The 230,686-nt window shown below is 61.8% G+C and carries 185 protein-coding genes, 3 pseudogenes and 1 riboswitch (2 of these 189 cut by a window edge); of the genes and pseudogenes, 113 read left to right on the top strand and 75 right to left on the bottom strand.

Annotated features, from left to right (window positions below; genetic code table 11):
- Positions 1 to 24 carry the 3' portion of an aspartate aminotransferase family protein gene (locus IAE40_RS01445; protein ID WP_200602493.1) on the top strand. It extends 1,362 nt beyond the left edge of the window, so the window shows 24 of its 1,386 coding nt (coding positions 1,363–1,386); its start codon lies beyond the left edge, outside the window; it ends in the stop codon at positions 22 to 24.
- Positions 25 to 86: 62 nt separating this feature from the next.
- Here IAE40_RS01445 and IAE40_RS01440 read toward each other — a convergent pair whose 3' ends face one another.
- Complete coding sequence (locus IAE40_RS01440; RefSeq protein ID WP_200602492.1) at positions 87 to 1,148, bottom strand: alkene reductase; 1,062 nt, start codon at positions 1,146 to 1,148, stop codon at positions 87 to 89.
- Positions 1,149 to 1,264: 116 nt separating this feature from the next.
- Here IAE40_RS01440 and IAE40_RS01435 point away from each other — a divergent pair, with 116 nt between their 5' ends.
- A complete protein-coding gene (locus IAE40_RS01435) occupies positions 1,265 to 2,167 on the top strand; it encodes a LysR family transcriptional regulator (protein ID WP_200602491.1) in 903 nt (300 codons plus the stop codon).
- On the opposite strand, the gene IAE40_RS01430 is transcribed toward IAE40_RS01435, so the two are convergent.
- A complete protein-coding gene (locus IAE40_RS01430) occupies positions 2,156 to 2,968 on the bottom strand; it encodes an alpha/beta fold hydrolase (protein ID WP_197889677.1) in 813 nt (270 codons plus the stop codon). The two genes, IAE40_RS01435 and IAE40_RS01430, sit on opposite strands and share 12 nt — an antisense overlap.
- 158 nt (positions 2,969 to 3,126) lie before the next feature.
- On the opposite strand from IAE40_RS01430, the gene IAE40_RS01425 reads away from it, so the two are divergent.
- On the top strand, positions 3,127 to 3,315 hold the full coding sequence (locus tag IAE40_RS01425) for a hypothetical protein (protein ID WP_125929855.1): 189 nt from the start codon (positions 3,127 to 3,129) through the stop codon (positions 3,313 to 3,315).
- Between the two features lie 72 nt (positions 3,316 to 3,387).
- On the opposite strand, the gene IAE40_RS01420 is transcribed toward IAE40_RS01425, so the two are convergent.
- Both IAE40_RS01420 and IAE40_RS01415 read right to left on the bottom strand, forming a co-directional pair.
- The gene (locus IAE40_RS01420; protein ID WP_200602644.1) at positions 3,388 to 4,296 is read right to left on the bottom strand and encodes an AraC family transcriptional regulator; all 909 of its coding nucleotides are present in this window, start codon (positions 4,294 to 4,296) and stop codon (positions 3,388 to 3,390) included.
- A gap of 52 nt (positions 4,297 to 4,348) precedes the next feature.
- Positions 4,349 to 5,182, bottom strand: coding sequence for an oxidoreductase (locus IAE40_RS01415; RefSeq protein WP_197889678.1), 834 nt, complete (start codon positions 5,180 to 5,182; stop codon positions 4,349 to 4,351).
- A gap of 369 nt (positions 5,183 to 5,551) precedes the next feature.
- Between IAE40_RS01415 and IAE40_RS01410 the strand changes: the two genes are divergently transcribed.
- Complete coding sequence (locus IAE40_RS01410; protein WP_325167257.1) at positions 5,552 to 6,049, top strand: hypothetical protein; 498 nt, start codon at positions 5,552 to 5,554, stop codon at positions 6,047 to 6,049.
- A gap of 56 nt (positions 6,050 to 6,105) precedes the next feature.
- On the opposite strand, the gene IAE40_RS01405 is transcribed toward IAE40_RS01410, so the two are convergent.
- Genes IAE40_RS01405 through IAE40_RS01390 form a run of 4 tightly spaced genes read right to left on the bottom strand, consistent with a single transcriptional unit; the run spans position 6,106 to position 10,171 of the window.
- Complete coding sequence (locus tag IAE40_RS01405) at positions 6,106 to 6,876, bottom strand: MetQ/NlpA family ABC transporter substrate-binding protein (RefSeq protein WP_200602490.1); 771 nt, start codon at positions 6,874 to 6,876, stop codon at positions 6,106 to 6,108.
- Between the two features lie 26 nt (positions 6,877 to 6,902).
- A complete protein-coding gene (locus IAE40_RS01400; RefSeq protein WP_054891369.1) occupies positions 6,903 to 7,568 on the bottom strand; it encodes a methionine ABC transporter permease in 666 nt (221 codons plus the stop codon).
- The gene (locus IAE40_RS01395; protein ID WP_200602489.1) at positions 7,565 to 8,938 is read right to left on the bottom strand and encodes an LLM class flavin-dependent oxidoreductase; all 1,374 of its coding nucleotides are present in this window, start codon (positions 8,936 to 8,938) and stop codon (positions 7,565 to 7,567) included. Before IAE40_RS01395 ends, IAE40_RS01400 begins: the two co-directional genes overlap by 4 nt.
- Positions 8,939 to 8,947: 9 nt before the next feature.
- Positions 8,948 to 10,171, bottom strand: a complete 1,224-nt coding sequence (locus IAE40_RS01390) for an SfnB family sulfur acquisition oxidoreductase (RefSeq protein WP_200602488.1) — start codon at positions 10,169 to 10,171, stop codon at positions 8,948 to 8,950.
- Between the two features lie 314 nt (positions 10,172 to 10,485).
- Between IAE40_RS01390 and IAE40_RS01385 the strand changes: the two genes are divergently transcribed.
- Entirely contained in the window at positions 10,486 to 11,292 is an 807-nt protein-coding gene (locus IAE40_RS01385) for a lipopolysaccharide biosynthesis protein (RefSeq protein WP_153773605.1), read from the top strand.
- Positions 11,293 to 11,377: 85 nt separating this feature from the next.
- Complete coding sequence (locus IAE40_RS01380) at positions 11,378 to 11,875, top strand: methylated-DNA--[protein]-cysteine S-methyltransferase (RefSeq protein WP_200602487.1); 498 nt, start codon at positions 11,378 to 11,380, stop codon at positions 11,873 to 11,875.
- Between the two features lie 4 nt (positions 11,876 to 11,879).
- On the opposite strand, the gene IAE40_RS01375 is transcribed toward IAE40_RS01380, so the two are convergent.
- Both IAE40_RS01375 and IAE40_RS01370 read right to left on the bottom strand, forming a co-directional pair.
- Positions 11,880 to 12,122, bottom strand: a complete 243-nt coding sequence (locus IAE40_RS01375) for a hypothetical protein (protein WP_063544858.1) — start codon at positions 12,120 to 12,122, stop codon at positions 11,880 to 11,882.
- A 68-nt stretch (positions 12,123 to 12,190) separates the two neighbouring features.
- The gene (locus IAE40_RS01370) at positions 12,191 to 12,703 is read right to left on the bottom strand and encodes a DUF3016 domain-containing protein (RefSeq protein WP_200602486.1); all 513 of its coding nucleotides are present in this window, start codon (positions 12,701 to 12,703) and stop codon (positions 12,191 to 12,193) included.
- A gap of 75 nt (positions 12,704 to 12,778) precedes the next feature.
- Here IAE40_RS01370 and IAE40_RS01365 point away from each other — a divergent pair, with 75 nt between their 5' ends.
- From IAE40_RS01365 to IAE40_RS25685, 6 genes are all read left to right on the top strand, one after another.
- Positions 12,779 to 13,462 carry a metallophosphoesterase gene (locus IAE40_RS01365; protein ID WP_200602485.1) on the top strand — a complete coding sequence of 228 codons (684 nt, stop codon included), beginning with the start codon at positions 12,779 to 12,781 and terminating at the stop codon, positions 13,460 to 13,462.
- 119 nt (positions 13,463 to 13,581) lie between these two features.
- Positions 13,582 to 14,688, top strand: coding sequence for a polyamine ABC transporter substrate-binding protein (locus tag IAE40_RS01360; protein WP_125929863.1), 1,107 nt, complete (start codon positions 13,582 to 13,584; stop codon positions 14,686 to 14,688).
- Between the two features lie 34 nt (positions 14,689 to 14,722).
- Complete coding sequence (locus IAE40_RS01355) at positions 14,723 to 16,135, top strand: aminotransferase (protein WP_200602484.1); 1,413 nt, start codon at positions 14,723 to 14,725, stop codon at positions 16,133 to 16,135.
- Positions 16,132 to 17,010, top strand: coding sequence for a helix-turn-helix transcriptional regulator (locus tag IAE40_RS01350; protein WP_153773610.1), 879 nt, complete (start codon positions 16,132 to 16,134; stop codon positions 17,008 to 17,010). Before IAE40_RS01355 ends, IAE40_RS01350 begins: the two co-directional genes overlap by 4 nt.
- 143 nt (positions 17,011 to 17,153) lie before the next feature.
- Entirely contained in the window at positions 17,154 to 18,029 is an 876-nt protein-coding gene (locus IAE40_RS01345; protein WP_200602483.1) for a DNA-binding protein, read from the top strand.
- Positions 18,030 to 18,090: 61 nt separating this feature from the next.
- The gene (locus IAE40_RS25685; RefSeq protein WP_234465020.1) at positions 18,091 to 18,261 is read left to right on the top strand and encodes a DUF6021 family protein; all 171 of its coding nucleotides are present in this window, start codon (positions 18,091 to 18,093) and stop codon (positions 18,259 to 18,261) included.
- A gap of 63 nt (positions 18,262 to 18,324) precedes the next feature.
- Here IAE40_RS25685 and IAE40_RS01340 read toward each other — a convergent pair whose 3' ends face one another.
- Together IAE40_RS01340 and IAE40_RS01335 are read right to left on the bottom strand one after the other, a co-directional pair.
- On the bottom strand, positions 18,325 to 18,576 hold the full coding sequence (locus IAE40_RS01340; RefSeq protein ID WP_054891381.1) for a hypothetical protein: 252 nt from the start codon (positions 18,574 to 18,576) through the stop codon (positions 18,325 to 18,327).
- Positions 18,577 to 18,602: 26 nt separating this feature from the next.
- Positions 18,603 to 19,103, bottom strand: a complete 501-nt coding sequence (locus IAE40_RS01335; protein ID WP_065862877.1) for a DUF4142 domain-containing protein — start codon at positions 19,101 to 19,103, stop codon at positions 18,603 to 18,605.
- Positions 19,104 to 19,278: 175 nt separating this feature from the next.
- Here IAE40_RS01335 and IAE40_RS01330 point away from each other — a divergent pair, with 175 nt between their 5' ends.
- Genes IAE40_RS01330 through dksA form a run of 3 tightly spaced genes read left to right on the top strand, consistent with a single transcriptional unit; the run spans position 19,279 to position 21,611 of the window.
- Positions 19,279 to 19,839 carry a gamma carbonic anhydrase family protein gene (locus tag IAE40_RS01330; RefSeq protein ID WP_153773612.1) on the top strand — a complete coding sequence of 187 codons (561 nt, stop codon included), beginning with the start codon at positions 19,279 to 19,281 and terminating at the stop codon, positions 19,837 to 19,839.
- 2 nt (positions 19,840 to 19,841) lie between these two features.
- Positions 19,842 to 21,179 carry a dihydroorotase gene (locus IAE40_RS01325; protein WP_200602482.1) on the top strand — a complete coding sequence of 446 codons (1,338 nt, stop codon included), beginning with the start codon at positions 19,842 to 19,844 and terminating at the stop codon, positions 21,177 to 21,179.
- Between the two features lie 24 nt (positions 21,180 to 21,203).
- A complete protein-coding gene (dksA, locus tag IAE40_RS01320; protein ID WP_054891385.1) occupies positions 21,204 to 21,611 on the top strand; it encodes an RNA polymerase-binding protein DksA in 408 nt (135 codons plus the stop codon).
- On the opposite strand, the gene IAE40_RS01315 is transcribed toward dksA, so the two are convergent.
- Positions 21,608 to 22,321 carry an MgtC/SapB family protein gene (locus IAE40_RS01315; RefSeq protein ID WP_063544868.1) on the bottom strand — a complete coding sequence of 238 codons (714 nt, stop codon included), beginning with the start codon at positions 22,319 to 22,321 and terminating at the stop codon, positions 21,608 to 21,610. The genes dksA and IAE40_RS01315 overlap by 4 nt on opposite strands.
- Before the next feature lie 425 nt (positions 22,322 to 22,746).
- Between IAE40_RS01315 and IAE40_RS01310 the strand changes: the two genes are divergently transcribed.
- A complete protein-coding gene (locus tag IAE40_RS01310) occupies positions 22,747 to 23,211 on the top strand; it encodes a sterol desaturase family protein (RefSeq protein ID WP_063544869.1) in 465 nt (154 codons plus the stop codon).
- A gap of 12 nt (positions 23,212 to 23,223) precedes the next feature.
- Here the strand turns inward: IAE40_RS01310 and IAE40_RS01305 are convergent, their stop codons facing one another.
- Entirely contained in the window at positions 23,224 to 24,117 is an 894-nt protein-coding gene (locus tag IAE40_RS01305) for a bile acid:sodium symporter family protein (RefSeq protein WP_063544870.1), read from the bottom strand.
- A gap of 185 nt (positions 24,118 to 24,302) precedes the next feature.
- On the opposite strand from IAE40_RS01305, the gene IAE40_RS01300 reads away from it, so the two are divergent.
- From IAE40_RS01300 to IAE40_RS01270, 7 genes are all read left to right on the top strand, one after another.
- On the top strand, positions 24,303 to 25,181 hold the full coding sequence (locus tag IAE40_RS01300) for a Dyp-type peroxidase (RefSeq protein WP_063544871.1): 879 nt from the start codon (positions 24,303 to 24,305) through the stop codon (positions 25,179 to 25,181).
- A gap of 83 nt (positions 25,182 to 25,264) precedes the next feature.
- Entirely contained in the window at positions 25,265 to 26,173 is a 909-nt protein-coding gene (locus tag IAE40_RS01295) for an aldo/keto reductase (protein WP_200602481.1), read from the top strand.
- A gap of 4 nt (positions 26,174 to 26,177) precedes the next feature.
- The gene (locus tag IAE40_RS01290; protein ID WP_153773616.1) at positions 26,178 to 27,455 is read left to right on the top strand and encodes an NTP/NDP exchange transporter; all 1,278 of its coding nucleotides are present in this window, start codon (positions 26,178 to 26,180) and stop codon (positions 27,453 to 27,455) included.
- A 156-nt stretch (positions 27,456 to 27,611) separates the two neighbouring features.
- Complete coding sequence (locus IAE40_RS01285) at positions 27,612 to 27,776, top strand: general stress protein (RefSeq protein WP_153773617.1); 165 nt, start codon at positions 27,612 to 27,614, stop codon at positions 27,774 to 27,776.
- Between the two features lie 175 nt (positions 27,777 to 27,951).
- Positions 27,952 to 29,094 (top strand): MexC family multidrug efflux RND transporter periplasmic adaptor subunit, encoded by a 1,143-nt coding sequence (locus tag IAE40_RS01280; protein WP_153773618.1) that lies wholly within the window; start codon positions 27,952 to 27,954, stop codon positions 29,092 to 29,094.
- Positions 29,095 to 29,109: 15 nt separating this feature from the next.
- Positions 29,110 to 32,247, top strand: coding sequence for an efflux RND transporter permease subunit (locus IAE40_RS01275; RefSeq protein WP_200602480.1), 3,138 nt, complete (start codon positions 29,110 to 29,112; stop codon positions 32,245 to 32,247).
- Positions 32,247 to 33,653 (top strand): efflux transporter outer membrane subunit, encoded by a 1,407-nt coding sequence (locus IAE40_RS01270; RefSeq protein WP_442797008.1) that lies wholly within the window; start codon positions 32,247 to 32,249, stop codon positions 33,651 to 33,653. The genes IAE40_RS01275 and IAE40_RS01270 overlap by 1 nt, the downstream gene beginning before the upstream one ends.
- Positions 33,654 to 33,728: 75 nt before the next feature.
- Here IAE40_RS01270 and IAE40_RS01265 read toward each other — a convergent pair whose 3' ends face one another.
- The 3 genes from IAE40_RS01265 to IAE40_RS01255 all read right to left on the bottom strand — a co-directional run bounded on the left by IAE40_RS01265 (position 33,729) and on the right by IAE40_RS01255 (position 37,397).
- A complete protein-coding gene (locus tag IAE40_RS01265; RefSeq protein ID WP_153773621.1) occupies positions 33,729 to 34,286 on the bottom strand; it encodes a TetR/AcrR family transcriptional regulator in 558 nt (185 codons plus the stop codon).
- 129 nt (positions 34,287 to 34,415) lie between these two features.
- On the bottom strand, positions 34,416 to 36,416 hold the full coding sequence (locus IAE40_RS01260; protein ID WP_197889694.1) for a peptidase U32 family protein: 2,001 nt from the start codon (positions 36,414 to 36,416) through the stop codon (positions 34,416 to 34,418).
- 102 nt (positions 36,417 to 36,518) lie between these two features.
- A complete protein-coding gene (locus tag IAE40_RS01255; RefSeq protein WP_197889695.1) occupies positions 36,519 to 37,397 on the bottom strand; it encodes a LysR family transcriptional regulator in 879 nt (292 codons plus the stop codon).
- Positions 37,398 to 37,497: 100 nt separating this feature from the next.
- On the opposite strand from IAE40_RS01255, the gene IAE40_RS01250 reads away from it, so the two are divergent.
- From IAE40_RS01250 to IAE40_RS01240, 3 genes are read left to right on the top strand one after another with little or no spacing between them, the layout of a single operon-like run.
- Entirely contained in the window at positions 37,498 to 38,790 is a 1,293-nt protein-coding gene (locus tag IAE40_RS01250) for a CitMHS family transporter (RefSeq protein ID WP_063544877.1), read from the top strand.
- A 2-nt stretch (positions 38,791 to 38,792) separates the two neighbouring features.
- Positions 38,793 to 40,139: an acyclic terpene utilization AtuA family protein gene (locus IAE40_RS01245; RefSeq protein WP_200602478.1), complete on the top strand. Its 1,347-nt coding sequence runs from the start codon at positions 38,793 to 38,795 to the stop codon at positions 40,137 to 40,139.
- The gene (locus IAE40_RS01240; protein ID WP_054891400.1) at positions 40,136 to 40,450 is read left to right on the top strand and encodes an AtuA-related protein; all 315 of its coding nucleotides are present in this window, start codon (positions 40,136 to 40,138) and stop codon (positions 40,448 to 40,450) included. Before IAE40_RS01245 ends, IAE40_RS01240 begins: the two co-directional genes overlap by 4 nt.
- An 8-nt stretch (positions 40,451 to 40,458) precedes the next feature.
- On the opposite strand, the gene IAE40_RS01235 is transcribed toward IAE40_RS01240, so the two are convergent.
- Positions 40,459 to 40,839 (bottom strand): RidA family protein, encoded by a 381-nt coding sequence (locus IAE40_RS01235; protein WP_054891401.1) that lies wholly within the window; start codon positions 40,837 to 40,839, stop codon positions 40,459 to 40,461.
- A gap of 128 nt (positions 40,840 to 40,967) precedes the next feature.
- On the opposite strand from IAE40_RS01235, the gene IAE40_RS01230 reads away from it, so the two are divergent.
- Positions 40,968 to 41,660 carry a tRNA (adenine(22)-N(1))-methyltransferase gene (locus IAE40_RS01230; protein ID WP_112898240.1) on the top strand — a complete coding sequence of 231 codons (693 nt, stop codon included), beginning with the start codon at positions 40,968 to 40,970 and terminating at the stop codon, positions 41,658 to 41,660.
- 3 nt (positions 41,661 to 41,663) lie between these two features.
- Here the strand turns inward: IAE40_RS01230 and IAE40_RS01225 are convergent, their stop codons facing one another.
- Positions 41,664 to 41,927 (bottom strand): DUF2790 domain-containing protein, encoded by a 264-nt coding sequence (locus IAE40_RS01225; protein WP_153773629.1) that lies wholly within the window; start codon positions 41,925 to 41,927, stop codon positions 41,664 to 41,666.
- 116 nt (positions 41,928 to 42,043) lie between these two features.
- Between IAE40_RS01225 and IAE40_RS01220 the strand changes: the two genes are divergently transcribed.
- On the top strand, positions 42,044 to 42,976 hold the full coding sequence (locus IAE40_RS01220) for a LysR family transcriptional regulator (RefSeq protein WP_054891404.1): 933 nt from the start codon (positions 42,044 to 42,046) through the stop codon (positions 42,974 to 42,976).
- A gap of 3 nt (positions 42,977 to 42,979) precedes the next feature.
- Here the strand turns inward: IAE40_RS01220 and IAE40_RS01215 are convergent, their stop codons facing one another.
- From IAE40_RS01215 to ahr, 9 genes are all read right to left on the bottom strand, one after another.
- Entirely contained in the window at positions 42,980 to 43,279 is a 300-nt protein-coding gene (locus tag IAE40_RS01215; RefSeq protein ID WP_054891405.1) for a hypothetical protein, read from the bottom strand.
- Between the two features lie 115 nt (positions 43,280 to 43,394).
- Complete coding sequence (locus IAE40_RS01210; RefSeq protein WP_153773630.1) at positions 43,395 to 44,699, bottom strand: MFS transporter; 1,305 nt, start codon at positions 44,697 to 44,699, stop codon at positions 43,395 to 43,397.
- A gap of 322 nt (positions 44,700 to 45,021) precedes the next feature.
- Complete coding sequence (locus tag IAE40_RS01205; protein WP_054891407.1) at positions 45,022 to 45,249, bottom strand: hypothetical protein; 228 nt, start codon at positions 45,247 to 45,249, stop codon at positions 45,022 to 45,024.
- Between the two features lie 187 nt (positions 45,250 to 45,436).
- Positions 45,437 to 46,768: an MFS transporter gene (locus tag IAE40_RS01200; protein WP_054891408.1), complete on the bottom strand. Its 1,332-nt coding sequence runs from the start codon at positions 46,766 to 46,768 to the stop codon at positions 45,437 to 45,439.
- Positions 46,769 to 46,855: 87 nt separating this feature from the next.
- Complete coding sequence (locus IAE40_RS01195) at positions 46,856 to 47,794, bottom strand: hydroxymethylglutaryl-CoA lyase (protein ID WP_200602477.1); 939 nt, start codon at positions 47,792 to 47,794, stop codon at positions 46,856 to 46,858.
- Complete coding sequence (locus IAE40_RS01190; RefSeq protein ID WP_200602476.1) at positions 47,791 to 48,984, bottom strand: CaiB/BaiF CoA transferase family protein; 1,194 nt, start codon at positions 48,982 to 48,984, stop codon at positions 47,791 to 47,793. Before IAE40_RS01190 ends, IAE40_RS01195 begins: the two co-directional genes overlap by 4 nt.
- A gap of 118 nt (positions 48,985 to 49,102) precedes the next feature.
- A complete protein-coding gene (locus IAE40_RS01185; RefSeq protein ID WP_200602475.1) occupies positions 49,103 to 50,020 on the bottom strand; it encodes a LysR family transcriptional regulator in 918 nt (305 codons plus the stop codon).
- Between the two features lie 12 nt (positions 50,021 to 50,032).
- Entirely contained in the window at positions 50,033 to 50,815 is a 783-nt protein-coding gene (locus tag IAE40_RS01180; RefSeq protein WP_200602474.1) for a hypothetical protein, read from the bottom strand.
- Between the two features lie 97 nt (positions 50,816 to 50,912).
- Positions 50,913 to 51,941, bottom strand: a complete 1,029-nt coding sequence (ahr, locus tag IAE40_RS01175) for an NADPH-dependent aldehyde reductase Ahr (protein WP_200602473.1) — start codon at positions 51,939 to 51,941, stop codon at positions 50,913 to 50,915.
- Positions 51,942 to 52,250: 309 nt separating this feature from the next.
- On the opposite strand from ahr, the gene IAE40_RS01170 reads away from it, so the two are divergent.
- The 5 genes from IAE40_RS01170 (at position 52,251) to IAE40_RS01150 (ending at position 57,535) form a co-directional block, all read left to right on the top strand.
- Entirely contained in the window at positions 52,251 to 53,432 is a 1,182-nt protein-coding gene (locus tag IAE40_RS01170) for a M20 aminoacylase family protein (protein WP_200602472.1), read from the top strand.
- Between the two features lie 76 nt (positions 53,433 to 53,508).
- Complete coding sequence (locus IAE40_RS01165) at positions 53,509 to 54,819, top strand: citrate-proton symporter (protein ID WP_054891415.1); 1,311 nt, start codon at positions 53,509 to 53,511, stop codon at positions 54,817 to 54,819.
- Complete coding sequence (locus IAE40_RS01160; RefSeq protein ID WP_200602471.1) at positions 54,816 to 56,273, top strand: amidase; 1,458 nt, start codon at positions 54,816 to 54,818, stop codon at positions 56,271 to 56,273. The genes IAE40_RS01165 and IAE40_RS01160 overlap by 4 nt, the downstream gene beginning before the upstream one ends.
- Positions 56,274 to 56,341: 68 nt before the next feature.
- Positions 56,342 to 57,112 carry an IclR family transcriptional regulator gene (locus IAE40_RS01155; RefSeq protein WP_125929892.1) on the top strand — a complete coding sequence of 257 codons (771 nt, stop codon included), beginning with the start codon at positions 56,342 to 56,344 and terminating at the stop codon, positions 57,110 to 57,112.
- 105 nt (positions 57,113 to 57,217) lie between these two features.
- Positions 57,218 to 57,535 carry a putative quinol monooxygenase gene (locus tag IAE40_RS01150; protein ID WP_054891418.1) on the top strand — a complete coding sequence of 106 codons (318 nt, stop codon included), beginning with the start codon at positions 57,218 to 57,220 and terminating at the stop codon, positions 57,533 to 57,535.
- Between the two features lie 197 nt (positions 57,536 to 57,732).
- Here the strand turns inward: IAE40_RS01150 and IAE40_RS01145 are convergent, their stop codons facing one another.
- From IAE40_RS01145 to IAE40_RS01130, 4 genes are read right to left on the bottom strand one after another with little or no spacing between them, the layout of a single operon-like run.
- Positions 57,733 to 58,581 carry an urea carboxylase-associated family protein gene (locus IAE40_RS01145; protein WP_054891419.1) on the bottom strand — a complete coding sequence of 283 codons (849 nt, stop codon included), beginning with the start codon at positions 58,579 to 58,581 and terminating at the stop codon, positions 57,733 to 57,735.
- Positions 58,582 to 58,597: 16 nt separating this feature from the next.
- Complete coding sequence (locus IAE40_RS01140) at positions 58,598 to 59,275, bottom strand: GntR family transcriptional regulator (protein WP_063544895.1); 678 nt, start codon at positions 59,273 to 59,275, stop codon at positions 58,598 to 58,600.
- Complete coding sequence (locus tag IAE40_RS25860) at positions 59,272 to 60,777, bottom strand: amino acid ABC transporter permease/ATP-binding protein (protein ID WP_200602470.1); 1,506 nt, start codon at positions 60,775 to 60,777, stop codon at positions 59,272 to 59,274. The genes IAE40_RS01140 and IAE40_RS25860 overlap by 4 nt, the downstream gene beginning before the upstream one ends.
- A gap of 15 nt (positions 60,778 to 60,792) precedes the next feature.
- The gene (locus tag IAE40_RS01130) at positions 60,793 to 61,623 is read right to left on the bottom strand and encodes an ABC transporter substrate-binding protein (RefSeq protein ID WP_200602469.1); all 831 of its coding nucleotides are present in this window, start codon (positions 61,621 to 61,623) and stop codon (positions 60,793 to 60,795) included.
- A gap of 373 nt (positions 61,624 to 61,996) precedes the next feature.
- Between IAE40_RS01130 and IAE40_RS01125 the strand changes: the two genes are divergently transcribed.
- The 4 genes from IAE40_RS01125 (at position 61,997) to IAE40_RS01110 (ending at position 66,360) form a co-directional block, all read left to right on the top strand.
- The gene (locus IAE40_RS01125; RefSeq protein ID WP_200602468.1) at positions 61,997 to 64,054 is read left to right on the top strand and encodes a carbon starvation CstA family protein; all 2,058 of its coding nucleotides are present in this window, start codon (positions 61,997 to 61,999) and stop codon (positions 64,052 to 64,054) included.
- Positions 64,055 to 64,065: 11 nt separating this feature from the next.
- Positions 64,066 to 64,269 carry a YbdD/YjiX family protein gene (locus IAE40_RS01120; protein WP_200602467.1) on the top strand — a complete coding sequence of 68 codons (204 nt, stop codon included), beginning with the start codon at positions 64,066 to 64,068 and terminating at the stop codon, positions 64,267 to 64,269.
- A 106-nt stretch (positions 64,270 to 64,375) separates the two neighbouring features.
- Complete coding sequence (locus IAE40_RS01115) at positions 64,376 to 65,731, top strand: cache domain-containing protein (protein WP_197889708.1); 1,356 nt, start codon at positions 64,376 to 64,378, stop codon at positions 65,729 to 65,731.
- Positions 65,728 to 66,360, top strand: a complete 633-nt coding sequence (locus IAE40_RS01110; RefSeq protein WP_063544901.1) for a response regulator — start codon at positions 65,728 to 65,730, stop codon at positions 66,358 to 66,360. Before IAE40_RS01115 ends, IAE40_RS01110 begins: the two co-directional genes overlap by 4 nt.
- A gap of 184 nt (positions 66,361 to 66,544) precedes the next feature.
- On the opposite strand, the gene cprA is transcribed toward IAE40_RS01110, so the two are convergent.
- The 5 genes from cprA to efeU all read right to left on the bottom strand — a co-directional run bounded on the left by cprA (position 66,545) and on the right by efeU (position 72,367).
- The gene (gene cprA / locus IAE40_RS01105) at positions 66,545 to 67,693 is read right to left on the bottom strand and encodes a cationic peptide resistance protein CprA (protein WP_153773644.1); all 1,149 of its coding nucleotides are present in this window, start codon (positions 67,691 to 67,693) and stop codon (positions 66,545 to 66,547) included.
- A gap of 461 nt (positions 67,694 to 68,154) precedes the next feature.
- Entirely contained in the window at positions 68,155 to 68,967 is an 813-nt protein-coding gene (efeO, locus tag IAE40_RS01100; RefSeq protein ID WP_054893471.1) for an iron uptake system protein EfeO, read from the bottom strand.
- A gap of 30 nt (positions 68,968 to 68,997) precedes the next feature.
- The gene (gene efeB, locus IAE40_RS01095; protein WP_063544904.1) at positions 68,998 to 70,296 is read right to left on the bottom strand and encodes an iron uptake transporter deferrochelatase/peroxidase subunit; all 1,299 of its coding nucleotides are present in this window, start codon (positions 70,294 to 70,296) and stop codon (positions 68,998 to 69,000) included.
- A 17-nt stretch (positions 70,297 to 70,313) separates the two neighbouring features.
- Positions 70,314 to 71,522, bottom strand: coding sequence for an iron uptake system protein EfeO (gene efeO / locus IAE40_RS01090; protein ID WP_153773646.1), 1,209 nt, complete (start codon positions 71,520 to 71,522; stop codon positions 70,314 to 70,316).
- 2 nt (positions 71,523 to 71,524) lie between these two features.
- Positions 71,525 to 72,367, bottom strand: a complete 843-nt coding sequence (efeU, locus tag IAE40_RS01085; protein WP_200602466.1) for an iron uptake transporter permease EfeU — start codon at positions 72,365 to 72,367, stop codon at positions 71,525 to 71,527.
- Between the two features lie 243 nt (positions 72,368 to 72,610).
- Here efeU and IAE40_RS01080 point away from each other — a divergent pair, with 243 nt between their 5' ends.
- The 3 genes from IAE40_RS01080 to IAE40_RS01070 all read left to right on the top strand — a co-directional run bounded on the left by IAE40_RS01080 (position 72,611) and on the right by IAE40_RS01070 (position 74,415).
- Positions 72,611 to 73,210, top strand: coding sequence for a TetR/AcrR family transcriptional regulator (locus tag IAE40_RS01080; protein ID WP_197889709.1), 600 nt, complete (start codon positions 72,611 to 72,613; stop codon positions 73,208 to 73,210).
- A 3-nt stretch (positions 73,211 to 73,213) separates the two neighbouring features.
- Positions 73,214 to 73,804 carry an HD domain-containing protein gene (locus tag IAE40_RS01075; RefSeq protein WP_197889710.1) on the top strand — a complete coding sequence of 197 codons (591 nt, stop codon included), beginning with the start codon at positions 73,214 to 73,216 and terminating at the stop codon, positions 73,802 to 73,804.
- A gap of 107 nt (positions 73,805 to 73,911) precedes the next feature.
- Positions 73,912 to 74,415 carry a hypothetical protein gene (locus tag IAE40_RS01070; RefSeq protein ID WP_200602465.1) on the top strand — a complete coding sequence of 168 codons (504 nt, stop codon included), beginning with the start codon at positions 73,912 to 73,914 and terminating at the stop codon, positions 74,413 to 74,415.
- A 48-nt stretch (positions 74,416 to 74,463) separates the two neighbouring features.
- Here the strand turns inward: IAE40_RS01070 and IAE40_RS01065 are convergent, their stop codons facing one another.
- Complete coding sequence (locus tag IAE40_RS01065; RefSeq protein ID WP_153773650.1) at positions 74,464 to 75,834, bottom strand: GntT/GntP/DsdX family permease; 1,371 nt, start codon at positions 75,832 to 75,834, stop codon at positions 74,464 to 74,466.
- Between the two features lie 206 nt (positions 75,835 to 76,040).
- On the opposite strand from IAE40_RS01065, the gene IAE40_RS01060 reads away from it, so the two are divergent.
- Positions 76,041 to 76,547, top strand: a complete 507-nt coding sequence (locus IAE40_RS01060; RefSeq protein ID WP_054893464.1) for a peroxiredoxin — start codon at positions 76,041 to 76,043, stop codon at positions 76,545 to 76,547.
- A 13-nt stretch (positions 76,548 to 76,560) separates the two neighbouring features.
- Here IAE40_RS01060 and IAE40_RS01055 read toward each other — a convergent pair whose 3' ends face one another.
- The gene (locus tag IAE40_RS01055) at positions 76,561 to 76,974 is read right to left on the bottom strand and encodes a helix-turn-helix domain-containing protein (RefSeq protein WP_054893463.1); all 414 of its coding nucleotides are present in this window, start codon (positions 76,972 to 76,974) and stop codon (positions 76,561 to 76,563) included.
- A gap of 67 nt (positions 76,975 to 77,041) precedes the next feature.
- On the opposite strand from IAE40_RS01055, the gene IAE40_RS01050 reads away from it, so the two are divergent.
- Positions 77,042 to 78,325, top strand: a complete 1,284-nt coding sequence (locus IAE40_RS01050; protein WP_234465019.1) for an MFS transporter — start codon at positions 77,042 to 77,044, stop codon at positions 78,323 to 78,325.
- Here IAE40_RS01050 and IAE40_RS01045 read toward each other — a convergent pair whose 3' ends face one another.
- Entirely contained in the window at positions 78,326 to 79,225 is a 900-nt protein-coding gene (locus IAE40_RS01045) for an SDR family oxidoreductase (RefSeq protein ID WP_200602464.1), read from the bottom strand. It abuts the gene before it with no gap.
- 262 nt (positions 79,226 to 79,487) lie between these two features.
- Between IAE40_RS01045 and IAE40_RS01040 the strand changes: the two genes are divergently transcribed.
- Positions 79,488 to 80,549 (top strand): alginate lyase family protein, encoded by a 1,062-nt coding sequence (locus IAE40_RS01040; protein WP_200602463.1) that lies wholly within the window; start codon positions 79,488 to 79,490, stop codon positions 80,547 to 80,549.
- An 80-nt stretch (positions 80,550 to 80,629) separates the two neighbouring features.
- Here IAE40_RS01040 and IAE40_RS01035 read toward each other — a convergent pair whose 3' ends face one another.
- From IAE40_RS01035 to IAE40_RS01020, 4 genes are all read right to left on the bottom strand, one after another.
- On the bottom strand, positions 80,630 to 82,828 hold the full coding sequence (locus IAE40_RS01035; RefSeq protein ID WP_200602462.1) for a xanthine dehydrogenase family protein molybdopterin-binding subunit: 2,199 nt from the start codon (positions 82,826 to 82,828) through the stop codon (positions 80,630 to 80,632).
- Complete coding sequence (locus IAE40_RS01030) at positions 82,825 to 83,826, bottom strand: FAD binding domain-containing protein (RefSeq protein WP_200602461.1); 1,002 nt, start codon at positions 83,824 to 83,826, stop codon at positions 82,825 to 82,827. Before IAE40_RS01030 ends, IAE40_RS01035 begins: the two co-directional genes overlap by 4 nt.
- Positions 83,823 to 84,350, bottom strand: coding sequence for a (2Fe-2S)-binding protein (locus tag IAE40_RS01025; protein WP_125929910.1), 528 nt, complete (start codon positions 84,348 to 84,350; stop codon positions 83,823 to 83,825). Before IAE40_RS01025 ends, IAE40_RS01030 begins: the two co-directional genes overlap by 4 nt.
- A gap of 425 nt (positions 84,351 to 84,775) precedes the next feature.
- Positions 84,776 to 85,693: a LysR substrate-binding domain-containing protein gene (locus IAE40_RS01020; protein ID WP_112898264.1), complete on the bottom strand. Its 918-nt coding sequence runs from the start codon at positions 85,691 to 85,693 to the stop codon at positions 84,776 to 84,778.
- Positions 85,694 to 85,866: 173 nt separating this feature from the next.
- Here IAE40_RS01020 and IAE40_RS01015 point away from each other — a divergent pair, with 173 nt between their 5' ends.
- The 9 genes from IAE40_RS01015 to IAE40_RS00975 all read left to right on the top strand — a co-directional run bounded on the left by IAE40_RS01015 (position 85,867) and on the right by IAE40_RS00975 (position 95,196).
- Complete coding sequence (locus tag IAE40_RS01015) at positions 85,867 to 86,616, top strand: SDR family NAD(P)-dependent oxidoreductase (RefSeq protein WP_200602460.1); 750 nt, start codon at positions 85,867 to 85,869, stop codon at positions 86,614 to 86,616.
- A gap of 99 nt (positions 86,617 to 86,715) precedes the next feature.
- Positions 86,716 to 88,014 carry an MFS transporter gene (locus IAE40_RS01010; RefSeq protein WP_200602459.1) on the top strand — a complete coding sequence of 433 codons (1,299 nt, stop codon included), beginning with the start codon at positions 86,716 to 86,718 and terminating at the stop codon, positions 88,012 to 88,014.
- Between the two features lie 17 nt (positions 88,015 to 88,031).
- Positions 88,032 to 88,877 (top strand): transketolase, encoded by an 846-nt coding sequence (locus IAE40_RS01005; RefSeq protein ID WP_200602458.1) that lies wholly within the window; start codon positions 88,032 to 88,034, stop codon positions 88,875 to 88,877.
- Positions 88,877 to 89,896 (top strand): transketolase family protein, encoded by a 1,020-nt coding sequence (locus IAE40_RS01000; RefSeq protein ID WP_200602457.1) that lies wholly within the window; start codon positions 88,877 to 88,879, stop codon positions 89,894 to 89,896. Before IAE40_RS01005 ends, IAE40_RS01000 begins: the two co-directional genes overlap by 1 nt.
- A 176-nt stretch (positions 89,897 to 90,072) precedes the next feature.
- A complete protein-coding gene (locus IAE40_RS00995) occupies positions 90,073 to 90,309 on the top strand; it encodes a hypothetical protein (RefSeq protein WP_200602456.1) in 237 nt (78 codons plus the stop codon).
- A 441-nt stretch (positions 90,310 to 90,750) separates the two neighbouring features.
- Positions 90,751 to 92,490, top strand: coding sequence for a Mu transposase C-terminal domain-containing protein (locus IAE40_RS00990; RefSeq protein ID WP_200602455.1), 1,740 nt, complete (start codon positions 90,751 to 90,753; stop codon positions 92,488 to 92,490).
- Between the two features lie 136 nt (positions 92,491 to 92,626).
- The gene (locus tag IAE40_RS00985) at positions 92,627 to 93,514 is read left to right on the top strand and encodes a TniB family NTP-binding protein (RefSeq protein ID WP_200602454.1); all 888 of its coding nucleotides are present in this window, start codon (positions 92,627 to 92,629) and stop codon (positions 93,512 to 93,514) included.
- Entirely contained in the window at positions 93,511 to 94,179 is a 669-nt protein-coding gene (locus tag IAE40_RS00980) for a hypothetical protein (protein WP_200602453.1), read from the top strand. Before IAE40_RS00985 ends, IAE40_RS00980 begins: the two co-directional genes overlap by 4 nt.
- 3 nt (positions 94,180 to 94,182) lie before the next feature.
- A complete protein-coding gene (locus tag IAE40_RS00975) occupies positions 94,183 to 95,196 on the top strand; it encodes a hypothetical protein (RefSeq protein ID WP_200602452.1) in 1,014 nt (337 codons plus the stop codon).
- Between the two features lie 782 nt (positions 95,197 to 95,978).
- Here the strand turns inward: IAE40_RS00975 and IAE40_RS00970 are convergent.
- Positions 95,979 to 96,356: a helix-turn-helix domain-containing protein gene (locus IAE40_RS00970; protein ID WP_234465018.1), complete on the bottom strand. Its 378-nt coding sequence runs from the start codon at positions 96,354 to 96,356 to the stop codon at positions 95,979 to 95,981.
- Between the two features lie 317 nt (positions 96,357 to 96,673).
- Here IAE40_RS00970 and IAE40_RS00965 point away from each other — a divergent pair, with 317 nt between their 5' ends.
- The 10 genes from IAE40_RS00965 to IAE40_RS00920 all read left to right on the top strand — a co-directional run bounded on the left by IAE40_RS00965 (position 96,674) and on the right by IAE40_RS00920 (position 112,728).
- Positions 96,674 to 97,408 carry a metallophosphoesterase gene (locus IAE40_RS00965; protein ID WP_200602450.1) on the top strand — a complete coding sequence of 245 codons (735 nt, stop codon included), beginning with the start codon at positions 96,674 to 96,676 and terminating at the stop codon, positions 97,406 to 97,408.
- Positions 97,408 to 97,731: a hypothetical protein gene (locus IAE40_RS00960; RefSeq protein WP_200602449.1), complete on the top strand. Its 324-nt coding sequence runs from the start codon at positions 97,408 to 97,410 to the stop codon at positions 97,729 to 97,731. The genes IAE40_RS00965 and IAE40_RS00960 overlap by 1 nt, the downstream gene beginning before the upstream one ends.
- A gap of 196 nt (positions 97,732 to 97,927) precedes the next feature.
- Positions 97,928 to 98,425, top strand: coding sequence for a hypothetical protein (locus IAE40_RS00955; protein ID WP_200602448.1), 498 nt, complete (start codon positions 97,928 to 97,930; stop codon positions 98,423 to 98,425).
- Positions 98,426 to 99,103: 678 nt separating this feature from the next.
- A complete protein-coding gene (locus IAE40_RS00950) occupies positions 99,104 to 102,880 on the top strand; it encodes a YobI family P-loop NTPase (protein WP_200602447.1) in 3,777 nt (1,258 codons plus the stop codon).
- 381 nt (positions 102,881 to 103,261) lie between these two features.
- Complete coding sequence (locus tag IAE40_RS00945; RefSeq protein ID WP_200602446.1) at positions 103,262 to 103,861, top strand: TIR domain-containing protein; 600 nt, start codon at positions 103,262 to 103,264, stop codon at positions 103,859 to 103,861.
- A gap of 62 nt (positions 103,862 to 103,923) precedes the next feature.
- On the top strand, positions 103,924 to 105,540 hold the full coding sequence (locus IAE40_RS00940; RefSeq protein WP_200602445.1) for a CBASS cGAMP-activated phospholipase: 1,617 nt from the start codon (positions 103,924 to 103,926) through the stop codon (positions 105,538 to 105,540).
- 70 nt (positions 105,541 to 105,610) lie between these two features.
- Positions 105,611 to 106,432 (top strand): toll/interleukin-1 receptor domain-containing protein, encoded by an 822-nt coding sequence (locus IAE40_RS00935; protein ID WP_200602444.1) that lies wholly within the window; start codon positions 105,611 to 105,613, stop codon positions 106,430 to 106,432.
- Between the two features lie 111 nt (positions 106,433 to 106,543).
- Positions 106,544 to 107,401, top strand: a complete 858-nt coding sequence (locus IAE40_RS00930; protein WP_200602443.1) for a hypothetical protein — start codon at positions 106,544 to 106,546, stop codon at positions 107,399 to 107,401.
- A gap of 134 nt (positions 107,402 to 107,535) precedes the next feature.
- Positions 107,536 to 109,803: a hypothetical protein gene (locus IAE40_RS00925; protein WP_200602442.1), complete on the top strand. Its 2,268-nt coding sequence runs from the start codon at positions 107,536 to 107,538 to the stop codon at positions 109,801 to 109,803.
- A gap of 93 nt (positions 109,804 to 109,896) precedes the next feature.
- Positions 109,897 to 112,728 carry a DEAD/DEAH box helicase gene (locus IAE40_RS00920; protein WP_234465017.1) on the top strand — a complete coding sequence of 944 codons (2,832 nt, stop codon included), beginning with the start codon at positions 109,897 to 109,899 and terminating at the stop codon, positions 112,726 to 112,728.
- A 352-nt stretch (positions 112,729 to 113,080) separates the two neighbouring features.
- Here IAE40_RS00920 and IAE40_RS25910 read toward each other — a convergent pair whose 3' ends face one another.
- The 5 genes from IAE40_RS25910 to IAE40_RS00895 form a co-directional block, all read right to left on the bottom strand.
- The gene (locus IAE40_RS25910) at positions 113,081 to 113,332 is read right to left on the bottom strand and encodes an amidohydrolase family protein (RefSeq protein ID WP_200602441.1); all 252 of its coding nucleotides are present in this window, start codon (positions 113,330 to 113,332) and stop codon (positions 113,081 to 113,083) included.
- Positions 113,333 to 113,496: 164 nt separating this feature from the next.
- Complete coding sequence (gene tnpB, locus IAE40_RS00910) at positions 113,497 to 113,718, bottom strand: IS66 family insertion sequence element accessory protein TnpB (RefSeq protein ID WP_200602440.1); 222 nt, start codon at positions 113,716 to 113,718, stop codon at positions 113,497 to 113,499.
- Positions 113,715 to 114,038 (bottom strand): IS66-like element accessory protein TnpA, encoded by a 324-nt coding sequence (gene tnpA / locus IAE40_RS00905; protein ID WP_200602439.1) that lies wholly within the window; start codon positions 114,036 to 114,038, stop codon positions 113,715 to 113,717. The genes tnpB and tnpA overlap by 4 nt, the downstream gene beginning before the upstream one ends.
- A 346-nt stretch (positions 114,039 to 114,384) precedes the next feature.
- Positions 114,385 to 114,810 carry a helix-turn-helix domain-containing protein gene (locus IAE40_RS00900; RefSeq protein ID WP_200602438.1) on the bottom strand — a complete coding sequence of 142 codons (426 nt, stop codon included), beginning with the start codon at positions 114,808 to 114,810 and terminating at the stop codon, positions 114,385 to 114,387.
- A gap of 152 nt (positions 114,811 to 114,962) precedes the next feature.
- Positions 114,963 to 115,913: a site-specific integrase gene (locus IAE40_RS00895; RefSeq protein WP_200602437.1), complete on the bottom strand. Its 951-nt coding sequence runs from the start codon at positions 115,911 to 115,913 to the stop codon at positions 114,963 to 114,965.
- 179 nt (positions 115,914 to 116,092) lie between these two features.
- Here IAE40_RS00895 and IAE40_RS00890 point away from each other — a divergent pair, with 179 nt between their 5' ends.
- Positions 116,093 to 117,085, top strand: a complete 993-nt coding sequence (locus IAE40_RS00890) for a DNA-binding protein (RefSeq protein WP_200602436.1) — start codon at positions 116,093 to 116,095, stop codon at positions 117,083 to 117,085.
- Between the two features lie 47 nt (positions 117,086 to 117,132).
- On the opposite strand, the gene IAE40_RS00885 is transcribed toward IAE40_RS00890, so the two are convergent.
- The 5 genes from IAE40_RS00885 to IAE40_RS00865 form a co-directional block, all read right to left on the bottom strand.
- Complete coding sequence (locus tag IAE40_RS00885; protein ID WP_200602435.1) at positions 117,133 to 117,315, bottom strand: hypothetical protein; 183 nt, start codon at positions 117,313 to 117,315, stop codon at positions 117,133 to 117,135.
- A 561-nt stretch (positions 117,316 to 117,876) separates the two neighbouring features.
- On the bottom strand, positions 117,877 to 118,698 hold the full coding sequence (locus IAE40_RS00880; RefSeq protein ID WP_200602434.1) for a toll/interleukin-1 receptor domain-containing protein: 822 nt from the start codon (positions 118,696 to 118,698) through the stop codon (positions 117,877 to 117,879).
- 50 nt (positions 118,699 to 118,748) lie between these two features.
- Positions 118,749 to 119,192 (bottom strand): TIR domain-containing protein, encoded by a 444-nt coding sequence (locus tag IAE40_RS00875; protein WP_200602433.1) that lies wholly within the window; start codon positions 119,190 to 119,192, stop codon positions 118,749 to 118,751.
- Positions 119,193 to 119,204: 12 nt separating this feature from the next.
- The gene (locus IAE40_RS00870; RefSeq protein WP_200602432.1) at positions 119,205 to 120,638 is read right to left on the bottom strand and encodes an SIR2 family protein; all 1,434 of its coding nucleotides are present in this window, start codon (positions 120,636 to 120,638) and stop codon (positions 119,205 to 119,207) included.
- A 27-nt stretch (positions 120,639 to 120,665) separates the two neighbouring features.
- The gene (locus IAE40_RS00865) at positions 120,666 to 121,163 is read right to left on the bottom strand and encodes a toll/interleukin-1 receptor domain-containing protein (protein ID WP_200602431.1); all 498 of its coding nucleotides are present in this window, start codon (positions 121,161 to 121,163) and stop codon (positions 120,666 to 120,668) included.
- A gap of 543 nt (positions 121,164 to 121,706) precedes the next feature.
- On the opposite strand from IAE40_RS00865, the gene IAE40_RS00860 reads away from it, so the two are divergent.
- On the top strand, positions 121,707 to 123,053 hold the full coding sequence (locus tag IAE40_RS00860; protein ID WP_200602430.1) for a hypothetical protein: 1,347 nt from the start codon (positions 121,707 to 121,709) through the stop codon (positions 123,051 to 123,053).
- 86 nt (positions 123,054 to 123,139) lie between these two features.
- Here the strand turns inward: IAE40_RS00860 and IAE40_RS00855 are convergent.
- The 6 genes and pseudogenes from IAE40_RS00855 to IAE40_RS00830 all read right to left on the bottom strand — a co-directional run bounded on the left by IAE40_RS00855 (position 123,140) and on the right by IAE40_RS00830 (position 132,102).
- Positions 123,140 to 123,891: pseudogene (locus tag IAE40_RS00855) on the bottom strand (SIR2 family NAD-dependent protein deacylase).
- A gap of 734 nt (positions 123,892 to 124,625) precedes the next feature.
- Positions 124,626 to 125,519: an RNase H1/viroplasmin domain-containing protein gene (locus IAE40_RS00850; RefSeq protein WP_200602429.1), complete on the bottom strand. Its 894-nt coding sequence runs from the start codon at positions 125,517 to 125,519 to the stop codon at positions 124,626 to 124,628.
- Positions 125,520 to 125,583: 64 nt separating this feature from the next.
- Positions 125,584 to 127,941, bottom strand: a complete 2,358-nt coding sequence (locus IAE40_RS00845) for an RNaseH domain-containing protein (protein ID WP_200602428.1) — start codon at positions 127,939 to 127,941, stop codon at positions 125,584 to 125,586.
- On the bottom strand, positions 127,919 to 128,704 hold the full coding sequence (locus tag IAE40_RS00840; protein ID WP_200602427.1) for a hypothetical protein: 786 nt from the start codon (positions 128,702 to 128,704) through the stop codon (positions 127,919 to 127,921). Before IAE40_RS00840 ends, IAE40_RS00845 begins: the two co-directional genes overlap by 23 nt.
- A 63-nt stretch (positions 128,705 to 128,767) precedes the next feature.
- The gene (locus IAE40_RS00835; protein WP_200602426.1) at positions 128,768 to 131,080 is read right to left on the bottom strand and encodes a hypothetical protein; all 2,313 of its coding nucleotides are present in this window, start codon (positions 131,078 to 131,080) and stop codon (positions 128,768 to 128,770) included.
- The gene (locus tag IAE40_RS00830; RefSeq protein WP_200602425.1) at positions 131,068 to 132,102 is read right to left on the bottom strand and encodes a restriction endonuclease-related protein; all 1,035 of its coding nucleotides are present in this window, start codon (positions 132,100 to 132,102) and stop codon (positions 131,068 to 131,070) included. Before IAE40_RS00830 ends, IAE40_RS00835 begins: the two co-directional genes overlap by 13 nt.
- 398 nt (positions 132,103 to 132,500) lie before the next feature.
- Between IAE40_RS00830 and IAE40_RS00825 the strand changes: the two genes are divergently transcribed.
- The 3 genes from IAE40_RS00825 (at position 132,501) to IAE40_RS00815 (ending at position 137,755) form a co-directional block, all read left to right on the top strand.
- On the top strand, positions 132,501 to 134,567 hold the full coding sequence (locus tag IAE40_RS00825) for an ATP-dependent nuclease (protein WP_200602424.1): 2,067 nt from the start codon (positions 132,501 to 132,503) through the stop codon (positions 134,565 to 134,567).
- Positions 134,564 to 136,552 carry a UvrD-helicase domain-containing protein gene (locus IAE40_RS00820; RefSeq protein WP_200602423.1) on the top strand — a complete coding sequence of 663 codons (1,989 nt, stop codon included), beginning with the start codon at positions 134,564 to 134,566 and terminating at the stop codon, positions 136,550 to 136,552. The genes IAE40_RS00825 and IAE40_RS00820 overlap by 4 nt, the downstream gene beginning before the upstream one ends.
- A 93-nt stretch (positions 136,553 to 136,645) precedes the next feature.
- Positions 136,646 to 137,755, top strand: coding sequence for a hypothetical protein (locus IAE40_RS00815; protein WP_200602422.1), 1,110 nt, complete (start codon positions 136,646 to 136,648; stop codon positions 137,753 to 137,755).
- Positions 137,756 to 137,884: 129 nt separating this feature from the next.
- Here IAE40_RS00815 and IAE40_RS00810 read toward each other — a convergent pair whose 3' ends face one another.
- Complete coding sequence (locus IAE40_RS00810) at positions 137,885 to 138,835, bottom strand: hypothetical protein (protein WP_119369907.1); 951 nt, start codon at positions 138,833 to 138,835, stop codon at positions 137,885 to 137,887.
- A gap of 274 nt (positions 138,836 to 139,109) precedes the next feature.
- On the opposite strand from IAE40_RS00810, the gene IAE40_RS00805 reads away from it, so the two are divergent.
- Together IAE40_RS00805 and IAE40_RS00800 are read left to right on the top strand one after the other, a co-directional pair.
- Positions 139,110 to 139,802 carry an ImmA/IrrE family metallo-endopeptidase gene (locus tag IAE40_RS00805; protein ID WP_200602421.1) on the top strand — a complete coding sequence of 231 codons (693 nt, stop codon included), beginning with the start codon at positions 139,110 to 139,112 and terminating at the stop codon, positions 139,800 to 139,802.
- Positions 139,803 to 139,934: 132 nt separating this feature from the next.
- Entirely contained in the window at positions 139,935 to 140,153 is a 219-nt protein-coding gene (locus IAE40_RS00800; protein ID WP_119369909.1) for an MbcA/ParS/Xre antitoxin family protein, read from the top strand.
- A 119-nt stretch (positions 140,154 to 140,272) separates the two neighbouring features.
- On the opposite strand, the pseudogene IAE40_RS25670 reads toward IAE40_RS00800, so the two are convergent.
- Positions 140,273 to 140,586, bottom strand: a pseudogene (locus tag IAE40_RS25670) (DUF7693 family protein).
- 807 nt (positions 140,587 to 141,393) lie between these two features.
- On the opposite strand from IAE40_RS25670, the gene IAE40_RS25665 reads away from it, so the two are divergent.
- Both IAE40_RS25665 and IAE40_RS00795 read left to right on the top strand, forming a co-directional pair.
- Positions 141,394 to 141,579 (top strand): AbrB/MazE/SpoVT family DNA-binding domain-containing protein, encoded by a 186-nt coding sequence (locus tag IAE40_RS25665; protein WP_234465016.1) that lies wholly within the window; start codon positions 141,394 to 141,396, stop codon positions 141,577 to 141,579.
- Positions 141,580 to 142,503: 924 nt separating this feature from the next.
- Positions 142,504 to 143,649 carry a hypothetical protein gene (locus IAE40_RS00795; protein ID WP_200602420.1) on the top strand — a complete coding sequence of 382 codons (1,146 nt, stop codon included), beginning with the start codon at positions 142,504 to 142,506 and terminating at the stop codon, positions 143,647 to 143,649.
- A 177-nt stretch (positions 143,650 to 143,826) separates the two neighbouring features.
- Here the strand turns inward: IAE40_RS00795 and IAE40_RS00790 are convergent, their stop codons facing one another.
- Together IAE40_RS00790 and IAE40_RS00785 are read right to left on the bottom strand one after the other, a co-directional pair.
- Positions 143,827 to 148,152: a tetratricopeptide repeat protein gene (locus IAE40_RS00790; RefSeq protein WP_200602419.1), complete on the bottom strand. Its 4,326-nt coding sequence runs from the start codon at positions 148,150 to 148,152 to the stop codon at positions 143,827 to 143,829.
- Between the two features lie 1,253 nt (positions 148,153 to 149,405).
- Positions 149,406 to 151,058, bottom strand: a complete 1,653-nt coding sequence (locus tag IAE40_RS00785; protein ID WP_200602418.1) for a hypothetical protein — start codon at positions 151,056 to 151,058, stop codon at positions 149,406 to 149,408.
- A gap of 582 nt (positions 151,059 to 151,640) precedes the next feature.
- On the opposite strand from IAE40_RS00785, the gene IAE40_RS25660 reads away from it, so the two are divergent.
- Entirely contained in the window at positions 151,641 to 151,829 is a 189-nt protein-coding gene (locus tag IAE40_RS25660) for a hypothetical protein (RefSeq protein WP_234465015.1), read from the top strand.
- Positions 151,739 to 152,254, top strand: a complete 516-nt coding sequence (locus IAE40_RS25655) for a class I SAM-dependent methyltransferase (protein ID WP_325167255.1) — start codon at positions 151,739 to 151,741, stop codon at positions 152,252 to 152,254. Before IAE40_RS25660 ends, IAE40_RS25655 begins: the two co-directional genes overlap by 91 nt.
- Positions 152,255 to 152,389: 135 nt before the next feature.
- Here IAE40_RS25655 and IAE40_RS00775 read toward each other — a convergent pair whose 3' ends face one another.
- Positions 152,390 to 153,301, bottom strand: a complete 912-nt coding sequence (locus IAE40_RS00775; RefSeq protein WP_200602417.1) for a LysR family transcriptional regulator — start codon at positions 153,299 to 153,301, stop codon at positions 152,390 to 152,392.
- A gap of 119 nt (positions 153,302 to 153,420) precedes the next feature.
- Here IAE40_RS00775 and IAE40_RS00770 point away from each other — a divergent pair, with 119 nt between their 5' ends.
- A complete protein-coding gene (locus tag IAE40_RS00770) occupies positions 153,421 to 154,275 on the top strand; it encodes an NmrA family NAD(P)-binding protein (protein WP_200602416.1) in 855 nt (284 codons plus the stop codon).
- 113 nt (positions 154,276 to 154,388) lie between these two features.
- On the opposite strand, the gene paaX is transcribed toward IAE40_RS00770, so the two are convergent.
- Positions 154,389 to 155,312, bottom strand: coding sequence for a phenylacetic acid degradation operon negative regulatory protein PaaX (paaX, locus tag IAE40_RS00765; protein ID WP_197890890.1), 924 nt, complete (start codon positions 155,310 to 155,312; stop codon positions 154,389 to 154,391).
- A gap of 77 nt (positions 155,313 to 155,389) precedes the next feature.
- Positions 155,390 to 155,989 carry a phenylacetic acid degradation protein PaaY gene (gene paaY, locus IAE40_RS00760; RefSeq protein WP_063544942.1) on the bottom strand — a complete coding sequence of 200 codons (600 nt, stop codon included), beginning with the start codon at positions 155,987 to 155,989 and terminating at the stop codon, positions 155,390 to 155,392.
- A gap of 304 nt (positions 155,990 to 156,293) precedes the next feature.
- On the opposite strand from paaY, the gene paaF reads away from it, so the two are divergent.
- The 18 genes and pseudogenes from paaF (at position 156,294) to IAE40_RS00670 (ending at position 175,072) form a co-directional block, all read left to right on the top strand.
- Positions 156,294 to 157,067 (top strand): 2,3-dehydroadipyl-CoA hydratase PaaF, encoded by a 774-nt coding sequence (gene paaF, locus IAE40_RS00755; RefSeq protein WP_200602415.1) that lies wholly within the window; start codon positions 156,294 to 156,296, stop codon positions 157,065 to 157,067.
- A gap of 37 nt (positions 157,068 to 157,104) precedes the next feature.
- The gene (gene paaG / locus IAE40_RS00750) at positions 157,105 to 157,896 is read left to right on the top strand and encodes a 2-(1,2-epoxy-1,2-dihydrophenyl)acetyl-CoA isomerase PaaG (protein WP_197890886.1); all 792 of its coding nucleotides are present in this window, start codon (positions 157,105 to 157,107) and stop codon (positions 157,894 to 157,896) included.
- A 1-nt stretch (position 157,897) separates the two neighbouring features.
- Positions 157,898 to 159,415, top strand: coding sequence for a 3-hydroxyacyl-CoA dehydrogenase PaaH (paaH, locus tag IAE40_RS00745; protein WP_200602414.1), 1,518 nt, complete (start codon positions 157,898 to 157,900; stop codon positions 159,413 to 159,415).
- Positions 159,408 to 159,863: a hydroxyphenylacetyl-CoA thioesterase PaaI gene (gene paaI, locus IAE40_RS00740; RefSeq protein ID WP_197890882.1), complete on the top strand. Its 456-nt coding sequence runs from the start codon at positions 159,408 to 159,410 to the stop codon at positions 159,861 to 159,863. The genes paaH and paaI overlap by 8 nt, the downstream gene beginning before the upstream one ends.
- Positions 159,856 to 161,076: a 3-oxoadipyl-CoA thiolase gene (gene pcaF / locus IAE40_RS00735; protein WP_200602413.1), complete on the top strand. Its 1,221-nt coding sequence runs from the start codon at positions 159,856 to 159,858 to the stop codon at positions 161,074 to 161,076. The genes paaI and pcaF overlap by 8 nt, the downstream gene beginning before the upstream one ends.
- A 111-nt stretch (positions 161,077 to 161,187) precedes the next feature.
- Positions 161,188 to 162,507, top strand: a complete 1,320-nt coding sequence (gene paaK / locus IAE40_RS00730; protein WP_112898306.1) for a phenylacetate--CoA ligase PaaK — start codon at positions 161,188 to 161,190, stop codon at positions 162,505 to 162,507.
- Positions 162,508 to 162,731: 224 nt separating this feature from the next.
- Entirely contained in the window at positions 162,732 to 163,721 is a 990-nt protein-coding gene (paaA, locus tag IAE40_RS00725; protein ID WP_065863738.1) for a 1,2-phenylacetyl-CoA epoxidase subunit PaaA, read from the top strand.
- Between the two features lie 26 nt (positions 163,722 to 163,747).
- Positions 163,748 to 164,029, top strand: coding sequence for a 1,2-phenylacetyl-CoA epoxidase subunit PaaB (gene paaB / locus IAE40_RS00720; RefSeq protein WP_004374528.1), 282 nt, complete (start codon positions 163,748 to 163,750; stop codon positions 164,027 to 164,029).
- An 8-nt stretch (positions 164,030 to 164,037) separates the two neighbouring features.
- The gene (gene paaC / locus IAE40_RS00715) at positions 164,038 to 164,796 is read left to right on the top strand and encodes a 1,2-phenylacetyl-CoA epoxidase subunit PaaC (protein ID WP_200602412.1); all 759 of its coding nucleotides are present in this window, start codon (positions 164,038 to 164,040) and stop codon (positions 164,794 to 164,796) included.
- Positions 164,783 to 165,316: a 1,2-phenylacetyl-CoA epoxidase subunit PaaD gene (gene paaD / locus IAE40_RS00710; RefSeq protein WP_200602411.1), complete on the top strand. Its 534-nt coding sequence runs from the start codon at positions 164,783 to 164,785 to the stop codon at positions 165,314 to 165,316. Before paaC ends, paaD begins: the two co-directional genes overlap by 14 nt.
- Positions 165,317 to 165,331: 15 nt before the next feature.
- Positions 165,332 to 166,408 carry a 1,2-phenylacetyl-CoA epoxidase subunit PaaE gene (gene paaE, locus IAE40_RS00705; protein ID WP_200602410.1) on the top strand — a complete coding sequence of 359 codons (1,077 nt, stop codon included), beginning with the start codon at positions 165,332 to 165,334 and terminating at the stop codon, positions 166,406 to 166,408.
- Between the two features lie 289 nt (positions 166,409 to 166,697).
- Positions 166,698 to 167,006 carry a DUF485 domain-containing protein gene (locus IAE40_RS00700; protein ID WP_200602409.1) on the top strand — a complete coding sequence of 103 codons (309 nt, stop codon included), beginning with the start codon at positions 166,698 to 166,700 and terminating at the stop codon, positions 167,004 to 167,006.
- Positions 166,997 to 168,565 (top strand): annotated as a pseudogene (locus tag IAE40_RS00695) (cation acetate symporter); the annotation flags it as partial. The gene IAE40_RS00700 and the pseudogene IAE40_RS00695, both read left to right, overlap by 10 nt.
- A gap of 33 nt (positions 168,566 to 168,598) precedes the next feature.
- The gene (locus IAE40_RS00690; RefSeq protein WP_200602407.1) at positions 168,599 to 169,831 is read left to right on the top strand and encodes an OprD family porin; all 1,233 of its coding nucleotides are present in this window, start codon (positions 168,599 to 168,601) and stop codon (positions 169,829 to 169,831) included.
- A gap of 24 nt (positions 169,832 to 169,855) precedes the next feature.
- Positions 169,856 to 171,907: a phenylacetic acid degradation bifunctional protein PaaZ gene (gene paaZ / locus IAE40_RS00685; RefSeq protein WP_200602406.1), complete on the top strand. Its 2,052-nt coding sequence runs from the start codon at positions 169,856 to 169,858 to the stop codon at positions 171,905 to 171,907.
- Positions 171,908 to 171,990: 83 nt separating this feature from the next.
- A riboswitch (cobalamin riboswitch) is annotated at positions 171,991 to 172,196 on the top strand.
- 112 nt (positions 172,197 to 172,308) lie between these two features.
- Positions 172,309 to 173,085, top strand: coding sequence for an ABC transporter ATP-binding protein (locus IAE40_RS00680; RefSeq protein WP_200602405.1), 777 nt, complete (start codon positions 172,309 to 172,311; stop codon positions 173,083 to 173,085).
- On the top strand, positions 173,082 to 174,050 hold the full coding sequence (locus IAE40_RS00675) for an ABC transporter substrate-binding protein (RefSeq protein ID WP_200602404.1): 969 nt from the start codon (positions 173,082 to 173,084) through the stop codon (positions 174,048 to 174,050). Before IAE40_RS00680 ends, IAE40_RS00675 begins: the two co-directional genes overlap by 4 nt.
- On the top strand, positions 174,050 to 175,072 hold the full coding sequence (locus IAE40_RS00670; protein WP_200602403.1) for a FecCD family ABC transporter permease: 1,023 nt from the start codon (positions 174,050 to 174,052) through the stop codon (positions 175,070 to 175,072). Before IAE40_RS00675 ends, IAE40_RS00670 begins: the two co-directional genes overlap by 1 nt.
- A gap of 133 nt (positions 175,073 to 175,205) precedes the next feature.
- Here IAE40_RS00670 and IAE40_RS00665 read toward each other — a convergent pair whose 3' ends face one another.
- Together IAE40_RS00665 and ptrR are read right to left on the bottom strand one after the other, a co-directional pair.
- Positions 175,206 to 175,727 carry an acyloxyacyl hydrolase gene (locus IAE40_RS00665; protein WP_054890639.1) on the bottom strand — a complete coding sequence of 174 codons (522 nt, stop codon included), beginning with the start codon at positions 175,725 to 175,727 and terminating at the stop codon, positions 175,206 to 175,208.
- 230 nt (positions 175,728 to 175,957) lie between these two features.
- Positions 175,958 to 176,821: a putrescine utilization regulator PtrR gene (ptrR, locus tag IAE40_RS00660; RefSeq protein ID WP_054890640.1), complete on the bottom strand. Its 864-nt coding sequence runs from the start codon at positions 176,819 to 176,821 to the stop codon at positions 175,958 to 175,960.
- A 118-nt stretch (positions 176,822 to 176,939) separates the two neighbouring features.
- Here ptrR and IAE40_RS00655 point away from each other — a divergent pair, with 118 nt between their 5' ends.
- From IAE40_RS00655 to IAE40_RS00605, 11 genes are all read left to right on the top strand, one after another.
- On the top strand, positions 176,940 to 178,325 hold the full coding sequence (locus tag IAE40_RS00655; RefSeq protein ID WP_200602402.1) for an aldehyde dehydrogenase family protein: 1,386 nt from the start codon (positions 176,940 to 176,942) through the stop codon (positions 178,323 to 178,325).
- 254 nt (positions 178,326 to 178,579) lie between these two features.
- Entirely contained in the window at positions 178,580 to 179,650 is a 1,071-nt protein-coding gene (locus tag IAE40_RS00650) for an enoyl-CoA hydratase/isomerase family protein (protein ID WP_200602401.1), read from the top strand.
- 17 nt (positions 179,651 to 179,667) lie between these two features.
- On the top strand, positions 179,668 to 180,819 hold the full coding sequence (locus IAE40_RS00645; RefSeq protein ID WP_125929948.1) for an acyl-CoA dehydrogenase family protein: 1,152 nt from the start codon (positions 179,668 to 179,670) through the stop codon (positions 180,817 to 180,819).
- 564 nt (positions 180,820 to 181,383) lie between these two features.
- Positions 181,384 to 182,445, top strand: a complete 1,062-nt coding sequence (locus tag IAE40_RS00640; RefSeq protein WP_200602400.1) for a 3-deoxy-7-phosphoheptulonate synthase — start codon at positions 181,384 to 181,386, stop codon at positions 182,443 to 182,445.
- A gap of 79 nt (positions 182,446 to 182,524) precedes the next feature.
- Positions 182,525 to 182,806 carry a peptidylprolyl isomerase gene (locus tag IAE40_RS00635; protein ID WP_054890645.1) on the top strand — a complete coding sequence of 94 codons (282 nt, stop codon included), beginning with the start codon at positions 182,525 to 182,527 and terminating at the stop codon, positions 182,804 to 182,806.
- 7 nt (positions 182,807 to 182,813) lie between these two features.
- A complete protein-coding gene (locus tag IAE40_RS00630) occupies positions 182,814 to 184,769 on the top strand; it encodes an extracellular solute-binding protein (RefSeq protein ID WP_442796966.1) in 1,956 nt (651 codons plus the stop codon).
- Entirely contained in the window at positions 184,766 to 185,824 is a 1,059-nt protein-coding gene (locus IAE40_RS00625; protein ID WP_054890646.1) for a microcin C ABC transporter permease YejB, read from the top strand. Before IAE40_RS00630 ends, IAE40_RS00625 begins: the two co-directional genes overlap by 4 nt.
- Entirely contained in the window at positions 185,824 to 186,840 is a 1,017-nt protein-coding gene (locus IAE40_RS00620; RefSeq protein ID WP_200602398.1) for an ABC transporter permease, read from the top strand. Before IAE40_RS00625 ends, IAE40_RS00620 begins: the two co-directional genes overlap by 1 nt.
- 66 nt (positions 186,841 to 186,906) lie before the next feature.
- On the top strand, positions 186,907 to 187,677 hold the full coding sequence (hbdH, locus tag IAE40_RS00615) for a 3-hydroxybutyrate dehydrogenase (RefSeq protein ID WP_200602397.1): 771 nt from the start codon (positions 186,907 to 186,909) through the stop codon (positions 187,675 to 187,677).
- A gap of 92 nt (positions 187,678 to 187,769) precedes the next feature.
- Positions 187,770 to 189,728 carry an acetoacetate--CoA ligase gene (locus IAE40_RS00610; RefSeq protein ID WP_200602396.1) on the top strand — a complete coding sequence of 653 codons (1,959 nt, stop codon included), beginning with the start codon at positions 187,770 to 187,772 and terminating at the stop codon, positions 189,726 to 189,728.
- Between the two features lie 34 nt (positions 189,729 to 189,762).
- Positions 189,763 to 190,038, top strand: coding sequence for a peptidylprolyl isomerase (locus IAE40_RS00605; RefSeq protein WP_054890650.1), 276 nt, complete (start codon positions 189,763 to 189,765; stop codon positions 190,036 to 190,038).
- Between the two features lie 3 nt (positions 190,039 to 190,041).
- Here the strand turns inward: IAE40_RS00605 and hisN are convergent, their stop codons facing one another.
- Positions 190,042 to 190,833, bottom strand: coding sequence for a histidinol-phosphatase (gene hisN / locus IAE40_RS00600; protein ID WP_200602395.1), 792 nt, complete (start codon positions 190,831 to 190,833; stop codon positions 190,042 to 190,044).
- 206 nt (positions 190,834 to 191,039) lie between these two features.
- Between hisN and IAE40_RS00595 the strand changes: the two genes are divergently transcribed.
- On the top strand, positions 191,040 to 191,699 hold the full coding sequence (locus IAE40_RS00595) for a helix-turn-helix transcriptional regulator (protein ID WP_200602394.1): 660 nt from the start codon (positions 191,040 to 191,042) through the stop codon (positions 191,697 to 191,699).
- 132 nt (positions 191,700 to 191,831) lie between these two features.
- Positions 191,832 to 193,163, top strand: a complete 1,332-nt coding sequence (locus IAE40_RS00590) for a hypothetical protein (RefSeq protein WP_200602393.1) — start codon at positions 191,832 to 191,834, stop codon at positions 193,161 to 193,163.
- Between the two features lie 100 nt (positions 193,164 to 193,263).
- On the opposite strand, the gene IAE40_RS00585 is transcribed toward IAE40_RS00590, so the two are convergent.
- The 4 genes from IAE40_RS00585 to IAE40_RS00570 all read right to left on the bottom strand — a co-directional run bounded on the left by IAE40_RS00585 (position 193,264) and on the right by IAE40_RS00570 (position 220,880).
- Positions 193,264 to 195,270, bottom strand: coding sequence for a MacB family efflux pump subunit (locus tag IAE40_RS00585; protein WP_200602392.1), 2,007 nt, complete (start codon positions 195,268 to 195,270; stop codon positions 193,264 to 193,266).
- Between the two features lie 2 nt (positions 195,271 to 195,272).
- Positions 195,273 to 196,430: a macrolide transporter subunit MacA gene (gene macA, locus IAE40_RS00580; protein ID WP_063544969.1), complete on the bottom strand. Its 1,158-nt coding sequence runs from the start codon at positions 196,428 to 196,430 to the stop codon at positions 195,273 to 195,275.
- Between the two features lie 148 nt (positions 196,431 to 196,578).
- The gene (locus IAE40_RS00575; RefSeq protein ID WP_200602391.1) at positions 196,579 to 207,981 is read right to left on the bottom strand and encodes a non-ribosomal peptide synthetase; all 11,403 of its coding nucleotides are present in this window, start codon (positions 207,979 to 207,981) and stop codon (positions 196,579 to 196,581) included.
- On the bottom strand, positions 207,978 to 220,880 hold the full coding sequence (locus tag IAE40_RS00570) for a non-ribosomal peptide synthetase (protein WP_200602390.1): 12,903 nt from the start codon (positions 220,878 to 220,880) through the stop codon (positions 207,978 to 207,980). The genes IAE40_RS00575 and IAE40_RS00570 overlap by 4 nt, the downstream gene beginning before the upstream one ends.
- Before the next feature lie 350 nt (positions 220,881 to 221,230).
- On the opposite strand from IAE40_RS00570, the gene msuE reads away from it, so the two are divergent.
- From msuE to IAE40_RS00530, 8 genes are all read left to right on the top strand, one after another.
- A complete protein-coding gene (gene msuE / locus IAE40_RS00565; RefSeq protein WP_054890659.1) occupies positions 221,231 to 221,791 on the top strand; it encodes an FMN reductase in 561 nt (186 codons plus the stop codon).
- 9 nt (positions 221,792 to 221,800) lie between these two features.
- The gene (locus IAE40_RS00560) at positions 221,801 to 222,988 is read left to right on the top strand and encodes an acyl-CoA dehydrogenase family protein (protein ID WP_151924639.1); all 1,188 of its coding nucleotides are present in this window, start codon (positions 221,801 to 221,803) and stop codon (positions 222,986 to 222,988) included.
- Positions 222,989 to 222,998: 10 nt separating this feature from the next.
- A complete protein-coding gene (locus IAE40_RS00555; RefSeq protein ID WP_054890660.1) occupies positions 222,999 to 224,114 on the top strand; it encodes a sigma-54 interaction domain-containing protein in 1,116 nt (371 codons plus the stop codon).
- Positions 224,115 to 224,278: 164 nt separating this feature from the next.
- Complete coding sequence (pvdM, locus tag IAE40_RS00550; protein ID WP_197890852.1) at positions 224,279 to 225,631, top strand: pyoverdine-tailoring dipeptidase-like protein PvdM; 1,353 nt, start codon at positions 224,279 to 224,281, stop codon at positions 225,629 to 225,631.
- A 15-nt stretch (positions 225,632 to 225,646) separates the two neighbouring features.
- Positions 225,647 to 226,924, top strand: a complete 1,278-nt coding sequence (gene pvdN, locus IAE40_RS00545; protein ID WP_200602389.1) for a pyoverdine-tailoring periplasmic protein PvdN — start codon at positions 225,647 to 225,649, stop codon at positions 226,922 to 226,924.
- A 14-nt stretch (positions 226,925 to 226,938) separates the two neighbouring features.
- Complete coding sequence (locus IAE40_RS00540) at positions 226,939 to 227,799, top strand: formylglycine-generating enzyme family protein (RefSeq protein WP_153773696.1); 861 nt, start codon at positions 226,939 to 226,941, stop codon at positions 227,797 to 227,799.
- A 115-nt stretch (positions 227,800 to 227,914) separates the two neighbouring features.
- A complete protein-coding gene (locus tag IAE40_RS00535) occupies positions 227,915 to 229,249 on the top strand; it encodes a lysine N(6)-hydroxylase/L-ornithine N(5)-oxygenase family protein (RefSeq protein ID WP_153773697.1) in 1,335 nt (444 codons plus the stop codon).
- Positions 229,250 to 229,265: 16 nt separating this feature from the next.
- Positions 229,266 to 230,686: the 5' portion of a cyclic peptide export ABC transporter gene (locus IAE40_RS00530; RefSeq protein ID WP_197890849.1), read on the top strand. The gene runs 229 nt beyond the window's last position; only the first 1,421 of its 1,650 coding nucleotides appear in the window; it begins with the start codon at positions 229,266 to 229,268; the stop codon falls past the right edge of the window.

Here is a 230,686-nt window from a genome sequence, read left to right as displayed (position 1 = left end):
GTGGCCGATGAGCTGTTGGGCTGAATCCTAGGGTGAACATACAAACCCGCCCATTCAGTGATGGGCGGGTTTTCTGGGTTATCTGATCAGAACGTCAGTACCGGATAATCCGTATATCCCTTGGCGCCGCCTCCATAGAAAGTTTGCGGGTCGGCTTCGTTCAGCGGTAGCTCGTCACGCAGGCGCTGCACCAGATCCGGGTTGGCCAGCGCCCAGCGCCCGACGGGTGCCATATCGGCAAGCCCGGCCTCGATGTCAGCTGCCAGGTGTTCGCGGGCGCGGTTCACCCGGTTGACCAGCAGTACGCCTGGCCATGCCTGGCGCAGTGTCTTGAGCAGGGCGTCGTCGCCGTTGTGGGCCAGGTGCAGGTAAGCCAGGTTGCGTTGTGCCAGCTCGGTAACCAGCATGCGGTACAGCTCGGCATGCTCCGGGCCCTCGGCGATGCCACCCAGCGCGGAGCCTGGCGACAGGCGAATACCCGTACGCTCGGCGCCGATCTCGGCCACCACGGCATCGACCACTTCGAGTGCGAAGCGCAGTCGTCGCTGGATGGAGCCGCCATAGGCGTCGTCCCGCTGGTTGGCATTGACAGCCAGGAACTGCTGGATCAGGTAACCGTTGGCGCCGTGGATCTCCACGCCGTCAGCACCCGCTTCGATGGCACGGGCTGCAGCCTGACGGAAATCGTCCACGGTAGTCCGAATGTCCTGCTCGCTCATGGCGCGTGGCGTCGGCACTTGCTGCATGCCCTGAGGTGTAAAGATCTGCGCGTCTGGAGCGATAGCCGATGGCGCCAGAGCCTGACGGCCATGGGTGGTATTGGATGGATGTGACATGCGTCCGGCGTGCATCAGCTGAATGAACAGGTGGCCGCCGCCGGCATGCACCGCATCGCTGACCCGACGCCAGCCAGCCACGTGGGCATCGCTGTGCAACCCTGGGGAGTCGAGAAAGCCCTGGCCGTCGGCGCTGGGTTGTGTACCTTCGCTGATCAACAGCCCCAGTGAGGCGCGCTGGCCATAGTATTCTGCTGCCAGCGGGCCTGGTGTGCCGTCGGGCAGCGCACGGCTGCGGGTCAGGGGCGACATGGCCAGGCGATGTGTCAGTTGGAGTTTGCCGAGCTGGATAGGGTCCCAGAGCGAGGTCATCAGGTGTCTCCTGCGGATGAGTTGAGGTGCGTTCGCGTGAGACACAGCTTATTGTGTTCCGTATTTGCGAAATAGATTCTAATATTTGGACTTAATGTCTCATAAATGGATCGATCATGGACCTTTCAGCCTTGGCGGACTTCAATCTTGTGGCGGCCCATGGCGGCTTCGGCAAGGCCAGTCGCTTCAGTGGACGTCCCAAGGCCACGCTTTCGCGGCGTGTCATGGACCTCGAGCAAAGCTTGGGCGTTCGGCTTCTGGAGCGCGGGGCACGGTCGTTGCGTCTGACCGAGGAAGGGCAGGTGTTGCACGAGCGCACCCATGGCTTGCTGGGCGATATCCTCGAGGCGGGCGAGTTGGTCTCGGCAGGGCAGACCAGCCCGCGCGGCCACTTGCGGGTCAGTGCGCCGGTACTGTTCTCCCACACGCTGCTCGGCCGCCTCGCGGCAGGGTTCGCCCGGCGATACCCGCAGGTACGTCTCGATATCACTGCCGAGGATCGCAATGTCGACTTGGTCGAGGATGGTTACGACGTGGTGATTCGCGTCAATCCAAAAGCGGACGCGCTGCTGGTGGGGCGCTGCTTTGCCCGCGATGACATGCTGCTGGTAGCGCCGGCAGCCTTGCCTCGGCCTAGCGCAAGCTGCGACGGCGAGATCGCCGAAGTACCTGCCGTGGCGTTGGCCAACCGGTTCGATAACGGCCCCTGGCACTACCAGGACGGTGACACCCTGGGCACGGTGATGCCGGACGTGCGCCTGCGCCTGTCATCGTTAATCATGATCCGTGATGCAGTGCTCGCCGGCGCGGGGGCTGCGTTGATCCCCCGATCCTTGCTGCAGCGCGACGAGCAACTGGCGAAGCTGTCGATCTGGGGACGCATGCCCGACAGGCCTATCGAGCTATGGGCCCTGCATGCCTCGCGTCGGCTGGTTAGTCGCAAAGTTACGGCGTTCACCGACTACCTGTGCGAAGCCTTCCCCGATCAGATACTCAGCCACGGGTTCTCAGCCGATTGACCTGTCGCCCGCAAGGAACGCCAGCAGATCGTGGAGCACGGCGTCCTTTTGCTCGATCAGCAGGTAATGGCCGGCTTCGGGATATTCGAGGTATTGCGAATGCCCGATCATCTGCGCTGCCAGCCGGCCGGTGGTCGCGGCTGGGGCGCTGTCATCGCGGGCGCCATGCAGGATCAAGGTCGGCACCTTGATTCCAGCCAGGTCCTTGCGAAAATTGGTGGCGTACCAGGCTTGGGCGCAGGCTGCGATAGCACGCTCAGAGGACTGGTAGGTCTGGGCCAGATACCAGTCACGCAGCCCCGGCTCCGAGAACGAGGCCTGCGCATAGTCGCCAAAGAAGCGCTGTCGATCCTGACGCAACGCCTGCATCAAGCCGTCGAAGGCTGCCAGCGTCATACCGTCGGGGTTGCCTGGCGAGCTTGCCAGCTGCGGAGTCACCCCGGCCAGCAGCACGGCCGCTGCGATTCGACGGTCGCCGTGGCGGGTCAGGTAACGCGCCACTTCGCCGCTACCCATCGAATACCCCACCAGCGTCACATCGTGCAGGTTCAGGTGCTCGATCAGTTGCGCGAGGTCGTCGCTGAGGGTGTCGTAGTCATAGCCGCTCCAGGGCTGGTCGGAGCGCCCGAAACCGCGGCGGTCGTAACTGATTACGCGGTAACCGGACTCGGCCAGGCGGGTGGCATGGTAATCCCAGCTGGCAGACGACATCGGCCAGCCATGGATCAACACCACAGGGCGGCCATGGCCCCAGTCGTTGTAGTGCAGGGAAACTGCGTCCGAGGTCAGGAACATAGGCATGTGGGATGAATCCGAACAGGAAGGAGCCGATATTCTGGTGGGGGCGGCGGGAGGGGAATAGCACCTGAACCGGGACACGCTGATCCGAATCATGGACACCCGTGCATCCCTGAAACATGGCTTATCATCCGTCCGACACCAGACAGTGGAGCAATGATATGAAGCCCTGGTTCGCACTGGCCCTGCTGGCCACACTCGTGGGTTGCTCCAGCAGCCCCTCGCAGCTGCGCCCTGAGCGCCAGCAGAGCGATGCGTGCAGGACCTACAGATCAATGATGACCGCGCCCATGGCGCCGGATGCCATGGCGCGGCTGCGTGAGGCTTGCGAACAGTCAGGCCAAGGTTGAGACCTCAGCGCGCCTGGGGAAGTAGCCATTGCAGTCACGCACGCGGGACAGCGGCCGATAGTCGCGCCTTGCTCAATGGGACGAAACATACACGGGGGAGCCAGTGGGGTCGGGCAGTGCATAGGTTGCCTTCATCCAATCGATCTCGGCCTGGGGCGTACGGCCGAAGAAGCGCTTGAACTCGCGGCTGAACTGCGAGGGGCTCTCGTAGCCGACGCTGAAGGCGGCTGCCGATGCGCTCAGGGCGTCGTGCAACATCAGCAGGCGTGCCTGGTGCAGGCGGGCCGACTTCAGGTACTGCATGGGCGAAGTGTTGGTCACGCTACGAAAGTGCCGATGGAAACTGGGCACGCTCATGCTGGCCTCGCGGGCCAACGACTCTACGTCCAGATGCTCCCGGTAGCGGCTGTGAATGGTGCGCAGGGCGCGGGTCACCTTGGCGAAATGGCCGTGCCGACCCAACGCCGCCCGCAGCGAGCCGCCCTGCGCGCCAGAGAGGATGCGGTAGTAGATTTCACGCACCAGCGCCGGGCCGAGGATCTGTGCGTCGCTGGCGACGGTCATGGCTTCAAGAAAGCGCAGTGTGGTGACCTGCAGCGCATCGTCCATGGGAGAGGCGTACATGCCCTGCGGCGGTTCGCTGCTGCTGCCCAGCAGTTCATCCACTTGCAGGGTCAGCTCGCTGGCCAGCTGCAGGTCCAGGCGTATGTAGATGGCCAGCATCGGCTCGCGTTCGCTGGCATCGGTTTCCATAGTGAAGGGCACGGGCACCGACACCACCAGATAGTGCCGAGCGTCGTACACATATACCTGGTCACCCAGGTAGCCGCGCTTGCAGCCTTGGCAGAGGATGACGATGCCGGGTTCGTAGAGCACCGGCACATGGCTCAGCGGCCGGTTCGAGCGCAGGAAGCGCACGTCTTGCAGCGCGCTGAGGTTATAGCCTTCCACCGGCGCGAGCTGCGTGAGCAACTGCACCATGCGCGCGCTGCGGGTGTCGGTCCGTGTCACTGCCCGGTCCTCTGCCTGGCGCTCAACCATCGGTCGAGCAGGTCAGGTCTTGCCATTGATCGATCTCCTTGCTCATGCGCTGCAGCTTGTCGCGCACCAGGCCCAGTGCGTCGCTGCCCAGCAACAGGTGGTCGGGCGGGCTGGGGCTGGCGATGACCTGCAGGATCGCCTGGGCGGCCTTGCGCGGATCGCCCAGCTGCTTGCCGCTCTTGTCCTGGCGCGCCTTGCGAATCGGGTCGAAGCTCTGGTCATAGTCGGCGATGCTGCGCGGCGAACGCTGCATGGAGCGACCGGCCCAGTCGGTACGGAACGAGCCCGGCGCCACTGCGGTAACGGCGATGCCGAACGGGCGAAGTTCCTGGCTCAGGGTATCGGAAATGCCTTCCAGTGCGAACTTGCTGGAGCAATAGTAGGCGATGCCCGGCATCGTGATGGTGCCGCCCATGGAGGTGATGTTGATGATGCGCCCGGCCCGGCGCTCGCGAAAATACGGCACGAAGGCCTTGGTGATGGCCACGGCGCCAAACACGTTGACCTCGAACTGGCGGCGCATCTCCTCCAGTGGCGATTCCTCGAAGATGCCTTCGTGGCCGTAGCCTGCGTTGTTCACCAACACATCGATGGGGCCGTGAAGCGCCTGCACCTGTGCAACCACTGCGTCTATGCGGGCGAAGTCGGTGACATCGAGGATCACCGCGTGGGCGCGTTCGCTGTCCAGGGTCTGAAATGCCGTCAGCGCGCTGTCGTTGCGCACAGTGCCGATGACGCGATGGCCGGCAGCGAGCGCCGCCTGGGCCAAGGCACTGCCAAAACCACTGCTGACGCCGGTAATAAAGAGAGTCTTGCTGTCACTCATGATCGCGATCCTGTGTGTGGAGTACGCGAGCATGCTAGGTGGATTGGCTGATCGTCCCTATGCCGGGGGCTCTTGAAACCTTGCCCATTTCTATCAGAAGCGAGCGTGGTCATCCTGCGAGGGATGCTGCAGGCAAAGAAAAGCCCGCTGGGGAGGGCGGGCGAAGTATTTCACGGATGTAGGGTGACTGTGCCAGCCGCGACGTGAAAATGTCGTGAACGGGGTGTCAAAAAATGCGTACAACGTGCAGAAAACCAGTTTTGGGAAAGCCCCTACTGCCAATGGCTATTTGGATGGCATGCATCGCTAAAGCGTCCCTGGAGAATCCTTTCTCGGTCAATGTCGATCAGCGTCTAGAGGAACGATTCCGTGTGCTTTCACAAAACCAGAACCATGGGGGCGCTCCTGGCGCTCCTGGCGCTGCAGGGTTGCGCCAGCATCATCAGTGACTCCAAGTATCCGGTGACTGTCACGAGCAGCCCGGCGGGTGCGAATTTCGAGGTCATCAACAAATCAGGGGTGGTCATTCATCGCGGCAGCACCCCTGGGGTCGTGACACTGATGTCGGGGGAGGGCTATTTTCGCGGCCAAACCTACACGTTGCGCTTCATGAGGGAGGGGTACCCGGATCGACAGGTCGAACTCGACTCGAGAGTGGACGGTTGGTACTGGGCGAACATCTTGTTTGGCGGTGTTATCGGCATGCTGATCGTCGATCCGCTGACCGGTGCCATGTACAAGTTGCCGGACGAGGTCTCAGCCGACCTTGGGCAGCCGGTGGCGGAGGCGATGCAGGACGCGCTTCGGATCGTCTCGATCAATGACCTTGATCCCGCGCAACGCGCCCAGCTTGTTGCCCTTCAATAAGGGGAGATTGGGCGGGGTGCAGGGAAGGTCGCATGCCCTGCACCCACCTTGCGCTGTCAGAAGCCAGGCGCGATCTGCCCTTTGTAGCGGGTCAGGATGAATTGACGCACTTCAGGGGAGTTCAGCGCCTTGGCCAGTTTCTGGATGCCGGGATCCTGCAGATTGTCCGGACGCGCCACGAGGTATTCCACGTACAGATCCTTGCCTTTTTCGACGATCAGCGCGCTGCTGGTATCGATACCTGCCTCCAGCGCGTAGTTGGCGAACACGAATGCCAGGTCCACCTGTTTCACCGAGCGCGCCAGCATTGCCCCTTCCAGCTCACGGATCTTCAACTTGTGCGGGTTGGCGACGATGTCGCGCTGGGTCGACTGTGGGTTGCTGGAGTCCTTGAGTTCAATCAGCCCGGCCTCGGCCAGCAGTACCAGGGCACGACCGGTGTTAACCGGGTCATTGGGAATGGCCACGCTGGCACCGTCCGGCAGCTCCGCGAGGCTCTTGTACTTGGCCGAATAGGCACCGAACGGCTCGATGTGCACACCGACCACCGGGACCAGGTCGGTGTGTCGAGTCTTGTTGAAGTCGTCGAGGAAGGGACGGTACTGGTAGTAGTTGGCGTCCAGGTTCTTCTGCGCAAGCTGCAGGTTGGGCTGGATGAAGTCATTGAACACCTTGATGTCCAGGTCGACACCTTCCTTGGCCAGTACCGGTTTTACAAACTCGAGGATCTCGGCGTGGGGAACGGGGGTGGCACCGACGACCAGGTGCTCGATGGCCTGCACGTTGAGGGCGATGACCGCGGCCAGGGTGGCGAGGATTTTTTTCATGGGAATGCTCCGAAAAAGGTCGGGAATCAACGGCGGGTGAAATGTCTGACGAGGCGATCGCCACTCATCTGCAAGGCCTGCACCAGCAGGATCAACAGCAGTACGGTGACGACCATCACATCGGTCTGGAAGCGCTGGTAACCAAAACGGATGGCCAGGTCGCCCAGGCCGCCGCCACCGATCACACCGGCCATCGCCGTGTAGTCGACCAGCACGATGGCGGTGACGGTGACGGCGGCGATCAGCCCGGTACGGGCTTCGGGCAGCAAGGTATGGCGGATGATCTGCCAGGTGCTGCCACCCATGGCCTGGGTGGCCTCGACCACGCCACGGTCGACTTCGCGCAGGGCGGTCTCCACCAGGCGCGCGAAGAACGGCGTACAGCCCACCACCAGTGGCGGAATGGTGCCGCGCACACCGAGTGAGGTGCCGACAACCAAGGTGGTCAGGGGGATCAGCACGATCAGCAGGATGATGAACGGCAGCGAGCGCAGCACGTTGACCACGGCCGACATGGCCCGATAGGCCGGCGCATTGGCCAGCAGCTGGCGTTGCCCGGTGAGAAACAGCAGCACCCCCAACGGTAGCCCCAGCGCTACGGTGAAGCCCAGCGCGGCGCCAAGCATGCTCAGGGTCTCGAGGCAGGCGAGGCCGATTTCACTCCAGTCCAGGTTGGCCAAAAGTGCATTCATCGCCCACGCTCCTGGCGCAACGCGGCCACCGGATGGGGCGCACGCAGGCGATCACCTTGGCCGAACAGCTTGTTGCGCAAGCTGCCATCGGCGTACTCGCGCTTGAACAGGCCGCGAGCCTGCAGTTCCGGAACCAACAGATCGACCACGGCAACGAAGGTTTCCGGCACGACCACGCTGGACAGGTTGAAGCCGTCCACGTCAGTGTCTTCGACCCAGCCCTGCAACTGATCGGCGACGGTCGAGGGCGATCCGACCAGCAGCGGGCCGTCGCCACCCAGGCAGCAGTATTCGGCGATCTCGGCAACGGTCCAGGTCCGCGTCGGGTCGGCGCGGGTGAAGCCCTCGACCACCGACTGGATGGCTTCGCTGGGCACCTCGCGAAGAATCTGGTCGGGGCTGTAGGCAGCGAAGTCGATGCCGGTCCAGCCCGACATCAGCGAGAGCGAGCCGCTGGCACTGGCGTACTCGCGGTACTCGCGCAGACGGGCCTGCGCGGCCTCGTCGGTTTCAGCGACGATCACCGTGAGCTGTTCGAGGATCAGGATGTCGCAGCCCTTGCGCCCGGCGGCGACCGCTGCGGCACGTAGATCGGCCACCTGCTTCTTCAGCACGGTCTTGCTCGGTGCGGCAACGAACACGCATTCGGCGTTGGCTGCGGCAAAGGCTCTCCCTCGGCTGGATGCTCCTGCCTGGTAGAGCACGGGTGTGCGCTGTGGCGACGGGGCGCTGAGGTGAAAACCAGGGACCTTGAAGTAGGTGCCGTCATGCTCGATGCCGTGGACTTTGCTCGGGTCGGTGTAGACTCCGCTGGTACGATCGGCGCGCACGGCATCCTCTTCCCAGCTGGTTTCCCAAAGCTTGTAGCAGACCTGCAGGTATTCCTCGGCCAGCGCGTAGCGCTGGTCATGGCTCAGCTGTTCAGGCTGGCCAAGGTTGCGTGCCCCGCTGGACAGGTAGGAGGTCACGATATTCCAGCCGGCACGGCCCTGGGTCAGGTGATCGAGGGTGCTCATGCGCCGGGCGAAGGGAAAGGGATGCTCGAACGACACCGAGGCGGTGACGCCAAACCCCAGGTGGCGCGTGGCTGCGGCCATCGCCGGTACCAATTGCAGCGGGTCGTTCAACGGTATCTGGGCGCCGCTGCGCAGCGCTTCGTCGGCATTGCCGCCGTAGACGTCATAGACACCCAGCACATCGGCGAGGAACAGGCCGTCGATACAGCCACGCTCGAGGGTCTGGGCCAGTTCGACCCAGTAGTGGATATCGGTGTAACGCGTCGCCTGGTCGCGCGGATGGCGCCACAGCCCAGGCGACAGATGCCCGACCGTGTTCATGGCGAAGGCATTGAGACGGATCTGCTTGGTCATGGCGCGGCCTCAGTTCCAGTCGTGGCGCGTGGGACGGATACCGTTCAGGGCCCAGTTGCCGACCAAGTGGTACTTCCAGCGCACGGGATCGTGCAGGGTATGCACCCGGGCATTGCGCCAGTGCCGGTCAAAGTTGTGCTGCAGCAACGAGGAGCGGGTCCCGCCCAGTTCGAACAGGCGATTGCTGGCCTCGATCGACACCTCCGTGGTCAGCACCTTGGCCTTGGCCACCGCCACCGAGGCAGCGGCGACGTTGTCTTCGTTCGGCGCAGGCTTGGCGGCATCCAGCACCTTGCCGGCGCGCTCGAGCAGGGCCTCGGCGGCCTCCTGGCGGATCTCCAGGGAGCCGATCTGAATGATGGTGAGCGGATCCTCGCTGGCCTTTTCAACACCGGCATCGATCCACGGACGGGCATGGTCGCGTACGAAGGCAATGGTGTCGTCCAGCGCCGCGCGGCCGATACCGGCGTCAATCGCCGCAGTGGTCAGTTGGGCGAAGGGTCCGGCGAGGGTAGGGTGCTCGTAGGAGCGGTAGCTGGGGAACAGGTTGAATGCGGGCACGCGCAATCCGTCCAGCAGCACGGTGCCGCTGGAGGTGGTGCGCTGGCCCATGCTGTTCCAGTCGTCGACGACCACCAGCCCAGGAGTGCCACGTGGCACAAAGGCCAGTTGCGCCCGGTCCAGTTCGTCCAGGGCCAGGACGCCGATCCAGTGGGCATAGAGCGAGCCGGTGCAGTAGCCCTTGCGGCCGTCGATGCGGTAGCCGTCGGCTTCGGCAACCAGGCGGGTCCGGATGTCCTGGACGGTCTTGCCACCGGTTTCCGACAGTGCATTGGCAAAACGATGGCCTTTGAGCACCAAGTCGAAGAAGAAGCGCCGCTGCTCTTCGGTGCCTTGCAGGCGGATGTCTTCTAGCAGGCAGTAGTGGTTTTGTGGAATCTGGCCAAGCGAAGGGTCGGCGGCCGAGACGATGGCGATCACCTGCGCCAGGGTGGCGAAGGACACTTCGGCACCTCCGTAGGCACGTGGCACGGTGATGCCCCACAGACCGCTGTTGGAATAGGCATCGACCACATCGGCAGGGACTTCTCGGCGTCGGTCACGCTCGGCAGCGCCTTCGCGCAGCAGCGCGGCGATCTGGTGGGCAACGGCGATGGCTTCGGCATCGTCGCGGATGACATGGGCATCCGGCTGGCGGATGTCGTAGGAGGCTGAGACGGCAGGCGTGGGCATGGGTTCCTCGGGAAACTGTGCGTGTACACAGCTCACCGGAGCAGAAACCGTGCCAGCGACTTTATTTGAATAAAATCAATGGCTTGAAATTGTTTTATGCGGGAGGTGTCGCCCTTTGGGCAATCAACTGTTGGCCAGGTGTTGCTGGTCAGACAGTTGCCAGGGAAACATGTCGCCGTGCATGCCGACCCGCGTTGCAGCCTCGCTTGCCTACAACATTCATCCCCTCGGGTCTGTGTAAGGGTTATGTAAAAAACCGTTTAAGAATTGTGAACAACTGTATTCTGAAAAGACCTACACCATTGGCCAGACCCATGAACCAACTTCCGTCGCAGTCAGAGGCTGCACGCGGGGCGTTCTCCAGCTTTGAGGCGTGTCGCAATACCCAGAAAGGCCCTGTGGTGATCCTGGCGTCAGGTGCGTCAGCGAAAGATTTTCCGCTCGAAGATTTTGCCAGCGTCCCGATCATCGCCATGAATGGCTCCATTTCGATGCTGGTGGGCACGGATGTGCGTCCGTTCTTCTACATTTGCACCGACAAGGATTTCTGCAACCAGCAACCCGAGCTTTTTGCCACGGCATTGCACACCAGTCCGCGACTGGCGCTGTGGCCGGAGCAGTTCGATCTGTTCGACCTGCCTGAGGACACCGAGCGCTACCCGCTGCTCAAGGCCCTGGACCCGACGTTCAGCGAATGGCTGGGGCTCGGCGATGGACGCTATGCGCGAAACCGCACGCTGTGGAGCAAGCGGGCGCGTTCGATCGGTTTCAGCAGGAACCTGTCGTACGGGTTCTTCGATGCCCGGACCGTGGCATTTGTGGCCCTGCAACTGGCCTACCACCTGGGCTTCGATGATGTGCTACTGGTCGGCGTGGATCTGAACCAGTCGGCAGGGCGCTTTTATGAGACCAACGGCGGCAAGCGCTCGCCCTGCGGCCTCGACCAGCATTGGGAAAGTCGTATCCTGCCGTCACTGACTCTGATGGCGCACCAAGTGGTGGGTGAGCGCTTCCGCGTTCATAACCTCTCGACCCGCTCACGCATCCCCCCGGCATTGATCCCCAGGATCGACCTGCAGCAGGCCCGCGCCCTCGCGGCGCGAGCGACGGCCGTGGTGTGAGCATTGCACGTCAAGAAAGCGGATGCAGCACGATCGCGCGATAGGTAGAGTGCCGGGGGTCGCCAGCCAGCATCAGGAGTTGCCTGTGTCCAGCGCTTTCACCCTCATGTCATCGCCAGTCGGCACCCTGACACTGGTCGCCCGTGGCGAGTGCCTGGCCGCCGTGCTATGGGAAGAGGAGCGTGCCAACCGGGTGCGCCTTGGCGAACTGCACCGTGATGACCAGGCGCCCGTACTGCGGGAAGCTGCCCGTCAGTTAGGCGAGTATTTCGCCGGCCAGCGGCAGCGCTTCGAGCTACCGCTGGACTTCGATGGCACTGAATTCCAGCGCCAGGTCTGGGCGGCGCTGCTGACCATTCCTTTCGGCCAGACTCGCAGCTACAGCGATATCGCCCGACAGATCGGCAACCCCACGGCAGTGCGTGCGGTAGGGGCAGCCAATGGGCGCAACCCGATCTCGATCATCGCACCCTGCCATCGGGTGATCGGTGCCTCGGGCAGCCTGACAGGCTTTGCTGGCGGGTTGCCGGCAAAGCAGTATCTGCTGGCGCTCGAGGGCAGGCAGAGCCTGTCGCTGTTCTGAGCGCTCAGCTCAACCACCACGCCAATGCGCACAGCACCAGTGCGAGCACCGAGCCGGCGAACAGGCTGTAGTGCCGCTGCGCCCGTCGGGCATGGCGTTCGACCTCACGCAGGTACTGGCCGGGTGTCGGCGCATCCGGGCGATGGCGCAACCCTTCGGCGATATCTGCCAGCCTGCCGCGAATCAGCAAACCAACCAGGTAGTAGCAGGAGGCATAGCTGGCGAATGCCAGCAGCAGGTACTTCACGGGGATCCTTCCTTGGGTGACACAAAGGGAGAGGATACCCTCAGCCGCCCGCCGTTAACCAGCGAAACTCAGGACGCCGGCCGTGCAGCGAAGCGCTGGCGGAACCAATCATCGAGCATGGCCTTCTCGGCATACAGGCGATCGCTGCTGCCCACGCGGCCTGGGCGGCTCAGGTACATCTTGTCGCTGACGCGTTCCTCGGCCTTGCGCTCGGGCTGACCGGGTTGAACGAGGGTGTAGCTGAGGTCGATGGTCGGCCAGGTGATTTCGCGCATGAAACGTACGTTGTAGGCCTGACTGTTCCAGGGTTCGTAGCGGCCGGCCAGGTCGATGTCGCGGATGTCGATGTGTACTCGCTGACCGGGCTGAAGGTAGCGCTGGCCAAGTTTTTCCAGGTGCCGGGTGAGTGCCTTCATCACTTCTGGGTCGGCGCCGCGCTCATAGCCGGTGCTGTTCAGGCTGGCATCGCGGAATTTTTCCGGGTGATCGAAGCTGACCTGGACCTGCGCGGGCGGGATGCCTTGTGCCATGCTGTCGTATGCCAGCACCATCAGTGCAGCACAGGCTAGGGTAGAGCGCATGATGCACCTCCGCGACGGGCTCGTTGGCTCTCCATTCTACGCCTGGCGCCGGCGACACAGCAGAGGAATGATGTAATGGCGCGTTTTCGGCAGCTAGCTGCCAACGGCAAAGGGCGGGACTTGGCGGTCGGCGATATCCACGGGCACTTCCAACGCCTGCAGGCCGCGCTCGAGCAGGCGGCATTCGATCCGGAGGTCGATCGGCTGTTCAGTGTCGGTGACCTGGTCGACCGGGGCCCGGCCAGCGAAGAGGCCCTGAACTGGCTGGCACAACCCTGGTTTCATGCCGTGCAGGGCAATCATGAAGCATTGGCCATCAGCCACTATCGCGGTGGCCGGGTTGATCTGGACATGTACCGTGCGGCTGGCGGCGGCTGGTTTCTCGACTTGCCCAAGGCTGAGCAGGCGCGCTTCGTCGAGCAGTTCGAACGTCTGCCGGTCGCGCTCGAAGTACAGACTGCCCACGGGTTGGTCGGCATGCTGCATGCAGACAGTCCGTTCGCCGACTGGGCTGAGCTGCGCGCCTGCCTGCAGACGAGGGACGACCCTGCCGTGCGCGAGGTCTGCCAATGGTCGCGCCGGCGCCTGAAGAGCGGCGATAGCCAACCCATCCAAGGGCTGCGTGCGCTGCTGGTCGGCCACACCCCGGTGCTCACGCACAAGGTATTGGGCAACGTGTGGCACCTGGATACCGGTGGCTGGAGCAGCGGTTTTTTCAGCCTGCTGGACATCGGCACGCTGACGCTGATCAACGAGTGACACATCTGCGACCTTCCCAAAAACGACCACCCACACATTCGGGGTATGTCTGCAGCCAGCCAGACCTCCCATAGTGACCCCATCGGCTCAATCCGGAGCAGTCACACGATGGAGTTGCTATGCGCAAGGCACTGAAGGTGATTGGCGGTCTGCTGCTGGTGTCCTCGACGGCACTGGTGCAGGCAGCGGCAGAGGGGGACAGCAGCAACACGCTCAGGCTGTACAACTGGACTGACTACATCGGTGAAACCACCTTGGCCGACTTCGAAAAGGCCACCGGTATCAAAGTGGTTTACGACACCTTCGATGGCTATGAAACGGTCCAGACCAAACTGCTCACCGGCCGCTCCGGCTACGACCTGGTCATGCTCAATGCGTCGCTGGTACCGCCGCTGATCCAGGCCGGCGTGTTCCAGGCCCTGGACAAACAGCAACTGCCCAGTTGGCACAACCTCGACGAGCAGGTGGTCAGCAACCTGCAAGGTTACGACCCTGGCCTGAAGTACTCGGCGCCCTACACCTGGGGCAGCTCCGGCGTTACCTATAACGTCGACAAGATCAAGGCGCGCATGCCCGATGCTCCGATCGGCTCGCTGGCCATGCTGTTCGACCCGGCCATCGTTTCGCGCTTCGCCGATTGCGGCGTGACCCTGATGGACGCCCCCACCGAAGTGATTCCGCTGGCCCTGCAGTACCTGGGCAAGGACCCACGCAGCGCCGCACCGGCGGATCTCAAGGCCGCCGAACAGCTGTTGCTGGGCATCCGCCCCTACATCCGCAAGTTCGACTCGGTCAACTACCTGACCAGCCTGCCCAACGGCGACGTGTGCCTGGCCCTGACCTGGTCGGGTGACTACGCCACTGCCCAGGCGCGAGCGGTGGAGGCGAAGAAGGCTATCAAGCTGGCGTTCTTCATTCCCAAGGAAGGCTCGCTGATCTGGTTCGACAACCTCTACATCCCCAAGGATGCGCCGCACGTCAGCAACGCCCATCGCTTCATCGAGTTCCTGCTGCAGCCACAGACCATGGCCAAGGTGACCAACTTTATCCACTACGCCAACAGCAATGCTGCGGCCACCGCTCTGGTACAGGCCGATATCCGCCAGGACCCGGCGATCTACCCGGATGCCCAGACCCGCGAACGGCTGTTCGCGCAAAAGACCCAGACGCCCAAGGACATGCGTGCGATCACGCGGGTCTGGAGCACGGTCAAGACCGGTTTCTGAACACTTTCGAACGATCCTCGCCAAGGAGCTGCCCATGGCCACTTCAAGCAACGCATTCGCTATCGCCCACGATCCATTGGTGGAAGCCGACAAAGCCCATTACATGCACGGTTACCACATGTTCGACGATCATCGCGAACAGGGCGCGCTGAACATCATCGAAGGCGAAGGCGCCTATATCCGCGACACCCAAGGCAACCGCTTCCTCGATGCCGTTGGCGGCATGTGGTGCACCAACATTGGCCTGGGGCGCGAGGAAATGGCCTTGGCCATTGCCGACCAGGTGCGCAAGCTGGCCTATTCGAACCCGTTCTCGGACATGGCCAACGATGTGGCCATCGAGCTGTGCCGCAAGCTCGCGCAACTGGCGCCGGGCGACCTGGACCATGTCTTCCTCACCACAGGTGGGTCCACTGCCGTGGACACCGCCTACCGACTGATCCAGTACTACCAGAACTGCCGCGGCAAGCCTGGCAAGAAACACATCATCGCCCGCTACAACGCCTACCACGGCTCGACCACCCTGACCATGCAGATCGGCAACAAGGCTGCCGACCGGGTGCCTGAGTTCGACTATGCCCACGACCTGATCCACCACATCTCCAACCCCAACCCGTACCGCGCCCCGGACAACATGGACGAAGCCGAATTCCTCGACTTTCTGGTCGCCGAGTTCGAAGACAAGATTCTCTCCTTGGGGGCCGACAACGTCGCAGCCTTCTTCGCCGAACCCATCATGGGCTCGGGCGGGGTGATCATCCCGCCCAAGGGGTACTTCGCGCGCATGTGGCAGCTGTGCCAGACCTACGACATCCTGTTCGTCGCCGACGAAGTAGTGACCTCGTTCGGACGCCTGGGCACCTTCTTCGCCAGCGAAGAGCTGTTCGGTGTCACCCCGGATATCATCACCACGGCCAAGGGCCTGACGTCCGCCTACCTGCCGCTGGGTGCGTGCATCTTCTCCGAGCGTATCTGGCAGGTGATCGCCGAGCCGGGCAAGGGGCGTTGCTTCACCCACGGGTTCACCTACAGCGGCCATCCGGTGTGCTGTACTGCGGCGCTGAAGAACATCGAGATCATCGAGCGGGAAAGCTTGCTGGAACACGTCAAGGATGTTGGCAGCTACCTGGAACAACGCCTGCAGAGCCTGCGCGAGCTGCCGCTGGTGGGCGATGTGCGCTGCATGAAGCTGATGGCCTGCGTCGAGTTCGTCGCCGACAAGGCGAGCAAGGCACTGTTCGACGATGCGATCAATATTGGTGAGCGCATCCACAGCAAGGCCCAGGCCAGGGGTTTACTGGTACGGCCGATCATGCACCTGAATGTGATGTCGCCGCCGCTGATCGTCACCCGCGCCCAGGTCGACGAGATCGTCGAGACCCTGCGCCAGTGCATCCTCGAAACCGCGCGCGAGCTCACGGCGCAAGGGTTGTACCAGGGGCGATGAGCAGCCTGCAGCGGGCTGTGCGTGGGCATGTCCGGCAGGCTAGACTGCCGGGCATGACCCAGGCCTCTCCCGACACACCGCTTACCCTCACTCTCGGCGCGCTGCAACAGTGGCATGCGGCGCTACAAAGTGCGTTGGCCCATAGTGAATCACCGCAGGCCCTGCAGCATCTGGCCAAGGCGCTGGGCCAACTGGTGGCGGTCGAGTCGATGATGATCAGTGTCGAGAGCCAGGGGCAGGCGCCACGCCTGTTGTACCAGCAGGGTATTCCCGATGCCCATCGCGACGCGGTGCTCAACCGCTATTTTGCAGCCGGCTACCTGCTCGATCCTTTCTGCCTTGCGGTACAGAGCGGGCTGGCCGAAGGTTTCTATCACCTGCAGGACATCGCACCAGACAACTTCTTCGACAGTGACTACTACAAGGCTTACTACCTGGGCACTGGCTGCAGCGAAGACAGCTACTACATCGTCGACCTCAGCGATGGCCGCAAACTCTCCCTCAGCCTGTTCCAAGGTTGCAGCGGTACACGACTGAGCGCGCAACAGATCGACCTGTTGCGTGCGGTCGAACCGATGGTGCGCGAACTGCTGGGCCGCTATGCACGGCACATTCTCGAGCCCGGTTCCGCGCCGCTGGAGCATGCAAGTCTGCAAGCTGCGTTCGACAGCTTCGGTTGCCAGGTACTGACTGATCGCGAGCGGGAAGTCGCGCACATGATCCTGCGTGGGCATTCGGTGAAGTCCACGGCGCAGGACCTCGGCATTTCGCCGGAAACCGTACGCATGCATCGCAAGAATCTCTATCTGAAGCTGGGCATCAATTCGCAATCGGAGCTGTTTGCGCGCTTCATCGACTGGCTGCGCCAGGGCTAGGGCCAGCCTGAGCTCCTGATTCCTGCGAGCTCGATCTACTTCTCAACACATTTCTTACAGAGCCTAAGAATCCACTGGGAAAAGCTAAGTTTTTAGTATGTAATTACGGGCTACATACCACGTTACGAAATCCAGGAGCGAACATGGCCCGCGGCGGCATAGACAAGGCGGCAGTGCAGCAGGCGCGACAGGCGCTGATCGCCCGGGGCGAGCATCCGAGTATCGATGCAGTACGTATCGAGTTGGGGAATACCGGTTCGAAAACCACCATTCATCGCTACATGCGTGAGCTCGAAGCGCTGCAACCGCTGGCTGACAAGCGTTCACCGGCCCTCAGCGACACGTTGGGGCGTTTCGTTGGCCAACTGGCAGAGCAGTTGCGCGAGGAAGGGGAGGCACGTATTCGCGACGCGCAGGCGGTGTTCGATGAACAGCGCGGCCAATTGCAGGTGCAGTTGCAACTTGCCCAGCAAGCACTCGCGGCTGCTCACCAGCAACAACAGATTCAGGCCAGCGCCCTTGCGGCCGAGTCGGAAAAGCTCGAGACAGCGCTGAGCACTCTGCAGGCCGAGCAACTGCGCAGCGCCAGCCTCAACCAGTCCCTGCGCGAACTGCGGCTCAGGCTGACCGACAAGGACGAGCAGTTGCAGCAGTCGCAAGGGGAATTGCGTCAGTTGCAGCAGGACGCGATCGCCCGCCAGGAAGAACTGACACACCTGCACCGTGAGAATGAGCGCCTGCTGACCGAAAACCGACAGGCCAGCGCCCAGCACAAACAACTCGACGAACAATTGGAGCAGCGCGATGCCCAGGTTCAAGGGCTGCGCTCGATCCTGGCCCAGGCGCAGGGGGCGAGCGAGGAGGTACGTCGGCAGTTGGACAGCGAGCGTCAGGCGCTGGTGAGTCAGCGTGACATCTGCGCCGAACAGATGCGCCTGATCGAGCGCCTGCAGGATCGTCTGACACTTAGCGCGGCGCGCTGTGCGCAGCTCGAGACCTTCCAGGCAAAGGGCGCGTAGATAAATCAAACTTCGCCAGACCCGCGCTTTCTTCTGTAGACACCGTTACGGAGAACGCACCATGAGCGAACAGAAACGTCCCCACCCTACGCAAGGGCCTCACTCCTCCGACAAGGCGTCCAGCAAGCAGGACCTGGGTTTTGATCCGGACTCCCCTGACCTGGAGGATCCGCAAGTCGACCCGCAAGGTCCGGCAAAGCCACCTCGCGATCACGAAAAGAAAGGTAAGTAACCGAGGCATGATCCCCCGGGCGTGCGCACGCGGCAGCAAGTGCCGCGCCCGCAGCCCGAGGGTTCAGCTGTCGAGCTGACGCGCCGCGTCTACGCCGGCACTGGACAACTTGATTGGATAACGCACGCTGATCTGGTGATCGGCATCGACATTGACGCTGCCATCATGGATCAAGCCGGCCTCCTGAAGCGTCTTGAGCATGCCGGCCACGGCCTTTTCGCCGCGGTAGTTGTCCAGTACTTCCTTACCCAGACCTTCAGGATGGGCATGCAGTAGCCGAGTCAGTACTTCGGCGCGCAGAGCATCATTACTCATATCAAGCCTCTCTGATTACCTGTGGATCACTTGCCGTGCTTGGCCTGAAGCTGTTTGGCATGCTCCAGGTGCTTCTCGAGGGTGGGCAGGGTTTCGCTGGCGAAGGCCTTGAGCTCCGGCTTGTCGGACGATGCGGCTTCCTTCTTGAACAGCTCCACGGCTTTCTCGTGGGCATCGACCTGATTGTTGACATAGGACTTGTCGAACGACTCGTCGCGCCATTCCAGGATCATCTTCTTGACCTTGTCGGTGAGCGCAGCCTCGTCAGGCACGCTGATATCCAGCTTGCGGGCGATGTCACCGAGTTTCTGGTTGGCCTGGGTGTGATCGGTGACCATCTGCTGGGCGAAGGTCTTGATCTCGGCATCCTTGCTCTTTTCCAGCGCCAGGTTGCCGGTTACGACTTCAGCGATACCGGCCTCGGTCGCGGCATCGACGAAGTCGTCGGATGAAGCGGCCATCACCTGCATCGAGGCAAGGCCCATGGCCATGCACAGACCGGCTCGCTTGAGGAACAGAGTATTCATGTGTCTCTCCTTGTCCGTGGTCGCGACATCGGTGTCGCAGACGGTTGAGCGTCGATCGGCGGCGAAAGTTTGAAATTTCTCACCGGCGTCATGCTCGGCGGGAGAGGAAGGGGGTTGCAAGTAAATTGTTATAACGTAACATTTGCGTGAATCAGCTTGCCTCAGGAAACGTACCGTGATCCGCAGAAACCCTTCCGGCCACCTCCCGCAAATCGCCGAATCGGCCTACATCGACAAGACCGCGATCATCTGCGGCAAGGTCATCATCAAGGACAATGTGTTCGTCGGCCCCTACGCGGTCATTCGCGCCGACGAGGTGGACGGCACCGGTGACATGGAGCCGATCGTCATTGGTGCCAACTCCAACATTCAGGATGGCGTGGTCATCCACTCCAAATCCGGCGCGGCGGTGAGTATCGGTGAATACACCTCCATCGCCCACCGCTCCATCGTGCATGGCCCCTGCGTCGTCGGCGATCGGGTGTTCATCGGTTTCAACAGCGTGCTGTTCAATTGCCGCGTGGGTGATGGCAGCGTCGTGCGTCACAACTCGGTGGTCGATGGTCGCGACCTGCCGGAGCGCTTTTACGTACCGCCCACCGAACATATCGGCCCACACACCGATCTTGACCGTTACCCACCGGTCAGTGTGTCGGCCTCGGAGTTTTCCGAGGATGTCGCCCGCACCAACATCGACCTGGTCCAGGGCTACAAGGCCCTGCAGAACGAGTTCTGATCATGGCCGACTTGCTGATACGCAACGCACGACTGGTCAACGAAGGGCGCGAGTTCGAGGCTGACCTGCTGGTCGCCCGCGGGCGTATCGCCAAGATCGCCGCGAGCATCGAAGGCGTGCGCGCTAAAGTCGAGATCGATGCGCAAGGGCAGTGGTTGCTGCCGGGAATGATCGATGACCAGGTGCACTTTCGTGAACCCGGGGCAGAGCACAAGGGGAACATTGCCAGTGAGTCGCGGGCTGCGGTGGCGGGCGGCATCACCAGTTTCATGGACATGCCCAACACCGACCCGCCAACCCTCACCACTGCGGCGCTGGCCGACAAGAAACGTCGCGCGGCGGCCAGCTCGCAGGCCAACTACGGCTTTCACTTCGGCGTCAGTCGCGACAACCTGGACACCATCGCCGCGCTCGACCCGCGTGAAGTCGCCGGGGTCAAGGTGTTCATGGGCGCGTCCACCGGCAACATGCTGGTGGACGACCCGCAGGTGCTCGAGCGGCTGTTCATCTATTGCCCGACCATCCTGCTGGCCCACTGCGAACACACCCCGAGCATCCTGGCCAACGAGACGCTGTGGCGGGAGCGCCATGGCGAATTCATTCCTGCGGCCGCTCATCCGCTGATTCGCGATGCCGATGCCTGCTATCGCTCCTCGTCACTGGCCGTGGACATGGCCAGGCGTTTCGGCACGCGCCTGCATGTGCTGCATCTGACCACCGCGCGAGAACTGGCACTGTTCGCCCCAGGTCCCGTACACAACAAGCACATTACCGCCGAGGTCTGCGTACATCACCTGCTGTTCGACGACAGCGACTACGCGCAACTCGGCCATCTGATCAAGTGCAACCCGGCCATCAAGACCCGTGCCGACCGCGATGCACTGCGCCAGGCGCTGGCCGGCGACGTGATCGACGTGATCGGCACCGATCATGCGCCGCACACGCTTGAGGAAAAACGCCGAGTCTATGGCCGCGCGCCCTCGGGCCTGCCACTGGTTCAGCATGCCTTGCCAGCTGCGCTGGAGCTGGTCGGCGAGGGCGTGCTGAGCCTGACCCAGGTAGTCGACAAGACCAGCCACGCCGTGGCCCGCCTGTTCGCCATCCGCGAGCGCGGTTTTCTGCGCGAAGGCTACTGGGCCGACCTGGCGCTGGTCGAGCGCCTGGCGCAACCGCGCCAGGTCGCCGACGACCCGATCCTGGCCCGCTGTGGCTGGACACCCTTTCAGCATCGACACCTGCGGCATGTGGTGCGCACCACCGTGGTATCCGGCCAGCTCGCCTGGCATCAGGGCCAGGTGCAGCCACGCTGCCAGGGCCTGCCGCTGATGTTCGATCGATGACCCTTTATTGCACGAGTGTGCCCCATGACTGAAGAAGACTTGCTCGGCCAGCCGGCCGAGGCCTACATGAACGAACCCCAGCGCCAGTACTTTCGTAACCTGTTGCTGGGGCAGCGGGTGGAGTTGCAGGAGCGTATAGAGCAGGATTTCCAGGCGCTGCGCGAGCAGGAAGTGCACAGCGATCCGGCCGACCTGGGCAGTGCCGAAGAGGAACGACACTGGCAGTTGCGCACCCTTGAGCGGGAAAAGCGCCTGCTGGACAAGATCGACCAGGCGCTGGAGCGCCTGGCCAAGGGGGATTACGGCTGGTGCGAAGAGACCGGTGAGCCGATCGGCCTGCGCCGCCTGCTGCTGCGTCCCACCGCGACCCTGTGCATCGAGGCCAAGGAGCGGCAGGAGCTCAGAGAGCGGCATTTGCGCGACGATGCTTAATCGACCTCTACCGCCTGGGCATGGAGCTGCCAGCGCACCGAGCTGACGCCTTTCTCCAGGCTCACCCGGCTGACCAGGCGCTCGAGTTGTGCAGGCGCCTGTGGGGTGCCCAGCAGTTCGGCGCGCACTTCCAGGCGCAGCGGGTCGTGCAGGTCTTCGCTGTGCAGCGACTGCAGGCGCAGGCCTGGGTCACTGAGGCTGTGCAGCATCAGGCTGCGCACCTGGATCTCGTCTTCGGCCCGGCAGACGATGCGCACCTCGAAGCGTTGCTCGACTTCACTGGCGGGCACCACGTCCTGACGGTCCAGGCGCTGGGCGATGTCGCGCAACAGGATATTGGCACACAGCACCACCAGGCTGCCCAGGGTTGCTTCCAGCAACAGCCCCAGGCTGCACAGCACGCCAATGGCCGCGGTGCACCAGAGCGTGGCGGCAGTGTTCAGGCCGCGCACGTTGAAACCATCACGCATGATCACGCCACCACCGAGAAAGCCGATCCCGGACACCACATACGCGGCGATGCGCGAGGCGTCGCTGGGTTCCATGCCGGGTACCGCCTGGGTCATCAGTACGAACAGGCAGGCACCGGTGCTGACCAGCGCATTGGTGCGAAGGCCGGTCAGACGCTGGCGTAGTTGACGTTCGGCGCCGATCAGGGCACCGAGTACGAGGGCCACGCTGACGCGCAGCAGAAATACTTTCCAATCCATAGCAAACCTCTTTCCACGGGCAATGGCCCGCGCATACGCCACTGGCAAGCGTGACGCCGATGAAATGAATGAGCGCGCAGGACCACGACACTCGCCGGCATGAGCTGGCTGAGCGGGAAAGAAGAGGGGAGATCTGCCTTTGCAGGCGAGATGGACCGCCGTCTACCGTATTCGGCAAGACAGCGGCAGGAATGCTGCCGGACTAGCTTGCCGTGTGGACCTGTCGCAATCGACTGGGGCTACTGTCCAATGCAGGACTCCTGTAGGGGATGCATAAGTGCGTCGCGGACCTTACGCCTGCAGTTGCGCAGAATCAAGGCCGAATTCATGACAATTGCTTCATTGCCGAAACCTCCTACCGTTTCCGATGCGTTCGTCAGCGGTGGTAACCTTGGCGCCTGTAATTATCTACGCCGGACTGTCTCATGCTGTTCAACATCGCCGTGCTGCTCGCCACGTTGGTGGCCATGGAGGGTGTCGGCACGCTGGCCCACAAGTACGTCATGCACGGCTGGGGCTGGTGGCTGCATCGCTCGCACCATGAGCCGCACCTGGGTGTGCTCGAGACCAATGACCTCTACCTGGTGGCGCTGGCCCTGATCGCTGCTGGCCTGATGGCGCTGGGCAAGGCCGGCTACGCGCCCCTGCAGTGGGTCGGCGCAGGTGTCGCGGGCTATGGAGTGCTGTACGTGCTGGCCCACGACGGTTTCTTCCATCGGCACTGGCCGCGTAAACCCAAACCCATGCAGCGCTACCTCAAACGCCTGTACCGGGCGCACCGGCTTCATCACGCGGTGAAAGGGCGCGAGGGTAGCGTGTCGTTCGGCTTTTTCTACGCGCCACCGCTGCGCGAGCTCAAGCGCCAGTTGCGCGCGCGGCGAGGTGATTGAGTCGCGCAGGATTCAATTCGCGGTTTCCTGCGCGGCAATGGCTTCTTTGTGTCCCCGACTCACCCACCAACCAAAGGCGGCGGCCGTGAAGAACATGATCAGGCTGTAGATCGCTGCCGGCACGGCCATGGTGGCGTTGTTCAGCAGGCTGGGGCTCAGCGCCAGCGCGATGGCCAAGGTGCCATTGTGAATGCCGATTTCCATGCCGATGGCAATTGCCTGGCGTTTCGGGATGCGCAACAGGCGCGGCACCCAATACCCCAACCCCAGGCTGATCACGTTGAACAGCAGCGCGGCGACCCCCACCACCGGCGCGTACTCCACCACCGTCTGCCAGTCCTTGGCCAGTGCCAGGACGATGGTGAAGGCCAGGAACAACGCCGCTACCAGCTTCATCGGCTTCTCCATCCGCGCGGCAAAGCTCGGTGCGTAGCGGCGGATCAGCATGCCCAGGCCCACAGGCAGCAAGACGATGGCGAAGACCTGCATGACCTTGGCGAATTGCAGCGGGATGGCCTGGTCCGACTCCATGAAGTAGATCAGCGACAGGTTGACCAGCAGTGGCATGGTGAGGATGGCGATCAGCGAGTTGACTGCCGTCAGCGTGATGTTCAGTGCCACGTCGCCATGTGCCAGGTGGCTGAACAGGTTCGCGGTGGTCCCGCCCGGCGATGCGGCCAAGAGCATCAGGCCCACTGCCAGCGCGGCCTCCAGGCCAAACCCGTTGGCGATCAGGAAGCAGATGAACGGCAGCAACAGGATCTGACAGGCCAGGCCGACCAGCACGGGCTTGGGATACTTCACCACTCGGGCGAAGTCGGCGAGGGTCAGCGACAACCCCAGGCCCAGCATGATGATGCCCAGGGCGATGGGCAGGAAGGCAGTCAGCAAGGGGGAGGCGGTCATCGGCATGCTCGTGGGCGAGGGATTCCGGAGAGTGTAGGCAGGCTCCGTCGATCAGCTAATCGCAAAGTGCCAGCCTTTGGTAACTGATTATTTCCGGATGAGCCGCACCTCGCCGCGACCTGACGCGTTGCGATGGACTGCCGAGCACAGTAGGATTCGCGCTTTTGCCGAAGGATTAGCTCGTCATGTCGTTCCAGCAAGGTCTGCTCGCCACTCCGGTGCCGGCCCACGCCCGTCACCTGTTCTTTGCCCTGCATACGGGGGAGGCGCTGCCTGCCGTTCTGGATGCCTTGTTGCAGCAAGTCGACGGCCACAGCCTGATCCTGGCCGTCGGCGCGCCGCTGGCCAAGGCACTGGGGCGCGATGTCCCGGGCTTGCGCAGCTTCCCGCAGTTGGACGCAGCGGTCGAAAACCCGGCCACCCAGCATGCCCTGTGGCTCTGGTTGCGTGATGACGCGCGTGGTGATCTGTTCCTGCGTGCTCAAGCCCTGGAGCAGGCCCTGGCGCCGGCATTCACGCTGGTCGACAGTGTCGATGGTTTTCTGCACCACGGCGGACACGACCTGACCGGCTATGAAGACGGCACCGAAAACCCGCGGGACAACGATGCTGTCGACGCAGCCATCGTGGCGGGCGAGCAAGCGGGCCTGGCAGGTTCCAGTTTCGCTGCGTTCCAGCTGTGGAAACACGACCTCAACTACTTCAAGTCGCTGCCTCAGCCAGAGCAGGACGACATCATTGGCCGTCGCCTGAGCGACAACGAGGAACTGGAAGACGCGCCGGAGTCGGCCCACGTCAAGCGTACCGCGCAGGAAAGCTATGACCCCGCGGCCTTCATGGTGCGCCGTTCGGTGGCCTGGGCCGACAACCGTGGCGCAGGGCTGGCTTTCGTTGCTCTGGGCCGTTCGTTCGATGCCTTCGAAATCCAGCTGCGGCGCATGAGTGGCCTGGAAGATGGCGTGGTCGATGCCTTGTACCGCTTCAGCCGACCACTGACCGGCGGCTACTACTGGTGCCCGCCAATGGGAGCTGAAGGCCTGGACCTGCGCCTGTTGCTCGGTTAAATATCCCGATACAGAATCGCTGCGCATCGCGGGGTAGAGCGACTAGCCTTGAAGGTTTCCCCCTGTAACCGGGAGCCTCCTTCATGTACGCACGTCGCGATGTCCTGCGCGCCAGCGCCGCGCTTGGCGCGCTGGCCCTGAGCCCTTGGCTGCGCGCCGAGTCCGCCAGCGGCCTGCTGACCCGCAAGATCCCCTCCACCGGGGAGGCCTTGCCGGTCATCGGTGCCGGCACTTCCGGCAGTTTCGAGGTCCAGGCCGGCTCTGACCAGTACCAACAGCTCAAGGCTGTGCTCGAGGCGTTCTTCAAAGGCGGCGGCAAGGTCATCGACACCTCGCCTAACTACGGCGGTGCCGACGCCATTCTCGGCCAGTTGCTGGAGGAGGGCGGCTGGCACCGTCAGTGCTTCATCGCCACCAAGATCGCCGCCGACAGCCGCGACGCCGCCGAACGGCAATGGGCGCAAAGCCTGTCCAGCCTGCGCACCGACAAGGTCGACTTGCTGCAGATCCACAACCTGCGCGATTGGCAGACCCAGCTCCCCTATGCCCGGGAGTTGAAGCAGCAAGGCAAGACGCGCTATGTGGGCATCACTCACTATCTCAACAGCGGCCAGGATGAGGTGGCGCGCATCGTGCGCAGCGAGCCGCTGGATTTCATCCAGATCAACTACTCGGTGAACGCCCCGGATGCCGCGCGCGAGCTGCTGCCGCTGTGCCAGGACAAAGGCGTCGCGGTGCTGGTCAACCGTGCTTTCGACGACGGCCGGCTGTTCGCCCGGGTCAAAGGTCAGGCATTGCCGGGGTGGGCGGCCGAGGCGGGTATCGGCAGCTGGGCGCAGATGTTCCTGAAGTTCGCCATCAGTCATCCGGCGGTGACCACGGTAATTCCTGCGACCGGCCGACCGGACCGTCAGCTCGACCAGCTCAAGGCTGGCAGCGGGCCGCTGCTGAGCGAAGCCCAGCGCCAGGCGCTGATCAAGCAATTTGCCTGACGCCATGAATGGCTGGCGGCGGCGCCTGGACCAGAGCCTCAACATCCAGCCCGGCGAAGGCCCGGCAGTGGTCGCGGGTCTTGCGCTTTTCTACCTGCTGTTCACCGGTTATTTCATGCTGCGCCCGGTCCGCGAGACCATGGGAGTGGCCGGTGGCGTGGACAATCTGCAATGGCTGTTCACCGGTACCTTCATTGCCACCCTGGCCTGCCTGCCGCTATTCGGATGGCTTGCTTCACGGGTGAAGAGGCGACGCATCCTGCCGTGGACCTACGCCTTCTTCACCAGCAACCTGCTGTTGTTTGCTGTGCTCTTTGCCCGCGACCCGGACGACCTCTGGAATGCACGGGCTTTTTATATCTGGCTGTCGGTTTTCAACCTGCTGGCCATCTCCCTGGCCTGGAGCGTACTGGCAGACCTGTTTTCCAGCGAGCAGGGCAAGCGCCTGTTCGGCCTGCTCGCGGCGGGTGCAAGCCTTGGCGGCCTGAGCGGGCCGATTCTTGGCACGCTGCTGGTTTCTCCCCTCGGGCACGCTGGTTTGTTGGTGCTGGCGGGCGTCTGCCTGCTTGGCAGCACAGGCGCTGCGCTGTACCTGCAACACTGGCGTGAGCTGAATCCGCTGCCGACCAGCACCGCGCATCCGGCCTCGCGGCCGCTGGGCGGCAATCCGTTTTCCGGCGCCACCGCCGTGCTGCGGTCGCCTTACCTGTTGGGTATCGCGTTGTTCGTCGTACTGCTGGCCAGCGTCAGCACGTTCCTGTATTTCGAGCAGGCCCGTATCGTCAGCGAGACGTTCAGCGACCGGACACGCCAGACACAGGTCTTCGGCCTGATCGATACGGTCGTGCAAACCCTGGCGATACTCACCCAGGTCTTTCTCACCGGACGCCTGGCCCGGCGCCTGGGTGTCGGCGTGCTACTGGTCGGCGTGCCCCTGGTGATGGCGGTCGGTTTCCTATGGCTGGCGCTGGCGCCGGTATTTGCAGTGTTCGTCTTCGTGATGGTCATGCGTCGTGCGGGTGAGTACGCCCTGGTTCGCCCGGGGCGGGAGATGCTCTTTACCGTGTTGCCCGCCGAAGAGAAATACAAAGCCAAGAACTTCATCGACACCGTGGTCTACCGGGGTGGCGATGCCTTGAGCGGTTGGGTCAAGCGTGGCCTGGACCTGCTTGGCGAGCATCCGCAGCTGGCGATGTCGATCGGCGCCATCCTTGCGCTTGGCTGGGGGATTACAGGCGCCTGGTTGGGCCGTCGCCAGCGCAGCCTCGAAAACGCCCCCTGAGCGCAATGCACCTCGCGCCAAATACACCGCCCTGCACCTTTAGCGCCGCCGGTCTGGCGGCTCGGTAATAAACCGAATCCCCTGTTGCCGCTGAGCTCCGAACTTATGTACGGCAAACGCCCGTACATATCCCACAGCCACAAGAGGTGCAAGACCATGGCCAATAACCAGAACAAGACTGGCAGTCAGGGTGGTACCAAAAATCCTGGCAACTTCGCCAACGACCGGGAAAAAGCGTCTGAAGCCGGTCGCAAAGGTGGCCAGCAGTCCGGTGGCAACAAGCAGACCGACGACATGGGCCGCAAGGGCGGCCGTTCGTAAGTGATGCTGCGCGGTGCCGGGGTAACTCGGCACCGCAACAGAGGCAGACCAGGCGGCGGCCTGAAACCACCCAGCTTACAATCTTTAACACAAATATCAAATGAGACTAAATTGACTCATTAATGGTCGGTTAGTACCATTCGAGCCGTTTTTATCAAAGGCTCGGTGAGCAGAAATGAGCAATTTGCGTGCAACAGCATTGGCCAGCTGCCTGGCAGCCACCTTGGTACTGGCGGGCTGTGGGGGGGCTGAAGAACCTCAGGCCGGCGCCCAGAGCGCCTTACCCGTACAAACCCTGACCGTCGCCAGCGAGGCGCTGACCTTGAGTTCCACGTTGCCCGGCCGGGTGGAGCCGATGCGTGTCGCTGAAGTGCGCGCCCGGGTGGCCGGTATCGTCCTGCACAAGCGCTTCGAAGAAGGCGCCGACGTCAAAGCCGGCGATGTGCTTTTCCAGATCGACCCGGCGCCCTTCAAGGCTTCGCTGTCGCGTGCCGAGGGTGACCTGGCACGTGCCCAGGCGGTGCGTCAGGAAGCGCAGGCACGGGTCAAGCGCTACGCACCGCTGGTGAAGATCGAAGCGGTCAGCCAGCAGGACTTCGACACCGCCAGCGCCGACCTGCGTAGCGCGGAAGCGGCGATTCGTTCGGCCCAGGCCGATGTAGAAACGGCACGTCTCAACCTCGGCTACGCCACGGTCAAGGCGCCGATCTCCGGTCGTATCGGCCGCGCCCTGGTGACCGAAGGTGCGCTGGTCGGGCAGGGCGACGCGACACTGATGGCGCGTGTCCAGCAGCTCGATCCGATCTATGTCGACTTCACCCAGTCCGCCGCCGATGCCCTGCGTTTGCGCCAGGCCCTGAAGGACGGCGCACTGGCCAGCGGCAGCGATCAGCACCTCACGGCACGGGTCGAAGGCACCGATTACGAGCGCTCCGGGCAACTGGTCTTCACCGATGTCTCGGTCGATCGCGGCACCGGCCAGGTCACCCTGCGCGGACGCTTCGACAACGCTGACGGCATCCTGCTGCCAGGCATGTACGTGCGCGTACACACCCCACAAGGCACCGACAACCGCGCCATTCTCGTGCCGCAACGTGCGGTGCAGCGCGGCGCTGATGGCCAGGCACGGGTGATGTTGGTGGGTGCAGACGGCATGGCCGAGGCCCGGGGCGTGCAGACCGGCACCATGCATGGTTCGCGCTGGCTGATAACCGAGGGTTTGCAGCCGGGTGATCAGGTCATCGTCGGCAGCCCGGCGGGTCTGGCGCCAGGCATGCCGGTGGCAGTGTCGGCAACCCAGCAAGCCGCGGCGCGATAAGGCGAGGAAAGCACGATGTCCACGTTCTTCATCAATCGTCCGAACTTCGCCTGGGTCGTGGCGCTGTTCATCTCACTGGCCGGCCTGCTGGTGATTCCGTCATTGCCGGTTGCGCAATACCCCAGCGTCGCACCGCCGCAGATCACCATTACCGCCACCTATCCCGGGGCTTCGGCCAAGGTGCTGGTGGAGTCGGTCACCAGTGTCATCGAAGAGTCGCTCAACGGCGCCAAGAACCTGCTGTACTTCGAGTCGACCAACAACTCCAACGGCATCGCCGAGATCGTCGTCACCTTCGAGCCGGGCACCGAACCTGAGCTGGCCCAGGTCGACGTGCAGAACCGCCTGAAGAAAGCCGAGGCGCGGCTGCCGCAGGCGGTGACCACCCAAGGTGTCGAAGTCGAACAGACCAGCGCTGGCTTCCTGCTGATCTACGCCCTGAGCTACACCGACGCGGCCAGCCATGGCGACACCACTCAACTGGGCGATTATGCCGCGCGCAACATCAACAACGAGCTGCGACGCATCCCGGGGGTGGGCAAATTGCAGTTCTTCTCCTCGGAAGCGGCCATGCGCGTGTGGATCGATCCGCAGAAGCTGGTTGGCTACGGGCTGTCGATCGACGATGTCGGCAATGCCATCCGCGGTCAGAACGTGCAGGTGCCGGCCGGTGCCTTCGGCAGTGCGCCGGGTAGCAGCCAGCAAGAGCTGACCGCGACCCTGGCGGTGCATGGCACCCTGGACGATCCGCAGGCCTTCGGCCGTGTAGTGCTGCGCGCCAATCCCGATGGCTCGATGGTGCGCCTGGCCGATGTCGCACGGCTGGAGGTCGGCAGCGAAAGCTACAACTTCTCCTCGCGCCTCGATGGCAAGCCGGCGGTGGCCGGGGCGGTGCAATTGGCCCCCGGGGCCAACGCCCTGCAGACCGCGGCACGAGTCAAGGCGCGCCTGGCCGAGCTGTCCGAGTTCTTCCCCGAAGGTGTCGAATACTCTGTGCCCTACGACACCTCGCGTTTCGTCGACGTGGCCATCGAGAAAGTCATCCATACCCTGATCGAGGCGATGGTACTGGTGTTCCTGGTGATGTTCCTGTTCCTGCAGAACATCCGCTACACCTTGATCCCGTCGATCGTCGTGCCGGTTTGCCTGCTCGGCACCTTGCTCGTGATGAAGCTGCTCGGTTTCTCGGTGAACATGATGACCATGTTCGGCATGGTCCTGGCCATCGGCATCCTGGTCGACGATGCCATCGTCGTGGTGGAGAACGTCGAGCGGATCATGGCCGAGGAGGGCCTTGGGCCTAGGGAGGCGACGGTCAAGGCCATGGGTCAGGTGTCCGGCGCGATCATCGGTATCACGCTGGTACTGTCAGCGGTGTTTCTGCCGCTGGCGTTCATGTCCGGCTCGGTGGGGGTGATCTACCAGCAGTTCTCGCTGTCGCTGGCCGTGTCGATCCTGTTCTCGGGTTTCCTGGCGCTGACGTTCACCCCGGCGCTGTGCGCCACGCTGCTCAAGCCGGTGCCCCAGGGGCATCATGAGAAACGCGGTTTCTTTGGCGCATTCAACCGCGGCTTTGCCCGCCTGACCGCACGCTACTCTTCACTCAACAGCGCCTTCGTGGCGCGCGCCGGCCGCTTCATGCTGGTGTATGCGGGGATTCTTGTGGTGCTGGGGTACTTCTACCTGCGCCTGCCCGAATCGTTCGTGCCCGTGGAAGACCAGGGCTACGCCATTGTCGATGTGCAACTGCCGCCAGGCGCCAGCCGGGTGCGCACCGATGCCACGGGCCAGGCGCTGGAGCAGTTCCTGATGTCACGCGAGGCCATTGCTTCGGCGTTTCTGGTCAGCGGCTTCAGCTTCTCGGGCATGGGCGAGAACGCGGCGCTGGCATTCCCGACGTTCAAGGACTGGTCCGAGCGCAGCTCGCAACAGTCGGTGGATGCCGAAACCCAGGTCATCAACGCGCAGTTCGCGGCGCACGGTGACGGCAGCATCATGGCAGTGAACCCGCCACCGATCGATGGCCTGGGCAACTCTGGCGGGTTCGCCCTGCGGCTGCTCGACCGCGGCAACCTGGGGCGCGAAGCGTTGCTGGCCGCGCGTGACAAGATCTTGCAACAGGCCAACGGCAACCCGGCGATCCTCTACGCGATGATGGAAGGCCTGGCCGAGGCGCCGCAATTGCGGGTCGATATCGACCGTGAGAAGGCCCGCGCCCTGGGCGTGACCTTCGAGAGCATCAACAGCACCCTGTCGGCGGCGTTCGGTTCGCAGGTGATCAACGACTTTACCAACGCCGGACGTCAGCAGCGCGTGGTGGTCCAGGCCGAGCAAGGCGAGCGGATGACCCCGGAAGCGGTGCTGCGCCTGTATGCGCCGAACAACGAAGGGCAGCAGGTGCCGTTCAGCGCCTTCGTCACCACGCGCTGGGAAGAAGGCCCGGTGCAGATCGTGCGCTACAACGGCTACCCCTCGATCCGTATTGCAGGGGACGCGGCCCCAGGCTACAGCACCGGTCAAGCGATGGCCGAGATGGAGCATCTGGTCAGCGACCTGCCACCCGGCATCGGGTATGCCTGGACCGGGCTCTCGTATCAGGAAAAAGTCTCCAGCGGCCAGGCCAGCAGCCTGTTCGCGCTGGCCATCCTGGTGGTGTTCCTGCTGCTGGTGGCGTTGTACGAGAGCTGGTCGATCCCGCTGACCGTGATGCTGATCGTGCCGATCGGTGCCTTGGGCGCGGTATTGGCGGTGATGGTGGTCGGCCTGCCCAACGATGTCTACTTCAAGGTCGGCCTGATCACCATCATTGGCCTGGCAGCGAAGAACGCGATCCTGATCGTCGAGTTCGCCAAGGATCTGGTGGAGAAGGGCCACAGCCTGCGTGAAGCGGCCATCGAAGCTGCGCGCCTGCGTTTTCGACCGATCGTGATGACGTCGATGGCCTTCATCCTCGGCGTGGTACCGCTGGCTATCGCGTCCGGCGCCGGGGCTGCGAGTCAGCGGGCGATCGGCACCGGGGTGATCGGCGGCATGCTCAGCGCGACGTTGCTGGGGGTGGTGTTCGTGCCGATCTGTTTCGTCTGGGTGTTGTCGCTGCTCAAGCGCAGGGCCGGCAAGGTTACTGAGCAACGTCCTGTCGAGGTACCGGAGTGATGGTCATGGGTAAAGGAATCGCCCCCTTGGCGATGGCGTTGATGCTGGCAGGTTGTTCGATGGCGCCGCAGTACCAACGCCCCGAGGCGCCGATCCCGGCGCAATGGCACGACGGCGCGGCAGCGCAAGGGCAGAGCGTGGAGCAACTGGACTGGCAGGCGTTCGTGGTCGACCCGGGCCTGCGCCAGCTGATCAGCAGCGCTCTGGACAACAACCGCTCGCTGCGCCAGACCTTGCTCGATATCGAGCAGGCCCGTGCCCAGTACCGGATCCAGCGCGCCGATCGTGTACCGGGCTTGAATGCCGGCGCGTCGGGCAATCGCCAGCACCAACCAGCGAGCCTGGCGGCCGACGGACGCAGCGGTGTGGCCAGCACCTATCAGGTCGGCCTTGCCTTGCCCGAATACGAATTGGACCTGTTCGGTCGGGTCAAGAGCCTGAGCGATGCGGCACTGGAGCAGTACCTGGCCACGGAGGAGGCCGGTCGAGCCGCGCGCCTGGCGCTGATCGCCGAGGTCAGCCAGGCCTACCTCACCCTGGATGGCGCGCAGCGCCGCCTGACCCTGACCCGCCAGACGCTGGCCAGCCGCGAGGACTCACTGGCTCTGGTCGGCCAACGTCGCGCTGCCGGTACCGCCACGGCACTGGACCATCAGGAAGCGCTGGGCTTGGTCGAACAATCCCGCGCGGAGCTTGAGAGCACCCAGCGCCAGCAGCGCCAGGCCTTCAATGCGCTGGTGCTGCTGGTCGGCAGTGCCGATGCGGCCAGGGACATACCGGTATCTGCCGGCGAAGCCCCCCAAGTGCTGCAGGACATCGCACCGGGTGCACCTTCGGCGCTGCTCGAACGGCGCCCTGACATTCTCGCTGCCGAGCACCGGCTGCGAGCCCGCAACGCCGATATCGGCGCGGCCCGCGCGGCGTTCTTCCCGAGGATCAGCCTCACCGGCAGCTTCGGTACCTCGAGCGCACAGATGTCGGGGCTGTTCGACGGTGGCTCGCGTAGCTGGAGCTTCATGCCACAACTGTCGTTGCCGCTGTTCGATGGCGGGCGCAACCGTGCCGGGCTGGATCTTGCGCAGGTACGCAAGGACTCGGCAGTGGCGGCCTACGAGGGCACAGTACAGACGGCATTTCGCGAAGTGGCCGATGCGCTTGCAGCCAGCGACACGCTGCGCCGAGAGGAAGCGGCGCGCAGCGCGCTGGTCGAGACCAGCCGGGCAACCCTGGAGCTGGCAAGGGCGCGCTATCAGGGCGGGATAGACAATCACCTGCGCTACCTGGATGCGCAGCGCAGCAGCTATGTGAACGAGTCAACGCTGATCGACGCCAGCACCCAGCGCCAGATTGCCCTGGTCGACCTGTTCCGTGCGTTGGGTGGGGGGTGGCCTGCGCCCAAGGGCTGAAGGGCTCCTTTGGTTGGACGATCCAACCGTTCGGCCCCTGGACCTTGTGTCCTGGGGCCTTTTTTTTGCCAGTTTTCAGGCCTGGACCCTGGCCCCTTGCAGGAACAACTGCTCCAGTGCCTGCGCCGAATTGGCGCTGGCTGCACGGCCGCGCCGTTCGGCGTCGACCATGCCGAAGATCATGGTCAGGAACATCTCGGTGAATACCGCGGCGCTGATGTCGATGCGCAGCGTACCCATCTGCTGGGCGCGCAGGAAGAATGCATCCATGGCCTGGGTGTAGGTGTCCCAACGACGGTCGTCGCCGTCGCCGAGCAAGGTGTCGGGGCGGTACTGGAACATCAGGAAGACCAGCATCTCGCGGTGCTTGAGATGCTCGGTGATCAGGTAGCGTATCGCCTGCAGTGGCTCGGCGTTGGCCAGGTCGGCTTCTTCGATGACCTGGTTCAGCACGCGCTCGCCGTGCTTCTCGAGCATGTCCACGAGATTGTCGCGGGTACCGCAGAAGCGGTGCAGGGTGGCCTTGCTGATGCCGGCGGTCTCGGCCAGCTCCTTGAGCGTGGCGCGCGGCTGGACGACGATGGCGTGGGCAAGTGCCTTGAGCAGGCGTTCGTCGTGGGGGGTGGGTTGCATCTGGGTTCCTCGCGTGGATCGCATGGAACCCATTGTGCAGAAAATACCGGGCTGTTCAATGTTTTCGAGATGAAAATGCCTCATGTGAGACTTTTCTGGCTCGAGCGATTGAAAAAGCCCGGGTCCAGGCTAGTGCGGCGCGCGCACGATGGTCTTGAGCAGGTCTTCCGGGCTGATGTGCCCAACCACCTGGCTCACCGCGCTGCCGGGGGTAGGCAGGTCGATGATGTGGCCTTTCATCCGACCGACCACGTGCATTTCGCACGGCTTGCAGTCGAATTTCAGGGTCAGCACTTCGTCGCCATGAATCAGCTGCATTGGCGCGACCTTGGTTCGTACACCGGTAACGCCCTTGGCCTGCTTGGGGCACAGGTTGAAGGAGAAGCGCAGGCAGTGCTTGGTGATCATCACCGGCACGTCCCCGTGTTCCTCATGAGCCTCGAACGCAGCATCGATCAACTTCACCCCATGGCGATGATAGAAGTCACGGGCTTTCTGGTTGTAGACGTTGGCCAGGAACGACAGGTGCGCTTCGGGATAGACCGGTGGCGGACTGGTCTCGGCCTTGCGGCTGCCGCGCGGGTGCGCCTTGACCCGCGCCTCGGTGAGCGCCTCGATAGCCTCACGGCGCAGGGCCTTGAGCTGAGAGTTGGGGATGAAATACGCCTGCGGGGCATCGAGCTCAATGGCCTCGGCGTGGTACTGGGTGGTACCCAGTTGGCCCAGCAGGTCGTGCAACTGATCCAGCGCCTGCTGCGGCTTGTTGGCTGCGCCGAACGGGCCGTCCAGGGCAACCTGCACGGTGATGCCTTCCTCGCTGGTGACGCTCAGCGCCAGGCGTTGCTCGGTCAGCACGGCCTGCCACTGAACCGCGACGCGACGCTCGGAGGAGGTGCGTTGCAGCGCCTGTTGCCAGTTATGGTCGAGGTTGCGTGACAGGGGGTGGTTCGGTCGCAGCTTGTGCAAACCTTCGGGCATCTCGTTGGGCTCGACGCGATAACGGTAGCGTGTCTGGCCGTCTTCCTCGAACTCGCCACGCGGCTCGGCGATGTTGGCCCGGAAGCCCACCACTTCGCGCTTGACCAGCACGTTCAAACCGTCGCCGTTGGTCAGCGGCACCTCGGTCACCACCATCAGGTCACGCTTGCCGACCTTTTCCACCACACCTACCGGCAAGCCGGTGAAGGTGGGCGAATCGAAGGCACCGATGTCGATCTTGCGGTCGCTGACGAAGTAGTCGGTGCTGCCGCGGTGGAAGGTCTTGTCTGGATCGGGTACGAAGAAGTGCTGGGTACGACCGCTCGACGCGCGGGCCAGGTCCGGGCGATCTTCGAGAATCGCATCCAGCTCCTTGCGGTAGTGGGCGGTGATGTTCTTCACATAACCCATGTCCTTGTAGCGCCCTTCGATCTTGAACGAGCGCACGCCGGCGTCGACCAGGTCGCGAAGGTTGGCGGTCTGGTTGTTGTCCTTCATCGACAGCAGGTGCTTTTCGAAAGCGACCACCCGGCCCTGGTCGTCCTTGAGGGTGTAGGGCAGGCGACAGGCCTGCGAGCAATCGCCGCGGTTGGCGCTGCGACCGGTCTGGGCGTGGGAGATGTTGCATTGGCCGGAGAAGGCCACGCACAAGGCGCCGTGGATGAAGAACTCGATGGCAGCATCGGTCTCGGCGGCGATGGCGCGGATCTGCTGCAGGTTCAGTTCACGCGCCAGCACCAGTTGGGAGAAACCGGCCTGGTCGAGAAACCGGGCCCGCTCGAGCGTACGGATGTCGGTCTGAGTGCTGGCATGCAGCTCGATCGGCGGGATGTCCAGCTCCATCACCCCCAGGTCCTGGACGATCAATGCATCGACACCGGCGTCGTACAGCTGGTGAATCAGCTTGCGTGCAGGCTCCAGCTCATTGTCATGGAGAATGGTATTGATCGTGGTGAAGACCCGCGCGTGATAGCGCCGGGCGAACTCCACCAACTCGGCGATATCGCCGACCTCGTTGCACGCGTTGTGCCGCGCGCCGAAGCTTGGGCCGCCGATGTAGATGGCGTCGGCGCCATGCAGGATGGCCTCGCGGGCGATGGCCACATCGCGGGCAGGGCTGAGCAGTTCCAGGTGATTCTTTGGAAGGGACATGTCGTTATAGGTTCGGGCTGTCACGGTTTAGGGCGGCATTGTAGCGATGAAATGGGCTGGTGGCATCTTTGGGTGCCCACAGGTCTTCCCGGCGGGCAACAATCAGAGCCTCATTGCCTTCAGGCACTCCACCAAACGCAGTGCCGCCGGGGACAGGCTGCACTCGCTGCGGGTAATGACCCCCAACTCGCGCTCCAGCCCTGCTTCGTCCAGTTGCCGGCGAACCAACCGTCCTTCGCCGTCGTCCGCCGACTCCGGCAGCAGCGTAACGCCCAACCCATTGCGCACCAGCGCCAATACCGTCGACATGTAGTTGGCTTCCATGGCCGCTTGCAACACCAGCCCGCGCGCGCGGAACACCTGTTCGATCTGCGCCCGCACGCTGCTGTCGCGCCCGGTGAGGATCATCGGCAGGCCGTCCAGGGCTTGCAGACTGACGGGGCCGGTGGCCAGCGGGTGCCCGGCGGGCACAAACAGGCACAGTCGATCGCGCAGCAGCGGTGTGAAGTCCAGCCCATGGCCGAACTGGCTGCGCACACCCACCCCAAAATCCACATCGCCTTCGCGTACGCGCTCGACGATGCGCTCGGCAACCAGGTCGCGCAGACGCACTTCGACACCTGGATGCAACTGGCGGAACACCGCCAGCCGCTCAGCCAGCGCCCCGGCGCACAGCGAGGGCAGGGCAGCCACGGTGACCACCCCGCGGCGCACCGCCGCCAAGCCCTGGCTGGCACTGACGATATTGGAAAGATCGAGCAGCAGCTTCTCCATTGCCGGCAGCGCCTCGCGCCCTGCGCCCGTGAGGGTGACGTGCCGAGGGCTGCGTTCGAGCAGGGCGACGCCCAGCCAGGTTTCGAGTTGGCGGATCTGTACGGTCAGGGCCGAGGGCGACAGGTGCAGGTCGTCGGCGGCGCGGGCGAAGTTGCCGCGTTGGGCAACGGTGATGAAGGCACGAATATGCTGCAGGGCATTCTTCATTTTGTTTTTTCGAATGTGCGTGGCTTTAAATTGCAATTTACACGCTACCGGACCTCTCCTGATACTCGGGGCAACAACAAAAACAAGCCGGAGTAACCCCATGCTCGCCCTCTATGGCGTCATTACCATTCTGTCCCTGCTGATCGCGGTGATGAGCAAGCGCATCTCGCCCCTGGTCGCGCTGATCGCCTTTCCCGTCGTGGCTGCCTTGCTCGCGGGCTTCGGCCTGCAGACCAGCGGCTTCATTCTCACCGGTATCAAGAATGTCGCCCCGGTGGTCGGCATGTTCATCTTCGCCATCCTGTTCTTCGGGGTGATGACCGATGCCGGCATGCTCGACCCGATCATCGACCGCATCCTGCGCGCCGTCGGCACCCGCCCGACCCGTATCGTCTGCGGTACCGCGCTGCTGGCGTTGCTGGTGCACCTGGACGGCTCGGGGGCGGTGACGTTCCTCGTCACGGTGCCCGCGATGCTGCCGCTGTATACGCGCCTAGGCATCGACCGGCGGGTTCTGGCCTGCGTTGCAGCGATGGCGGCGGGGGTGAACTTCCTGCCCTGGACCGGCCCGGTGCTGCGCTCATCCGCCGCACTGCACGTGCCGGTGGCCGAGCTGTTCCAGCCGCTGATCCCGGTGCAAGTGGTGGGGCTGCTGTTCGTCTTCGGCTGTGCCTACTGGCTGGGCCGACGTGAAGAGAAGCGCCTGGGGCTCATGGCCGGCGCCGATGCCGGCGCGGCACCGCAGCGCATCTTGAGCGCCGATGAACAGGCCCTGCGCCGTACCCACATGTTCTGGCCGAACCTGCTGCTCACCGTGCTGGTGATGGCGGTGATGATCGCCGGCTGGGTCGACCCCGTGGTGATGTTCATGCTCGGCACTGTCGCGGCGCTTTGCCTGAACTACCCGCGTGTCGACCAGCAGCGGGAACGCATCGACGCGCACGCCAAGACGGCCCTGACCATGGCCAGCATCCTGCTTGCCGCAGGTGTGTTCACCGGCATCATGCAGGGCACGGGCATGCTCAAGGCCATGGCCGAGGTGGCGGTGCAACAGATTCCGCCGGGGCACGGGCGACTGATTCCTGCCCTTGTGGGCTTCGTGTCGATGCCGCTCAGCTTGCTGTTCGACCCGGATTCGTTCTACTTCGGTGTCATGCCGGTGATTGCCGAAGTCGGCCGCTCGCTGGGCGTGGACCCGGTGCAGGTGGCCCAGGCGTCGCTGCTCGGGGTCCATACCACCGGCTTCCCGGTCAGCCCGCTGACTCCGGCGACTTTCCTGCTGGTGGGGCTGTGCAAGCTTGACCTTGCCGATCACCAGCGTTTCACCCTGCCATTTCTGTTCGCCGCGTCGGTGCTGATGACCCTGACCGCGCTGGCACTTGGAGTCTTCTGAACATGAACACTTTGCGAATCGGCGCCGGTGCCGGTTATTCCGGTGATCGCCTGGAGCCTGCGGTGGAACTGGCCCGGGATGGGCAGCTGGACTACCTGGTCTTTGAGTGCCTGGCCGAACGCACCATTGCCCTGGCCCAGCAAGCCCGACTGGCTGACCCTCGTGCCGGCTTCGATCCGTTGCTGGCCGAGCGCATGCGGGCGGTGCTGCCCTACGTACGCCGCGGCGGGCAGCGACTGCGGATCATCACCAACATGGGCGCAGCCAACCCGCGTGGCGCCGCGCGACAAGTGTCGGTCATCGCGGCTGAACTCGGGTTGCAGGGGCTGAAGGTCGCGGCCGTGGAAGGTGACGATGTGCTCGACGTGCTGCGCCAGCACCCGGAGTGGACGCTCGACAATGGCCTGACGGTGGCCGGGTTGGGTGATCGGCTGGTCTCGGCCAATGCCTATCTGGGGGTCGAAGGGATCGTTCAGGCGCTGGCCCTGGACGCCGATGTGGTGATTACCGGTCGTGTCGCCGATCCGTCGCTGTTCCTTGCCCCCCAAGTGCATCACTTTGGCTGGCCTGCCGTCGATTGGCGCCGCCGTGGCCGAGGGACGCTGACCGGGCACCTGCTCGAATGCGCGGGGCAGGTCAGTGGCGGCTACTTTGCCGACCCCGGCATGAAGGATGTGGCCGACCTGGCACGGCTGGGTTTCCCCTTCGCCGATATCGACAGCGAAGGCCTGGCAACGCTCGGCAAGGTGGCCGGCAGTGGCGGTCGCATCGATGTCGCGACGTGCACCGAGCAACTGCTTTACGAGGTACACGATCCACGTCGGTATCTGACGCCGGATGTAACGGCCGACTTTTCGGGCGTGCACTTGCAGGCCTGCGGCAAGGATCGGGTGCGCGTCACTGGTGGCGAAGGCACGGCTCGCCCGCAGCACCTCAAGGTTACCGTGGGCTATCGGGATGGCTGGATCGGCGAAGGGCAGATGTCCTACGGCGGCCCGAACGCCGTGGCGCGGGCGCGTTTGGCCGGGCGGATCGTCGAGGAACGCCTGGCATTGACGGGCGTCGCCGTCGAAGAACTGCGCTGCGAGCTGATGGGGGTTGATTCGCTGCACGCCAGCGACTTCGGCACGGGCGGCGAACCCTGGGAGGTACGCCTGCGGGTTGCGGCGCGTTGCCCGAGCCGGGAAGCGGCGCAGGCGGTCGCCAACGAGGTCGAGACCCTCTACACCAATGGCCCGGCTGGCGGTGGCGGGGCCACTCGCCAGGTCCGCGAAGTATTGGCCGTCGCCAGCCTCTACCTGCCGCGTGAACTCGCGCAACCTCAAGTCCACCTGGAGCAATGCCCATGACCCGCCGACTGCACGAACTTGCCCACACCCGTACCGGGGACAAGGGCGACACCTCGAACATCTCGCTGATCGCGTATCGGGACGAGGACTACCCGCTGCTTGAGCGGGAGCTGACAGCTGAACGGGTGGCAGCGTGGTTCGCCCATCTTCGCGATGAAAGCGCAGGGCCTGTACGTCGCTATGACTTGCCGCAACTCAAGGCCCTGAACTTCGTGCTGCCGGGGTTATTGCGCGGTGGCGTGACCCGCTCGTTGGCGCTGGATGCCCATGGCAAGTGCCTGGGGGCGGCGTTGTTGGCGATGGAGGTCTAGCTCTGCTATCAGCCCTTGGCCGCCATCGCCGTCACTTCGACCTTCATCCCTTCGAACGCCAGCGAGGCCACGCCCACCGCCGCCCGCACTGGCCATGGCTTGGCGAAGAAGCGCTGGTACACCTCGTTGAATGCCGCACGATCGGCCATGTCGGTCAGGTAGATGGTCAGGTGCAGCACGCGGTCCATCGAGCTGCCCGCACGCTCCAGCGCGTCCTTGAGTGCCTGCAGGGTGCATTCGCTCTGGGTGACGATATCGCCCAGCTCAAGCTCGCCATCGGCGCGCACCGGGACCTGAGTGGTGACCAGGATACCGTTGTATTCGGCGACATCGGAGGAGATGGACGCGGCGTCCGCATCGGGGGTGAAGGTGATACCAGTCTGGGCCATGAACGACTCTGCCTTGCTTTGGAAGTGAAAGCGCAAGCCTACGCGAGCCGCGGCCCCGGTCGCAAATGCATTGAAATGACGCGCCCCGGCCTTCAGAATCGCGCCGATTCTCATGCAAGGGGTTGGCGTTGAACGAACAGACATTGTCGCAGCGGCTGGAACGCGTGGCGGCTCACATCCCGCCAGGGGCGCGCCTGGCCGATATCGGTTCCGACCACGGCTTCCTCCCGGTGGTCCTGGTATTGCGTGGCGCCATCGAGGCCGCAGTCGCGGGCGAGGCGGCGGCAGGGCCTTGCGAGTCAGCCCGGCGCAATGTGCGCCGCAACGGGCTGGACGCGCGCATCAGCGTGCGCCTGGCCAACGGTCTGGCCGCCATCGAAAGCGATGATCGCATCGACACCATCAGCCTCTCGGGCATGGGCGGGGAAACCATCGTCGAGATCCTCGAGGCAGGCAAGGCGAGGTTGCAGGATGGGCAGCGCCTGGTGCTGCAACCCAATGGCGGCGAACAACCGCTGCGCCAGTGGTTGATGGACAACGGCTATCGGATTGTCAGCGAAGAGGTGCTGCGAGAAAACCGCTTCGACTACGAGATCATCGTCGCCGAGCAGGCCGACTCGGTGCGCTACAGCCCGCAGGAGCTATTGTTCGGCCCCTTGCTCATGCGCGAGAAAAGCGCGGCGTTCGTCAACAAGTGGCAGCGCATGCGGCGCCAGCGTCAACAGGCATTGGCCAACTTCGAACGGGCCAGGGAAGTGCCTCAGGACAAGGCCCGGGCTTTTGCGATGCACATCGACTGGATCGACCAGTTGCTGGCTTGAGGCTCATTGCTGCGAGCAGTTGCCCATTTCGCGGTAGGCGATCTTGTGAGTCTGGCCCTGGTGGTCAACGTAGACCATGTGCGCCGTGCCGACCTGGCAATCGGCAGCGTTACTGGCCGGGGTGATCGACACCACCTTGGCGACATCCAGCGGCATACCGTATTCGTAAACCTGCCCCTCGGCAGACGGCGTGCGAGGCTGCTCGGCGAAGGCGGCAATGGGCAGGAGGGCGCTACACAGCGCAAGTACGGCGATCGAGCGTTTCATGATGAACTCCAGATGAGGTTTCCCTCATGATCCATTCATTGGTGTTTCACAATAAATGGGCTGGACCGTGATAGATTCCTGCCTTCAAGGTATGAATCACGCTGGAGCGTCACTTCATGGACATGCTGCACGCAATGCGCACTTTCGCCCGAGTCGTGGAGTGCGGCAGCTTCGCCGCAGCCGCCAATGCGCTGGACATTTCGGCGGCGCAGGTGTCGCGGATCGTCGCCGAACTGGAAAACCAGTTGCAGACTCGCCTGCTGCATCGCACCACCCGGCGGCTGCGCATGAGCGAGGCGGGGGAGCGCTTTCTCGAACGCTCGCGCCAGATCATGCTGTTGACCGAAGAGGCCTTCGACGAAGCACGCGGCGCCCACCTCACGCCCCGCGGACGCCTGCGCGTGCATTGCAGTCATGGTCTGGGTCTGCTGATGATGCCGTTGGTGGCACGCTACAACGCCTCGTGCCGTGAAGTGGTGATGGAGCTTACCCTGTCCCAGCGCAATCCCGACCTGCTCGCCGAAGGGCATGACGTGGTCATTGCCATCGGCCAGGGCCTGCCGGACTCGCAACTGATCGCCATCCCGCTGGGCAGCATCTACAGCGTGCTGTGTGCATCCCCCGACTACCTGGCTCGCCACGGCGTCCCCAAGCGTCCTGAGGACCTGCACGAGCATGTCTGCCTGCGCACGGTCGATCCGCTGTTCGAGGAGGACTGGCCCTTCGGTGACGCGCCGGACAGCTGCGTGATTTCCCCCCAGGACACCTTTCTCACCAATGTGGCCGATGCGATGGTCAAGGCGACCGAGCTCGGCATGGGCATTGGCCTGTTGCCCTATTACTCGGCCAGCCAGGCACTGGAGGACGGGCGCCTTTGCCGACTGCTAGCCCCGCATCGGTTGCGGCAACGGGAGATCTATGCGATCTACCCGTCGCGGCACTATCTCGATGCCAAGGTGCGTACCTGGCTGGACTTTCTCAAGGAGCAGTTGCCGGTGCTGTTCCAGGCGCATGAGCGGCTGGTGGATGACCCACGCTGCTGGCGCTAGGGCTTACCGGCTGTCCTGATCCTCGGCACTGCCACCGGTTGCCCCTGCGCCGCTGCCGGTAGCCTCGCCAGTGCTGCTCGAGCCACCGGTGCTGCCGTCGGCCGCGTCGGCGTTGCTGCCGGTATCACTGCTGTCGTTACCCTTGCTGCCGCCAGGGCTGTTGACGCTGCTGCCGTCGCCGGCGGTCTCGCCCTGTGTGGCGGGAGCCTTGTGGTCGGAGTGATTGGTGTCGGTTGCGGCGAAGCTGGCACTGGAAGCCAGCCCCAGGGCGAGGAAGAAAAACAGCGGGCGCATGTGAGCCATGGTGAATCTCCTACGAGGATGATCGTCCTTCGTTCGGCTGCGCGCAGAGGGCAGGGTGCCCGTCGAGCGACGGGCGGTCGTGGGGATGCCCTGCAGCCCCACGTGCGCACTTGGATCAGGCAGGCTCGGAGCGCGCGAGCGCGGCGCTTTCACCCGTAACGGCATCGACGATCGGCGGATGATCCTGCGCGGCGTGGATCAGTTCCTCGGTCATGCGCAACTCGGCGCCGGTTGGCGAGAAGGTCGCGGTAGGCGCGAAGGGGGCCGGATGCTCGGGCGCCGGGCGCTTGCCACGCCGCCAGACGAAGAAGCTGACCATTGCCAGGTTGATCACGGCGAAGGCCCAGAACAGCCCGGCTTCGCCATAGGAGGTCATCACCGGCGAGATCGCCAGCGGGCTCATCGCCGACCCCAGCGAGTTGATCAGCAGCAGGCCCTGGATCATCGGCACCAGCGCATCCATCGGCGCGCGGTCGGCGGCATGGCTGACCGCCACCGGATACACCGCGAACACGCCACCGCCCAGCAGGAACAATACCGCTGGCAGCCACGCCGAGGTGGAGGGCAACAGCAGGATGACCAACGACAGCACGACGCACAGCGTACCCAGGGCGATCAACACATCCTGGCGATCCTTGCGGTCGGACCAGCGCCCGACCGGGTACTGCAGCAGCATGGCGCCCAGGATCACCCAGGCCATCATGCGCCCGACTTCACCGACATCCAGGCCAATACGCTGCAGGTACAGCGGCAGCAGCGCATATACCGCAGCAATCGCCACACCCGAACCAAAGCAGCCGACCAGGCCGCTCGGCGTCACGCCCAGCAATTGTCGCGGCTTGAGCGGCTCGACCTGCTCCAGCAACGGCGATACACGCGGCAGGATCACGATCGGCAGCACCGACAGTGCCGCCAGCATGCCCGCAACGGTGAACGGCGCACTGGCGCCCAGGCTCACCAGCTCGCCGAGCATCGCCTGGCCCAGCACGCCCGCGCCGTACAGCGCGATCATGTACAGGGCCAGCAGGCGTCCACGAATCTTCGCGTCACCGGCCAGCAGCAGCCAGCTTTCGATCACCAGGAACACGCCGACCGTGGCCCAGCCGTTGAGCAGGCGCAGGGCGAACCAGCCCCAGGTGTCGACGAACAGACCCTGCAACAGAATGGTTGCGGCAATCAGCGAAGCGAAACTGCTGTAGGCACGGATGTGGCCAATGCGCAGGATCAACCGGTCGTTGAAGATGGCGCCGAGAGTGAGCCCGATGAAGAAGCCCGACGAGACGATACCGATCATCGTTGCCGATTCGCCGGCTTCGCCAAGGCGCAGGGTGGTCAGGGAATACAGCAGGCCATTGCCCAGGGCAATGATGAACAGCCCGAGCAGGGGTGCCAGCGCCATCGCCAGCAAACGCGGAGACATACGTACCTCAAGTGATCGATCAGCGAATGAACCTCTTCGACCACACGTGTCTGACCGGACCTCGAAGGAGTGGGGCTGCACGTAAGTGCCAGGGCGGGGATGCGACCAGGGCAAGACTCAACCGCAGACTCGGAGCACGAGATCGGGCGGGGTCGGTTGAGCCTGTTGCACATGCGCGATGTGGCTGAGGCACGGACGTTGTCATTGCTGCCGGTAGCCACCGTACGAGGCGACTGGGCGAAAAGGCGCGGCATTCTACGCCCGCGCCCCATCACTTGCCAAAGCCCTTGAGGTGCGACAGGAGGCCGCACCCTCTGCTGAATCAGGACGAAGGTTTCGCCGCTGTGTCCTGGCCGCTGTTGCTGTTGACCTGGGCGTCTTGCTGGGCGGCCTTGGCGGCTTCGCGCTTGGCCACCATGTCTTTGCTCTGCTGCTGTTGCAGGGCCCAGCGGGCATGGTGTTCCTGCAGGCGCTCGGCGCCGCCTTCGGCGAAGGCGGAGGTTACGGCGGTGGCGGCCAGCAGGGCCAGGGCATAGCGCAGGGATTTCATGGTTTGACTCTCCATCGTAGTTTGATTTTTCAAGGGCCTTGCAAGAGCGGCCGATGGAGAGAGCATGGAGCGCCAGGATTTTCTCAGGATTAACAACAATCAGATGTTCGACCGTTGGTCGCCTTGGTTTTGCGGTTTCTTCGGTTGCCAGGCAGGCGATGGCCGCGAACCTGGCAACCGAATGGCCTCAGTGTTTCGGCAAGTCCCGCGTGCGCAGTTTTTCCGGCAAGGCGAACAACAACAGCACCGCTGTCACCAGGCTTGTGGCAGCGATCAGATACAGCGCAGGCGTGGTGCTGCCCGACAGATCGCGAATACGCCCCACCAGTACCGGGCTGACGATCCCGCCCAACTGCCCGAGTGTATTGATCAGCGCGATGCCACCGGCAGCCCCGGCGCCTGCGCCAGCCAGCAACTTCGGCGGCAGCGCCCAGAAGCTCGGTATGGCCGCCACCACACCGGCACCCAGCAAACCGAGGGAGACGATCAACAACGGCGTGTGGTCATCGAACAGCCCGGCGCACAGGAAGCCCACGGCACCGAGGCTGATCAACCCGGCGGTAAACCAGCGCCGCTCGCCGGTCGCATCCGACCACCGGCCACACACCACCATGGTGATTGCCCCGCAGACATAGGGCACAGCCGTCAGCAGGCCAATCATCGACGGGTTCTCCGTCCCTGCGCTGCGAATCAGCTGAGGTGCCCAGAAATTCAAGCCGTAGGAGGCGATCTGAATCAGGAAGTAGATCAACCCGAGCATCAGGAAACCGGGGATGCGGATCGCCTGCAGCAACGAACCCTTTCCATGGGCGGCCTGTGCCGGCTCGATGCGCGAGCGCAGCAACTGTTTTTCCTTGTCGCTGAGCCAGCCGGCGTCCTCGATGCGGTCCTTGAGCTGGGTCAGCACCAGCAACCCAAGCGCTACGCAGGGCAGGCCGCCCAGCAGAAACAGCCAGTGCCAGCCGCGCATCTGCATGACCCCGTCAAGATGGCCGAGCACCAGGCCCGAGAACGGCGCGCCGAACAGCCCCGCGAAGGCCGACGCCAGGAACAGCAGCGAGGTGATGCGGCCACGGAAATGCTGCGGGAACCACAGCGTCAAGTAGTACAGCACGCCGGGTGCGAAACCGGCTTCCATGGCGCCGATGATGAAGCGCAGGGCATAGAACTGCCATTCGCTGGTGACGAACACCATGGCGGCGGTGGCCAGGCCCCACGAAATCATGATCCGCGCGATCCAGCGGCGGGCACCAACCTTGTACAGCATCAGGTTGCTCGGCACCTCGAACAGCACGTAGCCCACCACGAACAGGCTCGCCCCCAGGCCGTAGGCGGTGTCGCTGAAACCAAGATCGGTCTGCAACTGGAACTTGGCGAAACTGATGTTGATGCGGTCGAAGAAGGCGAACAGATAACACACCATGATCAACGGCATGAGGCGCCAGGCGACCTTGCGGACCAGGGCTTTTTCGCTGTCGGCGCCATCGGTGGCACCCAGCGGCAGGGCGGAAAGGGTCATTGATGTTCTCCAGTCGGGCCGCCCTGTGGGCGGCCTTGTTGTTCTTGTTGTCTGGCGGGGCCACGGCCCCTTGGGTGTAGCGAAGAATCAGGCGGGCAAACCGGCCGGCAGTGGGTGCAGGTCGCAATTGCGTCCGGCCTTGACCAGTTGCCCCGGCACCTCGTGGCCGAGCAGCGCAGGCAGGCTGCGCGACATGTTCAACAGGCCGTCGAGGTCGATGCTGGTAGGGATGCCCGTCTCGATGCACAGGTTGACCAGGTCCTCGCTGCAGATGTTGCCCGATGCCCCCGGCGCGAACGGGCAGCCGCCCAGCCCGCCGAGCGCGGCATCGAAGCGCCGCGCACCGGCTTCGTAGGCGGCCAGCACATTGCACAGGCCCAGCCCACGGGTGTTGTGAAAGTGCAACGTGAGCATCGATGCCGGCAGGCGCTCCAGGCTGCGCCGCACCAGGCGCGCGACCTGACGCGGATTGGCCATGCCGGTGGTATCGGCCAGGGTCACACCCTGCACACCCAGCTCCAGGTAGGCGTCGAGCAGGCGCAGCACCAGGTCTTCCTCGACGGCGCCTTCGAACGGGCAACCGAACGCAGTGGCGACACTGGCGTTGAGACTCACCGTCCGACCTTGCACGGCCTGGACGATATCGCCAAAGCCTGCCAGCGACTGTTCGCGGCGCATGCGCATGTTGGCCAGGTTGTGCGACTGGCTGGCCGACAGCACCAGGTTCAGCTCGTCGGCGCCGGCAGCCAGTGCGCGCTCGGCGCCTTTGAGGTTGGGGATCAGGGCGACGTAGATCACACCCGGCTGACGCTGGATGCCACGGAAGACTTCATCACCATCGCGCAGTGCCGGAATGGCCTTGGGCGAAACGAACGAACCCGCTTCGATGCGGCTGAAACCCAGCATCGACAAGCCATCGATCAGGCGGACCTTGTCTTCGGTCGGCACCCAGGTCGGTTCGATCTGCAGGCCGTCACGCGGGGCAACCTCCTGCACCACCAGCAGGTCTGCGTTGTGGTCGATCATTGCACCACCCCCTTGGCCCGCAGGCCGATGATCTCATCGGGGCCCAAGCCCAGCCCAGCCAACAGTGCATCGGTGTGTTCGCCCAGCGCCGGGCCTTGCCAGTCGACGCGACCGGGCGTATCCGAAAGCTTCGGCACGATACCCGGCATGCGCACCGGCGTACCGTCGGGCAGCTGGCTGTCCAGCAGCATGTCGCGGGCCTGGTAGTGCGGGTCGTTGACGATGTCGGCAACCGAATAGATGCGCCCGGCCGGGACCTCGGCGGCTTCCAGCGTGGCCAGTACCTGGTCGATCGGGTGGCGGCGAGTCCAGGCCTCGATCGCGTCGTCGAGCTGTGCCGATTGCGCGGCGCGACCATCGTTATGGGCAAAGGCCTCGGCCTCGCCCAGGTCTGGTCGGCCGATGGCCTGCATCAGGCGGCGGAAGATCGGGTCGCTGTTGCCGGCGATCACCACGAACGCACCGTCGGCGGTGCGATAGGTGTTCGACGGCGCGATGCCGGGCAGGGCACCGCCGCTGCGTTCGCGGACATGCCCCAGCAGGTCGTACTCCGGCACCAGGCTTTCCATCAGGTTGAACACGCTTTCCACCAGCGATACATCGACCACCTGACCGACACCGCCATTGGCACGCACGTTGAACAGCGAGAGCAGGGCACCCATCACCGCGTGCAACGAGGCCAGCGAATCGCCCAGGCTGACGCCTGCCCGCGCCGGTGCCGAACCCTGTTCGCCGGTGGTGTAGCGAATACCGCCCATGGCCTCGCCGATCGCACCGAAGCCTGGCCGGTCGCGATACGGGCCGCTCTGACCATAGCCGGAGATCCGCACCAGGGTCAGGCGTGGATTGAGCGCATGCAGTACGTCCCAGCCCAGGCCGAGCTTTTCCAGCGCGCCGGGGCGCAGGTTCTCGATCAGCACGTCGGTGTCGGCCAGCAGGCGCTTGACGATGGAAAGGCCTTCAGCGGCCTTCAGATCGAGGGCCAGCGACTTCTTGTTGCGTGACTGCAGGTACCACCACAGTGAGGTGCCGTCGTGCAGCTTTCGCCACTTGCGAAGCGGGTCGCCCTGGCCCAGGGCCTCGATCTTGATGACTTCGGCGCCGAACTCACCGAGCAGGCGAGCGGCGAAGGGGGCGGCGATCAGCGTGCCTATTTCCAGGACCCTGATGCCTTGTAGCGGGGCAGGCATGGTGCGTACCTCATTGTTCTTGGACTTTGAGGTAGAGGCTACGACTGGCGCCGGGAACGCACCAATCCTGTGTCGGCAACAACCGTTCGCCAAATGCGAAGGGTAGGGGCAACACGCCTCAGTTGCCAGGCTCAGCCCCGCGCAAATGCTCGAACAGCAAGCGGCTCACCGGCGACAGCGACTCAAGGTCCCGCGCCACCAGCAGCAACTCACGCTCGGCCCAGTCGTCGCTCAGCGCCACCGCACGCAACCCCAGCGCACCGCCAAACAGCTCGAAGGCCTTGCGTGGCAGGATCCCCACGCCCATGTCAGCCTGCACCATGCGGCACACTGCATCGAAACTGGGGACATGAATACGCAGGCGCAAAACCCGCCCGGCGCGGCGAGCGGCCTCGTGGGTACGCATGTTGATGGAGCTCGCCGAGTGCAGGCCGACAAAGTCGTTGTCCAGGGTTTCGGCGAAGTCCACCTGCGCCTGGTCTGCCAATGGATGCCCTTCACGCACCACCAGCACCAACTGGTCGCGTCTGTAGCGCACCTTGAGCAGGTCGCGGGTGTCGCTGTCGCTGGAGCAGATACCCAGGTCCGCCACGCCATCGAGCAACCCCTGGATCACGCCATTGCTGGGGCGCTCCTCCAGGTCCACCTTGATCCGTTCGTGTTCTGCGGCGAACAGCGCCAGGTCCTCGGGCAGAAACTGGATGATCGCCGACAGGTTGGCAAGCATGCGCACGTAGCCGCGCACCCCCTGCAAGTGCTCGCCCAGTTCCAGGCCTATCTTCTCGAGGTTGAACAGCATGCGCCGGGCGTGGTGCAGCAGGGTTTCCCCGGCTGGGGTCAGACTCATGCCACGGGCCTGACGGGCGAACAGCGGCGAGCCGAGCGCTGCCTCCAGCTCGTTGAGGCGCTTGCTTGCCGCCGACAATGCGATCGCCTCGCGCGCGGCGGCACGGGTCAGGCTACCTTCCTCGTGGATGGCGACGAACAACTGCAAGGTCACCAGGTCAAGACGACGGATGAGGTTGTTCAATTGCATGGTCAGGCGCCCTTACTTGCCCGCTGAAGCCGTGCGCGAGCGCAGCAGCGTCGCCAGCCCCACGGTCAGCACCACCGCCAGCCCCACGGCGAGCAGGAAGGTCAGGGCGATACCCAGGTGCGGCAGCAGCGCGCCAAGGCTCAGGTAGAAGGCAATCACCCCGACGGCGCCGATGGCGTTGCCACGGATCATCCCGGCCATGGAGAAGCGCCCGCCCTGTACATGGGAGAACACCACCAGCGGCCAGGCGATCACCGGAATCGGCGCGAGCATGCCGCTGACGGCAGGCCCCAGCCAGCTCGCCGCGCCTGTGGTGAGCATCAGCAGGCCGGTGGCGGCGACCATGCGCATGGGGATTTCCCACCAGCGCGCCTTGATCTGCGCAAGCTGCGCCGGGCGCGGCTCGCGGGCCGTGGCCCAGACCAGCAGCACCACCAGGCACAAGGCGACAACGATCGATATCGGCAGATTGCCCCAATGGGTCAGTACATAGGCTGCCACGCCGTACAGCGCGAGCGACACCACTGCCGTGAGGGCCACGCCAAGCTTGCGGCTGGCGAACAGGTAGCAGGCATAGCTGGCCTGGACCGCCGCCAGCCCGCCGAGTGCGCCCGGTATGGCGTTCAGGGAGAAGGCGGTGCCTTGTTCCAGGCACAGGAAGATCATGACCAGCGCTGAGGTGATCGGCATGCCAGAGAGCAAGCCGCCGAGCAATCCTCCCCAGCGCCGCGAGGCGAGGGAGACGGCCCACATCAGAAGGGGAGTGACAACAAGCTTGAGGTAGAAGAGCGTCATGACGGCAGGCGGTCCGGTTGTTCTTGTCTGGCCGCAGGGCTGAGCCTGCGGCCGCGACATTGTCGATCATCCTCTGCGCCAATGACACCGCTTTGTTTCAGCGACTGGCGTCGAGCACTACCCGGTAGCGCGCCTTGCCGCTGCGCAGGTGGTCGATCGCCGCGTTGGCCTGGCTCATCGCAAACTGCTCGACCTGGGGAACGATCTGGTGGCGGGCGCAGAACTCGAGCATTTTCGCCATCGCCGCCGGGGAGCCGACCGGCGAGGCGGACAGGCTTTTCTGCTGGAGCATGAGGTTGAACACATGCACCGGGATCGCCCCGGGCACCACACCGACGAAGTTCACCCGACCGCGGGTACCGAGGGTGCCGATCATGGCGGTCCAGTCCAGGTCGGCATTGGCCGTCACCAGGAGAAAGTCGAGGGTGCCGGCGATACCCTTGAGCGCCCGGCTGTCGGTGGAGGCCACCACCTTGTGTGCGCCCAGGCGCCTCGCTTCATCCTGCTTGTTCAAGGATGAGGTGAACGCGGTCACTTCGCAGCCCCAGGCATTGAGAAACTTCAGCGCCAGGTGCCCCAGCCCGCCGATGCCGACCACCCCGACGCGATCGGTGGGTTTGACACCGAATGACAGCAGCGGGTTGAACACCGTCGAACCGGCACAGAACAAAGGGCCGACAAGGGCAGGGTCGAGGCCGTCCGGCAGTGGGATGGCCCAGGCCCAGTGCGCTCGCAGGCGGTCGGCGAAACCGCCGTTGCTGCCGATGATCGTCGGCCGGGCCGAACCACACAGGTTGTGCGAGCCTTCCATGCACGGCGCGCAGTGCATGCAACTGCCTTTGTACCAACCGATCCCGACCCGCTGTCCAACTTGCAGCCCCTTCACCCGATCACCAACCTGTTCGATGCGCCCGACTACCTCGTGGCCAGGAATGAACGGGTACTGGGTCAGCCCCCATTCGTTGTCGATCATCGATTGGTCGGAGTGGCAGACGCCGCAGTACTCGACCACGACCTGCACCTCGTCGTCAGCCAGCGGGCCGGGATCGTAGCTGTACCGCTGCAGTGGCGCACCGGCTGCCGTCGCGGCCCAGCCGGTAAATGTGCTTTGGGTGGGGTTGCTCATGGGACACCTCCAGGGGCTTGGCGAGTGTTTTCGAAGCCTGGAAAGTGTAGTGCAGGGGCAGAGAAGCTACAGCGGCCCACTTCGATCCTGAAATCACTATCGCTATTTACAAAAATAGCGAAGTAGTGATGGAGGGACGACCCCGCTTCAAGCCCGGCTTGCACGCCGGGTTCCACACAGCGGAACCACATTCGATTGTCGCCGCCGCGCGGTCAGGTTTATCTGGCAGCACCTGCGGCCTGCCTCTCGTGCCGCAATCCCCGAGCGAATAACAAAAGCGGGACTGCAACCCGCGCGAGGAGATGCCCGATGACCACGTCCAAACACCCGCACATCCTGGCCTGGCTCGCTGACGTTGCCGGCGAGCTTCAGGCACTGCGCCAGGATATCCATGCCCACCCGGAACTGGGCTTCGAGGAGAATCGCACTTCGTCGCTGGTCGCCCAGGCCCTGCGCGATTGGGGTTACGAGGTCCACACCGGGATTGGCCGCACCGGCGTGGTCGGTGTGCTGCGCAACGGCAGCAGCACGCGCCGCCTGGGGCTGCGCGCCGACATGGATGCGTTGCCGATCGTCGAGGCCACGGACGCGGCCTACAGCAGCCGACACCCGGGTTGCATGCATGCCTGCGGACACGACGGTCATACCGTGATGCTGCTCGGTGCTGCTCGCTACCTGGCGGCGACCCGGCGTTTCGACGGCACCCTGACACTGATCTTTCAGCCGGCCGAGGAGGGGCAGGGCGGCGCCGAGGCGATGCTCGCCGATGGCCTGCTCGAGCGTTTCCCCTGCGATGCGCTGTTCGGCATGCACAACATGCCGGGGCTGGCCGCCGGGCACCTGGGGTTTCGCGAAGGAGCGATGATGGCTTCCCAGGACCTGCTGACCGTCATCCTGGAGGGCGTCGGTGGTCATGGTTCGATGCCGCACCTGACCGTTGACCCACTGGTTGCGGCCGCCAGTGTGGTGATGGCGCTGCAGACCGTGGTAGCGCGCAACATCGATGCCCAGGAGGCGGCAGTGGTTACCGTCGGTGCGCTGCAGGCTGGCGAGGCGGCCAACGTCATTCCGCAGCAGGCCTTGTTGCGCCTGAGCCTGCGTGCGCTCGATGGCGAGGTCAGGCGTCTGACCCTGGAGCGCGTGCAGGCGATCATCCACGCCCAGGCCGAGAGCTTTGGCTGCCGCGTGAACATCGAGCACCGGCCTGCCTACCCGGTGCTGATCAACCATGCCGCGGAAACCGCCTTCGCCCGCCAGGTCGGTATCGAGCTGCTCGGAGAAGCCGCCGTCGATGGCAATACCCGCAAGCTGATGGGCAGCGAAGACTTTGCCTGGATGCTGCAACGCTGCCCCGGTGCCTACCTGTTCATCGGCAACGGCGTGGATCGGCCGATGGTGCACAACCCCGCCTACGACTTCAACGACGACATCCTGCTGACCGGGGCCGCCTACTGGAGCGCGCTCACCGAGCGCTGGCTCGCCCCGGCCTGAGCGCTTCTTCATTGACTGCCGCTGGAGCCCGCATCCCTGCGGGCGTTCCTCACATCTGGTTTCTGGAGAACTTCCCATGCACGCTACGAACGCAGGCGCATCACGCACCCGGCAAGTGGTCGCGGCCGTCATCGGCAATGCGCTGGAATGGTATGACTTCATCGTGTACGGCTTTCTGGCCAGCATCGTCGCCCGTCAGTTCTTTCCCTCCGACGATGACTACGCCTCGCTGCTGATGGCCCTGGCGACCTTCGGCGTCGGTTTCTTCATGCGCCCGGTGGGTGGCGTGTTGCTGGGCATGTATGCCGACCGCAAAGGGCGCAAGGCCGCCATGCAACTGATCATTCGCCTGATGACCCTGTCCATTGCGATGATCGCCTTCGCCCCCAACTACCTGGCCATCGGCATGGGCGCTCCTATGCTCATCGTGGTCGCGCGTATGCTGCAGGGCTTTGCCACGGGGGGCGAATACGCCAGCGCCACGGCATTTCTGGTGGAGAGCGCGCCGGCGCACCGCAAGGGGCTCTATGGCTCCTGGCAACTGGTCGGGCAATGCCTGGCGGTGTTCTCCGGGGCGTCGATGGTCGCGCTGGTCACCCACTTGTGTTCACCCGAGGCGCTGGACGCCTGGGGCTGGCGAATTCCCTTCGTGTTCGGCTTGCTGATCGGTCCGGTGGGGTTGTGGATTCGCAAGCACATGCAGGAGCCCGAGGAGTTTCTCGAGGCGCGCAAGCAAGCCAAGGACCAGGCCCCGAGCCTGTGGCAGGTGCTGCGCACGCATCGTCGGGCGCTGTTGGTGTCCATGGGCCTGGCCAGTGGCGCGACCGTTTCCTTCTATGTGGTGCTGGTGAACATGCCGACTTTCGCCCACAAGAGCCTGGGGTTGCCACTGGACCAAGTGCTGTTGGTGCAGATGCTCGCGGTGGGCCTGATGACGGTGGTGATTCCGTTCTCCGGCGCGCTGTCCGACCGTATTGGCCGCCGACCGGTGCTGATGGCCTTCACCCTGGGCTTTTTCCTGATGGTCTACCCGCTGCACCTGTGGGTCGCCGCGGCACCTTCGGTAGAGCGCCTGCTGGTGATGCAACTGGCCCTGTGCAGCATGATCGGCGGTTTCTACGGGCCGGCACCCACGGCGCTGGCCGAGCAGTTCCCCGTTGCCGTCCGCTCAACGGGAGTGTCGGTGGCGTATAACGTAGCAGTGATGCTGTTCGGCGGTTTCGCGCCGCTGATCGTCACCTGGCTGACCAAAGTCTTGAACACGCCTGTGGCGCCGTCGTTCTACGTACTGTTCGCCTGCGTGCTGACACTGCTGGGCACCTATTGTCTGAAAGAAGCCGTGCGGCCACGCGCACCGGCCGTCATTGAACTTGGAGTAAAACCGTGAAACCGCTAGATCTCGACCCTGTCGTCGCGCTGGATGCCAGCGAGCTGTCCCGGGCGATCCATGCTCGCCAGGTTTCCTGCCGAGAGGTGATGCAGGCCTACCTTGCGCACATCGAGCGGGTCAATCCGCAGGTCAACGCCCTGGTTTCACTGCGTCCGGCACAGCAACTGATCGAGGAGGCCGACGCGCGCGACCGCGAGCTCGACCGTGGCCAGTCCCGTGGATGGATGCATGGCATGCCCCAGGCAATCAAGGACCTGGCCGCCACGGCTGGCCTGCGCACCACCTTGGGCTCGCCGCTGTTCGCCGAGCAGGTGCCGCAGCAGGACGCCATCAGCGTGGAGCGGGTTCGGCGCAGCGGCGCGATCATCCTCGGCAAGAGCAACGTGCCGGAGTTCGGCCTCGGTTCGCAGACCTACAACACGCTGTTCGGCACCACCACCAACGCCTACGACCCCAGCCGGGTGGCCGGCGGCAGCAGCGGCGGGGCGGCGGCAGCATTGGCCATGCGCTTGCTGCCAGTGGCTGACGGCAGCGACATGATGGGCTCGTTGCGCAACCCGGCGGCGTTCAACAATGTGTTCGGCTTGCGCCCGTCCCAGGGCCGCGTGCCCCATGGCCCGGCGCCTGAGGTGTTCGTCCAGCAACTTGCCACCGAAGGCCCGATGGGGCGCAGCGTTGCCGACCTCGCGCGATTGCTGGCGGTACAGGCGGGTTACGACGCGCGGGCACCGTTGTCGATCAACGAAGGTGTTCAGGACTTCGCCGCCGATTTGCAGCAGGACTTCAACGATGTGCGGATCGGCTGGCTGGGTGACTACAACGGTTACCTGCCCATGGACGATGGCGTGCTGAGCCTGTGCGAAAGCGCACTGAGCGAATTCGAGAGCCTTGGGTGCAAGGTCGAGACCTGTCAGCCGGACTATCCGCTGGAGCGCCTGTGGCAATGCTGGCTGACCCATCGCCACTTCCTGGTGCACGGTAACCTCGCAGCCGCCTACGCCGCCCCACATCGGCGCGCATTACTCAAGCCCGAGGCGCAATGGGAAGTCGAGGGCGGCCTGCGTTTGAGCGCCGCTGCGCTCTATGAGGCATCGCTGGCGCGCAGCGACTGGTACCGGGCGATGGCAGGGTTGTTCGAGCGTTACGACTTCCTGCTGCTGCCCTCGGCCCAGGTGTTTCCTTTCGATGCACAACAACCCTGGCCGCAGGTGGTGGGCGGGCGGACGATGGATACCTATCACCGCTGGATGGAGGTGGTGATCGGCCCGACTCTCGCCGGGCTGCCGAGCATCAGCGTGCCGGTCGGCTTCAATGCCCAGGGCCTGCCGATGGGGCTGCAGATCATCGGCCCGGCCCAGGCGGACCGCGAAGTGTTGCGCCTGGCCTATGCCCACGAGCAACTGACACGGTGGGTCGAGCGCTGTCCGCCACCGAGCCTGCTGGCGCGCTGAAGCCCTTGCAGGCGCGTATCTTGCTGGGCAATGTGACGAACCTGGTGCAGACACGGAGGCGAACGAACATGAGCGGCAACGGGGACGGCGGTGGCGTGCGATCGGTCGAGCGGGCATTGACGATCATCGAATTGCTGGGTGAGCACCAGGCCCTGGGGCTGGAGGAACTGCACTACCTGACGGCGTTACCCAAGGCCACGGTGTCGCGCATGCTCGCCACCTTGCAGGAACAGGGCTGGACCTACCGCGGCCTGAGCGATCGGCGCTACCGCCTGTGCGCCCGGCGCCTGTTCGGCGACGGCCAGTTGCGCTTCAAGCGGCAGCTGGTCGAAAGCGCAGCGCCCCTGTTGCTGGAGCTCAGCGAGCGCACCGGGCTGGTCGCCGACTTGTCATGCTTCGACGGCCAGCGCCTGGAAGTGATGGAAAGCGCGATTCCCCAGGTGCTGCGCAAGCGCTATCCGAACAACTGCCAGATCGTCGGCCACCACGCCAGCCTGTTCCACTCGGCGATGGGCCGTGCCTGCCTGGGCGAACTGGCCCCCCATGAAGTGCAGCGCCTGGCCGAGCATGCGCATGTTGGTGATGACGCGATGTTGCGGGCCATCGAGGACGAAACCCAGCGCGGCTTTGCCCGGCGCACCGAGGGTCATTGGGAATATCCGGTGCGCCTGCCGTTCCTGATCCGCGCCATCGCCCTGCCGGTTCACACGCAAGGGCGACTGGTCGGGAGCATTGCCCTGCACTGGCCGTTGGACCAGGCACCGGTGGAGCGGGTGCTGGGGTTGCACCTGGGCAGCCTGACGACCACCGTTGGCCAGGTACAGCAAGCGCTGGCCTGAGCGATTCTCTGCATCGTATTGAAAGTGTTATCGGGCTATGCGGCTGTTTTCCGGCCATCGCCTCGGTAACACTGTGCTCAACTCAAACGTGTTGGAGATGTGACGATGGGTGCGCAGGTAACGAACAATCCGCTGGTGTCGATTGCAGTGCTCAAGGCCCGCGAGGGCAGGGCGCTGGCATTGAAGCAGGCGTTGCTGGAGCTGATCGAACCGACCCGCGCGGAGCCGGGCAACCTGGACTATGTGCTGTTCGAGGGCAAGGATGAGCCGGGGACGTTCTACATGCGCGAGGCGTTCGTCGATCAGGCCGCGCTCGATGCGCATTTCGCCGCGCCGTATTTCCAGCGGTTTGCGGCGCAGAGCGAAATGCTGCTGGGTGAGCCGCTGCGCTTGATCTTTCTGGAGCAGGTTTCTGATCGCTGATCGCTGATCGCTGATCGCTGATCGCTGATCGGTGGTAGGGGGGCGGTGAAAGACAGTTGGCTCCCACAGGTGTGTTGTTTTTTTGTCCTGTGGGAGCGGGCTTGCCCGCGAAACAGACACCGCGCTGCCTGGCACGGGCTGCGCCCGTGTTCGCGGGCAAGCCCGCTCCTACAGGGATTGGACTGGTCTTCAGCCGATCATTCCCACTCGGCCTTGCCAATCGCCAGCCCGTGCATGCCGTTGTAGCTGGCGCGCTTGGGCTGCGTCCAGCCTTCCAGCAGGCTGTCGTCGAGCTTGTAGATTTCAACTCCCAGCGGCCGGCAGACCGACAGCGGGTCCTGTGCCTCAGGCCCCCACATCGGCAGTGACAGGTCGCCACCTGGGCAGGTCGACAGCGCGCACAGCACATCGATTTCGGCGAAGAACTCCAGGTAATCACCCTGCTTGGCCGGGCAAGCCTTCATGAAATACATGTCGTCATGGTTCAAGCCGGTGCACTGGAAGATGTTCAGCACATCGTGCACGTCGAACTCGGTCAGCCCATGGGGCAGCACGGCGCGGGTGAGGTTGGAGTGGCAGTGGTGATGGAAGTCCTCGCCCGTAAGCATCTTGTTCACGTAGGGGTCGCAACGGGTGCCGAGCAGGTCATGCAGGCGCCCGCCGTGCTCGTCGATGCCATAGTCGGCCAGGCTGTCGTCGGTGATGGTCACCAGCGGGCGCAGGAACGGCAGATTCGACCACAGTCGGTCGTAGGTGGTCACGTGGGCACCCTGCAACTGGCGAGTGCGCGCCGCCCACAGGCGCTCACGCGGATCGTTGGCGTTCCAGATGTTGAAGTCGCCGACCTGCGGGCCGACCGGGGTGGTGACGCGGAACACATGGCCGGCCGGCACCTTCCAGGCGCGGCCGGTGCGGATCGGCACTTCGAATGTCTCGATCAGGGTGCGGGCATCCTTGCGTTCGCGCACGCGGTCATAGAAAGGCTTGTCGACCTGCAGGGCAGCGCCTTTGCTGACCTGGTAGGCGGCGGGGTAATCCTTGTACATGGGTAGGTCTCCGGTTTCAGGAACGGGGTGGATGGCTGAACAGATCGAGCAGGGCGTGCTCGGAGTCGTCCAGGTAACGGGTCATGGCTTCGGCGGCGTCGTGGCGCAAGCCATCGGCGAGCAGGTCGTGGATCTCCCGGTCGCGTTCCAGCCACGGGCTCTGGAAGTTCTTTTCATCGGGCGCAACGGCGAACACCAGACGCATCTGCGCAGCGATATTGGTGAAGAAGGCGTCCAGCAGCGGGCTGCGCAGCAAGCCGACGATGTGCTGGTGAAAGCGCAGGCTGTGGGTGCCGAAGGCCTGCCAGTCTTCGCGATCACGGGCAAGTTCGGCGGCCTCGATGGCGTCAAGCATGCGGTCGGACTGGTATTCGCGCAGCGGCTTGCTGCCATGGATCGCCTGCACCTCGAGTGTGCGGCGCACCAGGAAGATATCGCGCACCTCGGCGATACCCAGCCTGCGCACCATCACGCCCTTGTTGCGCACATAGGTGGTCAGGCCTTCATGGCCCAACTGGTGCAGGGCCTCGCGTACGGTGTTGCGCGAAGCGTTGTAGCGGCCGGTGAGCTCGGCCTCGACCAGCGGCATGCCTGAGACCAGGCGGCCGCCGATGATGTCCTCGCGCAGTTCGAGGGCTACCTGGTCGGCCAGGGGCAGGCTTTCGCCGGCTTTTTCCGGGGATTTGCTGCTCATGCCAGTTGCACGTCCTTGAGGAAGCGGCCCATGCGCTCGCTGCGGTTGTCGAGCAACTCGCGCGGCGCACCGGCCTGGATGATCTCCCCGCGTTCCATGAACACCACGCGGTCGGAGACCTGGAAGGCGAATTTCATTTCATGGGTGACGATGACCATGGTCATGCCCTCGCGCGCGAGGTCTTCGATTACCTTGAGCACATCACCGACCAGTTCCGGATCAAGCGCCGAGGTCGGCTTGTCGAACAGCATCACCTGCGGGCGCATCGCCAGTGCGCGGGCAATCGCCACCCTTTGCTGTTGCCCGCCGGAGAGTTGGTGCGGGTACTTGCCGGCGTGCTCGCGCAGGCCGACCTTGCTCAGCAGTGCCAAGCCCAAGGCGCGTAGTTCGGAGTCGCTGGCATGGCCATGGTGACGCGGGGCGAGCATCACGTTCTCGAGCACGGTCTTGTGCGGGAACAGGTTGAAGCCCTGGAACACCATGCCCACCTGGACGATGCCCTCCATGTGCACGCGATTGCCAAGGCTGCCGCCGTCTTCGTCACGCCCGCGCAGGAAGGGTGCGCCACACAGTTCGACCTGGCCACGGTCCAGGCCCTCCAGGCCGTTGAGGGTACGGATCAGCGTAGTCTTGCCCGACCCCGAAGGCCCGATGATCGACACCACTTCGCCGAAGCGGATGTCCAGGTCGATGCCCTTGAGCACTTCCAGCTGGCCATAGTGCTTGCGTGCGCCGAGCACCCGCAGGGCGAAGTCGCCTTGCCTGGGTGCGGCCTCGCGCCGGACAGGCGCCGGTTGCGCCGGGCCATCGGCGATGGCCTTGGGCTGACGCCGGGTGACGTCAAGGTGCTGCTCCAGCCGACGCAACAGGTAACTGAACACCGTGACGATCAGTACATAGTAAAAGGCGACCGCGAGCATGGTCTCCATCACCAGGAAGTTCTGCGTGTACAGCTGCTGGCCGACCAGCAGGATCTCCGACAGCGAGATCACCGACACCAGCGAGGTCAGTTTGACGATGGTGATGTACTCGTTGGCCAGGGTCGGCAATGCCACCCGCAACGCTTGTGGAATCACGATCAGGCGCTGCACACCGGTGTAGCGGATACCCAACGCCTTGCCGGCCTCGAGTTGCCCCTTGGCCACGGCGAGCAGGCCGCCGCGATGAATCTCGGCGATATAGGCCGATTCGCTCAGCACCAGCGCGATCAGGCCGGCGGCATAGGGGTTGGAGAGCAGCACGCTGGTACCTGGGAATACCTGCGGCAGGTTGTAGACGAAGATCAGCAGCACCAGCAGCGGCAGGCTGCGGAAGAACCAGATGTACAGTGCTGCGCCGCGGTTCAGGGCGCGGTTGCTCGACTGCCGCGCCAGCGCCAGGACAAAGCCGAAGACGATGCCCAGCAGCCAGGTCTCGACGCTCAACTCCACCACGGTGCCGACCGCCTTCCAGAAGTCGCCGTTGACCAGCAGGCCGGCGGCATAATCCCAATCGAATTGCATGCTCGAGGCTCCTGCTTACTGCACTGGCGCTTGAGGATTCTGGCCCAGGGCCTGGGCCACTTCGGCTGGGCTGGGCTCGCCAAGGTTGTAGCGGCTCAACAGCGTCTGGTATTCGCCACTGTGCTTCATGGCCTCGAGGCCTTGGCGCAGTTCAGCGAGCAGCGCATCGTTGCCCTTGCGCACGGCCAGGCCGATGACTACGGGGTAGATCAGCTCGTGGGAGCTGATCACCACCCGACCCTTGAGCTTGTCGGCGGTGATGGCCGCCACCGCGGCGTCCTCGAACTGTACGTCGACCGCCTTGGCCAGCAGGGCTTGGGCTGCCTCAGGGGAAGTGGGGAATTCACGCGAGTCGATCGGCGCCTGGCCGTTGGCCTCGCAGTGGCTTTTGGATAGCGCCATCAGCTTGGGAATCCACGACCCACCCTTGATCGAGCCAATGCGCTTGCCGCACAGGTCCTGGGGCGCTTGCGGGCGGAAACTGTCATCGGCACGCACCATCAGCGAGGCACCGCTTTTGAGGTAGGGCAGGAAGTCGACCTGCGCTGCGCGCTCCGGGGTGACGTAAAGGGCCGAGGCGACCACATCGAAGCGTCGAGCGTTTACGCCCATCACCAGGTTGGCAAAGCGGGTGTCCTGAAACTGGGGAGCGAGCTTGAGGTGCTGGCCGAGCAGGGTCATGAACTCAGGGTCGAAGCCGGCAGGCTTGCCTTGGTCGAGGTAGGTGTAGGGCGGGTAGGTGAGATCCGAGCCGATGGACAGGCGATCGGACTGCAAGGTGCCGTCGGCGGCTTGTGCGGCGGCACTGAGGGTCAGGGCGAGGGTAAGGGCTGTTGCTCGGGACATGAAGGACGCTCCACTTATGATTGTTCAACAATCGGTGTGGAATCATTTATCAATACTCGTGCCAATATCGCTGCTGACTCTGCAGCGCCTGCTTCGCGGGCAAGTCGCAGCGGCGAACCGCCGCCCCTACAAAAGTACCTCATCATCCACAAGGCAGTGCCCCACCTCGCTCCCTGTGGGAGCGGGCTTGCCCGCGAAAAGCGCACCGCACCCCTCACTGACACCCCATCTACGTAGTTCTACGTAGTACTTACGCGTAGTACTGCGAATGTTCTTGTGGACCCAGTACGCCGAGAGTGTCGTCGTCCCTACCCGGGCACCCACAAAAACAAAAACCGTCGCCGGCACACCCGTCGCGACAGGAGAAATCCCGATGACCAAACTGGCTACCCGAATTGCCTGGTTCGCCATTGCCTTGCTGGGCGCATTCGCGCTGGGCACCGTGGCGTTGCGCAGGGGCGAAGCCATCAGCGCCCTGTGGATCGTCACCGCAGCAGTCGCCATCTACCTCGTTGCCTACCGCTACTACAGCCTGTTCATCGCCAACAAGGTGATGCAACTGGACTCCACTCGCGCCACCCCGGCCATGCTGCACAACGACGGGCTGGACTACGTACCGACCAACAAGCACATCCTCTTCGGCCATCACTTCGCCGCTATCGCTGGCGCCGGCCCGCTGGTCGGCCCGGTGCTCGCCGCGCAGATGGGCTACTTGCCCGGCACGCTCTGGCTGATTGCCGGTGTGGTACTGGCAGGGGCCGTGCAGGACTTCATGGTCCTGTTCATCTCCACCCGCCGCAATGGCCGCTCCCTGGGCGACCTGGTACGCGAGGAAATGGGCTCGATCCCCGGAACCATCGCGCTGTTCGGCACGTTCCTGATCATGATCATCATCCTTGCGGTGCTGTCGCTGATCGTGGTCAAGGCCCTGGCCGAGAGCCCCTGGGGCATGTTCACGGTGATGGCGACCATCCCGATCGCCATGTTCATGGGGGTGTACCTGCGCTACCTGCGCCCAGGGCGCATCGGCGAGATCTCGGTAATCGGCGTGCTGCTGATGCTTGCATCGATCTGGGGCGGCGGTCTGGTTGCCGCAGATCCGGTGTGGGGCCCTGCGTTCACCTTCACCGGTGTGCAGATCACCTGGATGCTGATCGGCTATGGTTTCGTCGCCGCCGTGCTGCCGATCTGGCTGATCCTGGCACCACGCGACTACCTCTCGACCTTCCTCAAGATCGGCACCATCGTCGCGCTGGCCATCGGCATCCTGGTGATCGCGCCTGAGCTGAAGATGCCGGCCATCACCCAGTTCGTCGACGGCACAGGCCCCGTGTGGAAGGGGGCACTGTTCCCGTTCCTGTTCATCACCATCGCCTGCGGCGCGGTGTCTGGCTTCCATGCGCTGATCAGCTCCGGCACCACGCCCAAACTGCTGGCCAACGAAAGCCATGCCCGCTACATCGGCTACGGCGCCATGCTGATGGAATCGTTCGTGGCGATCATGGCCATGGTCGCCGCCTCGGTGATCGAGCCAGGTGTGTACTTCGCCATGAACAGCCCGGCCGCCGTGGTCGGTGGCGATGTGGTCACCGTGGCGCAGACGGTCAGCAACTGGGGTTTCACCATCACCCCGGAAATCCTCCAGCAGACCGCGACCGACATCGGCGAGCACTCGATCCTGGCCCGTGCCGGTGGTGCGCCGACGCTGGCGGTGGGGATCGCGCAGATCCTGCACCAGGCGCTGCCGGGTGAGAACACCATGGCCTTCTGGTACCACTTCGCGATCCTGTTCGAGGCGCTGTTCATCCTGACCGCCGTGGATGCCGGTACGCGTGCCGGGCGCTTCATGCTGCAGGACCTGCTGGGCAACTTCGTGCCTGCCTTGAAAAAGACCGACTCCTGGACCGCCAACGTGGTGGCCACCGCTGGCTGCGTGGCGATGTGGGGCTGGTTGCTGTACCAGGGGGTGATTGATCCACTGGGCGGCATCAACACCCTGTGGCCGCTGTTCGGCATCTCCAACCAGATGCTGGCCGGCATCGCCCTGATGCTCGCCTCGGTGGTGCTGATCCGCATGAAGCGCCAGCAGTATGTCTGGGTCACCTTGCTGCCGGCCGTATGGCTGCTGATCTGCACCACCACCGCGGGCCTGATCAAGCTGTTCGACCCCAACCCAGGCATGGGCTTCCTGGCGCTGGCGCGCAAGTACAGCGATGCCGCCGCAGCCGGGCAGGTGCTGGCACCTGCCAAGGACCTGGCGCAGATGCAGCATGTGATCTTCAACGCCTACACCAACGCCGTGCTGACCGGGTTGTTCCTGTTCGTGGTGCTGAGCATCCTGTGCTTTGCCGTGAAGGTCGGCCGGCGAGCCTGGGTCAAGCCTGAGCGCAGCGACAAGGAGTCGCCGTTCCAGCCGATCCCCGACGCCTGAGGAAAGCTGCGATGTTCAACAAACTGAGCAAGATGGGCAAATGCATGGGGCAGGCCGCGCGCATGCTGGTCGGCATGCCCGACTACGACACCTACCTCGAGCATATGCAGGCCCATCACCCCGGCGAGCCGGTGATGAGCCGCACGGCGTTCTTCCGCGAGCGCCAGGACGCACGCTACAACGGTGCCAGCGGACGTCCGACGCGTTGCTGCTGAATTGATTGCCGTGTAAAAGGGGCGCCACGCTTGTCGTGGCGCCCTTGTCATTTGTCGGGGCCACAGGCGAAGCTGACGCCGCGCCGCCCCCGCAACCGGAGTGACCATGCAACTCAAGCACAAGATCGTCACGCTCAGTGTCTTGCCGCTGATCGTGTCGGTGCTGTTCATCTGCATCCTGGTGTTCGCCCAGAGCCGCAAGCTCGAGGAGGACCAGGCGCGCCTGGTCGAAAGCAGCATCATGGCGGCGAAGAAGGCCGAGCTGAAGAACTACCTGGGCCTGGCCATGAGCTTGATCGCGCCGTTGTACGACAGCGGCGCCGACGATGACGACACCCGCCAGCGTGCCTTGCAGATCCTGTCGCGGGCCAGTTTCGGCCTGGACGGCTACTTCTTCGTCTACGATCGCCACGGCAAGAGCCTGATGCACCCGCGCCAGGCCGAACTGGTGGGCAAGGACCTCATCGGCATGACCGACAACAAGGGCCTGCTGGTGATCCAGGCGCTGCTCAAGAGCGCCGAACGCGGTGACGGCTACCAGCTTTATGACTGGCAGAAGCCCTCCACCGGGCAGTCCACCGGCAAACTGGCCTATGTGGTGATGCTCGAACGCTGGGGCTGGATGCTCGGCACCGGTATCTACATCGACGATGTCGAGGTGGCCACGCTCAAGTCGCGTCAGGAGGTGGCCTCCGGCGTGCTGACCACGGTGCTGGCGATCGCGTCCTTCTCGTTACTGGCGGTACTGGTCATCTTTGCCGGCGGGTTGATGCTCAATGTCAGCGAGCACCGCCTGGCCGACCGCAAGCTGTCGGCGCTCAACCAGCGTATCGTCGATCTGCAGGAGGAGGAGCGTTCGCGGGTGGCGCGCGAACTGCACGACGGCATCAGCCAGGAACTGGTGTCGATCAAGTTCCAGTTCGAGCTCGCCGCGATGGAGCTGGACAACGGCCGCGCCGGCGGCCTGGACAACCTGCGCAACGGCACCACTCGCCTGGCTTCGGCGATCGGTGAAGTGCGGCGGATCTCCCACGACCTGCGTCCCTCGCTGCTCGACACCCTGGGCCTTTCGCCGGCCATCGACCAGCATGTGCGCGACTTCGAGCAGCGCACTGGCATTCGTACCCAGTACGAGTGCGGGCTGACGGACATCGAGGTGGATGCCGAGCTTTCGCTGACGCTGTTCCGTATCATCCAGGAGGCGCTGGCCAATGTTGACCGCCACGCCAAGGCCAGTGTCGCGATCATTTCCATCTCTGCCCACGACGGGTTGCTGGTACTGCGCGTGGAGGACAATGGCATGGGCTTCGACCCGAGTGCGGCGTACGAAAGCCACGGCATTGGCCTGCGCAACCTGCGCGAGCGGGTCGAACATCACCGGGGCAGTTTCAGCATTGCGTCGTCTGCCGGGCGCACCGAGCTGCAGGTCCAGATACCCATGAACAATCCGAGGCTTGCATGAGCGAGACCACACCGATCCGCATTGCCCTGGTCGACGACCATGTGCTGGTACGTGACGGCGTCAAGGCACTGCTGGGCGCAATTGCCCATTTCCAGGTGGTCGGCCAGGCCGAATCCGGCGCCCAGGCGCTTGAGCTGGTAGCGTCGCTGGAGCTGGACATCCTGCTGGTGGATGTTGGCCTGCAGGACATGAACGGCCTGGAGCTGACCCGCCGCCTGTGTGGTTTGTACCCCGGCATCCGGGTGCTGATGCTGAGCATGTACGACAACCAGGAGTATGTGCGCACCTCGATCACGGCGGGGGCGAGGGGCTACGTGCTGAAGAACGCACCCTCCACCGAGCTGATAGCCGCGATCGAGGCAATTGCTGCCGGCGGCAGTTTCTACAGCCCGGAAATCGCCCGCAAGCTGGTCAGCAGCGGGCGCGACGAGAACGACCTGACCCCGCGTGAGCTGCAGGTGCTGGCGATGATCGCCAGGGGTAGCAACAACAAGGAGATGGCCCGGGAGCTGGGCATCAGCGTGCGCACGGTGGAGACCTTCAGGCTGAGCATCCGGCGCAAGCTGAATATCGATACTCCGGCGGCACTGGTGAAGTACGCGCTGGAGCACGGGTTGGTGACGCTCTGAGGCAGCGCTGCCCCAGGACTATGGCTCTGCGGCAAAGCCGATGCCATCCACCGCAGTGTGCTTTTCGCGGGCAAGCCCGCTCCTACAGAACTGCACCGCTCAGGTTTTGCGGGCAGCGACTGGCTTTCCCGCTCGATCGTGGGAGCGGGCTTGCCCGCGAAGGGCTCACCCGCGAAGCGCCGGCTTACTTGAAGTCCCACTGCATCTGGGTCGCGATGCTCACGCCGCTGGAAGAGCGTACGCACACATCCAGGTAGTCAGTGAAGCGCGGCGGCACGGCAATGCCCTCATCGAGCAGGCGGCGGTTGTCGAACAGGTAGTTCAGGTCGGCAAAACCGCTGTACAGGCGCAGGGCCCGCAGGACCAGGCGCGGGTTGGCCGGGCCGATGCGCGACTCGAAGCTGGCGGCCAGCTCCTTGAGGTTGTCGACATCGATCTTGCGGTAGCGCTCGCCCACCGGCGCGGCACCATTGGCCAGGGCGAACGCCTTGTCGATCTCGGCGAAGGTACAAGCCGAATCATGCCCGGCGGAGATGTGGTAGAGGTCGTGGCTCAGGCGCGGCTTGAGGGTCAGGCCGATCAGCGCCTCGGCGCAGTAGTCCACCGGAATCACGTCGATCTGTTCGTCGAGGCCACAGGTGAAGCTTTCCAGGGCGAAGCCCATGCGGAACACCCAGAAGATGCTGCCAGAGGCCTGGCAACCCAGGCTGCGGTGACCGACCACGATCGAGGGGCGTGCCACCACCAGCGGCAGGGCCGGCAGTTCCTCGCGCATGCGTCGTTCGATCTCGGCCTTGGAAGCGGTGTAGTCCACCAGTTGCTGTTCGGCGTCCGGGAACTCCCAGGACTCGCTGATCGGCGATTCACGCTCAGGGCCGCAGCACATGGCTGTGCCCACATGGAGGAAACGCTTGAGGCGTTTGGAGCGGCTCATCACCTCGGCGAAGGCGAAGGTGCCCTCGACGTTGACTGGCCAGATGGTCGGGTTCTTCGAGAACGACGCCACGGCAGCGCAGTTGATGACCCGATCGACGTCCAGCAGGCGCGGCGTTTCGCGCGCCAGCCAGGAGGTGTCGAGGAAGTCGCCGCAAATGATCTGCTCTGCGTTCAGCGCCAGGCATTCGGCATGGCTGACGCCATGCTGTTGCAGGTTGCCGCGCAGGCGCTCCAGCCCTTGCCCGGCGTTTTCGGCGCGGACCAGGAACACCAGTTGCGGGCCTTGGCCGTTGGCGATCAGCTGGGCGACGACCGACCCGCCGAGGAAGCCCGTGGCGCCGGTAATCAGGATGCGTTCGGGGGTAGCGGTAAAGGTGATCGGTGCGTGCGTGTTCATACATTTCCTCAAGACGGGTAAGTCATCCGCAGTTCAATGTTAAGTGGCGACATCGAAACGTTGAAATGAACTTAAAGTCATCAGTAGGTTCGCGACATTCGTTGGGACTGACTTGTTCGCCTTGAGAACTTGCCCGGATAGACAATCTCTGTTTAGCGCAGCGCCTATCCGTTCAAAGCTGAAAGTGGCGCAGCCATGCAGCGCAGCGCCGGCCGCCACTCGTTGCGGCGCAGGTCCGGGAGCGGGCATGGTGAGCGGCGCGCCATTCTCCACGCTTTATGCCTGGGGGACGATGAATAGAAGGGGAGATTGGCCGGGTTTTCGATGAAACAAAGTTTAGAAAAGGGGTTGGCCGTGGGGAGTTTTAAATATATTTCATTCGCGCGGTAGTTAGGGTGGAGGTGAGGGTGTTGTTCTGTTCGCGGGCGTGCCTGCGAACAGAACAACACTGTTATTGAAGATCAGTTCAAACCCAACTTCCCGCGCAAGGTCGACAAGTCTTCGGCCAGGGTATTGACCGGCCCGACCATGGCCTTGCGATCACGCTCGGCCACCTTGTCGTAGGACTGGAACCCGCCGTCCTGGGTCTTGTACTTGGCCAGCAGCTTGTTGACGGTGGCGAAGTTCTTGTCGACCTTGGCGACGAACGCCTTGTCCTGGGATTCCAGGTGGGTGCGGAACAGCTCGAAGATCTTCTGTGCCCCGTCGATGTTGCCCTGGAAGTCGTACAGGTCGGTGTGACTGTAGCGATCCTCCTCACCCGAAACCTTGGTCGCGGCCACTTCTTCGAGCAACGCTGCCGCACCGCCGACGACTTTCTCTGGCGGGAAGGTCAGGGTGGCAATACGGCCCTGCAGGTCTTTCACGTCAGCGATCAGCTTGTCGGCAATCGGGCCTTGGCCGTCGGTGGTGTTCTTGTCGAACAGCGCGTACTCCAGGCGATGGAAGCCGGTGAAGTCATCGGCCTCGACACCTTTTTCGTGATCGTCCACCCGCGAGTCGATGGCCGCGTCCAGGTCGCTGAACAGCTCGGCGATCGGCTCGACGGCCTCATAGTTGACCCGGGTCGTGGCATACAGCGCCTTGGCCTTGGCCAGGTCTCCCTTCTTCACTGCATTGGTGAACTGCTCGGTGTCGCTCACCAACTGGTCGACCTTCTCGGTGACATAGATCTTGTAGTCCGACACCGGCTGCACCAGGGTCAGCGGGTCAACCGCAGCATTGGCGAACAGCGGGGCAAGCGTGAGCAACAGGGCGAGGCGGGTCTTGTTCATGGCGATGTCCTGATCCGTTTCTGTGTCGTGTCATGCGGTTTTTATGGGGGTGGCAGCGTCGAGCAGCGAACGACCAATGAAGTCGTGATCGTTCTTTACGCCGGGGAGGGCGAAGAAGTACCCGCCCCCGACCGGCTTGATGTATTCCTCCAGCGGCTCGCCGTTGAGGCGGTTCTGGACGGTGATGAAGCCCTTTTCCAGGTCGGCCTGATAGCAGATGAACAGCAGCCCCATATCCAGTTGCCCGTTCTTGTTCACGCCGCTGGAGTAGTTGAAAGGCCGGCGCAGGATCAGGTTGGGCTGGCTGGCCGCAGTGCGCGGATTGGCCAGGCGAATATGGGCGTCCAGACGGGTCAGCTTGCCTTCCGGGTCCTTGGTGTAATCAGGTACGTCGGTTTCGCGCTGGCCGTCCATGGGCGCGCCGCTGGCTTTCTTGCGGCCGAAGATCGACTCCTGCTCCTGCAATGGCGTGCGGTCCCAGCGCTCGACCAGATTGCGGATGATCCGCACCACCTGGTAGGTGCCATCGACCGCCCAGGCAGGTTCGTCGCCATGCTGTACCCAGACCAGCTGGTTCATCAGTGCCGCGTCGCTGGAGTCGGGGTTGGCCGAGCCGTCACGAAAACCGAGGAAGTTGCGGGCACTCTGCTCGGGCTCCGCCGCCTTGCGCGGTGCCTGCGGCGGCACCGAGCCTTCCTGTTTCCAGCGTACGTAGAGCAGGTCAGGCAGGTTCTTGATGATGTCGCGCAGGGCGTGGATGTTGGTGTCCGGCGCGTTGGAGCAGAACTGCAACCCCAGGTCGCCATGGCAGCGCTCGGCCTCCAGCGCGTCGTTGGGGAAGCCGAGCATGCGGCTCAGGCGCTTGGGCTTGGCGCCGGTGAGGCCGAATCGCTCGTCGAACAGCGATTCGCCGACCGACACCGTGATGGTCAGGTTGTCCGGCGTGACGACCGGGCCAAGGATGCCCGAGTCCGCTGGCGGAAGCTTCGGGTCGACCTGGGGGACCGGGCCGCCGGCCATCAGGAAGCGAATGCGCTGGTCCAGCGTGCGGAACAGGCGCTCGAGGTCCTGCTTGTCCTGGGCCAGGACATCGAAGGAGACGAACATCCCGGCGGTAGGGCGCGGCGTCACCACCCCCGGTTGATGTTCGCCGATCCAGGCGTTGCGCTCTTGCGTGCGGTCGCTGTGCGGGGCTTCGGTGACCTTGGCCGGTGAGGGAGCAGCCAGCGCGTTGCCGGTGGCCATGGCGACGCCTGCCACACCAAGGCCCGCCAGCAGGCGGCGGCGCTCTTGGGATTGCGGGGCGTTACGGGTATCGCGGTCTGTCATCTGAGGCTCGCTTGTCTTTACTGGTCGGCCAGGCCCAGGGCCTGATCAATGGCCGCGATCGCGCTGGCCAGTGCGTCGGCATCGGCTGCGATCTGCTGTTTCTGCGCCTGCGGTACCTGGTCGTAGGGCAGATAGCCCTCGGCGGCGCGCAGGGCTTGCAGGTGCTGCTCGAAGCGAGCCATGGCGCTATCGATTGTCGCCAACGGCTCAGAGCCGTTCCTGGCCAGCAAGGGGCGCAACAGATCGATCACTTTGCGCACACCTTCGAGGTTGGCGGCAAAACCCGGCAGGTCGAGGTGGCTGTAGCGTTCCTCTTCGCCACTGCTGCGGATCTGCGCAAGGTTGTGCAGGCTGCGCACCACCGCCTCGGTGAATTGCTGCGGCGCGATGGACTGGGCAAGCAGTTGCGTCTTGAGTTCGCCCAGGTCGAGCAGCAGCGTCTCTGCCACCGGCGCCAACCCTGCGGTGGTGCGCTGTTGGAACAGGCCGTACTCGATGCGATGCAAGCCCGTGAACGCCGGGTCCTGCTCACGCTGTTCGAAGTAATCGGCGCGAGCATTGATCCGATTGTCCAGCTCAGCCAGACGCTGGCTGGCCGGGGCGATGCGCTGGTAGATCATCCGCGCTGCGCCATAGGCAGCTTGCGCCTGCTGCAGGTCGCCGGCCTGGATCGCGTCCTTGAGCGCTTGGCCTGCCCGCACCAGGGCGCTGCCCTGACTGGCCAGGTAGACGCGGTATTCGGACAGCGGCCCGATAAAGGCAGTCAGTGCGGGGCGCGCCTTGGCGGCCGCTTCGGAGGCGGCGGTCGGGGTGACGGTCAAGCTGCCGCGCGGGTTGCTGAGCAAGCCGCAGGTGATCGCGTAGCGTCCCGGCTGCAGTGTGGCGTTGATCACCTGTGACAAGCCCGGCGCGATGTTCTCGCGCTCCTCGATCACCAGCACGCCATCGAGAATCTCCCACTCGACGGCGCGTTGCGACTGGTTGACGATGCGGAAACTGTTCGGCCCAGCCGGGACGCTCAGGTCGTTCGGCTCGCAGGCGTGATCGCGGATGGTGATCAGCGTTTCATGTCCGGCGTTGGCCGCACGCCTGGCCTGGGCCTGGTGCGAGGCATAGAAGAACACCAGGCCCGCACCGACCATCAACAGGGCACTGCCGGCAACCGCCAGGCGCAGTACACGGGGGGAGGGGGGCTTGCCGGCGGCGCCGGTCTCGTGACTGGTCATGCTTACCCTTGTTTCTGTGCAGCGTGAGAAGAGGAGGGCTTGGCCGGTGCCGGCCAGAAGAACAGCACCAGCGCACCGACCAGATAGAGCAGGTAGGCCCCGAGGGTGCTCACGGTCGGGGTGTCCTGGTAACCGAACATCCCCGCCAGCACCGATCCGGTCGGGCCATCCTTCGGCAGGCTGTGGCTGATATCGAAGACCACCCCCTGCAGCGCATTCCAGACCCCGGCCTCGTGCAGCGCCTGCACCGAGTTGGCGAGGATGCCCGCCGCCACCACGAGGATGAACAGGCCTGTCCAGCGGAAGAACTGCGCCAGATTCAGGCGCAGGCTGCCGGAGTACAGCGCCAACCCGACCAGGATCGCCACCACCAGCCCAAGCAGGGCGCCCAGCGGTGCTGCCGGACCCTCGCTCTGCTGGAACACCGCCAACAGGAAGAACACCGTCTCCAGGCCCTCGCGAGCGACGGCGAAGAACACCATGGCGATCAGCGCCCAGGCCTGATGCTTCGAACCCGCGAGCGCGGCATCGAGCGAGACGTGCAACTCGTGCTTGATCGAACGTGCCACTTTGCGCATCCACAACACCATGGAGCTGAGGATCACCACCGCGACCAGCCCGACCAGCGCTTCGAAGAGTTCCTGCTGTTTCTGCGGGAACTCGCTGCTCATCAGCTCAAGGCCGGCGCCGACGAAGAGGGAAAGGGCTGCGGCGAGAAACACGCCGATCCACACGGCCGGCATCCACTGGCCACGGCCGGTCTGGCGCAGGTAGCTGGCGATGATGCCGACAATCAGCGCGGCTTCGATGCCCTCGCGGAGCATGATGAGGAAGGGGACTAGCATGATTCTCCCGGGATGGCTGAAGGCATCGACCCCATGGCGAGGTCGCCGGGAAATCTACTTCAATGAGAATCATTAGCGCATGTGAATAATATTTTAACTTCTGCCATTTCCACCCTCGCCAGTCCCGGAAAAATGGGCTTTGCGACGGTGGAGTACAAATGTGCTCTGCTGCGATTACCGGGCTGATTGAAAGAACGCTCACGGCGGTTGACCATGTCCCTACCAGGAGGTAGGGTGCCGTTCATGAGCACTCAATCCACGACCTACTCCGACATTCTCCAGTGCGCCCGCACCCTGATCATCACGGGCGGGTACAACAGCTTCAGCTACGCCGACATCGCCGAGAGCGTCGGTATACGCAAAGCCAGCATCCATCACCATTTCCCCACCAAGGCGGACCTGGTGCGCGTTCTGGTCGCGCAATACCGCGAAGAAGCCAAGGCCGGCATGGCTGCCCTGGAGCGTTACTTTCCCGCCCCCGTCGACCAGCTCAAGGCCTATATAGGCTATTGGCTGGAATGCGTCGGCGAGGCCAGCAAGGGCTATTGCGTGTGTGCCTTGCTCGCCACTCAGATACCGGTATTGCCTGCCGAAGTCGCCACTGAGGTGAGGGCGCATTTCCGCAGCCTCTCGGCCTGGATTACCACAGTGCTCGAGCGCGGCGCGCAGGCGGGCAGTCTGACCCTGTCCGATACCCCTCAGGCTGAGGCTGAGCGTTTCATAGCTGCCGTGCATGGCGCGATGTTGTCTGCCCGCGCCTATGGCGAGCCTGGCGTATTCGGGCTCATCACGCAGCCGCTGATCGACAGGCTTGTCACACCGATTCCGGCACCCGGAGCCTGAGCCATGCTGCCAAGCCCTCTGGAACAGCAACTGGAATTCCTGCGCCAGATCGACCAGTTGAAAAGCGTGCGTCGCCAATCACCGTTGCTGGACCAGAGCCGCAAGGAAAACTCCGCCGAACACTCGTGGCACTTGGCCATGTATGCGTTGATCCTCAATGAGCATGCCAGCGGGGCAGTGGACAGCAACCGCGTCATCCGCATGCTGCTGTTGCACGACATCGTGGAGATCGACGTCGGCGACTTCCCAATTCATGGAGGCTCGTCCAGCCAGTTGCAGGCCGAGCAGGAAGCCGAGGCAGCTCAGCGGCTGTTTGGCCTGCTGCCGCAACCACAGGCCACACAGATGCTGGAACTGTGGCAGGAGTTCGAGCAGGCCGAGACTGCTGATGCGCGTTTCGCCAAGGCGCTCGACCGTTTTCAGCCACTGCTGATCAACATCTTCACCGGCGGTGGCACCTGGTCCGAAAGCGGTGTATCGCGCCAGCAGGTCATCGAGCGCTACGGGCCGGTCATCCAGCGCGGCGCACCCGAGCTCTGGGCGCTCTGCGAGCGCTGGATCGCGCGGCATTTCGCGGGTGATGGGCAACCCTGAGGTTTTCCACGGTGAAAAGCCGCTGTGCAGGCGCAGCGGTTTTTTTTGCAGCTAAATGCCTACCTACTAGTCGGTAGCAGACCATTCATTAAGACGGAGTCACAGCCATGCCACACCCTGTATCCACCCTCGGCGCCATCCATACCGCCGTCAGCGTGGCGACCTTCGTCGCCGGGCTCTACAGCTATGCGCGCCATCATCAGATCGAGCCCCGGGAGCCAGTTGCACGCGGCTACCTGTTCGGGATGCTGGTGTCGGTACTGACCGCGTTCGGCCTTTCCAGTACCGGCGGATTCAACGTCGGGCATGCGCTCGGCATCCTCGCGCTGCTGGTGGTCGGAGCGGCACTGGTCATCCCCAAGCTCAGCCTGCTGGGGCGTGCGCGGCCCTACCTGGCGCAGCTGGCATTCGCCTTCAGCTTCTTCCTGCTGCTGGTACCGGGGATCAACGAAACCCTGACGAGACTGCCAAGCGGCCAGCCATTGGCGGACGGCCCCGAGTCGCCGCTGGTGCGCGCCGCGTTGGCCGGATGGTTGGGGATTTTCGTGGTAGGCGCAGCGGTACAGGCCTGCTGGATCAGGTTGCAGCGCCGCAGGGCACCAGCGCTCTGATCGCCGAGGCGACAGCGCAGCCACTGTGGCTGCGCAGTCACTAGCCGCTTACTGAAACCATTGCCACAGCAGCAGGGTGCCGACCAGCCCAACCACCGAGACGATGGTCTGCAGCACCGACCACACCCAGATCGTCTGCTTGAGTTGCAACCCGAAGTACTCGCGGACCATCCAGAACCCGGCATCGTTGACATGGCAGAAGAACACCGAGCCGGCACCGATGGCCAGTGCCACCAGCGAACTCTGGGTGGTCGCCAGGCCCGCCATCAATGGCGCGAGAATACCGGCAGTGGTGGTGGTCGCAACGGTGGCCGAGCCTGTCGCCTGGCGCAGCGCCACCGCGATCAGCCAGGCCAACAGCACGTACGACAGGTGCGCGCCACTGGCCACCTTGCTGATCGTGTCGCTGATGCCGGCTTCGAGCAGGGTCTGTTTCAGGCCACCACCGGCTCCGATGGTCAACAACAGCACGGCGATCGGCGCCAGGCTCTTGCGCAGTACGCTGCCGACCTGGTCACGGGCCATACCGATCGACCAGCCCAGGCAGATCACCGCAGCGATCACCGCCAGCCCCAGGGCAATCAGCGGCTCACCGAGAAACTTGAGGGTCAGCGCCAGGGTGCTTTGCGGCGCCATGGCGACCTTGGCCAGCGTACTGCCCAGCATCAGCAGCACTGGCAGCAGGATGATCAGCAGCGATACGGCGAAGCTTGGCTTGCGCCGGGTCTCGACCTTGGCGGTGAACAGCGCACCCAGTTCCGCGGGTTCCTGCACATCCAGGCGTTTCGACAGCCAGATACCATAAAGCGGGCCGGCGAGGATCACTGCCGGCACGGCGATGCACAGGCCCAGCAACATGGTCATCCCCAGGTCTGCATGCAGGGCGCTGACTGCGATCAACGGCCCAGGGTGGGGAGGCATCAACGCGTGCAGGGTGGTCATCCCGGCGAGCGCCGGGATCGCCACCTTGAGCAGCGGCTGCCCAGACTGACGGGCGATGACGAAGATCACCGGCACCATCAGCACCAGGCCGACTTCGAAGAACAGCGGCAAGCCAATGACCATCGCCACCAGCGCCATCACCCAGGGCAGCGCCTTGCCGCGGGCATGGCGCAACAAGGTAGAGGCAATACGATCAGCAGCCCCGGATTCGGCCATCAGCGCGCCGAGCATCGCGCCCAGGGCAATGATGATCCCGGCCTCGCCCAGCAGACTGCCAGCGCCTTTGCCGAAAGCCTTGGCCACCTCCTCTGGCGGCAGGGTAGCGCCCAGGCCGGCCACGAAGGTACCGATCAGGATCGAAAGGAAGGGTGGCAACTTGGTGACGCTGATCAACACGATGATGGTGGTAATGGCCGCCAGGCAACAGAGCACCAGGCGGGTGTCGTGGGCAAGCCACGCGGCATGTGAAATATCCAACGGAAACCCCTTCTTGTAATGTCTTGTTACGTCTCTTGAAGGAATATACCGGATGGATTCATATAGACGACTAGCTGATCCCGTTTTTCAGGGTTGCAAGACATGAAAGTTTTTTCAGAAACCACGTAACCCTGCATCGTCCTCGCAAACCTGCTAAAACTGGCCGCCGCGCGCCACGCGCAGCCCACCCACCCTAGGAGAGAGTCATGATCAAGACCGGCGATTCACTGCCTGATATCACGCTGTACGCCTACAGCAACGGGGAGGGCGCCTGCGCGATCGGCCCGAACGCGTTTTCCATCCGCGAGCGCTGCCAGCAGCGCAAACTGGTGATTTTCGCCTTGCCCGGCGCCTTCACACCTACCTGTTCCGAACGTCACGTCCCCGGCTATGTCGCTGCGGCCGACGCGTTTTCCGCGGCGGGTATCGACGAAATCCTCTGCGTTTCCGTCAACGATGCCTTCGTCATGAATGCCTGGGGTAGCAGCCTGCAAGTGGGTGATGCGGTGAAGATGATCGGCGACGGCAATGGTGAGTTCGCCAAGGCCCTGGGCTTGAGCCAGGATCTGTCGGCTCGCGGCATGGGCCATCGTTCCCAGCGTTACGCGATGCTGGTCGAAGATGGCGTGGTCAGGCACCTCGCGGTCGAGGCGCCCGGCAAGTTCGAGGTCAGCGATGCGCAGAGCATGTTGAAGTGGGTTCAACAGTTATAGGGCCAGGTAGCGTTCAGCCTTTTTCATATGGCAGGCCCTCAGGGCAGGCCATACGCAGCAACTTGCGAAACTTCGGGCAGACCAGGTGCGACGGCGCCGGGCATTCGGCGACGTGTCGCAGCAAGCTGCTGAGCGCTGTCATCCTGCGGACCTGGCGGTCGAGCTCATCGGCGCGCTGGTGCAGAGCCGGGCGGGGCAGGTCCGGCTTGCGGTCCTTGCCGAACATGCCCTTGATCTCCTCCAGCGAAAAGCCGGCGGCCTTGCCCAGCGAAATCAGGGCAAGTTGCAGCAGGGTGTCTTCGCTGTACTGGCGACGCAGCCCACTGCGGCCAACGGACTGGATCAGCCCGACTTCCTCGTAGTAGCGCAGGGCAGAGGTCGTTACACCGCTGCTTTTCGCCAGCTCACCGATATCGACGATTTTCATGCTTGACTTCAAGTTGACTTGAAGTTGCATCGTAGGCCATCGCCTTTCGATCAACAAGAAGTCAACCATGAACGATGAACCAGTTACAAAGATGAACAAGCCTGTACTGGCCGCGCTGGCAGGCTCGATCCTGCTGGCCTCGCTCGGGGTCAGCATCGCCACGGTAGCGCTCGCGAGCCTGGCGCGGGTGTTTTCGGTCAGCGTGCAGCAGGTGCAATGGGTCGTGCTGGCCTACTTGCTGGCTTTGACGGCAGCCATCGTCGTGGCGGGGCGGATGGGCGATCTGTATGGCAGTCGCCGCGTACTGCTCATCGGCCTGGGGGTGTTCACCGTGGCCTCCGGTGCCTGTGCCCTGGCCCCAGGGCTGGATTGGCTGATTGTTGCGCGGGCAGTCCAGGGGCTGGGCGCGGCGGTGCTGATGGCGCTGCCGCTGTCCATCGCCAAGGGCCTGGTGGCCAAGGAACGCCTGGGTACGGCAATGGGCCTGCTCGGAACGATGTCAGCCATCGGCACAGCGCTGGGGCCCTCCCTGGGCGGCGTGTTGATTGGCGCCTTCGGTTGGCGTGCTGCATTCGTTCTGTTGTTGCTGTGCGGCGCCAGCATGCTGGTGCTGACATTGACCGGCATACCCCGGACCAAGATCCCCAGTGCACGCATCACGCGGTCCTCAACCCGCCCGCTGATACCGCTGGCCGTACTACGCAGGCCGGGGGTCGCCACGTCGCTGGCAATGAACATCCTGGCAGGCGCGGTGATGATGTCCACGCTTGTGGTGGGCCCGTTTTTCCTTTCGTTCGGCTTGGGGCTTAGCGATGCGCAGATGGGGGTGGTGATGGCTGCCGGGCCGATCGGCGCGGCAGTCTCAGGTGTTCCCGCCGGGCGCGTGGTTGACCGGTTCGGAACCCGTCGAACCCTGCTCGGCGGCCTGCTGGTCGCCAGCGCAGGCCTAGTGTGTTTCGCCGTGCTGCCAAGGCTTATCGGCGTTGCAGGTTATGTACTGGCTTTGGTGTTGGTCACACCGGGATTCCAACTATTCCTCGCAGCCAACAACACCGCCGTGATGGCCAATGCCACGGAGGAATACCGGGGCCTGCTGTCAGGGCTGCTCGGTCTGTCGCGCAACCTGGGCTTGATGACCGGCGCCGCCGCGCTGCCGCTGTTGTTTGCCTGCCTGCTCGGAACTCATGGCCTGGCCGACATTTCGGCGCAGGTCATTGGCACAGCCTTCTCCATCACCTTCCTGTCGGCAGCGGGCCTGTGTGTGCTTGCCGTCGCGCTTGCGCTGCTGGATCAGCGCAAGCGCGGCCCCTATGCGTCTTCTGTCGCGCAAACGGGCAATCACAACGGGTAACTAGCCAATCACTGCCGGCGACAGCAGATCCTGCAGATCGATGGCGTAGTACATCTCGCGGCGAACCCGATCAGCCACGGCGTTGACCACTTCTGCGCCATCCTGGGACGGATCGACGTGCACACGGAACGGGCGCTTGCCCAAAGGCAGGCCAACCACCCGCACGATCTCGCGCGCCACTTCGGCAGGGTCGGCGTCGTCAGGCTCCAGATGCTTCAACCCGTCTAGCGCCTTGCCCGGCACATCGGCATAGGGGCCGTTCTCATATTCCGCGGCAATGGCGGTGTCGGCCGGCTTGCCCGAATGGGCGAAGTGATTGGTCCCTTTGGTGAACGCGCCTGGCACCATGATGGTGGTCTCGATGCCCCAACGCGTCAGCTCGGTCGAATAGGCCACGGCCAATGCATCCATCGCAGCTTTCGCCGCGAAGTAGGGCGCCAGGAACGGTGGTGTGCCGCCGCGCGTGGATGAGGACCCGACCCAGACCAGCAACCCCTTGCCCTGCTTGCGCAGGTGCGGCAGGGCAGCGCGGTTCACACGTTGCGTGCCCAGCACGTTGACGTCGTATTGCTGCATCAGTTGTTCCGGGGTGAACGCCTCCGCCGGGCCGAACACCATATGGCCGGCATTGTGCACGAGCACATCGAGGCGCCCGGCGTCCTTCATGATGTGTGCGATGGCCGCCACGGAGGACGCATCCGATTGCACGTCCAGCTCGACGGTGCGCAGGTCCGAAGCGTTATCCCTAGACCATTGGGCGAGTTCCAGCACTCGCGGTGCATTACGGCCCTGGGTTTCGCGCATCGAGGCGTAAACGGTATGACCGGCGTGGGCCAGGGCCTTGGCGGTCATCAGGCCGAAGCCAGATGACGCGCCGGTAACGAGGATGATCTGGGGCATGTCATGTCACTCCTGGGAGACAAGAAAGGGACGAGTTATCCGGATCTCATCGCGCTGTCGTGGGTATGCACCGCGCTACCGAGTGGGATATGACCCCTACAGTACGGGATGCATGGGCATGAATAATCACCGAGAATTCGTTATTAGAATTCCATCTACGTGAACAGTTGTCGTCAGTAACGAAGGCGGGCAAACCCGCGTGCGTGGGGGCTGAAAGTTTAATGTGCAGCAGCATTGACGCCGCTGCCGAAGCAGCAGAGCCTTGTTCACCGATACGACCCGACATTCCCTTATCAATCTGGGTGCGCGCAGCATGATCAATCGCTTGGCTTTGACGTATCTGCTGTCTTCAGGCCTGCTGTCGGGGGCATCCTCGATGGCGTTGGCGCAGGAGTTCGCATGCAGCGCACCGCCACCCGCCGAGACTTCAATCGGCGGCATCGGCTACTACACCGATGCCGCGCATTCCAAGGTCGATCCACGCCTCAAGGCCGAAAGCGACGCAGAGCTCAAACCCTTTCATGACTTCTCCGACCGGTTGACGGTCATGACCGACGACTACCTGGGCAAGAACGATCAAGGGGCAGGGCGCTGCGCATTGGCCTGGCTGAATGCTTGGGCGAGCGCAGGCGCGATGCTTGGGGACATGGTACATACGAACAACGACCAACCCGACTACACCCGGCAATGGACTCACGGCACCGCTGCGCTGGCTTACTTGAAGACAGAGGCGCTTGCGACGCCCGAGCAACGCAGGGTGATAACCAATTGGCTGCGAAGGTTAACGGCGCTCAATCTGGCCTATTGGGAAAACCCGAAGCACAAGCGCAACAATCATTACTACTGGACCGGCATCGGTGTAATGGGGACGGCCGTGGCAACCCATGACCCTGACCTGATGCAAAAAGCGAAGGGGATCTATCGCACCGGCATCAATGCCATTCAACCGGACGGCAGCCTGCCCATGGAAATGGCCCGCAAGCGCTTGGCATTGCATTATCACGACTATGCCATCGCGCCGTTGGTGCTCATGGCCGAGTTGGCACGGATGCAGGGCGAGGACTGGTACGCCTACAACGACCGGGCCATTGAGCGGCTTGCCGACCGAGTGGCTGAGGGTTATGCGAACCCAAGCGGGTTCGAGCGAGAGACTGGGGTCAAGCAAGCGCAAGCAAAACCCAGAGGGTCCAGTGGTTGGGTGGAGTTCTACCGTTTGCGCACGCGCCATCCCGAATTGTTCGACATGATGCATGCTGCCGGACCATTTCGTGAGCCGCGACTGGGTGGGGACCTTACGTTGATGGCCAGTCGCGGATTACGCTGAATTCAAGATCGAAGCGGTCAAGCAGGAGACCGAGCGCGCTGCCGACAGCGCAAGGCGGGTGGGGACTTGGCCCCACCCGATCAGAGCACTTTATCGAGCGTGATGGGAAACTCCCTCACACGCTTGCCCGTGGCATGGTAGACCGCGTTGGCCACCGCAGCGGCCACCCCGACCACTCCAATTTCGCCCACGCCCTTGGACCCGAGCTCATTGACAATCTCGTCGTGCTCTTCAACGAAGATCACGTCGATATCCTCGATGTCTGCGTTCACCGGGATGTGGTACTCCGCCAGGTTGTGATTGACGATGCGGCCCAACCGATGGTCGGTCAGCGCTGCTTCATGCAGAGCCATTCCCACCCCCCACACCACGCCTCCCAGGATCTGACTACGCGCGGTTTTCGGGTTGACCACGCGCCCAGCGGCCACAGCGCTGACCACACGTACCACCTTGATCGTGCCAAGGTCTTCGTCGACGTGGACTTCCACGAATACCGCCGAATGCGTGGCGGTGGAGAACGGTTGGCGCCGGGCGCCGGGCTCGGCGTCGATCTGCACTTCGAACTCACCGTCGGGGGCGCTCGCCACGATGTCCGCCAAGGCCCAACGCTGGCTACCAGCGTGCAAGTAGCCATTGGCAAAAACGATCTGCTCCCAGGGGGTGCTGGCCACTTGGGGGTACAGGTTGCGCGCATGCTCCAGCACCTTGGTGCGCAGAACCTGGCAGGCCTGGCGCACGGCCGAGCCCACTGACGACACCGTGAACGATCCGCCTTGAAGCGGTGCGGTGGGCAGTGAAGAGTCACCCAGCACGAAGGTGACGTCCTGCACCCTGGTGCCGGCAGCATCGGCTGCGATCTGTGTCATGACGGTATAGGTGCCGGTGCCGATATCGGTGGTGGCACTGCTGACCGTGAGGTGGCCCTTGGCATCGATGCGCGCCTTGGCGCTGGCCTTCATCTGCATGGCTTCCCAGACGCCACCGGCCATGCCCCAGCCGATCAATTGGTTGCCATTGCGCATGCTGCGCGGTTGGGGGGGGCGCTCATGCCAGCCAAAACGTTCGGCACCTTGCTGGTAGCAGGCCAGCAATTCCTTGCTGGAGTAGGGCTTGCCCTCGTTGCCATTGTTGGCGGCGAAATTGCGTCGGCGCAGCTCTACCGGGTCGATCTTCGCTGCACAAGCGAGCTCATCCATAGCGCATTCCAGCGCAATCATCCCGGACCCGGCCCCAGGTGCCCGCATGTCCAGCGGGGTGTACACATCGAGCGAGGCCAAGCGATAGCTGAGCGTGACGTTGTCGCACTGGTAAAGCATGCCGCTCCATTCCACCAGGTGCTCGGTGAAGTCCTCGAATCGGGAGGTCTGGCCAAGCGCATCGTGAGCGATTGCCAGCAAGCGCCCGTTTGCGTCTGCCCCCAGGCGCAAGCGTTGCTCGGTGCGGGGCCGGTAGCCAAAGGTGAACATCTGTTGGCGGGTCAGGGTCACGCGCACCGAGCGCTTCAGGTGCAACGCCGCCATCACTGCCAGCGGCAACTGGTACTGCGGGCGCAAGCCCGAGCCGAAGGCTCCGCCGACGAACGCCGCGCGCACACGAATATTGGCCTTGGGCAGGCCGAACACCTTGTGCAGGTAGTCCTGGCAGTTCTGCGTGCCTTGGGTCTTGTCGTGGATTTCCAGCGTGCCGTCGGCCTTGTAGTGCACGGTCGACGCATGGGGCTCCATCGGGTTGTGGTGCTCGTTGGCCGTCAGGTAGGTCGCATCCACCTGCACCGGCGCACCGGCAAACTGCCCGGGGAAGTCGCCACGTGGCGCCGGCGTTTCGGCGGGGGCCGGATGCGACTGCTGGCATGCGCCCAGGTCTGTCTGGTGAGCCTCTTCGGCATAGTCGATCTTGAGCAGCGAGCCTGCATACCGGGCCAGTTCGAGGGTTTGAGCAACCACCAGCGCTACCGGTTGCCCGCTGTAGAGCACTCGATCATTGAACAAGGGCCGAAACGGCGAGCCCTCGGCAGAGTCGGCATCGCTATAGTCGTCGTCATAACTCGATATATGCGGACGATGGCCATGGTCGAGCACGGCGATTACCCCGGGTACGCGCAAGGCCTGCGTGCTGTCGATGTCGAGTACCCGACCGCGGGCGATGGTACTGGACACGACGCTGCCGTGTAGCAGGCCCGCCTCGGGGTATTCGCCCGCATAGCGGGCCTGCCCGGTGACCTTCGCCACACCGTCCACCCGGTCCATTGGCGTGCCGACTACTGGTGTGCTTTTGATCATGGTCGTGCTCCCCCGTTAGCGGCGCCGCGCGCCGCGTCATCCAAGGCACGCACGATTGCTCGCTGAGCGAGCGTTACTTTGAAACCGTTGTGGCTCAGGGGTTGTGCACCTTGCAGCAACGTTTGCGCGGCGCGGGTGAAGAGGGCTTCAGAAGGCACCTGGCCGACCAACATGCGCTCGACAGCCAGGTCCCGCCAGGGCTTGTGGGCAACGCCGCCCAACGCCAGGCGGGCCTGTTGGATCACTTCGCCATCGAAGCTCAAGGCTGCAGCGACTGATACCAGCGCGAACGCGTAGGAGGCGCGGTCGCGTATTTTCAGGTAACAGTAATGGTGTTCGAACATTGGGGGCGGCAGTTCGATGCCTGTCACCAGTTCATCGATTGCCAGTTGATTGTCGCGCTCGGGGGTGTCCTCGGGCAGGCGATGGAAATCCGCGAAGGGTATCTGCCGTTCACCGGACGGCCCCTGTACGTGCACCACGGCTTCGAGCGCTGCCAATGCCACGCACATGTCCGAGGGATGGGTCGCGACACAGGCATCGCTGGCGCCGAGAATGGCATGGATGCGGTTCATGCCCGTACGCGCAGGGCATCCGCTGCCCGGTTCGCGCTTGTTGCAGGGGGTGCCGGTGTCGTAGAAGTAGTAGCAGCGGGTACGTTGCAGCAAGTTGCCACCGGTACTGGCCATATTCCTCAACTGCGGCGATGCCCCAGCCAGGATCGCGTCGGACAACAGTGGATAATGCTGCTCGATCATCGGGTGCCAGGCCAGGTCGGCATTGCTCACCCGCGCACCGATCAGCACGCCGCCGCCGGGAGTAGGGTGGATATCGTTCAGCCCGAGTCCGGAGATGTCGATCAGGCGCTTGGGGCGGACCACGTTTTCCTTCATCAGGTCGACGAGGTTGGTACCACCCGCGATGAAGTGCGAGCAGGCGTCAGCCAGGTTTACCGCTTCGCTGACCGAGTTTGGCTTGTGGTAGCTGAAGGGTGTCATGGATTCTGCCCTCGTTGTGGCTGGTTCCCATCCCTCATCAACGGCAGGGCTTCTTCCACCGCCGCGACGATGTTGCCATAGGCACCACAGCGGCAAAGATTGCCGCTCATCTGCTCGCGAATGGCCTCCCGATTGTCGGCTCGGCCCTCGTGAGCCAACCCGACTGCCGAGCAGATCTGCCCCGGAGTGCAGTAACCGCACTGGAACGCATCGTGGGTAATGAAGGCGCGCTGCATGGGGTGCAGGACGTCGCCGCTGGCCAGTCCTTCGATGGTCACCAGGTCGGCCCCGTCGCACATGATGGCCAAGGTCAGGCAGGCATTGACGCGCTTGCCATCGCGCAGCACCGTGCAGGCGCCGCACTGGCCATGGTCGCAACCTTTCTTGGTACCGACCAGGTCCAACTGCTCACGCAGCAAGTCGAGCAAGGTGACCCAAGGATGCACCTGCAGTGTTCGGGACTGACCATTGAGGGTCAGACAGATGGGGTGCGTTTCAGCCCCATTGGAAGAGATCGCGCTCATGGTGAGGTCCTCACGGTCAGGGTACGCGCAGTGTGCTGCGTCTCTGTCGTGCGACAGGCCCGGCTGACTAAACGTTCAGCCGGGTCGCCGAGGTGGCGGTCACTTCTTGCCAGGCAGCACCGGCTGGTGGGCCATGCGGGCGTCGTAGAGGCTGGTGAGCAAGTGCTATGCGTCTGGGCCGGAGGTGCTCATGCAAACACCGAGCTCGCTTCATGAGCAAACGCAGTGGCAGCGCAGCCTCTAGACGAATGCCGACAGTCGCTTCACATCCGGCGGCGAGTCGCCTTGCCAACGTGTTCCCGCGATATCACGGGGTCAGTCCGCAGCAGTATCAAGCGCAGCTGGCGGAGCAGGGGGAGGGGGCATCAGTGTGCGCTGTGCCCCATGGCCTGACGGCGTGTCGTTCAAACTTGGATATTTAAGCATCAGAAAACGAACTGGTGCCCCAGTTCCTTCTCTACCCAATGCAGAAAACACCGCACCCTGGGAAAGGCTGCGTGGGCCTTGGGAAACACCAGATGGTGCGCAGCGACCGGTGCACCCAGGGCCTCGGGCGCCACTTTCACCAAGGTCCCGGCTTCCAGGTATTTCTGGGCCAGCAAGCCACTTTCCAAAGCGAAGCCCAGGCCGTGGCTGGCGGCCTCCAGGCTCATATAGGAACGGTCGAAGCTCAGCGCATAGGGTTTTTCGGGCCGTGCCAGCCCGTGCTGGGCAAACCACGCCGGCCACCTCAACAAGGTCGCCTCGGACAGGATCAGGTCGCAATCGAGCAGGTCGCTGGCATCATGCACCGGGTGGCGGGAGAGGAGCTTGGGTGCCGCCAGCACCTCGAAGGTCTCGTTACTTACCGTGCGGACTTCGTAACTGGGCCAGTTCGGATCGCCATGGCGAATGTCCACGTCGATCTTGTCACGGCTGAAATGCAGCGCCTCGTAGGAGCATGACAAATTGATCTGAATGGACGGGAACTCCTCGCGAAACGCCTCGAGACGCGGCATCAGCCAGAGCAGGCCGAAACTCGGTGAAGAGTGCAGGCGCAGGCAGTCAAGGCTGACATCGCTGCTGGCACGTTCGGTGGCGATGGCAAGGCTGTGCAGGATACCCGAGACGTCTTTCAAGTACTGCTGGCCAACTGAGGTAAGGGCTACGCCACGTGCGCCACGCACGAACAGCTGTCTGCCGATCATGGCCTCGAGTTTCGCAAGCTGATGACTGACCGCCGAGGGGGTCAAGTCCAGCACCTCGGCAGCTCGGGCAACGTTGCCGAACCGGGCGGCCTGCTCGAAAGCCTGGATGGTTTTGAGCGGTGGCAGTGGCGATGCCGCGTCGTTTACCGAGCGCATACAGATTCTCCAAAGCGTTATTTTTATTCCGGGAAACCCGTAGGATAGCGCAGAAGGGCTGAATTTTTTTCAGCATCGGATGATTTTCACGTTATTGCTCACGTAGCTCGCGGGCCACAAGCTGAACCCACGATTCCTGAATCGGCCCATAACAACAAACAGAGGGTTCACACATGCTTCTCCAAGGTAAAGTCGCAATCATCACCGGCGCAGCGTCCGCACGAGGCATTGGCCGTGCCACGGCCGCAACGTTCGCTCAGCGAGGTGCCCGCGTGGTAATCCTCGATCTTGACGAATCTGCCGCCCGCGATGCTGCCGCCTCACTGGGCGAAAGCCATCTGGGCCTGGCGGCGAACGTCGCTGACGAAGCCCAGGTTCAGCGCGCTGTTGCCACGGTTGTCGAACATTTCGGCCGCATCGACGTGTTGATCAATAACGCCGGCATTACCCAGCCGCTGAAGACCTTGGATATCCGTGGCGCTGATTATGACAAGGTGCTGGATGTCAGCCTGCGGGGCACGCTGCTGATGTCGCAGGCGGTGATCCCGCAAATGCGTGAGCAAGGCAGCGGCAGCATCGTATGCATGTCCTCTGTTTCTGCACAGCGCGGCGGGGGCATTTTTGGCGGCCCGCACTACAGTGCCGCGAAGGCCGGCGTGCTGGGCCTTGCCAAGGCGATGGCGCGTGAACTGGGGCCGGACAACGTGCGGGTCAACTCCATCGCACCGGGTTTGATCCACACGGACATCACCGGTGGGCTGATGCAGGATGAGCGCCGCCACGCGATCATCGAAGGCATCCCCCTGGGCCGCCTTGGCCAGGCCCAGGATGTCGCCAACGCTGCACTGTTCCTCGCCAGCGACCTCTCTACCTACCTGACCGGCATTACCCTGGATGTCAACGGCGGGATGCTGATTCACTGAGTACACGTGGGCGGGCCGGTCCACGGCCCGCGCGGTTCTGGATCAATGACAGCCAAGTTTCAGGCCTGGCTGCCAATAACAACAAGAGATCAGACCAGCATGACTACCTTATCGCTCGAAGCGGTTTCGACCGTGCGTACCTCCGCCTACCGCAAGACCGCCTGGCGCCTGATGCCGTTCCTGATGCTGTGCTACCTCTGCGCCTATCTGGATCGCGTCAATGTCGGTTTCGCCAAGCTGCAGATGATGAACGATCTCGCCTTGAGCGAGACAGTCTACGGCCTGGGTGCGGGCATGTTCTTCATTGGCTATTTTCTCTGCGAGGTTCCCAGCAACATCATCCTTCACAAAGTGGGCGCACGGGTATGGATCGCGCGCATCATGATCACCTGGGGGATCATTTCCGCGCTGTTCGCATTCGTCGAAACAGCGTGGCAATTCTACGTCCTTCGATTCCTCCTAGGTATCGCCGAGGCAGGTCTTGCGCCAGGGCTGCTGCTGTACCTTACCTACTGGTTCCCTTCCTATCGCCGGGCACGGATGACGGTGTTGTGGTTCATCGCCATCCCACTGTCGGGCATGGTTGGCGGGCCTCTCTCCGGCTGGATCATGAACCAGTTTGCCGGCGTGCACGGTTGGGCCGGTTGGCAGTGGATGTTTGTGCTCGAAGCGGTGCCGACGGTGCTGGTTGGCCTGCTGGTACTGGCTTACCTCAAGGACGGCGTGCACCAGGCCACGTGGCTGAACGACGAAGAAAAGGCCCTGGTTACCCGCGAACTGGCCGAGGACAACCAACAGAAAGTCAGCCATGGTTCGGTGGGGGAATTCATCCGCGACCGTCGGTTGTGGTTGCTGGCTGGCATCTACTTCTGTGTGGTCATGGGCCAGTACGCCATTACCTTCTGGCTACCGACCTTGGTGCGCAATGCCGGTGTATCTGACCCGCTGCACATCGGCATGCTGTCCAGCCTGCCTTACCTGTGCGCCATTGCCGCGATGCTGCTGGTCGGCCGCAGCGGCGACAAGCACCGCGAGCGCCGCTGGCATCTGATCATACCGATGATTGTCGGCGCCATCGGGCTCAGCCTGGCCGCATTGATGGGCGGCAACGTGACACTGTCGATCCTCAGCTTGTGCCTGGCTGCGTCGGGAATCCTCTCGGCCACCTCGCTGTTCTGGATGCTGCCCACCACGCTTCTGGGCGGTGTGTCCGCTGCCGCAGGCATCGCCGCCGTCAACAGCTTTGCCAACCTGGCCGGCTTCTGCTCGCCCTACCTGATTGGGTGGATCACTACCCAGACCGGGTCCAGCGCCGTCGGCATGTATCTGATTACAGCCGTCCTGCTTGCGGGGGCCTCGTTGGTCCTGCGCATCCCCGCTGCAGCGGTCAATCGTTGAGTTAACGGAGCTACGTAATGAATACGAACACTATGCTGAAGCCCGCCTTGAGCCTGGCCGAGCGCGCGCACAACATCCGTCGCCATGCGTTGCGCATGGGGCAGGTGCAAGGTCAAGGTTATGTGGGGCAGGCCCTGGGCGCTGCGGACCTGCTGGCAGTCTCTTACTTCCATGCACTGAGCTATCGGTCCGATGATCCTGACTGGGAACCGCGCGACCGCTTCTATCTGTCCATCGGTCATTATGCCATTGCGCTGTATGCCGCCTTGATCGAGGCCCGAATCGTCCCGCTCGATGAGTTGGAAACCTATGGTTCGGACGACAGCCGCCTGCCCATGTCCGGCATGGCTGCTTATACGCCGGGCATGGAAATCACCGGCGGGTCGTTGGGGCAGGGGTTGGGTATTGCGGTTGGTGCTTGCCTGGGCCTCAAACGCAAGCAATCGACTTCTTTCGTTTACAACCTCTTGTCAGATGGTGAGCTCAATGAAGGCTCCACTTGGGAGGCCGTCATGTCGGCCTCTCACTGGAAGCTCGACAACCTCATCGCCATCGTCGATGTGAACAACCAGCAGGCCGATGGTTATTCCAGCGAAATTCTTTCTTTTGAACCGATCGTCGATCGTTGGCAGGCGTTTGGGTGGTTCACCCAGCGAGTCGATGGCAATGACATCGAAGCCCTGGTCGCAGCGTTCGATGCGGCGCGCAATCACGCAGGCGCGCAACCGCGCGTGATCATTTGCGATACGAAGATGGGCAAGGGGGTACCGTTCCTCGAAGCGCGGGAAAAGACCCACTTCATACGTGTGGAAGAACATGAATGGGCGTTGGCGCTCAACAATCTCGAAGAAGGAAAACAGTGATGAGCAAGCCGAATAGTTCTACTTCGACTGCCGAGCCAACCAAAAAGCGCCTGACCACTTCGGCCATGATCGCCTCGATCGCCGCTGAGGGCCAAGCGACCCGCTCGGCGCCCTTTGGCCATGCCCTGGCTGCGCTGGCTGAGCAGCGCCCTGAAATTGTCGGGCTGTCCGCAGACCTGTCCAAATACACCGACCTGCATATTTTTGCCAAGGCGCACCCGGACCGCTTCTACCAGATGGGCATGGCCGAGCAACTGTTGATGAGCGCGGCTGCGGGCATGGCAAGGGAGGGGTTCGTACCCTTCGCCACCACCTATGCCGTGTTTGCCTCGCGGCGCGCCTACGATTTTATCTGTATGGCAATCGCCGAGGAGAATTTGAACGTGAAGATCGTCTGTGGGCTGCCCGGGCTCACTACCGGTTATGGCCCAAGCCACCAGGCGACTGACGATCTCGCCATCTTCCGAGCGATGCCAAACCTGATGATCGTCGATCCCTGCGACGCCGTGGAGATCGAACAGGCAGTGCCGGCAATCGCTGCTCACCAGGGGCCGGTCTACATGCGCCTGCTGCGCGGCAACGTACCGGTAGTGCTTGACGAATACGGGTACAAATTCGAAATCGGCAAGGCCAAGACCCTGCGCACCGGCAGGGACGTGCTCATCATCTCTACCGGGCTGATGACGATGCGCTCGCTCGAAGCGGCCAACAAGCTCCAGGCCGATGGTGTCGACGTTGCTGTGTTGCACGTGCCGACCATCAAGCCTCTGGATGAACACACCATCCTGGCCGAAGCGAAGCAATCCGGACGGCTGGTGGTCACCGCCGAAAACAGCAGCATCATCGGCGGTTTGGGCGAGGCGGTTGCCGGATTGTTGATGCGCAACGGCGTTACGCCGACGTTCCGCCAGATCGCGCTGCCCGATGCGTTTCTCGATGCCGGTGCCTTGCCGACATTGCATGATCGGTACGGCATATCGACCGACGCCGTATGTGCTCAGATCAAAGCCTGGCTTTGATATAGCTCGGCTAGGAGGGCATGGAGGCCCCAATGAGTTCCCAAAGTCTTTGCGGCGCCAGTCAACGAGCGACAGGCCATGAGCAAAGCTCCAATTGAGCATTTTCGCCAGACCCATAATGCAGCTGTGGTACTTATGAATGAAACCCAAGCTTTTGGAGTTCTGGGAAACGGGGTGTGAACGTTGAAAACAAAGCGGATAACGAGATTTTTCAAGAATTACAGATGTTTAGCAAAAATGTCGCCCCATCACCGGAAAACAGAAATCTTTTTTCCGGCAATGAAAACAAGATTATCATTTTTCCTGCAATGAAACGCACAGGCCATCCAGTTGGATTCTGCTACGGCGGTATGACTTTACGGCTTTCCTCTCTTCACCTCCTGCCTTGGTCGAATGGGTATGTCCACGCCTGATTGGCAGCTGGCTCCCCTCGAAGCGGTGATGGCCTGCATCGCCGATGCTCATGCCGCGTTCTGACAACCACGCTCTTTGTGATGCGTGTCGAAAAATTCGCGTGATTGGAGTCCGTGCAAAAAATTTTTATAACATTTTTACCTTGGAATTGTTTTTTTTGATCATAATAAATCCATTTCCATTTAAATATATATTGCAAATACCCAGTCGCAATTGTTGGGAGGCATTGGTCTAACCAATTGAAATTATCAGGTTTTGAATTGCACACCAAGTGTACTTACTTTTTGAATTTGAAGCCTCAATATTTAAATAAATCGTTTTTATGTCTCCGAGTCGAACATACAGCAGAACCTGGTCGGGGGTTGCACGTCTTAGTTCGGCGACTATGATCAACCAGGCGCCATGTGGCTCAGTTGTTCACACATCAGGTAGGGTTCGGTATGGATAACGATGAGCCAGGTGATGAAGCTCAGGAAAGTGAAAAAAACGCTACATTGGTTCCAGTAAAAAATGCCCAGGCTGGTATCCCCAGAGACTGGAAAGAGTCTGGAGTTCCAGAAAGTAGTGAAGTCATTCCGTATCAGGTTAAAATAATTGACCAATACGAGGAGCAGCTCGCAAACGAACGTATATCTGTATTCGATCAGGTCGATCAAGGACTGCCTGCTAAGAGGGGCATGGAACTCCTTGGATTAAAGAAATCCCACTTCTACAAGCTGCTTGATGATCATCGTAACGGAAAAGACATCGTTCGGAATCATAGAGGAACGCCAAAAGGGGGGAATCGATCAACGTCAGGGCAGGTGGCTGCGTTAAATAAAGCGTTTGAATCGCACTACGAAGGCCCGAAGGCCTCTATCAGTGAACTGTTGAAGTGGGCGCGGCGTTATTGTGAAGAAACTGGTGTGAAGCCAGTGAGTCGTCATACTGCAAGAAGATTTCTCTATGAAATACCTGAAAAAGACCGTGATCGAAAAATACTGACTACTGATCAGTTCAATCAAAAATACGGCTATAGGCCTAAAAAATTAATTATTGATAGTTTGCTGCGTCGCGTGTCAATGGATCATACGCGCGTGGATATCTTGCTGGTCGATGAATTTAATAGAAATGTGATAATTGGTAGGCCTTGGATAACCATGATCATCTGTGACAGGTCGAGGGTTATTTTAGGTTTTTATCTAAGCATGGAGGCCCCTAATATAAATACGGTTGCTGCGGCATTAGCTTTTGCGATTATGAATAAAGAAAGTAGTTTGTTTTGTTTTGTGATGCACCCTGGCGAATATCCATTCCATGGTATCCCCTTTGTTATTTTTACCGATAATGCCGCAGAGTTTACGAGCGAGGCTTTTATTCAACAGTGCAAAGAATGGGGTATGGAGTGGGAGCATCGCCCCATCGGAAAAAAATGGTACGGCGGGATCATAGAGCGTGTAATTGGCTCATTCATGACAACTGGAGTGCACTTTCTTCCTGGGTCGACCGGGAGCAACGTGGTAGAGCGACAGAGCTTTGAAAGTGAGCTAAATGCCAAAATGGATTTCAAACAATGTGCGGAGTGGATGATGAAAGAAGTGACGCTCTACCATGGGAAAATCCATAGAACACTTGGCTGTACACCGAGGGAAGCTTTCGCGCATTATAAAAGCGAAGGGAAGTATGATTTCTCCAGGGTTATTAGTAAAGAGGAGGAGGAGAGGTTTCTTATCGATTTTTGCCCAACCTCCTTTAATCATAGGGTTCACTCTTACGGCATTAATTTCGCCGGCCGCAGATATGCAGGCGATGCTCTAGAGGAATATGTTGGCCAAAGGCTGGATGTGAAATACTTACAGCACGACCTCAGTTACATTTGGGTCAAGGCGCCTAGTGCGTTTCTAAAAATTCGTTGTGTGTACACCCGTGCCGGGTTATCGATGCATTGGGAGTCTTATTCGAATCACAAGCAGTTATCTAAGCGTATGCCAGCTCTGATCAACAAGGCTAGCGGCACTGTCGATGATGATTTCGCACGCGCCGCCATGGATCGTCAGGAAGAAATTATTCAAGAAGCTGAGGTGATGAAAACAGCTTTCATGGATGCGCCAAAGCAGTTAGTCCTACCTGCACCACCTCCACCCCCCCCCTTCCACCGAGAAAGTAGATATACACGACGTGGAGGAAGACCTTATCGATGACAGCAAAATCTATGTCCACACCGATGAGAATGTCTGGGAGGAAGACGATATTTTTCAACCACAGATAATCCCAGACCCCGAAGAGATAGATTTGCTGATTCCAGTGCTGATCATCGATCCTAAGGAGACGTGAGTTATGAGCGACCTCAGTCATGTCAAGACGGACTTAAGGCACCTAATCGAGTTGCCGGCAGAAAAACGGATTCAGATCTGCCGCCATGACATTTGGATCGATACTCCCCGGTTGAAGCCTTTGATGAACTGCCTGAACCACATGGTCTATACAGAAAACCAACTACAGGCATCAAGCATATTCATCTATGGCGATGGCGGAGATGGGAAGTCGGCTTTGTTTCACCGACTTCAGGCTCTGGGCCACCTGTCAGGGAAAAAAATGGTATTCATTACCCTGACCGAAAATATAAATAGGTACAAGTTGCATGATGCGATCTGCGAGCAATTCAATGTGCAGATCGGTAAGAGAACAACCGCTGCAAACAGAATTGACATTATACTTAAAAAAATCGAATCAGGAGAAATTGGAGCGATAGTAATCGACGAACTGTCAGATGCGATGCTTGAGGGGAACGTCAATAAAAAAGTGATTTTATCACTGCTGCGCAGCCTTGCGGAAGGAAAGCTCAAATTGTGTGTCATCGCTTTTGGAAACTCCGTAGCTCTCGAAGCCATCGCGCTTGATCGAGTTCTGGATCGAAGGTTTGTTCAATGGGAACTCCAAAAGTGGCGCATGGATCAAGACTTTGTAAACTTTATAGCCACTTACGAAACGCATCTTCCCCTTAAACTTGCATCGAACGTATCATCCCCTAAGCTCAGGACGCTTATTTATTCTAATTCACATGGCATTCTGGATAATATCGTAAAGATTCTTAAGTGCACAGCGATGGATGCTATTGAGCAGGGCACTGAACGCATTCACCAAGATCAATTTCATAATATCGATGCCTTAGCGGTGAAGTACGGCTTCAAAATCCACCATCCCGACAAACGTCAAAAGAAATGATCATGCTCTCGCACTCACAGTACGCCACGGCTAACGATCTCTTGACTGCGCTGAAACGTGGGGGTTCATTTTGCATTGTCTCAAGTGAACCTGGGTTCGGTTTGACTACTTGTATGGAGTATGTCAGATCGCGCCTGGGTAAGCCCGCATTGATCATAGCAGACCATCCTGAACTTGCAGGCTTGGATGTTCTTGGTCAGTTGTACCAAGAACTATATATTGATATTGAATTTCAAAATAAAAAAGAAATACCTGCCTTTGTGGTCGAAATTGTTGCCCTGAGAGAAGTCTCGACAATCTTTATCGATCACATTGATATGTTTCTCGGCAGTGAAGGCGCAAAGCGTCGTACTGTTCAACAAATTAAGTCCGTACTGACTGCATTCCCATCAGTCAATATTGTAGTTTCTGGTTTGGATTCAGATGTATCGGTCTTACAGGGTCTCGACGGTTGTACGCTGCACTGCGCTCAGATTTTCAGCTTAAAGGGCTTTCGAGATTTTAATGAATACGAGGTTTTTTTTGAATCGATCCTTGCAAGACATCCACGCACGTCTTTCACGGACGTTTCGCTGGAGGCGCTTTACAATGATACCAAAGGAAATCTTGGCAATACATTCCTGCGGCTTTTCCACCCCGCGTATCGCTACAATGGCAGGGATTAATTGATGGTTTGTGTCGATTGCTTACCGATGGGGGGGGAGCTGCTGTCGTCCTGGCTGTATAGGCAAAGCATGGTTTCTAAGTACACACCACTTGGGCGTGAGGAGCTTAATCAACTTTGGTTGGCATACGCCCCAGGTTCAGATTTTGATCCCGATTTCTCGCTGAACTCCAGCTTTGCCAACGCAGCGTGTGATGCCGTAAGCATGAGTCGTGAACTCAGGGCAGAATTCGTTCAGCCGCCTAGCAGCTGGCTGATACCACGTTTCTACAGACGCACTTTTTGCTATCAGTGCTTGGCAGAAAATATTCGCACCCAGGCATTCCCAACCGCCCTCAAGAAGTGGTACGCCGTGGCTTCAGTAGTTTGCGAGTTTCATGGGTTGCCGTTAATCGATGCTGCAGAGACATTCGGCCCTAAGTTGAATATGGCCATGAAGTTTTTCGAAATGCATAACTTACATAGGGACAGGTTTATTTCAGCATCGCGCTTTGAAGAGGGGGTGAGGGCTATCAAGTCTTTGATGTTCGTACAGAACATGCTCAAAAGCTTCGAAGTTACAGGCGTCGCGGGCCAGCTGAACAATGGTGGTCACCCAAAGAGCAAGTGGACGTTTTCGAAATTTTTTATCTGCTTATTGCTTTATCCTAAGTTCGGCCTCATCAATCGCCACATCCGTAACGGCGCTGCTTACATTCAACTACCGCTATTCCAACAGACTTTCACTTACGGCCCGCTGATAGCCAGTGTCGCTCACCGAAGGGCTGCTCTGCTCATGCTTGGTTGGCTCTTCGAGGTCTTGCCAAAAGAAACATCGGGGTTGCTTGAGGATCTGCTAAGTTCAGTAGGTAGCGTGCTTGGGTTTTCGGATGCCTATGGTGTGGGCTACGCATGCAATGGCTTTACGCCAGAACAGGCTGCTGTCATCGCACGTCGACTTATGCAATGGCATGCACATACCGCCTCCCGCAGAATTCATATGTTCATCGAGGGTTTCGTTGCCTCAACTGGAAAGTGAAGTGCGGCCAACAGCCATAACATCTAGAAGAGAGAGTGGCTATTGAATGGATACTACATTCTCTTTAATCAGCGAAATCACGCTACCTTTGGGGTTAGTCTGCCTAGACGGCCCATATGGCGGTACCGGAGTATGGATTGATTTACTAGTGGCGCTGCCACGCGTATACGTCATTCAGTATTCGATCCATCACAGCTCGGTACGAACCGGCATGGGGCTAGCTGTGAGCGCAGTAAGGTCGGAAAAACCTAGGATAATCGCAAAGCACCGTCGGATCAGCTTTACATATACAACATTGTACTCACCGTGGCCCGTGGGTCAGGAGTACGATAATGCACGTGATTTTTGCGACTTGTTTTTATCTGGGTTCTTTCAGTGGCCAGCGAAAATATGCAGCAACCGATCTAACGTTTTCACAAGCACTTTCGCTTCAATATCGGAGCAGGTAGGAGCCACTGTTGCATCACTGCAAGGTGTCTTGTTGTACCCACCTGTGCCTCGTAGTAAATCGTCAGATAGCCCAAAATAGTTTTCAATTAAGAAGGTCATTCACACCACCAGCTGGGCCGACAAGGATCATAAGTCTTACAAAGTCCGTAAGTCAGCTCCAGAGGTAACCCGCAGTCCCCAAAACTCCGGTGTTTGTGCATCCCTGGCGTAGTGTTCAATGCGCCATACAGAAGGGCTTCAGTGTTGACGAAGTTTGGCTTCGTACTTCGGCAATACTATCCTGAATCAAACATAGAAAAATGGTTACTTCAATGAGGTTATTACTGCGAAAATTAGATCTTCGCCTCCTTCCACAGCTTGCTCACCGTCGACTTCGCAAGCCCCAGCAGCTCCGCAGTCTCCTTCTGCGTCTTCCCCTCAGCCTTGCACTGAAGCACCGCAGCTCGATTGGCGGCGCCTGATCGAACACGACCATGCACTGATTGCAGCTTGCCGTCGGTGAACTCCCCGTCGAGCTTGTCCAGGACTCCGAGCTTCTCAAGCTTGGTGATCTCGCAGGCCAGGTCTTTCAAAAATTCCTTAGGGGTCTGGTTGCGGTCATGAGCGCTGGCCACGGCCACGAGCGCTACAAGATCGACGTCCAATGCGATGGCGATGTCTTCGAGCGAGGACAGAGTAGGGTTGCTCTTCGCGCGCTCGATATTGTTCATCTGACGCGCCTCGACCCTGCCATGAAAGTCTTCCTGGGACAGATTCCGGGCGGTACGTGTCAGCCTCAAGACGGCGGCCAGCGGTTCTCTCAACGACATTTGGAGTACCCAAAGCCGAGGATAAAGCCATATTGCGCGGTTCGACTCCATGCAATATAGTGCTGCGAAATGAACTGTCAGGCACGCTTGGTGCGCTGTTCTGATCGAGGAAGTGAAGGCTGGGATGCTTCCGCTCCATTGCGCCGGCAGTCCCGGCACGCGTGCGCTCTGTAACCCAGTCTGCGTCAATTTATAGCTAAACCCTCAAGGTCAGCGTTTTGAGAATCAGAATCTACTCAGATCTACACGCCGAGTTCAGCCGTTTCGACCCGCCGCCCCTCGACGCTGGGGTTGACCTGGTAATCCTCGCTGGCGATATCAACAAAAAGGCCAGGGGCGTCAAATGGGCCAATGAGACTTTCGCGTGTCAGGTCGCGTACATCGCAGGCAACCACGAATATTACGACGGCCACATCGATCGCACCTTGCAGAAAATGCAGGATGCTGCGGCCGGCCACGTGCATGTTCTGGAAAACGAATCGCTGATTCTGGGGGATGTCAGAATCCTCGGCAGCACCGCATGGACTGACTTCACGTCAACAGGGAACTGGGTCGCGGCTAGCAATGCCGCCAGGCAGTGCATGAACGACTTTAAGTACATTCGGTGTGACTCCAACTACAGGCGACTTCGAACGGAAGACCTGATTACCCGGAACCACATCGCCAAGGACTGGCTGACTCAAGAGCTTGCTCGACCGTTTGACGGCAAAACGGTAGTGGTGACACATCACTCACCATCCTCAGCTGTGATTGGTGAGCAGCATGAAGGGCATCTTACTGCAGCGTACGCCAACGACTGGCCGCACCTAATTGAGGGGGCCACTGTGTGGGTATTCGGTCACACGCACGAGGCTACAGATGTTGAGCTTTTCGGCTGCCGGGTGATCTCAAACCCCCGTGGCTACCCTGGAGAAAACACCGGTTTTGACCCTTACTTCGAGATCCAAATCTGATGGCCAATCCGGCGATGAAGCACTTTTTCGACCACGCCGTCGACCCGCTAGAGCTCAAGCGGGATCTTCCCTCAGAGGTCATTCAAGCACAGGGAATAGATTGGGGGGTGATGGTCGACGCTTACCTCATCAACGCTGCGAGAGTAGGGCAGAGCTACGCCGCGCTCGTTTACAGCGATCAGTCAAACGTGAGCTCGAATGGAATGACCGTTGCTACTCCTCCGCTCGTGCTGGTTGAGACGAGGGCGGGGTTCAAGCTGATGCGCAGTCTTAGTGGGGAAGACCATTACGTGATCGCCAGCGAGCTCAGCGAACCGCGCTGAGCATTTGGTTTGGGTTGATTCACCAGTCAGTCTGAAGGTGCTTTCAAACTGTATTGGTCGGCCAGGCGCGACGAACACCTCGGGTTTACAGTTTTTTATCCAGCCTACACAAGCCGCTGGACGGCTTCGTGTGTGCAGGTATTCACATGGCCTTAGCTACCAGCAGCCTCAAGATTAAATGCACTAAGGAAAATGCATGTCTGATCTGAAGAAAATTGAACTTACTATCAAGAACTACAATGTTAAAAATACTGCTGACATTGATGCGCTCTACAGTCAAGTTCGGTGCGAAGACGGTGAGGGGAAAACCTTCTATTTCAAAGAAGTGTGCATGCTGGACTACCTGAAAAGGCATGGAGCAATTGTTACGGACAAGCCCAGAACGTGGTACTACAAGCATCTGAGCAAGAAAAGCATCGTTCTGGTAGCGTTCCAGAAGGCAGATGGCAAGGTCGAGTATGACCTAGATCACCTGCGACTGGTTGCTAAATCCAGTATTCTGAAAGGGGTCGTGTTCGCGGTAGCGGCAATTCCTGCTGCGTTGATCATCGCGACGGCCACTTTTGGCGTCGGCCTCCTGTTCGCACCAGTTTGCTTCTTCTATGCATACCGAAGCCTCTTCAAAATCCCCCGGATGTTGCGCAGGAGCACGCTGATAAACGAACTTGCAGCTCATGGTGTGACTGTCCAGTAGCTGCCGGTCTGGACAGCTGTGAGGCTGGGTTGAGGCGGTATGCCGATGAGGAGCAACGAATGCCATCAGCAGTAATTTTTGATCTCTTTGGTACGCTTTTGGAGATGCGAAATCGGCAGAGTCCCTATCGACAGCTTCTCCGCCTAGGCTCACAGCAGGGGGGGCTTTCGCAGCCTGATCGAGTTCACCAGCGCAATCACTCAGGACAGCAGGTGAACCCTATCGGATCAATACGGCGTCATGCTGGCATTGTTAAGGAGTTATGGCACCAGAAGTAATTCACGCCACCGTAGCTTTACTGGCGAAATCACCCCAATGGTCATTTTGTTCTCGACGTACTCCTCGGGCAGCGGCCGGGGAATTTGTCGACTAGAACGCTGCCAAGGGGGGGTAAAGCCCTACGATGCCCAAAAGGTCTGATGTGCTCGCAGAAGCATGCACTCACGGATCTGCCCTTCAAATCCCTAAGTGCCTGGTGGAGATCTGGAGCTGTGAGCTTGGGGTGTCGGTGCTTCGTACCTATCTCTCCCATCGGTGCTTTCGTGGTGTTTACCCACCGAATATGGCATATAGCCGCTATTGGATTTTGGCGCAGCGTCACTGCTGCATCGATTGGATTATTAGCGGTCATTCGCCTGCTCAGCGGGACACGGAAGGCCATTGCATGGAATCGGGTAGATGCTGGGAGCTATCAAAAATCGCTTAGGGCTGGCGTGGGAAGCAGTTGTGGTTGGAGGGAAAGCTGCGTGGAGAGTGCTGTCTACTCGGCGCCAGGGGGACAACGTTGATCCTTTCTTTGAGCCGTTGACCCCCATCATTGTCACGGATGGCCGATCGGCTCGGTATGAACGCGAGCTGCTACGTGCCCTGGAAAACCCCGATGTTCTGAACATCGCGCTCACAGGTAGCTATGGCGCTGGTAAGAGCAGCGTGCTGAAGACATTCTTCAGCAATCATCCACAGTTCAACCACACCTATGTGTCTCTAGCGACCTTCAGCAAACCCACCTCGGGTTTGACACCTCAGCCGAGTGGTCAACCTTCCGAGCCTGACTCGGAACCTGAGGGCCTGGCTGCTACTGGGGGCGAGCACACACCAGGCGATGTCGACCTGGTCAATCGCATTGAAGAGACCATCGTCCAGCAACTGCTCTACGCGGTGCCCGCAGCGAAAGTGCCCAAGACTCGCCTGAAGCGGATTGCTCAGGCCTCAACCTTCAGCATCAGCATGCGCACCCTCGGACTTACTCTACTTGCCGTGTGCGCCTTGAGGCTCTATGTGCCCAAGCTTGCGATGATAAAAACCGTGTCACTGGAATGGTTGATCAAGGGCTTGATGGTTGTTCCCGAGTCTGCAGCATTGGCTGGCGTGGCCATTGGTGCTGTCTATCTCTTGTACTCGGGGTTGAGGTTCATGTCCCTGTTCACCATCGATGGCCTGACTCTCAAGGGAGGCAAGCTTGAGGCGACTCACCATGGTTCGGTGCTTCATAAGAACGTCGACGAGATCATCTATTGCTTCGAGCGCAGTGATATCAACGTAGTGGTCATTGAAGACCTGGATCGCTTTGACATCCAGGACATCTTCTTCAGGCTGCGAGAGATCAACTTCATCATCCAGCGATCACCTCAGGTCAGGCGTTCTGTCCATTTCGTCTACGCCATCCGGGACGAGCTGTTCACGGTCACGGACAAGACGAAATTCTTCGACCTCATCATTCCTATCATCCCTGTGATTAACTCCGAGAACTCCAGGGAAAAGCTGGTCGAGCTCATGAAGGCGCGCCAGGTGGCCGGCAAACCACTGGATGATGGCTTGAACCTCAAGCTCATTGAGACGGTTTGCTACTACATCGACGAAATGCGGCTGATCAAGAACATCGTCAACGAGTATGACGTCTACGCAAATGTACTGGCCAAGGACGGACTGGAGCTAGATCCCAACAAGCTTTTTGCCATGGTTGCTATTCGAAACCTACACCCTAATGCCTATGCTGACTTGGTCAAGCGAAGGGGCGCGATCTATGGGGTCATCGAGGGCTATGCGGCGTGGGTAACAGTCGAAGTCAAGCTGCTCGAAACGGCAGCTAAAACCCTCAAAGATCAGCGCGTGAGGCGCGAGGACGAGGTGGCTGACAACCTGCAACAACTGCGTACCTGCGTGTGGTACGAGCTTCTCAAACTTGGAAATAAGCCCACTGCAAGCCAGGTTCGGCTCGATACAGGTGCCACTTTTTCGCTAATCGACTTTGTTTCTGACTCCGCTTTTTCCCAGGTTGAGGCGTCTAGAACCCTATTGCCGTTGACGCCATCACACTGGCACGACGGCAACCAAGGCATCCAGACGAAGAAAGCTCTACAGCAGGCTCGATACGATGAGCGCCTGAAACGCTTCCAGACCTCGCTTAATGAGCTGGATGAGCAACTTGAAACGTGCCGTAGCAAGGTGCAGCGTCTCAAAACAGCGGGTTTCCGACAGATAGTATCCATGGGGTACGGCAGTGAAGTGGCGAAGCGTCTGAAGGGGTTGGAGCTCATAGTCTTTTTGGTTCACCGCGGTTTTTTCGACACTGATTATGTCGATTACCTTGGCTATTTCTATGAGGGCTCACTCACCCAATCTGACAAGAACCTCATCATGGGACTGGTTCGGGGTGAGGAGTACGATGTAACCACCCCAATACATAATCCGGAGCTTGTGGTCAGAAAGCTGGATCTGGATTCGGTAGCTGATGGGCGCGGCATCATGGTTGATCTCATCCAAGAGCTTTTGCATATGCACAAGGATGACCCGGTTGCCAGGAAGGACAAGCTTCGCATGATCCTCCGAAGTGGTCATGATTACACGGAGCGATTCGCCGAGGCCGTTGCATCGATTATTCCTCGGTGGCAAGCCACGGCACTTATGAGAGCCATATATGGCGCAGATCGCGACCTCATCCCTTTGCTGCTGAACCATGATCGGTTTAAAGCCCCCGTCTTGCGTCAGCAGTACCTCGTTGCGCTTCTGGATGTTCTGGCACCCAAGGAGATGCAAACGCTCGACGATAAGCCTCGCGTACTGAGGAAGGCCATCAGTGAGCTTCGTGAGGCGTCGGTTATTGCCACGAAGCTTGCGAGTAATCAGAGCGGATGGAGGTGGGTCAGGGAGCTGCCGGCACAATTCTCCAGCCTTGATGCGAGTGCCACGGCCGCAGAACTGCGGCAAATGGTGGAATGGGGTTGCTTGGCATTGAACCTTAAAATGCTCCAGTTGCTCTGCCAGACGCTGGATCCAGGGAATCAGAGCGACAGGGTCACGTACCATCGGCTCAGCAAACTGGAACTCACTGGCCTGGACAGCATGATCAAGGAGGATCCGGACGGTTTCGTGGCGCAACTCGTAAGCCAAGAGGGGGCGCTCGAAGAGACACCAGAATCGCTCGTGGCCTTGTTCGGACTTTGCCAGAGCGAACCCTACACACTGGAGGTATTGCTCGAACAGACAACTTGCAGCGTGGCTGACCTTGACGCGGTACCGACTTCGTTATGGGCGAAGATCCTGATGGCGGGACGTGTTCACCCTGTTGGTGATGCGGCTTGGACGTACTTCAATCGTGCGCTTGTAGCTGATAAAGAATCCGAAGGCTTCGTCGATTTGGGTGAGTCGGCACTGGCTACATTCGTTGATTTTCTGAAGCACAATGCTCAAGACCTGGCTGAAGAATTATGGAAGGACGCGAAGCGCAACGATGGCTTGCAGACGTTCCTCATCCGCGCGCCGCAAGTCGACAATGCAACCCTTCGCACGCTTTTCTCGAAGGTCGTGTTGAGCCCAGGGGTTGTCATGGACACCGGCACGCCTCGCAACCGGTGGAGCATGTTCGTCAATAGTGACATGGTCGAGTACCGGGCAGACATCAGGGCGTTCATTGCCGAACATGCTTTCACGTATCTAGGCGCCTACCTCATCCGCCGATGGAGCCTTGCCCGTGAACAGATGGACATGTCGGCATTACCGGTGTCGTTGGCCCTTGAGCTGAGCAACGCAGATGTGTGCTCAACAGTTGAAGAAATTGAGATGTGGTCGGGCATTCCCGGAGATGCCTATGACACATGCGAAGGTGCCGTTGAAGCATTGACTAGAGCGTGTGATCGCGCGACGAGAGACGGATTGAAGTTCCCGACGGCATACCTCCCGACGATGCTGAAGCTGCTCCCGGACGGGGCGCTCTCTAGAGAACAAAGGATCCACATGCTGATCCATGCGCTCTCGATGGGCTGCAGTTGGCTGGAAGCTGTTGTCGTGTTGCCGCTCGCCGGCGAGGATTATCTGGCCTTACTCAAAAAGCGGCGCGTGAACTTCCCGGCTCATGATGCAGATCGCCGACTGATCGATGCCCTCGCTGCAAGAGGTTTTGTGGGGGCCGTTAAACCTGAAGCCAAGCGGATTGTGGTTTGGAGCAAACGCAACTGAGCCCGAGGTGTAGCTCGTCATCTTGTCCCCGTTACGAGGCCCGACGCCTGACAACCAGAGCGGCCCGCCTAAACGCGCTGTAGGCTCAAAGGCCGCTTTGCCACGTTGAATTGAGAGCTGCGATGGTACCGTCAGCGGTGGGGTGCGACTGAGCAAGCCCTGACGCTTCCCTGTCAGTCTGAGTTGCCTCCGACCTTTGCAACTTCGCTTTTGCCATCATAGTGATGTCATGCGCTACCGCTTGGTGTAACCTTGCCTGCTTCTAACCCTCTCAATGCCTAGTGACGTGCCTTACAGGTCAATCATCGGCATTTTCCGCCAGAGCGAGCGCAATCGCTCCAGAGGTGGGTATGGAGGGATCTCAACGAATCGGAGCAAAGGATGGCGCGTAGAACGTTTTTCTCCTTCCACTACCAGGAAGACGTGTGGCGAGTCTTTAACGTCAGGAAATGCTGGGCCATCGGTAAGGATCGTGAGGCGGATGGATTCTTTGACGGCAGTGTGTTTGAAGCTTCCAAAAAGGAAAGCGACGACGCGCTTAAATCCTTTCTCCGAGATGGTCTGAAGAACACCTCTGTGACGTGCGTGCTTGCCGGTCGGTACACCGCTAGCAGGCGATGGGTACGTTACGAGATCGTGCGCAGCGTCTTGAAGGGCAATGGGTTGCTCACGGTTGACATCCATGGTCTGAGGAATAAAGCACAGGAGCTTGGCGTGAAAGGCACAAACCCACTGGATGAAGTGGGTGTCTACCTCGCCAACGACAAGATTTACTTCGCAGAGCGAAAAGACGGTGAGTGGGTGAAGTACTCAGACTACGTCTCCGCCATTCCTGCCTCTGATCTGTGGTTTGACGCTCCTACAAGCAATTCGGTTATTAAGCTGTCCAAACACTGCATGAGATACGACTTTGCGGCTCAAAATGGCCGTGAAAACATCGCGGGCTGGATCGAAACTGCAGCCGGCCTAGCTGGTCGTTGAAAGCACGGCATTAAGCCTGCTGCCCGCAACAGTTCTTATCTCAGTGCATTCAGGATTTACATATGGCAGCCACCCAGCGCCTGGCCGGAGTCAGAATTCACCTGTCCGGTTCAAACAAAGAACTGCTAGCGGACATCGCCGAGTTTGTGCAGAAATTTGCAGCGAAGGTCTTCAGTGAGGGGGGCTCTATTGTCCATGGAAGTCACCCGTCATTTTCCGAGCCGCTGCGCAAAGCTGCTGAAAATTTCATTCAGGCAGGTGGTAGCAAAGGGGCGCTGACCCTGGTGAGGGCTAAGAGCTACTCCACCGAGCAGTACACGGCTGAAATCGAAGAGCAGAGGACATTTGCCTCTGTAGAGATCGTACCAGCCGATAATAGCGATGGCTTAGCCGGAGACGGCCTGACTCCGATGCGTGACTGGATGGCTGATCGTTCCGACGTTGTCGTCTGCGTGGGTGGTGCCTGGTGGGATGTCCACAAAGCAAAGGCGGGCGTTCCCAATGAACTAGTTACGATGCTTGAGCTTGGCAAGCCAGGGTTTGTAGTCGCGGGCTTTGGCGGGGCTATCGCCGGTTATCTCGAAGACAATCCTTCGCTGTTGTCCCGCCTGCGAAATGGCCTGTCTGAAGATGTGAACCGGACTATTGCCGAGAGCACGTCAGTTGACCAGATCGTAAAGCTGGTTGTCGACCAGTTGATGAATCTACCGCTTACTCGGCGTAACGTTTCTCGCGGCCGGAATTTTCGCATTTTGGCGCTCGACGGTGGAGGGCTCAGGGGCACCTTCACCGCGGCAGTATTGGCCAAGTGGGATGACATGCTGAAGGCGGGCGGTGGCAATGACCTCGTTTCGCACTTCGACCTGGTGGCCGGTACGTCCACGGGCGCGATTCTGGCCATTGGGCTCGCCATGGGTTTGAAGCCACGTGAAATCCTAGAATTCTACGAGAAAAAGGGCCCTCAGATTTTCCCGAAGGATCGGAAGCTTCGGCATTGGCTCAAGTCAAAACATGACTCAGCAACGCTTCGCAGTCTGTTGACTGAGGTGTACGGGGACAAAACGCTGGCCGCAGATTCACGCTGCCGCCTGGTGATTCCGACTGTCAGGGCCAAGCAAGGTCAGGCAGAGGCAATTGTCACCCCACATAGCCCAGATCGCACCGCTTACCGGGATATCTCAGCCGTTGACGCTGCACTGGCGTCCTCCGCTGCACCTACCTATTTTGATGAAGTTACCTTCGATGGGCCTGTCGCGTTGGAGACGTTCCTCGATGGTGGCGTCTGGGCCAATAACCCCATCCTTCCGGCACTGGCAGAAGCGGTTCGATACCTTAAGATCCCTCTGGAAAGGATTGATGTGCTGAGCATTGGCACACTCAGCAGCGAAAGCGACTTCACCGACCAGCTCGGAAAAGGGAAGGCGGGTTGGGCACCCCACAGCGTAGATCTCTTTTTTGCCGCACAAGAACATGGCGCCCTAGTACTCGCGCAGAGCTTCCTGGGGCCGACACGTCATGTGCGTGTCAACCAGCAGACTCCTGACGAAATCAAGATGGATGACGCCGAGGCTATCCAGGAGATGGCGCAACGCGGAAATGAAGCGGCCATGGAGCACTTCGCCGAGGTGCGCTCCAGATTCTTTGACGGCCAGCATGTCGACGCGTGGGAGCGCTTCTGATCTGAGTAGGCGCGGGCGCTTCGGTTCTCTGGCGCTCGACTCACCGCATTTTTATAATTTCGAGGTGCTAATGTTCATCGATTTAAGAATTAATAATGTTGCTGGTGCCACGCTTGAGTGGAACTCCTCTGATATTGTCTCGTATAAAGAACGGAATAATAAAATTTCGATGCGCTTGGAAGAGTACCTTCTTGACGGGGGCAATGTGTTAGATGCTGCCAAGATTCAGGAAAAAATTTTTCCGAAAAGTGATATTGATGTTTTCATCTCGCACTCGCATGCAGACGAAAATCAAGCCATTGGTTTGGCGTTAAGTCTTGAGTCGATTGGGTTAAAGCCATTTGTAGATTCCTGCACATGGGGGTACGCAGATGAATTGCTTCGCAAAATTGACGAGAAATTTTCTAAGCCTGAAGGTTGGACTTCGTATAGCTATGAGCTTAGAAATAGAACCACAACCAACGTTCATTTGATTCTGAATGCTGCACTTCAACAGATGATTAACGAATCAGAGCTGTTCGTATTTTTGGGGACGGAGAATTCGGTCAGGTTTGATGAGCACGTTAGTAAGCATAAGCAGCTCTCCTCGCCATGGATTTTTTCCGAGCTGACGTTCGTTAAGAATGTTAAACGTACGCCTCGGAAGCAGAGAGTTATAAGCCTTGAGCACGGCAGAGCGATCGATCATAAGAAGGGGGCTGAGTTTAGGTTTCCTTTGCCTGAATCATCCCTTTCGATCGATTTTTCGGAGTTTTCACACTGGCTAAATAAAGCTGACTCCTCCGGCGTGCGCCCTAGTTACAAACATATCAAAGGGCTTGAGCATCTGGACTTGCTATATAGGGAGTTGGGGGTCGACTCAAAACTGCTTGATGCTCCCCGTACCGCGTAGTTTGCCACACTCTTCAATCGTTGTTTGCCAGTTTAGTCGAAACGGAGGAGGATTGACCTCCGAAAGTCGCGAATGGGTCAAGGCGTGTAATCAATATGGTCAAGGAATATCATGTACCTCGGATTTGAGCTCGAAAACTACAAGCCACTGGAGCGCGTGTCGCAAAAGGAGGTAGATGAATACAAAGCGCGCGCACGCAACCTCAATATCCAGGATCTGGCAGAATTCGTAGTGACTCGACTACAAGGCCATGATGTTCTCGATGCCAAGGGACTCGCGGACATTCTATTTCCAGCGAAGCAGGCTCACATTTTTCTCTCTCATTCCCATAGGGATGAAGACAACGCGATAAAGTTCGCTATCGCGATGGAAAGGCGAGACGTGAAGGTCTTCATTGACTCATGCGTGTGGGGATCTGTGGACGCTGTTTTAGACGTTGTGAATGAGAAATACTCTGACTCCGAAGTCGTTGGCGATCAGAAATATTTCTCGCACAGAAAGTGTGATTTGGCGTCAGCAGCTGTGCATATACTGCTGACGACTGAGCTTAATAGAATGATCGATGATACCGAGTGCTTCGTTTTTTTGAATACGAAGCAATCTGTTCCGATAAGGCAGCAAGGGCAGGAGAATGGCAGAATGCTGACACTGTCTCCTTGGATCTATTCGGAACTGTCTTTCAGTGCGCGGGTGCGTAGTAGAAAGCCCTCTAGAAAACGGTTGTCGAAGCCCAGTAAGTTTCGTGTTGCTGAAGATTGCATGCAGAGTGTATTTCATCTTGCGAGATCTGCTGTCTTTGGATTCGACGCAGACTCCGGTCATCTTCCCACGATCACAGGTGAAGAGTTGAGGGAGCACTTCCTGCATACGCATTATCGAGGAAGTTTTTATCTTGACTCACTCTATTACCAATACGAGCTTGAGGAAGCGTTTTCCGAAAGGGCAGTTGACTCTGCATTAATAGATTAGCCTTGAGGCGAGTGAGAGGGTGGCCGGATCCTTATGGTATCCGAGTGTAATATTCGCTTAACTTGATCCGCTAAGATCGGCTAAAGTGAGTCATGCGTCACAGCTTTGTACTGCGATAGAGTGGGAATTGAGCAATGGATTGCGATCAACTGGTAAACGACCTCCGGGACTACATGGCTTCTGAGCAAGGTTCTCGCGAGGCTGCAATCCAGTCGCTATTCGAAGGGCTTGTTAGAGACAGTGAGCTAGTAGGGCTCGCCGGACACCTTCAATTGTCTGACGATACGGCCTTAAAGTCAGTGATCAGAGAAATCTCTGCGCGACAGGGCGTAATGAATCGGCTCCAGGAGCGCCTCCGGAAGCTGCGCAACGAGCGACAGGTTAGCCAGGTGGCACCAACGCGGCCAGGCAAGAACAAGGGCTCGCTTTTGAGAGAACTCACCACCCTTGTCGCCGCTGCTGATCTGCAAGCCGCGGAGCGCTTGCTTCTGACTGCGCTGGAAGAGGGGCAAGACCCGGATTATTTGACCTTGTTGGGGCGGGTCTACACACTCCAGCACCGTCCCGTAGATGGGGCAAGGGCCATACAATCAGCTGATGCAATTCGGCGTCAGCAAGGTGCGTTCGTCCTTGATCGCACTATGAGCCCAGGCCATCACAACCCAAGCGCAGCCGATTTAGATTTCATACAGGAGAATGCGCGCCAATTCGCTCCTCTGGAAGACGAGACCTTTGAGTTTCGGCATTTTCAGACTGACAGCGCGAGTGTCCGGGTGGAACCGACCGCCAGACCGAGTGATCGTGTTGCGGATGGTGCCGGCAGCGGGGAACAGCCGCATCGAGCGAATGGCACGAAGGAACCCAAACGCCGGCTCAGCTTAAACCCAGCGGGGGTTAACTCGCCTAATTGCGATGCCAGTACACAGACCCACAACGCAAGCGTCCGGATGGACTCGGCCATTCGACCAAATGGCCGTGAGGTAGATAGGGCCGACAACACACAACAGCTTCATCGAGCAACTGGCACGAAGGAACCCAAGCGCCGGCTCAGCTTAAATCCAGCGGGGGTCAACTCGCCTAAAAGCGATGCCAGTACACAAACCCACAACGCGGGCGTCCGGGTGGATTCGACGGTTAAATCACCCGGTAATGATGGGAATAAGCAAGCTCATACTCTCGGCACGCCGGATCCTTCCCCGTGGTCGACTTCACCAGTCGACAGCAGCCAAAAAGCACATATAGATCTCGCTGCGGAGCCAGCCCCGGAGGTCGAGGTAGACGTCTTCGCAAAACCATTAAGCCGTTTCCTCGCCGACGAACCGGTGTCTGGTGCGTTGTCTGATTCCCGCGACGTTGATGCGTTCTACCTCGACCAGATTGAAGATGATGGCTCTATAGGAGTGGGGGAAATACCGTACTCCGAGGATGCCGACATCGACCCAAACCTCGCAGCGGAGTTGGCCGAGCTAGAACTGTACGGCACCACGAAAGCGCGTGAAGACAAATCCCAAAGGGACAGTGAGTACCTGAAGGACGCTGATGACGAGTTCGCTTTCTATGCATTCGATCCAGACACTGTGTTCGACAATGACAAGTATCAGGTCGAGCCCGCTGGGGGCGATTCAGAGAATCGGATAACGCGTGAGGAGCGTGCGAAGCAAAAGGCCGTAGAGCTTGTGTACAGGTACGATTGGCCGCATGGAACGCTTCCCCTGATTCAACAGATTTACGTCATGAGCGGCTGGGGCGCGACCCGGGTGGCATTGGAACGAGCGATCGATGAAGGGCTGACTCCCGAAGAGCTCGTGCTCGCGGCGCACATCAAGGTCATCTGGGCTGACAACGACTTGTACTGGATCGCATTCGATAGTACTGGCAGCACCCGCTTGTCCTACCATGCGCTGTCTTGGCGTACGGCGCTAATGATTGTTCGTTCATTTGAGTCGATACCACAGGTGGAGGAGATCGATGTCCTCCTGGAACAGCTTTTTGAGTACTGGTACGAGAACGCTACGCTTAGGCGGGTATTCAAAGCCTTCGCGAGGTACCTGTGGTACCGGTTTGGTGATATCGATGGTGCCCTTCCCGCACGTCAGATGGGCGATTTTGACTCACCCTATCAGCGCCCTGGAGAAGAGTACAGCGACCTTGGGATTCCGAATGATCTTGACACAGCAAGTCTCCGGAAGCTTCAGGCATATGGCGTACCTCAGATCAAAGATCCACAAGCACCAAGCTGCTACTTCAGCGATCTCCCCGTTGAGGCGGAGGAAGGTGAAGACGTCGCGTCGACGAAACAGCAAAGCGATCAGCCAGCTGAACTGAATGCCAGCGAGGTTCGCTCCGATGCACTGGTAGACACTCCTACTTCGGAGCCGGCCGGGCAAGACATTCGCGGATGACCAGGACAGCAATGGTCAGCTGCGCTACGCAAACAGACGATACAGGCTTGTCCTGCCCAACTACTCGAAAATTGGACTCACAGGGAGTACTGCATGAACCCGCTTGAACTTACTCACGTACAGGGTTGCTGGGTTAAGCGCTTACGTCCCGGTGGCGAAGAGGAGATTGGCGTCGTCAAGATGGCAATCCCCGAGACTGGGAAGACCCAAGTTCACTGGATTCGAGCGGGTAGTGCGAGCTTCGTTGATTCTGATGCCCTGAAATCGGGCTTTGTGAATGGCCAAGACGTCCTCGACGCGACGCCCGGGACAGGTGTTCGCTCGCTAGGCCAGGGCGCGATCATGCAGCTCAGAGACCTAGCTGGCAGCGAGCAGGCGCTCGTGGATTTCCCGGAAAAGGGAGAGCGACACTGGCTGCCGTACCAATACCTACGTCAGGTTAAGGGGGTCAGGCATCGGTTTGTGACCGCTCAGATGGGGTGCGAGGCGGACGCTGAGCGTGTGCGACTGCGGTTGCTCGCTCACGCCATCAAAGTATGGAATGAGAACACGGGATCCCTGTCTCACCTGGAAATTGACCCGCTGCCGCATCAAATCAACTTGGTGCATCACATCCTCGCGTCGAACAATCTGAGCTGGTTGATCGCCGATGATGTTGGTTTGGGCAAAACGATTGAAACGGGCATGCTGCTCCACGCGCTGATCCAGCGAAAGCGTGTGAAGCGCATCCTTCTAATCACGCCCGCGGGGTTAACCAAGCAGTGGCAAGATGAGCTGTACTACAAATTCAAGCTCGAAGATTTTGAAATCTATCATGAGGATTTCTTCGTCAACGAGCCACGCCAGTGGAAGATGCATGACTGCGTGATTGGGTCGTTGGATCGCCTCAAGCAGCCAGATCACCTCGAAAGTCTGCTCCAGGCCGAGCCTTGGGATTTGGTCATCTTCGATGAAGGTCACCGACTCAGTCGTCGCCAGTACGGCCTGAAGTACGAGAGCTCTGAGCGCTACGATCTTGCCAAAGCACTTCGGAGCCGCACAGAGCACATGCTGCTACTCAGTGCGACTCCTCACCAGGGTATGCAGGACAAGTTCGTAGCGTTGCTTGAGTTGCTGCGTCCGGAGCGGCGGGAGGAGCTTGAAATGCTCAGCCTCAAGCCCGAAATCCTGCGTGACATGGTTTACCGCAATCACAAGGCAGACGTCACCGATGCTGATGGACGCTTCATTTTTGAAGGGAAAATTACTTCTGCGCTGCGGGTATCCAGCAGCCAGCAATCGATTGACTTCGACCAGACCCTGCAGCACTACCTGCGCAAAGGGTACGCCGCCGGCGAGGCTTTAGGTCAGACAGGTAACGCTATTGGCTTTGTGATGACGGTGTACCGCAAACTCGCAGTGTCTAGTGCCGCCGCGATCCACCAGGCTCTTCGCAATCGGCTTCAGCGACTGCTAGACGCCTTTGGTGGCGACACGATGCCCAGTGCACCGAATGATCAGCGCTATGTGGGTGAGTGGGAAGAGCAGGTCAGCGGTGAGGCAGAAGAGTTCTTCGCAGGGGAGATTCAGCTTCTCAAGCAGCTCATCGATGACGCTGCGCTGCTCATGGCGAATGATTTGAAACTCACGGAGTTTCTCGACAAGGTCATCGGGGCAATCAATGCGAAGAACCCTGAAGAGAAGGTGTTGATCTTCACTGAGTACCGAACCACACAGCGCTATCTCAGGGATGCGCTCGCCGCCCGGTTTGGTGAGGATAAAGTCGCGCTCATAAATGGTTCCATGCAGCACGTGGAGCGTCGAGAGGCGATCGCTCAATTTGAGACGCAGGGTCGGTTCCTTATTTCCACCGAGGCGGGTGGTGAGGGTATCAACCTACAGAGACAGTGCCACATGATGGTGAACTATGACTTGCCCTGGAACCCCATGCGCCTTGTCCAGCGGATTGGTAGGTTGTATCGCTACGGGCAGAAGATGAAGGTCGTTGTGTTCAACATCCAGCAGTCCGATAGCCTTGATCAGGAGATCGTTGACCTGATGTACCAGCGGATCGATAGCGTTGTTGATGACTTGGCCGAGGTTCAGCATCATGAATTCAACGAAGGTCTGAAGGACGAAATCCTCGGCGAATTGGTGGATCTCATTGATGTGGATGACATTCTTCAGCAAGCAACGAAGCTAGGTATCGTGCGTACCAGTGAACGCATTGACGCTGCCCTGGAGGAGGCCAAGCGGGCTGCTGAGAAACAGAGGGAAATCTTCGCCCACGCCGCGACAAATGACGTCAACGAATTGGGGGATCAAGTGGCAATTACCATCGATCATCTCCAAAGCTTCGTCACCGGCATGTTCGGCCAGCTTGGTGTCGAAATTTCTGTTCCTAGCAACGAGCCGCGGCTTTTGCGAATTCGCTTGCCTGACCTGGTCATGCAAGAGCTTGGACGCAGCAGAAAAACTTCGTCGCGTATGGATGTCACCGTTGACAGGGAGCTCGCTGCTCGTCGCCCAGAAATCCAGATGTTGGATTTGACCTCGCAATTGATGCAGTACCTGCTTGCCAAAGCATGTTTGTATGATTTTGATGGCCTGGCAGGATCTGTATGTGCATCGAGCTTCGGGAAGGAGAATGGCGCGCTGTTAGGGGCGATGCTGCGCTGGCAAGGCCCGCAGGGGAATCGTGTGCGCCAGGAGTTTGTGACTATTTTGGCCGGGCAGGGGGGAGTCAAGGTTAACTCTCCAAAGGCCAGTGATTGGCTGATGACGCCCGCTCATTTCAGTGCACAAACGACATCAGCACCCTTATCGAAAGCTCTTTTTGATGCAGCAAATGACGCGGCCAACAAAAGACTGGCCGAGCTAAGCAACCAGTTCCTGATACCTGAAAACCTCGATTGGGCAGGAGCGGCCTGGACGTTTCCCCGCTGAATGCAGGCGCAATCCTGTGAACTGGGTGTCGGCGCTTTCAAGATGTCGGCACGCCATCCCAGTCGCGACTCGCTCACATTAAACCTCGGTCGATTGACCAGGGCAGTGCAGTCCGTGAACAACTTGGCCAGCAAGAGTTTGAGGGCAAAAGAAAGCCCGCTGCTAGTCGGGCAAGGTCTATCACACGTAGGGATGACTTTAGATTCACTCGCGCACCGTGAAAATTGAGTGAAAGAAAAGTCCCTGGAACGTGATGATCGCATCGTTAAGGTGCGGAACCTGCACAAGGGGAGCGATATGACGTGTGTTCGGCTCACCACCTGTACTGCTCCTAGTCCGCCTTCAGTGCCACTCAGAGCAGCTGGTGAACGCCAGCGGTTGCCTGAGCGCTCAATTGAGCAACATCAACAGTGACTAAGCGCCCATTTCGTTTGAGTATCTGACCATCTGCAATCACGGTGTCTACGTCAGACGGGGTCGCTGACTGAACAACCTGCGCTACAGGGTCATTCACCGGGAACATCCCTAGATTTCGTGTATTGATCAGCGATAAGTCGGCACGTTTGCCAACGCTAATCGAACCGATCTCCTTACCTAAAGTCATGCTGTGGATTTTACCAAAGCAACCTACCTGCCACAGCTACAACACCGCGATTCAGAGCAACGTAATTGCGCCGTTAGCGCCCACTCGCTGCCAAGGCAGGCCCAGCACCAGCGCTTGAAGTTGCTCAGCATCAAGTTCGACTTCCAGGCCCCGGTGGGTGCCGGTCAGTTGAATTTTCCTTGGTTCAAGCGCCGCGCGGCCAGCCAGATCCCAACTCCGTCATGGACGAGCACTTTCATCCGATTAGCGCGACGGTTGGCGAATAGATAAGCGCAGTGCGGCTTCGCAGCACCGAATACGGCGACCACACAAGCCAACGCAGTGTCTGTGCCGGCGCGCATGTCCATGGGTTCAGTGGCGAGCCAGATGGCGTCGATACGAATCATTGAGTCAGGCCACGGATGAAACGTGCGCAACCGACAGGATCTGAAGTTGGCCAGCTCACCATGAGTGTTTGTTTGCCGAAACTGATTTTGATATTGGCTAATGCCTGCTGGGCTGGCACCGAGGGGGTCTCTAATTTTAATGGCACGAACGCCGGGAGAGTGGATGGCATCTGGTCACGAAAAATGGGAATCCACTTCCGAACCAGATTGGTGTTGATGCCATGACGCAGGGCAACGCTCGCGATGGATACGTCGGGGAGTAGGCATTCCTGAACGATCTGGGCTTTGAACAGCTTGGGATAAGAGGTGCGCTGGCGCATGAGATTCCTTGCGTTAAGGGCGATGGTGTCCACGTATTTTTAGGTGGACACCATCGCCCTTAATTTGGGGATTCTGAAGGTGTATTCGCCGGACGCTTACTGATGGCCGCGCATAGACTGTTGAGGATGCAAAGGGGCCGAACTCACGGCCCCTTTTTTTGCCCGGGTGGCTAAGAGCTAGGTGCTGTTTCCCAGCTACAGGGCCGCGAAAGTTGCTATCAGAATTTCAGTTGAAGCGCCCTGATGGCCGCCATTTCAAATTTGTCTTCGAGCCACCAGTGCACAGCCGGCCTCATCCAAGAGGCGGCTAAGTCACTTGGTTTTTAGCTCGACATGAAAGCGCCACTTAATCAACGAATACCAGCTCCGCTTGCTCAGCGGGTACAGCAGCAGTGCGACTTTTGCACGTCAGGTGTCGCATTTGAGTGGTAGGTTGAGGCGATGCTGCCGTTAGGCGGGGAGGTGTCGAGGAATTCAGCGGCCGCACTCCATCCTTTCCAGCAAGGCCCCGAATTTCCGAGCAGAGTTTTTCGATCAGTTCGGCGCTCGACTGGCCAGTGCTTTCACTGATGGTCAACGCAAGCAAGGTCAACGGGCTGAGACCTAACCGCTCACTCAGTTGCTCAAGTTTGTCTAATGTGACACTCGATCGGCCGGTTTCTAGCTTGGAGAGGTAGGTACGACTGATCGTGTCCGCGAAATCCCTCTGGGAAACATTGCGCTGGCCGCGTACCGCACGCAACACAGTGGCGAAGGAGGCTTTCAGGCTCATGAAATCGTCCTATTCTTTGCATCTTCAGGCCGCACAGCTGTTTAGGCTCCTTGGTGTGGGGCTATCCCGTCAAAGCGTTGCCGTGAGCAGAGAGTCTAACACGGTGTTTTCCACCTGCCTTTTATCTAGGCGTAACGTACTTGAGCGGGCGCTTAGAGCTTCGTAAGGGTATCGATCCCTTGTGATTGAGCAGCCAGGCTGCCAAAAGAGTTGGTGGCATCCACATACTTCAAAGCAGATTTCATATCCCGCCATCCCACATAGCTCATTAAGCCTTTGATGTCCCAGCCGTTCGCTGATGCCCAGGTCGCAAAGCCCCTGCGCATCGAGTGGCTGCTGTAGGTCGCGGCGGGGATGCCTGCTGCTTCCAGAATGCGTCGTAACAGCGGGATCATGCTACTGGCCCGGAAGCCTGTATCGGAGAGGTTTCCCCAGCGATCGAGCTTGCGGAACACGGGCCCATCCGCAATGCCTGCAACAGTGACCCAGTGGATATAGGCCTCGACTGGACAGAGCTGCTTCAGCGCCGGTGCATGGAAGGTGCTGCCGTGGTGATCACGATCGGTTTTGGAATAGGGCAGGTAGAACGTAATCCCCACGCCGGCTTCTGCCTGGGTCGTCTCCACCCGCAGCCGTGCCAGCTCATCGCTACGAAACCCCCGCCAAAACCCAATCAGCAGCAATGCGGTATCGCGCCGGTGCCGCATCAGGCCGCGGTAATCACCCGCCTCAATCGCCAGGCCGGCCTGCTTATCAAGCCAGCCGACCGCTTTCTGCAGATGGCGCAGCTGTAGAGGGGCGGCTTGCTTCTGCTGCGTAGGATGAACAACGCGGATGCCTTTGAGCATCTGCCGAACCTGAGGCGCCTTGGTTGGGTCGGGGAAACCCTGGGTGATGTGCCATTGCGCCAGAGCCGCAAGCCGCTGCCTTAGTGTGCTGAGGGCAAGCGTCTCCGCATACTCCGCCAGATAACGAACGATCCCTTCGGATGTCGCCGGCAGAAAGCCGCCCCACGTCGTTTCGTAGTGCTCTACGGCTGCTCTATAGCTTTTGCGGGTGTTATCCCGCGTACCCGCCTTCAGGTACCGCTGCGCCTTGTCCATCTTCCAAACCTGCCATTCGTACCCCACCTAGGCACGATTCTGAGCCATTTCAGTCCATAAGAATATATAACACCCTATTATTTACTCTTGGCTTTCGGGGTATTTATTGGTCATAAAATGATCTACAATGTCACGTATGAACGTGTTATGTAACACATTACGAAATCGTAGGAGAGGTCATGGCTCGCGGCGGCATTAACAAGGCTTTGGTGCAGAAGGCACGCGCGGCGCTGATCGCCCGCGGCGTCAATCCGAGCATTGACGCGGTGCGAATCGAGCTAGGAAATACGGGATCCAAAACCACAATTTCGCGGTATATGCAGGAGTTGGAGTCGGCAGACGTGCGCCCCCAGGCCCACCCGGATCGACTGAGTGATGAGCTGACAGCGATGGTCAGCCAGCTTTTGAAGCGTGTTTTGGAGGAGGGCAACGAAGCCTTGGCGCAGGAGCGAGTCAGCCACGAGCAGAGCGTCGCAGCCCTGAATCAGCGCATCAGTGACCTAGATGCGGAACTCAAAAACAGCAAACAAATCACCGCGAGCCGTGATGCGGCATTGATCGCCCAAGCCGAAGAGCTGCGAATATGCCAATCCTCTTTGCAGGCCGAGATAACCCGGAACGCGCGCCTCAGCCAAAGCTGTGCAGACCTGGAGCTACGAATGCAAGAGAAGGATGGGCATGTGCGCTCGCTAGAGGAGAAGCACACGCATGCCCGGGATGCGCTGGAGCACTACCGCACCGCCATCAAGGAGCAGCGAGAACAAGATCAGCGCCGCCATGAAACCCAGCTTCAGCAAGTCCAGCAGGAACTCCTGCAACTACAACAGGCCCTGATGGTTCGTCAGGATGAATTGACGCGCCTAAATCGTGACAACGAGCGCCTGCTGAGTGAAGCGCGCCAGCACAGCAAGCTTGCTCACCAGAATCAGGATGCGATGAAGCGACTAGAGGGGGATCTGGGGCTCGCACACATGGCCACAGCCAGGGCTGAAGGCGCTAAAGAGATGCTCCAGGAGCAATTGGTGACCGTCAAAAATACCAACGAGGGGCTCTCGTCTGAAATTTCCTCGCTACGAGCCAATGTCGTGAAACTTAGCCAGGAGCTAGCTGATACAACCAAAGCACTGAAGATTTGCCGCGGTGAACAGCCTGATATGACTGGCGAATCATGACCACAGGGGTGCCGGTGAAGGACTTGCCGTGACGCCGCGAGGCACGATCAAACTTTACGTAATTCGGGCGCCGCTTCGGTTAGGCCTTGCTGCATTTTCAATCGTTCAACAACTGCAAACACGTTGTCTGCCGGATCTGGTCGTGCACTCTCGTAGCCATTGCGCGCCAGGGTGGTGAAAGCTTCCTCTACAGCCTTTTCCTTTGGGTTTCGGTCGATGAAAGATTTCACGGCGGACGCATCCACAGAAAGAGTATGGACAGATAGCTGAGCACATCCTGGCCGGTTAGGAAAGGCGCCTAGAGAATCTCGCCTTTGCTTATGGTGCCAGGGGAGGTCGGCCGGAGCGCTTCGACCAACCTCCACTCCAGGGGAGTTGCCGATCAGACTGGCTTCGCATCCAGTGGCGGATTTCGAAGCGCATCCAGCGTAATGGTGTCGCCGAAGACACCCCAATCCGCAGGAGGCACGTCTCGCATGGGCTCAGTGTCAAAGCCCTGCCTTTTGAGTCCGTGGAGTTTGACGTGGGCTTGTCTTGGCAGCGCGCGCTTGATAAGGATCCGGTGACCCAATGGTTCATTGAGTTGGTGTCACAACTGATGGATAACCACCGCTCCATCGAATGAGCCTCGTGGCCACGGCGCCTGGAGCCTGATGACCGTCACCATGGCAATGGCGGCGACCAGAGAGCGACTCCTTGATAGGCCGAGCAATTTTGCTCGGCCCTGCCGGTTGGCAAGGAGCATCCTCGTGCAAACAGGATGTATGGGAAGAAACGCGTCGCTCCGGTCACTAGACCTTCAGCAATTCACGCTTGCGCTGATATTGGCCTGGCACGTCAAAGCGCTTGTAGAGTGCATCTAGCATTGCGTGGCCCTGGACGCTTGTCGGCTGCTGAACAAGCCAGTCACGCAACTGACTCCCGGCAACTGGGGGCAGGTGCTCATTGAAGACCCTAAACGCGGTGAGATGCTGCAAGCTTTCTAGGCCGTAGTTGTTGAAGCCTTTCACGTCATCCAGCAAAACCTCCCGTTGCCTCTCTACAACTCGCGGCGGTACGACATGCTGCACCTGGAAGCTGAACTGCAGTTCGGAGTACAGCCAAGGTGAGAACGTTCTCGCCTTGTCGCCGAAGTTCAAAGGAACAGACTTCTCAGACCGAACAAATACGAACGTTTCAGCCCGAGCAATCGTGCGGTGAAGGGCGCCAGCCAGCATCATGTGAACATCAGCATGGATGCGATGAACGTGGGCCTCCCTCGTCTCACCGTCCAATGGCCGAGTATCGGCGATGATTTTACTCACCAGGTCGCCAAAGAACCCCCACACGGTCGAGTCAACGAATACCTTCAGGCCATGCTTGCCAAGCTCCAAAGCCAGATCAATGGCATTTCGCTGATCAGCATGGGAATGAGAGAGGAATACGTGGTAGTCCGACTCCGGGAAGATCTCTGCCGACAGGGCTTCAGCATCCAGGACGCTGGGCTGATGGTAAGACCCGATAATGAATCGTGCGAGATTGTCGATGCGCTTCTTGGCATCGTAGATGTAGGTGTCAATCTTGGAATAGGGATTGGTCGGTTGGTACTGGTCAATCTCGAAGCCAACGTACATCAGATAGTCCTTTTCAGAAGGAAAAGGCGCCAGTTGGCGCCTAATCGGTATTACTGCTTGCCTGCTGCCTTTGCAGCTGCCTCAACCCACTTGCCAAGGTTTTCACGCCCGTTATCTTTGTTCCAAAGATAGTGAGTGGCGCCCGGGACACGCAGGCTGCAGCAAGTCGTCGTCTTGCCGTTGAGATCGGAAATTTGGCTGATGTCGATGGTCAAGATGCCATTGCCACGGGCAATGCTCTGCTCGATCTCGTACTTCACCCATTTGCTCTTGTCCGTGGTTGCCCCGACGAGGACAACGGTCACGCTGGTGCCATGCAACTGATCGTTGATCCACTTCTTAATGGCGGCATCACCCTGACGCTCGACTTCTTCGAAGTCAGCCTTGTCGATGAAACCCACCTTCTGATCCGAGGCGATAACGTTGCTGTTACGCACGTTCATCGCACGATGCACGTCCTCGTACTGAAAGCTGAAAAATACCTTTCTTGCCATGGTGATCTTCCTTTAGATGAGTGGCAGCAGGTTCAGGATGACGTCGTGCGCCCGCGTGAGGTCGGTACCTTCCGCGCCCAGCTCCTGCAGCAGGGGGGTGATTTTCTTGCCATGCTCGTACTTCGTCTCGTCATAGGTCGCCATTACCTCTTTCCAGAGGTCAGCCGAGATCGAGCCGGTGATGCCTACCGGGATGACAAAGACGCCGCCGGCGACTGCGAGATCGAATTCTTCGCGCATACCATTCGACAGCACAACATCACCGTCCTGGTTGAGCTTGTTACCAAAGAGGAAGATCGCAGTCCCGGCATGAGCCAACATGTCGCGCCGGTACTCAGTCCAGAGATCCTTCAAGGGGCGTTCACCGGACTGACTCTGCGGGAATGGCCGCAAAATCAATTGGTCACTGTCCAGACGGTGGCCATTCATGATGGTCTGCTCGATGACGCCTGAAATCACCGCGCTGCCGATACCCAATCCGAATCCGGAGATGACACGGTATTGATCTTTGCTGATGGCCTTGCTGAGCTTGTAAACGAAGTGCTCGGATTCGGCCTCAGTCCAGGGGCTATAGTCGTGGGCCGCACCAGAGATGAAGATGGTTTTGCGCTTATGCCGGTGTTCAATCTCCTGCAGGATTGCAGTGATCTCACTGAAATCATCGACGTAGACTGCCTTGATGCCGAAGCGAAGCAGCTCCTGCTTGAACAGCTCCTCCTTACGCACCTTATATTCAAACTCGGCCTGATCCTCGTCTTTCCCCTGGCTGACCTTTCGCAAAATGCAGTAGTGCTGACGCTGGTGCTTCGCGTACTGGATGCGTACCCGGCTCAGGATGTAGTCAAGGTTTGGATCGGTAAAGCTGAAGCCCAGAAATAGGAACGTCTTGGCAATGAGATCGCCACTGAGCGCGGTGATGTACGGCTGCATCTTGACGTGATAGCGCTCGTAGTCATCACGGATCAGGACTGCCTCAGACGCGTGCTCGACGTCACCGTGCATTTTGTACACGACCGCATCGCGCTTGGGCTTGGTAGTGGCCAGTTGCTTAACGGTGTGTTTGACGTCAGCAACCTTTTCGTTGTCCTCAAGCGCGGTCTCAATGAGCTTGTCGTAGTTAGTCGTCCAGTAGGTCTGGATCGGTAGCCGGGCCAGAATTTTATGGTTATCCGTGAGTTTGACCTTGGTAGAGAATTCGGTCACGAGCATCTGATCTAGCTTCGAACGGTTGGCACCATTGGCGTTGGCGTGGTACTGCGCCAATGCCACCAGATCCGTCTCCTTGTCGATGTCCAGATCTAACTCATCGGCAATCGGCTTAAGCAGCGTCTTCCAGTTCACGAAGCCAGCCCCCTGGGAGAAGCCCGCACCCGCAAAAATTGCCAGGTTCCCCTCAGCCATCTCCTTCGAGAGGGTTTCTACCAGCCGTGTATGTTCCCTTTTCATACTCTTGCACTGCCCAAAAATTCGGAGTTAGAGGTTACGCACCCATGTGCCGTTGCCACGCGTGTCAAACAGCGCGAGGCCGGCGGCGTTGGTGGGGACGTCAATTTTGTTGTAGAGATTCAGGTATTCGTTGCCATAGAAATGGCCCTGGTTGTCCGAGGTCGGAATGATGGCAATGCGATCGTGAGCTTTTTTGCCATCGGCGAAGCCGATCTCCCACGGACACCAGCGAGACGACATGGAATTTTCAGTAGCCAGGAAGAGAAACCAGTCGGCTCGGACAATAGCGACTTTGATGTTGAACGCCGTTTCGCCATCAGGCGTGGCAGGCATCCTGCTGTCCTGCCAGTCGATGTAGACGTCCCAGCCTTCTCGCTTCAGCATTTCCTGTAGCCCGAGAGCAAGCGTTGCGTCCTGGTGGCTGTGGCTGAGGAAAGCGGTAGGTTGCCCTGGCCGCGGCCGGAATTGGCCCTGGGCTGAACGGCTAAAGCTTCTAGTGAGCAAGTCTGACTGGCGAATCGGCATTTTGGCTTCCCTGGCATTTGGAGGGCAAAATGCCAGCTTTCCGCAACCGGCTCAAGCCAACCCATGGTAGGAAAATTTGCCATCAACGGTTGAGTCTCGAAGTTGCGGCAGGAAGATTTCCCCATGGGGCGAGCCTTTCAGCCCAGATAATCATTTGTAATGATGAATTCGACTACGACCAAAGTATTAGGCGTCGCAAGGAAATTACTTCAGCGACGCACTGCGTCAAAACTTGTCGCGCGTGATGTGGTTAGTCATAAATTTGACAGGATGCTGTTCGACAGAGGCACCATACCCATCTACAGCACGCAGGGATATTCCGCTGAGTTTGAAAAAACCATCAACGCTACACATACTAACGCCGGCTCCCGGGACGTGCGGCCCCCAAATCCTGGCCACTGCGACTGATGGAAGAAAAAGGGCCGCTGACAAGTATTCACTTGAAACAGTGATGCTTCCTCTCCGGGAGATACTAGGGCCGCATAATCATATTCATTAAAATTCAATCCGTTTTTCTCAAGCGCTACAGCGCAAGGACAGAGAATGCGAACACTTGACAATTGGGCTCATCGGCTTTTGCAGGTACCACTGCTCATCGAATGTCCTTCCATGCAGGTCATCGGCTATGACCATGAGGAACCGCTCTTCGTCGGGCCTGGCCATATTTCCATCACTTCCCGTACAGGGATGGAATTTGTCATGCATGGGAAACCAATCGACGAGAAAAAAGCCCACGAGCGCCTTTTTCGCGCCTTTGAAAATCCATTCGTCAACCTGGATCAGCTCAGGGTAATGGCAGTCGATTACGAGGGCGTTGAGTGGAACTGTGGATGGGTAGATGTACGGATGGGGGATACCGCGCAAGGCATATGGCGTCTCTCCGGAAACATACAGGTGATCATGACAAAAGCCTCGGGGACGCGGGTACAACCCGAGGCTAGCATCGAGGTGGTCTATGACGCCTCGCTGGATATTCCAATTCCACTGCTCAGCCGCAAAGAGCTACACCAGCGTGCTGAGTCCAATCTTCCTTCAGGAACTGGTATAGGACAACAGCACGTAGTTGAGGTCGAAGGCGGGCGGATGGCCTTTAGTAATAGCTGGAGTGAGAAAAGGCTCTGGGTCATGGCTTCCGGGTTCAAGCCCTCGCTTGGTGTCTTCCTGGAAAACTGGATCGGAGAGCCACTTAACATTTTGTTGGGACAATTGGTTTATCCGCGGCTGATCGCAAGAAATATGGGGGATGGTACTTCACTGGTATCACTGAGAAATGTATCTGAGCACGCTGCCGACTCGCGAGTTTCATCCTTGCTCTGCAGCCCCCTGCAGGTGCAGGGCGATCGATTCTGGGAAATGTATCGACTGATTATGTCTATGATCATCAGAGAAACTCAGGATAAAGCTGAGCCGGATCTTGCAGTCCACCAGCTGACTCACTACTACCAAGAGATCGCTCAAGCGACGACAGGATCACATTGGGTATTGTGCATGACCCTGGCCAGCGTGATCGAAGGTATGGCCAATTTAATGTTTCCCGCATCTAAGCTCATACGGGGTGCTGATGATGAAGCCGATGCTTGGGAAAAATCAATTAGAAGCCTGGAGGCACACGTCCTAGAATGGGAAGGAGAAAGCAAACTACGCCAGAGACTGATGACCTCACTGCAATCCGCACGAGAGAAAGGGGTGATACAGCGACTGAAACCACTGGTAGAAAGGGGTGTTATAAGTAAGGATCACCTCGATGTCTGGCATCGAGTGCGCAACAGCGTCATGCACGGCAATCTCGTTTCTCCCTGGCTTACTGAAGAGCTGGAGCAAAAGCTGAAGCGACTGACAGAACTGACTCACCGGTTAAGCGAAGCTTACATACGCAGGTGTGCAGAGTAGGATTTTGCACCCGAGCAGATACTGCGTGGCCTGGTTACTCAACGATGAGCCCGGGCCAGCGGTGCAATTGGTCGAAATAGATTCGATCAGCCAAACGCATCTGTCAGCAACGACTGCATGATGTGGGTGGCCGGGCCCTGCAAGAAGTACTCATCGGCACTGACTTCAAACGCACTGGGGTTTATGTGCACCACCGTCGACCCTTTGCTCAGTGCTCGCAGCGGAAGCTCCGCCGCGGGGAATACCATACCGGACGTGCCTATAGACAGGAACAGGTCGCAGCCCTCAGCAGCCGCAAGCCCTGCACTCCAGGCGTGTTCAGGGAGCATCTCACCGAACCACACGACACCAGGGCGAATAAGGCCGTTACATGCGCCGCACCGCGGAGGCTCGATGCGGCACCCGTCATGGGACAGATCCTGGTCAGGCAGGATAGGGCCGTAAGCGACGGCGCAGTCGATACATCGTGGAGTATGCAGACTCCCATGAAGGTGGATCACGCCCTCACTTCCGGCACGCTCGTGAAGACCGTCGACATTTTGAGTAACGATAGTCAGCTTTGGAACGTGATTCGCAAGCTCAGCGATAGCCAGGTGTGCCGCATTCGGGATGGCCTGAAGAACCTTCGCTCGGCGCCATTCGTACCATCCCCAGCAGAGGCTCGGATCGGTTCGATACGCTTCTGCAGTCGCCAGTCGGGAGGATCGAAGCGCTCCCATAGTCCGGTTAACGCGTCACGGAAGGTGGGGATACCGCTCTCGGCTGATACGCCAGCGCCGGTGAAGACGGTCACATGGTTCGCCTGGCGCAACCGCTCTGCAACGGAATTGACTGGCATGAAGTATCTCCTATCAAGCCATTTGTGCTGTTCAAGTGAACTGGAAGGGTGGCCCTAGCCTGGTCATCCCTATTGCCGCTTTTGGGCTATGAGCCGTAAGAGTACAAATGTACCCCTAGGCCATTGCGCTCATGACTGGGCCTGAGTGGAATCAGGTTTCGAGGCATGCTCCAGGGCGTTAGCGAGTGTCTCCAAGGCGTCGGCCAAACGACCATCCTCCCGCGCGTCCCCGCTGCTTGGCGCAAACTCCCGGCAATGCCGGAGCAGGGCGTCGAGGTCGTTGTGGTTCAGATCCAGCTCTACGTACATAAGACGTCCAAAAGGGAGAGAGGGCAGCGAAGCTACTGGTATCCAAACACGCTTTAGCCGAATATTGCGCCCGGTTCGGAGAGTCTGGAGTCTAGTGGTGAAGGTTGAGCAGGAGACGCAGATCTGGCATTGCGCTGCTGCACATTATGGTGAGTCTCTCATCTCTATCGTGAATGGTGCACTGAAAAGCTTTCGCCGGGTTCCCGGCCTGGATGTGTTGACCCGGATCCACAAGGCGGATGTCGGCGCGCCGACATTTGCGATACTTGACCTCGCTATACCCAAAACGGGAATGCCATGCTCAGACGGCAGTTTTATCCATGTCCGGGAGCAGCTCAGATCGCACTTGGGGCTATTACTGCCCCATCATCTTCGGCACAGTCAAAACCGACCTTTCCTCAACTCCGACGCAACCAATTTGGTGCTCAAGGCAGCCGATCAATCGCGTTGGCGTAATCGAAATCAATGCTGGTGCCGCTGACTAAGTTGGCTTGCAGTCGTGGGCCGTCTTCCGTCGCCACCGCATAGAAGCTGAGAGCTTCGAGGTCGGCATGGGTTGCCGCCCAGAGGAGATCTAGGTATTCCTTGGCTTGCGAATTCGACACCAGCCCAGGTGCTTTGAGGCTCAAGTGATCCTTCACGCGACGCTTCAAATGTTCACGGGACGGCTGAAGGTGAGGGCCTAGGTAGACGGGGGCATCGCCAATGGGGGCCGTCAACGGGACTGCCGGCGCGTGGTACAACTGATGTATCTCTCGGTGCTCCAGCGTCCGGTTGTACAGCGTCAGCCCCCTCTGGACGTAGAGCTTGTACAGCCTACTCTTGGCGTCCAACGCAGCCTCTTTAGAGTCGACACGTTCAACTACCTGGAACACTGGGGTAATCCCTTGGGCGAGGAGTTCTGCAATTTTCACGCAGACACCTTTGGGTTTTCGGCTGACGGAACCCAGGTAGTGGGCTTCACGGCGCTCAAGGTCTATGGTTTCGCCGACATAGAAAGGCTCATTGGTCTCAGGGTGGCATATGGTGAAGACGACATGCTGACCAAATGCCATGCCGTCTAGCGATGTCTGGAGCGCCTGGTGCGGCGCCTCAGGCACAATATCGCTTGTTTCGAAATGAATGACGGGGGAGGCGTAGCGTGCCCCATCAGGTACCCTCTGCCGGTACCATTCCAGGGCAAGCTCCAAGGTCGCGAAAGATGCGTGGTCGGCACCAGGAATCCCTTGGGTCGCTTGTGCAGCACCACCTTCCCATGTGTTGAAAATCCCGGTTGGTTTGCCGGACACAACTGCGTAGTAGCGGGTTCTCTTGGCCATCCGTGTAACGCCTTGAAGCTCAACTTATCCGATGGCCAAGTCTACCTACTCAGAAGCATCGCTATCAAAACCTACCTTTCCTCAGTTTCTCGGCAACCGGATGATCCTCTGCGATCTGGCGGGCGGCATGAAGCGGGGAGGGAAGCCGCAAATAGCCGTCCCACAGTGGCGCATTCTTGCACCAGTACCCAGCCTGCAGCGCCACCTGATCTTTGTTCGCAAAGTTTCCTTCCTGGATCATCACAAACTCCGTCACGCCCAATTGCTGCCACGAATCCTTGAGCTGCGCCTGACTGACGTCGTAGCGCGTGTGGTAGCGATGAGACCGCACTTTGTTGAAGGTCTTGGAGTACGACGTGAAGTAGTACACCAGATCCTGGTGCTCGGCCTGATGCACGCCGATGCGGTTACCTATGTACATCGGTGCCAGAGGCGAGAGGGAATGTACGCCTGTCATTTGAGCCGTTTGGTAATCAGAGCGCGTACGGATCAACCAGGCGTTCTTCGGTACAGGGGGCAAGCCGTCGCCGGCGCCGTCATTCATGCCGGGGTACAGTCGCTTCGCACCGGCGTTGATATAGACAATCAACGGGCTGTCAGCCACCGCGGTCGGGGCCAGGAGTGCCTGCCTGATCATCAGCTTCGCAGCATCCCCATCCAACAGTTTCGGGCTTGCATGGATAGCGCAGAGCCCTTCGCTGTAAGTTTTCCACTGCCCCGGTTGACCTCCGTGCCCATCCACGTAGACCTGCATCTCGCGCGTGCTCACCAAGGTACGCGTGATCACGGGCAGAAAGACGTTGAGCCTGCTGAGGTAATCGACATAAATCGAAACCACGGTGGTGCCAACGGGGATACCTGCCGTGCGCTCCAGCGGTAACGGTACAAATCCGGTACCTCGGATCGCATCGATGAGTCCATTGATGGCAGGGTAATCCTCAGGCGGATCAGACTCCTCCATCTTAGCCTTCCGCAGACGGCCCTTCAGTCCAGCAGCAATGCCCTTAGAGGGCGCGCCATCGCCTTGAGGCGGCAGATGAAAAATGAACTGGGTAGAGATTCCGTGCTTGGCGCAAAGTGCCCGCAAGACATGTTTCGGATCATCATCGTCCTTGGTGGCCACCTCTGGGGTGGTCTCGATGATTGCCGCATCCGGCGCCAAGGCGCTCAGCCGTGGCAGCAATTCGTGAGAAAACCAGCTCTGAATATCGGCCGAGGATGTCTTGGTAGTCAGCACCCGCTGGGCATCTTTGCATTGGATCTGTTGCAGCAGCACTTCGGGTTTCGGTTTCTCCTTGAATACTGGAGACGCTGATTCGAGATTCTCGTAGGCCTTGTTGATGCGCATCATGACGTCTGTGTGCGCAGTAACTACGGCGATCCTAATCGGCCGAGCCGGCTCTTGCGGCGTTCTATCCCGCTGACCGATGAGCCGGCCGACATAGCGAGTCAGCATGGGCTTGGCAGAGGTCACGGTTTTCTGGACGTGGAAGCTTGCCTGGTCGAGGATGACCGTACCGACACCGCTCCCGATAGGTGAGCCAATCGGTGTATGGGCATGGATTGGTCGAACAGGCCCAGCTAGCGAAACCTCGTCCCCACCCAGCGCCGGCAAATGACCTTCGCCCATGTGCTGGATGAGTTCAGCAGCCGGACTGGTGTACACGGTTTGGAATTGCCCTTCGTCCGTACGCAGGGTGCGGATCTGGAATTTTGAAATCCCACGTTCTGTTTTGATCCAGGTGGCGTGTGTGGTGTGGCGCCACTCGGACAGGATATGGCTCAGGTGAACTGTAACTGAGGCGTACTGGCTGGGTACCTTGTGCAACAGCAGCAAACCCGTCGAGACAGAATGCATGGCCACTGCGCGTCGATCACCACGTTCGTAGAACAACGGGCTGTCCCACGCAAGCAGGGAGCCGTCACTGCAAACCGAGAGGTTCAACGGGACAGATGACTCCATCGGTTTGCTCGATAATTGCTGCGCGAGCATCCAAGGGACGACCTTGTACGCCACTACGGACTGTCGAGGATCGTGCATGACGTCAGAGGCATAGAGAGGAGCAGGGCCCTCGGGGACGAGCAGATCGATGAAGTCCTGTTGGCCCGGCGCTGCTTTACGCAGGATGTGCTGGGCCCAGACGTTGATTGCTCGGTTCAGTTTGTCTGGCTCGATTGGATTCAGCGCCACAATGACCGGCGTTTGCTGGTTTTTGAGCAGTTGCGCGTTTACCCATACCGGGCCACCTGAGAGGTAGCTGAGGATCTCTTCGAGTGACTCAGTCGGCAGATAAGGCTTACCGAAATGATTGGCGAGCAACTGCCATCCATTTAAAAACTCTCGCGATGCGCGATACTGCATGACGGAAGGCAGCTCATCTGGATCAAAGCGGAACAGGTTAGTCCTCAGGGAAATCGTCATCAGGTAGCCCCTCATTCTCTTGAGTGCCTGCGGTGGTCTGCGGGCCTGCCGCTTCGATATACAGCGTCATAGCCTCCACGAGTCCCGCATGGTGCGTTGAAAACTCGTTCCAGTGGCCATCTTGCTTCAGCTTCTCGATCGTCCGCTCCAAAAGCATCGCCCACGTGAAACGGGTGTCAAAGAATGCCGCGTCTGCCAGGTAACAGGTGACTGGCGTGCCGCCACGCCTGGCACGGCCCACCAGTTGGGTGAGTGTGACCAGGACGTTCATGATGGTGTAGAACCGGATATCTTTGGGCTGGCTGTAAAAGTAGGGGGGAGCCAGCCGAATGCCATTGAGTATGCGGTTTGCCTTGGCACGCTCTTTCAGGAGTGCCAGACCTGGCGTTGCAGACGGTTCAATACTCTCGCCAACGCTGTAGCAAAGATGTGCAAGGTTGTTACCTGGCTGATCGGAAGAGGGCAGTGGCCGCACGCATACAACCACACCACCCAGCGCTGACTTACCGTCCGCAGTCACTATGTTGTGACCACGCGCCATTGGATAGATGGAGCTCACCAGCAACTGCACATCCGCATTGGGGCCGTCAGCGAACTCGACGAGATCGTCGTAGGTGAGCCTGTTCGCCAGTGGCAACCGTTCCTGCCGATCCGATTTCTTGCCTCCACGAATCCAGGCAACCTTCCGTTGCCCCCCTGAAATTTCATAGAGCGTCGAAGCAAGTTGCTCTGCCTCGGCATCGCTTCCCGTCACCAGCAGCAAGCGTGCTCGATGACACGTGTCCTGATCTTGCTCCAACGCTGCCAGGCGACTGACAAGCCATGGCTATAGTTCATACGCCAGATCCCTTACGTGGATTAGGCGAGAATCGAGGGCAGCCCCCGATACATGGACAGAGACATTCACATTCTCGAAGCGGATGTTTCCCTTGGCATCCGGCACATCGATCAGCGTCTTGGCACTCAAGTCGAAGCAGCTAGCGCCAGGGAAAAATGCTGTGGCACTGAAGCCGATGAAGGTTCGATTCACCCCGGCGTGGATCTTCGACGTGAGGTTAGGCAGATATTGAAGCGTCCGGTGAGGGTCGCCGGACATCGCTACGACCTGGAGCGACCACGTATCACGTCCCTCGTGCTTGCGTTTGAAGCCGTAAACGACGCGCTGAAGCGGCCCAAGTGGGGTAGGGCTGAAGGGTGCAGAGCCTGCGAGATCCTGCTGTACCCTCAATGCGGCGGCGACCTTGGCGCGCGCAAGAACAGGGACATCTGCATAAAGGGTGCGAAGGCTGGCCTCAATAAAATGCAAACTCGTTCTGATGACCAATGACGACTTGAGCTTTTCGAGTTTCTTGTCGTTCTTCTCGCTCTTCTTCTCATTGAGCCGTAGCCCCAACTTTTTCCGTCTCGCCAGGCTATCGAGCAGCGAACCGATGCTGACCACTACCTCCGTCGAACTCGGCAGCGGGTCGTTGTGCGAGAAAGCCTGCAGGAGCTCTCGAAGCGGTACCAGGTGAGGAGGGATAGCCTGTTCACCGTAGCCGCAGACGCCGTCGAGCACCAATGGGTCGAGGCCCAGGTACTCAGCAATCATCTTGTCTTCAGCACGTTCCCACACAGTCTCGCGATCGGGCCATGTCAGGTGCTTGAGGGCTAACTGGAGGAGGCGTGTGGTATGAAGGATCACCGCATTGCAGGCTCGTTGAGCACGGTACAAGGTCGAGGCATCGACGTCTGGAATGGAGTCCCGCCCGAAAATCTCCATATGCAGCTCGGCAAGGCTACTGTGCTCAATGTGGTTACTCAACGGAAGCTCGAAGACGCTGGTATCAACCGCACTCAGCAGTAGCCCATCGATCTCGTCCACCATAAACAGCGAAGCCGATCGGAGCAGTAGCTCAAGCAGACTCCTCGATTCACCGCCACCCCCTTCGACAGCGATACGGGTGGTTCCGGATATCAGGGCATGGTGATTGACCACCACAATGTCGGCCGCCAGGGCCTGTTCAAGCATGGTGCGTTTCCCACACTGATTCAGAAACGGGCAACTACGAATGCGCTTGAACGTCTCCCGCCCCCGGCGCTCTCCTGGAATTTGCAGATTGAAGCAGGGTTCTACATCGCGCTGGCTCACGCTCCCGTCAGTAGCACAGGCATCCAGCAGGCATCGATAGTCGTAAGGATGATCCTCGCGTCCACGTGCGATGTAGTAATCGCCCGCTTTAGCTATCCGGCGTTGGGAATGCAGTGGGGCGATATTCAAGTGAGGAGCCACGATACCAACCGCGCGCTTCAATGCCTCCACCATGTTGCGTACGTCAGTGAGGTTGGGTACGGCGATCACCACGCGGTGCCCTTGCAAGGCCGTATGGATGCCCATCAACTCCATCACCACGGTTTTGCCCGTTCCCGTCGGAGCGTTGACCCGATAGAACTTCCCAGCCTGAGCGTCGACGCAACCGTCGTTGCGCACGATCGAGTTCAAGGAGCTGCAATGGCTTTGGTGCAAATGGTTGTCGGGATCTCGTCCAGCCTCGTCCAGTGCCTTGGCGATCTCGTGAAGCGAAGCCTTCTCCCAGGAAAAAATCGGGGTGTTTGGTGCCTCCAACAGGGGCAGAGGGGTATCGTCCAACACCAGCCTGGATCGCTGTTCCTCGGAAATCACGAAAGTGCGGTAGCCATCAGGCTGAGTTTCACGGAGGAGAATCTGCCCTTCTGCGGGCCATTTGGTGCATGACGCAAGGGTCGGATCGCTTTTGACAGCGCAGAGCTTTTCCTCAATCAGCCCATCCAGGTCGAAGCCTGGCTGCAGATAGTAGACATCAGTCTCCTTGAGGCGTGGCGTGGCACCCAGCTCCGTCAGAAGATCATCACCCGCTACCCTGAACGGCTCGCCACCACCGAACATGATTCGTCCTGCCTCCTCAAGAAATCGCCCTGTCTGATTCAGATCTACCGGGCGATACTTGATGAGCGTGATAATTTGTTCGCGAACCTTGTCAGAAGCGCCTTCCCAGCCCATCCAGAGATGAGGCCTCCCCACCAGGAACACTTCCGCATCAGCAAGAGTGGGCTCCTTGCTGATGTACTTGATAGCCAGCCCAAGCGCCAGAGCGGCCGCATTTTCAGTTAGCGTTGGCATAGTTTTTTCACCCAACGCAGGCACTGGGACTCAGACATGATCTGCTTGGGCCAGCACTGCTCATTCAGAGTGTCCAGGAACTGCGCCTGGTAATCCGGGATGACAACGACCGTGTCCGCATGTGGAGTGCTGGCCAAGTGCAGCCCAAGGTTCTTGGTCGAATGCCAAACTTTGGCATCAAGCGAATAGGTTCGATCAACGAGGGTGAACCGCAGGTCAGCCTGATCAACCTCGGGCCAAAGCTCTGCAGAGACGCCCATCCGACTGATGCCATCAAGCAAACGCATTTCCAGCAGCCCCGGGATCAAGGTAAATGTCCACAGAGGCGGGGTAAGGCGGTACTTGTTTTTGGCGGGGTGAGGCTGGATTACCTTGGCAGTTCTGACACTCACCAGCTCATGCTCCATCCACTGGAATATGCCAACCGTCTGCTCACACCAGTGCGCGCCACAAGACACAGCCCGACGGTGAATCTCCATTGGCCATCCGCAACTCGGGCACAGGTAGACCTGTCCCATACGGATCAGGTGCTGTGGAATAGGCTCGTACAGCGAGTTGAAGCTCACTTGCAGCGGAATCAGAAAGTCGAGGCTTCGGTCAGCATCAACCACACCATGCTCAATCAGAAACATCCGAAACAACCGGTACTCATCATCCCCGCGTAAGCGCGTTCGGCAGAGGTCTCGGACGTTCTTCACTATTTGCTGAACACGCTCCCATCCAGCACGAGGATTCGTCTCCAGCGCTATGGCGTTACACAGCATCGTGGGCTCGTCGGCGAACTGGAGCGCGCCTTGATACCCCTGCCTGAAACGGTTATCCAGCCACTGCTCCAGCGGCAGGCTGAGGCAGGAGAGCAGGTTGGCGATTGTGCGGGGAGGAGATCCAGGCTCCAGCCACCAGAGCAAAGCACTGGCCTGTCGTAAAAGATCGTGCCGCTCGGTATGTTGATGGGCATCGAGCTGAGCGGCCCTTACGATCAGGCCAAGTAGGTGTTGGGCGTCGCTATCCACCGAGTCCATAAGCCCCCCCCTTTAGTCGGAAGCATGTGTCTCTGCGGAGCATCGTGCTCTGCACGTCGATTCACCGGATCAAAGAGGCTGGTTCAATATATCGATTACCGCAAGACAACTGGTCGGGTTAATCACTGCATGCTGGTGCCGGCGCTTCGGTGGAACGCCCATACAACCTGGCTTGCTGCGTTGTTTTGCCTCCATATGACCCGGGCCAGGTTCCGATAAATGGCTGGAGTCGGGGTATGAAGGTATTTAACGGCCGGGCTTTGCAGTTCATCCACATCGAGTAGCCTTAGGCAGGCTTTCGTGGCATATAGCTACCATACCCAGGGAGGGATGATTGTAGCCAGGCTGGCGCTGGACGAAGCCTCTCCCTGCCACTGAACCAGGATAGGGGCAGCGCTGTGTACCTTTCGGCTTTGAAAATCGAAAATTTCCGCCAATTCGGCCATGGCGACCATGCGTTGAACATCCGCTTCAACGAAGGCGTGACCGCTCTCGTCGGGGAAAACGATGCTGGCAAGACCGCGGTGATCGACGCGATCCGTTACGTGCTGCAAACCCGGGATGCTGAATACCTTCGCTTGCAGATCGAGGATTTTCACATCACCAGCAGCGGCACCCAGGCGGAAAACATCACGCTCAGGTGCACCCTGGAAGGACTTAGCCCTGCGGAAATGGGTGCTTTCGCCGAGTATGTGACCTACACCGGTGGCGTGGGGCGCCTCTATGTACACTGGTCAGCTCGCCGCGTTGTTGCCTCAGCCTCAACCCGCAAATGGGTCGACATTTCGGTTCGCTCGGGTGAACAGGGAGAGGGGCCATCTCTGGACGTGGGCGTACGACAGCTGCTTGCCACTGCATACCTGAAACCGCTGCGCGATGCCGAGCGAGAAATGTCACCAGGCAGGAATTCCCGGCTGTCCCAGGTATTGAGCAGTTTCCCTAATATTGATGCGGGTAACGCGTTTGATCCCGCGGCACTCCCGACCGACCTCACCGATGCAGAAGCCCTCAGCATTGCCGGCATGGGTGATTTCCTTCGCCACTTGGTGAACCGTCACGGCGCTATCGTCTCCGCGCAGAAAGAGATCAACGATACGTACCTTCGGCCGCTATCGCTGGCTGGACAGCCCCTAGCGAGTCGCATCGGCTTCGGGGAAGCAGGAACTGATCCCGCCAAGCTCAAGCAAATCCTGGAACGACTGGAGCTCGGACTGCTGGATCATGCCACCGGAGAGGCGCGCGGTATCTACGGGCTGGGTTCCAACAACGTGTTGTTCATGGCTTGTGAACTCCTGCTTCTAGGCAAGGAACCTGACGGACTTCCGCTGCTCCTCATCGAAGAGCCGGAGGCCCACCTGCACCCGCAACGTCAGCTCCAATTGATGGAGTTCCTCGAAGCTGCGGCAAAGCCCTCCACGGGCTTGAGACCGGTGCAGGTCATCCTGAGCACCCATAGCCCGAACCTGAGTTCGAAGATACCGCTGCAGAACCTGGTGCTGATGCAGCGGCAACGAGCGTTCTCGCTCGCCGAGAGTGAAACCTGCCTGGCACCGGATGATTATCGCTTCCTCAGCCGGTTCCTTGATGTGACCAAGGCGGGGCTGTTCTTCGCGAAGGGCTTGCTCGTCGTTGAGGGTGATGCGGAAGCGATCCTCCTGCCGTCACTGGCACGTCGGTTGGGCAAGGATCTCACCAAGCACGGGGTTTCGATCATCAACGTGGGTGGTGTTGGCCTGCGGCGCTATTCGAAAATCCTGCAGCGCAAGGACACGTCCAAGGGCGAGATCACCGTGCCCACGGCCTGCATTACCGACATGGACGTCATGCCCGATTGCGCGCCTGAGATTCGGGGCCTGAAGGGGGTCAAGGGGACGGTGTGGCCAGACATCGCCAAGCGGCGCTGGCGCGCTGAAAAAGACTTCGGCTCCACACCGGAGGACATTGCAAAGGGCCTGAAGGAACATCGCGAGAAGCGCGGAGAGAGTGATGGACAGTGTGTGCGGACGTTCGTTGCCGATCACTGGACGCTAGAATACGACCTGGCGTTCAAGGGGCTCTCGAAGGAAGTCCATCACGCCGCATACCTGGCCATTTATGAGGAAAAGATCGACGACGGCACGGAAACCAAGGCCAGCCTGCTGAAGAAGGCGCAGACAGCCTTCGAAAAGATCCAAACCACCCATACCTCCGAGGAAGCCCGTTGCTCAGCGATCTACAAACTGTTCTATCGGGCGTCAAAAGCGATCGCAGCCCAGCACCTGATCGACTTCATTGACCAAGGTTTCGAAAACGGTTCCTTAGATGCCACGAAATTGCGGGGATTGTTGCCAACCTATGTTGTCCATGCGATCGAGTACGCAACCGGAGGTGCAGCCCTGGCTACAACCCCCAGCCCGGCTCACCCGCTCATGGCGCCTGCAGCACCGGCAAGTTCTACTGATCCGCTGGAAGAGGCCGCCGAATGACTCTCAGGCAACTGGTTGCCCCCATTACTGACGCAGATGTGGACTGGGTCATCGAGCTTATGGGGCTAGATACGCTGGACGAGCCCCGCCGTGATTTCTTGAAGTCCATGGACACTGTCGATGTGGCAGCCTGTCCTGGGAGCGGGAAGACGACCCTGGTCGTCGCCAAGCTTGCCATCCTGGCTCGCCATTGGAAGAGCCGTATGCAGGGTATTTGCGTGCTTTCGCACACCAACGCGGCCAGGGAAGAGATCGAGAAACGCCTTGGTGGCACCGAGGTGGGCCAACGACTGCTGCGCTTTCCTCACTACATCGATACTATCCATGGCTTCACCGGCAGATTTCTAGCGTCACCATGGTTACGCTCGCAGGGCATTGCACTGCAGGCCATCGATGATGAGGCCACTCACAAAGCTCGCCGAAGGGAGCTGACATATCGTGAACACGTAGGTGCACAGGCGGCCTTCGAGAAAAAATTTAAAAGCCTTCACAACTTGCGAGTCCGGTCTGCCGATTTCGATGATCCACTCGGCGATGAAGACATTGGTTTTGCGCCACACACGGCAACCTACAAGAGTGTGGTGAAATCATTGAGCGGTGCGGCGAAGGCCGGTTACTTCTGCTTCGATGAGGTATTCGTTTTAGGGCACGCCTTACTCGACCAGGAGCCGGCCGTGGGCGGTGCATTGCGCCTGCGCTTCCCATGCGTGTTGATCGATGAAATGCAGGACACCCAACCTGACCAGGCGGGTGTTCTTCAACGGGTCTTTCCTCATGATGACCCAGATGTGCGTGTCATTCGTGTCGGCGATCCCAACCAAGAGATCTTCGAGAAAAAGACGCCCTTGCAGGATCCCTTCCCTGATCCAGGGCGTCAGTTGGAGATTTCCAGCAGCTTCCGGTTTGATCAGGGCATCGCATCGATCGCCAATCCGTTCGCGTATGTCCCAATCACGAATGGACTGATCGGACTTCGTGCTCCGCGGGAGCCAGGCAGTATCCCCAACACGATCATCGTCTTCCCTGATAGCGATGCAACGGGTGTATTGGACGAATTCGGGAAGCTGGTGCTGAAGCACTTGCCGAAGGATTTCCGCAAGGATGGTGTATTCGCGGTGGGGGCGGTGCACCGGCTTGAAAACTTCAAGGCAAACCAGTACCCGAAAGCCCTGGAGCATTACTGGCCTTCCTACCGGTCTGACACGACGAAGACATCGTTCAAGCCTCGCACATTCGCGGAAGGCGCACACGTTGCCAGGCGTACCGCGATGAGAGAAGCCACAGCGGCTTCCGCGGTTGAGTTGTTGGCTTCTTGCCTGATAAACCTTGGCACATTGGCGTTCCCGGGCAGCCTGATGCAACTGAGAGGTCGACACCACGCTGCAGTGGAGGAGAAGCTTACCGCGAAGCCGCATGCATTCGCACAGTATCGAGAGTGCCTTCAGTTGATCCTATTCGGGCCGGCTGAAATGACCGAACAGGACTGGCTCACGATCATTGCTCCGAGAGTGCTGCTGGTGGCAACCGCGCTTCATGATGCCGAAGGCGTGACTGTAGATCTGGAGGGTCACCAGTATCTTGCTTGGGTGACAGCCCCAGTTGCCAATGAGGCCAGCGAAAGTGGTGGCTCACTGATCAACACCTACCGGTTCCAGGATGGTACCGATGGCGTCGACATTCGTATGTCGTCCATCCATTCGGAAAAGGGCAAAACTCACGCGGCCACGCTGATCCTGGAGACCTTCCGGAAGACCCACTTTATTCAGAAGCTCATGCCATGGCTCGAATGTCAAAAGGCAGCGGCCAAGCGACCACCGGACAGCGCCAAGAAGGACATGATGCTGATGTATGTGGGGATGACTCGACCATCTCAAATGCTGTGCCTGGCTGTCCGCAAAAGCAGCATGGGCGAGGGGACAACGGGAGAAAAACGAAGGGCTGCGCTAGAGGCCGCAGGATGGTCGATTCTGGAGCTTGCGACCTGAAGCAAAACACCGCACCGCGGTTACGCGCTTTGTAGCGCGAACACCATGGAACAAATACTTACAGATCTGACTGTGCACTAGAAAGGAAGACTAATGCTGATCACCTCCGCAACGCCCCAAGAGCTCGTAGACTGGTTCCACACCAGGCAAGAAGACCAGCGGATCATGTGCGTCATGCTGGCGCCGGAATTGGAAGACCAGCAGAAGCTGAAGGAGTTGACTCTCCGCTTTGCAGCGGCAGACGCTTGGCTTGGCAGCGAAGTAGCCTTCATCTTGCTTGATCCCAACGGAGATTCAGCTGTGGGGCTCAACCGTGGCATGGGGGAGGTAGGGGCGTTTTCAGGCACCGCTTTTCCGCTGCGCGACACCACGGGCTTTCGAGATCTGACAGATGACTGGGCACACCATAGAGAACATGTGGCGCAGACATCAGCACGAGGTTTGGCTAGGTTTGTCCCGGAGTTCATGGAGATTTTCGGGGTAGGGCCGGAGGATCTGCCTTGCCTAAGCTTGGTGGTGCACGGAGTGGACGAATCCATTGTCCTCTCTCTAAGAGAGGACTGGACTGTAAAAGAACTCAAAGAGGTTCTAGTGACAATCCGCAAGATTGTGGATGGCACCCCGAATTTCAAAGAACAAATCTCGGCTATGGCGGCCCAGCTGCCCAAGCCGTTGGAGAGACTCCAAGATCTGGTCACTAGCATTGGTGCAAAGGCAGGCCAGATATCCAAAATCTTGGATCAGATGCTTCGCCGGTACAATGGGAACGAAGACGATCATCGGATGGTGACCTCATACGTGGGCCAAGGCTGTCAGGGGCGCGTTATCCTAGAAGACGTCCTCTCGCGGTTTTCTTTCAAAGATTCTGAAAAATTTCTCAGAGACGAGCAGATTGCGCGCTTGTTGAAGCTGGCAACCGAATTAGACACTCTGCGAGCACCGATCATTGAGCTTCAAAATGGTGGGCTTTTTATCCCATCAGTGGCGGAGCTGGCCCAGCATTGGGTTGAAAGCCGTGACAAGCTGTTCGAAGAACTGCAAGGCCTTCTACCAGCTAAGCAGGTAGCCACTACCCGGATCAACCGCAGCCAGCTGACCCGGCTCAAGTCAGTCCTGGAATTTGTGAATACCTCGGGAGATGTAGTGAGCAAGGCGGTTGCTGCGTATGACTGGATCACCAAGCTGACGGGGAAGGGCGGCTAGCCTGAACACCACGACAGGTGCGCCTTGCAGGTAGCGCTTACCGGTGTGCCTTGAGCGCGTTGGGGCTGGCTTAGCAGCACAGCCCCGAACACTTTCAACCGAATGCTCGGGAGCGGGCTGAGCTTCTCGCTACTTGTCGTACTTGGTAGGCAATGGGCAGTCGTAATTGACGTCAATCATGTCCAAGTTCTGCAACTCGAAATTGGCATAGCTTGTTCCATTTGACGTACGGACTTTGGGCTGCCCGTACACAAACACGAACGCGGTCGGCTTGGACTCCTGGGAGATCTTTGAAAGCCTGGTCGCCATGAGGTTCTTGAGCTTGTAGCGCTCAACGAGCTTGTCCGAAACGAAGCTTGAGGTCGTCAGGCTTTCGGCTCCGCGCATCAAGCATTTCTTGAACTTGATCCGGTATGCATCGTTTTTTCTGGTGCGGTCAATGTAGGCCCAGCCATAGTAGATGACAGGGTGGTCGGGGAGGTCATTCAGATCCTGCTCCCAAATGCATTTGAAAATGCTGTCGTACGCCACGTCCTGCCCGGCAATGTTGATGCGGCGAAACTCCAAGGTGTTGTCGGATCGGTAGCGAATGTACCGACTGACCACCGAGCGGACGGAGTAGATGGGGCCTACCAACCCCGACTCACCCAGCTTGGCGGTGTAAGGCCTCGTGCTCTTGGCGCGCTTTTTCGCTACATGTACATCGGCCGCGGGATCCTGGGTAGGTTCGTCATAGTACGAGTCAGGACGCTCAAGCTTGAACACGTCCACGATGGACTGATCGACCGTTCTGCGCTCCTGCCCGTCAGGGCCGTTCGCCTCAACCTCCAGGTCAATCCCCTTACCGTTCACGATCCCGCATGCCTCACTATGGTCTCCGTAGACCTTGAAGTGTGGCACCACCCGCATGCTCTGCACGTCCTTATCCAGATTCGCACAGGTCACCTGGGCTGAGCAGTCCGCACCAGGGCAAACGAAAGCTCGTTTATTGGTGATGACACCCGCCCAGAACAGGTCATAAGCTCGGTCAGGATCGACAAAATCTCCAGCCTCAACGCTAAACGCAACATCCAAAGCCATGTTTCCAGTAAACCTCCTGTAATCCATCCATCGTCACTACGGGGCATCCAACCACGGTCTAGCCACCTCAACGACCATCGCCGTGACCGAATCCTCGCACACTATGTGAAGCTCGGCGATCTGTAGCGGTGGCAAAATGCAATCAGCTGGATTTCGACTTAGAAGGCTCATTCAACCGTTCATCGGCAAAACCTATATGTTGGGTTAGCCAGATATTGAAAGCACTACATATTGGTCTAGATTGTGCTTGAGAGCCTATATCTGGTGTTTTGCCATGAATGAAGCGCATATCGAGAAAGCAGCGACTGACCTGCTCATGCAGATTTACCGTGATCGCCGGTACCTGTGGCCGGATCAAGATATTCCGCCGATGATGATGCGCAGCCCCCGGATCGCTGCCATGGTTTGTGGCTACGACTATCATGAGCATCCCACTCTGGGAGATACCCAGTTCAACCGACACAACACCGGCACTCGCATCGCAGGCCTGATTGATCGTCAATCGAACAAGATCGCCGTCGCGACTGAGTTTGGTGACAAAGTCCAGCTCTTCACCGGCGCGCATGAGGTCGGCCATCTTGTGCTCCACGAAGACACTGTCATGCACCGCGACCGCGCTTTTGACGGCAGTCCTCTGCAAACACCACGTGCACCAGCAGAGCGGCAAGCAGATCGCTTTGCCGCCTGCTTCCTCATGCCTCAGAAGCTGTTGAGGGAACGGTTCGAGTTCATGTTCTGCTGCAAGGGGCAATTGCGCTTCAGCGACGTGATCGCGTATCACCTCGATCCCATCAATCCTGATCGACTGCTTTACGCGTCGAAAGATTCCGGTGAGCGCGAGCTGGCGCTGGCGCGGTGCACCCGGTTCAACAACCAAAACCTGGTGTCATTGGCCCAGCAATTCGGTGTCTCGGATTCGGCCATGGCCATCCGTATCAAAGAGCTGGACTTGGTGCGGTGGCCCTAGGACGCCCCGTTGCCTAAGGCTTGGGGTTTCAGATCATCCAGGGCATTCGAATCACGTTCTTGATCCTCCTGGCCGGGTGTAAGCTGAATGGGGTGTGCTCCTAACTACGTAAAGCGCGGAAGGATTTTACGCATGACTACCATGCCACCTGACCACCAGGCCCGTTATCTTGAAGTGCTCGACGCAGCACAACGCCTTTATAAGGGCGACCCTGAAGCAGCGCAGCGTTGGATGACATGTCCGTGCCGAGCGTTTGGCGGAAAGGCGCCTGCCAGCATGATCACAACCAGAATTGAAACTGACACGGTTATCGATTTTGCCAGACGCGTTGAGCATGGGTTTGGGGCGTGACTCGCCGTGGGTGGCACCTTGAGCTACATCAGATGTCGGGCCAGTTGCCCATAGGGATGACGCTCATGGCGAGCGCTTTAATAGCCCACGTAGATCCCAGCTAATTGTGCTGTGGCTGCCTAGGCATCGCTCAGCATCTTTTCCAACTGCGCGCGCTCCCAGGTACTCATAAGCTCAATAGGATCGGTGCTGTAGACTGCATCGAATCGAAAACGTAGGCGCGGCCGTCTGGGCTGTAACAGCTGTCACAGTAGTCCAGCGTGTCGCAGTCGTTATAGAACGTGAGCACCCAGCCATCGCTCTCAATGGTCATCAAACCACAGTAGATCTCAACCCACGACTGCTGGCCAATGCGCCGTATGGTTCGAACCCCTAGGGCAATGTCGCGCAGGATTTGATAGGCCTCCCGGGCGGTTAGTGATTTTGCTGCCAAACGAAAGGTACCTCTGTGTTTTGGGGCTTTAGGCCTGCTCGTACCTAGCCTGGGTCGACAGCATGGTAAATGAAACTTGACGACTTGGGCGGGTTACGCGGCCGTCTTTCGGCGTTGAAAATCGAAACTTCCGCCAGTTCGGCCAAGGCGGTCATGCGTTGAAAATCCAGTTCAACGAATGGGTGACTGCTTTTGTTGGTGATAACGATGCGGGTAGAACCGCGGTTATCGATTGGGCCCTGGACTCCAGCTGCGGTTTTGAAGGGCTCCCCACGACCGAGCAAACGTCAATTCTGTTGGGCAACCCACTGCATAGGATCGGGATCTAAAATCTAAGGTTTACCTTAGTTTTTGCGGTTTATGTCTCGGCTGGCTAGAAAATCTAAGCTATAGCTTAGTTTTCCGCCGACTCTACCAAGGCGATGTCCCGCAGCGGACGCGATGCCGGTCTGAAAATCACGTATTCTGCTCCCAACCGGTTCGCTGCTTGGAGGGGCACTTTGAGGGCAGATATTCCCAGAGCTCTGACTGAAAAAGAGTTCATCGACATGATGCAAGAATTCAAGTTGGCCGGGCAGTGGATGCAAGAGCAGTTGGCGCTAAATCGTGCGGCTCAGAACGCTGCCGACCCGAAGCAGTCCACCATGAGCTCTTCGGAACGACAGGATGCTGCAGATTAGCGCAACGCAACCGTCGCCAATGGTCGACTAGCCCTGCCAGGCTGGGCCTGGGTGCCCTCTGCTACCAGTTGTAGGCATGTGGGCGTAGGATGGAGGCTCCCCATCAGCCCAACAAGAGCCGCTCCTTATGAAAGAATCCGTGCGGACAGTGAAATGCCAAGATCCAGGTGATGGTTCTGGGGATGTAATCATTGACCTACCCGACGATGTCCTCGAACGCATGGGCCTGCAAATCGGTGATTCCCTGACCCTTGAGTTGATAGGCGGGAGCGTAGTGCTCAAGCCAATTCGTGATGCAGACGCCCAGCCCTAAGACAGCTATCGACCCATTGCTGTCGTTAGATAAGTCTACAAAACAAGGGGCGATTCAGAGCTCGCCCAGGGAATGGGTGCAAAAATGGTCGTGCATGGACATCATCATGATTGCCTAGATTACAGGTCAGAATGGACAAAGCTGGGGTTCGAGGCTCATGGCGTGGCGTTCAGATCCATCATGGCAATCGACGGCTCGGTCATCTATTAAGGTTTGTTGTCTGCACGCGACATCAAGCATAGACTGCGCTTATTGTTTTCTTCAATTCACATGCCAACCATAAAAGATTTTCACTATAGCACCAGTAAACCCGTCGGAGAGATATGCGCTCAGTAAGAATTAAATACACTTAGTTGACTAACTCTTGCTGTTTCTGGGGCTCGCATTTGCAATGCATTGATTCTGAAAGAGGATTGAAGCCCCATCTATTAAATACACTTAGCATACTATTAATAAAATTGATGGCGCATTAGCACTATATTGTTATTACATAGTTTCGTGCCGCGCCTTTAGTTGCAATGGCTATGCATTGACGAACAATGAAAGTCACCTTGACAGGCTTGGCGGACGGCCTACTCTCAACCCCACGACGCCCAATGAGCAAGTCTGCTACATGGCTTCAATGAGTGCATGGAGTAGGTCAGATGAAAAATGATCCCATAGTTGTGGAGATAGACTTCACAGCCATAGATGTTCTGTTCGCCGACGCAGATTCCTCTGCGGCAGAGCAGAAATGCAAACTGATTACTTATCAAGACTCCAAAACAGGCGTCATCCTTGATTATAGCCTGGAACCCAGGAGTCCATACGATCTGAGCGAGACGGATGAGAATGGGCAGCCCCCCAAATAGCTGCTTTATGAGTCATGTGAGGGCGGCAGTGTAAACAACCACATCGGTACCGTTTTTTTAGACAGAGGCAGCTATGACGACCCTTATGGCTCTGGCAACTGATCACGCCGCAACCATTCTCGCCCTACGAGATGCACAAGTGGACTACTCCGCGCTAAATGAAGTGATAGCGGGCTGTCTGGGGTATGAAACCTTTGCTTTATCAATTGAGGAGGAGGGTGTTGCTGAGCCCTGTCATAGTCTCGGAGATGCCGAAGCACTGGTGCTCAACATTAAACTGGGTGCTGAACGGGCAGTGAACATTTATGGCGCCTCAGAACCCTTCCTGACGGCATGCCTAGAGGGTCTTGAGCAAGCGGCGAAGATGATCATGCGGGAGTGCAAAATGTCTCAGATGTCTGTCTATCGTGGCTTCAAGGACTTTTATCTCCGGCATGTGCATGACGATGTCCGCCGCCGTTTGATCGAAGAAGGGTGGGAAGAAAGCACCCTCAGCATGTTACATCCTACCGATGACGACGAGCCTTCAGCGTTATGGACTACGTCTGATCACTGGGTACTGGCGTGCCACGGCACATGCAAAGACGGAGACGGAAACACACTCGCCACCACTTGCAGCGTTAGGTACGCAAAAGCTGGTCGGGCCGGCCTTATTTTCGAAGCCTTCGAGTCCAATTTTAGCCTGCTCGAAACCTTATATGTCTCGCTTGAGGTATTCGTGCCGGATATTCAAGTCTTGGCTGAAGATGGGTCGGTTTGTCGCCCCAGGGTGACATTGATTTGTGATAACACAAGCATGAGGATTTTAGGAAGCGCGGTTGGTGACACTGAAGACACCACGGAGTTGGCATTAAAGGCTTTGGAACAATCACTCGGTCGACCAGTGCAAGTGCATAGCACTTCGTATGTACACCGAGGCCAAGCTCAACAGTACTTCGTTGACGCGAGCGAGTTAGGTGGGAACGAATCATTCAAGCAATGTTGCGAGCGACTGAACTTGGCGGTGCAGCCATCCCGCGGGCCTAAGGCTGGTGGCTTGGTAGAGCGCTTATTCGGGTCTCTCAGCACCAATCCTTTCCACCGTAGGCTCAATTTTTACTGGCAGGATGAAAATTGCGTCGTCACGATGGAGGAATTTATGCGATTGCTGACGGCTAAAATTGAACGCTATAACGATTCCGACAGCGAGCGACGCGGCCTTACGCCGGGTCAGCGGTGAGCTCAGTTTTATGACGCCCTTAGTGGCAAAAACTGACACGCCAAGTCTTCTGTCACTTACAACACAATCCGATCTGAACCTTCAGAGCTGCTCCCACTTGAAGCATCAAACAGGAACGGCATGGCTGGACGACACCGAGCGTCCATTGAGGCTAACAGGGCGCATGCCGAGAGCTGGTCATGCGCCACGCTCCTCAGTTTGCTGCCCATCCGAGCCTAACGCAGGCACCTCACTTCCGGTCTCTACCTGGGTGGCAGTCAACAGCGATGGGGCTACTTCTGACCAGAATGGGACTACGAAGGCGTAGGTGATCTCCGCATTCAGCTTGACCAGCTTGCAAGGACGCTCCGCTCGCTGTTCAGCCGCTTGCAGGCTTCGCTCTATGGCTCGACGAGCCGCGGGACTGATTCTGTATGTGTGGAATTTTAGGAAGACCTGCTCAATGGCCAACTGACGGAACCCTTCTGGACAGTGCGGGTGCCTGAACAGCGGCTCGAAGCAGAACTCAATCAATTGGAGCATCACACCTAGGTTGCAGCGACCCTGCATGAACATTCCGCACACAAAATCTAAGAGCACGGGTACTGCAGTGTGGAACGCGAGGTGTTCTTCAGCTAGGTAGCTACGCAGGCGGTTGATGCCGAAATTCGCAAATGTCTCCCCCTGATTCATCATGATGATGAGATCCACCGCTCGAACCGAAACAAAGCTTCGCCTGGTCATGACAAGTCGCATTACGGCTCGTGAATACTCCTCCTGCGTCAGCCCGTCTGCCCGTAGAGCTTCCCTCAGCAACATTTGAGTGGACGCGCCAACGATACCCAGCATGCCGGCAAGATCGCGTAACCGCGCATCGATCGACAAAAGCCCTGCACCATACTCTTGGCAAGCGAGCAGAGCTGCATGGTCTTCATCGCCCAGGATGTCCTCAAGCATCTGCAACTGCTCGGACGCCTCTAGTGGCCCGTATGCCGGCACCACCTGGCAGAATGCTTCGATAGCCGTCTCGATTGATTCGAGATACTCACGATCCTTGCGCCAGGCGTCCTCAGTAAGCTCCTGCATGGCAAGCTGGCCATCGTGGGAAAAGAGCGTACCGCTCTTTCGATAGTGGGCCGATTTCTCTAACTTTACGTCCAGGAGCTGCTTGGTGGCAGCTGTGACGTACAAACGAGGGAAAAGCTCCAGGACATCGAGCAACCCGAGAGTAGCAAGTTCCACCAGCATCGACAGGTCAATGAGCCATGCCTGATCCTGGGACGTGCCAGTTGGGAAGGCATCGTGGGGGCCTAACCCCGTCGAAACCTGGAGAAGCGCCCCTTCATCAGGCCAGCCCCTCACCAGTTCAATGACATCCGTGCCCAGGAGACGGGCGAGCAGGGCCAGGGTGGCATGATGCTGACCGTACAGGCTGATGGTATTGAGGGTCTGAGATTTCTTTTGCTCTAGTTGATCGACGAAGAAAGATGCATCGATCTCGCCGTCTTCTCGCGTTGGAATACTCATCGCCACGACTGTCTTGCTCGGGACAACCGAATTGGACACACGCTCGTAAGAGAGGTCGATCAGGCGTCGATGGAGGGTGATGATCCGCTTCACCGTTAGCGTCTGCTCACCCACCACACTGCCGACGGTTGTGGTATCACCAACTTTCAAACCAAGCAGCTGAGCGGCCCGTGGCGAGTCCGCAGCAACGAACTCACCCGCAGTTGCCAGCGGCTGCTCGGAGGAAAAATCGATTGAGACATATCCAGTTTTGCCAGCGCTGTCTTCAAGTTCGACAGCGGTACCTTCCTCAACTGTGGAGGGAAGGGCATGAACGGCCTCAATCTCTTTCGATGCGAGGAACATGAGAGAAATGTGGCCGGCTGCGGCTTCAACGTCCTCCCCACTCAATCGCATCGCACGGTAGATACGGTCAAGACCACGCTCCTGCAGACCTCTGCTGAGCTCTGCGTTGGCCAGCTTCAAGTGTTCTTGAGCGGAGCCGGTTAGCTGTGCAGGTAATCTGGCCAGAGCTTCATCCATTCTGCCAGGGCTCTCGTTCGCCAGAACCTGAATGAGCAGTAGCCAACCGGCGGCCTCACCAGGGCTTTCAGCGACGAGCAACTCAGCCATTTCGTGCATTCTTGGCCAGTCACAGGCCTCGCCGTAAACACTCAATGCCACCTGGCGTGCATCTGCTGAGTGTCGCCATTCCCCTGGAAGCGATTCCAAAAGGTCTCGAACCTTCGCTCTCTGACCACTGAGCGCGTAGCAGTGCAGCAAATCAACGTGCATGGGACTGAACGAGTCTCTTGGAAGGAGGCGTTCAAACATCGCGATGGCGTCACGGTAACGTCGCACATGAAGCATCCATTGGGATGCCATGGATAGATCCAGAAGGTCATTGCTATGCGGCGCGAGCCCAACGATGCGATCCTCGTATGCCTGACGCATCGCCTCGTTACCCGCATACGCCCGGGCAGCAAACACGCCATCACAGATGCTGCTGTTTTGCGGGGTGATACCCAGATGGGCGAGCTCACCACGTACAGCCTCGTGCTGGTCTTGGCGTAGGAGCAACTCCCAGTGCATATGCCGCAGCATGCGGGTCGCTTTGCGAGAGTCATCCGAATCAGGCTGACTGATCTGAGCACTGTAAGCCGCGGCTAGCATCTCCGGATTGTTGGCGATCAGGCAGGCTTGCCCAAAGATCACCCGCGCTTCATTCGGGAGCTGTTGGATTTGATCAGCGCAGCATGCAACAGCATCACTGTGACGCTGGAGATCGCAGAGCGCCTCCAACTCCACCCTGACCGTTAATTCATCCTCGGGAACGCCACGCTGTCTGCCAGCTTCAATCATGCTCAGCGCATCAGCTGGCTCCCCCAGTAACAAATGCGCGTAAGCCAGGTGGAAGACGATTACGGATTTTGTCCTGGGGCTCTGCTCAGCCCATAACACACCCTCGCGGTCATCGAACTTCGACATGGCGTCGAGGATCAGCGCACGCCTATCTTGGGGCTGCGATCGCGTGTTCACGTGGAAGGGGTTGGCAGTGGCCAATCGAAGGACAAACCGGAGATAGTTTTCGAGTATGAAAATGGAACTGTCTGACTGCTCCATTGCTGTCCGGATGGCATCCACAGCGCCTTCATCATCTCCGGCTCCAACCATTGAACTGGCGAGCAACTGCCAAGCTCCCGACTTGTCACGGAATGCCTCAGGTATCTCCTCGGTCGTCAGCTGCTCTCTGTTCAGAAGCCTTGCATTGGTCAGCGCAACCCAGACCGAGTATGAGTCCGGGAAACGCGCGATGGCCTCCTGTCCAACCTGGATCGCATTCTGCACGTCATCCTTGAGCATCGACGCCCGGACAAGGCCGGCTGCGATACGCTCATCATCCTGGTAAAGGCTGGCAGCCATTTCGAGGTCTGCCGCGGCTTTCACGTCCTCCGCCAAGTGCCAGAAGCACATCCCTCGCAGGAAATACCAGCGGGCCTGTTGGTGCGCATCGTAAGTAGGGAGACCGTCTTCGAGCACCTCCAACTGCGCAAGCGCATCTCGGTACCGATGATCGTTGTGGAGTTGGCTGACGCGATCAAGCTGGCGAGAGGCGAGGGTGTTATCTGAGGCCGGGCTCACCGGCGGAAGTTTATCTGCGAGGAGGGTACTTGTGGCAGGGCGGCTGCTTGAAAACAGGGGCTCCAAGTACTCCGCTAGCGGGGCAAGCTGTGTGCGACGCTCTTGGCTGACAACTACGGTGCCCAAGCTCAGGTCTTTGATGGCGTCACGCATAAGCCGCGACCTGTGAAAATCTTGAGCTAGCCCTTCCAAGTGCAAATGGATTGAGGTCAGGTCGATTTCTGCGCCACTACCATTCAGCTCAGCACAAACGCCGACCAGCTTCGCCCACACAGCGCCACTGTCCTTATGCGGCAACGCGTACTGGATCAGTTGCTTCTGCAATCCAACGTCTTGGCTACGATCCGAATCCAGGTCGTGAGGGAAGAACTTCAGGTGAAGCGCAAACTGTAGCAAGTCGTCGTCTGCGACAGGCGCTTCATTGTAGTGCTCAGCTGCGGCTTTAATGGCCGCGTACGCAGCCCTGTTTCGATCATTGCTCCCTTCAGCATGAACGCGGGTGTACCAGGTATCGTGTGACAACGAGCCAAGCGCAAGCCTCACAACCTCCACAGCGCTCTCCATGTGCGATGAGCTGGCTACGTGATAAACGATCAGGTTGTCGTCGACACTTCGTTGGAATGTCGGCGCTTTGAAGTCGAGCCAGGCGAGCCCCACGGATTCTCTGAATGCTTCGTTGCTGGCGGTCGCCCTGGGCGAGCGCTTCATCTGCATCCTGATGGTTGCTTTCTGGCCGGTGCCAGGAGATACAGCCTGGATCACCAGATCGTCGGTGTTATGGCCGAACGTCCTGCCTTGGAACAGCAAGCCCTCGATGAAAAAGCCCTCGCGCAATCCTGCACAGTGATCGCCAAGGCACATAGCGAGTAGGCGCACCGCCTGAACACGATGTTCGAACGCAACGCCTCGTGCACCCGTAGAAATAGGGCTTGCGACCTGTTTCTGCCGGCTATTCGATTTAGAAGCGGGAGCTTTTGCTGCCTTTGTCCTTGGAGGCCGTGCCATACCTGGTTCGCGCAAACGAGATGCTGGCCATCTTATCATCTGGTGATTAGGTGGAGTGGACTGGCATCGAGATCCGGAATGCCCCTGGGCTTCGCCCGGCGCCGGCGAGGTGAGGTGAAAGCTCGCTATCGAGGATAGCTAGGATGAGCTTTGGTAGCTGTATATGTATACAGCCATCTTGCGCCCCCCGAGTTTTGCTGACCTTTTTAGCATCCAAGGGTAGGGCGCCAATAACCCTAAGCGACCACACATCCGTTCAATGAAGAGGACTGGGAGCCCTATATTCCGAGCACTAGGAGCTTAATGACCTTTGGCTTGATGCCTCGCAGAGGAGGCAGGTTATCGGTTTTTCGGGCTTTAGCATTATACTGTATATACATACAGTATATCGGGCCGCGGGTATTGATACCCACATCAAACGCAAGCTTTGGTAGGTAGCCGTAGTTTTTTACGTCGTGTACGGTAACCATTCTTTCGATCACGCTACGCTGTAGCCAGGTCATTTTTGGGAGACCAGTGGATGAGAAGGAATGGACGCCGACGCCGGGCAAGACTTGCCATCGCACGGATGATTGCAAGGGTTGAGCGACTGGAGAAACTGGGCCAAGCAGCGAAGCAAAGTCTGCGGCAACGCCTTTGGGAGAGCCTGACCGTCTTCCTCCGTGGAGTTAGCCGGAGCCAGGCCCGCCAGTAATCTGAGGTTGCAAGATCAGTCTTGAGTGTCTATTTCAACCATCCTCCTTAACGATCCGCCTTGCCGCGCAGCGGTGATGTATCCCTGCGCGTAATAGACTCGTTGGGGAGATTGAGTGACCTGAGCAACCAAGGCAAGTGGAGCGCGCAGGCGTGAGGATGGAAGCCCGCCAGGGGCAAGACGCACGCTCAGCGGGCGGCTTGATTCACGACAGCCGTGCTCCTAGAGCCACGCTCATACAAGCTCTTTTTGTGGAGGAAAGCTAAGAGGAGGAGGGAGGCGATGGTGCAATCACTCGCTCACCTAATCGTAAAGGCACGCGTCGACCGACGCACTTGGCTGAACGTTAACTGCTCGATTTTCAGGGCGGTTTCTGTGGCCGTATTTGTAATTGGGCTTTTGACCCTTATCGCGTGGCATATCTGCATCCCTAATCCGTCAGCCCAGAAAAAATATTAATTTTGATCGACTCAATAACCAGTAGTGAGTTACTGACGTTATCACACCAGTCCATGATTCGAGCCGCACGCAAGATCCTTTCTTGATCGCCACCCGAAATGTGGATAAATGGAGTCCAACTGGGATTTGGCTGCACACCCATGGCTCCCGCGTTCAACCTGGCCCGAGAGTAATTACCTGTCCAGCTCGCCGGCGGAGCAAGACAAAACGCGTAAAACTCATGCGCATCAAGCGGGGTTAGCGAATAAAAGCTCTTGCATTTTATGTAAATTGACCACAGTAGTAGCTTCTCAAGTGCCACCAGCTTTAACCGATCGGCACTGCATGAACGATAAATTCGAAGGATCTCAAGCGACTCCATCGCAATCTTGAAAAAACGTCTTGGAAAGTAGCTCTTAATATAGGCCTGTCCTTGGGACTTGGAAAAAACGAGTACTTCCCTACGTCTCATCCCGAATAATGGAGGAGGGCATTCCTGAATGTGATAGCCGGCGTCTAGATCCGCAGGGGCTTGGTGCTGAACGTCCTCACGGGCCATAGCAAGCTGCTTACGCTTCCAGCCCAATCGGTACTGGCGCGAGTTTTCGCTCTTCGAGTTAGGAATGGAGGCTGGCGGATCGAGCTGGCTTCGATGAAAACCTACAGCTCGATCAAGCAACCTGCTTGGAGAACACTTCAAGCCAGGCATTTTGGGAAGCCTATACATGAGCTTGTCTAGCAAGGCTTGGGTAAGTATTGGGTCGATTTCGCCCGGAGATGGGATGGCAGTTATGCCCAGGCTCCGCCTGTATCTAATAATCGCATCTACGAGGGCTTGAGGTACGGGGATGTTATAGTCCCGTAGATGACCTCGCATGATAAAGCGCGGATTTCTGGTGACGATTGATGAAAAACAGGCCATCGAAAAGTGGCTGCGCTCTGCGCGCCATTCTTTGAAACTCAGGCGAAGGTGATAGCAGACCGAAAACACAAACAGACTACGCTCAGAAACCTTAGTGCATGGTGTCAGGTTGGCGAGATATTGGAGATAGTCCACGGCCTGAGAATCGTCAAGATCACTGAAAGGCGCTCTTGGTGGTTTGTACAGATCTGAGGTCGACAGCCTGGGTTGCATCCCCAATTCCGGGCTCAAGAATTTGAAAAACCGGTTAATCACGTACCCCAGTTCAGGCTCTGTAATCGACTGTCCAAATGGTTTCCAGTCCCCGGCATGGCACTCGGCGCCTCCGTTGGTAACAAATCGAGCTTTACGAGCACCAATCCAAGGCTCTGGCGGCGTTGCACAGAAGGCGCTGAAGTCCCTGATATCTGATGCCATAAACTCATCCAATGGCTTCCTCGCAATACAAATCGCCCAAAGCACAAACTTTTCGAGGAACCCCACGATGCGAGATTTGCTTCTTAGGCCGGACGGAAGGCTCTGGGCGTAGCGGCAAAAATGATCATAGGTTTCGACTGCGGCGATGTTTGCCGGGAACGACGCCAGGTAGCCATAAATCAGGGCAGATTGGTATGCGGTGCGCCCATCGGCTTCGATACTGTCGTTGACAGAGTCTTTAGTACGGCATGCTGTTTCACCGCGGTGTGTGAGAATTGATCTCGGGGTCACCTTGACGTCCTTCATGGGGCCGGTTAGGTCGATGCTTCGGCACAATGTAGCCAAGTCTCTAGCTTTAGCAATTCTGCAAGACAAACGAATGGCGCAACGCACCATTTTTCCGTTTTGGTTCCAACAGCGATGACCATGCCAGGGCAAAGCGGCTCCGAGAAACTAATAGATTTCAGTTGCTTAAGTGCGCCGGAGATGGAGGTCGAAACATTTTTCCGTTTTGGCTCCGGCAGGCCAGTAGGCAAAAAAACGAGCTCACGCCGCTGGGGCATTCCGTTTTGGGTTCGACAGTGGCCAGCTGCAGTTCTTGTTTTACCTGAGCTTTGGCGGGCAATGCATTGGGAAGGTGTTGTTTCCGGTGAAGCGACAGAGTTCCGTTTTGGTTTCAACGTCCACACGGGGGGTGTGGGGATTTGACCGGAGGTATGTGGGATTGGACACTGATCGAGGTCAACTCTCACAATACTAAATTTAACATAATATACATTATGCGTATTTCTGTATTTCCCATACGAGCCACACCCAAGGTACATTCGACTCTCAGCAAGCCCCTCATGAGCCTTCACCCTTCAAAGCCGATCAAGGATGCTCCAGTTCATGTCTCACCATCCATCCGCAGATCAGATCATCAGTCTCTACGACCGCCACGCCGCTACGTGGAGCGATCTGCGCGTCAACCATTTCATCGACCGCAAATGGATCGAACGCTTCCGTTCATTGCTACCGCCGTCTGCGACCGTTCTGGATCTGGGCTGCGGCTCCGGCCAACCCGTGGCACTTATCTGATCGACGCCGGCGCGTCTGTCATCGGTGTAGATTCGTCTGAGCAGATGCTCGCACTGTGCAGCGCGCAATTTCCAACGCAGGAATGGATTCACGCGGACATGCGCACATTGGCGCTCGATCGCCAGTTCGCGGCCATCCTCGCCTGGAACAGCTTTTTTCATCTCAAGCCCGACGATCAGCGCAAGATGTTCCCGATATTTCAGCGTCATGCCGCACCTGGAGCGCTGCTGATGTTCACCAGTGGGCCTTCTCATGGCGAAGCCTTGGGCGTGTTCGAGGGTGAAACGCTGTACCATGCGAGCCTCGACCCTCAGGAATACACTGCACTGCTTGCCAACCACGACTTTGAGCTGCTGGAGCACATCGCAGAGGACGCGGAATGCGGTGGCCAGACGGTTTGGCTTGGGCGTCGCCTGTCTGATTAATAGGCATCTAAATTATAGCTACGCTAAATAGTTATTTAGTTGAGTTATGCTTACCACGCATTATGTCCGCCCCCAGATCCCTCGCCGACAGCACGCAAGCCGACAAGCTCACGCGCACTTAGCTACGCCCTGCCCTCACACCTGAGGTGCATTGAGCAACTCCAGGACGAAGTCGAGAAATGCGCGCACCTTGGCCGGCGGGTGATGCCGCGAAGGGTACAGTGCATACAGCGGAAAACGCTCGTCCGGCCAGTCGTCGAACAGCTCGACCAGGCGGCCCTCGGCCAGTAGCAGCTCGCTACCCAAAGCCATCACCTGCGCAACTCCGTAGCCGGCAAGGCAGGTGCTGTGCAGACTGCCCACATCGTTGACCAGCAATTGCCCGCGCGTGTCCACGGTCAAGCGCTCGGCACCGCGGTGAAACTCCCAGGCAAAAGGCTGACCACTCTGCGGATCGCGGAACTGGATGCAGCGATGTTCGCTGAGGGCCTGCGGCTGTGCCGGGCGGCCAAAACGCTTGAGGTAGGCCGGTGCAGCCACGGTGAGGATGCGAGTGTCCAGCAGCTTGCGCGCCACCAGGCTGGACGTACGGGGCTCGCCGAAACGCACGGCCAGATCGAAACCTTCGGCGACCATGTCGCCCAGGCGATCGCGAGTGATCAGTTCCAGGTTCAGTTGTGGGTGCGCCTCGAGAAACCCGCCCAGGCGCGGACCAAGTATCAGGCGAGCGAAAAACGGATCGACATTGACCCGCAGCCGCCCCCTGACCACCGCTGCCCCCTCGGTCACCGAGCTGGCCGCCTCGTCCAGCGCTGCCAGCAACGGCACCACCTGTTCGTACAGGCGGCGCCCCTCGTCGGTCAGGGTGACCGAGCGTGTGGTGCGGTCAAACAAGCGAATCCCCAGGCGTTTCTCCAGGCGCGCCAACGCCCGGCTGACACCTGGCTGAGACATGTCCATCACCTCGCCTGCAGCGGCAAAGCTGCCACTGTCGACGATGGCGACGAACACACTCATGCCACTGAGGCTGCGCTCATCGAAACTCATATTGATGCCAATCAGTCATTATTGAAATGAGCTTCATGTTATCGATTAATCAATCGACGCACCACAGACTGGCTCCCGAACGCGGCGCTGTGCCGCCTCCCACTCAGGAGTTACATACCATGTACGTTATCACTGGCATCACCGGCCAAGTCGCCAGCGCCCTGGCGCGCAACCTGCTGGCCGCAGGCAAGGAGGTGCGCGCTGTGGTGCGCGATGCCGCCAAGGGCGAAACCTGGCAGGCCCAGGGGTGCAGCGTCGCGGTAGCCGACATGCAGGACCGTGTCGCCCTGACTCGTGCGTTCCAAGGCGCCACCGCTGTGTTCGTGCTGCTGCCGCCGAACTTCGACCCTCGCCCTGATTTCCCCGAAACCCGCGCGATACTCGCCAACCTGCACGCAGCACTGCTGGCCAGCCAACCGGAACGCGTAGTGTGCCTCTCCACCGTTGGCGCGCAGGCCAGCCACCCTAACCTGCTATCGCAGCTGGGTGAAATGGAACATGTGCTGGGGCAGCTGCCCATGCCGATAACGTTTCTGCGCGCTGCCTGGTTCATGGAGAACAGCCTGTGGGACATTGCCCCTGCTCGGGAACATGGCGTCCTGTACAGCTTCCTGCAACCGCTGGACAAGCCGGTGCACATGGTCGCCACGGCCGATGTCGGGCGCGTTGCAGCGCAGTTGCTGCAGGAGCCTTGGGAGGGCGTGCGGGTGGTGGAGCTGACCGGCCCTCAAGCGATCTCCCCGCTGCAGCTCGCTGCCACGCTTGGCCAGGTGCTCGGGCGTGAAGTGAAGGCGCAAGCAGTCCCGCGCGATAGCTGGGAGGCACTATTCCTTGAGCAAGGGATGGAGAATCCGGTACCGCGCATGCAAATGCTCGATGGCTTCAATGCGGGCTGGATCGACTTCGAAGGGGCGCCGCGCCAGGCGCGCACCGATCTGCAGACGGTATTGGCGGGGTTGGTCGAGCGGAGTTGAGCACGACTCTTTGGCTGGCGCGCCCTGCAGGGCGCTTCAGCTTTCAGGGGTGGCCATAGAAGTATGGTCGACCTCAGTCGCCATAACATACCGTGATACGTACCACGTATGCTTCAGCTCAAACCACCAAATCGACGGTAGAAACTCTCGCTGGCATCCGGCAGCGGTCCGTCCGCCGTCTCCAGCATGTCATTGAGCCAGGCTTCAGCCTTGGGCGACACCAGACGATAGAGATTGCGGCACAACTGGCGCGCTGCACGGCCCTCCCAGTCGCCAGGCAGCAGTTCATCAGGCAGCTGCGGATCGCGCAGCAGCAAACGCCGGTATTCGTGGATCAGCAAGGTGCGCGCCAGGAAGCAATCCTGCGCCTCCAGCGTTTCCTGTTCGCGCAGTGCCTGCCACAGCGGACGGAACAGGCGAATGAACTCGCTGTAATGATGGCCCAGCTCGTCGATCCCCCAGCTCTCCCTGACCTGCGCGCGCATGGCCTTGGAGGCGAGAATTTCCTGGGCATGGGTCTCGAAGACGATACTGTCTTCCTCGGCCTCCAGCTCGCGAAGGGTCGCCGCCAGATCCGCACGATCAGCACGCGGGCAACCCATCACGTTAGGGGCGATGGCTCCGAATCCTTGCCACTCCAGCTCTTCACGTACCGACTTGCGCTTGGCTACGTCCAACTGCGAGAGCAGCACCAGCGTCCAGGCGCCGTCCCAGGCTGGCAGGCTGGCACTGTAGACCCGTTTGAATGCCTTCTCGAAACGCCGTCGGCCGGTGCCGGTCAGGCTGTAGTAGCTACGGCGACCAACCTTTTCAGCGGTCAGCCAGCCTTCTTTTGTCAGGCGGAAGATCGACGTGCGAATCAGTCGCTCGTTAATGCCGAAGGGCTCCAGCAAACCGATCAGGCTACCCAGCCACACCGTGCCACCGTGGGGCTCGACGGCATCGCCATACAGCGTGATGATCAGCGAGCTGGCGCGGATTGGCGTCTGCTCCTGGAAGCGGGTGATCAGGTGATTCAGGGGTGCGAGGCTGCTCATGGGGGAACTGGGCGCGGAGAAAGCCCCGACTATACCTTTACCCCGCCCCGCCTGGCCATGGCGCGACACGGCAATGCTCATGCGCCATGCCCCGTCTTCGGCCGCAGGCCGGTATCGCCCATGCGCGGGCGTGCGGGCTCGACCGCACTCAGCGGTGAACACTCCACCATCGACGCCATGCAGCGTCTGGCGAGCGCCTGGTACTCCTGCGTGCCGCGCTGCTTCCAGGCGACTTCCTCATCGCTCAGCGTACGCTTGGCCTGGGCCGGCGAGCCCACCACCAGGCTCTGCGCCTCGCAGGTGAACCCCGCCTTGACGAATGCCGTGGCCGCCACGATGCAGCGTGGCGCGATATGCGCACCATCCATCACCACCGCATTCATGCCCACAAGCGCATCCGCCCCTACTCGGCACCCGTGCAGCACCGCGCCATGCCCAACATGACCGTTGCGCTCGATGACCGTGTCGCCGCCCGGAAAGCCATGCATCACGCAGGTGTCCTGCAGATTGGCGCCCTCCTCCAGGACGATGCGCCCAAAGTCGCCCCGCAACGCCGCGAGAGGCCCGACATAACAGCCGGGGCCGACGATCACATCGCCGATCAGGACGGCACTGGGGTGGACGTAGGCGGTGGGATGGACCACTGGGGTCAGGCCGTCGAGGCGATAGCAGGGCATGGGAGCGACTCAATGTGATTCATGAAGGTCAAGGATCATGTATCACTTCAAATAGATCAGTCAATTTTGTAATTGCTGTATCGCTTTCTTGAATCGTCATTCTCATCGACTGGTTGCTCGGAACCTATGCGCACAAGAAACTTCAGCGATCCCGGCGATCAGCAGTAGACGTTTAGATACATCATATTAATTTTAATGTTGATATTTCGTATCGCTTTGCGCCTATACTTGCGCCACCACTGCAACCGACTCCAAGAACTGGCCGGCCCTGACCGGCGCCAAACGTGCAGCCTGAGGTACCACCATGCCAAGCAACCTCGTTGTGCAGGCCCAGGCGGACGGTGTCCGCCTGATCACCCTGCACCGCCCGCAAGCCCTCAACGCCCTGAATACCGAGCTGCTGGCAGAGCTCGCCGACGAACTCGACGCTGCCGCCCATGACGAGCACACCCGTACGGTGGTCATCACCGGCAATCGCAAGGCCTTTGCTGCAGGCGCGGACATCAACGAGATGGCCGAGCGCGACCTGGTCGGTATCCTCAACGATCCCCGTGTCGCCCACTGGCAGCGCATCGCGGCTTTTCCCAAGCCTCTGATCGCCGCCGTCAACGGTTTCGCCCTCGGCGGCGGCTGCGAGTTGGTGATGTGCGCCGATATTGTTATCGCCGGGTCCGACGCACGCTTCGGCCAGCCAGAGATCAACCTCGGCATCATTCCCGGCGCCGGTGGCACCCAGCGCCTGCTTCGCGCAGTCGGCAAGCCACTGGCGATGCAGCTGGTGCTTACCGGCGAAACCCTCGATGCCCGCCATGCCCTGCAAGCCGGGCTGATCAGCGAAATGACCCAGCCCGAATTGACCGTCGAACGCGCCCTGCAGGTGGCGCGCAGCATCGCGCAAAAGGCGCCCCTGGCCGTGCGCCTGGCCAAAGAGGCGCTGCTAAAGGCCCAGGATACCGACCTCGCCAGCGGCCTGCGCTTCGAGCGACATGCCTTCACCCTGCTGGCCGGCACGGCCGACCGCGCCGAGGGCATCCGCGCTTTCCAGGAAAAACGCCCGGCCAGCTTCATCGGCCGCTGACCCACCCGATTCCACCGACTGACGGAGCGCGCTTGCCATGAGCTTCCAGCACATCCTGTTTTCCATCGAGGACGGCATCGCCCTCCTCTCGCTCAACCGCCCCGAGCAACTCAACAGCTTCAATACCGCCATGCACCAGGAGGTGCGCGAGGCTCTCAAGCAGGTACGCCAGAGCGAACAGGCGCGGGTCCTGCTGCTGACCGGGGAAGGCCGCGGTTTCTGCGCCGGCCAGGACCTCTCCGACCGCAACGTTGCGCCCGGTGCCGAGCGGCCCGACCTGGGCCTGTCGATCGAGCAGTTCTACAACCCGCTGATCCGTAGCCTGCGCGACTTGCCGATGCCGGTGATCTGTGCGGTCAACGGCGTGGCTGCCGGCGCCGGCGCCAATATTCCCCTGGCTTGCGACCTGGTGCTGGCCGCGCGCTCGGCCAGCTTCATCCAGGCGTTCTGCCGCATCGGGCTGATCCCGGACTCTGGCGGCACCTGGCTGCTGCCGCGCCTGGTCGGCATGGCCCGCGCGAAGGCCCTGGTGATGCTGGGCGAGCGCCTGAGCGCCGAACAGGCCGAGCAATGGGGGCTGATTCACCGCGTGGTCGACGACACCGAGTTGCGCGACGAAGCACTGCGCCTGGCCCGGCACCTGGCCGCTCAGCCCACCTACGGCCTGGCGCTGATCAAGCGCAGCCTCAACGCAAGCTTCGACAACAGTTTCGACCAGCAACTGACGCTCGAGCGCGACCTGCAACGCCTGGCCGGGCGCAGCGACGACTACCGCGAAGGCGTCAGCGCCTTCATGGAAAAGCGTACGCCCGTGTTCAAGGGGTGCTGAGATGAGTGCCCTGCACATTGAAGCTCAGGTTGCGGTGATCGGCGCTGGCGCCATGGGGGCCGGCATTGCCCAGGTTGCAGCCCAGACCGGGCATGCGGTCCGGCTTTATGACAATCGCCCGGGCGCCGCAGCGCAGGCCATCGACGGCATTGCTCGGCAATTGGCGCGCCTGGTGGACAAAGGCAAGCTGAACGCCTGCGAGCGCGAGTCGACCATAGCCCGCCTGCAGCCTGCCGAGTCGCTCGAGGCCCTGGCCGATGCGGCGCTGGTGATCGAGGCGATCGTGGAAGACCTCGATATCAAGCAGCAACTGCTGCGCCAGCTTGAAGCCCTCTGCGCTGAAACCTGCATCCTCGCCAGCAATACATCGTCGTTGTCGATTACCCGCCTGGCAGCGGGGCTGGCCCGACCCGAGCGCGTGATCGGCATGCATTTCTTCAATCCTGCCCCCTTGATGGCGTTGGTCGAGGTCGTGTCGGGGGTTGCGACCGAACCGGCGGTGGCCGATACGCTGTACGACACCGCCAAGGCCTGGGGCAAGCAGCCCGTGCATGCACGCTCCACCCCCGGTTTCATCGTCAACCGCGTGGCCCGTCCGTTCTATGCCGAGAGCCTGCGCCTGCTGCAGGAAGGTGCCGCCGATTGCGCCAGCCTCGACGCGCTGTTGCGCGAGGCTGGCGGATTCCGCATGGGCGCGTTCGAACTCACCGACCTGATCGGCCATGACGTCAACTACGCCGTCACCTGTTCGGTGTTCGACGCCTATTACGGGGATTTGCGCTTCCAGCCCTCGCAGGTACAAAAGGAACTGGTGGCCGCCGGGCGCCTGGGGCGCAAGAGCGGCCAAGGTTTCTATGACTACCGCGAAGGCGCCGAACGCCCGCAGCCTGCCGAATTGCGCAGCTCTGCCGAAGTTACACGCTGCGTGGTCGAGGGCGACCTCGGTGTCATGCAGCCGCTGCTGCAGCGCCTGAGCGCCAGCGGCGTCAAACTGACCCAACGCGCCGGCCAGGGCTTGTTGCGCATTGGTGATGCCACCCTGGCCCTGTCCGACGGTCGCCTGGCCAGCCAGCGCGCCCGCGACGACGGTCTGCAGAACCTGGTCCTGATCGACCTTGCCCTGGATTACAGCAGCGCGACACGCATCGCGATTACCTGGGCCAGGAACACCACGATCGAAGCCCGCGATCAGGTTGTCGCGCTGCTCCAGCGTGCCGGTTTCAACGTCAGCGCCCTGGCCGACCTGCCGGGCCTGGCCGTGCTGCGCACGGTGGTCATGCTCGCCAACGATGCCGCCGATGCGGTGCTGCAAGGTGTCGCGTCGGCGGCCGACATCGACCTGGCCATGTGCGCCGGGGTCAATTATCCGTTGGGGCCTCTGGCCTGGGCCGAACGCATCGGCCTTGCCCACACGTTGCGCACCCTCGAACACCTGCAGCAGGCCTACGGCGAAGAACGCTATCGCCCTTCCCTGCTGCTGCGCCGCACCCATGCCGAAGGAGGCCGCCTGCATGACTGACACACCTCGCACGCCCGAAGTGCTGGCCCGCGCCTGTGCCGACGCCATGTACGCCCGTGACCGGGCCACTCAAGGCATGGGCATCGAACTGCTCGAGGCCGGCCCCGGCAGCGCTGCCGTGCGCATGACCGTACGCGCCGACATGATCCAGGGCCACGGCACCTGCCACGGCGGCTTTCTCTTCGCCCTGGCCGATTCGGCGTTCGCCTTTGCCTGCAACAGCCACGACGAGGCCACTGTGGCCCTGGGCTGCAGCATCGATTATGTGGCCCCGGCGCTGCTCGGCGACCAGTTGACCGCCACCGCCCACGAGCTGGTGCGCAAGAGCCGCACCGGCCTCTACGACGTGCGCCTGGAAAACCAGCGTGGCGAGCTGGTGGCGCTGTTCCATGGCAAGTCCTACAAGTTGCGCGGCAGCGTGCTGACGCAGGAGATGCAAGATGACTGAACCGACCCTCAACGACGCCCTGATCATCGACGCCGTGCGCACGCCCATCGGCCGCTACGGCGGCGCCCTGAGCAGCGTGCGTGCCGACGACCTGGCGGCGATCCCGATCAAAGCCTTGATCGCCCGCCACCCGACACTGGACTGGCACGCCATCGACGATGTGATCCTCGGCTGCGCCAACCAGGCCGGCGAAGACAATCGCAACGTTGCGCATATGGCCACGCTGCTGGCCGCGCTGCCTGTCGAGGTGCCGGGCACCACCCTCAACCGCCTGTGCGGCTCCGGCCTGGACGCCATCGGCAACGCCGCCCGCGCCCTGCGCTGTGGCGAGGCCGGGCTGATGCTGGCCGGCGGCGTCGAATCCATGTCCCGCGCGCCCTTCGTCATGGGCAAGGCCGAACAGGCCTTCGGCCGCAGTGCGGAACTGTTCGACACCACCATCGGCTGGCGCTTCGTCAATCCCCTGATGAAAGCCCAATACGGCATCGACTCGATGCCCGAGACCGCCGAGAACGTCGCCGAGCAGTTCGGCATCTCGCGCGCCGACCAGGATGCCTTTGCCTTGCGCAGCCAGCACAAGGCCGCCGCCGCCCAGACCAATGGCCGCCTGGCGCGGGAAATCGTCCCGGTCGAGATCGCCCAGCGCAAGGGCCCGCCCAAGCTGGTCGAGCAAGACGAACACCCGCGCGGCGACACCACCCTGGAGCAGCTGGCGCGCCTTGGTACGCCGTTTCGCGAAGGTGGCAGCGTCACTGCCGGCAACGCGTCGGGGGTCAACGACGGTGCGTGCGCACTGTTGCTGGCCAGCAGCAGCGCAGCCCGCCGCCACGGCCTGAAGCCCCGCGGGCGAATCGTCGGCATGGCCGCAGCAGGTGTCGAGCCACGCATCATGGGCATCGGCCCGGTGCCTGCGACGCGCAAGGTGCTGGAGCTGACCGGTCTTGCCCTGGCCGACATGGCCGTGATCGAGCTCAACGAAGCTTTCGCGGCCCAAGGGCTGGCAGTGCTGCGCGAGCTGGGTGTTGCCGACGACGATCCACGGGTCAACCCCAACGGTGGCGCCATCGCCCTGGGGCATCCGCTGGGCATGAGCGGCGCGCGGCTGGTCACCACCGCGCTGCATGAGCTGGAACTGACCGGCGGCCGCTACGCGCTGTGCACCATGTGCATCGGCGTCGGCCAGGGCATCGCCATGGTGATCGAACGCCTTTGAGGCACTTCGACCAACGGACCGCGACCCACGCTGCAACGGGCAGTATGCTGCCCACCATGACACTCACGGCCCCTCGACGGGCCGGCGTACAAGAACAACTCGAGTGAAGCCATGAACATGTACCACGATGCCGAACGCGCCCTGCTTGACCCCATGGAAACTGCCAGTGTCGATGCGCTGCGCCAGCACCAGCTCGAACGTCTGCGCTGGAGCCTGCGCCACGCCTACGACAAGGTGGCACTGTACCGTCAGCGCTTCGACGCCTGCGGCGCCCACCCGGACGACCTGAAGTCGCTCGAAGACCTGTCGCGCTTCCCCTTCACCGGCAAGAGCGACCTGCGCGACAACTACCCCTACGGCATGTTTGCCGTCCCCCAGGAAGAAGTGGTACGCCTGCACGCCTCCAGCGGCACCACGGGCAAGCCAACGGTGGTCGGGTATACCCAGAACGACATCGACACCTGGGCCAACGTGGTCGCCCGCTCGATCCGCGCCGCAGGCGGACGCAAGGGCGACAAGGTGCATGTTTCCTATGGCTACGGCCTGTTCACCGGTGGCCTGGGCGCTCACTATGGCGCCGAGCGCCTGGGCTGCACGGTGATCCCCATGTCAGGCGGTCAGACCGAGAAGCAGGTGCAACTGATCCGCGACTTCCAGCCCGACATCATCATGGTCACGCCCTCGTACATGCTCAACCTGGCCGATGAGATCGAGCGCCAGGGCATCGACCCCAACGACCTCAAGCTGCGCCTGGGCATCTTCGGTGCCGAGCCCTGGACCGACGAGCTGCGCCGCTCCATCGAGCAACGCCTGGGCATCAACGCCCTGGACATCTATGGCCTGTCGGAAATCATGGGGCCAGGCGTGGCCATGGAGTGCATCGAGACCAAGGACGGCCCGACCATCTGGGAAGACCATTTCTACCCCGAGATCATCGACCCGGTGTCCGGCGAGGTCCTGCCGGACGGGCAACTGGGCGAGCTGGTGTTCACCTCGCTGAGCAAGGAGGCGCTGCCGATGGTGCGCTACCGCACCCGCGACCTGACCCGTCTGCTGCCCGGCACGGCACGGCCGATGCGGCGCATTGGCAAGATCACCGGCCGTAGCGACGACATGCTGATCATCCGCGGGGTCAACGTGTTCCCTACGCAGATCGAAGAGCAGGTACTGAAAATAAAACAGCTTTCCGAGCTTTACGAGATCCATCTGTATCGCAATGGCAATCTCGACAGCGTGGAAGTGCACGTGGAGTTGCGCGCCGACAGCCAGTACCTGGACGACGCTACGCGCAAGGCGCTTGTGGGTGAGCTGAGCAAGCAGATCAAGACCTACATCGGCATCAGCACGCAGATTCGCCTGCAGCCCTGCGGAACGCTGAAGCGCTCAGAGGGCAAGGCTTGCCACGTCTACGACAAACGGTTGGCCAGCTGACTTTCGATTCGGCTGCCTTTTTCGGCCCCGGCCTGGTCCGGGGCTTTTTTTTTGCGCCGGATTTGCCGGCCCTATCGCGGGACGAGCCCGCTCCCACAGCCCCACGATGAGGCGTAATGTGATACACAATTTTATCTGATACATGATTTTGTGTTTGATGTTGGATCACGTATCGCTTATAAAAGACTCCATGCCCCAACCACCCCTGAGGCGGGAGCCCGAACATGTACGCACAGCTAGTCGAAACCGGCGTCAAACGTGTCAAGTCACTGGAAGAGATGTCGCCCGAAGAGCGCCACTTCCAGGAGAAGATCGACGCCGAGATCAAGATCGAACCGAAAAACTGGATGCCCGAGGCCTACCGCCAGACCCTCATCCGCCAGATCTCCCAGCACGCCCATTCGGAAATCGTCGGCATGCTTCCCGAGGGCAACTGGGTCACCCGCGCGCCGAGCCTCAAGCGCAAGCTGCAGTTGATGGCCAAGATCCAGGACGAAGCCGGCCATGGCCTGTACCTGTACAGCGCCATGGAAACCCTCGGCGCCGACCGCGACGAAGAGATCGCCAAGCTGCACAGCGGCAAGGCCAAGTACTCAAGCATCTTCAACTACCCGACCCTGAGCTGGGCCGACATGGGCGCGGTGGGCTGGCTGGTCGACGGCGCGGCGATCGTCAACCAGGTGGTACTGCAACGCACCTCCTACGGCCCCTACTCGCGCGCGATGATCCGTATCTGCAAGGAAGAGAGTTTTCATCAGCGCCAGGGCTACGAGCTGCTGCTGACCATGATGCGCCACGGCACCCAGGCGCAGAAGGACATGGTCCAGGACGCAATCAATCGCCTGTGGTGGCCCTCGCTGATGATGTTCGGCCCCAGTGACGAACACTCCCCCAACAGCGCCCAGTCGATGGCCTGGAAGATCAAGCGCCAGACCAACGACGAACTGCGCCAGCGCTTCATCGACCAGACCGTGCCGCAGCTCGAGCTGCTCGGTTGCACCGCCCCGGACCCGGAACTGAAGTGGAACGCCGAGCGCGGTCACTACGACTTCGGTGAAATCCAGTGGGACGAATTCTACGAAGTGATCAAGGGCAACGGCCCCTGCAACCAGGAGCGGGTCGCCACCCGTCGCCAGGCCATCGAAGACGGGGCCTGGGTACGCGAGGCCGCCGTGGCCTATGCGCGCAAGCAACAGAACAAGAACGCCGCCTGAAGCGGCGACCGATGCGGAGATCGAACATGTCTGTCTGGACCCTCTACGAAGTATTCGTGCGCAGCAAGCACGGCCTGAACCACAAGCACGTGGGCAGCGTGCATGCCGCCGACGCGGCCATGGCCATCGAGAACGCCCGTGAGCTGTACACCCGGCGCAGCGAAGGCGTGAGCCTGTGGGTCGTGCCTTCGGCGCTGATCACCGCCTCCTCGCCTGATGAAAAAGACCCGCTGTTCGCCCCTTCGGACGACAAGGTCTACCGCCATGCCAGCTTCTACGAGCTGCCTGACGAAGTCGGACACATGTGAGGCCCGCCATGCACAACGACGATCTGATCCCCTACCTCTTGCTGCTCGGCGACAGCGCCCTGATCCAGGGCCAGCGCCTGTGCCAGTGGTGTGGCCACGCCCCGGCACTGGAAGAAGAGCTGGCACTGATGAATGTCGGCCTCGACCTGATCGGCCAGGCGCGCAACTGGCTGGAGTACGCCGCCGAACTGCTCGACGACGGTCGCGATGCCGACGCCCTGGCGTTTCGCCGCGACGAACGCGCCTTCCACAACCTGCTGCTGGTCGAGCAACCCAACGGCGACTTTGCCGTGACCATGACCAAGCAGTTCCTCTACGACGCCTGGCACCTGGCGATGCTCCAAGGCCTGTGCGCCTCCAGCGATCCGCGCGTCGCCGGCATCGCAGCCAAAGCGCTCAAGGAGGTCACCTACCATCTGAGGCGCTCCGGTGAATGGGTGCAGCGCCTGGGCGGCGGCACCGACGAGAGCCGTCGCCGCATGCTCGCAGCAATCCCGGCACTGTGGCGTTTCACCGTGGAGCTGAGCCAGGGCAGTGAAAGCGAGACGCGCCTGGCCGCCGCGGGTATTGCCGCCGACCCGGGGCAAGTTGGGCAAGCCTGGCTCGCCCAGGTCAGCGCCATCTTCGCCTCGGTCGAGCTGCCGCAACCCAAGCCTGCCAGCCATTTCTACCTGAGCGGTCGCAAGGGCTTGCACACCGAACACCTGGGCCTGCTGCTGGCCGAGATGCAGTTCCTGCCACGGGCCTACCCCGATGCGATCTGGTGAGCTGATCGCTGGCGACCGGGGCGCCCGCAGCCTGCGCGAGGGCGAGCTGGCGCGGGCCTGGGCGGTGCTGGAGCAGGTCATGGACCCGGAAGTGCCGGTGGTCAGCGTGGTCGACCTGGGAATCGTGCGCGACCTGGACTGGCGCGCCGGCCATCTGCACCTGGTGGTGACCCCTACCTACTCCGGCTGCCCGGCCACCGAGGTGATCGAGGGGGATATCCGCCAGGCCCTGGAACAGGCCGGTTTTGCCCAGCCAGCGCTGGAACGCCGCCTGACCCCGGCCTGGAGCACCGACTGGATCAGCGATCAGGGCCGCGAACGCTTGCGTGTCTATGGCATCGCCCCGCCACAGGGCAGTGCCAGCAAGCGCAGCCTGCTCGGCGAAGCCCCCCAGGTGTGCTGTCCGCAATGCGGCAGCGCCCACACCGAACTGCTCAGCCAGTTCGGTTCCACGGCCTGCAAGGCGCTTTATCGCTGCCGCGAGTGCCTGGAGCCGTTCGACTATTTCAAATGCATTTGAGCCGTGGAGACGACCATGAGCCAGTTTCACAGCCTGACCATCAAGCAAGTGCGTCACGAGACACGCGACGCCGTGTCGATCGCCTTCGACGTGCCCGCCCATCTGCAGGACGCGTTCCGCTTCACCCAGGGCCAGTACCTGGTGATGCGCACCTTTCTCGACGATGAGGAAGTGCGCCGCTCCTACTCGATTTGCAGTGCCGTGCAGGACGGCGAGCTGCGCGTAGCGGTCAAGCGCGTGCCGGGCGGGCGTTTCTCGGCATTCGCCAACGATGTGCTCGCGGTCGGCCAGCAACTGGACGTGATGCCGCCCAGCGGCAGCTTCTTCGTTCCACTGCAGGCCGAACGCCATGGCCATTACCTGGGGGTCGCCGCCGGCAGCGGTATCACCCCGATCCTGTCGATCATCGCCACCACCCTGGCCTGCGAGCCCAACAGCCGCTTCACCCTGTTGTACGGCAACCGCGCCAGCAACAGCGCACTGTTTCGCGATCGCCTGGAAGACCTGAAGAACCGTTACCTGGACCGCCTGAACCTGATTTTCGTGTTCAGCCGCGAACAGCAGGATGTCGACCTGTACAACGGCCGAATCGATGCTGACAAGTGCGGCCAGTTGTTCTCTCGCTGGCTCGACGTGCAAGCCCTCGATGCCGCCTTTATCTGCGGGCCGCAGGCGATGACCGAAACCGTGCGGGCCAGCCTCGAAGACAACGGCGTGCCGCGCGAACGCATCCATTTCGAACTGTTTGCCGCCGCTGGCAACGAGGCTAGGCGCGAAGCCCGCGAGGCGGCGCACCAACTGGACTCGGCGCTGAGCCATATCACCGTGATCAGCGATGGCCGTGCCCTGGCCTTCGACCTGCCGCGCAACAGTCAGAACATTCTCGATGCCGGCAACGCCATTGGCGCCGAGCTGCCCTATTCGTGCAAGGCCGGCGTGTGCTCGACCTGCAAGTGCCGGGTGATCCAGGGCGAGGTGGAAATGGACAGCAACCATGCGCTGGAGGATTACGAGGTGGCGGCGGGGTATGTGCTGTCGTGCCAGACGTATCCGCTGAGCGACCGCGTGGTGCTGGATTTCGATCAACTTTGAGACCGCGGCGCCCTCATCGCGGGACAAGCCCGCTCCCACAGGGATTGGGCTGGACTTTAAAGGGACAAGCCTGCCCCCAACAGGGACTGGGCTGGACTTTAAAGGGACAAGCCTGCTCCCGCAGGAACTGGGCTGGACTTCAAATTTTGAGCAAGACCGTTGCTCCCACAAGACCGATGGTCACCGCTGTACCTGTGGGAGCGGGCTCGTCCCGCGATGAGGCCGCCAGCAACCCTGCAACACCCTGCGTGACCTGAAAAAACAATTACAAGACAGAGGACCGCTTCCCATGACACCCGAGCACATCGACTCCATCAGCAAGCACCCCGACTTCCAGCAACTGATCCGCCGCAAGCGCCGTCTCAACGGCAGCCTCACCCTGACCATGCTTGCCGCCTACTACGGCTTCGTGCTGCTGGTGGCCTTCGCCCCCGGCCTGCTCGGCCAGTCGCTCAATGGCGGCGTCACCAGCGTCGGCATGCTGGTGGGTGTGCTGATGGTGCTGCTGTCGTTCGCCCTGACCGGCATCTACATGCACCGCGCCAACAGCGTCATCGATCCACTCAACGACAAGGTTCGCCAGGAGTGCGCGCAATGAACTGGACTGCCATCTCGATGTTCATGGTGTTCGTCTGCTTCACCCTGCTGGTGACCCGCTGGGCCGCGGCCCGCACCCGCTCGACCAGTGACTTCTACACCGCAGGCGGTGGCCTCACTGGGATGCAGAATGGCCTGGCGATCGCCGGGGACATGATCAGCGCTGCGTCCTTCCTCGGCATCTCGGCGATGATGTTCATGAACGGCTACGACGGCCTGCTCTATGCCTTGGGCGTACTCGCCGGCTGGCCGATCATCCTGTTCCTGATCGCCGAGCGCCTGCGCAACCTGGGCAAGTACACCTTCGCCGACGTGGTTTCCTACCGTCTGGCACAGGCCCCGGTACGCCTGAGCGCCGCGTTCGGCACGCTGACCGTCGCGCTGTTGTACCTGGTGGCGCAGATGGTCGGCGCCGGCAAGCTGATCGAGTTGCTGTTCGGTATCAGCTACCTCTACGCCGTCACCCTGGTGGGCGTACTGATGGTGCTGTACGTGACCTTCGGCGGCATGCTGGCCACCACCTGGGTGCAGATCATCAAGGCGGTGATGCTGTTGTCGGGCACCACCTTCATGGCGTTCATGGTGCTCAAGCATTTCGGCTTCAGCACCGAGGCGATGTTCGCCAGCGCCGTAGCGGTGCATGCCAAGGGCCAGGCGATCATGGCCCCCGGCGCACTGCTGTCCAATCCCATCGACGCCATCTCGCTGGGGCTGGGCATGATGTTCGGCACCGCCGGGCTGCCGCACATCCTCATGCGGTTCTTCACTGTCAGTGACGCCAAGGAAGCCCGCAAGAGCGTGTTCTACGCCACGGGTTTCATCGGCTACTTCTACCTGCTGCTGATCGTCATCGGTTTCGGCGCCATCGTCATGGTGGGGACCGAGCCGGCCTACCGCGACGCCAGCGGCGCGATCATCGGCGGCGGCAACATGGTTGCCGTGCACCTGGCCCAGGCCGTGGGGGGCAACCTGTTCCTGGGCTTCATCTCGGCAGTGGCCTTCGCCACGATTCTTGCCGTGGTCGCAGGCCTGGCGCTGTCCGGTGCCTCGGCGATCTCCCACGACCTCTATGCCTGCGTCGTGCGCAAGGGCCAGGCCAGCGAGCAGGAAGAAATGCGCATGTCGCGCATCGCCACCCTGCTGATCGGCCTGCTCGCGGTGCTGTTGGGGTTGCTGTTCGAATCGCAGAACATCGCCTTCCTCTCGGGTCTGGTGCTGGCGATTGCCGCCTCGGTCAACTTCCCGGTGCTGCTGCTCTCGATGTTCTGGAAAGGCCTGACCACCCGCGGCGCGGTAGCCGGCAGCATGGCCGGGCTGGTCTCGGCCATCGTGCTGGTGGTGCTGGGCCCGGCGGTGTGGGTCAACGTGCTGCACAACGAGCGCGCGCTGTTCCCCTACAGCAACCCGGCACTCTTCTCCATGAGCCTGGCCTTCCTCGGTGCCTGGGCCTTCTCGGTCACCGACAGCTCGCAACGGGCCAGCGAAGAGCGTGGTCGCTACATGGGCCAGTTCATCCGCTCCATGACCGGGATCGGCGCTGCCGGCGCCAGCAAGCACTGAACCCTTGAACCTCGAATGTCGGATATAACAACAATGAACCACACTCGTCTCAAGTCGGCCGCCTGGCTGGCCACCCTCGCCCTGCCCTTGCCGGCCATGGCGGATTTCATCGCTGACAGCCACGCCCGCGTCGAGCTGCGCAACCACTACATCAATCGCGACTTCCGCCAGTCCAATGCGCCGCAAGCCAAGGCCGAGGAATGGGCCCAGGGTTTCACCGCGCGCTTCGAGTCGGGCTTCAGCGAAGGCCCCATAGGCCTGGGCGTGGACGCCATGGGGCAACTGGGGATCAAGCTCGACTCCAGCCGCGACCGGCGCAACACCGGCCTGCTGCCCTTCGGCCCGCACAGCCTGGAACCAGTGGACGATTACAGTGAGCTGGGGCTGACCGGCAAGCTGCGCGTATCGAAGAGCACCCTGCGCCTGGGCACCCTGCAGCCGATTTTGCCCGTAGTGGTGTACAACGACACCCGCCTGCTGTCATCGACCTTCCAGGGTGGCCTGCTGACCAGCCAGGAGCTCGAGGGCCTGACCGTCAACGCCGGACGCCTGACCAAGGCCAACCTGCGCGACTCCTCCGGGCGCGACGACATCGGCTACGGCGCGGCCAGCAGCGACCACTTCGACTTCGGCGGCGGCAGTTACGCGATCACCCCGCAGACCAGCGTCAGCTACTACTACGCCAAGCTCGACGAGATCTATCGCCAGCAGTACCTGGGCCTGTTGCACACCCAGCCGCTGGGCGAAGGGATGAGCCTGCGCAGCGACTTGCGCTACTTCGACAGCCGCGGCGACGGCGCCGAACGCGCAGGCAACATCGACAACCGCAATTTCAACGCCATGTTCACCCTGGGCGTGAAGGCCCACAAGTTCACCGCCACCTGGCAGCAGATGTCCGGCGACAGCGCGTTTCCGTTTCTCAACGGTGGCGACCCCTACACCGTCAACCTGGTCACCTACAACACCTTCACCCGCGCAGGTCTCGACTCCTGGCAAGTGCGCTACGACTACGACTTCGTCGCGATGGGCATTCCGGGCCTGAGCTTCATGACTCGCTACACCGACGGTCGCCACGCCGAAACCGCGACCCTCAGCAATGGCCGCGAACGCGAGCGCGACACCGACATCACCTACGTCATCCAGAGCGGCCCGTTCAAGGACATCAGCCTGCGCTGGCGCAACGTCACCTTCCGTTCCGGCAATGGCCTGACCAACGCCGTGGACGAGAACCGCCTGATCATCGGCTACACCCTGGCGCTGTGGTAACCGCGCCCCTCACAGGAGAACAGCATGTCTGAAGCCCACACCCTGCAGAGCTTCATCGCCGGTCGCTGGATTGGCCAGCACGGCGCCCAGGCCCTGCGCAGCGCCCTCGATGGGCAGGTCCTGGCCTATAGCCATGAGGAACGCCCGGACTTCGCCGAAGCGCTGGACTTCGGCCGCCGCCAGGGCCTTGGCGGGCTCATGGCCCTGGACTTCCAACAGCGCGCCGCCCGCCTGAAGGCCCTGGCGCTGTACCTGGCCGAGCGCAAGGAACAGCTCTACGCGCTCTCCCACCACAGCGGCGCGACCCGTGCCGACAGCTGGATCGACATCGAAGGCGGCAATGCCACGCTGTTTTCCTACTCCGGCATCGGCACCCGCGAGTTGCCCTCGGGCAACCTGCTGCACGAAGGCCCGGCCATCCCACTGGGCAAGCAAGGGCGCTTTGCCGGCAGCCATATCCTGGTGCCACGGGCAGGCGTGGCGGTGCACATCAACGCCTTCAACTTCCCGATCTGGGGCATGCTGGAGAAGTTCGCACCGACCTTCCTCGCCGGCATGCCGTGCATCGTCAAGCCCGCGACCTCTACCAGCTACCTGACCGAAGCGGTGGTGCGCCTGATCGACGAATCAGGCCTGCTGCCGCCCGGCAGCCTGCAACTGGTGATCGGCAGCACCGGCGATCTGCTCGAGCGCCTGCAGGGCCAGGATCTGGTGACCTTCACCGGCTCCGCCGACACCGCTGCCAAGCTGCGCATGACACCGAACCTGGTGCGCAACTCGGTGCCCTTCACCGCTGAGGCCGACTCGCTGAACTGCGCCATCCTCGGGCCGGATGTGACCCCCGACGACGAGGAGTTCGACCTGTACGTCAAGGAAGTGGTACGCGAGATGACCACCAAGGCGGGCCAGAAATGCACCGCCATTCGCCGCGCCATCGTGCCGGCCAGGCACCTGGATGCCGTCGCCAGCCGCCTGCGCGAGCGCCTGGCCAAGGTGGTGGTGGGCGATCCGTCGGTCGAAGGCGTGCGCATGGGCGCGCTGGCCTCCCATGACCAGCAGCGTGACGTCGGTGAGCGCGTGCGCAGCCTGCTGCAAAGCTGCGACCAGCTGTTCGGCGCCGACGACGGCTTCTCGCCGGTGGGCGAAGGTGTAACCGAAGGTGCGTTCTTTGCCCCGACCCTGCTGCACGCACGCGACCCACACGCCGAAGGCGGCGCACACGATATCGAGGCGTTCGGCCCGGTCAGCACTTTGATGGCCTACGAGGACCTGGACGAAGCCCTGGTCCTGGCCGCGCGTGGCAAGGGCAGCCTGGTGGCGACCCTGGTGACCCGCGACCGTGCCATCGCCGCCAAGGCCATTCCCGCGGCCGCCGCCTGGCACGGCCGCCTGCTGGTGCTCGATCGCGAAGCCGCGCCGGAGTCCACCGGGCACGGCTCGCCGCTGCCACAGCTCAAGCACGGCGGCCCCGGGCGTGCGGGGGGCGGCGAAGAGCTCGGCGGCCTGCGGGCGGTCAAGCACTACCTGCAGCGTGCCGCGATCCAGGGCTCGCCAAGCATGCTGGCGGCGGTGACCGGCGAGCACGTGCGCGGCGCCGAAGTGATCGAGACCGAGGTGCACCCGTTCCGTCGCTACTTCGATGAACTGCGCATCGGCGAATCGCTGCTGACTCACCGACGTACCGTCACCGAAGCGGACCTGGTGAACTTCGGCTGCCTGTCGGGCGACCACTTCTACATGCACTTCGACGAGATCGCCGCCAAGCAGTCGCAGTTCGGCAAGCGCATCGCCCATGGCTACTTCGTGCTGTCAGCGGCGGCCGGGCTGTTCGTATCGCCAGGCGAAGGGCCGGTACTGGCCAACTACGGGCTGGACACCCTGCGCTTCATCAACCCGGTGGGGATCGGTGACACGATCCAGGCGCGCCTGACCTGCAAGCGCAAGATCGACCAGGGCAAGACCAGCCCGTTGGGGCAGCCGCAAGGGGTGGTGGCCTGGGATGTGGAGGTGACCAACCAGCTCGGTGAACTGGTGGCCAGTTACGACATCCTGACGCTGGTGCTCAAGCGCAGCTGATCATTGCCGGCCTGAACGTGTCGGCCCTGGCGCGGGCGTGCCCCGCGACAGGGCCGGTTGACTCCCCACCCCATAAATGCTCAGATGCGCCCCTTGTTTCAGGTGTCCCCTGCCGCCGAGCCGGGGATTAAACGGGAAGCCGGTGCCTCGCCCCTGCGAGCAGTCCGGCGCTGCCCCCGCAACGGTAAGCGAGCGATGCATTCGATACACCACTGTGCCAACGGCATGGGAAGGTGAATGCCTCATGCCCCTCGCAAGCCCGGAGACCGGCCTGTCACAGCAGTTGGCAACTCCCGCGGTGGGCGGGCGCAGGCCGGTTCTCGCGGCAGCCGCACGCCCGCGACAGCTGCGCGCACCTCCACCGTACGGGTATCACTCACCCTGCGACGGTTGGTTCATCCATGTCATGCCCTACCCTGCATATCCAAGGCCTGCACTGGTCACCGCACAGCGGTGGGCAGCCGCTACTGAAGGGCATCGACCTGCAGATCGGCACCGGTGAATTCGTCGGCCTGATCGGCCCCAACGGCAGCGGCAAGACCAGCCTGCTGCGCTGCGCCTACCGCTTCAATCGCCCCTGCGCAGGCCAAGTGCACCTCGATGGCGAGGATATCTGGCAGCGCAACCCACGCTGGGTCGCCCAGCGCATCGCGGTGATGCTGCAGGAGTTTCCCGAAGACTTCGGCTTGAGCGTGCGTGACGTCGTAGCCATGGGCCGTACCCCACACCTGGGCTGGTTCGACGGTGATGGCGACGCGAGTCTGATCGACGACACCCTGGCCAGGCTCGACCTGCTGCCGCGCGCCCTCGATGCCTTCATCTGCCTGTCGGGCGGAGAAAAACAGCGCGTGCTGCTGGCCCGGGCACTGGTCCAGCAACCTCGGCTGCTGATCCTCGACGAACCGACCAATCACCTCGACCCACGCTTCCAGCTGGCGCTACTTCAGCAATTGCGCAACACCGGCCTGAGCCTGCTGGCCAGCTTCCACGATCTGAACCTGGCCGCCGCCTTCTGCGATCGGCTGTACGTGATCGATTCCGGGCGCATCGTCGCCCACGGCACGCCAGGGCAGGTGCTCACCGAGCAGTGCCTGGCGGAGGTGTTCGGCGTGCAGGCCCTGGTCGACCGCCACCCGCTGGCCTCCCATCCACGCATTACCTGGATCAGCCCCGCATGAAATCGCTGCTCACCAGCCTGGCCCTGCTGGCCGCCCTGCCGCTGGCCGCCGAGGCCGACAACTATCCACTGACCGTGCGCAGTTGCGAACGCGACGTCACCTTCACTCATGCGCCGCAGCATGCCGTCAGCCACGATATCAATCTCACCGGTATGCTCCTCGCGCTCGGCCTGCGCGACCACATGGCCGGCTACAGCGGTATCAGCGGCTGGAAAACCCTCGACCCAAGCCTGCGTGAAGCACTCGACGGGCTGCCAGAGCTGGCGCCGCGCTACGTGTCGGTGGAAAACCTGCTCGATGCCAACGCCGACTTCTTCCTCGCCGGCTGGAGCTACGGTATGCGAATCGGCGGGCCGGTCACCCCACAGACCCTCGCGCCCTTCGATATCCCGGTGTACGAACTGAGCGAGTCGTGCTCCTGGATCATGCCGCAACGCCAGGCCAGCCTCGACGATCTCTACCGCGACCTGGACAACCTTGGCCGCATCTTCGATGTGCACGAGCGCGCCACGGCGCTGGTCAGCCAGTTGCGCCAACGCGTGGAGCGCGTCGCTGCGCAGATGGCCGAGGTCAAGCAACGGCCGCGGGTATTCCTCTATGACAGCGGCGAAGACCGCCCCACCACCTCCGGGCGCCTGGGGATGCCACAGGCGCTGATCAGCGCTGCGGGGGGCGATAACGTCATGAGTGATGTCGCCGCCAGCTGGACCCAGGTGAACTGGGAAAGCGTGGTGGAACGCGATCCGCAGGTGATCGTCATCGTCGACTACGGGCCCACCAGTTGGCAGCAGAAACGCGACTTCCTTCTACAGCACCCGGCCCTGGGCAGTGTCGAGGCGATCCGCAAGCAGCGTTTCGTGGTGCTGTCGTACCTGGAGGTGACACCGTCGGTGGAGAACGCCCAGGCCATCGAGACCCTGGCCACGGCCTTGCATCCGCAGCCGTTCGCCGAGACCCGCCGCTGATGCCGATTCGCAGCCCTGCGGGCTATCGCCTGCTGATCGTTTCGCTGCTGCTGGCCTTGCTGCTGTCGTGCCTGCTGTCACTGGGGTTCGGCTCGGCGCAGGTCGAACTGGGCAAGGTGGTTGGCATTGTTTTGCAGCAGGTGGGGCTGGGGCCAGGCGGCGACTGGAGCCGCGGCCAGGCGCAGATCATCTGGCAGATCCGCGCGCCGCGCGTGCTGCTGGGGGCGCTGGTCGGTGCAGGGTTGGCGCTGGTCGGCGGCGCCTTGCAGGCGGTGACCCGTAACCCCCTGGCCGACCCGCACCTGCTGGGGGTCAGTTCCGGGGCGGTATTCGGTGCAGTGCTGGTGGTGCTGTTCCTCGGCCCGTTCGCCGGGGCCTTCAGCCTGCCCCTGGCCGCGTTCATCGGCGCGTTGGGCAGCATGCTGCTGGTGCTCGGCGTGGCCAGTCGTGGTGGGCGCCTGGAAAGCGATCGCCTGCTGCTGGCCGGGGTGGCGGTGTCGTTCGTGGTGATGGCCGCCGCCAACCTGCTGCTCTACACCGGCGACCCGCATGCTGCCGCCTCGGTGATGTTCTGGATGCTTGGCGGCCTGGGCCTGGCACAGTGGTCGCTGCTGTGGCTGCCGACCGTTTGCGTACTGGCGGGCTTCGTGCTGTTGATGAGCCTGGCGCGGGCGCTGAACGCGCTGATGAGTGGCGAGCAGACCGCTGTCAGCCTGGGCTTCGACACCCGGCGCGTGCGGGCCAAGGTGTTCGTCGGCACAGCGTTGCTGACCGGTGTGCTGGTGTCGCTGTCGGGCGCCATCGGTTTCGTCGGCCTGATGCTGCCCCACGTCGCTCGCCGCCTGGTGGGTGCCGAACATCGCCGGCTGCTGCCGGCTTGTGCCTTGCTCGGGGCGCTGTTCATGATCTGGGTCGATGTCGGCGCACGCACGTTGATCGCCCCGCAGGATCTGCCGATCGGCATCGCCACGGCAGCCATCGGCGGGCTGTTCTTCATCCTCTTGCTGCGACGCAAGGCCTGAGATGAACGATACCTGCGTACTGCTCGCCGGCCCTGAGCTGGTAAAGGGCTCGTCAAGCCACGCCTTTAGCCAGGGCTAGCATGGCGCGGCGTGATGCACCGTCGGACCGATACCGACGGTGCACAGGCAGCGCTTAGAAGCCGGCGCTGTAGAACAGCGCGTACGACTCGATGCCGTCGTTCGGCTGCTTGATGCCGGCGTTGGAGTAATGCGTGGCGCGAATACCGATCTTCTGCTGACCCGGCAGCTTCAGGCCGAAGCCGATGCGGTCTTCGAAGTTGACCGACGAGCCCAGCTTCTGATCACCGACGTCGGTCTTGGAGAAGGCGGCCAGGCCGATACCGGCCTCGATGAACGGGACGTAGCCCGAATCGCCGAACTCATAGACGAATACCGGGCTGAACGACAGGGAGTGGGCGCCGCTGTAGTCGCCACCCTCCCAGTAGGTGTAGGCGCCATCCCAGTAACCGGTCAGGTGGCCGGTGCTGCTCTGCAGCCACTTCTTGTCCCAGTCGAACGACAGGCCGATGCGATAGGTCATGTCGCCCTGACTGGTGGCGCCCACGGCACCGGAGATTTGCGCGGCCTGGGCCAGGTTGGCACCGGCCAGAGCCAGTACTGCGGCGGCCAGCGAGGTGGCAAGACGGGTTTTCATCAATGACTACTCCAGAAGGTCTTCACGGGCAGGTGCCCTGGTGGGTCGTGCCTGCAGCAAGTGGAGGCTTGGCCTCTCGTTATTCGCTTGCGCCCCAGGCCATCCCACCTGGGGTCACAAGTAGTAATACTTTTCTGATTATCGTCAGCCGCGATAAAAGATGAAAGTCATTTGCCACTATCGAATAGGAAAAAAGTTAGCAAGGTATCGTTTTTTTCGCCTCGAACTCCTCAGCCGGCCTGCTCCTCCAGCAGGCGGATGAACATGCTCAGGCTGCGTGACACCGTACCGCGACGCCACACCAGCCAGGTCTTGAGGTAACGAAAGTCCTCGGACAACGGCCAGGCGCTGACCGTACTGGCGCCGGGCATGCTGTCGAGCATGCTGCGGGGCATCAGTGCCAGGCCTGCACCAGCGCTGACACAGGCGAGCATGCCGTGGTACGACTCCATCTCGTGGATCTTGCCCGGAACGGCCTTGTCCTTGACGAACCAGCTCTCGAAATGATGCCGGTACGAGCAGTTGGCACGGAAGGCGTAGATGCTTTCGCCGTTGACATCCTGGGCGCGACTGACCGGGGCGTGGTTCAAGGGTGCGATGACCATCATCTCCTCCTCGAACACCGGCATGCCCTCAAGTGTTGGATGCAGCACCGGGCCGTCGACGAAGGCTGCCACCAGCCGCCCGGACAGCACCCCTTCGAGCATGGTCCCCGACGGGCCAGTGGAGAGGTCCAGGTCGACCTTCGGATAACGCTGGTTATAGGCCGCCAGCACCGTAGGAATGCGCACCGCCGCGGTGCTCTCCAGCGAGCCGAGGGCAAAGGTGCCCTGCGGGTCTTCGCCGGCCACGGTCGAGCGCGCCTCCTGCACCAGCTCCAGGATGCGCCGGGTGTACTCCAGAAAGTTCCAGCCCGCCGGAGACAGGCGCAGGCGGCTCTTTTCGCGGATGAACAGCTCCACCCCCAGGTCTTCTTCGAGCTGCTTGATACGGGTGGTCAGGTTCGATGGCACCCGATGGATGTGTTGGGCGGCAGCGCTGATGCTGCCGTGTTCGGCCACGGCCTTGAACATCTCCAGTTGCACCAGGTCCACAGTCTTTCTCCATTCGTGAATGTTTCGCTCATTATTATTCAGTTTTCATTAAAGGCGCACGTCACTAGTCTGGCCTTCAGTCGAATACGACACCGCCAAGACAACAAGAGGACCCGCCATGAGCGAGATCAGCAGCCTGACCCATGCCATTTCCGTCGACCCATACAGCGGCGAACAGATTGGCGCCTACCCCTACGACACCGATGCCGCACTGGACGCAGCCCTGCAACGCGCCAAGGCCGGCTACGCCCAGTGGCGCCAGGTGTCGCTGGGTCAGCGCAGCGAATACCTGATCGCTCTGGCCAACGCACTGCAGGCCAACCACGAGGCCTTCGCGGTGATGATCACCCGCGAAATCGGCAAGCCGATCGCCCAGGCCCGTGGCGAAGTGACCAAGTGCATCGGCCTGTGCCAGTGGTACGCCGAACACGGCCCGGCCATGCTCGCCCCCGAGGCCACCCAGATCGAAAAAGCACGTATCGAATACCGCCCGCTCGGCCCTATCCTCGCGGTGATGCCGTGGAACTTCCCGATCTGGCAAGTGCTGCGTGGCGCCGTCCCTGCCCTGCTGGCCGGCAACACCTATGTGCTCAAGCACGCGCCGAACGTGATGGGCAGCGCCTACCTGCTGGCCGAGCTGTTCAAGCAGGCTGGCTTGCCGCAAGGCGTGTTCGAGGTGGTCAACGTCACTCCGGATGGCGTCACCCGCGCGATCAATGACCCGCGCATCGCCGCCATTACCCTCACCGGCAGCGTGCGTGCCGGCATGGCCATCGGTGCCCAAGCGGGCGCGGCGCTGAAGAAGTGCGTGCTCGAACTGGGCGGTTCCGATCCGTTCATCGTGCTGGCCGATGCCGACCTCGATGCCGCCGTCAAGGCTGCAGTGATCGGCCGCTACCAGAACACCGGCCAGGTCTGCGCTGCGGCCAAACGCTTCATCGTGGAAGACAGCATCGTCGAGGCCTTCACGCAGAAGTTCGTGGAAGCGACCCGCGCCCTGAAAATCGGCAACCCACTGCAGGACGACACGTACATCGGCCCGATGGCCCGCTTCGACCTGCGCGACGAGCTCGATGGCCAGGTCCAGGCGACCCTCGCCGAAGGCGCCACGTTGCTGCTGGGCGGCAAGAAAGTCGAAGGCAGCGCCAACTTCTACGAGCCGACCGTGTTCGCCAACGTGACCCGCGACATGACTGCCTTCAAGCAGGAGCTGTTCGGCCCGGTGGCGGCGATCATCAGCGCCCGTGACGCCGAACACGCGGTCGAACTGGCCAACGACAGCGAGTTCGGCCTGGCGGCGACGATCTATACCGCCGACCTGGCCCAGGCCGAGCGTATGACCTCGGCGCTGGACACCGGCGGTGTGTTCATCAACGGCTACTGCGCCTCCGACCCCCGCGTAGCGTTCGGCGGCGTCAAGAAGAGCGGTTTCGGGCGTGAGCTGTCGCACTTTGGTGTGCGTGAGTTCTGCAACGTGCAGACGGTGTGGCTGGACCGTAACTGAGGCGAGTGCGCGTCGCTCTTTTCGCGGGCAAGCCCGCTCCCACCAAGGATCACACCAGAGCTTGTGGGAGCGGGCTTGCCCGCGAAAGGGCCAGCACCCACACGGCAGATGCCTGATCATCTGCCACAAAAATGCACCCTTCCCCTGCAGATTTACCAATTGTGTCAGGCAAATACGCATGGCAGGATCCGTTGATCCTCCAGCGTACTTCCAGACTTACCTTGGAAAATCAATAACAAAGCAGGGAGACCGCGATGACCGCGCACGCTCGACCAACGGCCACGGATCATGTTCTGGCCGACACCCGCAATCACATCGGCCACCTGACACTCAACCGTCCCTCCGGCCTCAACGCCCTGACCCTCGACATGGTGCGCAGCCTGCAGCATCACCTCGACGCCTGGGCGCAGGATCCGCAAGTCAAGGCCGTTGTGCTGCGCGGCGAAGGCCCCAAGGGCTTCTGCGCAGGGGGCGACATCCGCTCGCTGCACGACAGCTTCAAGTCCGGCAGCGACCTGCATGAACGCTTCTTCGTCGAGGAATATGCCCTCGACCTGTGCATCCATCATTACCGCAAACCCATCCTGGTACTGATGGACGGCTTCACCCTCGGTGGCGGCATGGGCCTGGCCCAGGGCGCGGACCTGCGCATCGTCACCGAACGCAGTCGTCTAGGGATGCCCGAAGTCGGTATCGGCTACTTCCCCGATGTCGGCGGCAGCTACTTCCTGTCGCGCATCCCCGGCGAGCTGGGCATCTACCTGGGTGTCAGCGGCGCGCAGATCCAGGCCGCCGATGCCCTGTACTGCGGGCTGGCGGACTGGTACGTGGACAGCGCAAAGCTGGCCGCGCTGGACGAAGGCCTGAACCATCTGAACTTCGGCGACCAGCCACTCAAGGATCTGCAAGGTCTGCTTGCCAAACTTGGCTCCCAGAGGCTGGACGACGCGCCACTGGCCAAACTGCGCCCGGCCATCGATCACTTCTTCGCCCTGCCCGACCTGGCCAGCATCATCGAGCAACTGCGCGCCGTGAGCATCGGCGACAGCCGCCCCTGGGCACTGGCCACCGCCGATCAGCTGGAAACCCGCTCACCGCTGGCGATGGCGGTTACCCTGGAGATGTTGCGTCGCGGTCGCCGCCTGAGCCTGGAAGAATGCTTCGCCATGGAACTGCACCTGGACCGCCAGTGGTTCGCCCATGGCGATATCATCGAGGGCGTGCGTGCGCTGATCGTCGACAAGGACAAGCAGCCCCGCTGGAACCCGCCCACACTCGCCGCGCTGTCGCGCCAGCGGGTCGATCAATTCTTCGAAGGCCTGTGAGCCCGGGAGTACACAGCATGCAAGACCTGGAACTGAGCGAAGAACAGATCATGATCCGCGACATGGCCCGGGACTTTGCCCGTGGCGAGATCGCGCCCCATGCCCAGGCCTGGGAGAAGGCTGGCTGGATCGACGATGACGTGGTCCGCGCCATGGGCGAGCTGGGCCTGCTGGGCATGGTCGTGCCCGACACCTTCGGCGGCAGCTACACCGACTACGTCGCCTATGCCCTGGCAGTAGAAGAAATCTCGGCTGGCGACGGCGCGACCGGTGCGATGATGAGCATCCACAACTCGGTCGGCTGCGGCCCTCTGCTGGCTTATGGCAGCGCTGAGCAACAGCAGCAATGGCTGCCGCGCCTGGCCAGTGGCGAAGTGATTGGCTGCTTCTGCCTGACCGAGCCGCAGGCCGGCTCCGAAGCCCATAACCTGCGCACACGCGCCGAGCTGGTGGACGGCCACTGGGTCATCAGCGGCGCCAAGCAGTTCGTCAGCAACGCCCGCCGTGCGGGGCTGGCCATCGTCTTTGCCGTCACCGATCCGGAGCTGGGCAAGAAGGGCCTGTCGGCGTTCCTGGTAGAGACCGACAACCCAGGCTTCAAGGTCGATCGCAGCGAACACAAGATGGGCATCCGCGCCTCTGACACCTGCGCAGTCACCCTCGACAACTGCCGCATCCCGGCCGCCAATCTGCTGGGTGAGCGCGGCAAGGGCCTGGCCATTGCCCTGTCCAACCTCGAAGGCGGACGCATCGGCATCGCCGCCCAGGCCCTGGGCATTGCCCGTGCCGCGTTCGAGGCCGCGCTGACCTATTCGCGCGAGCGTATCCAGTTCGGCAAACCGATCAACGAGCACCAGAGCATCGCCAACCTGCTGGCCGACATGCAGGTGCAGGTCAACGCCGCACGCCTGCTGATCCTCCACGCCGCGCGCCTGCGCACGGCCGGCAAGCCATGCCTGTCGGAAGCCTCGCAGGCCAAGCTGTTCGCCTCGGAAATGGCCGAACGGGTGTGCTCCATGGCCATCCAGGTGCATGGCGGCTATGGGTATCTAGAGGACTATCCGGTGGAGAAGTACTACCGCGATGCGCGCATCACGCAGATCTACGAGGGCTCGAGCGAGATTCAGCGGATGCTGATTGCGCGAGAACTCAAGCACTACCCGCTGTGATCGCACCGCGCCGGGGCCGCGTCGCTGCCCCGGATTATCATCGCGATAGCATTTATCCATTGAACACAGCGTTGCAGGTGCAGTAAGCTCGACCCCACTCACTGGAGAGCAACATGTCGAAACATACCTGCAATCACGCCAACACCACCGGTCGCATCTCGCGCCCTGTGCTGGCCGTTGCCGGTCGTACCGTCGCCTGCTCCTATTTTGGGTATTGGTTTAGCCACTAGGCGCCGATACCCACACGGCGCCCACCTTCGAGGGGCCGCCGAACATGAGAATACTCAAACCCCCGGTCGGCTCCCCGACCGGGGGTTTTGCGTTTCCAGGCCCTGAAAAACATTCATTCGTTCCGAGGACAGATTCATGAACTACACCAGCTACCCCTACGCAGACACCTACGCCTGGCGATTTAGCCAATCCCGTTCGGGCCAGCCTGCCGCCTCCGTACGGTCCATCACTGGTGGCGACGCTGCACACAGTAATCATCCGAATACCTGTCGAACACCTCGATAGGGCCGACCGCGCGGGAAGCACCCGCCGTCCGCCCAGGGAAACAACGCCATGCAAGCTTCGAATCTCGCTCTGCCCCTGACCCAACCTGCCGCTGCCAACGCCTCCGTCAGCCAGCGCCTGCCCAGCCCCCACCTGCTCAAGCAGCAGATGCCGCTTTCCAGCGAACTCGCCCAGCAAGTCCACGCCCATCGCCAGGCCGTGCGCGCCATTCTCGAAGGCCGCGACACACGGCTGCTGGTGATCGTCGGCCCCTGCTCGATCCACGACCCACGCTCGGCCCTGGAGTACGCCGACCGCCTGGCGGCCCTGAGCCGCGAAGTCGATGACAAGCTGCTGCTGGTGATGCGGGCCTACGTGGAAAAACCGCGCACCACCGTCGGCTGGAAAGGCCTGGCCTACGACCCGCACCTGGACGGCAGCGACGACATGCATGCCGGTATCGCCCTGTCCCGAGGCCTGATGCTGGGCATGCTCGAACGCGGCTTGCCGATCGCCACCGAACTGCTCCAACCGATGGCAGCGGGCTATTTCGATGACCTGCTGAGCTGGGCGGCCATCGGTGCGCGTACGACTGAATCACAGATTCACCGCGAGATGGTCAGCGGCCTGGAACTGCCGGTCGGCTTCAAGAACGGCACCGACGGTGGGGTTGCCATCGCTACCGACGCCATGCGCAGCGCCGCGGCGCCGCACCGCCACTTCGGCATGGATGCGCAAGGCTACCCGGCGATCATCGAGACCTTCGGCAACCCGGATACCCACCTGGTGCTGCGCGGCGGCCACAAGGGCCCGAACTACGATGCCGACAGCATCGCCCTGGCCCGCCAGGGGCTGGCCAAGGCCGGGCTTGCGGCGCGGATCATGGTCGATTGCAGCCACGCCAACAGCGGCAAGGATCCGGCGCGTCAGCCCGCGGTATTCGAGGATGTGCTGAGCCAGCGCCTGGCCGGTGACACCTCGATCGTCGGCGTGATGCTCGAGGGGCACCTGTTCGACGGCTGTCAGGCGCTGGGCAAGGGCGCGTTGAAATACGGCGTGTCGATCACCGATGGCTGCCTGGGCTGGGATTCGACCGACGCCTTGCTGCGCCGGGCGGCAGATCAGTTGTAGGAGGCTAACGGCAAGCCTTGCGAGACATTTCGCCGCCAATTGCGCTAGGCTTGCCGTTTCACATCAAGGAGCAGTTCCCATGGCACGTGCCACCGCCCGCCACATCCTCGTCAGCAGCGAAGAGAAGTGCAACGAACTCAAGGCTCAGATCGAAGCCGGTGCCGACTTCGGCGAAATCGCCAAGGCCAACTCCACCTGCCCGTCCAGCCGCCAGGGCGGTGACCTGGGCTCCTTCGGTCCAGGCCAGATGGTCAAGGAATTCGACACCGTGGTGTTCAGCGCGCCAGTCAACACCGTGCAGGGCCCGGTCAAGACCCAGTTCGGCTACCACCTGCTGGAAGTGACCAGCCGCCAGGACTGATTCGGTCTTGTCCGCCCGCCCCTGCAGCGCCCTTGTAGGAGCGGGTTTGTCCCGCGACAGGGCCAGTACCGTCACCTCCTGCGTCTCGCAGCTCCCGATCGCGGGGCAAGCCCGCTCTTGCCGGGGGCTGAGTCGTCTGTTGGTCGGATGCTTGCTGTCATGCCTGGCATTGACCACCCAGGCCGCGCCCTCCCACGCCCTCACCGTCTACGGTGAAGCGCCGCGCTACCCCGCCAACTTCTCGCACTTCGACTACGTCGACCCGCACGCCCCCAAGGGCGGCAGCTTGCGGCGCTCGGCCATCGAGATTGGCCAGTTCGACCATATCCTGCCGTATATCGACAAGGGCACCGGCGTCAGCGAGGTCGATGGCTGGCTGTATGCACCGCTGGCAGTCCGCTCGTTCGATGAGCCGTACACGGTCTATGGCTTGATCGCCCGCCGGATGGAGCGTGGTCCGGACGACGCCTGGTTGCGTTTCGAAATCGACCCGCGTGCCACCTTTGCCGACGGCACACCAGTGCGCGCCGAGGATGTGCGTTTCACCTTCGAGCTGCTGATGAGCAAGGGCAGCCTCAAATACCGCACGCAGTTCGCCGAGGTTGCCGGGGTCACCGTGGAAGGCCCGCGCAGCGTTCGCTTCGACTTCAAGCAACCCCATGGCCGCACCCTGCCGCTGGACCTGGCAAGCCTGCCGGTACTGCCGGAACACGACTGGCAGGCACGCGACTTTGCCAATGGCGCCGGGTTCGAGAAACCGGTAGGCAGTGGCCCCTACCGCATCAGCCGGATCGACAACGGCCGCAGCATCACCTTCGAGCGCGACTCCGACTGGTGGGCCAAGGACCTGCCAGTCAACCGCGGGCGCTTCAACTTCCAGCGCTTGCGCGTCGAGTACTTCGGCGACACCGAGGTGGCCCGCCAGGTACTCAAGGGCGGCGGCTACGATTACAACCGCGAGTTCTCCGCCACCGCCTACACCCTGGGCTACAACGGCGCCCAGCTCGACGACGGCCGCCTGCAGCGCGCCCACCTGGGCCCTGCCAAGCCCCAGAACGCCCAGGGTTTCGTGTTCAACCTCGACAAGCCGGTGTTTCGCGACCGCCGTGTACGCCAGGCGCTGGCCATGCTCTGGGACTTCGAGTGGAGCAACCGGCAGATGATGCGCAACCTCTACATCCGCCAGCAAAGCCTGTACTCCAACACCCCGCTCGCAGCACGCGAGCTGCCCGACGCCGAGGAACTCAAACTGCTCGAACCGCTACGCGGCCAGATCCCCGACGAGGTCTTCAGCCAAGTGTTCACGGCACCGGTGACCGATGGCACGGGCATCGTCCGCAAACAGCAGTTGCAGGCACTGGAACTGCTCCAGGCTGCTGGCTGGCGCCCTGAAGGCGATCGGCTGGTAAACGCCGATGGCACCGCGCTGAGCTTCACCTTCCTCAACGGGCAATCGGGCCTCGAGCGCCTGCTCTTGCCATGGAAGCGCAACCTGGCGCAAATCGGCATCGAGCTGAATATCCGCAACGTCGACTCGGCGCAATACATCAACCGGCTGATGGCGCGCGACTACGACATGGTCGTGACCGGCTACCCGGTGACGCTGTCACCCGGCTCGGAGCAATACAACTACTTTGGTTCCGCCGCCGCCAACGACCCTGGTTCGAACAACCTCATGGTGCTCAAGGACCCGGCGGTCGACCACCTGCTCGATGGCCTGGTACGCGCCTCGACCCAGGCCGACATGCTGCGCCACGCCCACGCCCTGGACCGGGTGCTGCAGTGGAACTACTACTGGATTCCAAACTATTACCCGCCCGGCAGCTCGACCGTCTGGTGGAACCGCTTCGGCCTGCCCAAGGTGCAGGCCGCCTACGACGAAGGCCTGGATACCTGGTGGGAGCTCAGCCCCACGGCGCTGACCAATCAGCAGATGGCTGAACGTACGAAGGTTGCCCCATGACCGCCTATATCCTGCGGCGCCTGCTGCTGATCATTCCGACCTTGCTGGCGATCCTGCTGGTCAACTTCGCCATCGTCCAGGCGGCCCCCGGCGGCCCTGTGGAGCAGGCCGTGGCGCGCCTGCAAGGCATTGGCGGCGGCGCCCCCGGCGCGCGGGTCGAGGTGATGCAGGGCGAGTCTCGCGCCAGTCGCGGGCTCGACCCCAAGCTGATCGAAGAGATCAAGCGCCAGTACGGCTTCGACAAGAGCGCCCCGGAGCGCCTGTGGCTGATGCTCGGCCAGTATGCCCGGCTCGATTTTGGCCAGAGTTTCTTCCGTGGCGCCAAGGTCACCGACCTGATTCTCGACAAGTTGCCCGTCACCCTGTCACTGGGCTTCTGGGCGACGCTGATCACCTACCTGGTCTCGATCCCGTTGGGCATCCGCAAGGCTGTGCGCCACGGCAGCCGCTTCGATGCCTGGAGCAGCGCGCTGATCGTGGTTGGCTACGCACTGCCCTCGTTCCTCTTCGCCCTGCTGCTGATCGTACTGTTCGCCGGCGGCACGTCGTTGAACTGGTTCCCGGTGCGCGGGCTGGTCTCGGAAGACTTCGACCAGCTGAGCCTGCTGGGCAAGGTCGCCGATTATTTCTGGCACCTGGTGCTGCCGGTCGGGGCCTTGGTGATCGGTGGGTTCGCCACCCTCACCCTGCTGACCAAGAACGCCTTCCTCGACGAGATCTCGCGCCAGTATGTGGTCACCGCCCGGGCCAAGGGCTTGAGCCAACGCCGGGTGCTGTACGGCCATGTGCTGCGCAATGCCATGCTGCTGGTGGTGGCCGGGGTGCCGCAGGCGTTGATCACGGTGTTCTTCGCTGGTTCGTTGCTGATCGAAGTGATCTTCTCGCTCGACGGCCTCGGGCGCATGAGCTACGAGGCGGCCGTCTCACGGGACTACCCGGTGGTGTTCGGCACCCTGTTCATCTTCACCCTGGCAGGCTTGCTGATTCGTCTGGTCGGCGACCTGTCGTACACCTTGCTCGACCCGCGCATCGACTTCGACACGAGGGCGCACTGATGCTCTCGCCTGTCGCCCGGCGCCGCCTGCAGCGTTTTCGCCATAACCGCCTGGGCTGGGTTTCGCTGTGGCTGTTCGCCGCCCTCCTGCTGCTGAGCCTGGGTGCAGAGCTGGTGGCCAACGACAAGCCGCTGCTGCTGTCGTACAAGGGCGAGCTGTACACCCCCGCACTCAAGCGCTACACCGAGCAGCAGTTTGGCGGTGAGCTGCCTTTCCAGCCCGACTACCGCAGCGCCTATGTGCGCCAATTGATCGAAGGCCAGGGCGGCTGGATGCTGTTTGCCCCCATCCCCTTCAGTGCCGACACGCCCAACTACGACCTGCACGTGCCCACCCCCAGCCCGCCCAGCGCGAGCAATTGGCTGGGCACCGACGATCAGGGCCGCGACGTGCTCGCGCGGGTGCTGTATGGCACACGTATTTCCTTGCTGTTCGCCTTCGCCCTGACCCTGGTCAGCGTGCTGATCGGCGTCGCCGCCGGCGCGCTGCAGGGCTACCACGGCGGCTGGGTCGACCTGCTCGGCCAGCGCCTGCTGGAGGTTTGGTCGGGGTTGCCGGTGCTGTATCTGCTGATCATCCTGTCCGGCTTCGTCGAACCGAATTTCTGGTGGTTGCTGGGGATCATGGCGCTGTTCTCCTGGCTGACCCTGGTCGACGTGGTACGCGCCGAGTTCCTGCGCGGGCGCAACCTGGAGTACGTCAAGGCCGCCCGTGCACTGGGCCTGCCTGACACCCAGGTGATGCTGCGGCATATCCTGCCCAATGCCATGAACGCCACACTGACCTACATTCCGTTCATGATGACCGGTGCCATCACCACCCTGACAGCACTGGACTTCCTCGGCTTCGGCATGCCGGCCGGCACCGCGTCGCTGGGTGAGCTGGTGACCCAGGGCAAGCAGCACCTGCAAGCCCCCTGGCTGGGCTTCACCGCATTCTTCGCGCTGGCGGTGATCCTGTCGCTGCTGGTATTCATCGGCGATGCGCTGCGGGAGGCGTTCGACCCGCGGCGCTGATTCGGCCCTCGACTGAAAGACACACTGATCGTTTCAACGCTATCGGCATCGTGTAAGGAGCGGCACATGACTCTAGACGGCAAGACGGCACTCATCACCGGATCCACCAGCGGTATCGGCCTGGGCATCGCCAAGGTACTGGCCCGGGCGGGTGCCAACATCCTGCTCAACGGCTTTGGCGATCCACAACCGGCGCTCGCCGAGATCGCCCGCCACAGCGTGAAGGTCGCCCACCATCCGGCCGACCTGTCCGAGGTGACGCAGATCGAGGCCCTGTTCGACCTGGCCGAGCGCGAGTTCGGCGGCGTCGACATCCTCGTCAACAACGCCGGCATCCAGCACGTCGCGCCGGTGGAAGCCTTCCCGGTGCAGAGCTGGGACAAGATCATCGCCTTGAACCTCTCGGCCGTGTTCCACGGCACCCGCCTGGCCCTGCCGGGCATGCGCGAACGCGGCTGGGGGCGCATCATCAACATTGCCTCGGTGCACGGCCTGGTGGGCTCCACCGGCAAAGCCGCCTACGTGGCGGCAAAACACGGAGTGATCGGCTTGACCAAGGTGGTGGCGCTGGAAACCGCGACCAGCAACGTGACCTGCAATGCCATCTGCCCCGGCTGGGTGCTGACCCCGCTGGTGCAGAAGCAGATCGACGACCGCGCAGCGGCAGGCGGCGACCCTCGGCAGGCCCAGCATGACCTGCTGGCCGAGAAACAGCCCTCGCTGGCCTTCGTCACCCCCGAGCACCTGGGCGAGCTGGCGCTGTTCCTGTGCAGCGAGGCCGGCAGCCAGGTGCGTGGCGCCGCCTGGAACGTGGATGGCGGCTGGTTGGCGCAGTAACGTCTAGAGTTCAATCAGGGACCGTCTTGAATGTACCTTCAAGACGGCGCCTGGCAGGCCGTGTCGATGCCCCACCGACCGAGGAGTTTCGCATGAGCGACGTACTGTGGCGCCCCAGCCCCGCGCAGGTCCAGGCCAGCCGAATGGACCACTTCCGCCGCCAGGTGAACCAGGACCTTGGGCTGCAGCTCGCCAACTATGCAGACCTGCACCGCTGGAGCATCGAGCAGCGCGAAGCGTTCTGGCAGAGCCTCTGCGCGTTCTTCGAAGTGCGCTGGCACAGTCTGCCCTCGCAGGTGCTCAGCGAAGGCGCGCAGATGCCGGACGCGCGCTGGTTCGCAGGTGGCACGCTCAACTATGCAGAACACTTGTTGCGCCGGCGCGACACGCATCCGGCGCTGATCGCCGTGCGTGAGGACGGCACACGCGAGGTACTCAGCCACCGTCAACTGGCCGCCGAGGTCGCCGGCCTGCAACGCGCCTTCAAGGCCCTCGGCATCCAGCCAGGCGATCGTATCGCCGCGATCATGCCCAACACCTGGCAAACGCTGGTGGCCATGCTTGCCAGCGCCAGCCTGGGGGCGGTCTGGTCCAACGCCTCCCCCGAGTTCGGGCTGCACGGCATCATCGATCGTTTTGGCCAGATCGCGCCCAAACTGCTGATCGCTTGTGCCGGTTATCACTATGCCGGCAAGGTGATCGACCAGGTGGAGAAGATCAACCAGGTCTGCGCCCAGTTGCCGGCGCTGGAGCACCTGCTGGTCGTGCCCTACACCCGCGAGCAGACGCGCACCGATGAGTTCGTCGGCCTCGAGGTCAGCCTCTGGCAGGACGTCTATCAGGCCGGCGGCGAACCTGAGTTCACCGCCCTGCCTTTCGACCACCCGCTGTACATCCTCTACTCCAGCGGCACCACAGGCGTACCCAAGTGCATCGTCCACGGTGCAGGAGGCGTAGTGCTGCAGCATCTGAAAGAACATGGCCTGCACAACGATCTGAAGGCCGATGACGTGATGTTCTACTACACCACCTGTGGCTGGATGATGTGGAACTGGTTGGCCAGCGGCCTGGCGGTCGGTGCCACCCTGGTGCTGTACGACGGCTCGCCGCTGCACCCGGGCCCCGAACGCCTGCTCGACCTGATCGACGCCGAAGGCATCCAGGTATTCGGAACCAGCGCCAAGTACCTGGCCACCCTGGAACAGCAAGGCCTGGTGCCGATGCGCAGCCATCGTCTCGACAGCCTGCGCCTGTTGCTTTCCACCGGTTCGCCGCTGTCGCCGCACAGCTACGACTACGTCTACTACCAGATCAAGCGTGATGTGCGCCTGGTGTCGATGTCCGGCGGTACCGACATCGTTTCATGCTTCGTGCTGGGTAACCCGACCTTGCCAATACGGCGTGGGGAGATGCAATGCCGGGGCCTGGGCATGGCCGTGCAGGTGTGGAACGAACGACGCGAGGCGGTGGTGGGTGAGAAAGGTGAGCTGGTCTGCACCCGTCATTTCCCGTCGATGCCGTTGGGGTTCTGGGGCGACAACGACGGCAGCCGCTATCACGAGGCTTACTTCAGCCTGTTTCCTGGCGTATGGGCGCAGGGTGACTACGCCGAAGAGACCGCCAGCGGCGGCCTGGTGATCCACGGGCGCTCCGACGCAGTGCTCAACCCCGGCGGCGTGCGCATCGGTACGGCAGAGATCTATCGTCAGGTGGAGAAGGTCGAGGAGGTGGTCGAGAGCATCGCCATCGGCCAGGACTGGCAAGGCGACGTGCGTGTGGTGCTGTTCGTGCGTCTGCGCGAGGGGCTGCAACTGGACGACGACCTGTGCCAGCGTATCCGCCAGGTGATACGCCAATACACCACGCCGCGCCATGTGCCAGCGGTGATTGCCCAGGTGCCAGACATCCCACGCACCGTCAGCGGCAAACTGGTGGAGCTGGCGGTGCGCAACGTGGTGCACGGGCTGGCGGTAAAGAACACCGATGCCCTGGCCAACCCCGAGGCGCTGGCGCATTTCCGTGACCGCGCCGAGCTGCGGGATCAGGCATAATGGCGCCCTTTTTTGCCCGAAGCACAGGTGTCACATGAAAGCACAAGCGCGCCATATCCTGGTCAAGACCGCCGATGAGGCCGAACAACTCAAGCAACGCCTGGCCAAGGGCGAGGCGTTCGACGTGCTGGCGAAGAAGTTCTCGACCTGCCCGTCAGGCAAGCGCGGTGGTGATCTGGGGGAGGTGCGTCCTGGCCAGTTGGTCGGGGCCATCGACCAGGTGATCTTCAAGAAGGCCCTGCGCGTGGTGCATGGGCCGATCAAGACCAAGTTCGGTTATCACCTGGTGCAGGTGTTCTACCGCGACTGAGCGTTACATCGCTGCGCGCAACATCTCCACCACCTGGGCATGAAGCGCTGGGTCGCCGCAGGCCACGATGCAGCCACCGTTCTGCGCCGAGGTGCCATCCCACGCGGTGATCACACCGCCCGCCCCTTCGATGATCGGCATCAGCGCCTGCACGTCGTAGGGCTGCAGGCTCGCCTCGACGATCACATCGACAAACCCCGACGCCAGCATGCAATAGGCGTAGCAGTCGCCGCCATAACGCATCAGCCGCGCCCGCCCGGCCACGTGCTCGAAGGCCGCCTTGCGCGCCGGGGTGTCGAACATGTCCGGTGTGGTACACATCAGCGTGGCCGCCTCGAGCGACCCACAGGTGCGGGTCTTCAGCGGCGCACCGCTACGCCAGGCGCCCTCGGGCGTACCGACGAAACGCTCGCCGGTAAAGGGTTGGTTCATCACCCCCACCACTGGCTGCTGGCCATCATTCAGGGCAATCAGCGTGCCCCACAGCGGCAGGCCGGTAATGAAGGCCCGGGTGCCATCGATCGGGTCCAGCACCCAGGTCAACGGGCTGCTGCCTTTCGCCACGCCCTGCTCCTCGCCCAGGATGCCATGCGTCGGATATCGCGCCTGGATCAACGCACGCATGGCGTCTTCTGCGGCTTTGTCCGCCACGGTCACCGGATCGTAGAGGCGCCCGCCCTTGTCCTCGACCTCCAGGCTCGCGCGAAAATACGGCTGGATCGCCAGCGCAGCGGCGTCGGCCAATTGCTCGGCAAAAGCACGAAACTCTGCGATCTGCTCAGCGTTCAGGGACATGGGACCGGCCTCGTAGGGAAAAGGCGGCCATGATACCCCAGCACGGCGTCGCAGGCGCACAGGCACCTCACTTTCGGGCATGGGGTTATGACCATTTCATCAAGCGGTAGCTGAATCGTTGTACTAGGATAGCAAGCAGTCGCGCCCAAATACTGGCTAAAAGCCATATCGCGACTTTCGGATGACCGCTACTCATGGACGATACGATGAATTCGCACCTGCTCTTTCCGCAGATCGGCAAAGTCATTGCCAGCACCGGCAGCCGCCAATTCCCGCGCCTGCTGCATGACCTGATCCAGACCCACCTGAGCATCGATGCCACGCATATCCGCCAGGTGCGCCTGGCCTCACCCGGTTTGCACGGCAGCACCACCCTGCTCAGTGAAACCGTGTTCAGCGCCAGAGAACCCGCCTGCGACGAGTTCCTCGACCCGGCCCGTCTGCACCTGGTGCGCCGCACTGCCGATTATCACTACGAACTGCATGTCCTGCGCGCTGATCGCGCGAGCTTCTCGCCGCGCGAGCGCGACTGCCTGCAGGACATCTCGCCGCTGCTGCTGCCCATGCTGCAAAAGCACCTGGATGCCTTGCAGCCCAGCATCAGCGAGCGCCCGACAATCGATACCCTGCAGGAGCGTTTCCGCGAGCGCCTGAGCCAGACGGGCCTTGCCCTGTCAGAACGGGAAATGCAGGTCTGCCTCGGCCTGCTGGCCGGTCACACCGCACCGCAACAGGCCGAACGGCTGCAGTTGAAGGTCAATACGGTGGAAAGCTACCTGCGTCGCGCGGCGATCAAGCTGGGGATCAGCGGGCGGCATTCGTTGATGCGCTGGATGTATGGCGCCCATTCCTCGATACACCCCTGAGCGCCCCGCTACCGGGGCATTCAACCCCCGCAGTCGATGTGGCGCAGTAGCGACCTATCATTTTTGCCAGTTGGAGCAGCACATCGACTGCGCTAGTTTCGACGCCATCCTGACACGATGGAGCTCACCACCATGTCCGTGCAATCTTCCGGCACGCCTGACCATGCCTACGGCACGCAAGGAGTGGCCAATATTCCGGCCGAACCTCCCTATAACCCGGACGTGGCCTCTCTCCAAGTCGGGCCATCAACCCTCGACGCCAAAGGGCGGCTGGTGGTATTCGGCCGTAACCCCGCAGACTCCAGCCCAGGATTGCTCACCCGGCTCAACGCCGATGGCCACTGGGACGAAAGCACCGGCCATGTGGTCGTAGACGCTGCGAATCTGCCCGATGAGGCACTGGACTTCAAAGGGCTTGTCGGCGCCACGATCAATGGCCAGCAGACCTATTTCGCCGTTGGCGTGCCCACCTATTTCGATGCTGACTTCGAACGCTATCTGAACTTCGTCGGTATCAGCCGTTTTGATGAAAGCTTCCAACCGGTAACGTCCTTTGGCGAAAACGGTCATGCTTTACCAGACCCGGGCGAAGGTTGGCAGAAGGGTGACGTGGGCGACACCAGAAAGCATCGGGTGAAGCACTCGACGAAAGCGCTTCTGTCGTCCGAGGAGCGCCCACTGGTATTAGCGAGCGGCTTGTTGCGAGCCATCTTCCCCTACACCCTCGGCGACGGGAACGACGAGCACACCGAAAGCTGGTTGGCGGTCTTCAACCCCGTGACTGGCGAGCTGGCACCTGAGCTCGGCGAGGCGCGTGATCTCGGCATGTTGCCACTGACCGACAAGGCCGGTTTATCGTTGCGGGTCTTGCGTGCGCACTTCTTCGCCGACGGTAGTTTCCTGGTGCTGGCAGAAAACGCCAGCCAGCGAGTCATCGTGAGGCGTTACGACCGGCACGCCATCGCCGATGAACGCTTCAATGATGGCAAGGGCCAGCGGGACCTGTTCGCCGTTCAAGCAAGCATGCGCCTCGGCATGTCCGCAAGGAACGGTCGGATCGCTGTTTCCCGGGGCGTGGAATTCCAGCTCCAACAACCCACGACAGTGTTCATGCTGACCGAGTCCGGTACGAACGACACAACCTTCAATCGCGGCCAACCTTTGACGCTCGGCAGCGACGGCCATGGCCTGGCGCTGGGCGAGCTTCATATCGATGGCCAGGATCGCATCGTGCTCGGTGGCGCCCTGCTGACCGCCGTCAACGTCGGTCGTTTGCATGTGTATCGCCTGACACCGTCGGGAGAGTTCGACAGCGCATTCGGCAACGAGGGTCTCTTTGACGGCGGCCCTGACTTCAGGACGGCGAACAAGGTATTTGTCAGTGAGCACGGCATACACATCCTGACGCTGTTCCCTAACTCCGACCTCTATTTCTTGGAACGGGTGCTCAAGCTGCACGGCTGACCGGGTTCTGCGCCGATACAGGAGTTCCTCGGCGCAGCGCCCCGCGCTCGATGAACCTGTCGCTGACTCACACCCCGTGCGTCAGCGACTGCCGTTCCGTTCAATCCCGCGCCAAGGCTTCGATCGGGTCCAGTCGTGCGGCGTTTCGTGCGGGCACGAAGCCGAACACGATGCCGATCAACGTCGAACAGGCGAACGCGGTGGCAATCGAGGCCGGCGAGAACACCATCTCCCACTGTTTGACGAACAGTGTGAACAGATAGCCGATCCCGTACGACAACGCGATCCCCACCAGCCCGCCGAACAGGCAGACCATCACCGCCTCCACCAGGAACTGCTGGCGAATGTCCGACTGCCGGGCACCCACGGCCATGCGAATGCCGATCTCACGGGTACGTTCGGTGACCGACACCAGCATGATGTTCATCACCCCGATCCCCCCCACCACCAATGAAATCACCGCGATCAACGACAGCAGCAGGGTCAGCGAACGACTGGTCTTCTGCACCGTCTGCATGATGCTGTCGAGGTTATTGGTGAAGAAGTCCTTGGTGCCGTGGCGCTGCAGCATCAAGGTGTTGACCTCTTGCTCCACCCGCTTGCTTGGCATGCCGTCCTTGATCCGCACGCTGATGCTGTCCAGGTGGCGCTGCCCCAGCAGGCGCCCGGCAGCGGTTTCGTAGGGCACCCAGACGTTCAGCGCGTTGCTGGCAGCGAACAGGTTCTTGTTCTCGGTGGTCACGCCGATCACCGTGCACGGCAGATTGCCGATCAGGATCACCTGCCCGAGCGGGTCTACCCCCTCGCCGAACAGCCGCAAGCGCGTGTTGTGGTCGATCACCACCACTTGCGCCTGGCGCCGGGCATCGCTTTCGCTGAAGGCGATGCCGGCGGCCAGGTTGATGTTGCGTACCTGGAAGTAGCGTTCGCTGACGCCATTGAGCTGTACGTCCAGGTCCAGGTTGCGGTAGCGCACCAGCATGCTGCGGCCGATCACCGGCGTTGCACTGTCGACGTAATACAGTTGGTTGAGCGCAGTGACGTCGGCCAGCACCAGGGTTTCGATGGCCTTTGCCCGGCTGTCACCGAAGTTGCTGCCCGAATAGATGTCGATGGTGTTGCTGCCGATCGCCTGAATATCCTTGAGCACATAGCCTTTGGCGCCCTCGCCGATCGCCGAGATCGACACCACCGAGGTGATGCCGATGACGATGCCGAGCATGGTCAGCAATGTGCGCATGCGGTGCGAGATCAACGCGATCCAGGCCATGTTGAACGCTTCACGGAACAACCCCAGGCTGGCCACCAGGCGCCGTGGCGGCCGGGCCTTGCGTTGCGGCTCGGGGATCGCTGCGTCGGGCGCGGCCTGCGGCATGTTGCGCTGATCGCTGACGATCTGCCCGTCGCTGACCTCGATGATGCGCTCGGCATGGGCTGCGACCTTGGGATCGTGGGTCACCAGGATCACGGTGTGCCCGGCGGCGTGCAGCTCCAGCAGGATGGCCATCACTTCCTTGCCGCTGGCCGTGTCGAGGGCGCCGGTAGGCTCGTCCGCGAGGATCACCTCGCCGCCGTTCATCAAGGCCCGGCAGATACTCACCCGCTGCTGCTGGCCGCCCGACAGTTGGCTGGGGCGATGCGTCAGGTGCCCGGCCAGGCCGAGGCGCTTGAGCAGTTCCTGGGCCCGCTCGTGGCGCTGGGCCTGGGGCGTGCCCGCATACACCGCCGGGATCTCGACATTGCGCAGGGCGTCCAGGTGCGGCAGCAGGTGATAGCGCTGGAAGATGAAGCCGAAATGGTCGCGGCGCAGCGCTGCCAGCGCCTCATCGTCCATGTCGCGGGTTTCCTGGCCGCCCACCTGATAGGAACCGGCGCTGGCGTGGTCCAGGCAGCCAAGGATGTTCATCAGCGTCGATTTGCCCGAGCCCGACGCGCCAATGATCGCCACCAACTCGCCCGCGTCGATTTCCAGATCGATATGGCGCAGGGCGAGAAACTCGCGGTCTCCCGCCATGAAACTGCGGCTCACGCCCTCCAGGCGCAGCAGCGGCTGGCCGGCTTCGACGGCGGTGGTGCGCTGCGAGGCCAGTTCGACGTTCATGTTCATGCTCATGCCCCCGCCGCATCGCCGATGGGCTCACCGATCACTACCCGGTCGCCCTCGTCCAGCCCCTGCCTGATCTCGACCCTGACATTGTTGTTGATCCCGGCCTGCACCTGGCGCACCTGGGCAAAGCCCTTGGCGTCGACTACCCGCACCGGGAAGCTGCCGTCGCCACTGCGCGGCCCGAGCGCCGCCACCGGCACACTGAGCACCGCCTCGGCGGTGGCCAGCACGATGCGTACCTGAGCGGTCATGGAAATGCGCAGGCGGTGGTCTGGGTTGGGCACCTCGAACAAGGCGTTGTAGAACACCGCGGTGTTCTGCTTTGGCGCCGCGGCGCCGCTCTTGTCGGTGCTCTCCAGGTAGTTCTGCGGCGCAGGCTCCGTGCCGCGCAAGGTCGCGTAGTAGCGTTTGTCTTCGCCCAGGATGGTGAAGTACACCTGCTGGCCGGGGCTGATATGGATCACGTCGGCTTCGGAGACCTGCGCCTTGACCGTCATGGTATCCAGGTCGGCGAGCTTGAGGATCACCGGCGCCAGTTGCTGGGCGATCACGGTTTGCCCTTCCTGGGTGACGATACCCACCACATCGCCGTCGATGGGTGCACTGATGCGCGTGTAGTCGAGGTTGACCTTGGCCGTGTCGATCTGCACCTGGGCGCTCTTGATCTGCGCGTCCAGCGAGTGCAGGGTCGCCTGCTGCACTTGGTACTCGGACTCGGCGTTCTCGAAGTCCTGGCGCGAGATCGACTCGTCGTCCTGCAACGCACTGTAGCGCTCGTAGACCCGGCGGGTCTGATTGACCCGGGCCAGGGTCGAGCGCCGCTCGGCCTGCAGCTTTTCTTCATCGACCTGGGCCTGGCGTAGCGTGTTGCGCAGCACCAGTGGATCGATCTCGGCGAGCCACTGGCCCTTGGTCACCTTGTCGCCCAGCTTGACCTTCAGCGAGCGCAACTGACCGGAAACCTGGGCACCGACATCGACCTGGCGGATACCCTCGAGCACGCCGGTGGCCAGCACCGCGTTCTCGATATCACCACGCTCGACCGTGGCAGTGATGTAGCGTGGCGGCGTAGCCGGGGCCTGTACCGCGTACAACGTGATCCCTGCTACCAGCGCCAGGGCACAGCCCAGGCTTATCTTGCGAAATCTGCTCTTGTCCATAAATGCTCGTTCATCCGTTCCAAAGGCCTGCGTGCCACACCGCCCCTTGTGGGGGCGGGCTGGCCTCGCAATCACCGGTCAAGCCGGTGCCAGATACTGCGGTGCTGCAATTGCGGGCCCAGCTCGCACCCACAAGGTTCGCGCCAAATCAATGAGTGACCCGCTGCAGCGCCTGCCCGTCGTGCCACCAGGCCGCGAGGCTGAACACATCCGGGGCTTTGAGGATGCTGAAGTGGTTGCCAGGCCCATGCCACACCGCCAGTTGCGGCAACAGGCGCTGCCAACCGGCAAGCATCGCCGCCTGTTCGCGCTGGTTGCCGGCCGCATCCAGAGTCGCATCGGCCACCAGCACCAGGCTGGCCGGGCCGCTGTAGCCGGCCTGCGCCGGGTACGGCGTACGCAGCGCGCTGGAGAAGGTGCGGGCGATCCCGTGCAACGCTCTGACAGACGAACGCGCCGGCATCAGCCCGCCGCGAACCATGGCCTGGTGCAAGCGTTCGAGTTGCTGCTCATCGTCCAGTGCGGCAAAGGCCTGGCGGTCGATTTCCAGCGAGCGCCCACTGGCCAGCTGCAACGATTCGATCAGCCGGTCCAGCGCTGCTCCTGCGGTGTAGGGCCGACCGCAGACGCTGTTGCCACCGGGTGACTCGCTGTCGATCAAGGTCAGTGAGCGCACCTCCCGCCCCAGTGCCTGCAAACGCACCGCCATGGCATGCGCCACCCAGCCGCCAAAGGAATGCCCGACCAGGTTCAACGGCCCCTGCGGGTACAGCGCTTCGATGGCCTGGACATGGCAGGCCGCCGCGGCGTCGATGCTGCTGTGCGGTGTGGCGGTGCCATCCAGGCCACGCGCTTGCAGGCCGTACACCGGCCAGTCGGTGCCCAGGGCCTCGGCCAGGCCGATGAAGCTGGTCACGCTATCGCCGGCCCCCGGCACGCAGAACAGCGGCGCATGACCGCCCTGCCCGCTCTGGATCGCCACCAGCGGCTGATACGCCGCCTGCGGTTTCTCGCCGATACCCGCGCGGGCCGCCTGCAGCGCCGTGCCGAGCGCGCGGCCCAGCACCTGCACGTGCGGCGCCTGCATCATGCTCAGGTGATCGCCCGGCACCTCGATGCACTGCACCAGACCGGCCGGCACCGTGCGCTCCCAACCAAGCAATGGCTGATCACCGTGACGCTGCGCGCCTTGTTCGGCGCGCAACAAGTGGATGGCGATGCCCAGCGGTTCGGGACGGTAATGGGCCATGGCATGGCCGTGGGCAATTTCGCGTTCGAAGAACAGCTTCAGCTCCTCATCGCTTGCAGCGGCAAGTTCCGCATACAGCAAGCCCTGTTCACGGCAGGCCGCGAGCAAGGTGGTGAAGTCGGCCTGGCCATCGTCCAGGGCATTGACCCTGGCCAGTTGCTGCGCGCCTGCCGCGCCGAGCCCCTGCCAGTGTCCGGCACAGTGCAGCAGCAGTTGCTGTTGCAACAGGCGCGCGCCTTGCCAGCGTGCCTTGCCCTGGTCGACCAGACGCGGCTGCCAGGTGTCGATCAAGCCCAGGAACTCCACCTGCTCGTCCGCCCCCAGCAGTTGCGCGGCGATCTCATAGGCCAGCACGCCGCCGAACGACCAGCCGGCAAGCCGGTAAGGCCCGTGCGGCTGAACCCGGCGGATGCGCTCCAGTTGCGCCCGGGCCAGGGCCTCGAGGGTGTCCGGCTGCGCCTCGCCCAGGGCAAGGCCCGGCACGCCATAGATCGGGAAGTCCCCCTCCAGTTGCTGGCCCAGTACCGGGAAGTAGAAGTCCATGCCGCTGAACTCGTGGATCAGGAACAGTGCCGGTGCGTCGCCCTCGGCGCGCACGCACACCAGGTCCGTCTGCGGTGTCGCCACCTGCAGATGCTCGGCCAATGCCGCCACGCTGGCATGCTGGAACAGCTCGGCGAGCGAGACCTGCAGCCCCTGTTCGCGCAACAGGCCCACCAGGCGGATGGCCAATAGCGAATGACCGCCCAAGGCGAAAAAGCTGTCATGCCGCCCCACCTGCCCGATCTCCAGCACCTGCGCCCAGAGCGCCGCGAGCTGTTGTTCCAGCGCGGTGGCTGGTGCCTCGTAACGGCTCTCGGCAAGGTCCTGCATCGCCGGACGCGGCAGCGCCTTGCGGTCGATCTTGCCATTGTTGGTCAGCGGCAGCGCATCGAGCACGATGCAGGCCGACGGCACCATGTACGGTGGCAACCGTCCCTGTAGCCAACCCCGCACAGCGACGGCATCGAGGGTCGGGTCTGTGCGGGTGAACCAGGCCACCAGCCGAGCCGGCCCCTGCGTCAGGGTCAGCGCCATGACCACCACTTCGCCAATGCCCGGGCACAGCGCCAGGTGCTGCTCGACTTCGCCCAGCTCGATACGGAAACCGCGGATCTTCACCTGGTCGTCGTTGCGCCCCAGGCACTCCAGCTGGCCGTCGTCGCGCCAGCGGCCCAGATCGCCGGTACGGTACAGGCGTGCGCCAGGCTGCGGGCTGAACGGGTCGTCGATAAAGCGCTCGGCGGTGAGTTCCGGGCGATTGAGGTAGCCCAGCGCCACGCCGTCGCCACCGATGTACAACTCACCTACCGCCCCCAGCGGCAGCGGGCGCAGGTGCGCGTCCAGCACATGCACCTGGGTACTGCCGACCGGTCCCCCGATCGGCACCAGCTCGGCGTCGGCCGGCACATGGCGAACCTGCCCGGCGGTGGCATAGGTGGTGGTTTCGGTCGGCCCATAGCAGTGCACCAGGCGCAAGTCCGGTGCCTGCGCCAGCAAGCTGCGGAACGCCGCCGGATCGGCTCGCTCGCCACCGCATAGCAGCACGCGCAACCCTGCCAGCACGTCAGGGATCATCTGCACGTACTGGTTGAACAACGCCGTGGTGACGAACAGCACTGTCGCGCCCCCCTCACGCAGGGCCACGCCCAGACGCACAGGGTCGAGCAAGGTGTCATGGTCGATCACCAACACCTGGCCGCCATTGAGCAGCGCACCCCAGACATCCATGGTGCTGGCGTCGAACGCGGGGTTGGAGGCGAAAGCGATACGGTCCTGGGCGCTGAAGTCGGCGTAGCCATCGTTGAACACCAGGCGAGCGATGCCACGATGGGGCACGCGCACGCCCTTGGGCGTGCCGGTGGAGCCGGAGGTGTACATCACGTAGGCGACCGTATCCCCACCCTGGGCCAGCCCTGGGTTATGACCGGGCTGACGGTTCAGGTCCAGGCGATCGAGGTCGATGCGGCGCGCGCGGTAGCTCAGGGTCGCCGAGCTGTCGCAGATCAGCGCTACGGCCTGGCAGTCCTGCACCATGAAGCCCTGTCGCTCGGCCGGCGCATGGATGTCCAGCGGCACGTAGGCCGCACCGCATTTGGCGACGGCCAGCTGAGCCTGGAGCAGTGCCAACGAACGCGGCAGCAGGATCGCCACATGATCGCCCGGCGCTACGCCTTGCTCGATCAGGTAATGAGCCAGGCGGTTGGCCTGCTCGTTGAGCTCGCCGTAGGTCAGGCTGTGCGCCCCGTCACGGGCGGCGATGGACAATGGATGCCGTGCTACCTGTTGTTCGAACAGGCGATGCACTGGCAAGTCGCGCGGGTAGTCGCGGGTGGTCGCGTTGAAGGCCTCGTGCAACTGCCGAGCCTCGGCCAGCGGCACCACGCTCAGGCGCTCGAGCCCTTCGCAGGCGCCGGTCTCAAGCGCCTGCAGCAGCAGTTGCAGGGCATGCTCCACGTAGCTGCAGATCCGCCGGGCGTCGATGCCCTGTGCGGTTTGCGCGGTCAGCTCGAACGCCAGGCCCAGGTCATCGACGCTCAACGCCAGCGGGTAATTGCTGCGCTCGTGCGCCTCGACCAGCTCGATGCCCTCCCAGGCCTGGCGCGCCGCCTCGCCCTGCCCGGCCAGCGAGCCATGGCGATAGTTGAGCAATGCATTGAACAGCGCAGCCCCCGTAGGCAAGCCACTGCAGCGCTGGGCTAGCGCCAGGCGAGCGTGCTCATGGGCCAGCAGGCCGGTCAGGCGTTGGTGGGCTTGCTGCAAGGCTGCCAACACGGGCTGTCCGGCAAGGTCCAGGCGCAGTGGCAAGGTATTGATGTAGACGCCCAAGGCGCGCTCGGCGCCCTCGCCACCCTGCAGCCGACCGAGCAGCACGGTGCCGAATACCACGCTGTCGCGCCCGCTCAGTTGCCCGAGCACCTGGGCCCAGGCCAAGTGCATCAGACTTGCAGCGCTGACGTTATGGCGTCGCGCCTGTTCGCGGATCCGCAGGTTCAGCGCATGGTCGAGGCGCTGATGGTGCTGCGCCACGGCATCCTGGTGTGGCGTTGCATAACCGCCGTAAGGCAGGGTCGGTTCGTCGATGTCGGCCAGTTGCTCGCGGAAGAAGGCTTCATGGGCCGCCTCGCCCGCCCCGCGCTGCAGTTGGGCGATGTAGTTGCGGTAAGGCACCGCCGCTGGCAGGGCATGGGCCTGCTCTAGCAGGCAGGCTTGCAGTTCGCTGCGCAACACCTCGAGCGCCACGTGATCCATGACCAGATGGTGGAACAGCAGCGTGGCGCTGATTCGGCCGGTACTCGGCTCGGTACGGTGTACCAGGCGCAACAGCGGTGCGCGGGCCAGGTCGAAGCGGCGAGGCTCGATGGCATCCCCCTCCTGCACGACATCCAGCGGAGCACGGCGCCAGACCACCTGCACAGGCTCAGCCAGGCCATCCCAGTGGAAGGCGCTGCGCAGGATATCGTTGCGCGCGATCACCTGATCCAAGGCGCGGTGCAGCGCCTGCAAACGACCACGATCGGCGAGCAGGAAACGCACCTCCAGCACGTAGGCCGCCTCACCTTCACCGGCCAGATGGTGATAGAGCATGCCCGCCTGCAGCGGCCCTAGCGGGTAGATGTCCTGGACATTGGCGGTACCGCCAGCCACCTGGCCGACGATACGATCGATCGCCTCTTGCGTCAGCGTCACCAGCGGCAGCAGCTCAGGCGTGATGTGCGGGCAGTCGGCGGTGATGCGGTTGGCAGGCACCTGCACCTGGTCGAGGGTCTCGACCGTCGCGGCCAGGGCCGCCAGGTTCGGCTCGGTGAACAGCCCCTGGATATCCAAGGCCAACCCGCGGGCGCGCAGGCGAGCGACCAGGGTCACGGCCAGCAGCGAATGGCCGCCCAATTCGAAGAAGTTGTCGTGTCGCCCTACCCGCTCCACACCCAGCAACTCGCCCCACAACTCGGCCAGCAGGCGCTCGTTATCACCTTCGGGGCCCTGGTAGGCCTGGCCTTGCAAGGCTTCGACGGCGGGAATCGGCAGGGCCTTGCGGTCCAGCTTGCCGTTGGGGCTCAGCGGCAGTGCAGGCAGATGCACGAACTGTGCAGGCACCATGAACTCAGGTAGTTGAGCCAGCAACTGCCCCTTCAATGTGTCTGCCGTGTGCACAGCTCCGGTGTAGTACGCCACCAGACGCTTGCCGGCGGGCGGCAAGTCCAGGGCCAGCACAGCGGCCTCCTTGATGCCTTCTATGCGGGTCAGGCAGGCCTGGATCTCGCCCAGTTCGATGCGCAGGCCGCGGATCTTCACCTGGTCGTCGTTGCGCCCCAGGTACTCCAGGGTGCCGTCGGCCAGGTGCCGGGCCAGATCCCCGGTGCGGTACAGGCGTGCGCCGGGACGGGTGCTGAACGGATCGTCGATGAAGCGCTCGGCACTCAGCTGCTCGCGGTTCAGATAGCCACGAGCAACCTGCACGCCGCCGATGTACAGCTCACCGGCAACGCCCTGCGGCATTGGCTGGCCCTGGGCGTCGAGCACGTACAGCGTAGTGTTGGCGATCGGTTTGCCGATCGGGGTGCTGTCCGGGGTCTGTTCCAGTGGCTCGGCGCAATACCAGGCACTGACGTCCACTGCCGCTTCGGTCGGGCCATACAAGTTGTGCAGCTCGACGCTGGGCAACTGCGCCTTGAAGCGCCGCACCAGGCTGCCGGGCAACGCTTCGCCGCTGCACAGCACCCGGCGTAGCGCTGCAGGCTCGGCATCACCATAGGCGAGGAACACATCGAGCATCGAAGGGACGAAATGCAGGGTCGTTACCGATTCGGCTGCGATCACCTGGCGCAGGTAGCCCGGGTCACGGTGCCCGCCTGGGCGGGCCATCATCAGTTGTGCACCGGTCTGCAAAGGCCAGAAGAACTCCCATACCGACACGTCGAAGCTGAACGGGGTTTTCTGCAGCACTACGTCATCAGCGCCCAGGCCATAGGCGTCCTGGGTCCAGAGCAGGCGATTGACCACCCCGGCGTGCTCGTTCATCACGCCTTTGGGCAGGCCGGTGGAGCCGGAGGTGTAGATCACGTAGGCCAGATGTTGCGGGGTAAGGCCCGCAACCTGGGGGTTGTCGCTGGAAAGCGCTTGCCACACCGGCTCATCCAGATCGACCTGCGGCACGTCGAACGCCGCCAGCATCTCGCGAGTGGCCGCATGCCCCAACACCGCCACCGGCGCGCTGTCGGTGAGCATATGGCGGATACGATCGGCCGGGTAATCCGGGTCGACCGGCACATAGGCGCCGCCCGCCTTGAGGATCGCCAGCAAGCCGATGACCATCGAAGCGCTGCGCTCTACGCAGATCGCCACGCGATCGTCCGGCTGCACCCCGAGTGCAATCAGGTGATGGGCCAGACGGTTGGCCTCGGCGTTCAGTGCACGATAGGTCAACTGTCCGGTTTCGGCACGCAGGGCGATGCGCTCGGGCGTGCGTTCGACCTGGGCCTCGATCATCCCGTGCACCGTCTGCTCCAGGTCGTAGCCTACGGCGGTGTCGTTGTAGTCGACCAACAGTCGACGACGCTCCTGCGCATCCGGCAGGGCAACGCTTGCCAGCACCGCGCCGTCGCTGCCGGCCATGGCCCACAGCAGTTGCTCCAGATAGCCGCAGTAGCGCTCTATCGTGGCCCGGTCGAACAACGCGGTGGCATAGTTCAATGCGCCGCCGAAGCCATCTGCGGTCTCGCCCAGGCTCAGGCTCAGGTCGAACTTGGCAAAGCCCTGCCCTTGGCCGAGGTTGCGCAGGCTCAAGCCGTCCAGCCCGGCGGCGAAATCATGACCGCCCTCCCACTCCAGCGACACCTGGTACAGCGGCGTGTGGGCCAGGCTGCGCGATGGTTTGATCAGGTCCACCACCTGCTCGAACGGCAGGTCCTGATGCTCCTGTGCGGCCAGTACCTGGGCCTTGACCCGCGCCAGCAAGGTGCCGACATCCGGCGCATCGGCCAGGTCCAGGCGGATGGCCAGGGAGTTCACGAACAGGCCGATCACCCCTTCGACCTCAGCCTGCCGACGCCCGGCCACCGGCGTACCGATCACCACCTCGCCCTGCCCCGACAAACGAGCCAGCAGCACCGACCAGGCGCCCATGAACAGCATGAACGGCGTGACCTGGTGGCGCTTGCACAGGGCCTTGAGATCGTCTGCCAGTCGGGCGTCGAGCCGTATACGCACGCTGTCGCCTGCGTAATCCTGGCGCACCGGACGCGGTCGGTCGGTCGGCAGGCTCAGCAGCGCAGGTGCACCGGCCAGGTTGTTGCGCCAGAACTCGCCTTGGCGCTGCAGCGCCTCGCCCTGCAGCCAACGGTGCTGCCACATCGCGTAATCGCCATACTGGATCGGCAACGGCGCAAGCCGCGCCTCGCGGCCTTCACGCAAGGCCTGGTACAGCGCGCTCAGCTCACGGGTCAGCACGCCCATCGACCAGCCATCGGCGACGATATGGTGCAGTGTCAGCAGCAGTACATGATGCTGTGGCGCCACCTGCAGCAGGCGAGCGCGAAGCGGCAATGCCTCGCCGAGCGCGAACGGCCGTGCAGCTTCTTCACGCACCAGCGCACGCAGGCGCTGTTCATCGGCCCCCGGCACCTGCTCGCGCTGCACCACCAGGCGCTGCGCCGACAGCCGCACCCGCGGCTCGCCATCGACCTCGAAGAACTCGCTGCGCAGCGCCTCGTGACGCTCGACCAGTGCCACCAGGGCCTGCGCCAAGGCGTCGGCATCCAGCTCGCCGCACAGCTCCAGTGCCAGGGGAATGTTGTAGGCCTGGCTGGCTCCGTTCATCTGTGCCAGGAACCACAGGCGCTGCTGGGCGAACGACAACGGCAGCGCCTGCTCGCGTGCCACCGCCAGCACCGGCGGCAGCTCACTGCGCGCAGCCCCCGCCACTACCTCGGCCATCGCCGCCAGCTCGGCCTGGGCGAACAGTGTCCCCAGCGTGAGCTCCACACCGAGTCGCTGACGAACCTGGGCAACCAGGCGCATGGCCAGCAACGAGTGACCGCCCAGCTCGAAGAAGTGGTCATGCCGCCCGACCCGCTCGACCTGCAGCAACCCCTGCCAGATCTGCGCCAGGGTCTGCTCCAGCTCGCCCTGGGGCGCCTCGAAGCGACGCTCGAACAGGTCGGCGCGGGTGGGTGCCGGCAGCGCCCTGCGATCGAGCTTGCCGTTGGCCGTCAGCGGCAGCGACTCGAGCCGCACGAAGGCCACCGGCACCATGTAATCGGGCAAGTGCGCCTGCAGCTGTGTACGCAGTTGTGCAGGCGCGGCCACCTCGACGCTGTCCTGGCCAGTGAAGTAGGCCACCAGCCGCGGCTGCCCCGGCTGGTCCTCGCGGGCCAGCACCACGGCTTCATTGATGCCTGGCAGGGCTGCCAGGCGGCTTTCGATCTCACCCAGCTCGATGCGCACGCCACGGATCTTCACCTGGTCGTCGTTGCGCCCGAGGTAGTCCAGGGTGCCGTCATCCAGCCAGCGCACCAGGTCGCCAGTACGGTACATGCGGGCGCCCGGTTGCGCGCTGAACGGGTCATCGAGAAAACGCTCGGCCGTCATCTGCGCGCGGTTCAGGTAACCCCGGGCAACCCCGGCGCCACCAATGTACAGCTCGCCGGCCACCCCCTGCGCCACCGGCTGGTGGTGCGCATCGAGCACGTAGAGCCGGGCGTTATCGACCGGTGCGCCGATGTGCAGCACGCCGCCAGGCACCATCGCCCCGGAGCTTGCGACCACCGTGGCTTCGGTGGGCCCGTAATTGTTGATCACGGCAAATCCGGGGTGACGGGTGAACTGCCGCAGGCGGTCACCACCGATCAGCAGGGTGCGCAGGGTCGGGTGATCGATCTGGTGGCTGAAGGCGTATTCGGCCACCGGCGTCGGCAGGAAACTGACATCCAGCGGGCAGCCGCGCCACCAGGCGAGCAAGGCGTCGATGTCCTCGCCCTGTTCGCTTGGCGGCGCGATATGCAGGGTCGCGCCGGCGCACAGGGCCGGCCAGACTTCCCAGGCCATGGCATCGAAGCCGAAGCCGGCCAGGCTCGAGGTGTGGCGCCCCTGGCACAGGTCGAAGGCGCGGCAATGCCAGTCGATCAGGTTGTTGAGGGTCCGATGTTCGACCATCACGCCCTTGGGCAGACCGGTGGAACCGGAGGTGTAGATCACGTAGGCAAGGTTGCTAACAGCCAGGCCATTGACCTGCGGGGCGTGCTCGCTCGACGGCCAGTCCGCGCGGTCGAGTTCGACCACCGGTGCCGGGCATTGGCCCAGGCGTGCGCGCAGATCGTGCTGGGTCAGCACCACCCTCGGGGCGCTGTCATCGAGCAGGTAGGCGATACGCTCGTCGGGATGCGCGGGGTCGATCGGCACGTAACCCGCGCCGGCCTTGAGGATCGCCACCAGGCCGACCAGGGTGTCCAGACCTCGCCGGGCCAGAATCGCCACGCGGTCTTCAGTCTGCACACCGAGCATGACCAGGCGTTGAGCCAGTGCATTGGCACGCAGTTCCAGCTCACCGTAGCTCAGCGCGATGCCTGCGCAGGTGGCGGCTACGGCATCGGGCTGCTGGCGGGCCTGGAGCTGGATGCGCTGGTGCACCGTGAGCACGGTTTCGGTGTCACCCGGGCGGTCATTGAAGGTCTCGAGCACTCGAACGCGCTCGACAGCGGGCAGCATGGCCAGCCGATCGACATTCAGCCCTGGGTTCTGTGCCAGGGCCTGTACCAGGCTTTCGAGGGTTTTCTCGAGATAGGCGCAGACCCGCTGTTTCGGCACCTCGGCCGCTGCCAGCAAGGTCAGGCGCAGGGCATCGCCCAGGTCGTCGACACTCAGGGTCAGCGGATAGTTGGTGCGCTCTTCGCTGGTCAGTACGTCGATGCCCTCCCACGCCGCACGGGCCTGGCCATCGGCAACCGGCGCACTGTGCCGGTAGTTGAGCAAGGCGTTGAACAATGGCGTCGGCGCGGCCACGCCGCTGCAACGCTGGGCCAGGGCCAGCGGCGCGTGCTCGTGGCGCATCAGGGTGGTCAGGCGCTGGTGAGTGGCCTTGACTGCCGTGATCAGGTCCAGGCCAGCCAGGTCCACCCGCAGTGGCAAGGTATTGATGAAAATGCCCAGTGCACGGTCGTTGGCCTCCGCGCCCATCAGGCGGCCCATCAAAACCGTGCCGAACACCACCTGCTCGCGCCCGGTCAGGCCACCCAGCACCCGCGCCCAGGCCAGGTGGAACAGGCTTGCCAGGCTCACGCCCAGCGCCCGTGCCTGGCTGCGCAGGCCGTCGCACAGGGCCGGCGCCAGGCTCAGGCTTTCTTCGTGCGGCGCGCTGCCGTCACCCTGCACGTCCTGCAGGCCGTAGGCCAGCGTCGGCTCGACGATATCCCCCAGTTGCTCGCGGAAAAACGCCTCGTGCTGCGCCTGGCTGACGCCCAGCAGGGCCTGGCCGACGTAATTGCGAAACGGTACTGCCGCGCCCAACAGGTGGCCATCGCCGCGTAACACGGCCTGCATTTCGTGACGCACCACCTCGAGGGCGCTGTGGTCCATGGCGATATGGTGGAACTGCAGCGTGGCCTGCACGCGACCGTCGCTGGCCGCAGGCTCGCAGTGCAGGCGGATCAGCGGTGCCTGGCCGAGGTCGATACGCTCGTCCAGGGGCAGGCCGCGGGACACCTGCAGCCGGGCCTCGCGCCAGACCACCTGCAGCGGCGACTCGAGCCCCTGCCAGTGCACCGAGGTGCGCAGGATATCGTGGCGGTCGATCACCGCCTGCAGCGCCTCGACGAACGCCTGCAGATGGGCCTGGCTGGCAAAGGCGAAGCGCGACTGCATCACGTAAGGGTCGCTGCCCTCTGCGCTGGCGTGATGATAGAGAATGCCCTGCTGCAGGGGCGCCAGCGGGTAGATGTCCTGCACGTTGGCATGGCCGCCGGGAATCTGCCCGACCAGCGCATCGATGGCCGCCTGGTCGAGCTCGACCAGGTTGAGCAGTGCCGGGGTGATCCGCGTGCAGTCGGCCGGGATGGCGTTGGCCGGAGCGCCGACATTGCCGGCCCTGGCCACGTACTCACCGCGCTCGAGCAGCGCGATCAGCGCCGGTTTGTGTTCACGCAGGCGCGCCACCAGGCTCGCATCGGTCAGCGCCTGGCGGTTGCCCTGGACCACCAGCTGGCCATCCTTGAGCGCCAGCTGGATATCGTTGGCTGACAATGTCGCCAGTAGGTCGTTGATGCTCACAGGACGATCTCCATTCTGTCTGTGATGGCGGCATAGCCTGCCAAGGTCGGTTGTTCGAACAGCGCGCGCACATCGGCCTCCAGGCCCTCCTGGCGCAGGCGGGCGGTCAGGGTCACCGCCAGCAGCGAGTGGCCACCCAGTTCGAAGAAGTTGTCGTGCCGCCCTACTCGCTCCACACCCAATAGCTCACCCCAGAGCGCGGCCAGCAACTGCTCGGTGTCGCCCTGTGGCGCCTCGTAGGGGCGCGCATCGGCCACGGTGGCTGCCGGCAGCGCCTTGCGGTCGAGCTTGCCGTTGGGACTCAGTGGCAAGGCGTCCAGGTGCATGAACAGCGCCGGAACCATGAATTCCGGCAGTTGCGCCGACAACTGCTGGCGAAGGCCCTCGACGGGCTGCACGGCACCGGTGTAATAGGCGACCAGGCGCTGATCCACCGCCAGCACTACCGCCTCCTTGATCCCTGCAATGCGGGTCAGGCAGGACTGGATCTCGCCCAGCTCGATGCGCAGGCCGCGGATCTTCACCTGGTCGTCGTTGCGCCCCAGGTACTCCAGGGTGCCGTCGGCCAGGTGCCGGGCCAGGTCCCCGGTGCGGTACAGGCGTGCGCCAGGGCGGGTGCTGAACGGGTCTTTGATGAAGCGCTCGGCACTCAGTTGCTCGCGGTTCAGATAACCACGGGCAACCTGTACGCCGCCAATATATAGCTCACCGGCAACGCCCTGCGGCACTGGCTGGCCCTGGGCGTCGAGCACGTACAGCGTGGTGTTGGCGATCGGTTTGCCGATCGGGGTGTTGTCCGGGGTCTGCTCCAGTGGCTCGGCGCAGTGCCAGGCACTGACGTCAACTGCCGCTTCGGTCGGGCCGTACAGGTTGTGCAACTCGACGCCCGGCAACTGCACCTTGAACCGCCGCACCAGGCTGCCGGGCAGCGCTTCGCCGCTGCACAGCACGCGCTTGAGGCGTGCGACCTGCTGGTCGCCGTGGGCGAGGAAGACATCGAGCATCGACGGCACGAAGTGCAGGGTCGTGATGCCACGCTCGGCGATGACGTCGGCCAGGTACTGCGGATCGCGATGGCCGCCCGGGCACGCCATCACCAGTTGTGCGCCGGTCTGCAGCGGCCAGAAGAACTCCCACACCGACACGTCGAAGCTGAACGGGGTTTTCTGCAGCACTACGTCATCAGCGCCCAGGCCATAGGCGTCCTGGGTCCAGAGCAGGCGGTTGACCACCCCGGCGTGCTCGTTCATCACGCCTTTGGGCAGGCCGGTGGAGCCGGAGGTGTAGATCACGTAGGCCAGGTGTTGCGGCGTAAGGCCCGCAACCTGGGGGTTGTCGCTGGAAAGCGCTTGCCACACCGGCACATCCAGATCGACCTGCGGCACCTCGAACGCCGCCAGCATCTCACGAGTCGCCGCATGCCCCAGCACCACCACTGGCGCGCTGTCGGTGAGCATATGACGGATACGATCGGCCGGATAATCCGGATCGACCGGCACGTAGGCGCCGCCCGCCTTGAGGATCGCCAGCAAGCCGATGACCATCGCCGGGCTGCGCTCGACGCAGATCGCCACGCGATCGTCCGGCTGCACCCCGAGTGCAATCAAGTGATGGGCCAGACGGTTGGCCTCGGCGTTCAACGTGCGGTAGCTCAGTTGGTGTTGCTCGGCGATCAGAGCGATGCGGTCAGGCGTGCGCTCGACCTGGGCTTCGATCATCCCGTGCACCGTCTGCTCCAGGTCGTAGCCTACGGCCGTGTCGTTGAAGCCAACCAGCAGGCGCTGGCGCTCTTCGTGCTCCAGCACCGGCAGTTGGTTCAGCGCCAGGTCGGGCTGACGCTCGAGGGCATCCACCAGGCCCGTCAGCACCTGCTGCAGTTGCCCGCAGACCCGCTCGGCCCCTACCGCAGGCAGTACCTGCACGGTCAGGCGCAGGCCATCGCCCAGGTCATCCACGTTCAGGCTCAAGGGGTAGTTGGTGCGTTCTTCGCTGGCCAGTGTCTCGATACCCTGCCAGGCCTGACGCTGGATTTCGGTCTGCGCAGCGCCGGCGCTGTGCCGGTAGTTGAGCATGGCGCTGAACAGCGGCATGGGTGCGACCACGCCACTGCAACGCTGGGCCAGGGCCAGCGAGGCATGCTCGTGGGTCAGCAGCGCGCTCAGCCGTGCGTGGGTGGCACGCACGCCTTCACGTACGCCGAGCCCCGCCAGGTCAACGCGCAGTGGCAAGGTGTTGATGAACATGCCCAGGCCGTGCCCGCTGCCTGCACCACCTTGCATGCGTCCCAGCAGCACCGTGCCGAACACCACGTTGTCGCGACCACTGGCACTGCCCAGCAGACGTGCCCACGCCAGGTGCAGCAGGCTGGCAGTGCTCACGCCGAGCTGGCGTGCCTGGCTGCGCAGGCGCTGGTTCAGGTCAGGGTCCAGATGCACCTGGGCCTGCTCGATACGGCGCACGTCACCCTGTGTGTCACGCAGGCCGAACGGCAGGGTTGGCTCGTCGATATCGGCCAGTTGTTCACGGAAGAAGGCCTCGTGCTCGGCCTCGCTGACACCGAGGCGCGCCTGGGCCACGTAGTTGCGGTACGGCACGGCCGGCTCGCTCGGCGCGGGCAGCCCGTGGAGATAACCGAGCATCTCTGCGCGCACCACCTCAAGCGCCGTGTGGTCGAGCACCAGGTGATGGAACTGCAAGGTCGCCTCGATGCGCTCCCCTGCACGGCGATAGAGCAGGCGCACCAGCGGCGCCTGATTCAGCGCCAGGGTGTCGAACCGCTGCGCAGGCTCGTTGGCGATGTCGATCACCGGCAGTTGGGCATGGCGCCAGACCACCTGCAACGGCTGCGCCAGCCCTTCCCACAGCACTGCGGTGCGCAGGATATCGTGACGGGCGATGACGCTTTCCAGCGCGCCGGCAAACGCCTGCAGTCGCGCCGGGCTGTCGAATACCAGCTGCGATTGCAGCAGGTACGGGTCGGCTCCGGCGGCGCTCAGGTGATGGTAGAGAATGCCTTCCTGCAGCGGCGCGAGGGGGTAGATGTCCTGCACATTGGCCGCGCCGCCGGGTACGCTTGCCACCACACGGTCGATGGCGGCCTGGTCCAGTTCGATCAGGCTGAGCAGGTCGGGGGTGATACGGGTACAGCCGGGTGCAATGCGATTGGCCGGCACCTGTACCTGACGGCCCTGGCCAAGCGCTGCGGCCAGCGCCGCCACGCTCGGTTGGCTGAACAGCAAGCGCACATCGGCCTCCAGGCCTTGCTGGCGCAGGCGCTCGATCAGGCTGACCGCGAGCAGCGAATGCCCACCCAGTTCAAAGAAGTTGTCATGCCGCCCTACCCGCTCCAGGCCCAGCAGCTCGGCCCAGACCTGCGCCATGACCTGCTCGGTCTCGCCCTGCGGTGCTACATAGGCCGCCACCGGCAGATCGGCCGGATCCGGGTCTGGCAGCGCCCTGCGGTCGAGCTTGCCGTGACTGGTCAGCGGCAAGGCCTCCAAGCGGATGAACGCCAACGGCACCAGGTGGCCCGGCAGGCTGGCCTGCAAGGCCTGGCGCAAGCCATCGACCGGCGCGTTCGCGGTGTACCAGGCCAGCAGCCGATCGCCGCGTACCAGTACCACGGCGTCACGCACGCCAGGCTGGGCAGCCACGGCCGCTTCGATCTCGCCAAGTTCGACACGTACGCCACGTATCTTTACCTGGTCGTCGTTACGCCCGAGGTAGTCGAGGGTGCCATCGGCGTTCCAGCGCACCAGGTCGCCACTGCGGTACATCCGCGCCTCAGCCCGCGCGCTGAATGGATCGGCGACGAAACGTTGCTCGGTCAGTTCGGGCCGGTTCAGGTAGCCGCGGGCAACCCCGTCACCACCGATGTACAGCTCGCCCGCCGCGCCGACCGGGACCGGCTGGCGGCGTTCGTCGAGCACATAGACCTGGGTATTGGCGATGGCGGTGCCGATGTGCAGTGCGCCACCGACCTGCACCTGACCCGAGGTGGCGACCACGGTTGTTTCGGTCGGGCCGTAGTTATTGATCACGGCAAAGCCTGGATCACGCTCGAACTGGCGCAGACGGTCACCGCCGATCAGCAGCGTCCGAAGGCTGGCGTGCTGACGCTCGCGGCGCAGGGCCTGCTCGGCTACCGGGGTTGGCAGGAAGCTGACCTGCAGCGGTTGCTGCAACCACCAGTCGAGCAAGGCATCGACCTGTTCGTTGGGAAGGGTTGCGGGCGGCAGGTGCACCACGGCGCCGGCGCACAAGGCCGGCCAGACTTCCCAGGCCATGGCGTCGAAACCGAAGCCGGCCACGCTGGAGGTGTGGCTACCGGCGCGCACGGCAAAGGCCTCGCAGTGCCAGTGCACCAGGTTGGCCAGGGTACGGTGCTCGACCATCACGCCCTTGGGCTGGCCGGTGGAGCCGGAGGTGTAGACCACATAGGCAAGCGCATCCGCAGCCAGGCCCGGCACCTGCGGGTCATGCTCGGCAGCGGACTGCCAGTCGCCACGGTCCAGGTCCAGGCGTGCGACGTGTGGCGGCAAGCCGTGCTGGTGCGTGTCGGCGAGCACCAGTGCCGGGGCGCTGTCCTCGAGCAGATAGGCAATACGCTCGGCAGGGTAACCAGGGTCGACGGGCACATAGGCGGCGCCGGCCTTGAGCACCGCCAGCAGTGCCACCAGGCGCTGCGGCGTGCGCGGCAGGCACAAGGCAACCCGGGCGCCAGGCCGCACGCCCAGGCCGATCAGGTGGTGGGCCAGGCGGTTGGCGGCACGATTGAGCTCGCCATAGCTGAGCCCTTCTTCGCCTTGCACCACCGCTTGAGCCTGGGGTGAGCGAGCCGCGCAGGCCTCGACCAGCGCATGCACGGTCTGGCCCTGCGGATAATCACGGGCAGGAGGGTTGAAATCGACCAGCAGGCGGCGACGTTCATCGGCGCCCAGCACCGACAGGTCATCCAGCCGCGTGCCCGGCGCCTGCTCCAGCGCCTCGACCAGTCGCGCGATGCTGTTGGCCATCCACTGCGCGACACGCTCGGCGCCGATGTCCGCGACAGCCAGCACGCTCAGGGTGAATCCCTCGCCCAGGTCATCGACGCTCAAGGTCAGCGGATAGTTGCTGCGCTCCTCGCCGCCCAGAAGGCGAACGCCCTGCCAGATACCCTCGCCATCGCGTGGCGCATCGGCAGCGCTGTGGCGGTAGTTGAGCAAGGCGCTGAACAGCGGTTGCCCGGCCGGTACGCCACTGCAACGCTGGGCCATGGCCAGCGACGCATGCTCATGGCCCAGCAATGCAGACAAACGGGCATGGGTGGCACGCACCGCTTCGGCCACCGCCACCTGGGTGTCGACCCGCAGCGGCAAGGTGTTGATGAACACGCCCAGTGCCCGGTCGGCACCCTCGCCGCCTTGCAGGCGGCCCATCAGCACCGTGCCGAAGACCACCTCGCTGCGATTGGCCAGCACGCCGAGCAGGCGCGCCCAGGCCAGGTGCATCAGGCTCGCGGCGCTCACGCCCAGGGTACGCGCCTGGTCGCGCAGGCGTCGGGCGAGCGCGCCATCGAGGGCCTGGTGCGCCTCGGCGATACCGTGGCCTTCGCCCTGCACATCCTGCTGGGCAAATGGCAGGGTCGGCTCGTCGATATCACCGAGCATGTCGCGGAAGAACGCCTCGGCGCCCGCCGCATCGCTGCCCAGGCGCGCCTGGGCCACGTAGTTGCGGTACGGCACCGGCGCATTCAGCTTGGCTACATCGCCGAACAGCAGGGAGTGCATTTCGGCGCCAACCACGTCCATCGCAGTGTGGTCGAGGGCCAGATGGTGGAACAACAGGATTGCCACGACCTGGCTGTTGCGCAGGTCCTGGCTGTAGACCAGGCGCATCAACGGTGCCTGGGACAGGTCGATCCGATGCTGACGGGCGTCAAAGCGCGCCTGCAATTGGTCGATGACCTCGCCTTCGCCCTCCAGCTCGACCGGCACCACGGCCAGCTTCGCCTGGCGCCACACCACCTGCACCGGCTGCGCCAGGCCTTCCCAGATCAGTGAGGTGCGCAGGATGTCGTGCCGGTCAATGACCTGCTGCAAGGCATCAGCCCAGGTCTGCAGGCGCTCGAGGGTATCGAAGGCCAGGCGTGACTGCAGCAGGTAGGGGTCGCCGTGGCCGGCACTCAGGTGGTGGTAGAGAATGCCTTCCTGCAACGGGGCAAGGGGGTAGATTTCCTGCACATTGGCAGCCCCGCCCGGTACCGTGGCGACGATGCGCTCGATGGTGGCCTGGTCCAGCTCGATCAGGCTGAGCATTTCGGGGGTGATCTGCGAGGCGCCGGCCGGTACGCGGTTATCCGGCACCCGCACCTCGCGCCCGCTCCCCACCGCAGCGGCCAGCGCGGCGAGGGTCGGCTGGGCGAACAGCACGCGCACATCGGCGGCCAGGCCGACCTTGCGCATGCGCTCGATCAGGCTGACGGCCAGCAGCGAATGGCCACCCAGCTCGAAGAAGTGATCGTGCCGGCCAACACGCTCGACCTTGAGCACATCGGCCCAGATCGCCGCCAGCGCGATCTCCACCTCGCCCTCAGGCGCGGCGAAGGCACGACTCACCACCGCGGTCTGGCCCGGTTGCGGCAACGCCTGACGATCCAGCTTGCCGTTGGCGGTCAACGGCCACTGGCCAACATGGACATAGGCCGACGGCAGCATGTAGTCGGGCAACTGACCTTGCAATTGCGCATGCAGCTCGGTGATCGGCGGGACGCGGCCTTCAGTGCTGAACCAGGCCACCAGGCGCTTGTCGCCCGGGCCTTCTTCACGCACCAGCACCACGGCTTCCTGTACCCCGGCGCACGCTGCGAGACGCGCTTCGATTTCACCCAGCTCGATACGGAAGCCGCGCAGCTTGACCTGCTGGTCGTTACGGCCCAGGTAACGCAAGGTGCCATCAGCCAGCCAACTGACCAGGTCGCCGCTGCGGTACAGGCGTGCCCCCGGCGTCTCGCTGAACGGATCCTCGAAGAAGCGCTCGGCGGTCAAGGCGGGCTGATTCAGGTAACCCAGTGCCACCCCATCTCCGCCGATATACAGCTCACCGACGGCACCGATCGGCACTGGCTGGCGCCGGGCATCGAGCACATAGCAAAGGCTGTTGCCGATCGGCCGGCCAATCGGGATCGCCCCCTCGCCCACTGCGAGGATTTCATGGGTGGTACTGAAGGTCGTGGCTTCGGTCGGGCCATAACCGTTGAGCAAGTGCGCCGGAGCGCCCTCGCGCAGTACACGGGCAATCACCTGGGGGTCGAGCACATCCCCGCCCACCATCAGGTAGCGCAGCGACCGGAACACCGGCAGCAGGTGCGCGGCGTACTGGTGGAACAACCCGGCGGTCAGCCACAGCACCGTGACTTGATGCTCCAGCAATGCCTGGCCCAGGGCCTCGTGCGACAGCACCTGATGCTGATCGATCACCACCACGCGCCCGCCGTTGAGCAGCGGCGCCCAGACCTCCAGGGTGCTGGCGTCGAATGCCGGGTTGGAAGCAAAGGCTACGCGGTCATCGCCTTGCAGGTCGGCGAAGCCGTTGTTGATGACCAGCCGCACGATCGAGCGATGGGCCACCAGCACACCCTTGGGCAGGCCGGTAGAGCCGGAGGTGTACATGATGTAGGCCGCAGCCCGCGCATCCACGGCAATGTCCAGGCCATGGGCGGGATAGGCTGCGAGCTCCAGCGTATCCAGCTCTACCCGGCGCGCTGCGCCGACCTGCGGCTGATCGGCCTGGGTCAGCAACAGCGTGGCGCGGCTGTCTTCGAGCATGAACGCCTGACGCTCGGCGGGCGCATTGGCATCCAGTGGCACATAGACCGCGCCGCACTTGATCACGGCCAACTGGCTGGCCAGCAGGTCGAAGGAGCGCGGCAGCAGCAGCGCCACACAATGCCCCGGGCGCACGCCCAGTTCCAGCAGGTGACGAGCCAGCCGGTTGGCGTGCTGATCGAGCTCGCCGTAACGCCACTGGCGCTGACCGTGCACCACGGCAACCGCGTCCGGGGTCTGGGCGGCGTGCGCCTCGAACAAGCTCTGCACCGAATGTTCGCGTGGGTAGGCGCGGCCGGTGGCGTTGAATCCGTGCAGCACCTGCTCGCGCGCCTCGGGCGACAGGCAGGACACCGCATGCAGGGGTGTTTCCGGAACAGTCTCCAGGGCATCGGCCAAGTTCGCCAGGGCGCTGCCGAGCAAGGTGCACACCTGAGCGCCATCGACCTGTGGCACAGCCTGCACGGTCAGTTCCAGGCCCTGCCCCAGATCGTCGACGTTGACCACCAGCGGATAGTTGCTGCGCTCACGCGAGGCCAACAGTTCGATACCCGACCAACCCAGGCCGTCCCCTGCGCCTTTGGCGCTGCTGTGGCGGAAGTTGAGCAAACTGGTGAACAGCGCCTGGGACGCCGGCACACCGCTGCAACGCTGGGCCTGCGCCAGCGATGCCTGCTCGTGACCGAGCAGGCGTGCCAGGCGCTGATGGGTGCGGCGCACACCCTCGGCGGCGCCAACGGCATCGACACTGACCCGCAGCGGCAAGGTGTTGATGAACATGCCCAGCGCCCGATCTGCCCCGGCGCCACCCTGCAGGCGTCCCAGCAGCACAGTACCGAACACCACCTCGCTGCGCCCGCTCAGTTGCGCCAATACCTGCCCCCAGGCCTGGTGCACCAGGCTGGCGACGCTCACCCCCAGCGCGCGGGCCTGCACGCGCAGGCGCCCTGCCAGTGTGCCGTCCAGCGCCTGGTGGCGGTCGATCACCTCCACGCCATTGCCCTGCACATCGCGCAGGCCGAAGACCTCGGTCGGCTCGTCGATATCTACCAGCATCTCGCGGAACATCGCTTCATCGGCCGCGGGATCGGCATCCAGTCGCGCACGCGCCACATAGTTGCGGTACGGCACGCTGTCGATGTGCACTGGCTGGCCCTGCAGTGCAGCACCCACCTCGGCCACCAGCCGTTCGACGGCGGTATGGTCGAGCAGGATATGGTGCAGCAACAAGGTCGCCTCCAGGCGCTCACCCTGGGCATGGCGCACCAGTTGCAGCAACGGCGCGCACGTGAGGTCCAGGCGCTGCAGGTCGGCGTGCTCTGTCACGCGCAGCTGCGCGTGGCGATGCACCACCTGCACCGCTTCCTGCAGCCCCTCCCAGTGCAGGCTGGTGCGCAGGATATCGTGGCGGGCGATCACCGTATCCAGCGCCTTGACGAAGCCTTGCAGCTCCACTTCACCGGCAAAGGCGAAGCGTGCCCGCAGCACGTAAGGGTCGGCCCCGGAACTGGCCAGGTGGTGGTAGAGGATGCCCTGCTGCAGTGGTGCCAGGCCGTAGATGTCCTGGACATTGGCGGTACCGCCCGGGATACCGGCGGTCAATGCGTCGATCTCGTCCTGGCTGAGGTTGGCCAGTGGCAGCATCTGCGGTTCGATGCGCGGGCAGTTCGCCGGAATGCGATTGATCGGCACCTGCGCCGGTAGATCGGCGCTCACCGCAGCCGCCAGTGCCGACAAGGTCGGTTGGCCGAACAGCACGCGCACATCGGCTGCCAGTTCCTGCTGGCGCATGCGCTCCACCAGCTTGACCGCCAGCAGCGAGTGGCCGCCCAGCTCGAAGAAGTTGTCGTGCCGACCGACCTGCTCCAGGCCCAGCAACTGTTGCCAGATGGCCGCGATGCGTTGCTCCACCTCGCCGTGCGGCGCTTCGAAGGCGCGACGGGCAAAGGCCTCGCCATCGGGCTCGGGCAAGGCCTTGCGGTCGAGCTTGCCATTGGCGGTCAGCGGGAAGCTCTCCAGGCGCACGAAGGCCGCCGGTACCATGTACTCGGCCAAGTGGCACAGCAGGCTGTCACGCAGTGCCGCCGCATCGGGCTCGGCGCCTGCCGCGGCCAGCCAGTAGGCGACCAGGCGCTGCTCGCCGGCGCTGTCGCGACGCGCCATGACCACGGCCTCGCGCACACCTTCACAGGCCGCCAGGCGTGCCTCGATCTCGCCCAGCTCGATGCGAAAACCGCGGATCTTCACCTGGTCGTCGTTGCGGCCCAGGTAATCCAGGCTGCCATCGGCGGCCCAGCGCGCCAGGTCGCCGGTCTTGTACAGACGCCCGCCAGGGTTGAACGGGTCGGCGATAAAGCGCTCGGCACTGAGCGCCTCGCGATTCAGATAGCCGCGAGCGACACCGGCACCTCCCACGTACAGCTCGCCGGTGACACCGGTCGGCACAGGCTGACGGCGGGGGTCGAGCACATACAGTTGCAAGTCGGGAATACGCGAACCGATGGGGCTTACCCCCACCAGTTGCGCATCGGCCGCCTGCAGCGGGCGGTAGGTGACGTGCACGGTAGTTTCGGTAATGCCGTACATGTTCACCAGGCGCGTGCCGGCATTGCCGATGCGTGCATACCAGGGCTTGAGCAGCCCGGGCTCCAACGCCTCACCGCCGAAGATCACCTGGCGCAGGGAATGCTGCAGTTCGCTGCGTTCCTGCGCCGCGATCAGTTGGCGGAAGGCGCTGGGAGTCTGGTTGAGGACGCTGACGCCGGTGCGGCAAAGCAAGGCGTAGCACTCGTCCGGCGAACGACTGATGCGTTGCGGCACGATCAGCAACTGGCCACCGAAGGCCAGCGCTCCCCAGATTTCCCAGACCGAGAAATCGAAGGCGAAGGAGTGGAACAGCGCCCAGGTGTCCTGGCGGTTGAAGGCGAACCAGTCGTGGGTCGCCGAGAACAGGCGCGAGACATTGCCATGCTCGACCATCACGCCCTTGGGCAGGCCGGTGGAGCCGGAGGTGTAGATCACATAGGCCAGGTGCGAAGGCAGCAGCCCGGCGAGCATCGGATTGCCGGTGGGCTGTAGCTGCAGCGACGGGTCGTCCAGGTCGATCACCGGCGCCGTCACCTCACCCAACAGCGCCAGGCTGTCCGCTTGGGTGAGGATGGCCCGCGGGGCGCTGTCGCTCAAGGTAAAGGCAATACGCTCGGCAGGATAGGCCGGGTCGATCGGCACATAGCCCGCACCGGCCTTGAGCACGCCCAACAGGCCGACCAGCATGCCCAGGCCACGCTCGACGCAGATCGCCACGCGGTCATCCGGGCCGATGCCCAGTGCGATCAGGCGGTGAGCGAGCTGGTTGGCACGCTGGTTGAGCTCGCCGTAGCTCAGGCTCTGCTGCTCGAAGATCAGCGCCGTATCCTGCGGACGCGCCTGGGCGTGGGCCTCGAAACGCTGGTGCAGCAACGGCGTCAGGGCGAATTCGAGCAAGGGGCGGTTCTGGCCATGGATCAGTTGCTCGCGCTCGTCGGCGGGCAGGATATCGATGCCGTTCAGCGGCGCGTCTGGATCGCTGTCCAGGGCCTCGACGATCTGCTCGAGCGCCCGCGCCAGGTAACCCGCGATACGCTGGGCGCCTAGCCCGCCAGCGACCAGGGCGGTGATGCGCAGGTCTTCGCCAAGGTCGTCGATATTGATCGTCAGCGGGTAGTTGGTGCGTTCTTCGGCGCCCAGCACCTGGATACCAGGGGCGATGTCGATGACTTCGGCAGCGTCGGCGGCATCGCTATGGCGATAGTTGAGGACGGTGTTGAACAGCGGCGCAGGCGCCGCCACCGCACTGCAGCGCTGGGCCAGTGCCAGCGGCGCCTGTTCATGGCCGAGCACGCCGGTCAGGCGCGTGTGAGTCGCCTGCAGCCCTTGGCGCACGCTGTGCTCGCCAACGTCAATGCGCAGCGGCAAGGTGTTGATGAACATGCCCAGCGCCTGTTCGCCGCCCTCGCCGGCCTCCATGCGCCCGAGCAGCACGGTGCCGAACACCACCGCCTCGCGCCCGGACAACTGGCCCAGGACCCGGGCCAGGCCCAGGTGAGCGATGGCCGCAGGGCTCACACCCAAGCGGCTTGCCTGGGCGCGCAGGCGCAGGCTCAGCCCACGCTCGAGGGTCAGGCGGGCGTCCCCCACCGTCTGATCCTCGACCTCGGCCACGCCGAAGGCCAGGGTAGGTTCGTCGATATCGGCCAGCATCGCGGTGAAGAACGCTTCATGCGCCGACACGTCCAGCGCCTGGCGCGCCTGCGCAAGGAGGTTACGAAACGGCACCGCCGGCCCAACCTGCTCGGCATTGCCAGCCAGCCAGGCGCCGATCTCGCGGCGCACGATGTCGAGTGCGGTGTGGTCCATCACCGTGTGGTGGAACAGCAACAGGGCGACGACCTCCTCGCCTGTGCCCCGGGCATGCACCAGACGCAGCAGCGGTGCCTGGCGCAGGTCGAGGCGATAGTGGCGGGTGTCGTGCAACCGGCGCAATTGCGCCAGCGGCTCGTCCTGGCCAGGCAGTTGCAGTGCTTCGCGCACCAGCAGTGCTTCGCGCCAGACCACTTGCACCGGCTCGTCCAGGCGCTCCCAGTACATCGAAGTACGCAGGATGTCGTGGCGCTGGATCACCCAGTCCAGCGCATCGGCGAAGGCATCCAGGTGTGCCTGGTCGGCAAAGCGCAGTTGTGCCTGCAAGAGATAGGGGTCGCCCGCATCGGCGGACAGGTGGTGGTAGAGCATGCCCTCCTGCAGCGGCGCCAGGGGATAGATGTCCTGTACGTTTGCAGCGCCGCCGGGAATGCTGGCGACAATGCGGTCGATGGCCTGCTGGTCCAGGTCCACCAGCGGCAGCATCTGCGGGGTGATCTTGAACGCCGGGCTCAGCCAGTCGTCGTTCTGCCGGGCGAGCATCTCCAGCAACGCCGGCTTGTGTGCGGCCAATGCGTCCCACAGGGCGTCATCCAGAGCATCGTCGTCACCATGGACGACGAGGTCCTGCTCGTCACGCTGAAGTCGGATCGCACGGGTGGAGAGCACAGCCATCAGTTCGCTGAAGCGCATGGGTAAGCATCCTGCTTTTGCCAGTCGGAAATGGCGCCACGCTAAAGGATCGGGGGTACGAGGGGTGACAGGGTAAGGGGGGACAAAGCGCGGGCCGCTGAAAAAGGAATAAGAATATGAATTCTTATTTCTTTTATGCGTTTGAAACTTCCTCTATAACGTTTCGAACTGTACAGCAGCCAACACTGGCCAACTGTTTGCAGCGCAACACCCGATCAACACCCCGCTGCTCTGGCAACACGGCCGTTGTCGCAGAAATCGCGGCAACTCGTTGATTCAAAAGGAATCGAAACTTCGGCACGACGATTGCTCAAGCAAAGTCCCCCGCTCACCCGAACAGGAGACTCGCCATGAGCACCCCCTTGAACGTCGTTGCCCTCTCCGGTGGTACTTCCCGCCCTTCGCGCACCCTGGCATTGACCGAAGCCATCCTCGCCGAACTTGGCCAGCATCTGCACATCCGGCCGCACCTCATCGAGCTGGGCGATATTGCCCGCCCACTGGGTGCGGCACTGTGGCGTAGCGAACTGCCCGACACCGTCGAGCAGCAACTGCAGCACATCGAACAGGCCGACCTGCTGGTGGTGACCACTCCGGTCTACCGGGGCAGCTTCCCGGGGCACTTCAAGCACCTGTTCGACCTGATCGGCCAGGACGCCCTGGTGGACACCCCGGTATTGCTGGCAGCCACCGGCGGCAGCGAGCGCCACGCGCTGGTGCTGGATCATCAGTTGCGCCCGTTGTTCAGTTTCCTGCAGGCACTGACCCTGCCCATCGGCGTCTATGCCAGCCAGGCCGAGCTGCAGGACTATCGCGTTTCCAGTGATGCTCTGGCTGCGCGCATCGGTCTGGCCGCCGAGCGTGCCGTACCGCTGTTCGCCCCTCACCATCAGCTGCGCAAGAGTGCCTGAGTGACCACCATGAATGCACCCGTGACACCCACCACGCGCCCGGCACTGGCCATTGCCCACGACCTGGCCGCCCAATTCGCCCTCACCGCTGTCGAACGCGACGAACGCGGCGGCACCCCCAAGGCCGAGCGTGATGCCCTGCGCGACAGCGGCCTGCTGTCACTGGCCATCCCCACGGCCTTCGGTGGCCAAGGGGCGACCTGGCGTGAAACCTTCGATGTGGTGCGTGAGTTCGCCCGGGTCGACAGCTCCATTGCTCACGTGTTCGGTTTCCACCACCTGATGCTGGCCACCGTGCGCCTGTTCTCACGCCCTGACCAATGGCAACCCTGGTTCGAACAGACTGCGCGCAAGCATTGGTTCTGGGGCAATGCCCTCAACCCGCTGGACACGCGCACCCAGGTCAAGCACTTCGAGGGGTGGTGCGAGTTTTCCGGCAAGAAAAGCTTCTGCTCCGGCGCCAGTGACTCGGAAATGCTCATCGCCTCGGCGGTGGACGAACGCGCCGGCGGCAAATTGCTGATCGCCGCAATCCCCAGTGGTCGTACCGGCATCAGCCTGCACGGTGACTGGGACAACATCGGTCAACGCCAGACCGACAGCGGCAGCGCCACCTTCGAACGGGTGCGGGTCGAGCACAACGAACTGCTGCTCGATCCCGGCCCGCTGAGCACGCCGTTCGCCGCCTTGCGTCCGCTGATCGCGCAACTGCACTTCGCCAACCTGTTCCTGGGTATCGCCGAAGGCGCCTTCGACGAAGCGCGCCAGTACACGCTGAAGGAAAGTCGCCCCTGGTTCCGCTCCAGCGCCAGTGAGAGCCGCGAAGACCCCTATGTGCTGCGCCACTATGGTGAGTTCTGGGTCGGCCTGGAAAGCGTGCGCCTGCTGATCCGCCGCGCCTGCGACCAGCTCGATGCGGCCTGGGCCCTTGAGCACAACCTGAGCGCCGAGGCGCGTGGCGACCTGGCCCTGGCCATCGGCACCGCCAAGGTTGCCGCAACGCGCCATGGGCTGGACATCTGCAACCGTCTGTTCGAAGTCACCGGCGCCCGCGCCACCCATGCCTCACTGCGCTTCGACCGGCACTGGCGCAACCTCAGGACCCAGACCCTGCACGACCCGGTGGACTATCGCATCCATGAACTGGGCGAGTGGGCGCTGAACGACAAACGCCCTGCCCCGTCCTTCTATTCCTAAAGGCACGTCCATGCAATTGCTGACCCTCCCCCCTTCACCGTCATTGGCTACCTCGATCAGGGCGACCGCACAGGTCTTCGAAGACCCCAGGTCGCAGGCGCTGCTCGCCCACCTGCAACAGGTCGCTCCCAGCGAGGCCAGCGTCCTGATCATTGGCGAGACCGGCACGGGCAAGGAGTTGGTCGCACGCCACATCCACAACCTCAGTGCCCGCCGCGACGGCCCGTTCGTTGCGGTCAACTGCGGCGCGTTTTCCGAGTCGCTGGTCGAGGCCGAACTGTTCGGCCATGAGAAAGGCGCCTTCACCGGCGCCCTTGCGTCCAAGGCCGGCTGGTTCGAGGAGGCGAACGGCGGCACGTTGTTCCTCGATGAAATCGGCGACCTGCCGCTGCCCATCCAGGTCAAGCTGCTGCGTGTGCTGCAGGAACGCGAAGTGGTACGCCTGGGGTCACGCAAGAGCATCCCGATCAATGTGCGCGTGCTGGCCGCCACCAACGTGCAACTTGAAAAGGCCATCAACGCCGGGCACTTTCGCGAAGACCTGTACTACCGCCTGAACGTCGTCACCCTCTCGCTGCACCCGCTGCGCGAGCGGCCGGGCGATATCCTGCCGCTGGCGCGCCACTTCATCCGCAGCTACAGCGAGCGCCTGGGCTACGGCCCGGTGGAACTGGCAGCCGACGCCCAGGCCAAGCTGGTGGCCTACAGCTGGCCGGGCAACATCCGCGAGCTGGAGAACGTGATTCATCACAGTCTGCTGACCTGCGGCGACGGCTTGATCCATGCCCGCGACTTGCGCCTGTCGAACCTGCGCCTGGAACGTCAGGACGATCTGCCTTCGCCGGCCTCTGCCAGCAAGGACGGCGGCATCGATGAACTGCTGCAGCAGGCGTTCAGCCGGCTGTACGAGGAGCAGCCGGGAGACCTGTACGAGAAGGTGGAGAATGCCTTGCTGCGCTCGGCCTATCACTTCTGCCATTACAACCAGGTGCATACCGCGCAGTTGCTGGGGCTGTCGCGCAACGTCACGCGCACGCGGCTGATCGCCATCGGTGAGCTGGTGGTGAACAAGCGCCGCGCACCGGAGCAGCCGTTGGACAACCGGATGGTGCGCCTGTCGATCTAAGCGCGTCATGGCCTGTGCCACCCACCCAGGCGCGCTTTTCGCGGGCAAAGCCGCTGCTGCACGTAAATCTCGCCCTATGCCATTCGTCCACCTGATACCCGAACCCTGCCCGGCGGCTCCTTCGCCCGCCAGGCGGTTGCGATCAGCCCTGCAACGAGATGGCAATGACCAAGACCCGTTCCCGCAAAGCCCTGTATATAGGCCTGCCTCTGGCCCTGGTGGCCGCCCTGGGCAGTGCCGCCGGCTATTTCTACTGGCAACGCCAGGATGCCGGCTACCCGCACAAGATCGTCGAACAGGCCAACGCACTGCATGAGCACATGCTCTCGTTCGACAGCCACATCACGGTGCCGCTGGACCTGGGCAGCACCGGCAACGAGATCGACAAGGACGGCCCGGGGCAGTTCGACCTGGTCAAGGCCAACCGCGGTCGTCTTTCCGGTGCGGCCCTCACAATCTTCGGTTGGCCGGAAATCTGGAACGGCCCGAACGCCCCGCACCGCCCTACCCCAGGCTTCGTCGACGAGGCGCGCCAGCAGCAGGAAGTGCGCTACAAGATCATCAGCGGCATGGTCCGCGACTTCCCCAACCAGGTCGGTATCGCCTATAACCCCGACGACTTCCGGCGCCTGAACGGCGAAGGCAAGTTCGCCATCTTCATCAGCATGCTCAACGCTTACCCGCTGGGCCATGACCTGTCGCAGCTCGACCTGTGGGCAGCACGCGGCATGCGCATGTTCGGCTTCAGCTACACCGGCAACAACGACTGGGCCGATTCCTCGCGCCCGCTGCCGTTCTTCAACGACACCGCCGACGCCCTGGGCGGCCTGTCGCCCTTGGGTGAACAGGCGGTCAAGCGCCTCAACGACCTGGGCGTGATCATCGATGTCTCGCAGATGTCGACCCTGGCACTGGAAGACGTCGTGCGCCTGAGCCGCGCGCCGATCGTGGCCTCGCATTCGGCGCCGCGGGCGCTGGTGGACATTCCGCGCAACCTCTCCGACAAGGAAATGCAGCTGATCAAGGACAGCGGCGGCGTGATCCAGGTGGTGGGCTTCGGCCAATACCTCAAGCCCCTGGGCAAGCCGGTGCTGGAAAAACTCGAGGCGCTGCGTGCGCGCTTCGACCTGCAACCCCTGCAGGGCCTGGCCAATGCCCTGATGCCGGGCGATGCGGTGATCGCCATCTGGCCTGAATCACGTTTCGGCGAGTACGCCAGCAGCCTGTACGGAATTCTTGAAGAAGAACCCAAGGCGACCCTCAAGCAGTACGCGGACGCCATCGACTACACGGTGAAGAAGGTGGGTATCGACCACGTCGGCCTCAGCTCGGACTTCAACGACGGCGGCGGCCTCGATGGCTGGAAGGATGTCAGCGAGATTCGCAACGTCACCGCCGAGCTGCTCAGCCGTGGCTACAGCGAAACCGATATCGCCAAGCTCTGGGCCGGCAACTTCCTGCGGGTCTGGGACCAGGTGCAAAAAGCCGGTCAACCTGTCGCCACCACCCAACACTGATCAAGGCCTGCCCGCATGAGCAACCGTCGTACCTTTCTCAAGCAGGCCGGCCTGGTCGCCGCGAGCCTGCCGCTGCTGCCTGGCGCCCTGGCTGCAACCTCGTCGCCAGCAACGCTCACCGGCACGGACAAATGGCGCAACCTGCGCACGCTGTTCCCGCTGGACCCGGACATCGCCCACTTCGCCAACTTCCTGGTCACCGCCCACCCGCGGCCGGTGCAGGAAGCGATCGACCGCCACCGCGCCGACCTCGACCGCAACCCCGCCGCCCTGATGGACTGGGAAAGCCAGTACGAATGGCAGCGCGAGGACGAAGTGCGTGACTGGGCTGCACGCTATCTGGAGGTCGGTCCGCGGCAGATCGCCCTGACCGGCAGCACCACCGAAGGCCTGGCCATGATCTATGGCGGCCTGCAGGTCGGCGCGAAGCAGGAGATCCTGACCACCGAGCACGAGCATTACTCCACCCACAAGACCCTGGCCTTCCGCACCCAGCGCGAGGGTACGCAGGTGCGCAAGATCCGCCTGTTCGACAACCCATGGGAAGTGTCCACCGACCAGGTGCTGACAACCCTGGAGCGCAATATCCGCCCAGAGACCCGCGTGCTGGGCATGACCTGGGTGCACTCGAGCAGCGGCGTCAAGCTGCCGGTCGGCGAGATCGGCGAACTGGTGCGCCGCCACAACCGCGACCGCAGTGAAGCCGAGCGCATCCTCTATGTGGTCGACGGCGTGCACGGCTTCGGCGTGGAGAACCAGCGCTTCGCCGACTTCAACTGCGACTACTTCATCGCCGGCACCCACAAGTGGATGTTCGGCCCGCGCGGCACCGGCATCATCTGCGCCGCCTCGACCGGCATGGATCACCTGACCCCCAGCGTCGCCACTTTCTCCCGCGATGAAGACTTCGCCACCATCATGACCCCCGGCGGCTACCACGCCTTCGAATACCGCTGGTCACTGGGCGAGGCGTTCAAGCTGCACCTGCAACTGGGCAAGGCCGATGTGCAGGCGCGCATCCACCAGCTCAATGCCCTGCTCAAGGAGCGCCTGCTCGAAGACCGCCGCATCGAACTGGTGACGCCGCGCAGCGCTCAGTTCTCGGCAGGCTTCACCTTCTTCCGCGTGCCCGGCAAGGACCCGGATGCCTTCGCCGCCAAGCTGATCGCGGGCAAGGTCATGTGCGATGCCGTGGAGCGCGACGTTGGCCCCGTCATCCGCCTGGCGCCAGGTTTGCTCAACGACGAACAGCAGATCGACCGGGTCATGCACCTGATTACCCAGCAACTTTGAACAAGGCATCTTCCATGAGCACACCTCTGCACCGCCTCACCCTGGCCGCCGTGCTGGCCGCCTGCAGCCTGCCGGCCCTGGCCGCGCAGCCGTCGGACAAGCCCGGCACAGTGTTCCGCGACTGCGCCAGGACCTGCCCGGAAATGGTCGTGCTGCCTGCCGGCACCTTCACCATGGGCACCCCGCCCGACGAGATGGGTCGCCAGGATGACGAAGGTCCGCAGCACCCTGTGACCTTCGCCAAGCCATTCGCCATCAGCCGCTTCCAGATCACCGCCGGTGAATGGGCCGACTACCAGAAGGCCACCGGCGTCGTCATCGCCGACGGCGACGACCGCCCCGGACGGCGCTGCACCAATAGCAAGCCCAGCTACCCGCAAGGCCCTCGCCAGCCGGCGGTGTGCATGAGCTACGACGACATCGAGCGCTATGTGGCCTGGCTGTCGAAGAAGACCGGCAAGCATTACGCCATGGTCAGCGAAGCCCAGCGCGAATACGCCGCACGCGGCGGCAGCACCGGCATGTTCCCGTTCGAGCCGGACGCCAACCTCGAGATCAGCAAGAACGCCAACGTCTACGGCCCCAAGGATGGCTACAGCTTCAGCTCGCCGGTCGGCAGCTTCCCGGCCAACGCCTTCGGCGTCTACGACATGCACGGCAATGTCTACGAATGGGTCGCCGACTGCTACCACGACAGCTATGTCGGCGCCCCCGCCGACGGCAGCGCGCGCACCGAGGCGGGCTGCACGCAGATCTCCATCCGTGGCAACGACTGGGGTGAAGCGCCGATCTTCTCGCGTTCGGGCAACCGCAACACCACGGTTCGCGACGACCGTGGCGACTGGCTTGGTTTTCGGGTAGTCCGCGAGCTCTGAGGCGCCACGCGGCGGTAAATTCTCCCACCCTCGGCTCGTTCCTATCGGTGTACTTGCGCAGGACTCGGGGCGCTCCACGCGGCGCCCCCACTCGACCATCCAAGGAACCGCAACCATGAGCCAGACCTCTTCGCCCGACAAAATCCACGACCTCATCGGCGTCGGCTTCGGCCCTTCCAACCTGGCACTGGCCATTGCCCTGGAAGAGCTCGCCGAAACCAACGGCCACGCCCTCGACGCGCTGTTCATCGACAAGCAGAGCGACTACCGCTGGCACGGCAATACCCTGGCTACCCAGAGCGAGCTGCAGATCTCCTTCCTCAAGGACCTGGTCTCGCTGCGCAACCCCACCAGCCCCTACAGCTTCGTCAATTATCTGCACCAGAAGCAGCGCCTGGCCGACTTCATCAACCTGGGCACCTTCTACCCTTGCCGCCTGGAGTACAACGACTACCTGCGCTGGGCCGCCGAACATTTCGCCACCCAGGCGGTGTATGGCGAGGAAGTGCTGCGCATCGAACCGGAACTGCGTGATGGCCGGGTCGATCACCTGCGCCTGGTCTCGCGTGACCAGCACGGCCAGGAGCACCAGCGCCGGGCCCGCTCGGTGGTGGTCGGAAGCGGCGGCACGCCCAAGGTTCCCGATGCCTTCCGCCCGTTCAAGAACGACCCGCGTGTGTTCCACCACTCCCAGTACCTGAGCGCCCTGCAGCAACTGCCGTGCAACAGCGGCAAGCCCATGCGCATCGCCGTGATCGGGTCGGGCCAGAGCGCCGCCGAGGCCTTCATCGACCTCAACGACAGCTACCCGTCGGTCAAGGTCGACATGATCCTGCGCGCCTCGGCACTCAAGCCTGCCGACGACAGCCCGTTCGTCAACGAAATCTTCGCCCCCGAGTACACAGACCTGGTGTTCAACCAGCCGCACGCCGAACGCGAGAAACTGATCGGCGAGTACCACAACACCAACTACTCGGTGGTCGACCTCGACCTGCTCGAACGCATCTACGGCATCCTGTACCGCCAGAAAGTCGCCCATCAGTACCGCCATGCCGTGCTGTGCCGACGCACCATCGAAACGGTGGTGGACACCGCAGAAGGCATCGAGCTGACCCTGCGCGACCTGGCCACCGACGTTCGCCAGACCCACCGCTACGACGCGGTGATCCTCGCCACCGGCTACGAGCGCCGCTCCCATCGCGAGCTGCTGGCTCCGCTGCAGCAGCACCTGAAAGACTTCGAGGTCGACCGCGACTACCGCGCCCTGGCCAGCCCCGAGTTCGGTGCCAGCGTCTACCTGCAAGGCTTCTGCGAAGCCTCGCATGGGCTCAGCGACACCCTGCTGTCGGTGCTGCCGTCACGTGCCGCAGAAATCGGTCAGTCGCTTTATCAGCATCTGGGCAAGCAGGCCAGCAACGCCCCCGCCGCGCTGCGCATGACCAGCGCCTGAAGACAGGAACCTTCCGATGAGCAAACAACCCCGTGGGGCCGTGCGTGAGCTGTTGACGCTGCTGCGGCCCTTCTGGCCGGTGGTCGCCCTGTCGATTGCCCTGGGCATGGTCGGTGGCCTGAGCGTCACCGCCCTGTTGGCCACCATCAACAACGGGCTGCACACCGAAGGCGGGCTGAGCCAGGGGCTGGTGCTGGGCTTCGTCGGGCTGTGTGCCCTGGCGTTGGTCAGCAGCATCCTCTCCGACATCGGCACCAACCAGGTGGGCCAGCACATCATCGCCAAGCTGCGCAAGGAGCTGGGCGAGAAGGTGCTGGCGGCACCGATCGAACAGATCGAGCGCTTTCGCAGCCACCGCCTGATCCCGGTTCTTACCCATGACGTGGACACCATCAGCGACTTCGCTTTCGCCTTCGCGCCACTGGCGATTTCGCTGACCGTCACCCTGGGCTGCCTGGGCTACCTGGCGATGCTGTCCTGGCCGATGTTCCTGATGATGCTGGCTGCGCTGGCCATTGGCATCGCCATCCAGTCGGTGGCGCAGTCCCGTGGTATTCGTGGGTTCATGGCGGCGCGCGATGCCGAAGACCAGTTGCAGAAGCACTACAGTGCAATCGCCGCCGGTGCCAAGGAGCTGCGGATCCACCGCCCGCGCCGCCAGCGCATGTTCCAGCACGGCATCAGCGACACGGCCGAACGGATCCGCGATCTGCAGACACGCTCGATCAACACCTTCGTGGTCGCCAAGAGCCTGGGCTCGATGCTGTTCTTCGTGGTCATCGGCCTGGCCCTGGTACTGCAATCGCTCTGGCCCAGTGCCGATGCCAGCGTCATGAGCGGCTTCGTGCTGGTGCTGCTGTACATGAAAGGGCCGCTGGAGCACCTGATCAGCACCCTGCCGATCATTGGCCGGGCGCGCATTGCCTTCCAGCGTATTGCCGAGCTGTCGGAGCGTTTCGCCACCCCGGAGCCTCACCTGTTGCTGGCCGACTCCGGTCAAGCCGCACCACAGGTGCACAGCCTGGAACTGAGCGATGTCGGCTTTGCCTTCCCGGCGGTCGGCGGTGCCCGCCCCTTCACCCTCGGGCCGGTCAACCTGAAGATTGCCCAAGGCGACATCGTGTTCATCGTCGGCGAGAACGGCTGCGGCAAGACCACTCTGATCAAGCTGCTGCTGGGGCTCTATGCTCCCCAGCAAGGCCAGATCAAGGTCAATGGCAAGGCCGTGGATGCCGAATCGCGGGACGATTACCGCCAACTGTTCACCACGGTCTTCGCCGACTACTACCTGTTCGATGACCTGGTGCAGGGCGACCAGGCGATTCCCGAGGATGCCAACCAGTACCTGGAGCGCCTGGAAATCGCCCACAAGGTCAAGGTCAGTGACGGCCAGTTCAGCACCACCGACCTGTCCACCGGGCAACGCAAGCGCCTGGC

The sequence above is a fragment of the Pseudomonas sp. S44 genome (genome assembly GCF_016624805.1).
In the GTDB taxonomy this organism is placed as follows: domain Bacteria; phylum Pseudomonadota; class Gammaproteobacteria; order Pseudomonadales; family Pseudomonadaceae; genus Aquipseudomonas; species Aquipseudomonas machongensis.
Note: the sequence above shows the minus strand (reverse complement) of the source record. Positions and strands in the feature narration are given on the sequence as shown.

What these genes read in the sequence shown, in the direction of transcription:
- IAE40_RS01440 (WP_200602492.1), bottom strand. Translation starts at nt 1,148, where the DNA reads ATGACCTCGCTCTGGGACCCTATCCAGCTCGGCAAACTCCAACTGACA.
- IAE40_RS01435 (WP_200602491.1), top strand. Translation starts at nt 1,265, where the DNA reads ATGGACCTTTCAGCCTTGGCGGACTTCAATCTTGTGGCGGCCCATGGC.
- IAE40_RS01430 (WP_197889677.1), bottom strand. Translation starts at nt 2,968, where the DNA reads ATGCCTATGTTCCTGACCTCGGACGCAGTTTCCCTGCACTACAACGAC.
- IAE40_RS01425 (WP_125929855.1), top strand. Translation starts at nt 3,127, where the DNA reads ATGAAGCCCTGGTTCGCACTGGCCCTGCTGGCCACACTCGTGGGTTGC.
- IAE40_RS01420 (WP_200602644.1), bottom strand. Translation starts at nt 4,296, where the DNA reads ATGGTGCAGTTGCTCACGCAGCTCGCGCCGGTGGAAGGCTATAACCTC.
- IAE40_RS01415 (WP_197889678.1), bottom strand. Translation starts at nt 5,182, where the DNA reads ATGAGTGACAGCAAGACTCTCTTTATTACCGGCGTCAGCAGTGGTTTT.
- IAE40_RS01405 (WP_200602490.1), bottom strand. Translation starts at nt 6,876, where the DNA reads ATGAAAAAAATCCTCGCCACCCTGGCCGCGGTCATCGCCCTCAACGTG.
- IAE40_RS01400 (WP_054891369.1), bottom strand. Translation starts at nt 7,568, where the DNA reads ATGAATGCACTTTTGGCCAACCTGGACTGGAGTGAAATCGGCCTCGCC.
- IAE40_RS01395 (WP_200602489.1), bottom strand. Translation starts at nt 8,938, where the DNA reads ATGACCAAGCAGATCCGTCTCAATGCCTTCGCCATGAACACGGTCGGG.
- IAE40_RS01390 (WP_200602488.1), bottom strand. Translation starts at nt 10,171, where the DNA reads ATGCCCACGCCTGCCGTCTCAGCCTCCTACGACATCCGCCAGCCGGAT.
- IAE40_RS01385 (WP_153773605.1), top strand. Translation starts at nt 10,486, where the DNA reads ATGAACCAACTTCCGTCGCAGTCAGAGGCTGCACGCGGGGCGTTCTCC.
- IAE40_RS01370 (WP_200602486.1), bottom strand. Translation starts at nt 12,703, where the DNA reads ATGCGCTCTACCCTAGCCTGTGCTGCACTGATGGTGCTGGCATACGAC.
- IAE40_RS01365 (WP_200602485.1), top strand. Translation starts at nt 12,779, where the DNA reads ATGGCGCGTTTTCGGCAGCTAGCTGCCAACGGCAAAGGGCGGGACTTG.
- IAE40_RS01360 (WP_125929863.1), top strand. Translation starts at nt 13,582, where the DNA reads ATGCGCAAGGCACTGAAGGTGATTGGCGGTCTGCTGCTGGTGTCCTCG.
- IAE40_RS01355 (WP_200602484.1), top strand. Translation starts at nt 14,723, where the DNA reads ATGGCCACTTCAAGCAACGCATTCGCTATCGCCCACGATCCATTGGTG.
- IAE40_RS01350 (WP_153773610.1), top strand. Translation starts at nt 16,132, where the DNA reads ATGAGCAGCCTGCAGCGGGCTGTGCGTGGGCATGTCCGGCAGGCTAGA.
- IAE40_RS01345 (WP_200602483.1), top strand. Translation starts at nt 17,154, where the DNA reads ATGGCCCGCGGCGGCATAGACAAGGCGGCAGTGCAGCAGGCGCGACAG.
- IAE40_RS25685 (WP_234465020.1), top strand. Translation starts at nt 18,091, where the DNA reads ATGAGCGAACAGAAACGTCCCCACCCTACGCAAGGGCCTCACTCCTCC.
- IAE40_RS01340 (WP_054891381.1), bottom strand. Translation starts at nt 18,576, where the DNA reads ATGAGTAATGATGCTCTGCGCGCCGAAGTACTGACTCGGCTACTGCAT.
- IAE40_RS01335 (WP_065862877.1), bottom strand. Translation starts at nt 19,103, where the DNA reads ATGAATACTCTGTTCCTCAAGCGAGCCGGTCTGTGCATGGCCATGGGC.
- IAE40_RS01325 (WP_200602482.1), top strand. Translation starts at nt 19,842, where the DNA reads ATGGCCGACTTGCTGATACGCAACGCACGACTGGTCAACGAAGGGCGC.
- dksA (WP_054891385.1), top strand. Translation starts at nt 21,204, where the DNA reads ATGACTGAAGAAGACTTGCTCGGCCAGCCGGCCGAGGCCTACATGAAC.
- IAE40_RS01315 (WP_063544868.1), bottom strand. Translation starts at nt 22,321, where the DNA reads ATGGATTGGAAAGTATTTCTGCTGCGCGTCAGCGTGGCCCTCGTACTC.
- IAE40_RS01310 (WP_063544869.1), top strand. Translation starts at nt 22,747, where the DNA reads ATGCTGTTCAACATCGCCGTGCTGCTCGCCACGTTGGTGGCCATGGAG.
- IAE40_RS01305 (WP_063544870.1), bottom strand. Translation starts at nt 24,117, where the DNA reads ATGACCGCCTCCCCCTTGCTGACTGCCTTCCTGCCCATCGCCCTGGGC.
- IAE40_RS01300 (WP_063544871.1), top strand. Translation starts at nt 24,303, where the DNA reads ATGTCGTTCCAGCAAGGTCTGCTCGCCACTCCGGTGCCGGCCCACGCC.
- IAE40_RS01295 (WP_200602481.1), top strand. Translation starts at nt 25,265, where the DNA reads ATGTACGCACGTCGCGATGTCCTGCGCGCCAGCGCCGCGCTTGGCGCG.
- IAE40_RS01290 (WP_153773616.1), top strand. Translation starts at nt 26,178, where the DNA reads ATGAATGGCTGGCGGCGGCGCCTGGACCAGAGCCTCAACATCCAGCCC.
- IAE40_RS01285 (WP_153773617.1), top strand. Translation starts at nt 27,612, where the DNA reads ATGGCCAATAACCAGAACAAGACTGGCAGTCAGGGTGGTACCAAAAAT.
- IAE40_RS01280 (WP_153773618.1), top strand. Translation starts at nt 27,952, where the DNA reads ATGAGCAATTTGCGTGCAACAGCATTGGCCAGCTGCCTGGCAGCCACC.
- IAE40_RS01275 (WP_200602480.1), top strand. Translation starts at nt 29,110, where the DNA reads ATGTCCACGTTCTTCATCAATCGTCCGAACTTCGCCTGGGTCGTGGCG.
- IAE40_RS01270 (WP_442797008.1), top strand. Translation starts at nt 32,247, where the DNA reads ATGGTCATGGGTAAAGGAATCGCCCCCTTGGCGATGGCGTTGATGCTG.
- IAE40_RS01265 (WP_153773621.1), bottom strand. Translation starts at nt 34,286, where the DNA reads ATGCAACCCACCCCCCACGACGAACGCCTGCTCAAGGCACTTGCCCAC.
- IAE40_RS01260 (WP_197889694.1), bottom strand. Translation starts at nt 36,416, where the DNA reads ATGTCCCTTCCAAAGAATCACCTGGAACTGCTCAGCCCTGCCCGCGAT.
- IAE40_RS01255 (WP_197889695.1), bottom strand. Translation starts at nt 37,397, where the DNA reads ATGAAGAATGCCCTGCAGCATATTCGTGCCTTCATCACCGTTGCCCAA.
- IAE40_RS01250 (WP_063544877.1), top strand. Translation starts at nt 37,498, where the DNA reads ATGCTCGCCCTCTATGGCGTCATTACCATTCTGTCCCTGCTGATCGCG.
- IAE40_RS01245 (WP_200602478.1), top strand. Translation starts at nt 38,793, where the DNA reads ATGAACACTTTGCGAATCGGCGCCGGTGCCGGTTATTCCGGTGATCGC.
- IAE40_RS01240 (WP_054891400.1), top strand. Translation starts at nt 40,136, where the DNA reads ATGACCCGCCGACTGCACGAACTTGCCCACACCCGTACCGGGGACAAG.
- IAE40_RS01235 (WP_054891401.1), bottom strand. Translation starts at nt 40,839, where the DNA reads ATGGCCCAGACTGGTATCACCTTCACCCCCGATGCGGACGCCGCGTCC.
- IAE40_RS01225 (WP_153773629.1), bottom strand. Translation starts at nt 41,927, where the DNA reads ATGAAACGCTCGATCGCCGTACTTGCGCTGTGTAGCGCCCTCCTGCCC.
- IAE40_RS01220 (WP_054891404.1), top strand. Translation starts at nt 42,044, where the DNA reads ATGGACATGCTGCACGCAATGCGCACTTTCGCCCGAGTCGTGGAGTGC.
- IAE40_RS01215 (WP_054891405.1), bottom strand. Translation starts at nt 43,279, where the DNA reads ATGGCTCACATGCGCCCGCTGTTTTTCTTCCTCGCCCTGGGGCTGGCT.
- IAE40_RS01210 (WP_153773630.1), bottom strand. Translation starts at nt 44,699, where the DNA reads ATGTCTCCGCGTTTGCTGGCGATGGCGCTGGCACCCCTGCTCGGGCTG.
- IAE40_RS01205 (WP_054891407.1), bottom strand. Translation starts at nt 45,249, where the DNA reads ATGAAATCCCTGCGCTATGCCCTGGCCCTGCTGGCCGCCACCGCCGTA.
- IAE40_RS01200 (WP_054891408.1), bottom strand. Translation starts at nt 46,768, where the DNA reads ATGACCCTTTCCGCCCTGCCGCTGGGTGCCACCGATGGCGCCGACAGC.
- IAE40_RS01195 (WP_200602477.1), bottom strand. Translation starts at nt 47,794, where the DNA reads ATGATCGACCACAACGCAGACCTGCTGGTGGTGCAGGAGGTTGCCCCG.
- IAE40_RS01190 (WP_200602476.1), bottom strand. Translation starts at nt 48,984, where the DNA reads ATGCCTGCCCCGCTACAAGGCATCAGGGTCCTGGAAATAGGCACGCTG.
- IAE40_RS01185 (WP_200602475.1), bottom strand. Translation starts at nt 50,020, where the DNA reads ATGCAATTGAACAACCTCATCCGTCGTCTTGACCTGGTGACCTTGCAG.
- IAE40_RS01180 (WP_200602474.1), bottom strand. Translation starts at nt 50,815, where the DNA reads ATGACGCTCTTCTACCTCAAGCTTGTTGTCACTCCCCTTCTGATGTGG.
- ahr (WP_200602473.1), bottom strand. Translation starts at nt 51,941, where the DNA reads ATGAGCAACCCCACCCAAAGCACATTTACCGGCTGGGCCGCGACGGCA.
- IAE40_RS01170 (WP_200602472.1), top strand. Translation starts at nt 52,251, where the DNA reads ATGACCACGTCCAAACACCCGCACATCCTGGCCTGGCTCGCTGACGTT.
- IAE40_RS01165 (WP_054891415.1), top strand. Translation starts at nt 53,509, where the DNA reads ATGCACGCTACGAACGCAGGCGCATCACGCACCCGGCAAGTGGTCGCG.
- IAE40_RS01155 (WP_125929892.1), top strand. Translation starts at nt 56,342, where the DNA reads ATGAGCGGCAACGGGGACGGCGGTGGCGTGCGATCGGTCGAGCGGGCA.
- IAE40_RS01150 (WP_054891418.1), top strand. Translation starts at nt 57,218, where the DNA reads ATGGGTGCGCAGGTAACGAACAATCCGCTGGTGTCGATTGCAGTGCTC.
- IAE40_RS01145 (WP_054891419.1), bottom strand. Translation starts at nt 58,581, where the DNA reads ATGTACAAGGATTACCCCGCCGCCTACCAGGTCAGCAAAGGCGCTGCC.
- IAE40_RS01140 (WP_063544895.1), bottom strand. Translation starts at nt 59,275, where the DNA reads ATGAGCAGCAAATCCCCGGAAAAAGCCGGCGAAAGCCTGCCCCTGGCC.
- IAE40_RS25860 (WP_200602470.1), bottom strand. Translation starts at nt 60,777, where the DNA reads ATGCAATTCGATTGGGATTATGCCGCCGGCCTGCTGGTCAACGGCGAC.
- IAE40_RS01130 (WP_200602469.1), bottom strand. Translation starts at nt 61,623, where the DNA reads ATGTCCCGAGCAACAGCCCTTACCCTCGCCCTGACCCTCAGTGCCGCC.
- IAE40_RS01125 (WP_200602468.1), top strand. Translation starts at nt 61,997, where the DNA reads ATGACCAAACTGGCTACCCGAATTGCCTGGTTCGCCATTGCCTTGCTG.
- IAE40_RS01120 (WP_200602467.1), top strand. Translation starts at nt 64,066, where the DNA reads ATGTTCAACAAACTGAGCAAGATGGGCAAATGCATGGGGCAGGCCGCG.
- IAE40_RS01115 (WP_197889708.1), top strand. Translation starts at nt 64,376, where the DNA reads ATGCAACTCAAGCACAAGATCGTCACGCTCAGTGTCTTGCCGCTGATC.
- IAE40_RS01110 (WP_063544901.1), top strand. Translation starts at nt 65,728, where the DNA reads ATGAGCGAGACCACACCGATCCGCATTGCCCTGGTCGACGACCATGTG.
- cprA (WP_153773644.1), bottom strand. Translation starts at nt 67,693, where the DNA reads ATGAACACGCACGCACCGATCACCTTTACCGCTACCCCCGAACGCATC.
- efeO (WP_054893471.1), bottom strand. Translation starts at nt 68,967, where the DNA reads ATGAACAAGACCCGCCTCGCCCTGTTGCTCACGCTTGCCCCGCTGTTC.
- efeB (WP_063544904.1), bottom strand. Translation starts at nt 70,296, where the DNA reads ATGACAGACCGCGATACCCGTAACGCCCCGCAATCCCAAGAGCGCCGC.
- efeO (WP_153773646.1), bottom strand. Translation starts at nt 71,522, where the DNA reads ATGACCAGTCACGAGACCGGCGCCGCCGGCAAGCCCCCCTCCCCCCGT.
- efeU (WP_200602466.1), bottom strand. Translation starts at nt 72,367, where the DNA reads ATGCTAGTCCCCTTCCTCATCATGCTCCGCGAGGGCATCGAAGCCGCG.
- IAE40_RS01080 (WP_197889709.1), top strand. Translation starts at nt 72,611, where the DNA reads ATGAGCACTCAATCCACGACCTACTCCGACATTCTCCAGTGCGCCCGC.
- IAE40_RS01075 (WP_197889710.1), top strand. Translation starts at nt 73,214, where the DNA reads ATGCTGCCAAGCCCTCTGGAACAGCAACTGGAATTCCTGCGCCAGATC.
- IAE40_RS01070 (WP_200602465.1), top strand. Translation starts at nt 73,912, where the DNA reads ATGCCACACCCTGTATCCACCCTCGGCGCCATCCATACCGCCGTCAGC.
- IAE40_RS01060 (WP_054893464.1), top strand. Translation starts at nt 76,041, where the DNA reads ATGATCAAGACCGGCGATTCACTGCCTGATATCACGCTGTACGCCTAC.
- IAE40_RS01055 (WP_054893463.1), bottom strand. Translation starts at nt 76,974, where the DNA reads ATGAAAATCGTCGATATCGGTGAGCTGGCGAAAAGCAGCGGTGTAACG.
- IAE40_RS01050 (WP_234465019.1), top strand. Translation starts at nt 77,042, where the DNA reads ATGAACGATGAACCAGTTACAAAGATGAACAAGCCTGTACTGGCCGCG.
- IAE40_RS01045 (WP_200602464.1), bottom strand. Translation starts at nt 79,225, where the DNA reads ATGCCCCAGATCATCCTCGTTACCGGCGCGTCATCTGGCTTCGGCCTG.
- IAE40_RS01035 (WP_200602462.1), bottom strand. Translation starts at nt 82,828, where the DNA reads ATGATCAAAAGCACACCAGTAGTCGGCACGCCAATGGACCGGGTGGAC.
- IAE40_RS01030 (WP_200602461.1), bottom strand. Translation starts at nt 83,826, where the DNA reads ATGACACCCTTCAGCTACCACAAGCCAAACTCGGTCAGCGAAGCGGTA.
- IAE40_RS01025 (WP_125929910.1), bottom strand. Translation starts at nt 84,350, where the DNA reads ATGAGCGCGATCTCTTCCAATGGGGCTGAAACGCACCCCATCTGTCTG.
- IAE40_RS01020 (WP_112898264.1), bottom strand. Translation starts at nt 85,693, where the DNA reads ATGCGCTCGGTAAACGACGCGGCATCGCCACTGCCACCGCTCAAAACC.
- IAE40_RS01015 (WP_200602460.1), top strand. Translation starts at nt 85,867, where the DNA reads ATGCTTCTCCAAGGTAAAGTCGCAATCATCACCGGCGCAGCGTCCGCA.
- IAE40_RS01010 (WP_200602459.1), top strand. Translation starts at nt 86,716, where the DNA reads ATGACTACCTTATCGCTCGAAGCGGTTTCGACCGTGCGTACCTCCGCC.
- IAE40_RS01005 (WP_200602458.1), top strand. Translation starts at nt 88,032, where the DNA reads ATGAATACGAACACTATGCTGAAGCCCGCCTTGAGCCTGGCCGAGCGC.
- IAE40_RS01000 (WP_200602457.1), top strand. Translation starts at nt 88,877, where the DNA reads ATGAGCAAGCCGAATAGTTCTACTTCGACTGCCGAGCCAACCAAAAAG.
- IAE40_RS00990 (WP_200602455.1), top strand. Translation starts at nt 90,751, where the DNA reads ATGGATAACGATGAGCCAGGTGATGAAGCTCAGGAAAGTGAAAAAAAC.
- IAE40_RS00985 (WP_200602454.1), top strand. Translation starts at nt 92,627, where the DNA reads ATGAGCGACCTCAGTCATGTCAAGACGGACTTAAGGCACCTAATCGAG.
- IAE40_RS00980 (WP_200602453.1), top strand. Translation starts at nt 93,511, where the DNA reads ATGATCATGCTCTCGCACTCACAGTACGCCACGGCTAACGATCTCTTG.
- IAE40_RS00975 (WP_200602452.1), top strand. Translation starts at nt 94,183, where the DNA reads ATGGTTTGTGTCGATTGCTTACCGATGGGGGGGGAGCTGCTGTCGTCC.
- IAE40_RS00970 (WP_234465018.1), bottom strand. Translation starts at nt 96,356, where the DNA reads ATGAACAATATCGAGCGCGCGAAGAGCAACCCTACTCTGTCCTCGCTC.
- IAE40_RS00960 (WP_200602449.1), top strand. Translation starts at nt 97,408, where the DNA reads ATGGCCAATCCGGCGATGAAGCACTTTTTCGACCACGCCGTCGACCCG.
- IAE40_RS00955 (WP_200602448.1), top strand. Translation starts at nt 97,928, where the DNA reads ATGTCTGATCTGAAGAAAATTGAACTTACTATCAAGAACTACAATGTT.
- IAE40_RS00950 (WP_200602447.1), top strand. Translation starts at nt 99,104, where the DNA reads ATGCTGGGAGCTATCAAAAATCGCTTAGGGCTGGCGTGGGAAGCAGTT.
- IAE40_RS00945 (WP_200602446.1), top strand. Translation starts at nt 103,262, where the DNA reads ATGGCGCGTAGAACGTTTTTCTCCTTCCACTACCAGGAAGACGTGTGG.
- IAE40_RS00940 (WP_200602445.1), top strand. Translation starts at nt 103,924, where the DNA reads ATGGCAGCCACCCAGCGCCTGGCCGGAGTCAGAATTCACCTGTCCGGT.
- IAE40_RS00935 (WP_200602444.1), top strand. Translation starts at nt 105,611, where the DNA reads ATGTTCATCGATTTAAGAATTAATAATGTTGCTGGTGCCACGCTTGAG.
- IAE40_RS00930 (WP_200602443.1), top strand. Translation starts at nt 106,544, where the DNA reads ATGTACCTCGGATTTGAGCTCGAAAACTACAAGCCACTGGAGCGCGTG.
- IAE40_RS00925 (WP_200602442.1), top strand. Translation starts at nt 107,536, where the DNA reads ATGGATTGCGATCAACTGGTAAACGACCTCCGGGACTACATGGCTTCT.
- IAE40_RS00920 (WP_234465017.1), top strand. Translation starts at nt 109,897, where the DNA reads ATGAACCCGCTTGAACTTACTCACGTACAGGGTTGCTGGGTTAAGCGC.
- IAE40_RS25910 (WP_200602441.1), bottom strand. Translation starts at nt 113,332, where the DNA reads ATGACTTTAGGTAAGGAGATCGGTTCGATTAGCGTTGGCAAACGTGCC.
- tnpB (WP_200602440.1), bottom strand. Translation starts at nt 113,718, where the DNA reads ATGATTCGTATCGACGCCATCTGGCTCGCCACTGAACCCATGGACATG.
- tnpA (WP_200602439.1), bottom strand. Translation starts at nt 114,038, where the DNA reads ATGCGCCAGCGCACCTCTTATCCCAAGCTGTTCAAAGCCCAGATCGTT.
- IAE40_RS00900 (WP_200602438.1), bottom strand. Translation starts at nt 114,810, where the DNA reads ATGAGCCTGAAAGCCTCCTTCGCCACTGTGTTGCGTGCGGTACGCGGC.
- IAE40_RS00895 (WP_200602437.1), bottom strand. Translation starts at nt 115,913, where the DNA reads ATGGACAAGGCGCAGCGGTACCTGAAGGCGGGTACGCGGGATAACACC.
- IAE40_RS00890 (WP_200602436.1), top strand. Translation starts at nt 116,093, where the DNA reads ATGGCTCGCGGCGGCATTAACAAGGCTTTGGTGCAGAAGGCACGCGCG.
- IAE40_RS00880 (WP_200602434.1), bottom strand. Translation starts at nt 118,698, where the DNA reads ATGTACGTTGGCTTCGAGATTGACCAGTACCAACCGACCAATCCCTAT.
- IAE40_RS00875 (WP_200602433.1), bottom strand. Translation starts at nt 119,192, where the DNA reads ATGGCAAGAAAGGTATTTTTCAGCTTTCAGTACGAGGACGTGCATCGT.
- IAE40_RS00870 (WP_200602432.1), bottom strand. Translation starts at nt 120,638, where the DNA reads ATGAAAAGGGAACATACACGGCTGGTAGAAACCCTCTCGAAGGAGATG.
- IAE40_RS00865 (WP_200602431.1), bottom strand. Translation starts at nt 121,163, where the DNA reads ATGCCGATTCGCCAGTCAGACTTGCTCACTAGAAGCTTTAGCCGTTCA.
- IAE40_RS00860 (WP_200602430.1), top strand. Translation starts at nt 121,707, where the DNA reads ATGCGAACACTTGACAATTGGGCTCATCGGCTTTTGCAGGTACCACTG.
- IAE40_RS00850 (WP_200602429.1), bottom strand. Translation starts at nt 125,519, where the DNA reads ATGGCCAAGAGAACCCGCTACTACGCAGTTGTGTCCGGCAAACCAACC.
- IAE40_RS00845 (WP_200602428.1), bottom strand. Translation starts at nt 127,941, where the DNA reads ATGACGATTTCCCTGAGGACTAACCTGTTCCGCTTTGATCCAGATGAG.
- IAE40_RS00835 (WP_200602426.1), bottom strand. Translation starts at nt 131,080, where the DNA reads ATGCCAACGCTAACTGAAAATGCGGCCGCTCTGGCGCTTGGGCTGGCT.
- IAE40_RS00830 (WP_200602425.1), bottom strand. Translation starts at nt 132,102, where the DNA reads ATGGACTCGGTGGATAGCGACGCCCAACACCTACTTGGCCTGATCGTA.
- IAE40_RS00820 (WP_200602423.1), top strand. Translation starts at nt 134,564, where the DNA reads ATGACTCTCAGGCAACTGGTTGCCCCCATTACTGACGCAGATGTGGAC.
- IAE40_RS00815 (WP_200602422.1), top strand. Translation starts at nt 136,646, where the DNA reads ATGCTGATCACCTCCGCAACGCCCCAAGAGCTCGTAGACTGGTTCCAC.
- IAE40_RS00810 (WP_119369907.1), bottom strand. Translation starts at nt 138,835, where the DNA reads ATGGCTTTGGATGTTGCGTTTAGCGTTGAGGCTGGAGATTTTGTCGAT.
- IAE40_RS00805 (WP_200602421.1), top strand. Translation starts at nt 139,110, where the DNA reads ATGAATGAAGCGCATATCGAGAAAGCAGCGACTGACCTGCTCATGCAG.
- IAE40_RS00800 (WP_119369909.1), top strand. Translation starts at nt 139,935, where the DNA reads ATGACTACCATGCCACCTGACCACCAGGCCCGTTATCTTGAAGTGCTC.
- IAE40_RS25665 (WP_234465016.1), top strand. Translation starts at nt 141,394, where the DNA reads ATGAAAGAATCCGTGCGGACAGTGAAATGCCAAGATCCAGGTGATGGT.
- IAE40_RS00795 (WP_200602420.1), top strand. Translation starts at nt 142,504, where the DNA reads ATGACGACCCTTATGGCTCTGGCAACTGATCACGCCGCAACCATTCTC.
- IAE40_RS00785 (WP_200602418.1), bottom strand. Translation starts at nt 151,058, where the DNA reads ATGAAGGACGTCAAGGTGACCCCGAGATCAATTCTCACACACCGCGGT.
- IAE40_RS25660 (WP_234465015.1), top strand. Translation starts at nt 151,641, where the DNA reads ATGTCTCACCATCCATCCGCAGATCAGATCATCAGTCTCTACGACCGC.
- IAE40_RS25655 (WP_325167255.1), top strand. Translation starts at nt 151,739, where the DNA reads ATGGATCGAACGCTTCCGTTCATTGCTACCGCCGTCTGCGACCGTTCT.
- IAE40_RS00775 (WP_200602417.1), bottom strand. Translation starts at nt 153,301, where the DNA reads ATGAGTTTCGATGAGCGCAGCCTCAGTGGCATGAGTGTGTTCGTCGCC.
- IAE40_RS00770 (WP_200602416.1), top strand. Translation starts at nt 153,421, where the DNA reads ATGTACGTTATCACTGGCATCACCGGCCAAGTCGCCAGCGCCCTGGCG.
- paaX (WP_197890890.1), bottom strand. Translation starts at nt 155,312, where the DNA reads ATGAGCAGCCTCGCACCCCTGAATCACCTGATCACCCGCTTCCAGGAG.
- paaY (WP_063544942.1), bottom strand. Translation starts at nt 155,989, where the DNA reads ATGCCCTGCTATCGCCTCGACGGCCTGACCCCAGTGGTCCATCCCACC.
- paaF (WP_200602415.1), top strand. Translation starts at nt 156,294, where the DNA reads ATGCCAAGCAACCTCGTTGTGCAGGCCCAGGCGGACGGTGTCCGCCTG.
- paaG (WP_197890886.1), top strand. Translation starts at nt 157,105, where the DNA reads ATGAGCTTCCAGCACATCCTGTTTTCCATCGAGGACGGCATCGCCCTC.
- paaH (WP_200602414.1), top strand. Translation starts at nt 157,898, where the DNA reads ATGAGTGCCCTGCACATTGAAGCTCAGGTTGCGGTGATCGGCGCTGGC.
- paaI (WP_197890882.1), top strand. Translation starts at nt 159,408, where the DNA reads ATGACTGACACACCTCGCACGCCCGAAGTGCTGGCCCGCGCCTGTGCC.
- pcaF (WP_200602413.1), top strand. Translation starts at nt 159,856, where the DNA reads ATGACTGAACCGACCCTCAACGACGCCCTGATCATCGACGCCGTGCGC.
- paaK (WP_112898306.1), top strand. Translation starts at nt 161,188, where the DNA reads ATGAACATGTACCACGATGCCGAACGCGCCCTGCTTGACCCCATGGAA.
- paaA (WP_065863738.1), top strand. Translation starts at nt 162,732, where the DNA reads ATGTACGCACAGCTAGTCGAAACCGGCGTCAAACGTGTCAAGTCACTG.
- paaB (WP_004374528.1), top strand. Translation starts at nt 163,748, where the DNA reads ATGTCTGTCTGGACCCTCTACGAAGTATTCGTGCGCAGCAAGCACGGC.
- paaC (WP_200602412.1), top strand. Translation starts at nt 164,038, where the DNA reads ATGCACAACGACGATCTGATCCCCTACCTCTTGCTGCTCGGCGACAGC.
- paaD (WP_200602411.1), top strand. Translation starts at nt 164,783, where the DNA reads ATGCGATCTGGTGAGCTGATCGCTGGCGACCGGGGCGCCCGCAGCCTG.
- paaE (WP_200602410.1), top strand. Translation starts at nt 165,332, where the DNA reads ATGAGCCAGTTTCACAGCCTGACCATCAAGCAAGTGCGTCACGAGACA.
- IAE40_RS00700 (WP_200602409.1), top strand. Translation starts at nt 166,698, where the DNA reads ATGACACCCGAGCACATCGACTCCATCAGCAAGCACCCCGACTTCCAG.
- IAE40_RS00690 (WP_200602407.1), top strand. Translation starts at nt 168,599, where the DNA reads ATGAACCACACTCGTCTCAAGTCGGCCGCCTGGCTGGCCACCCTCGCC.
- paaZ (WP_200602406.1), top strand. Translation starts at nt 169,856, where the DNA reads ATGTCTGAAGCCCACACCCTGCAGAGCTTCATCGCCGGTCGCTGGATT.
- IAE40_RS00680 (WP_200602405.1), top strand. Translation starts at nt 172,309, where the DNA reads ATGTCATGCCCTACCCTGCATATCCAAGGCCTGCACTGGTCACCGCAC.
- IAE40_RS00675 (WP_200602404.1), top strand. Translation starts at nt 173,082, where the DNA reads ATGAAATCGCTGCTCACCAGCCTGGCCCTGCTGGCCGCCCTGCCGCTG.
- IAE40_RS00670 (WP_200602403.1), top strand. Translation starts at nt 174,050, where the DNA reads ATGCCGATTCGCAGCCCTGCGGGCTATCGCCTGCTGATCGTTTCGCTG.
- IAE40_RS00665 (WP_054890639.1), bottom strand. Translation starts at nt 175,727, where the DNA reads ATGAAAACCCGTCTTGCCACCTCGCTGGCCGCCGCAGTACTGGCTCTG.
- IAE40_RS00655 (WP_200602402.1), top strand. Translation starts at nt 176,940, where the DNA reads ATGAGCGAGATCAGCAGCCTGACCCATGCCATTTCCGTCGACCCATAC.
- IAE40_RS00650 (WP_200602401.1), top strand. Translation starts at nt 178,580, where the DNA reads ATGACCGCGCACGCTCGACCAACGGCCACGGATCATGTTCTGGCCGAC.
- IAE40_RS00645 (WP_125929948.1), top strand. Translation starts at nt 179,668, where the DNA reads ATGCAAGACCTGGAACTGAGCGAAGAACAGATCATGATCCGCGACATG.
- IAE40_RS00640 (WP_200602400.1), top strand. Translation starts at nt 181,384, where the DNA reads ATGCAAGCTTCGAATCTCGCTCTGCCCCTGACCCAACCTGCCGCTGCC.
- IAE40_RS00635 (WP_054890645.1), top strand. Translation starts at nt 182,525, where the DNA reads ATGGCACGTGCCACCGCCCGCCACATCCTCGTCAGCAGCGAAGAGAAG.
- IAE40_RS00625 (WP_054890646.1), top strand. Translation starts at nt 184,766, where the DNA reads ATGACCGCCTATATCCTGCGGCGCCTGCTGCTGATCATTCCGACCTTG.
- IAE40_RS00620 (WP_200602398.1), top strand. Translation starts at nt 185,824, where the DNA reads ATGCTCTCGCCTGTCGCCCGGCGCCGCCTGCAGCGTTTTCGCCATAAC.
- hbdH (WP_200602397.1), top strand. Translation starts at nt 186,907, where the DNA reads ATGACTCTAGACGGCAAGACGGCACTCATCACCGGATCCACCAGCGGT.
- IAE40_RS00610 (WP_200602396.1), top strand. Translation starts at nt 187,770, where the DNA reads ATGAGCGACGTACTGTGGCGCCCCAGCCCCGCGCAGGTCCAGGCCAGC.
- IAE40_RS00605 (WP_054890650.1), top strand. Translation starts at nt 189,763, where the DNA reads ATGAAAGCACAAGCGCGCCATATCCTGGTCAAGACCGCCGATGAGGCC.
- hisN (WP_200602395.1), bottom strand. Translation starts at nt 190,833, where the DNA reads ATGTCCCTGAACGCTGAGCAGATCGCAGAGTTTCGTGCTTTTGCCGAG.
- IAE40_RS00595 (WP_200602394.1), top strand. Translation starts at nt 191,040, where the DNA reads ATGAATTCGCACCTGCTCTTTCCGCAGATCGGCAAAGTCATTGCCAGC.
- IAE40_RS00590 (WP_200602393.1), top strand. Translation starts at nt 191,832, where the DNA reads ATGTCCGTGCAATCTTCCGGCACGCCTGACCATGCCTACGGCACGCAA.
- IAE40_RS00585 (WP_200602392.1), bottom strand. Translation starts at nt 195,270, where the DNA reads ATGAACATGAACGTCGAACTGGCCTCGCAGCGCACCACCGCCGTCGAA.
- macA (WP_063544969.1), bottom strand. Translation starts at nt 196,430, where the DNA reads ATGGACAAGAGCAGATTTCGCAAGATAAGCCTGGGCTGTGCCCTGGCG.
- IAE40_RS00570 (WP_200602390.1), bottom strand. Translation starts at nt 220,880, where the DNA reads ATGCGCTTCAGCGAACTGATGGCTGTGCTCTCCACCCGTGCGATCCGA.
- msuE (WP_054890659.1), top strand. Translation starts at nt 221,231, where the DNA reads ATGAGCACCCCCTTGAACGTCGTTGCCCTCTCCGGTGGTACTTCCCGC.
- IAE40_RS00560 (WP_151924639.1), top strand. Translation starts at nt 221,801, where the DNA reads ATGAATGCACCCGTGACACCCACCACGCGCCCGGCACTGGCCATTGCC.
- IAE40_RS00555 (WP_054890660.1), top strand. Translation starts at nt 222,999, where the DNA reads ATGCAATTGCTGACCCTCCCCCCTTCACCGTCATTGGCTACCTCGATC.
- pvdM (WP_197890852.1), top strand. Translation starts at nt 224,279, where the DNA reads ATGACCAAGACCCGTTCCCGCAAAGCCCTGTATATAGGCCTGCCTCTG.
- pvdN (WP_200602389.1), top strand. Translation starts at nt 225,647, where the DNA reads ATGAGCAACCGTCGTACCTTTCTCAAGCAGGCCGGCCTGGTCGCCGCG.
- IAE40_RS00540 (WP_153773696.1), top strand. Translation starts at nt 226,939, where the DNA reads ATGAGCACACCTCTGCACCGCCTCACCCTGGCCGCCGTGCTGGCCGCC.
- IAE40_RS00535 (WP_153773697.1), top strand. Translation starts at nt 227,915, where the DNA reads ATGAGCCAGACCTCTTCGCCCGACAAAATCCACGACCTCATCGGCGTC.